Raw genomic sequence first — 208,762 nt, 5'->3', positions numbered from 1 at the left:
GCCCCAAACCCCCGAACCCCGCGGAAAACACCCCCCAACACGAAACCGTTTTTCCCCCCCCCCCCCCCCCCCCCCCCCCCCCCCCCCCCTCGGTGGGGACGCAACCAGGTATCGATGCCCTGCGCAACAACCTTGGACTGGCAGCTAGTTGCCATTGGCATCAAATAACGCCGGTTGTCCGTAACCACGATCCGGAGGTCTGTGCCTTACTGGTCGTGGCGTCAACGTCGCGTTGAGTCACCGTCGGCCTTCCGGGCCACACCGCCTCCTCACGGGGGACAGACCCGCCGCACCACCCCACGCGCAAGGGGTGCTGCCGCGGTTCCCGGAGCCGGCCCGCTCCGCGCCTCGGGGTCCCGACGACCTGACGCCGCGAGATGGCACGACCTCTGGAGGTTGTCTTGATCGTCCGTAGCATTCTCAGTCGCACCGGCGTGGCCGTACTGGCCGTCAGCGTCGCGCTGGCCACCGCCGTACCGGCCCGGGCCGCGGCCCCGGAACCGGCCACCGCCGCACCGGGCATCGTCGAGGTGGGCGCGGTGAAGCAGATCACCAGCAGCGCCGACACCCGGTACTGCCTGACCTTCGTCGCCGCCGAGAAGGTCCCGATGGCGGTGATGATGGCCTGCGCCCCGGGCAAGGAGGGCAAGACCCAGGAGTGGGTCTACACCGGTAAGGGCCAGTTGCAGGTCGCGATGAGCAAGAGCGTCGGTGGCGCCCTGGCCAAGAGCGGCGCCTGCCTGGACACGGGGGCCGACCTGGTCACCGTCCCGAAGAACGCACCGGTGCTGGTGCTGCCCTGTCGTGACGGCGACGGGCAGAAGTGGAACTACGACGAGACCAGCGGGTCGTTCGTCAACGCGGCGAGCGGACTGGCACTGAGCTCGCTGATGGGTCAGGGCAAGGACAAGCAGGCCCAGCCGACCGGCACGTCGGCCTCGGTGGGCGCTGCGAACCAGGGCTGGAAGGCCCTGCCGCTGCCCGGTCTCGACATCCTGGGTGCGGTCCTGGCACTCGTGAACGCGCTGCTGGCGTCCCTGGGCCTGGCCCTGCCGCTGCCGATCGCGAACGCCGCGTCCAGCCTGCTCGAACTGGTCCGGGGCAAGACCCCGGTGCCGGCCGAGATGTCGGTGATGCCGAAGCAGATGATGCAGCTGGCCCAGAAGTAACCGGCTCCCTGGCCTCCGCGAGGAGGCCAGGGAGTTTTTTTCTTCAGCCACCACGAGGAGGGCGGCCCCGACGATGTCGGGGCCGCCCTTTCCTTTCGGCTCGAGATGTTTGGCCTGGAGTATCGCGGTGGCGGTGCCGGAGGTTTCCGCTGCTTGCGCGTCAGCGGAGGTTTCCGTCACCGCCGGCGCGTCACCACCAGCAGTCGTGCCAGTGGTGCCAGTGATGCCAGTGGTGACCCCCGAGAAGGTCGTACAGCAGTCCGCTGAGCATGTCCTTCACCTCCGTTTCCAGTGATCCGAACGCTGACGACGCTACCTCCCGCCATCACGGTCTGTATCTAGCCAGCTACGCTTTGAGATCGAACCGCGAGCGACCTTTAACTCTTCCGCAATGCGTCCCGGTGCTACCGGATTTGACGAGATCGGTCTTGACCTGGGATGGCCACCCGAAGTAGCCGAAGGCAACCAGGTAAAAGTCTTCACAAAGTCATCCGCGGGTGTAAAGGTGTTCCGGCGTACCTGCTCCGCAAGCCCCCGCAAGGAGTCCTCCTGATGCGACCCATCGCGCGCCTGATCCCACCGACCGCCCTCGGCGCGGCCGCTCTGCTGCTGCTCACCGGCTGCCTGGGGTCGTCGGACTCCGGCAGCGGCGACCAGGACACCAACCGCAACGCCGACGCCAAGAAGGTCGAGCTGGTGATCGGCGCCAACTCGGTCAAGGGCGGCAAGAACAGCGCCGGCGCCACCTTCACCTCCGACGTGCTGATCCCGAAGTTCGTCGAGGCGCAGAAGGCCAAGGGCGTCGACGTCACGGTCCGGTTCGAGGGCGACGGGTCCGACGACGAGGTCTACAAGCAGAAGCTGGCGCTCAGCCTGTCCAACAAGGCCGGGCCGGACCTGATGAACATGGACGGCATCTGGGTCGGCGAGTTCGCCCAGGCCGGCTACGTGAAGCCGCTCACCGACACCGTCGGTGACGCCGCGAAGGTCGACGGCTGGGACGGCTGGGGGCAGATCCCGGAGTCGGTGCAGCAGCTCGGCAGCTTCGAGGGCAAGCGGTACGGCGTACCGGCGGGGACCGACGGCCGGGTGCTCTACTTCAACAAGAAGCTGTTCGCCCAGGCCGGGCTGCCGGCCGACTGGCAGCCGAAGTCGTGGGACGAGATCGCCGCCGCCGGCCAGAAGCTGAAGGCGCTGCCCGGCGTCACGCCGATCCAGATCAACGGCGGCACCGCGATGGGCGAGGCCACCTCGATGCAGGGCGTGCTGCCGCTGCTGGTCGGGACCGGCGCTTCGATCAACACCGACGGCAAGTGGCTGGGCAACACCTCCGCCGTGCGGGACGTGCTCGGCTTCTACCAGAAGATCTACACCGGCGGCCTGGGTGACCCGGTGCTGCAGCGCGAGGCCAAGGGCCGGGACAAGTCGTTCGCCGAGTTCGCCGCGAACAAGATCGGCATCCTGCTCGAGGGCGACTACTTCTGGCGCAGCGTCGTCGAGCCGAAGGAGGGCGTCGCCAAGATGGCCGACCGCGACACCGCCGTCGGCTACGCGCTGATCCCGGCGTCCAAGCCCGGCGCGGGCGTGAAGGGCCAGGACTTCGTGTCGATGTCCGGTGGCGGCGTGGTCGCGATCAACCCGAACACCAAGTTCCCCCAGCAGGCCTGGGAGCTGCTGCAGTTCATGAACTCCGCCGAGATGGTCGAGGCCGGCCTGAACGGCGCCGCGAAGATCACCCAGCGCACCGACGTCAACGCCAAGGTGCTGGCCGGTGACCCGATGCTGAACTTCGTCGCCACCAAGGTGCTGCCGCTCACGCAGTACCGCCCGGGCCTGGCCGAGTACCCGAAGATCTCCGCCGCGCTCCAGCAGGCCACCGCCGACGTGATCAGCGGCAAGTCCCCCGCCGACGCGGCCAAGGCGTACCAGACCGCCGTCGAGTCCGCCGCCGGCGGCAAGGACAAGGTCACCAGCAACTGATGGCAACCACCAGTGACCCCGCACCGGACACACCGGCGCGGGATGCCGGTACGGGCGCGGCGCTGCTCGCGGGAGATCCCGGCGGAGCCGGAGGATCGGGCGGCCGGGCGAGCGGGCCGGGCGGCGGCTCGGGCGGCGCAGCCGGCTCGGGCGGCGGCTCGGGCGGCGCAGCCGGCTCGGGCGGCGGCTCGGGCGGCGCAGCCGGCTCGGGCGGCGGCTCGGGCGGCGCAGCCGGCTCGGGCGGCGGCTCGGCGGGCCGCGGAGCCGGCTCGGGCGGCGGCTCGGCGGGTGACGGCGGCTCGGCGGCCCGCGTGACGCGGCGGGCCCGGGGGCCCGCGCAGGATGTGGCCGGGCTCGGCATCGGCCGGGCGCTCGGCTTCGTCGCCCCCGCCCTGCTGCTGATCGGCGCGTTCCTGGTCTTTCCCGCGGTCTGGACGATCTACATCGGCATCACCAACTACCGGCTGACCGGTGTCGAGGCCGTCTCGCCGTCGATCGTCGGGCTGGAGAACTACACCAAGGCGCTGAACGATGCCCTGTTCCACAACGCGCTCTGGCTGACGCTGCTGTTCGTGCTCGGCTCCGCGATCATCGGCCAGAACGTGCTCGGCTTCGCGCTGGCCTGGACGATGCGGAAGGCGCGGCCGGCGGTACGGCGTACGGTCGAAGGCCTGGTCCTGCTCGCCTGGATCCTCCCGTCGACCGTCGTCGCCTACCTGTGGATCGCGTTCTTCGACCGCGACACCGGCACCCTGAACAGCATCCTCGGCCAGCAGGGCACCGCCTGGCTGATCGAGTACCCGATGGTCTGCCTGGTCCTCTTCAACACCTGGCGCGGCACGGCGTTCTCGATGATGCTCTACTCCTCGGCGCTCCAGGCCGTCCCGCCGTCGCAGCTCGAGTCCGCCCGCATGGTCGGGGCATCGGGTTGGCAAACCCTGCGCGACGTCGTGTTCCCGCACATCCGCGGTCACGTACTGACCAACACGCTGCTGATCTCGCTGTGGACCGCGAACGACTTCTCGCCGTTCCTGCTCACCAAGGGCGGCCCGAACCACGAGTCCGAGACGGTCCCGGTCTACATCTACAACGTCGCGCTGCAGGGCGGTGAGCTCGGCTACTCGTCAGCGATCTCGTTCCTGCTCCTGATCGCGAACCTGCTGGTCGCGCTGCTCTACCTGCGACTGCTGAGGAGGCGCTCGTGAACCCCGCCGACGCGCTGAGGAGGCGCTCGTGAACCCGGCGTACGTCGTACGGCGGATCGGCTTCTACGTGCTGATCTGCGCGATCACGCTCTTCTTCGCGGTCCCGATGCTCTGGATCGCGTCGGCGCCGTTCGACGCCTCCCCCGGGCTCGGCGTCCGCTGGCCCGACTGGACGCTCGACAACGTCCGCAAGACCCTCGACCACCCGTACGCGCTGCACTCGATGGTCAACTCGCTCCTGATCTGCGTGACCACCGCCGTCGCGGTGACCGCCTTCGCGGCACTGGCGTCGTACGCGCTGTCCCGCGTCCGCATCCCCGGCCGGGACGCCCTGCTGTACGGGCTCCTGCTGCTCTCGTCCGTCGTCACCGGCACCGCCGCGATGGTGCCGATCTTCGTGATGATGTTCCAGCTCGGGCTGATCGACTCCCGCTTCGGCGTCGCGCTGGTGATGACCGGCGGGTTGTTGCCTGCGGCAATCTTCATCCTGAAGGACTTCGTCGACGCCGTCCCGAAGTCGTACGAGGAGTCCGCCCGCGTCTTCGGCGCCTCGACCTCGCAGATCCTGCGCGACGTCGTGCTGCCGGTGGCCCGGCCGGGCCTGGCGACGATCCTGGTCTGGGCGTTCGTGAACTCGTGGGGCAACTTCCTGGTGCCCTTCCTGCTGATCCGGTCGATCGACAAGCAGCCCGGCGCGGTGCTGCTGCAGACCTTCACCGACGAGGGCGGCAGCGCCAACCTCTCGGTGATCCCGGTCTTCTCGCTGTTGTTCTCGATCCCGGTCGTCGTGCTGTACCTGTTGGTGAACTCGAGGTACGGGTTCCGCTTCCACGGAGGAATCAAGAGCTGATGGCTGGCATCGACATCGAAGGCCTGGCGACCGTCTACCCGAACGGCGTCCGCGCCGTCGACGGACTGGACCTGAGCGTGGCCGACGGCGAGTTCTTCGCGCTGCTCGGCCCGTCCGGCTGCGGCAAGACGACGCTGCTGCGCACGATCGCCGGCCTGGAGAACGCCTCCGAGGGCACCGTCCGCATCGACGGCGCCGACGTGACGCGCCTGGAGCCCGGCAAGCGCGGTGTCGCGATGGTCTTCCAGGACTACGCGCTCTTCCCGCACATGACGGTCTCGGAGAACATCACCTACCCGCTGAAGGTACGCCGGGTCGCGGCGTCGACCCGCTCGACGGTCGCGGAGAAGACCGCCGGCGAGCTGTCGTTGCAGGGCCTGCTCGAACGGCGCCCCGGGCAACTGTCCGGTGGTCAGCAGCAGCGCGTCGCCCTGGCCCGCGCGATCGCCTCCGAAGGCAAGGTCCTCCTCCTCGACGAGCCGCTCTCGAACCTGGACGCGCGGCTGCGCCTGGAGGCTCGTACGTTCCTGAAGAAGCTTCAGCGCGACCTCGGCATCACCACGGTCTTCGTCACCCACGACCAGGCCGAAGCGCTCGCTCTGGCAGACAAGATCGCCGTCATGCAGACCGGCAAGCTGGTCCAGCTCGGCTCCCCCCGCGAGGTTTTCGCCCGGCCCGCCAACACCTTCGTCGCCAACTTCATCGGCTCCACCCCGATGAACCTGCTGGAAGGTGTCGTCGGCACCGCCGACGACGGAACCCACGGCGTCGTAGAAATCGCCGGCGGCCGCCTGCCCGCCTCGACCGGCTCGGTCCCCGCAGGCGCGAAGGTCACCGTCGGCGTCCGCCCGGAGTACCTCACGCTCTCTGTCGACCCAGCAGCCGGCCCGTCGATCCCCGGCACCGTGGTCGTCGCCGAGAACCTCGGCACCTCGTCCCTGGTCTCCGTCGACTGCGCCGGCACCCTCATCGGCGTCACCGTCCCCGAGGAAGACGAGCCGGCCCCCGGCACCCCGGTCACCCTTACGGCTCCCGCCCAGCGAGTCCTCCTGTACGACCGCGAAACCGGCGAACTACTCGCCCGCCAGCCCACACCCAGCACCCAGAACATCTGATGGCTCTCACCTCCTTCAAGCGCACCTGGACCCTCGACGACCGCGCCGAGTCCGTCTGGCACTCGCTCCCCGTCGACATCCCCCCAGGCTGCGAGGGCCTGCTCGTCACCCTCACCGCCCCCGCCCTCGACGGCGTCGTCATCGACATCGGCTGCGAGGGTGCGGCCGGCTGGCGCGGCTGGTCCGGCGGCGCCCGCAACACCTTCGCGATCGCCCCCGACGCCGCCACCCCCGGCTACGTCCCCGGCGAGCTCGAACCAGGCACCTGGTGGATCGTCCTCGGCCTCCACCGTCTCCCCGTCGAAGGCGCCGAACTCCTCGTCGAAGCAGTCACCGGCGAGGTCTCCACCATCCCCGGCCTCGCCGAGTACGCCGCCGCAACGGAGGCGGTCGCCGTACCGGCCCGTCCTCCCCGCCGAATCCTCCCCGCAGCAGACGGCCTGAAGTGGATCGCCGGCGACTTCCACGCCCACTCCCTGCACTCCGACGGCTCCACCCCGATCGCCAACCTCGCCGCCCTCGGCGTCGCCGCCGGCCTCGACGTCCTCGCCTGCACCGACCACAACACCGAGGCCCACCACGCCGAGCTCCCCGCCCTGAGCGACCGCTTCGGCATCGGCCTCATCCCCGGCCAGGAAGTCACCACCGAGTCCGGCCACGCCAACGCCTTCGGCCAGATCGGCGTCATCGACTTCCGCCGCCCCGCCCACGAGTGGATCCCCGAGGTAGCCACCCGAGGCGGCCTCCTCTCCATCAACCACCCCCTCAGCGGCGACTGCTCCTGGCGCCAACCGCTGTACGGCGTACACCCACCCCTGGCCGAGATCTGGCACTCCTCCTGGCTCGACCGCCGCTGGGGCGGCCCCATCGCCTGGTGGGAATCCTGGAGCCTCACCACCACCCCCATCGGCGGCAGCGACTGGCACAACCCGTCCTCCCTCTCCCTCCCCGGCACCCCCACCACCTGGCTGGCAGTAGAAGCCACCGCCGAAACCCCCAACGAACTGACCGAAGCAGCCCTGGAAGCCCTAGCCGCCGGCCGAACCTCAATCTCCGCCGGCTACAACGCCCCCGTAGTCCTCCGCAACGCAGACGAATTCGTCATCCTCAACGCCCCCAACACAGTCCTCATCTCCCCCGACGGCACCCGCCGCCCCATCCACACCTCCACCGAATTCCTCCCCGCCCTGCATCCCGGCGGCCACGTCCTCGCCACCCACACCGGCGAATTCCTCTCCGTCACCCACTAACCCACGCCACGCCCAACGCGCGGCACCACTCCACCACCTCCCCCGCGGCACCGTTCCTCCCCGCGCATTGGAACGCCGCTCCCACCGCCAGAACCGCTCATCTACCTGCTGTAGAAGCGGTTGTGGGGACGAGTGTGGATCCACCTGATGCTCACCTCGGGGTGGGTGGGTCGCGATCTGGTCGCAATCTGGTAGAGATACCGCGTTGATGTGGACGCCGTCCCGCGGGCGGCTCCATGATCTTCAACCGAAGTCCTGCTCATCCTCCCGGACGCACTTCCCCGGCGCCCGGACGGAACCCCGGAGGCTCGTTTGCCCGACCGCATCCGGCTGCTGCTGGTCGACGACCAGATCCTCAGCCGTGGCGTCCTCAGAAGCGGCCTGGAACGCGAACGCGACTTGGAGATCGTCGCCGAACTGAAGCGCACCGACGACGTCGTCGCCGCCGCGAAACGGCACCGCGCGAACATCGCCCTGCTCGACGCCGCCGGTTCCGGCCACGCCAGCATCACCGTCACCACCCAGCTCCGCTCGTCGATGCCCGAGTGCCGTGTCGTCATGCTCACGACGTACGGCCGCCCCGGCCACCTCCGCCGCGGCCTCGAAGCCGGCGCCAAGGGCATCGCCCTGAAGAACAGCCCCACCCCGCAACTCGCCGACGCCCTCCGCCGAGTCCACCTCGGCCTGCGTGTGGTCGACACCAACCTCGCCGCCGAGACCCTCCACTACACCCAGACCCCTCTCACCGAAGGCGAAACCACCACCCTCCGCGCCGCCCGCGAAGGCGGCACCGTCGCCACGATGGCCGAAAAACTCGCCGTCTCCGAACGCGTCGTCCGCACCCGCCTCTGGTCCGCCATCGGCAAAACCGGCGCCCGAACCCGAGCCGACGCCATCAAAATCGCCGACCAGAACGGCTGGCTGTACGACTAACCACCCCGACCGCCACGCAGCTTGTTCTACTACTAACGGCTCGGCGGAGGCCGTTTCAGCGCGCTGACCGGCGCAGGCGTACGCCGAGGGCTTCGAACTGCTCGAGGCCGCGTCACTCCACTGACCTGCGATCGTCCGCAGCGCAGCTGGCTCTATGGAAACCACCCGGCCGCCACGCCACTGCCGCTCGATCGCGGCCGGTGCGCTGCTCGCGGTCCCGTCCTTCCCGATCCAACGCCGCGCCTGTGACCAACTGCCCTGCGATCGGTTGGTGGGCAGGCGCTGCTCGCCCGGCGCGCTGACGAGAGGGCGCTACGTCGCACGTGCATGTCGTGCCGGACGATCCGGCGGCCGGCCTAGGTCCGCGCGTCTGCAGTGCGCTCCGACCCGAGGCGGATCCTCCGCGGCCTTCGATCAGATGGCGAGTGCGGCGCGGAGAAGCTAGCGCAGGATGACAGTGATGCGCTGGGACTGGAGGATCTCCAGGATCGAGGCGAAGAGGTGGCTGTTGTCGCGCGAGGGCTTCATCAGGCGTTGTCTTGCGATGGATGAGGAGTGCCAGTCCAGGGTGAAGGGGGCGGTGGCTCCCCACCGCCCTCTCAGACAGTCGACGAGGACATCCAGGTTCCACCCGAAGTAGCCTCCTGGACCGTTGATGGCTTCACCGAGGGCGCAGTAGAGCGAGGTCTCGTCGACTATGCCGCGACCGTCGAGGCTGAAGACTTTCCCTGCGGGGGTGTCGGGCTTCGAGTGGTGGCGGTAAGGGTGGGAGCTGAGAGCCACCGACAACCATGCCCACCGATAGGCGGGTGAGAGGTCGTTCCACAGACCGGGGCGGTTCAATTGGTTGGCGCGGATCAGGTCCCACGCCAGGTCCGATCCGGGGAGAGCCGCCTCGCAGCGCAGGGTGAGTGTGACATCGACCAGGCTGATGTCGGTCTGGTGCACGGTGGGCGCATCGGAGGGAGATCCAGCGCCGGTATCCGGGCTGGATGGCGGTCGGTGGATGGCGGAGGGAGCCGCTTTGGCGACGGCCACATCGTTGACGAAGTAGGAGCCCATGGTGGTGCCGTCTTGATCCAAGAGGTGGATCCAGGCTGTGGTCTCGGGCAGTGCTCGGCCGGTGGTGAGGGCGTTCAGCAGGCTGCCCTGTGGCGAGCAAGCGGACAGGTGGAATTGGCGGGCCCCGTCGTTGTCCAGCGCGGTGAAGAGTCCGTCGCCGTCTTGAGCCCAACCCCAGATGTCGGATTCGTCCTCGTCCGAGGTCAAGACGTACTTCTGGGCCTGGCCGGCTTGAGGTGAGTTCGGCATGGAGCGCCGAGCGTACCTCTGGTTGACGCGGAGGTTTCGGGGTGGTGTGAAGGGCTCGTGGGGTGGGGCGGCGGTGGGTGAGCATGGGCGTGGAGAGCGTGTGGTTGGCCGGGAGCCGGTAGCGGTTGGGGCTTGGGATTGGGGTTCTGGTTGGGGTGGGGTTGGGGTTTGTTGTGCCTTGGGGCGGCGGTGGTTGCGGGGTGGGGCAGTTGGGGAGCTTTGGGGTTGTGTTGGGTGGCCGCGCTGGTTCAGGTGGTGGTGGTTCCGCGGCGGCTTCGGGAGCGGGTTCGGTTACTGCGGGTCGATGAGGGCGTAGAGGGTGTTGGGGCCGGTGGTTCGGGCTCCTAGGGGTTCTACTCGGGCTCTCAGGCCTCGGTCTGCTGTTACGACGGTGAGTTCGCGGGCGGGGGTCTGGGCGAAGGCCTCGGCTACTACGTCGACGATGGTGTCGTCGCCGGAGTGGGGGGCTTGGACTACCTGGAGGGACTCGGTGGTGGGGATGGCGTCTGCGGCGGGGCGGGCTGCGCCTTCGAGGATGACGGTGATGTCGGTGTCGGCGCCTGCTGCTTGGTGGTAGGTCGCGAGGTTGGTGAGGAGGCGGCGGGCGGCGCCGGCTCGGTCTTTCCACCAGCCGTCGGGGCGGGAGCCGATGACGTTGGCGGCGTCGACGACCAGGAGTGGGCGGGCGCCCGAGGAGGCTGGACTGGTCGGCTCGGCTGAGGAGGTAGGACTGGTCTGCTCGGCTGAGGAGGCGGGACGCTCCTGGTCCGGAACGTCGGCCGCAGCAGCGCTGGTGAAGTCGGGGGCTTGGAAGGTGGGGGTGGTTGGGGGTTTGGGGTCGGAGGTCACCTGGTCAGTTTGCGCTCTGGGTGGGGATGGTGGTGGGACCTGCTCGGGACGTTGTGGTGATGCTCGGGGTGCCCAGGACGCCCAGGTTCAGGGAGACGGTGACTTCGATGGTTGCTGTTTCGGGGGTGAGGGTGCAGGTAGTGAGGGTTGCTTTGTTGGTGGTGGCGACCTCTTGGGCTACTGCGCAGGGGTTGGGTGCGCCGGACTGTAAGGCCTGGGCGGCGCTGAGGGCAGTTAGGTCTGCGGCGGCCTTGGCACGGTGAGTGGCTAAGGAGACTGCTGACCAGAGGGTGGCCATGGTTCCTGCTGCGAAGAGGAGTACGGCAGTGCAGAGGACCAGGAGGGTGGCGCTGCCCTGCTCTGTGCGGGAGGTGGTCATTGCTCTCCTGGTTCGGATTGGAGCGTGGCTTCAGCCTTGACGGGGATGTCGGGTACAGGTGCGAAGAGAGGCCAGTCGACGGCTCGGGTGGTCTTGACCGTTACCTGGATCTGACCGTTGGTGGTCTGGATCTCGATGGTGGCGTTCTTGGGGGCGGCTTTCTGGCCGATGGATTGGGCTGCTGCTTCGGTTTCTCCTCTGGCTACGGCTCTTGCCACGTCGCGGGCCGCGTCGATGCAGCGGATGTTGGTGATGACCAGGCCTACGCACCAGACGCCGGCGATGATCGTGGCCATCAGGACGGGGAAGAGCAGGGCGAACTCGGCGGTGACGGTGCCTTGGTCGGTACGGCGGCGGGTGGACATGGGCGCGGCGGGGCGGCCGGCCCGGACCTTCGGGGTCCGGGCCGGGGGCGCCTCAGACCTGGACGCCTTCGATTCCCGCGGACTGCAGCGCCCAGTTGATGATTGCCTTGAGCACCGACATCATCGCGTCGGACTTCAGCAGGGCGATCAGGATGCCGCCGAAACTGCAGGCGGCGACGGTCGCGACGGCGTACTCGGCGGTGGCTGCTCCTCGTTCGGTACGGCGACGGCGGCGGAGGGCGGGGAGCTGGTGGGACATGAGGGATCTCCTGATCTGCGGCCGGGCTGTCCGGACGGCTTACTGAAAAGATGCCGTCGTCAGATGCCTTGTGGAGAAGGAGATTCGAGGTTGGGGACAACTTCAGGTGATGGCGTCGAGGCGGCTCAGCTGGGCTGAGGTGAGCGAGAGGTCGGCTGCGTTGGTGTTCTCGATCAGGTGGGCTTCGGAGCTGGTTCCAGGGATCGGAGCCATCACGGGTGAGCGGTGCAGGAGCCAGGCCAGGGCGAGCTGCGACGGGGTGGCGCCGGTTTCGGTTGAGAGGTCGGCCAGGAGCTTCGAGGTGCCGTGGGTACCGCCTGCGATCGGAAGCCAAGGAATGAAGGTGATTCCTTCGGCTTCGCAGTACTTCAGTACGTCGTCGTGATGGCGGTCGGTGAGGTTGTAGCGGTTCTGGACGCTGACGACGTCGACGTGGCGGCGGGCCGTGTCGAGCTGGTCGACCGTGACCTCGGACAGGCCGACGTGGCGAACTTTGCCTTCGGACTGGAGCTGGGCGAGGGCGCCGAGTTGGTCCTCGAGTGGGACCGCGGGGTCGATGCGGTGGAGCTGGAGGAGGTCGAGGCGTTCGACGCGGAGGCGGCGGAGGGAGAGCTCGGCGGCCTGGCGGAGGTACTCCGGGCGACCTACGGGCCTCCACTCCCCTGGTGACGGGCGGGTGTGGCCGATCTTGGTGGCGATCAGCAGGTGGTCGGCGTACGGGTGGAGGGCCTCGGCGAGGAGCTCCTCGTTGGCGCCAATGCCGTAGGCGTCGGCGGTGTCGATGAAGTCGATGCCGAGGTCGATGGCTCGACGAGCTACGCGGATGGCGGAGGTGCGGTCTGCGGCGGGGCGGTAGCCGGTGAGGCGCATGGCGCCGAAGCCGAGGCGGTGGACGGTGAGGTCGCCTAGCTGGGTGGTCTTGGTGGGCATGGGGTTGGTCCTCCCGGGGCGTGTGGTTGGTTCAGGGTGGGAGGTTGTGCGGGTGGGTTTGAAATGATTTAGCTGGGGCTGAATCGAGGAGCGCGCATGCTGACGATCACGTTCACGGTCGAGGACCTGGCGCGGACCCGGCTGGCGGTCTCGCCGTTGTGGGAGGTGGTTGCGAGTGTGCGGCTGCTGCGGAACCGGCGGGCGCAGCACTTTCATCGGCGGTGGGCTGATGAGGTGGGGGTGCGGATTGCTCGGGAGAACGTTGAGCTGGGGTTGTTGTTCGACTTGGTCGACACCGGGTGCTGGTACACGCCGGACTTTCTGACGCCGTTGCCGGCGGCGCCGGTGCCGGATCTCGAGGCTGATCTGGGGACGTTGCTGCGGGTATCGGGTGAGCAGGTTCGGGCTGACTTGGATGTGCTGGCTTATGCACGGACGCATCCGGTGGGGTCGCTGGAGGAGGCTGCGGTGCCGCGGCGGTTGCGGAAGGCTCGGGCTGGAGAGCTGCCTTCGGCTGCTGTGCTCCGGCTGTATGAGGAGCCTGAGGTGGGGATCGAGGTGTTGGGGACGCAGGTGCGGGCGTACTGGGAGGTCGCGATCGCGCCTTACTGGGGGCGGATTCGGGCTTTGCTGGAAGGGGATCTGCTGTACCGGGCCCGGCGGTTGGGGCAGGGCGGGGTGGCTGGGTTGTTCGAGGATCTTGACGGGGCAGTGCGGTGGAGGGACGGGGAGCTGCGGATTCGGCATCGGCGGTTTCATGGAGTGCGGGAGTTGCGTGGGGAGGGATTGGTGCTGACGCCGTCGGCGTTTGTGTGGCCGTCGGTTTACTCGAGCACGATTCCGCCTTGGCAGCCTTCGGTGACGTATCCGGCGCGTGGGGTGGCGGGGGTTTGGGACTCGGAGGTACGGCGGGCGCCGGCTGGGGTGGTGGGAGTGCTGGGGAGGTCTCGGGCTGAGGTTCTGGCGCAGTTGGATGTGCCTCGGTCGACTGGGGAGTTGGCTGGGTTGGTGGGGATCAGTGCTGGTGGGATTTCGCAGCACCTGGGGGCGTTGCGGGCCGCGGGGTTGGTGACGGGGCATCGGGTGGGGCGGGTGGTGCTCTATGCGCGGACGCGGCTCGCGGAGGGGTTGTTGGGGTCAGGGGGATAGGTCGGCGAAGACGGTGGAGAAGGTGGTGGCGACTGTGGGGACCACGCCCAGGAGGACGAAAGCGGGGAGGAAGCACAGACCGAGAGGGAGGACTGCTCGAGTTTCGACGGATCTGGCTTGGGCTTCGGCTTTCCAGTGACGGGCGTTGCGGAGGTCTTTGGCTTGGGACTCAAGAGTGGTGGCCAGGGGAGCGCCGGAGCGGAGGGCTCGCTGGACTGCTCTGGCGAAGGGGGCGCAGATGGGGTCTTGGCGGAGCGGCTCCCAGGCTTCGATGGGATCTGTGCCTAGGGCCAGGCGGTGTTCCAGTTCGGTGAGGAGGGTTGAGAGGGGGCCGTCGATGGCTTGGCTGACGGTGGCGATGGCTGCTTGCGGTGGGCGGCCGGCTCTTAGGCAGGCGGCTAGGAGGTCTACTGCCATGGGGAGGTCGTTTGATAGGCGGGCGTTGCGTTTTCTGGTGGCGGCTGGTTCTAGGCGGCTGAGGATTGTTGGGGTTGCCAGGTAGATGGCTGTGGCGGGGATGAGGCTCCAGGGGAAAGGGATTAGCAGGAGGGTTGCGGCTGCTAGGAGGGTGGCGGCCAGGCGGTGGAGGCGTTTGGTGCGGGGTGGGACGGGGTTTGGTGCGAGGCGGGCGGTTAGGCGGCGGTAGGTGGTGGGGGTTGGTCGGCGGAGGCGGTGGGGGCCGGGGCGGCCTCGGGTGAGGAGTGCGGCGGCGAGGGCGGCGCAGAGGGCGGCTGCGGAGGTCGGTGTGGCGAGGGTGGGCACAAGACTCCTTGTACTACGAGGTTTTGGTGAGGTGGGTGGTCCAGTGGAGGCCTGTTAGGGCTAGGGCTGTTCCTGCTAGGAGGCAGAGGGTGCCGGGGAGGGTGGTGGTGAGGAAGGTGATTGGGGTGGCTCCTAGGGATTGGCCTAGGAGGGTGGTGGCGATGGGGAGGATGGCTAGGAGGCGGGCTGTGGATTTGGCGGCTGCGGTGTTGGTCAGGCGTTGGTGATGTAGGGCTTGGTTGGCTCTGAGGGTTGTGGTCAGGCGGGTGAGGATGGTGGCCAGGGCGGCGCCGGAGTGGTCGGCGACTTGCCAGGCCGCTGCTAGGGGTTTCAGGGATTCGGCGCCTGGGGTTTCGGCGGCCAGGTGGAGGGTGGCGGGGACGTCGCCGCCTAGGCGGGCGGCGGCTGCTGCTGGGCGGAGGTCGGGGCAGGAATCGGCGGCGGCTGCTAGGGCTTCTTGGGGTGGGCGGCCTGCGGTGAGGTCTGCGGCCAGGAGGTCGCAGGCTTCGATGATTTGGGATTGTCTTCGGGTGGCTTTGGACGATTGGGTTGATTTCTTGCGGTGGCCGAGGGTGGTGAGCACGGTGGCGGAGAGGGCTGTGGTGGTGGCCAGGGCGTAGGGGCCGAGGGTGATGAGGATGCTTAGGGCAACTAAAAGGAGGAGAGCGAGGTAGAGGAGTTTCTGGCGGGGTGGGCGGGAGGGGCGGGTGGTCAGGCGGTGTAGGGGGCGGGGGTTGTGGGGGAAGAACGTGAGAGTTGCCAGGAGGGTGAAGGTGGCGGCGATGGCGGGGGTCATGCGGCCGCTCTGGTGAGGAGTTGGGTCAGGTGGCGGGATGCGGGGCCTTCTTCTACGGCGCCGGTGGGGGTGAAGAGGAGGGCGGGGGTGGTGGCGATGGTGCCGTGCGAGGTGAGGGTGATGGCTTGGATTTCGGTGATTCGGCGGCGGCCGGTGGGGTCTCGGGTCAGGTGGATGACGGCGTGTAGGGCCGAGGCGATTTGGGATTGGATTGCCTGAGGGGTCAGGCCGGCCAGGGAGCCGAGGGCTTCCAGGCGGGTGGGGACGTCCGACGCCGAGTTGGCGTGGACTGTGGCGCAGCCGCCTTCGTGGCCGGTGTTCAGGGCGATCAGGAGGTCCAGGACTTCTGCGCCTCTGACCTCGCCTACGACCAGGCGGTCCGGGCGCATACGGAGGGCTTGGCGGACCAGGTCTCGGAGGGTGATTTCGCCGGTGCCTTCGTTGTTGGGTGGGCGGGATTCGAGGCGGACCACGTGGGGGTGGGCGGGTCGGAGTTCGCTGGCGTCTTCGACGATCACCATGCGTTCGGTGGTGGGGACCGTGGAGAGGAGGGAGTTGAGGAGGGTGGTTTTGCCGGTGCCGGTGCCGCCGCTGATGAGGAAGGCGAGGCGGGCGTCGAGGAGGTCCTGGAGGATGGCGACTCCGGATGGGGGTAGCGCTCCTGCGGTGACCAGGTCTTGTAGGGAAAGGACTTTGCGGGACGGGACTCTGAGGGACAGGCAGGTGCCGGGGGAAGCGATGGGGGCCAGTACGGCGTGGAAGCGGGTGCCGTCGGGGAGACGGACGTCGACGTACGGGGTGGAGTCGTCCAAGCGGCGGCCGGCTGCTGCCGCGAGGCGGGTGGCCAGGCGGCGGACGGAGGGTTCGTCGCCGGTGCGGAGAGGGATGCGTTCGAGGCCCGTGCCGCGGTCGACGTAGACCTCGTTGGGGCCGTTGACGAGGACGTCGGTGATGCCTGGTTCGGTGAGGAGACGGTCCAGGGGGCCGGCGCCGATGGCCTCGCGGCGGAGGGCTTCGACGACTTCGAGGATGGTGGAGTCGCCGAAGACGGCGCCGTCGGCGCGGAGAGCGGCTGCGACGCGGGCGGGGGTCGGGTCGGCACCCTGGCTGGCGAGGGTGCCGCGGACGCGGTCGAGGAGTTCCAGGGAGACGGTCATGCGGCGAGCAGTCCGTGCAGGTTGAAGAGGTCGAGGAGCTCGCTCGCCGTACGGCCGAGAGCGCCGCGTGGGCGGGGGTCGAAGCGGCCTTTGTCCATCAGGGCGGGGAGATCGCGGTCGAAGCGGAGTTTGGCTGCCAAGGGCAAGGACAGGTGTTTGGCGACGTCGACCGCGGAGAGACCACCCAGGCCTGGTTCGCGGGCGACGACCCGGAGGTCGGTCGCGACTTCCCGGAGTGGGCTGACCAAGCGAGCAGCGGCGGCGCAGGAGCGGACGTCCCGGGGTACGACGAGGAACGTCGCGGTCGAACGGACCAGGGCTTCCTCGGCCGCAGGGTCCGTACGCCGGGGGAGGTCGATGACCACCAGGTCGCTGCTGCGTTGAGCGGCTCCGAGGACCGACCGCATCGCCTCAGGCGGCAACGCTGTGACGTCGGAGCGGTCCCACGACAGCACAGCGAGGTCGTCGACCGTGGGCAGGGCGGCTCGGAGCGCGGCGGCGTTGACGCGGCCCGAGGCGTTCAGGAGGTCGGGCCAGCGCGCTCCCCCGCCGGTCTCGCTGCCGAGGGTGAGGTCGATGCCGCCGCCGAGTGGATCGCCGTCGATGAGCATCGTCCGGATGCCGCGGCGGCTCGCGGTCACGGCGACCGCCGCGGCCAAGGTCGTCGCGCCGGCGCCGCCGCACCCACCGACGAAGGCGAACGTGGTCGCGGCCCGCACTCCCCCGTCGAGCGTGTCGGCCAGCCGGTCGCCGAGGGCGGACTCGTCCCCCGGCAGCAGGTAGACGCCTTCGGCACCGATCGTCAGGGCGCGGCGGAACACCGAGCCGTCGTCGGGATCGGCGCCGACGACCACGACACCTGGTCGGCGGGTGGGCTGCGTTCGCGCCAGCGGGGTGACGAGATCCTGGCCCACCACGACCAGGCTCGCGGTCTGCCAGTGCCGGCGCAGCGCGAGCAGGTCGGACTCGAGGTGCGGGCTCAGTTCGGCGGCGGCGGACAGGCGGAGCAGGGCTTCGCGGAGGGCTTCGTCGGCGGTGGCGATCAGGACCGGGGTGAGGGGTGAGGTCTCCATATCCAGAAGGTGCCGTGAAAGCGTTCGCCGGGCCGATGGCAACGAAAGCCCTGTGGACAAAGGGATTGGCGGTTTTCCGTCAGCAGCGGCAATCCGCCAGCCCGAGCCGGAGACCGGCGGCGATCCAGGAGTTACCGTTCCTTTCGAAGCGTCTTTAACTAAATGCTTCCCGCTGGACACCCGTGCACTGCTTTCCGCTCCGGAGGACCGCCCATGCCTCGACTGCCTCTACTCGCCAGCACGGCGACAGTCGCCGCCACCGCCCTGATCGCCGCCGCGGGGATCTCGGTGGCGACCGCCCAACCACCAGGCCAGACCGCCGCCGCTCCCCAGGCGACCAGTGGTGGCGTGAAGACCGCGTACTTCGCCCAGTGGGGCATCTACGCCAACGCCTTCTACCCCAAGACCCTGTCCACCACCGGCGCCGCCGCGAAGCTGGACTTCGTCAACTACGCCTTCGCCAACGTCCACCCGACCAGCCACACCTGCTTCATGGCGAACAAGGCCGCCTCCCAGGACGAGAACAACCCGAACGCCGGCGACGGCGCCGGTGACGCGTTCGCCGACTACGGCAAGTCCTACGGCGCCGACATCAGCGTCGACGGGGTCGGCGACGTCTGGAACCAGCCGATCCAGGGCAACTTCAACCAACTGAAGAAGCTGAAGGCCAAGCACCCGAACCTGAAGATCCTGATCTCGATCGGCGGCTGGACCTACTCGAAGTACTTCTCCGACGCGGCCTCGACCGACGCCAAGCGCAAGGCCTTCGTCAGCTCCTGCGTGGACATGTTCCTCAAGGGCAACCTGCCGGTGATCGACGGCTTCGGCGGTCCGGGCAGCGCGGCCGGGATCTTCGACGGGATCGACATCGACTGGGAGTACCCCGGCTCGCCGAACGGTCACGTCGGCAACCACTACAGCCCGGCCGACAAGCAGAACTTCACCCTGCTGCTGGCCGAGCTGCGCAACCAGATCGATGCCTACGGCAACAGCATCGGGAAGAAGATGTGGCTGACCGCGGCCACCCCGGCCGGCCAGGACAAGATCGCGACGATCGAGACCAACAAGATCGGCCAGTACCTCGACTACAACAACGTGATGACGTACGACATGCACGGCGGCTGGGACGCCACCGGGCCGACGAACTTCCAGGACCCGCTCTACCAGGCCCCGAACGACCCCAGTACGCCGATCCCGCCCGGTACGGCGAAGTACTCGGTCGACGGCGCGGTGAAGGCGTGGACCACCGGCGACCCGGCGTACGGCATCCCCGGCGGCTTCCCGGCGAACAAGCTGACCATCGGCTACCCCTTCTACTACCGGGGTTGGAAGGGCGTCCCGGCGACGGCGAACGGCAAGTACCAGACCGCGACCGGACCGGCCGACGGTGGCGCCGCGAGCGGCAACGTGCCCGGCGTCTCGTTCTACAAGGAGCTGGTCGGCTTCGTCGACAACCCGGCGTACAGCTTCTTCGACGACACCACGAAGGCGTCCTGGTTCTACCGCAACGGCACCTTCTGGACCGGTGACAACGCCCAGTCGATCAAGGCGAAGGCCGACTACCAGCACTGCAACGGGCTGGCCGGCGCGATGATGTACTCGATGGAGGCGCTCGACCCCCAGGTCACGCTCTTCAACGCCGTCGTCGACGCGGTGAACGCGTCCACCCCCGGCTGCAGCGGCCCGAACCCGACGCCCACGCCGACCCCGACGCCGACTCCCACCCCGACGCCCACGCCCACCCCGACGCCGACGCCGACGCCGACTCCCACGCCGACGCCGACCCCGACGCCTCCGACGGCGACCCCCTGGGCCCCCGGTACGACGTACGCCACCGGCGCGCTGGTCTCGTACAACGGCGTCACCTACCGCTGCATCCAGGGCCACACCGCGCTGGCCGGCTGGGAGCCCCCGAACGTACCCGCCCTGTGGGGAAAGGTCTGATCGCCATGAAACCCAAGCGCCTGACAGTCGCCTTCGCGGCGGCCGTCGCAGTCATCGCCTCCTTCCTCACCGCCCAGGCGGCCCAGGCCGCGCCCGTCACCGCGTCGTTCACCAAGGTGTCCGACTGGGGCAGCGGCTTCGAGGGCAAGGTGACCGTCACGAACGGCACCACCAGCCCGCTCAGCACCTGGTCGATCGCACTGGACTTCCCGTCCGGCTACTCCGTCAGCAGCTCCTGGGACGCCGTACGGTCCAGCAGCGGGCAGACGCACACGTTCACTCCGCCAAGCTGGGCCGGGCCGCTGGCTCCTGGCGCCAGCGTCACCTTCGGCTTCAACGGCAGCCCCGGCAACTTCCCGGGGATCGCAGCCTGCCGGCTCAACGGCGGCTCCTGCAGCGGCGGGGGTGGCGGCACTGTCCCGGGCGCACCCTCCGGCCTGACCGGTACGCCGGCCGCCACCTCCGTCAACCTCAGCTGGTCAGCAGCGAGTGGAGCGACCAGCTACAACGTCTACCGCAACGGTACGAAGGTCGGCAGCCCCTCCGGTACGTCGTACACGGACTCCGGGCTGACGGCGAACACGACGTACAGCTATCAGGTCAGCGCCTCCAACAGCGTCGGTGAGGGCGCCAAGAGCAGCGCCGTCTCCATCAAGACCACCACTGGTGGCGGCACCGAGAACCCGGCCCGCCGGGCGGCGCCGTACCTCTACATGGGCTGGGGCAACCCGCCGAGCCCGACCACGGTCATGAACGCCACCGGCATCAAGTGGTTCACGATGGCCTTCATCCTCTCGTCCGGCGGCTGCAACCCGGCCTGGGACGGCGCCCGCCCGCTGCAGGGCAGCGCCGACGCCACGGCGATCGCCCAGATCCGCGCGGCCGGTGGCGACATCGTCCCGTCGATCGGCGGCTGGAGCGGCAACAAGCTCGGCCCCAACTGCAGTACGCCGGAAGCGCTGGCCGGCGCCTACCAGCAGGTGATCAACGCCTACAACCTGAAGGCGATCGACGTCGACATCGAGAACAGCGACGAGTTCGAGAACGAGGTCGTCCAGGACCGGATCCTGAACGCGCTCAAGATCGTCAAGCAGAACAACCCCGGGATCCAGACGATCCTCACCTTCGGCACCTCGACCACCGGCCCGAACTACTACGGCAACCGGCTGATCGAGCGGGCCCAGGCGCTGAACGCGAACATCGACATCTTCACGCTGATGCCGTTCGACTTCGGCAGTTCCAACATCTACAACGACACGGTCGGCGCGTCGCAGGGTCTGAACAACAAGCTGAAGGCGACCTTCGGCTGGACCACCGCGCAGGCCTACGCCCACCAGGGCATCTCCGGGATGAACGGCCTGTCCGACCAGCAGGAGATGACCACCACGCAGACCTGGCAGAACATCACCAACTGGGCCAAGAGCAACGGCCTCGGCCGGCTCGCGTACTGGTCGGTGAACCGGGACCGCGGCTGCGCCGGCGGCGGTGTGGTCGCGCACTGCAGCGGCATCGCCCAGCCGGACTGGGAGTTCACCCGTATCACCGCCGGTTTCTAGACCGGTACGCACCGGGGCAGGAGAGAGGCACTCTTCTGCCCCGGTGCGGCGGTCTCGGCCGGGCGCCAATCTGGGGAGACCGTTGGCCCGGCCGCGTCGGAGGGTCAGCCCGCTTCGAGCCCCTGCACGATCAGCTCGTTGCGGGCGTTCTGGCCGAGCGGGACGGTGGTGTGCACACCGTCGGGCTTCAGGTACGCCGTGAGCCGCGAGATCTTCGAGGCCAGGAACTCCGCCCAGTGCACCACCCGCAGGTTCGCGTGCCGGCGCTGCGCGTCGGCCAGCTGCAGGTTGATCCAGCCGCTGTTGCGCTGGTCCGCGACCCGGACCTCAGGAGCCAGCGCGTTCCGGGAGGCCTGCACGTTCACCCAGAACACCGTCCGGGCCGGCCCCACCAGCGCCATCGTGCGGTCCACCTCGGCAGCGAACACATTTGGCGTGAAGATGTCATTCGTTCCTGTTGCCATCAGGATCCGGGACGGCAACCCGTACGTCGCCTTCCACGACGCCAGCGCGTCGACGGCCGGCGGCGTCGGGCGGCCGGACCAGTTGTGCACGGCCAGCGGGACACCGAGCCGGGTCGCGATCAGGGTGGCCAGCGTCTTGCCGTCCTGCACCGCGATGCTGTCGCCGAACATGAAGACGCCGTTGCGCTCCAGCGTTGTGGCAATGAGTTCCGGCGTCGCGATCGCCTTGCTCATCGACTGCCAGTCGCCGATGGCTCCTGACCCGTACCCGTCGGCGAACGCGCTCTCGGTGGACACCACAGAGGCGCCCGCCACCACCGCTCCCGCCAGGAACAACTGCCGTCGACTCGGTCTCATGCGCGCAGCCTGGCAACCCGCGGAGGCTCCGGGCAACGCTTCTGCAGCTAGCTGCAGCGCTGGGGTGGCTGGTTACGCTAGTTGACATGCAAACGATCCACCTGCGGTACTACGGCGCGCTGGCCGCAGACAGCTCCGGTACGACGGACGACCGGCCCCCGCTGGTCCTGCTCCACGGCCTCGGTTTCGACCGTCGCCAGTGGGGTCCGGTGCTCCAGGAGCTCGCCGTGCTCGACCCGGACCGGCGGACGCTCGCCTTCGACCTCCCCGGTCACCAGGACTCCCCCAACCAGCCCTCCTACGACCTCGGTGACGTGGCCGACCTGCTGCACGAAGCAGTGGTCGAGGCCGGGCTGCAGAAGCCGTTGCTGGTGGGCCACTCGATCAGTGGCGCGCTGGCGACGATCTACGCCGCCAGGTACCCGACCGCCGGCGTCGTCAACGTGGACCAGCCGCTGCTGGTCGGCCCGTTCAAGGATGTGCTCAACCAGCTCGAGCCGACGCTGCGCAGTCCGGCGTACGGCGAGGTGTGGGACCGGATGCTCGGCGGGATGCTCATCGAGCAGCTGCCCCAGGAGGCGCAGGACCTGGTCAACTCCTCGACCAGGCCGACCCAGGAGATGCTGCTGGGCTACTGGCGCGAGGTGATGGAGTCACCGGCCGAGAAGCTCAAGGCCGATCGCGAGGCGGACCTGCGGTCGATCGACGTCCCCTACACCTACGTGACCGGCACTGAGCCGCCCCCGCCGTACCGGCAGTGGCTGGAGACCAACCGGCCGGGCATCACGATCATCGTGCTCCCCGGCAGCGGCCACTTCCCGCATCTGGCTCACCCTGGCGAGCTGGCGAAGTTGCTGGCCGGCTGAGCCACGACGAACGCCCGGAAGCGCTCGGCAGCTGGTGACAGCGTCCCGCGCAGTCGCCAGCTGAGCCCGATGTCCCGCCGAGCCCGTACGCCGGCCAACGGCACCGGCGTCGCTCCGCTCTCCGTCCCCCGCACCGCTCCACCAGGCAGTACGGCGACGCCCAGCCCCGCGCCGACCAGCCGGTCGACAATGGTCAGGTCGGTCGCCTCGAACGCCACCGACGGCGTGAATCCGGCGGCCTGACACAGCTCGTCGGTCAGCCGCCGGAACCCGAACTCCGGCCGCATCCCGATGAACGGCTCGTCGGCGGCCTCGGCCAGGTCGACCCGCTGGCGCTTGGCCAGCGGATGCCCCGGCGGGACGTACAGGCACAGCCGCTGCCGCTGCAGCAGGTGCCAACCGAACACCGCGGGGTCGGGCCGCGGACCGGTGATCCCGAGCTCGGACTCGCCTGTCGAGAGGTCGAGCACGATGTCGTGCGACGGCTGCTCGCGCAGCGCGAAGCTGACTGTCGGAGCGACCGCCCGGAACGCCTTCAGCAGGTCCGGTACGACGCCGGTCGCGACCGAGTACAGGAACGCCAGCCGCACAGTCCCGGAGTCGGGATCGACCAGCGTGTCGATCCGCTGCCGCGCGGCGTCGACCGCTGTCGTGCTCGCGCGAGCCGCCTCCAGCACGATCCGGCCGTACGGGTTGAGCCGCAGTCCCCGGTGCTCGCGCTCGAACAACGGGACGCCGAACGCCGTCTCCACCCGGCGCAACGAGCGCGACAGATTCGGCTGACTCGTGCCCAGCACGGCAGCCGCGGCCGTCAGGTGCTCGGCCTCGGCCAGCACCACGAACCAGCGCAGATCCTCGACATGCATGCAGAAAGCGTATCGATCACCGCTGTCCAAGACATTTTACGTATGCCAAACCGTCTGACACCGTCGTGAACATGCAGATCACGGCCCAGGGTCACCGGCCTGGCACGGCGGGCTACCGCAGAATCTCGACGGCTCTGTTCGCCGCGGGCCTGGCCACCTTCGCCATGCTCTACAGCACCCAGCCGCTGCTCCCCGCGCTCTCGACCGCCTTCGCCGTCTCTCCCAGCCAGAGCGCGATCAGCGTGTCGTTGGCCACACTCGGCCTCGGCGTCGCCCTCCTGATCGCCGGCCCGGCCTCGGAACTGCTCGGCCGCACGAAGCTGATGCGCTGGTCCGTCGTGGCGGCCGCGGTCATCGCCGTCCTGTGCGCACTCGCCCCCAACTGGCCAACCTTGCTCGTCCTCCGCGGACTCCAGGGCGTCGCTCTCGCCGGCCTACCGGCCGTGGCGATGGCCTACCTCAGAGAAGAGGTGCACCCGGACAGCCATGCCCGAGCCAGCGGCCTGTACGTCGCCGGTACGGCGGTAGGCGGCATGACCGGCCGCCTGGTCGGTGGTGGCCTCGCCGACCTGGGCGGATGGCGTACGGCGCTCGGCGGGATCGCCGTACTGGGAGTGGTCTGCGCGGTGCTGCTGCTGGTGCTCCTGCCCGAATCCCGGAACTTCACCGCGACCAGGCCGAGCCTGAGCCAGACCGGCACGGTGCTGAAGGACCCGGCACTGCTGGCGCTCTACGGGATCGCGGCAACCTCCATGGGAGCGTTCGTCGGCGTCTACAACGCGACCGGCTTCCGGCTGGCGGCAGCGCCGTACGAGCTCGGCCCTGGGCTGGCCAGCCTGGTCTTCCTGGTCTACCTGCTCGGCTCGGCGTCGTCGGCGACCGCCGGGCGGTTGGCCGACACGTACGGTCGGCGGGCGGTGGTCCCGGTCGGGTGCCTGGTGACGCTGGTGGGGATCGCGATCACCTTGACTCACCAGCTCGCGCTGGTGATCGTCGGGCTCGCGGTAATGACCGCCGGCTTCTTCACGGTCCACGGTGTCGCCAGCGGCTGGGTGCCCGCGCGGGCGCACGCGGCCAACGGCGGGACGGCCCAGGCGGCGAGCCTCTACCTGTTCGCGTATTACCTGGGCTCCTCGGTGTTCGGCGGCCTCGCGGGAGCGGCCTGGACACACGCTGCCTGGCCCGGAGTCGCAGCCATGGCAGGAGCGCTCATCGCCGTGACGCTGGCATTGGCGCTGGCGCTGAGGCGGGTGCCGATCCGGGTGAGAAGCTAGAAGCATGACGCGAGCGACCGAAGCGGCGGACACCCTGGGACTGGCCTACGAGGAGACCCGGCACGGCCGGGTGAACTCGCTCGAGGAGGCCGCGGCCGCGCGCGGGATCGAGCCGGCAAAGCTGATCAAGACGATCGTGGTCCGGCTGGCCGACGACGACTACCGGTTCGTGCTGGTCCCCGGCGACCGCGAGATCGCCTGGCCGAAGCTGCGCACGCTGCTCGGCGTGAACCGGATCTCGATGCCCAGCGCCGACACCGCGCTCGAGGTGACCGGCTACGTCCGCGGCACGATCACCCCGCTCGGCAGCACCCACGACTGGCCCGTGGTCGCCGACGAGCGGATCACCGGGACGATCTCGATCGGCGGCGGCGACCACGGCGTCGGCCTGACCGTCGACGCCGAGGCGCTCACCAAAGCCCTGAACGCCACGGTCGCCGACGTCACGGAGTGAGCAGTCCCCGCTGCCCGGCCCGGAGGCCGGCCTGGAAGCGAGTCGTCGCGTCCAGCGCCTTCAGGATCCGCTGCATCCGCCGCTCGACCGTCCGCTGCGCGACCCCGAGCCGCCGAGCGATCGCCTGATCGGTCAGCCCAGCAGCAGCCAGCGCCAGCAACTGCTGGTCCTCCGCCGACAGCGGCCCGTCGGACGGCTCGTAGATCAACGGAGTCGCCTGCTGCCACAACAGCTCGAACAGCCTCAGCAACCCGTCCAGCAACGACGACGGCCCCAGCTCGACCAGTACGTCCGCACCGGTGTGCAGCAGCCCAGTCCGTCCGTCCGCCACCAACAGCTTCAGCGGTACGTCGCGCAGCATCCGGCAGGACGTCCCGGCCGACCGGGCCGCGGTCAGCGACGCCGGATCGACCAGAGCGGCCATGTCGTAGACCATCCGGTAGCCCACACCGAACGCCCGGCGCGGCTCCACCGGCAGTACGGCGTACGGCGGCTTGTCGAGCACCAGTACTTCGGTCTGCGCGCTCTGCTGCGCCTGGAAGTACCGCTGCGCGATCGCCTCGGCGCCACGGATCACCGTGAACGGACCGGACTCGGTGGCGGCCCGGAACTCCGCGGTGAGCACCGACGCCCCGACCCGGGCCTCGACGATCGCCGCCTGCCGCCGAAGCGCCAACAGCTCGACCGCCGCCTCCGGGACGGCAGGCGTGTAGCGGGCCGGGCGGCCCGGCGTACGGGACGCCAGGCCGAGGCCGATCAGCGACCTCAGGTGCCGGGTGACCCGTGCGGCGGGCCAGCTGGTCACCTCGGCCAGCTGCAGGGTGGTGGATTCCGGCCGGGCCAGAAGCGCCCGGTAGAGCTGCTCGTCCTCCGAGCAGACACCGAGAGCTTCCAGCACCGGGGCGGGGCGGTAGCTGTGCATCAGGGCAGCGAGTGGACGTGCGCGCCGACCTGGTTGGAGAACTGGTTGCCGTTGGTGGCGTCCCAGTTGGTCGACCAGGTCATGGCACCGCGCAGCGTCGGCCAGGTGGTGCTCGGCTTGAAGCTGCCGCAGTTGGTGCCCTTGGTCAGGCAGTCCAGCGCGTTGTTGACGATCGTCGGCGACACGTAGCCGCTGCCGGCTCCGCGGGTCGACGCCGGCAGGCCGAGTCCGACCTGGTCGGGCCGCAGGCCACCCTGCAGCATGATGCAGGCCTGGGCGGTGATGAAGTCCACCGAGCCCTGCGAGTAGACCTGTCCGTTGCAGCCGTTCATCGCGCCGGAGTTGTAGTACTGGACGTTGACCACGGTCAGGATGTCCTTGATCGCCAGCGCCAGCTTGAAGTACTCGAACTGCGGTGACTGCATGTCGATCGTCTGCGGCGCCATCGCGATGATCAGGCCCGCACCGAACTGGCTCTGCAGGCTGCGCAGCGCCTGGCCCATGTACTGGGCGTTGACGCCGTTCTCCAGGTCGATGTCGATCCCGTCGAAGCCGTACTCGCGCAGCACCGACAGGGCGGTCGACGAGAAGTTGGCCGCGGCGGTCGCGTTGCCGACCGAGATGGTCCCGCGCTCACCGCCGACGGACAGGATGACCCGCTTGCCGGCCGCCTTCTTCGCGGCGATGTCGGCCTTGAACTGGGCCACCGTGTAGCCGTTCAGCCCGGCGCTGTCGAGGTTGAAGGTGATGCCACCGGGCCGGGAGGCGTCCGCGTCGGCGAAGGCCACCGCGATCAGGTCGTACGCCGCCGGCACGTCGGAGATCCGCTGCACCGCGGCGCCGTTGTTGAAGTTCTGCCAGTAGCCGGTGAGGATGTGCTTCGGCAGCGACGTCGGCGGGACGGTCGGCCCGCTGGACGTGGTCCCCGACACCGAGGCGCCGTACGGCGAGCAGTTGCCCGACGGGTCGCAGGCGCGGACCTTGAAGCTGTAGCTGGTGCTCGGCGCCAGGCCGGTCGCGGTCCAGGCGGTCACGTTGCCGACAGAGACCGGGGCCTCGCTGCCCCGGACCACCTCGTAGTGGTCGATACCGGAAGCGTCCGTCGCAGCCGACCAGTTCAGCCGCAGCGAGCTCGACGTCGGGCTGCCGACGGTCAGGCCACCCGGCGTCGACGGCGCAGTGGTGTCCGGCGGCGGGCCGGTCCCGCCCGGGCCGTCCAGCACGACGTCATCCGCCTGGTACGCCGGTACGCCGTACCAGCCGTGTAGGTAGATCGTCGCCGTGGTCGCGCTGGCGCTGGTGGTGAAAGTCGTGGTCAGCTGCGACCAGGACGAGCTGGTCGTCCAGGTGCTGGCTCCACCGTCGGAGCCCAGGTAGACGTTCGAGCCCTTCACCCAGGCGGACAGCGTGTAGGTGGAGCTGGGCCGGACCGAGACGGTCTGGCTGCAGCGGGCGGTGTCACCGGACGTCGGGGTGCCCTGGAGGGCGTAGGTCCCGGTCCGGGCGTTGCCGCTGACGGCGGCTCCGGTCCCGGCCGAGCAGGACCAGCCGGCCAGCGAGCCGGTCTCGAAGGTCCCGTTGGTGACGAGGTTGGTGGCGGCCGAGCTGGTGCCTTGCACCAGGGTCAGGCCACCGAGGGCGAGCAGGACGGCTGAGGTGATCGCGGCCAGGGGGCGGCGGCTTCGCGAGCGGGTCATGTGACACAAAATGTGACCGCGTCACTACAATGTCAAGACCCTGCATAATGTGTAAACGCTCTCACGCTCACAAAAGATGAGGAATTTACAGAATTCGGCAACCAAAGGGCCGGATGGCGCATCGGAGAGTCGAGAGGGACCTGCGCCGAGAAAGGCGACGGCCCCCGGCGGGGGGGTGACCGGGGGCCGTCTTCGGCCACGGGCTCGGGGGGAGGAGCCGGGGGCCGATCAGGAGGCGACAGTCTGCCACTGTCAGGGAGTATCTACCCCCCGAGGCCGGTCTTCACACATCTCAGTTGTGTTGCAACCGAGGTGGTGTCCACCGGGTGCCGAGACCCTCACCGAGGGTGCCCGAACCAGTGTCACTGTCACACTGCTCAACAGTCTAACGGGAGACCAGGCCACACGAAAGGCCGGGCCCCCCGGCGTTTCGCCCGAACCCCGAAAGAATCCGGCCGGAACCGTCGGCGACGCCCCCTACACTCGCCGTATGGAGCCCCGTCCGGCCGCGTTCTTCGACCTCGACAAGACCATCATCGCCCGCTCCAGCACGCTGGCCTTCTCCCGGCCGTTCTACGCCGGCGGCCTGATCAACCGGCGGACCGTGCTGCGCAGCACCTATGCCCAGTTCGTCTACCTGCTCGGCGGTGCCGACCACGACCAGATGGAGCGGATGCGCGAGTACCTGTCCGCTATGTGCACAGGCTGGGACGTCCGGACCGTCCAGTCGATCGTCGCCGACACCCTGCACCACATCGTCGAGCCGATCGTGTACGACGAGGCGGTGACCCTGATCGAGCAGCACCACGCGGCCGGCCGGGACGTGGTGATCGTGTCCTCGTCCGGCGCCGAGGTGGTCGAGCCGATCGGCGAGCTGCTCGGCGCCGACCAGGTGATCGCGACCCGGATGGTAGTTGCTGATGGCAAGTACACGGGTGAGATCGAGGACTACGTCTACGGCCCGCACAAGGCGACCGCGATCACCGCGCTGGCGGCCGCGAAAGGCTATGACCTGCAGGGTTCCTACGCCTACTCCGACTCGATCACCGACGAGCCGATGCTGGCCGCGGTCGGTCACCCGTTCGCCGTCAACCCCGACAAGGCGCTGCGCAGACTGGCGGCCGAGCGCGACTGGCCGGTGCTCGACTTCAGCGAACCAGTGGCCCTCGCAGAGCGGACCAGTCGCCTCCACCGGGCCCGCCGCCCGGCCCTCGCGGCGACCGCGATCGGCGCCGGACTGGCCGCCGGAGCCCTCCTGTACGCCGCCCGCCGGCGGTCCCGCGCGGCCGGGAAATGAACGTCACACCAACTTTCTCAACTTGATCAAGGCGCCCCAAACTCTTCCCCCACAGGGGTTTGGGGAGTACAAAGGAATCAGCAAAGGGACCCCGGTCCCGGTAGAGAAAATTGCACGGCAGTCAGGTACCCACGCGGCGACCAGCCCATCCCAACCGGGCAGCTCGACCCAGGCTCGATCCTGTGGCGGCAGACAAGGTGCACGCCTGGTAACCAGAATGACGTGCCAGCGACGGCGCCCTCGCGAGAGGGCGCCGTTCGCGCGTCCGCTGCCGAAAACCCTTACTGGCTTGGGATGTTGAGCGGTGAACGTTCCGCGGCCAGCGCGATCACCTCGCACTCGCGCAGCAGCCAGCTCTGGACGCCGGTCACTCCGCGTACGGCGTAGTCGGTCAGACCACCCGGGTACGACGCGCCGAGCTCAAGGTGCCCGACCTCGGGCACCGTGACCGCGACCTGATCGATGCCTCGGGCAACTAACAGGCAGCGCTCGGCGGCCCGGGCGACCAGCCCGTTCGCGGTCGGGAACGGCCGCAGCACCGCCAGCTCGGCGTGCACGACGGCCGCGACGACCAGGCCCGGCGCGGTGGTCGGGGTGGTCAGCGCCTTGGCCAGGCCGCTCAGCCGCTCCCACATCTCGTCGGCGGGCGGCGCCGGCGGCAGGCCGGGGACGTCGTCGGGCAGCGGCTCGCGACTGGTCCGCAGGTGGCCCAACTGGTCTGCCGGGCCGAGCTCGGCCGCCGCCAACTGGTGCAGCCTGGTCCAGACCTGGATCGGCGCGGTGTCGGCCTGCGGAGCCAGCGCCATCAGTTCGCCGGTCATCCGCACCGCACCGGAGGCCAGCGGGTCTCCGTCTCCCCGGCGTACCTCCTCGAGCGTCGACGGACTGCCCGCCAGAACAGCTGAGGCGTGCGCCCCACGCAGCAGCGCCTCGGTCGTCACGTCGGAGCCGACCCGCCGCAGCCCACGGTCCCGGAGCAGCACGTCGACCGCGTCCCGGGCCGCCCGGGCCGCCGACCCGACACCCTCCAGCGCAGCCAGCGGCGCGAACACATCAGCAGTCATGACCTAGACCCTAGGATGGCGTCCCATGGCCAGCAGCACCGACTCCGTTCCCCGGTTCAGCATCGTGGTTCCGTGCCACAACGTGCGGCCGTGGCTGCGGCCGTGCCTGGACTCGGTCCTCGGGCAGTCGTTCACCGACTTCGAGGTGATCGGGGTGGACGGTGCCAGCTCCGACGGCACCGGCCGGATCCTGGCCGAGTACGCCGCCGCCGACCCGCGGGTGCGGGTGGTCACGCTGACCGAGGACATCGGGCTCGGCCCGACCCGGAACGCCGGGATGAAGGAGTGCCGCGGCGACTACGTGCTCTTCCTGGACGCCGACGACCTCTACACGCCGGGCTCGCTGCAGGCGCTGGCCGAGCGGATCGACGCCACCGACCGCCCGGACCTGCTGATCTTCGACTACGAGCGGATCTTCTGGGACGGCCGCGTGGTCCGCAACCAGCGCCACGACGCGTTCGCGCGCGAGGGCGAGGGGGTCTTCACCGCCGCTGAGCGCCCGGTCTTCCTGACCTTCCTCGAGCTGGTCTGGAACAAGGCCTACCGCCGCGACTTCCTCACCCTGCACGGCCTGGCCTTCACCGCCGGGTACTACGAGGACGCGCCCTGGACGTACTCGACGATGCTGGTCGCCGAGCGGATCGCCACCCTGGACCGGGTCGTCGTGCACTACCGCCAGCACCGCACCGGCGGCAACATCCACGGCACCCGGACCCGCCGCCAGTTCGACATCTTCGACCAGTACGACCGGGTGCACGCGTTCATCACCTCCGACCCGGAGCTGGCCGGCTGGCGCAAGTTCGCGTTCGACCGCTCGCTGGACCACATCCTGGCCGTGCTGGCCAAGCCCGAGCGCCTCGACCCGGAGGACCGGGCCGAGTTCTTCCACACCGCGCACGCCTTCGCCAAGCGCTGGAAGCCCGAGGGGTACGCCGCCGACCGGACCAGCCGCGGGTTCAAGCGCTGGATGCTGATCCACGACGACTACGCGACGTACTCGACGCTCAAGGTGACCGGCAAGATGCTGCACGTGCCGAGCCCGCGCAAGGCGGTCGGCAAGCTCCTGCACCGCGGCGACCCGGACCCGAACCTGGCCCTGTACGGCGCCTACTGGTTCAAGCAGTTCGCCTGCAGCCCACGGGCGATCTACGAGAAGGCCGCCGAGCTGGTCCCCCAGCTGCGCGGGGTCTGGGTGATCGACGCCGACCACGTCCAGGCGATCCCGGAGGGGGTCGAGTACGTGGTGGCCGGCTCCCCGGCGTACGAGAAGCTGGTGCACCGGGCGAAGTACTTCGTCAGCAACATGAACCTGCCGAAGGAGCTGGACAAGCGCGACGGGCAGGTCCACGTGCAGACCCAGCACGGGACGCCGCTGAAGACGATGGGCACCGACCTGCGGCACTACCCGCGGGCGGCCCAGGACCTCGACCTGGACGAGCTGATGCGCCAGGTCGACCGCTGGGACTTCAACATCTCCTCGAACCGGTACTCCTCGGAGATCTGGGAGCGCACCTACCCGGCGCACTTCGAGGAGCTGGAGACCGGCTTCCCGCGCAACGACCGGCTGCTCACCGCCACCCTCGACGAGGTCCGGGCGATCCGGGCCGGGTTCGGTTTCGACGACTCCAACCTGGTCGTCCTGTACGCCCCGACCTGGCGCGACGCCAAGGACGCGGTCCGTACGCCGTCCGGCCTGATCGACCTCGGCGGCGACGGCATCCACGTCGACCTCGACCGGCTGGCTGCGGCCGCCGGGGAGAACGGGCGGGTGCTGGTCCGGACCCACTACTCGCTGGCCAAGGGCGCGCCCGCGACGCACTCCGACCGGGTCGTCGACGTGTCCGAGCACCCGCGGGTCGAGGACCTGATGCTCGCGGCCGACGTCCTGATCTCGGACTACTCGTCGATCAGCTTCGACTACGCGAACCTGGACCGGCCGATCGTGCTGCTGGTCGACGATCTCGACTTCTACGACAACACCCGCGGGACCTACTTCGACATCACCGAGTTCCCGCCGGGGCTGGTCGCGCGGTCGGCCGACGAGCTGTTCTCGGCGCTGCAGACCGGGCGGTTCGCGGCGGCCGAGGCGGCCAAGCACCGGCAGCTGTTCCGGGAGCGGTTCTGCGAGTACGACGACGGGCTGGCCGCGGAGCGCGTGGTGCGGCGCGTGTTCCTCGGGGAGACCGAGCTGCCGGCGATCGTGCCGCTGGGCGAACGTAAACCCGCTCCCTCGGCGTACCGGGCGTAGGGCATACTGGGCGACATGTCGACGAGCCCGGTGACCGCGCGCGGTCGCTTCGGCCTGCGACGACGACGCACTGTCTGAACACCTCAGTCCTGTTCCGGTGCCTCGTTTCTCCAGGGATGTCTCATGTCCGCTGTTGTTTCTGTTCTGTCCGCGCGGCTGTCTGCCGCGGCCTTCGCCGCGCTCGGGGTGAGTGTCGATCCCGAGCTGCGGGCCGCGACGAAGCCTGAGTTCGGGCATTTTCAGACGAGTCTGGCGTTGCGGTTGGCCAAGCAGCTGCAGAGTTCTCCGAGAGAGATCGCCGAGCAACTGATCGCACAGGTGGACGTGAGCGACCTGGGCCGACTTGAGATTGCCGGACCGGGGTTCGTCAACATCACGTTGTTGCCGGAGACGCTGGCGGTAGGAGTCAATGGCCTGAAGAGGAGCGAGCCGGGCAGCGGCAAGCGGGTCGTGGTCGACTACTCGCAGCCCAACGTCGCCAAGCAGATGCACGTCGGGCACCTCCGCTCGACGGTGATCGGCGACGCCCTCTGCAACGTCCTCACCTACGCCGGGTACGACGTCGTCCGGCAGAACCACGTCGGCGACTGGGGCACCCAGTTCGGGATGATGGTCGAGCAGCTCCTCGACGAGCAGGCCCCGGTCGAGGAGCTCGACCTGGACGAGATGCAGCTGCTCTACCAGCGGTCGCGGAGACACTTCGACAGCGACCCGGCCTTCGCCGACCTGGCTCGGCGGCGGGTCGTGCTGCTGCAGTCCGGCGATCCCGAGACCAGGGGTATCTGGCAGCAGCTCGTGGACATCTCGCTGACCGAGTTCGACCGGGTCTACACGCTGCTCGGCTCGCCGCTGACGCACGACGACGTGGTCGGCGAGAGCGCGTACAACGACGCGCTGCCGGGAGTGGTCGCGGACCTGCAGCAGGCCGGGCTGGTCACCGAGTCCGACGGCGCCCAGTGCGCGTTCCTCGACGGGTTCACCGGGCGCGACGGGTCGCCGTTGCCGGTGATCGTGCGGAAGTCCGACGGCGGTTTCGGCTACAGCGCGACCGACCTGGCCGCCGTACGGCACCGGGTCCGGGACCTGCACGCCGACCGGATCGTGTACGTCGTGGACCACCGGCAGTCGCTGCACTTCCAGCAGATCTTCGCGCTCGCCCGGGCCGCCCACTGGTTGCCTGACACAACAACGGCCGAGCACGTCGCGTTCGGGACCGTGCTCGGGCCGGACGGCAAGCCGTTCAAGACCCGGGACGGCGGCACGGTCTACCTGGTCTCCCTGCTCGACGCCGCCGTCGCCAAGGCCGCCGCGTTGCTCGCCGACCGCGACGGCATCGACCGGGACGCCGTGGCCCGGGCGGTCGGCATCGGCGCGGTGAAGTACGCCGACCTGTCCAGCGACCGGACCAACGACTACGTCTTCGACCTGGACCGGATGGTCGCGATGACCGGCAACACCGGCCCGTACCTGCAGTACGCGCACGCCCGGCTCACCCGGCTGCTCGCCAAAGCCGACCACGCTGGAGGCCAGGTGACCACGCTGCAGGAGCCGGCGGAGCAGCGGCTGGCCCTGCTGCTCACCGGGTTCGACGACGCCGTCCAGCAGGTCGCCGAGACCCTGCAGCCGCACCGGCTCTGCACCTACCTGTACGACGTGGCGACCGCCCTGTCGGCGTTCTACGAGTCCTGCCCGGTCCTCACCAGCGAGGGCGAGACCCGCAGCAGCCGGCTGGCGCTGTGCGCCGCGACGCGCGGCGTACTGCACGACGGCCTGACCCTGCTGGGCATGACGGCGCCCGACGCGATGTGAGCGCTCAGAGCTTGCGCAGGGTCTGCAGCGCCTCGATCGAGTGCGCGACCAGCTCCTGGTCGGTGATCCGGCGCTCGCCCTCGGGCAGCCCGGACCACTCGATCGCCAGGTCCTCGACGTACGCGAACCAGGCGTGCACCCGCATCCGCTCCTGCGCGGCCGGCTCGCGGTCGGCCTCGGGGACGTCGAGCAGCGCCAGCACCCGCTCGGCCATCGTGTCGCGGGTCTGCGCGTACACCTCGACGGCGTAGTCGTCACCGCCGGCCGCACCGCGGACGAACGAGATGTAGGCGCGCCGGCGGCGGGTGATGAACGCGACGAAGGCCAGCAGCATCTCGCGCAGCTGCTCGTCGCGCGGGCGGGAGGCGTCCGGCTTGGTCAGCCGCAGCAGCCGGCGGCCGGCCGCCGAGATCACGGCCAGGTAGTAGTCGTGCTTGCTCGGGAAGTACTGGAAGAGCAGGCTGCGGGAGATCCCGGCCTCGCTCACGATCGCGTCGATCGACAGCTCGTGGATCGGCTGCTCGCGCAGCATCATCAGGCCGATCCGGACCAGTTGCTTCTTGCGGTCCTCCGCCGACATTCCGTGATCCATTCGTCGAGCATTGCTCAAGAGCTATAGGGGGGTCAAGGCAGCCACCACCGGGTTGACCGGTAATTAAGGTGCTGCGGCACCGGCACCGGCTCTACCGTCGGGACATGGGTAGCGACGAGGGGTGGCCGGCCGGGCTCGAGGTCCGGCCGATCGAGAAGGACGACGCGGCCGCGTGGGCCGAACTGCTGGCGGCCAGGGAGAAGGTCGACGCCGAGGGGGAGAACTACGACGCCGACGACCTGCTCGAGGAGCTGGCCGACCCGAGCCTGGACGCGGCGCGCGACTCGATCGGTGTCTGGTCCGGCGAGCAGATGGTCGGGTACGGCGTCGTCCGGGCGCCCGACGAGGTGGTCGACGTGCACCGGGTCCGCACCGAGGGGACGGTGCACCCGGAGTGGCGGGGGCGCGGGATCGGCAGCGTGCTGGTCCCCTGGCTGAACCGCCGGGCCGCCGAGCTGCACCAGGAGCGGCAGCCGGGCACCGTGGGCGAGATCAACACCGGCGCGATCGAGACGAACACGAGCGCGCTCGACCTGCTGGCCGGCTTCGGCTTCGAGCGCTGCCGGTACTTCTTCTCGATGGAGCGCGACCTGGCCAAGCCGGTCGACGTGCCGCCGGTGCCGGAGGGGCTGCGGCTGGTCGCCTTCACCCCGGCGTACGACGAGACGCTGCGGGTCGCGCACAACGAGGTGTTCATGGATCACTGGGGGTCCTCGCCGAAGAGCCCGGAGAGCTGGAAGACCTGGTTCACCGGCTCCCGCGCGTTCCGGCCGGCGCTCGCGTACCTGGTCCTGGACGGCGACGAGGTGGTCGCCTATACGCTCGGCTACGAGTACGTCGCCGACACCGAGGCGACCGGGATCCGCGAGGTGTACATCGGCCAGGTCGGCACCAAGCGGTCGCACCGCGGCCGCGGGCTGGCCGCGCTCGCGCTGGCCAAGGTGATGGCCGAGGCGGCGGCCGACGGGTTCCAGCGTGCGTCGCTCGGCGTCGACGCGGAGAACCCGACCGGAGCGCTCGGGCTGTACGAGCGGCTCGGGTACACGACCAAGAACACCTGGATCACCCACCGGCTTCCGCTGGGGTGAACGTCCACCACCCACTAACCTCCCGCCGCGGCCTGTTCGCAGGCCGCCGCAGGCGGGGCGCGCGGGCCGCGGCGCAGGTTAGTGGGTGATGGGCGTCCGTCAGAAGTGCGAGTCGACGGCGACCGGCTCTACCGCGGCCGGTTCGGTCGCGGTGCCGGGCCGCGTGCTGCGGCGGCGGTTCCACGGGCGGACGCCGAGGACGATCACCAGCAGCGTCAGCGCGGCGTACACGGCGGAGCCGATGAACGCGGCGTGCACGCCGTCGGTGAGGATCTCGCGGGCCGCGTCGGCCGGGTTCGTCGTCGACGGGGTCGCGTTGCGGCTCGCCGTACCGAAGACGGTGACCAGGATGCCGAGGCCCAGCGCGCCGCCGACCTGCTGCAGCACGTTGAGCAGGCCCGAGGCGGCGCCCGCGTCCTCCGCCGGTACGCCGGACAGCGCGCGCCCGGTCAGCGGGATGAAGATCAGCCCGGCGCCGGCGCCGAACAGGATCAGCGGCCCGACCACACCGCCCAGGTAGCTGCTGTCGATCGTGATCCGGGTCAGCCAGAGCATGCCGGCCGTCACCGAGACCGCACCGGCGATCATCATCAGCCCGTTGTCGATCCGGCCGGTCAGCCGCGGCACGATCCGCGACGACGCGAACAGCAGCCCGGTCATCGGCAGGAACGCGAGCCCGGCGGCCAGCGGGCTGAACTTCAGCACCCCCTGCAGGTACTGGGTGAGGAAGAAGAACATCCCGAACATCGTGCCGACCACCAGCAGCATCGTCAGGTACGACGCCACCCGGTCCGCGTTCCGGAACATCCGCAGCGGCACGATCGGGTGGCTGACCCGGCGCTCGACGAGCACGAAGACGACCAGCAGCGCCACCCCGGCCGCGAACGACGCGAGCACCTCGGGCGAGCTCCAGCCCTTCTCGGCGACCCGGATGAACCCGAAGACCAGCGCGGTGATGCCGACCGTCGAGGTGAGCGCGCCGGCCACGTCGAAGCGGCCCGGCTCGCGCGGCGTCTCGGTCAGGACGCGGCGGGCCGCGATCACCAGCGCGATGCCGATCGGGATGTTGATGAACAGGCCCCAGCGCCACGACACCCAGTCGGTCAGCATGCCGCCGACGACCAGGCCGATGCTGGCGCCGCCGGAGGAGACCAGGCTGTAGAGGCCGAGCGCCTTCATCCGCTCCGGCCCCTCCTTGAAGGTGAGCATCAGCAGGGTGAGCGCGGCCGGCGCGGCGATCGCGCCGCCGATGCCCTGCAGGACCCGGGCGGCGAGCAGCAGCTCGGCGGTCGGGGCCAGCCCGCCGAGGGCGGAGGCGAGCGTGAAGACGCTGACGCCGGTGATGAAGACCCGGCGGCGGCCGAGCAGGTCGCCGGCCCGGGCGCCGAGCAGCAGCAGGCCGCCGAAGGCCAGCGCGTACGCGTTCTGCACCCAGGACAGGTTGGCCGGGCTGAAGTCGAGGGCGGTCTGGATCTTGGGCATCGCGATGTTCACCACGGTGCCGTCGAGGATCACCATCAGCTGGGTGATCACGATCACCGCCAGGACGACACCGGGTCGTCTGGCGGGTGCGGCGGAGGTCGCTGACATGAAGAGCTCTTGCTCCTTACCCCGGAGGGGCTAGAGTTGGTTCCGAAGAAAGTGGAGTGTTCCTCCGGATACGATACGGAGGGCGCCTCCGGTTTTTCAAGGGCTTTTCCACGCCGAGATCCGAGGAGGTCGGATGAGCACGTCCGCGCAGCAGCGCCCCCCGCTGCCCGACCTGCGCCCGACCCGGGCCGACGCCCGGCGCAACTACGACCTGCTGGTCGCGGCCGCCCGCGAGGCGTTCGCCGAGACCGGCACCGACACCTCGCTGGAGGAGATCGCCCGCCGGGCCGGCGTCGGGATCGGGACGCTGTACCGGCGGTTCCCGAACCGGTGCGCCCTGCTCGAGGCGGTCTACGTCGACGAGATCCAGTCGGTCTGCGACCGGGCGTACGGGTTCCACGAGCAGCTCGGGCCGTTCGAGGCGCTGGCCTCCTGGATGCGCAGCTTCGTCGGCTACAACGTGTCCAAGAAGAGCCTGGCCCACGAGCTGACCAGCGCCCTGGGCAAGGACTCGGAGTTCTTCAAGGCCTGCAAGATGAACGTGAAGGACGCCGGCGGCCTGCTGATCGACACCGCCAAGGCGGCCGGCGCGGTCCGCGCCGACCTGGAGCTGATGGACGTGATGCGGCTGATCGGCAGCATCTCGTCACTGCCCGGGATCGAGCCCGAGCAGGCCGAGCGGATGCTCGACATCGTGCTCGCGGGCATCAAGCCCCAGGACTAGAGCGTCTTGAGGTAGTCCGCCAGAGCTTCGCGCCAGTCGCGCATGGTGATGCCGGCCGACTCCAGCGCGGACAGGTCGAGCGCGCTGTTCGTCGGACGCGGCGCGATCGTCTTGCCCTGCGCGTACTCCTCGGAGCTGATCGGCCGCACCTTGCAGGAGCTGCCCTCGAGGATCGCCGCGGCGAAGTCGGCCCAGGAGACCACGTCGCCCGCGCCGGTCGCGTGGTACGTGCCGGACGGCGCGCCGCTGTCCAGCAGCGCGACCAGCGCCGCCGCCAGATCCACCGTGTACGTCGGCCGCCCGTACTGGTCGTCGACGACGGTCAGCTCGTCCCGGTCGGCGCCGAGCCGCAGCATCGTCTTCACGAAGTTCGGCCCGTCCCCGAAGACCCAGCTGGTCCGCACCACGTAGTACGCCGGGCTCAGCCGCGCCGCCAGCTCCCCGGCGGCCTTGGTGATCCCGTAGACCCCCTGCGGGTCGATCCGGTGCTCGGCAGCCAGGAACCCCTCGCCGTCGCCGAACACGTAGTCGGTGCTGACGTGCACCAGCGGAACACCCAGCCGGCGCGCCTCCCAGGCCAGGTTCGCGACGCCGTTGGCGTTCACGTTCCAGGCGGCCAGCGTGCTGTCGGCGTCCTCGGCCTTGTCCACCGCGGTCCAGGCCGCCGCGTTCACGATGGCCGTGATCCCGGACCAGTCGAACGCGTCCAGCGCCTCGCGCGAGGTGATGTCCAGCTCGGCCGACGTCACCGCCGTTGCCTCAGGCAACTGATGTGCCAGCGCCTTTCCGAGCTGCCCACCGGCCCCGGTGATCAGGATCGTCATACGAGATCCCAGTCCACGCGGATCGGCTCGACCGTCTCCAGCATCGGGTGCCCCGCATCCTTCTCGCTGTAGATCAGCTGGTCCTTCGGCAGCGGCCACTGCACATCCAGCTGGGGGTCGAACAGGTTCACCAGCGTGTACTTGGCGTCCGGCGACCAGTGCGCGTTGACCAGGTAGTTGTAGACCGTGTTCGGCTCCAGCGTGCAGAACGAGTTGCCGCAGCCGCGCGGCACGTACAGGCCCTGCCGCGGCGTCAGCTCGAACGTCTCCAGCCGGCCGAAGCCGGGGCCCTCGCGCAGGTCGACGATCGCGGTGAACACCTTCCCGTACGCCGGGGAGATGTACTTGTCCCACGGCTCGGCGTGGATCCCGCGGGTGACACCGACCTCGGCGTTGAAGGAGACGTTGTTCTGCACGACCTCCAGGTGCGGCAGGCCGAGCTTCTCCAGCTTCTCGGCCTGGAAGCTCTCCTTGAACCAGCCGCGGCCGTCGTCGAAGACCTGCAGCTCGACGTGCAGCAGCCCGGGAATGCTGGTCTCGGTCAGGGTCGGTCCGGTCATCATCCTGCCTCGGTGAACTCGTAGACGGCGGCACTGCCGTTGCGGTAGCGCTCCTTGGCGTACGGCTCGAGCGTGTCCGCGTGCGGTCGGGTGAACTCGACGTAGATCCAGCGGACGCCGAGGTCCTTGAGCTGCTGGGCCTTGGCCGCGTCCGGCTGGGCGACGAAGCTGTCGTTCAGCTGCAGGATCTCAGGCTTCCAGTAGTCGACGGTGATCGAGTCGCGGCCCTCGGGGCCGCGCTTGTTCGCCTCGACGGTCGGCGTCCAGGCCTCGACCAGCATCTGCCGCTCGGAGAACGCGCCGACCACGAACCGCCGGCTGTCGCACTTCTTCGGCTCGATCGGCGTCGTGCAGTGCCGGTTGGTCATCACGATGTCGTTGACGTCGGAGTGGTCGCGGATGAACCGGGCCGCGGCGATCTGCTCGGTGCCGACCGCCAGGTACGCCGTCGACTTCACCGGCCGCAGCGGCAGCACCGGGGTGGCCTCGATCTGGATCCGGGTCACCATCGTGACGCCGCCGGCCAGGATCGCGACCGTGATCGCGGCGAAGAACGCCGTGAACCGCATCCGCGGGGTGAGGAACCAGGCGACCGCGCCGGCCGCGACCAGCACGGCCAGGGCGACCAGGATCATCTTGGTCATGTGGATCAGGCCGCCGTGGTTGGGCTGGATCAGCCCGATCGTCCAGATCGGCAGCAGGATGAAGAACGGGCCGAAGGCCAGGCCGATCAGCACCGCGCGCCACCAGCGGCTCTGCAGCTCGCGGACCATGGTGACCAGGCCGACCGCGGAGCCGATCGCGAGCAGCGGGCCCGCCGTACGGGCGAAGTAGTACTGGCTGGCGCCCGGGTGGCTGAAGACCGCGACCGCCGCGGCGCCGGCGAAGCCGCCGCCCAGCAGCAGCCAGGTCGCCGGGTCGCGGCGGCCCTCGGCGGTCTTGAGCCGCCAGAGCAGGCCGGTACCACGCCCGAGGATCGCCAGTACGGCGACCAGCGACGAGAACGCCATCGAGGTGGTGGTGATGGCGCCGACCCGCGTGATCGCCGGGGTGGACATCGCCGCGTCGTGGAACTGGACGTGCAGCCCGGAATCCGAACCCTGGAACACCACGACCAGCGCGACGATCAGTGCGCCCGCGGTCAGTACGCCGTCCAGGAACAAGCCCTTCAGCCGCGAACGGTCGAACAGGATCATCACCACGAAGGCGAGCCCGACACCGGCCACGACCAGCGGCATCGTCGAACCCTTGGTGCCCGACGCGGTCAGCGCCAGCAGCGGAATCAGCAGCAGGCCGACCCGGCCCATCTGGTTGCGCCAGCGGAAGACCAGCAGGATCACGATCGCGATCAGCAGCGGGACGGACGGCGCGAGGCTCGGCGACAGCGGAGCCATCGGGTAGCCCAGCGTGGTCAGGCCGAAGACGTTCAGCTCGGAGCCCGCGATGCACAGCAGGGCGGCGACCGGACCGGTCCACGCGACGCCGGTGATCCGGACCGCGGCGATCGCGACGACCAGCACGATGGCCAGCGGCATCAGCGCCGGCATGAAGCGGAACAGCACCTCGTCCAGGCCGATGCCGGAGACTGTCGCCACCTGGGCGATCCAGGCGTGGCTGAACCAGTGGTACGCCATCGGGGCGTTCTCGACCCAGGGGAAGCTGATCGGGCCGCGGTGCTGCAGCTGCCCGGACATCGCCAGATGCAGGTACGCGTCGATGTACGGCGCGCGGAAGCCGCTGGCCCACTCGAGCGGCTCACGGTTGTAGTACTGCCGCAGGTCCTGCAGGCCGAACAGCGAGGTCGCTGCCACCGCAGGCATCCACCACAGCGGCAGGCTGCTCGTCCGCACCCTCCGGATCCGGGCCCGGCTGCGCGGAACCGCCAGCAGTACGACGGCCAGCAGCAGCGGCAGCGTCGCCGACAGCCACGGCCACTGCAGCAGACCGGCCACGATCTGCGCCCCGATCGCCAGCATGAAGCCGACGGCCAGGCCCATCATCACGTCCTCGATCCACCAGCCCCGGTTGGGCCGGACGCACCGCCACACCAGGACTCCCGGCAGCAACTGCGTCACCACGAGTCCCAGCAGACCCAGAACCGCTGCGCCGGCAGGTAGATCGGCCCGGACGGCGGTGGTCAGGAAGAACGCGACCGCCAGCAGCAGCACCAGCGCACTGACCGCGGTGGAGGGCCACCGGCCGAACCGCGACTCGGTCTTCTTCTCCGGAGGTGTCGTCGCGGCAGGGGACGACAACTCGGCGGTCTGTGACATCAAAGCTCCTGACAAACGGGAATCACGCACAGTGCACGGGCCGGGGCGCGGCGGCCGGGTCGGGCAGCAGCATAGCCCCGTCGCCAGGGCAGCCAGACGCCGTCGGGGGGCATCCAACCCTCCGCGCTGGTAGGGTGACCCGCTGATGCGCGCACGGCGCACGCTTCCGAGGAGAGTTATCTTGTCCGACGATCCCCTCGCCCAAACCCCGCAGAGCGGCGAGCCGGACGGCACGTACGTGTCGAACTACTTCGAAACCCGTCTGGCGCACAACGCGAACCGGACCAAGATCTGGCAGCACCTGTGCAAGTACCTGCAGAAGTGGGTCAGCACGGACGCCGAGGTCCTCGAGCTCGGAGCGGGCTGGTGCGACTTCTCGAACAACGTGCAGGCCAAGCGCGTCGTCGCGATGGACCTCGACAGCACGGTGGACCGCGCCGCCGCCGCGCACGTCGAGCCGGTGATCGGTGACTGCACCGACCTGGGCAAGTTCGAGGACGGGACGTTCGACGTCGTGTTCGCCTCGAACCTGCTGGAGCACCTGGACCGGGACTCCTCGAACCGGCTGCTCGGTGAGGCCAAGCGGGTGCTGCGGCCCGGTGGCCGGCTGATCCTGATGCAGCCGAACTTCCGGCTCAACCCGGGCCGGTACTTCGACGACTTCACCCACGTCGCGATCTTCACCGACCAGTCGCTGCAGGACTACCTGGTCGCCGAGGGCTGGAAGATCGACGCGGTCAAGGCGAAGTTCATGCCTTTGACGCTGAAGTCCAAAGGCGGCAACCTGACCTTCGTGGTGCCGTGGTACCTGCGCTCGCCGATCAAGCCGCTGGCCGGGCAGATGCTCGTCGTCGCGTCCCGCTGACCCGAATCCGGAAAATCCGATAGGTGCAGAAACGTGTTCAACGGTAAAACACTGTCCGTGGTCCTTCCGACCTACAACGAGAAGGACAGCATCGCCGACGTCATCCGCCGCTTCGACAAGCTCGGCGTGGTCGACGACATCCTGGTGATCAACAACAACGCGGCCGAGGGCACCTCCGAGGAGGTCGCCTCGACCAACGCGCGGGAGATCATCGAGACCACCCAGGGTTACGGGGCGGCGATCCGGCGCGGGCTGCGCGAGGTCGACACCGACCTGGTCTGCGTCTGCGAGCCGGACGGCACGTTCAACCCCGAGGACCTGCTGAAGCTGCTGTCGTTCTCGGCCGAGTGCGACGTCGTGGTCGGCTCCCGGACCGTCTCGAACTTCATCTGGGACGGCGCCAACATGGGCTGGTTCCTGCAGTTCGGCAACTGGGCGGTGGCCAAGATGCTCGAGGTGCTGTTCAACACCGCCTCGATGAGCGACGTCGGCTGCACCTTCCGGGTGATCACCCGCGAGCACGTCCAGACCATCTCGGACCGGGCCACGCTGAACGGTTCGGCCTTCGGCCTGGAGATGCTGCTGACCTCGGTCGTCACCCGGGCCCGGATGGTCCAGATCCCGGTGAACTACCACCCGCGGGTCGGCGTCTCCTCGGTCACCGGCGACTTCGGCAAGACCGTCTCGCTCGGCCTGGAGATGATCCGGCTGATCCTGAAGACCCGGCTGAAGACGCTGGGCCGGCGTCCGCGCCGCAGCCCGGCCGCCGCGAGCGCGACCGTCTGACCCGCAGTACTCCGCACCCCGTGGCTTCTCCGGAAGCTACGGGGTGTTCTGCGTGTCCGCCGCATCCAGCAGGCGCTGGGCGAGGACCTGCAGCGCCTTGCGGAGCTCGGGCGCCTCGACGACCTGGAACGGGACGCGGACGAACGCCAGCCGTTCGGCGTACCAGTCGGGATCGTCGGTGCTGCCGATCAGGCGGGAACGATTCGGGCCGAGCTCCTCGAGCCGGCCGAGGCTGCCGGGGATGCAGCGGGCGATCTGCTCGGCGCCGCCCTCGAAGACGACCTCGACCGGGTGCCGCCAGCCCGCCGAGAGGTGGTCCTGGACGGCCTGGGCCGGGTCGAGGTCGTCGGGCGGGGTGAAGGTGTCGGGCAGCGGCTCGGCGGAGACGATCCGGTCGATCCGGAGCACCCGCTGGGCGTCCTTGGTGTGCGACCAGCCCAGCAGGTACCAGCGGCCGTGCCGGACGCTGACCGCCCACGGGTCGATGTCCATGCCGAACGGCTCCGGGTCGCACTCGCCACGGCGGTAGCCGAGCCGGAGCCGGTGGTGATCGGTACACCCCCGGACGACGGCCGCCGTGATCTCCGGGTCCGGCATCGCGAGCCGCGTCGACGGCGGGATCATCGCGCGGATCGCGTCCGCCGGGCCGGCCACGTCGGTCGGCAGCACCCGGATGATCTTGGCCAGCGCGCTCCCGGCCGGCACGGTCACGTCGGACACGCTGTGGTGCCCGCCGAGCGCGGCCATCATCAGCCCGAGCGCCTCGGCGGTCGAGAACATCAGCGGCGGCACCCGGAAGCCGCGGCCGATCCGGTAGCCGCCGTACCGGCCGGAGGTGGACTCGATCGGGATGCCGGCCTCGCGCAGGATCCCGACGTACCGGCGGGCCGCCCGATCGGTGACCCCGAGCCGGCGGCCGAGCCGCTCGCCGGTGATCCCCGGGCTGTTCTGGATCAGCTCCAGCGCCAGCAGCGCCTTGGCTGTCGGGCTCGCTTCCTCGTCCATCCCGACCCCCCTCCGCGAGCCCAGGTTAACGCGTGACCGGCCGGCGGGTGTCGAGCTGCGCCAGGTCGGCAGCGGTCAGGCCTGCGTGCCAGCCGGCGCCGTTGGTGATCCGCGTCCGGCGGGTGACGGTCTCGGGGAACAGCTTGGTGAACAGCGCGTCCACCTGCTGCTCACGGCGGCTCAGGACCGGGAGCAGCCGGTCCTGGTCGGCCTCCGGTACGGCGGACCGCGCGGCGTCGGCGGTGGCCTGCAGGCGCTCGCCGATCCGCTGCGCGTAGGCCATCAGGAAGGACTGCCGGAACGAGCGGGTCCGGGACTCGCCGCGATGCCCGAAGTGTTTGCCCGCGGCAAGCATCGCGCGGTTGGCCTGGACCAGCAGCGAGGTGGCCAGCAGCTCGGTCAGCTGCAGGTCGAGCTCGGCGCCGACGATCGTCACCACGGCGAGCTGGTCCATCGTCACGGTCCGGCAGCCGTTGGCGTCGGCAACGACCCCGACGAGCTGCGCTTTCGCTGTCACGTAAGGGGTTTCGACCCAGATCCGGCGGGCGCCGGAGTCGTCGGGCAGGTCGAGATCAGGGCCGGCGTCGAGCAGCGCGTGGTCGAGGGAGAACTTCGCCATCAGCTCCTGCGCCTTGCCCGACAGCGCCTCCGCCTCGTCCGGGAACTCGGTCGCCTCGGCCTTCGCCAGCAGCGCGCGGACGCGGGCGAGCATCTTCCGGTCGGTCCCGGAGGTCTGCGGACGCGCCGCTGCCTTGGGCTGGGTCGTGCCCGGCAGCGGGAACAGCCGCGCCAGCGCGGGCAGCCGGTACAGGAAGTTCGCGATCCGCAGCGCGAGATCGAGCGTCAGGTACCGCCCGATCCGCTGCTCGGCCGCCCACGCGGTCAGGTCGAGCTCGGGGAACGGGTGCGTGAGGCCGAAGTCGGCGAGCTGCTCCGACCAGCGCGAGTCCAGCGTCTTCGGCTTGTACGCCCGGTGCTCGGCGCCGATCACCGCGATCAGCAGCGGCTCGACCGCCGGCTCCAGCTGCCGCCGAGCGTGCTGTACGACGTCCGCCGGGGCCCAGCCGCGCTCCCACGTCGTACGGGTGAGGTCGACGAGGTAGCTGCGGACGACCCGGTCGACCAGCTGCTGGTCCTGCTCGTCGTACCGGCCGAGCTCCGCCAGCTGCGCCTCGGGATCTTCAGAGACCGTCGCCACCTGCAGAACCCGCAGCACCTCCGCTTCACTCACACCCTCCAGTCTCTCAGGTCCCCGAAGGCGGTCCTGCCGCCAGCCGGTCCCGGACCTCCTGCATCCGCTCGGCCGAGTTGTGCGGCATCTCCCACCGCGTCTCCAGCCACCAGGTCGCACCGGCCTCCGCCCAGGGCCGTACCACGCCGGCTGCCGTGCCGGGCTCGGTCTCCCCCTCCGCCACCACGTCGAGCGCCTCGGGAGCGCCACGCTCGCTCAGCCACTTCCGCATCTCGGCCAGCTCACCCGGCGTCCCCTCCCCGGCGTACTGCGGGAGAACGCCGTCGCACCGCAGCACCCGCCGCATCGACTTCGGCCGCGGCCAGACCCCGACCACCCAGATCGGGATCCGCTCCTGGACCGGCTTGCAGGCGTCGTACAAGTCGTCCCGGTCGGCCTCGTAGGTGTAGTGCTCGCCCTGGAAGTGCCGGCCGCCGTCCCAGAGCATCCGGACCAGGTCGATCCCCTCGTCCATCATCGCCGCCCGGGTCCGCAGGTCGGTCTCCTCACCGGTCGACGGCAGGTCGGTCTCGATCGCGCCGACGCCGACCGCCAGGATCGCTCGCCCGCCGGACAGCTGGTCGAGCGTGGCCACCTGGCTGGCGACCTTCCACGGCCGCCGCCACGGGAGCGGGGTGAGCATCGTGCCGAGCTTGATCCGGGAGGTGCGGGCGGCGATCGCGCTGAGCAGCGACCAGGCGTCCACGCCGTACGCGGCTTCCCAGACGAAGACGCCGTCCCAGCCGGACTCCTCGGCGAGGACGGCCTGCGCGAGCTGCTCGGGGGCGGTGCCGCCGGGGAGGATCATGCCGTGTCTCATGCGTCGTTCCTATCGTGAATCAGGCGCTGCCTGAAGGGGTCGAAGCCTCGTGGAGGGCGGCCGGTGCGACGTAGAGTAACGGCACTCGAATCGGGGAGGTGCGTGATGACACAGACTGCTGAGCGGGGAATCGGGGATCTGCGGGCTGCCGTGGGTGGAGTGGTGCTCACGCCGGGTGACGACGGGTACGACGACGCGCGGCGGGTGTGGAACGCGGGGATCGACCGGCGGCCGGGGGTGGTCGTGCGGTGCGCGAGCGTCGACGACGTCCGGGCGGCGGTGGCGTTCGCGGTGCGGAACGGGCTGGAGGTGTCGGTGCGTGGGGGCGCCCACAACGTCGCGGGCGGGGCGGTGGTCGACGACGGGGTGATGATCGATCTCAGCCTGCTCAACCAGGTCTCGGTCGACGCCGAGGCGAAGCGGGCGAAGGCCGGCGGCGGGGCGCTGCTCGCGGACCTGGACGCCGCGACACAGGCGCACGGGCTCGCCGTACCGGCCGGGATGGTCAGTCACACCGGCGTCGGCGGGCTCACGCTCGGCGGCGGGATGGGCTGGCTGTCGCGGATCGGCGGGCTGACCATCGACAACCTCGTCTCGGTGCAGCTCGTAACGGCCGACGGCCGGGTGCTGCGCGCGGCCGCGGACGAGAACGCCGACCTGTTCTGGGCGGTCCGCGGTGGCGGCGGCAACTTCGGGGTGGTCACCGAGTTCGAGTTCGCGCTGCACGCCGTCGGGCCGATGATCCAGTACGGGCTGCTCTTCTGGGACGTTGCCCAGGGCACCGAAGTCCTGCGGATCGCCCGCTCGGTGATTCCGGAGCTGTCCCGCGAGTTCAACGTGGTGATCGCCGGGCTGAGCGCGCCGCCGCTGCCGTTCGTGCCCGCGGAGCACCACTTCCGGACCGGCTACGCGCTGGTCGTCACCGGCTTCGGCTCGCCGGAGTCGCACGCCGAGGTGCTCGGCCGGCTGCGGACCGCGCTGCCGCCGCTGTTCGAGTTCGCGACACCGATGCCGTACGTCGCGCTGCAGCAGACGCTCGACGAGCCGAACGCGTGGGGCCACCACGTGTACGAGAAGACGGCGTACCTGGACGACCTGACCGACGGCGCCATCGGCGTACTGGTGGAGCATCTCGGCCGCAAGCAGTCGCCGCTCTCGGTCAACCTGTTCTACCGGCTCGACGAGGCCTACTCCGAGGTCCCCGACGACGCCACGGCGTTCGCCGGCGGCCGCTCACCGCGGTACGCGACGTTCGTGATCGGCGCCGCTCTGGCCCCCGACCAACTCGCGGCCGAGCGGGACTGGGCCCGGGCGTTCTGGTCGGCGCTGCAGCCGCACGCGATCGCCGGCGAGGGCTACGTCAACGCGCTCGGCGCCGAAGGGCTGGACACCAGCACGCTGTACGGCGCCAAGTACGACCGGCTGGCGGGCATCAAGGCGTCGTACGACCCGACGAACCTCTTCCACCGCAACACCAACATCAAGCCGGCCTGACCGAAGGCGCCAGGCTGGGCGCCCGACCGGTCGCGGGAGCGAGGGCCACTGACACGACCAGCGGCCCGAGCTCCAGCGTCCGCCACTGCCCCGCGAAGTCCGCCGGTACGTCGAGCCCGTGCTGCGGCCACCAGGCCAGCATCGGTACGTCGGCGAGCTTGCACAGGCACTCCGAGCGCGTCCAGCGCTCCCAGAACCGCTCGGTCCCGAACCGCTTCGCCAGCGGCGCGGGGATCGCCTGGTCGGCGTACTCGGCGTCGACGACGACCGACCAGCCGTCCGGCGGTACGCCGTACCAGCCGACGCAGCGGAAGTCGGGCAGGTGCGAGCGGGTCAGCGCGTCCCGCATCTCGTCGGCCGAGCCCACCCGGAGGTGGGACTCGGCCCGAGCGAGCAGGTCAGATACCGGCGGCACCGTCGATGACGATCGCCTGGCCGTTGATGTTGGTGTTCTCCAGCAGCAGCATCCGGACCACCGGGACGACCTCGTCCGGCTCGGTCAGGTGACCGGTCGGGGTGCGGCGGACGATCTGGTCGAGCTGGGTCTGGCCGAGCACCGCGGACATGTCCGAGGCGAAGAAGCCCGGGGCGACCGAGTTCACCAGCACGCGGCCGCCGAGCTCACGGGCCATCGACCGGGTGGCCGAGTCCATCCCGCCCTTGGTGGCCGAGTAGGCGACCAGGCCGGGGAACCCGCGCTGCCCGCAGATCGAGGTGATGTTGACGACCCGGCCCTTGAGCCCCTTGGCCATCATCCGGCGCAGCACATACCGGGTCAGCACCAGCGGGGCGGTCAGGTTGGTCTGGATGATCTGCGCGATCTGGTCCGCCGAGGTGTGCACGTGCAGCGAGTCCTGGCCGATCGCGGCGTTGTTGACCAGACCGTCGATCGGGCCGAGCTTGTCCTCGACCTCCTTGACGAAGGCCTGGGTGGCCTTCTCGTCGTTCAGGTCGACCGCACCGGCGTGCACCTGCTCGGGGTACTTCTCGGCCAGGGCGGCGATCTCCGGCGTCACCGAGCGGGCGAACGCCGCGACCTTCACACCCGCGTCGATCAGCCCGGTGACGATGGCCAGGCCGAGGCCGCGGGAGCCGCCGGACACCAGCACGACGGTCGACGGCGGAACCAGAGTGACATCAGACATCGCTTTTCAGGGTCTCCTTCTGGGGAATCTCGGCCAGGAAGCGGATCCGGCGCGGTACGCCGTAGTCCGGCAGTCGGTTGGTCGACCACTGGACCAGGTCGGCGTCGGTGACCGGGCCGAGGTCGGGGTTCAGCACCACCTCGGCGGCGACCATCCGGCCGACCAGCGGGGCCTTGCGGGCGAACACGCGGGCCCAGGCGACGGCCGGGTGGGCCATCAGCACGTTGCGGACCAGGCCCGCGGACACCTTCGAGCCGCCGACGTTGATCTCGTCGGTGTCGAGCCGGCCGGTGATCAGCACCCGGTCGTCGACGAACTCGACGCGGTCACCGGTCCGGTGCTCGCCCTCGAGCCCGGCACCGTGGTGCGGGGAGGCGATCACCAGTTCGTCGCCGTCCACCGACAGCTTCGGGCGCTCGGACTCCGGGTCGGGGTCGCGGTCCAGCCAGGCCTTCGGGAAACCGGCCTTGCCGTCGTGCACGACGATCGAGGCACCGACCTCGGAGGATGCGTAGATCCAGGAGATCCGGGCCTGCGGGAACAGCTCGGCCAGCTGGTCCAGGATCGCCTGGTCCACCGGCTCGCCGCCGAGCGTGATCTGCTCCAGCGGGACCTTGGCCAGCGCCTCGGAGTCACGGAAGATCGTCTGCCGCCAGAAGGTCGGCGTACCGGAGGCGGCGGTGACGCCGTGCTCGGCCGCGATGTGCGGCCAGGTCTCCAGCTCGGACGGCTCGATGACGACCAGGCCCTGGTCGGCCTGGGTCAGGGAGATCGTGATGACCTGCCACCAGGCGTAGGTGCCCGGGGAGTACGGGACCAGCCAGGTGCGCGGCTGCTGCTTGCCGCGGACGGTGGTCAGCGACTCCAGCGTGTGGCCGATCCGCTTCGGGCGGCCGGTCGAGCCGGAGGTCAGCAGCCAGACCCGGCCGGACTCCTCGACCCGCTTCAGCTTCGCCGCGGTGACCGAGTGCTCGTCGCCGTTCGCGATCACCACCGCGAACCCGGACTCGCCGAGCTCCTCGCGCATCGCCAGGTCGACCCGCGACGACGTCGCCACCAGCAGCTCGGTGCCGTGCACGGCGTGGTGCCGGACGGCGGCCAGCGCGTCGGCGCCGTTGTCCACCAGGACGGCGGCCGGCGACGGCAGCTGCGGGAGCTTGTGCAGGGTCCGCCAGGTCAGCTTCTTCCCGCCGACGACGACGGTGTTGTCGTCGCCGATCAGGGCGGTGCTGCGACGCCGGCCGGTCACGCCGACTGGAGCTGCTCGATGAAGTCCAGGACGTCGCCGACCTTGGCGATCTGCCGCAGTCCGGGAGCATCGAAGTTCAGCTCGTCACCGATCTCGTCCTCGACCCGCAGGGCCAGCTCGGAGAAGTCCAGGGAGCGGAAGCCGATCTCCCGCAGGTCGGCGCTGTCGTCGCTGGGCAGTTCCTTGCCCTGCGCCTTCATCACCTCGCCCATCAGGTCCCGGATCTGGGCGCGCGTCAACTCACTCATGGACCAAGACTCTAGCGGCTGGGTGCAGGCGTGGACGATTCGCGTATCGCGGTGGTGGCCGAGGTCACTTGTCACGGCGTACCACCCCTCGAACGCGGCGAAGTCTGTCTTTGATCTCCCAGCCGAGCAGGGCGAGCATCGGTGCGGCTGCGGCGGTGGCTGCGAGCAGGAGTTCTTCTACGGGGAAGCCGGCGATGTGCTGAGCGGGCATGATGCCTCCCTGTCACAGGTCTTCACTCAGGGTAAGCAGGCTGGGGCGTGCCGTAAACGGCTCAGCGACGCCGACTACCGTTGTCAGAGAACTTTTCGTCGCTCACGGGTCTCTCTCCGTGTGCAGGGACTGCGGAGGGAGCTGGGGTGGGTCGACCGGGGCGGGCGATGTCGGTGGCGGCGCTGGCGAGTCTGCCGGTGCTGCCGCTGGGGTGGTTCGTCGGGCTGCAGGCGCACCCGCCGTGGGTCGCGGCGGCGTACCTGGGCTACTTCCTGGCCGTGATCGCGGTCCCGGGGACCATGTTCTGGCGGCGCCTCACCGGCGGCTCCGGCTGGTTCGCGGTCGACGCCGTCCTCGGTACGACGTTCGGCCTGGCCTGCGAAGTACTGCTCTACCCGCTCGGCCGCTGGCTCGACATCCCCCTGATCGCGCTGGTGATGCCCGCCCTGGCCCTAGGCATCTTCCTGGCGGTGCCCGGCCGGCCGCAGTCGACCAAGCCCACCCCCTGGTGGTCCGTGGCCGGCGTCATGGTCGTGGCCGGCGTAGTCGCCGCCTGGTTCGTCCGCGTCGGCTCCCGCCTCATCCCGCTCGACGGCCCGGCCGCCCTGCGCCCCAACTCCGACTCCCCCTTCCAGCTGTCGCTGGCGGCGGAGCTGACGCACCACTTCCCTCCCCAGGTCCCGTACGTCGCCGGTGAGCCGCTGACCTACCACTGGATGGCCTACAACCACATCGCCTCGGCCCACTGGATCACCGGCATCGAGCTGGACGTGCTGACCCAGCGAGTGGTCCCGTTCGCGTTCCTGCTGCTCACAACCCTGGCAGCGGCCGCAGTCGGCATGATCCTCACCGGCCGCGCAGTAGCCGCACCGATCGCCGCAGGCCTCACCGTGCTCGCCGGAGACCTCGGCCCGTGGGGCTGGACGGTCACCAACACCCTGTACCACGACAGCCCGCTGTCGATGGGCCAGATGATCAGCCCGACCCAGGCGTTCTCCGCGGTGATAATGCTGCCGCTGATCGCCGTCACCGCGCAGCTCCTGCGCCGCCCACCGGGCCAGACCCGGCGCCAGGTCGCCGGGCTGTTCGTCGTCGCCGGGCTACTGATCAGCGTCCTGTCGATCAGCAAGGCCACCGCGCTACCTGTGTACGGCGCCGGCCTGGCCGCCGCGTGGATCTACCTGACGATCAAGGCCCGCCGCCTCAACCTGCGCGCGCTGGTGCTCGGGATGACCGTCGCAGCGACGTACGCGTTCAACTTCTTCGTCGTGCTGCGCGGCGCGAGCCACGGCATGGAGTACAAGCCGGCGGGCACGTACCGCACGATGCTGGACGGCATGCTGCGCGGCATCGACCCGTCGGTGCAGCCCGGTCGCACAGTGCTGCTCATCGTGGCCGCGGCGGTCGCCGCCGGCTGGCTGATGCCTGCTGTCGGCGTACTGCTCATCAAGCGGCGTCTGCCCCGCGACCCGATGGTGGTGATGCTGCTGGCCGGGCTGGTCGGGGCAGTGGCGGCCGCCAGCCTGCTCTACCACTACAGCCAGGCACAGGTCTTCTTCGCCCGGACCGCCTTCGTCTACGGGGTTCTGCTCGCTGCCTGGGGTCTGGCCTCGCTGGAGCGCCGCCAGTACCTGGTGGTCGGCCCGGCGCTGGCCATCGGCGTCGGCGCGATCTACATGGGCCGCGCGCAGACCAAGACACTGATCCGCGACTGCCAGGACACCGGCTGCCTGGAGCGGATCTTCTCCCGGCCGCTGATCGCCGCGCTCATCCTCACCGCGGCGGGCGTGATCATCTTCGGGCTGAGCATCCGCCGGCGGTCCCGGACCGGCCGGACGTGGGCGGTGATCGCCGTGTCCGCGCTGATCGGGCTGACCGTGTCACCGACCGTCGTCAGCCTGCGCCAGTTCGCGTTCCCGCCGCAGACGGCGTACGACTCGATCGCGCCCGGCGGGATCGAGGCGGCCCGGTTCATCCGCCGCCAGTCCGGGCCGGACGACCTGATCGCGACCAACATCCACTGCCACGCGCCAACCGGCCCGCGCTGCCACACCGGCTCGTTCTGGATCCCCGGGTACGCCGAGCGCCGGGTGCTCGTCGAGGGCTGGTCGTACACGGCCAAGGCCAACGACGTGCACAGCTCGACCGAAGCGTCGTACGGGCCGTTCTGGGACAAGGAGAAGCTGAAGGTCAACGACGAGGCGTTCACCGCCCCGACGCGCGAGGTGCTGGACCGGCTGCGCACGCAGTACGGCGTGCGCTGGCTGCTGGCCGACGACCGGGTCAACCCGGCACCGGAAGAGCTGGAGAAGCTCGCCGAGCTCCGGTTCCAGTCCGGCACGGTCCGCGTCTACCAGCTCTACCCGCCCCGGGTCGGGGCGGGCTCCACTCCGATCAGCTAGTCCGCCTCGCCAGGTTGGCTTCGATCTCTCCAGGGCATGTGCTGTTTCGAGTCATGCCATCCACACGGATCGCCGGTCCTGCCGAGTTCACCGCGCGGATGTGAGCCGAGCCACAAACCCGGCGACGGCCTCGGCGAACGCCTCGGGTTCCTCGACGTGGCCGAAGTGGGCGCTGTGTTCCAGGAGGAGCAGCTCGGCGCCCGGGATCAGCTTGGCGAGCTCCTCGCTCCAGCGCGGGCCGCAGATCGGGTCGAAGCGGCCACCGATCACCAGGGCGGGCAGGTCGAGCCCGCCGAGCAGCGGGCGGTCGTCGATCGTCTCGGGCGTCCCGTCAGCCTCGACGGCGTCGACGTAGGTGCCACCGACGCCTGCGCGCAGCTTCTCGTACTCCGGCTGCCGCGGACCCCAGTAGTCCGCCAGGTACGCCGGAATGATGCCGCGGGCAACCGCTGTGAACTGCTCGTCGTTGCTGATGCCGCCGATCCCCTGGACAGCGGTCATCACCTCGGCCAGCTCGGGGTTGCCGGCGTTGCGGGCGGCGTACGCGGCGAAGTTGCGCCCGGCCTCCTCGCCGAATTCGGGTCCGGTCACCGGGGCGCTGTCGTACAGGACCACGCCGGCCAGGCGGTCGGTGTGGTGCAGCGCGAAGTGCTGGGCGACGAAGCCGCCGTGGGAGTGCCCGAGCAGGTGGACGGGGCCGGCGCCGAGGTCGTCGATGACGGCGGCCAGCTGCTCGGCGTAACGGTCCCGGACGTAGCCGCGCGGGTGGGACGGGAGGCGGCCGGAGTCGCCGGTGCCGATCGGCTCGACGTACACGACCTGCAGGTGCTGCTCGACGACAGGCATCCGCAGGTACTCCCAGTTGATGCCGGGACCGCCGGAGTGAGCAACGAGGATCGGGCCGGTGCCGTGCACGTGGTAGCGCTGCGCGAGGCCGTTGACCTCGATGGTGTGGGTTGTCATGCCGGCAAGACGGAGTACGACGGTGTTAGTTCACCGGCTCCGGTGTGAGCCCGGCCACAGGCTCCGGGTGGAACAGCCGCAGCTCCTGGACCCGTCCGCCCTGCAGGGACATCAGCCAGGTCACCGCAGGTGGGCAGTGGTCGGGGTTGTCGGGCCCGTTGACCAGGTCCATCTCCCAGACGGCGAGGTCCCGGCTCGCCACCACGTGGCGAACCTTCTGCCGGACACCAGCGGTCAGGTCGGACTCCATGCCCCGGTGGAGGAAGTCGTGGCCGACGATCGGCTGCGGTCCGCTGAGCAGAGCCACCTCCGGCGACCAGCGCTCAGCCAGCACGGCCTGGAACTCACCACGCTCCGCAGCTGCCAGCGTCTCCCTCGCCTCTCGCTCGCTGGCTGCTGCCAGAGCACCGGCGTCGTTGTGAGCCGCGTCGGCTGTCGCCAGGAGTGCTTCGGCCAGCCGGGCACGCCCGAGGCTGAGCCGGCTCCGGACGGTCCCCACCGGCACTCCACAGGCATCAGCGATCTGCTGGTACGACGTGACGCTGGTGCTGAAGTGGCGCAGCATGATGGCCAGCCGGGTCTGCGGCGACAGCTCCTCCATCGCCGACCAGATCCAGTCCCGCAGAGCGTGCTGGTCGAGCGCCTGCTCGGGGGTGAGGTCCGGTGAAGCCAGTGCGACCTCGTCGACGGACAGCGGGTAGCTCATGCTGCGCAGCCGGGTCCTGCAGGCGTTGCGGACGACCATGCGCAGCCAGGCGCCGACTGAAGCGGGCTCGCGGACATCGCCGATCCGCCGGAGCGCCGTGAGCGAGGCGTCCTGCAGCACGTCCTCCACGTCCGGGCTGTTGCCCAGCAGACTGAGCGCGACCGCCCGCATGCCGGCCTGATGCCTGGCCAGCAGCGTTCCCAGAGCTGCAACGTCTCCAGCCTGGGCGCTGCGGGTCAGGGCTTCGTCCACGTCCTCCAGTATTGCTCGCTACCGGAGAACCGCCGCGGGCAGCGGGATGCTCTGGTTCCAGCCGCGGTCCAGTGCGGTCACCAGGTAGAGGTAGTGGCGTCCGGCAACGGCTGTGGTGTCTGTCCACGTCTGCTGGCCGCCTGTGGCGCGCAGCGTCGTGAGCAGGTTGCGGGCGTCGTTGTCGGCACACCAGTCGCCGGCGGTGAGGTCGCGGCGGTAGACGGCGTACGAGGTGGTGTCCTTGGAGGTCTGCCGCCAGTCCAGTTTGATGCCTCCGGTGGTGCGCGAGGCCTTGAGGGCGTGGACCGGGAGCGGCGAGCGGGCGTCGAGCGACGGCATCGCGGGGACCAGCGCCGGGCGGGTGTACCAGGTGCTGTTGAGCAGGCTGGTCGCGCCGAGGCGGTCGGCGCGCACGTCCTTCGCGGAGAAGTAGATGTCGCCCTTCACCTCGGGGATCGTGCTGTTGAAGGCCAGGTGGTCGGTCAGCTCGGCCGGGTCCGACCAGTCCGGCGACTGCGTCGACGTACCGACCTTGTACGTCGCCTGGCCGATGTAGAGGTGCACGTCGGTGCCGCGGACCTGATCGGCCCACCAGGGCACGATCTTGTTGTAGTCCGCGGGCGCGAACCCGCCGGCCCAGTAGACCTGCGGGACGATGTAGTCGATCCACTCCTCGCGGACCCACTTGCTGGTGTCAGCAGCCAGGTCGTCGTACGTCTGAACGCCTGCGGTGGTGTCGGATCCCTCGGCGTCGGTGGCCTTGTTCCGCCAGACGGCGAACGGGCTGATACCGAACTTCACCCACGGCTTGGCGGCCTTGATCTGGTGCTGCAGCTCCTGGATCAGCAGGTCGATGTTGTTGCGGCGCCAGTCCTGGAGGTTCGCGAAACCGCCGCCGTACTGCGCGAAGGTGGCCGCGTCGTCGAAGGTCTGGCCGGCCACCGGGTACGGGTAGAAGTAGTCGTCGAAGTGCACGCCGTCGATGTCGTACTTGCCGACGGCATCCATGATGGCGCTCTCGACGAGCTTGCGGGCCGCGGGGATGCCGGGGTTGTAGTAGAGCTTGCCGCCGTACGTGACGACCCAGTCGGGGTGCTGCCGGGCGGGGTGCGTGGGGACCAGGGCGTTCAGGTTCGTGCCCATCGAGAGCCGGTACGGGTTGAACCAGGCGTGCAGCTCGAGGTTGCGCTTGTGCGCCTCGGCGACGGCGAAGGCCAGCGGGTCGTAGCCGGGGTCGCCGCCCTGCGTGCCGGTGAGGTACTGCGACCAGGGCTCGACCGCTGACGGCCAGAACGCGTCGGCGGTCGGGCGGACCTGGAGTACGACGGCGTTGTGGTGCTGGCGGACTGCGTCGTCGTACCAGGTGAGGAGCTCGGCCTTCTGCTGCTCCGCGGTCAGACCGGTCCGCGACGGCCAGTCGATGTTGACCACCGACGAGACCCAGCTGGCGCGGAACTGGCGCAGCGGAGTCTTGCTGTCCGGAGCGCAGCCGCTGGTGGGCGCTGCTGTCGCCGTACTGGTGAGACCGCTGACCAGCAGACCGACGGTCACCGCGAGGACTCCGACCACACGCCAGGCTCTCATGTCACTCTCCGACTACTCTGCGGGACGGGATCGAAAGATAGTTACACATCTCGATCCGGCTTTGAAGGTGTCGGCCCGCTCGGCGACTACGCTGCGCCGAATGCGTCCCCTCGCCACCGCGCTCGGCCTGATCGGCCTGCTGCTCGGCACCTGCGTCGCCGTCTTCTTCGGCATCCTGGCCCTCACCCCGACCTCGCCGTGCAGCGGTGGCGCGACCAGCGGCACCTGCGCGTACGGGCAGCTCCCGTTCAAGCTGGCCCTGTTCGGGCCGCTGGTCACGCTCCCGGCCGCCCTGCTCGCGACCTTCCTGCGCTCGCACGGCAAGCCCCGCCCGGGCTGGCTGTACGCCGGACTGGCCGCCGTCGTCGGCGAACTGCTGATCGCGCTGCAGATCGCCGACGGCTGAGGTCATAACCGGGGCTGATCGGGCCATCGGATTCGCGTCTGGCCACCGGCTGCCAGGGGGCGGGCCCCGGCCGGTACCGTGGTGGCCGATCCAACCGGTGCAACGAAAGGCGAACAGGTGCTGCGCACGGCCACCGACGGTGACGTCGACATCATCCGGGAACTGCGCAACCAGCAGCCCAACCGCGACGTCAGCATCAACTCCCACGAGATCGGCGCTGACGAGCACCGCGCCTGGTGGGCCAAGGCCAGTGTCGACCCGAGCCGCCGGGTGCTGATCTACGAACGCGACGGCGCCGTCGCGGGCGTGGTCAACTTCTTCGACCTGGAGCTCGACGGTTCGCCGCGGACCGGCGCCTGGGGATTCTTCCTGGACGCCGAGGGCCTGGCCGAGCGCGGCGAGACCCTGCCGGCCTGGATCGAGGTCATGAAGGACGCCACCGGCTACGCCTTCGACGAGCTCGAGCTGGACGACCTGTACGGCGAGGTGCTGGAGCACAACGCCGTCGTCCGGCAGATGAACCGGCGGTTCCGGTTCGTCGAGGGTGAGCCGGAGACCCGGGTCAGCGACGGGCGCGAGATCACCGTGCTGCCGATCAGCTTGAACAAGAACAACCGGCGCAAGCCGAAGGGAAACTCATGAGCGAGTCCACGATTCATTTCGGTGACGTCCCGGTCGGGCCGGAGCACCAGCCGTTCGTCATCGCCGAGATGTCCGGCAACCACAACGGCGACATCGAGCGCGCCAAGGACATCGTCCGGGCGATGGCCGAGACCGGCGTCCAGGCGCTGAAGCTGCAGACCTACACCGCCGACACGATCACCCTCGACGTCGACCTGCCGGCCTTCCGGCTGCCGTCGGAGCACGAGCTCTGGGGCGGCGCGCGGCTCTACGACCTGTACCAGGAGGCGCACACCCCGTGGGAGTGGCACGAGCCGATCTTCGAGCTCGCGAACTCGCTCGGCATGCTGGCCTTCTCGTCGCCGTTCGACCCGACCGCGATCGACTTCCTGGAGAAGCTGAACGTCCCGGCATACAAGGTCGCCTCGAACGAGATCGGCGACCTCCCGCTGGTCCGCGGCATGGCCGAGACCGGCAAGCCGATCATCATCTCCACCGGCTCCGCGACCCTGATGGACATCGACGCGGCGGTCCGCGCGGCGCGCTCCACCGGCAACGAGCAGATCATCGTGCTGTCCTGCACCGCGAGCTACCCGGCACCCCCGGAGCAGTCCAACCTGCGCTCGATCCCGGTCCTGCGCGACGCCCTCGGCGTCCAGATCGGCCTGTCCGACCACACGATGGGCATCGGCGCCGCGATCGCCGCCGTCGCGCTCGGCGCGACGGTGATCGAGAAGCACGTCACGCTGTCCCGCGCCGATGGCGGCGTCGACTCGGCGTTCTCGCTGGAGCCCGATGAGGTCAAGGCGCTGGTCGAAGGCACCAAGGTCGCCCAGCAGGCCCTCGGCGAACCGATCGTCGGCCCGAAGCAGGCAGAGCAGAACGTACTGCGCTTCCGGCGGTCGCTGTACGTGACGCGCGATGTGAAGGCCGGCGAGAAGGTTGCTGCCGACAACGTTCGCTCGGTGCGCCCGGCGGGCGGGCTGCCGCCGGACGCGTTCACGTCGGTGGAGGGCCGGGAGTTCCGGCAGGACACCCCGAAGGGGACCCCGCTGACTTGGGACGTGCTGTAGGCAACCGCTGAAAGGCCCCGGACCGTACGACGGTCCGGGGCCTTTTGCGTTCAGCGGAGTTCGCGGACCGCGCCGGCGCGGACCTGGCGGGCGAACGCCAGGAATTGTTGCTCGGAGTTGTCGGTGCTGAAGACCCGGAGCTCGACCGCCGTCCTCGTGGTCTGCAACTGCAGCGTGCGCTCGATCCAGGCGCGTCCGCTCCGCGGGTACGTGCGTACGACGTACCGGGACGTGGAGCCGAACTCCGGCAGCGGACGCTCGACGATGGAGCCCCGCCCGGACGTGCCCACGGTGAACTCCCGGCACTCGGGCGCGGGCTGCAGCACCTGCCGCTGGTACCGGACGGCCTCAGCGCCAGTCAGCTCGTACACGCGTACGTTCGCCACGCCGTCCCCGGCCGGTGTCCGCAGAGTCACCGAGCCCATCACGGCCGGAGTGTCCGTGCGGAACCCGTCGATCCTGTTGTACACGCGACCGGCGGAGCGCACCGCGACCCGGCAGGACTCCGGCGTGACCGGCTTCCCCGCGAAGAAGTCGTCGCGCCACGAGTAGCTCTCCAGCTCGATCAGGTACGTGAACCGATCCATCGCCCGCCCGCGGTAGGTGGGCGGCACCACCCGCATCAACTGGTCCTTCGTGTAGCGGAACGTCGCGGGCGAGCCGTCGACCGAGACGGTGCTGGTCGCCGTCGGAGTGATGGGAGCGGTCGGCAGTGGCGCGGTCGCCTGTGGAGCGGTCGCCTGTGGGGTGCTGAGCGCGACCGGGGTCTCGGTGTGCGTCGAACAGCCTGCCAGCGTCAGCAGGACCAGCGCCGACGACAACCTTCGCGCGTGCCTACGCATCAACTGGGGTGTGGGACACGTCGCGGAAGGTCCAGAAGCGGTGGAGGAGGTAGCTCGCTACCGGGACCAGGAGGATGACCAGGCCCTGGGCGAGGAGGACTGGGGTGTGGAGGAGCTCGATCAGCAGGGGCATGCCGATCAGGGAGCAGGCCAGGCCGAACAGGTAGACGGTGTAGAACTTCGCGAAGCCGCGGAGCCAGCCGGTCTGGGAGCCGAAGACGAAGGTGCGGTACGCCGGGTACATGATCAGCGCGGTGGTGAAGTTGGCCAGGGCGGTGACCACCAGGTACGGCAAGCGGCCCTCGAGGAGGTGCCAGCCGAGCCAGAACAGGCCGAAGTACAGGACGTTCGTACCGGCGCCGACGATCAGGTAGCGGACGCGGTGGTCGCGCAGGAGTTTGGCCGGCAGTTGCGCGACGGCTGTGACGTCGACAGGAATGATCGTGCCTCTCAGCAGTGGGATAATCACAGCGGCGGAAGCCCCGCCGCCTCACCTTCAGAAGGGCAAGCAGTGCTCGTCTCCGTCGTCGTGCCATGTTATCGGTCCGCCAAGACCCTTCCGCGCCTTGTCGAGGACCTGTCGCACGTGCTGCCGGAGGCGACCACCGGGTTCGAGATCGTGCTCGTCGTCGACGGCAGCCCGGACGACACGTGGCAGGTTGCCAGCGAGCTCGCGAACAAGTACCCGGAGACCCGCGCCCTGCGCCTGGCCCGCAACTACGGGCAGCACAACGCGATCATCGCCGGCGTCCGCAGCGCCCGGTACGAGGTGGTCGTCACGATGGACGACGACCTGCAGCACCCGGCCGACCAGGTCCCGGTCCTGCTGGCCGCGCTGACCGACGACATCGACCTCGTGTACGGCGTACCGAAGGAGGAGGAGCACGGCGTCGTCCGGTCCTTCTCGTCGCGGCTGGTGAAGGCCGCGATGGCCTCGACGCTGTCGGTGCAGAACGCGAAGTCGATCAGCGCGTTCCGGGCCTTCCGGACCTTCCTGCGGGACGGTTTCGACGGGCTCGACGGGCCGCACGCCTCGGTCGACGTCGCGCTGTCGTGGTCCACCACCCGGATCGCGCAGACCACGGTGCGGATGGAGGACCGGGCCGAGGGCCGGTCGAACTACACCACCTGGATGCTGATGAAGCACGCCCTGACGCTGATCACGGGCTACTCCACCGAGCCGCTGCGGCTGGTCGGCTACCTGGGCTTCATCTGCGCGGTCTTCGGGGTCGGCCTGTTCGGCGTGATCATCTACAAGTACGCCGTCGGCGCGACCACGGTCGCCGGGTTCACCACGATCGCGTCGATGGTGGCGCTGTTCTCCGGCGCCCAGATGCTCGCCCTCGGCGTCCTCGGCGAGTACGTCGGCCGCCTGCACTCGGGGTCGATGGGCCGGCCGACGTACGTGATCCGGGAGCGCACCGACACCGACGCGCACCCGGACATCACCACCGAGACCGACTGATCCCGTGTACCTGCTGTTCCCGGGCCGGCACCACGTCCTGACCCGCTTCCAGGCCGAGTTCCTGCGCTCCCACGCTCCGGCCGGTACGACGGTCGTCTGGGCGGTGACGTCGGCGAACCACCACACCACCAAGCGGAACCCGATCCCGTTCGACCGCCGCGAGGCCGCGATCGAGCGGTTCAGCGTGGCGACCGGGCTGCGCTCGCTGGTGGTCGGCGTCGTCGACACCCCGCCGACCGACGACTTCGCCGAGGTGACGGTGAAGGCGATCGAGGCCGGTACCGACGACACCGTGCGGCTGACGCCGGAGAACACGGTGGTCGCCTGCTCGACGCCGGAGGTCGCGAAGCTGTACGAACGCCTTGGCCACCAGGTGATCGGCGTCGAGCCCGACGGCACGGCCCGGCCGTGGGACGTCCTGCTGATGATTGCCGACGGCAACGACGAGTGGCGCGAGCTGGCACACCCGGCGACAGTCGACGTCTTCGACCGGTACCGGCTGGACGCGCAGGTCCGGCGCTGCGTCAACGACCCGGTGGTCGGTGACGACGGCGGGCTGACCACGACCCGCGACTACAAGACGTACGCCGACGCGTTCGAGACCGCCGCGGACCGGAAGTGGACGCAGATCAAGGACTTCGTCCGCCCCGGCCGGATCCTCGACATCGGCTGCGCGACCGGCGCGACCCTGCAGCTCGCCGACGCCGACCCGCGCTTCCACGAGTCGGACCTGATCGGCGTCGAGGTCGCCCGGCACCTGTACGCCGAGTGCGTGCACAAGAAGGAGCAGGGCTTCTTCCACAACCCGAACGTCTACTTCTACCAGCGCAACATGCTCGGCGCGGCTGTCTTCCCGCCGCGCTCGATCGACAGCACGCTCACCCTAGCCCTGACCCACGAGATCTGGTCGTACGCCGACGGCTCGCGCGCGGCGACCGTGCAGCGCTTCGTCGACCGCTTGTTCGCGCACACCGCGCCGGGCGGCGTCTGGATCAACTCCGACGTCTGCGGCCCGGCGGAGCCGGATCGGCCCGTCGTACTGGCGCTGGACGACTCGGACGGGGTCAATTCGGCGCCGGCGGACCTGGAGTCGCTGGACGACCCCGCGGCCTACGTGAAGCGGCTGTCGACCCGAGCCCGGTTCTTCCAGTTCGCCCAGGACTTCCGCCGCAACGCCCGGGTGCCCTTCGCCTACACGCTGCAAGGCGACAACCCAGTGCTCCGCCTGGCCGACGCGATGGACTTCCTGACCCGCAAGGACTACGTCGACAACTGGCTGTCGGAGACCCACGAGCAGTTCTGCGGCCTGACCTTCGCCGACTGGACCACCATCGCCGAGACCGCCGGCTTCACCGTCGACGCGGCGTCCAAGGCCTGGCGCAACGACTGGGTGATCAGCAACCGCATCGCCCCGGTCGCCACCCTCACCACACCGGACGGCGATCCGGTCGACTGGCCCGAAACCCACCAGCTCCTGATCGCCCGCCGCGCGTAGAAACAGCAAAGCCGGCCTCCCCGCGACGGGGAGACCGGCCGCTGTTGTCCGGCTAGCCGATCTTGTTGCGGAGCTGCCGCTTCATCCGGCGCTTCACCTTGCCGGCGAACTTGCGCGGGTTGCGGATCTGCGCGGCCTGGCGGATCAGCTTCACCGCGGAGTACGCCTTGGAGTTCTTCAGCTTGGCGCGCTCGGAGTTGGCCTTCTGGACCTGGGTGCGCATCTCGCGCAGCCGGGTCTCGCGGGTCTTCAGGGCCTTGTCGCGGAAGCCGAGGGTGCGCTCCAGGCCGAAGATCTGGCCCTTCAGCTCGTGGATCTCCTGGGCGGCGCGGTCGGCGTCGGCCAGCACGGTCCGGACGTCGGGCGTCTGCGAACCGTCGGCCGGTACGCCGAGCACGGTGGCCAGCGCGGCCGCCAGCTCCTTGCCCCGGGCAACCTGCTCGACGGAGACCGACGGGGTGTCCGGCGTCGTCGCCGGGGTCTGCGCCGGAGCGTCGATGCCGGACATCGCGAGCCAGGCCGAGACCAGGTCGTCGCCGACCATCCACGGCGGCCACGGGTGCCGGCGGTGCGCGCCGATCAGGCGGTCGTGGAAGCGCGCCCAGGCGGCCGCGAGCCGGTCCTGCTCGGACTCCTCGGCGACGGTCACCCACGCGGAGGCGCCGAAGGCGAAGCTGTCGCCGTCGACCACCACGTCGTCCCAGCGCGGGAGCACGCGGGAGCTGGTCTGGGCGCGGGCCCAGTCTCCCAGCCGCCCGGCGAGGTCGCGGAAGCCCGGAACGTCCTCAGCAGCAGCCAGCCGGAACAACAGAGTCTCAACCGAAACCCCACCGGGAACAGTCGAAGGAACAACAGAAGAGTCGAAAACCAAAGCACCTTGGGCTTCGGCATCGCCCCCGGCAACAACCAGTGTCCAGTTCTCACCGTCGGCGTCCGCCGTCAGCACGGCCGCGTGGCCGGTGGTCTGGCTGTAGATCGCGTGCGGCGCAGCGCCGCCGCGGACGGCCAGCCAACCCGTGGGGGTGGACGCCAGCAGACCAGCGCGAGCAGCCGCCTCGGCGGACTCGGCAATCGGGGCCAGCAGCGGGACGACCGTGGACGCCGCCTCCAGGGCCTCGACGGCCACGCGGGTGGGGAACTGGCCCGGGCGAGCCGCGGCAGCGACCTCGTCGGACAGCAGCGCGTGCGGGGTCTCGCCGACCGAGAAGCTCGCAAACGTCGCCGCGCCGGTCAGGCCGACCCGGTCCAGCTCGGCGAGCAGCTGCGCGGTGGAGACCGGGCGCGTCGGGTCGTCGTGCAGCGGGCGCCACTCGTCGTCGCCGTGGCGCTGGTCGGCCGGGCGGCGGTCGAGCAGGTTGGTCAGGGAGAACTCGTTCTCCAGACCCAGCACGACAACGGCATCCGGCGAGCAAACGGCAGCGAGCGCGTCGAGCCGCTGCGACCAGGTCAGATCGGGGCTATCGTAGCCGATCACCCGGTCCAGACCGTCAGCAGCGACGACCACGTCGTACGCCGGGCGCCCCGCCTCGGCGAGTCCGTCGAGGGCTCCGGCGACGACCTGCAGACCGGCACCGGCCCCCTGGCCGGCGCCTGCGGCGAACCGCTCGGCGAGCTCACCCGCGTCGGAGACCGAGCGGACCAGCAGCGTCGCCTCGGTGGCCTTGGCGACGACTGCCTCGACCAGGTCGGCACCGTGCGGGCCGACGATCAGCGTGCGTGCCCCGTCGGGCAGGACGTCCGTGAGCAGCGCGCGCAGCGCCGGCCCCTGGACAGCCCCCCGCTTGCCGGAGTAGTCGCTCCACGGCTGCATCTCACCGCGGACGACCTCGACGGCCAGCTGGTTGTCAGACACGCTCTCTCCAATCGAACAACATCCGCAGTTCCGCGGGGGGCATCATCCACGGCACGCCCAGTTCCAGGTCGGTGGTCGCCCGGGCGGCGTCCATGTCCAGCTCCTTGCCGAGCATCTCAGGCCACAGCCGCGCGATCCGGCTCTGCCCGCCGAAGAGCGGGTTCTCGCCCTCCATCTCCATCGGGTCGCCGTACACGGCCGCCTCGCAGCCGGCGGCGATCCCGTAGAAGATCGCGGTGGACAGCCGGTTGGCCGCCACCCGCTTGTGCTTGCGCAGCTCGGCGAGCTGCTTGTAGAGGAACTTCGGGTCGGTGCCCTCGTAGGAGAACCCGCGGCGGCCGAACGAGACCACCCGGAACCCGGCGTCCTCGTACGACTTGCGCACCTCGGGCCGGTCGTACTCGGTGTAGTACAGGCTGAAGGTGACCGGGCCCGGCTCGGTCTCCCGGATCTCGTCGATCAGGCGTTTGTGGTCGCCCTGGATCTTGCCGCCCTCCCAGCCGTGGAAGAGGAACCAGAGCGTGCCTTCGCGCTCTTCCTCCGGTACGGCGCCGAGCTCGGGCTCCAGCTCCTGCAGGTACAAGAACGGGGCGCCGATGCTGGCGTAGTTGCGGCGGCCGAGGGCGTGGCCGCGGCGGCGCGGGCCGTCGCTCCAGGTGTAGCGCCAGGCGCCGTCGTAGAACTCGTGCACCGGGTTCCAGCCGTCGGCGATGTTCCAGCCGTGCTGGAGGTAGCCGCGCAGGCGCGGCGGGTACTCGTCGTCGAGTCCGGCGTACCGGGCCAGGATGTGGGCCTGGCCGTAGTAGTGGTTGTGGTGATGCATCAGCGGACCTCGAGGTGGAGTGTGCCGGCGTGCGGGCGCAGCGCGGCGGTGTGACCGGCCTGCTCGACCTCGACCGGGAGCCGGGCGGACAGGAACGGCTCGCACTGCACCGCGTGCTCGGCGCCGTCCGGGGCGGTCGCGAACAGGATCCAGTCGGCCAGGCTGGCCAGCGGGTCCGTGGAGTTGACCACCGCGTCGGCCGGGATCAGGTCGGCCAGGTCGGCGCTCGCCGTCCAGCGGCCGTCGGCGATCGCCAGCCGGCAGGTCACGTCGGCGTGGTCGTCGGAGTCGTCCAGGTAGCGCCGCCAGGAGAAGGTGTAGCCGTCGCCGGCCAGCTCCGGGCCGTCGATGCGCAGTTCCAGACCGTTGCCGCCAGCAACGATGTTGGCGTGCTCGGCGGGCAGCCGGAGCGGGGCCTCGTGCAGGTTGACGTAACCGCCGGTGGAGCGGGTCAGGCTGACCATCCGGCCGTCGGCCAGGTGGTGCACGGCCTGCGGCTCACCGGTCCACAGCAGCAGCTTCTCGTCGTTCTTGCCGACCAGCCGGAACGCCCAGGTGGTGCGCTGGGTGAACGGGTCGTCGGGGTTGGTGTCCTCGATGATCGGCCGGACCGGGATCCGGACGCTGAAGTCGCGGCCGTCACCGCTGAAGGTCAGCGGCAGCTCCTGGTCCTTGCCGGCCAGCGGCCGGGTCACCTGCAGCTTCGGCTCCTCCAGGTCGGCCGGGACGCGGCCCTGCAGGATCAGCGCGTCAGCGGTCTGGCTGACCGCGGTGAGCCGGGTCGGGTCGACCATCCGGCGCAGCACGAAGGCGCCGTCGGCCCCTGGGCCAGGCTGGACCCAGCTGGTGCTGCTGATCCAGGCACCCGGCGGCCAGCCGGGGCTGCCGGGGCGCTGGCCGCGGAGCTTGCCGTGCCGGCGCAGCCGGCCCGACTTCAGCCGGACCATGAAGTGCGCCGGGGCGCCGGTGCCCTTGAGCTTGCCGAGCAGCGCCTTGTCGAGGCGGACCTCGAAGCCGACCAGGGCCGGGTCGCCGTGCGTGTCGGTCGCGTCGTACCGGCGTACGGCGAGCGGGGTCTCGGCACCGCCGACGACCAGCGCGACCCGCAGGCTGGACGACGTCTTGGTCTCCAGGTGCCGGATCTCCGCCGTGCCCTTGACCGACAGCGAACCGTCGTCGAGCCAGCTGACCTCGCGGACGCTGGTGGCCAGCGTCAGGTCCTTCATCGGCAGCCGGTAGAGCTCCTTGGAGACCGAAGCGCTCTGGTCCTGTACGCCGGGGTAGTTGTGCTCGAACTGCCACGGGCGGCCCGGCCGGGACAGCGCCCGGGCGCCGCCGCGCAGACCGCCGTCGTTGCGGAAGTGGGCCAGCCGGCGGAGCAGGTCGACGTCACCGGCGGCCAGCGCCGAGTGCTGGATCCGGTCGTAGCTGTGGGCGCGGGCCAGGACCGAGTCGTCGAGCCGGTCCATCAGCCGCCGGGCGAGCTTGAGCAGGTTCTGCTCCTCCTCGGCCGGGGCGGCACCGAACGCCATCATCAGCGTCAGCATGTCGATCTGGGTGAAGTGCGCGTGCACGCGGCGGCGGACCTCACGCAGCGTGTCACCGGTCTCGATCAGGTCCATCACCATCTCGGCCGAGCGGACCCGGTCCTCCATGTTGCCCAGCTGGAACTTCTGCTGGGTGATCGACTCGCCGGACTCGCGCTCGCGCCAGTAGTAGACCGGTACGGCGAGGGCGTCGACGGTGACCGCGTCCAGGTGCGCCTTCAGCGTCACCGGGTAGTCCTCGTAGCGGATCGCGGGGAACTCGTAGCCGTAGTCGTCCCAGAACGAGCGCCGGTAGACCTTGTTCCAGGCCATCCGGTCCAGGATCAGGTCCGGGGTCTCGATCACGTGGGTGGCGATCCGGTCCTTGGCGAACGGCAGCCGGTGGATCCAGGACGGCCGGACGCCGGAGCTGTTGTTGAACCGCCGCGCGTTGCCGCCGGCGAACGACGAGCCGCTGCTGTCCAGGGTGCGGATCAGCTTCTCGAAACCGTGCCGGGTGACCAGGTCGTCGCTGTCGACGAAGGTGATGTACTCGCCGTCGGCGTGCCGGACGCCGGTGTTGCGGGCCGGGCCGAGGCCCTGGTTCTCCTGCGCGACGATCCGGAACCGGGGGTCACGGTCGCAGAAGTCCTGCGCGATCGCGGCGCTGTCGTCGGGGGATCCGTCGTCGACCAGGATCGCCTCGAAGTCGGTCCAGGTCTGTCGCGCGATCGAGTCGAGGCAGTCCCCGATGTAGTCGCGGACGTTGTAGAAGGGCACAACGACACTCAGCCGCGGCGTCACAACGGCAAATCTCCTCGGCTCGGTCGGCGGTCGGTCGACATCGATGTCGGCACTACCGCCTGACCCGATGCTGCCTGGGCGCGCGGCGCCGGAGCAACCAAGGTCCGGGCGGCGACCAGTGATCCATCGCGGTCATGTTAGCACCGCTGCGTAGTCGCCCGGACGGTCTGTGGAGCCGCCGGGGATCTTGTCAGAGTCTTTGCTTTTCGTTCACCAGATGCACGGTCAGCAGGGTGTGAACCGGCTCGAAACCGTAACGTGCCCAGGCCCTTTGCACCCCGGTGTTGTGACCCTGCGTGGAGATCACCAGCCGCCGCGCGGTGCTCGAGTCCTCGACCGCGGCGAGCAGGTGCGCGTACCGGCCACGACCCTGCTCGGCCGGTACGACGCCTGCGAGCTCGATCTCGGTCCAGGACGCCTGCTGGTCCACTGTCGCCAGTGCCAGCACGCGGCGGTCCGGACCCCGCAGTACGACGGCACCTTCGGCGGCGATGCTCCGCCGCGCCCACTCCTGGTAACCGGCCAGCGCCAGCGCCCGGTCGAACAGCGGGTTGGCGCAGTAGTGGTTCCCGTAGTCGCCGAAGATGTCCCCGACCAGGTCGTCCACCAGCTCGTCGTCGATCGCCGACTCCAGTCCGGCGGCGAAACCGGCCAGCGGCGCCGGGCGACGGCCCTTGCCGACCGGGAGCGACCAGTAGACGAGTGAGTCGGCCAGGATCGCCGTACGGCGCCCGGTGGCGAGTGCTGCGAACCAGGAGACCTCGCGGGCCGGGTAGCGCAGGACGACGACGTCGGCCGTGGACTTGTCGACCGCGGTCAGCACCTCCTCCAGCGGCGTACCGGCGGAGGCGGAGACCGAGACCCGGTCGACGGAGACGCCGAAGCGCTTCGACTCGTACTCCGAGGGGCTGCTGGTCAGCTCACCGGCCTCCAGCGCGTCGTACCAGCCCATCTCAGAGGGGGTAGGAGAGCAGCGCGTCGATCACTCGGGTCTGCTCCTCCTCGGTCAGCTGACTGAACAGCGGGAGCCGGACCAGCTGGCCGCTGATCCGGTCGGTGACCGCGCAGCCGCCCGGACCGACCCGGCCGTAGCGCTCGCCGGCCGGGGCCGAGTGCAGCGGGACGTAGTGGAACGGCGCGGTGATGTTGCGCTCGCGCAGGTGCGCGATCAGGCCCAGCTGGTGCTCGTGGGTCGGCATCAGCAGGTAGTACATGTGCGCCGGGTGCACGCACTCCTCCGGAACCGTCGGTACGCCGATGCCGTGCGCGGCGGTCCAGTCCGCCAGCTCCGCGTCGTACCGGTCCCAGATCGCGTAGCGCGGGGCCTGGATCTGGTCGAACCGCTCCAGCTGGGCGGTCAGGAACGCGGCCAGCGGGTCGGCCGGCAGGTAGCTGGAGCCGATGTCGACCCAGCGGTACTTGTCCACCTGGCCGCGGAAGAAGGCGCTCCGGTTGGTGCCCTTCTCGCGGATGATCTCGGCCCGGTGCAGCAGGTCGACGTCGTTGACGACCAGCGCGCCGCCCTCGCCGCAGTGCACGTTCTTGGTGCCGTGGAACGACTGCGTCGCCATCAGCCCGAGCGAGCCGAGCGGGCGGCCCTGGTAGGTGCCGCCGAGGCCGTGCGCGTTGTCCTCGATCACGACCAGGCCGTGCCGGGCGGCGATCGCGTTGATCTCGTCCATCGCGACCGCGACGCCGGCGTAGTGCACGACGACGATCGCCTTGGTCCGGTCGGTGACGGCCGCCTCGACCTGGGTCTCGTCCAGGTTCAGGGTGTCCGGGCGGACGTCGACGAAGACCGGTACGGCGCCGCGCAGCGCGTAGGCGTTGGCCGTCGAGACGAACGTGAACGAGGGCATGATCACCTCGTCGCCGGGGGCCAGGTCGAGCAGCAGCGCGGTCATCTCCAGCGCGTGCGTGCACGAGGTGGTCAGCAGGGACCCGAGCCCGCCGGTCAGCTTGGTGACCAGCTCCGTCGCGCGGGCCGTGAACGGCCCGTCGCCGACAACCGCGGCCGAGGAGAAGGCCTGGTTCACGTAGGCGAGCTCGTCGCCCACCAGGTAGGCCTTGGAGAAGGGGATCGGGTCGGGCATGGTGACGGAGCCTACCGCTGCTCTGGCTCGCTGGATTCGAGCGCCTCGGCGTACGTGTGGTGACCGGGATCTTCCAGGCTGTCGTAGCCGACCAGGAACTGCGGGCGCTTCTGGCTGGACTGGAACAAGCGGGCGACGTACTCGCCCAGCAGACCGAGGCAGAGCAGCTGGATCGCGCCGATCACCGCCACCGCCAGTACGGTCGAGGTCCAGCCGGGGATGCTCCGGCCGGAGACCTTGATGACCAGCGCGCCGACGACGAACGCGATGGACAGCAACCCGCCGAACAGACCGAGCCAGGTGGCCAGCCGCAGCGGCGCCGCGGAGAACGCCGTGACGCTGTCGAAGGCCAGCCCGAGCATCTTGCGCAGGTTGTACTTCGTGACACCGGCTGCCCGCTCGGCGCGGACGTAGCTGACCTCGGTGCTCGGGAAGCCCAGCCACGGGATCACCAGCCGGAACACCCGGCCGTCCTCCGGCAGCGCGTTCACCGCGTCCACCACGCGCCGCGAGACCAGCCGGAAGTCGCCGGCGTCGAACGGGATCTCCCGGCCGACCAGGCGGCACATCAGCCGGTAGTACATCCGGGCGGTGGTCCGCTTGGCCCAGGTGTCGCTGGAGCGGTCGGAGCGGACGCCGTACACGACGTCGACGTCCTGGTCGCGGGCAGCGGCCAGCAGCTCGGCGATCACCTCGGGCGGGTCCTGCAGGTCGGCGTCGATGCTCACCAGGTACTCACCGCGGGCCCGGCGGAAGCCGGCCGACAGGGCGGCCTGGTGCCCGGAGTTGCGGAGCAGCCGGACCAGGCGCAGCTGCGGCCAGGTCTTGACCGCTTCGATCAGCAGCGCGGCCGTGGCGTCCCGGCTGCCGTCGTCGACGACCACCACCTCGTAGCTGATCCCCAGCCCGTCCAGCAGCGGGCGCATCCGCTCGAAGAAGATCGGCAGCACCTCCTGCTCGTCGTACATCGGTACGACGACAGAGAGCACAGGTACGGCGGTCGGCATCGGCACCTCCTCCTGTGAGGCTAGCGGGCCGCTAATCTTCCTTCGTGCCAACGATGACGCTCGGAGCGCCCAGCTCGCTCGGTGCCTCGCCGCGTCAGGAGCCGAAGACGCTCCCGTGGCGCACTGTGCTGAGCGTCGTTCTGAAGCTGGCCGCCGGCGTCGCGCTGGCCTGGCTGCTGATCTGGCTGATGGCCGGGCACTCGACCGGCGACAGCATCGTCCGGCTGCTTCGCTTCTGGGTTCTGGGCATCACAGTGCCCGGGACCATCCTCTGGCGACTGGCCAGCCCGTTCCGGCACAACCTGATCGAGGACTTCGCCGCCGGGTCACTGGTCGGCGTCTCCGTGCTGCTGCTGGTCTACATGGCTGTCGCGCCGCTGGGGCTGCAGCAGTGGGCCTGGCTCTGGATCGTCCCGGTGTTCGTGGCAGCGGTCGCCGTACCGTCGTGGCGCAGGCGCTGCCTGAGCCGGGTGGAGCGACCGGTGCACCCGCTGACCGCCTGGCTGATCGCTGCGGCCTGTGCACTGCCGATCTACGCCACTGGTCGCTACCGGAACCTGGTCCCCGCCCCGTACGCCGACGCCCGCTCCAACTCGCCGGACATGGCCTTCCACCAGGCCCTGTCCGCCAGTGCGAAGTACGACTTCCCCCTGCAGGCGCCGTACCTGCAGGGCGAGAAGATGGACTACCACTACTTCTGGCACCAGTTCACCGCCGCCACTGCCTGGGCGACCGGCGTGGACCTGACCGACCTCGTCTACACGATCGGCTGGATCCCGCTGCTGCTCGCCGGGTGCGCGCTGATCTTCGCGCTCACCGACCGGATCGCTCCGGGCTCGCGCTGGGCCGGTCCGCTGGCGATCGCCGTCGCCGGCATCGGCGGCACGGTCAACGCCTACCCGAACGTGACGCTGCCGGCCGAGGGCCTGACCAACTACGTCTGGGGCTCGCCCACGCAGAACCTGGGCGGCGGGCTGATCGTGCTGATGGCCCTGCTCGGCGTCGACCTGCTCCGCGGCCGCAGCGGGCCGGGGACGTACGTGCTGTTCGTGCTGGTCGGAGTCGCGGCTTCGGGGTCGAAGGCGACCGTGCTGCCGCTGATCATCTGCGGGCTCGGGCTGGTGCTGTTCATCCGGATCTTCTACCGGCGCTTCGCGGTCGGCGCGCTGGTGCTGATCGGGGTGCTGAGCGCGGTCTTCCTGGCCGCGATCGTGGTCGTGTTCGGCAACCACTCCTCGGGCCTGGCGGTCCGGCCGTGGATCACCTTCGCCAAGATCGGCACCTACCCGCTGACCGCCAAGGAGGTCGGCTGGGGCGAGTACGACCACGGCGCGATGTGGACCAGCGGCGTCATCGTCTGCCTGTCGCTGCTGCTCGGCTCGGCCGGCCTGCTGGTCCTGGCCGGTACGACGGCCCGCTGGTTCCGCGACCCCGGGATGATCTTCCTGGTCGGCATCGCGATCGCGGGTTTCGGCGGGATGGTGCTGACCGACCAGCCGGGCACCAGCCAGATGTACTTCCACCGGACCGCCGTACCGGTGATCGCCGCGCTGGCCGCGGCCGGTGCCTGGATGCTGGTGTTCTGGTTCGCCGACCGGCGCTCCGGGATCGCCGTACTGGCGTCGGTGCTGGGCGGTGCTGGAGCGACCTATCTGGCTCGGGAGATCACTCGGGCGAACCCGGGTGACGGCAAGCCGTTCCGCCGTCCGGACGGAACGCTGGACGGTCTGGTCGCCCCCTGGCTGTGGACGCTGCTCTTCCTGCTGCTGGCGGCCGGACTGGTCACCGGGCTGTGGAAGCTGGCCAAGCGGCGCGGGCGGCCGAGCCGGATCGCGATGGCGTCGTTCGTGCTGGCCGGGATGGGCGCCGGACTGCTGCTGCCGGTGCAGACGATGCTGAACTACCGCGAGGTCACGCTGCAGCCGCTGACCGACAAGTACCCGCTGGGCCCGACACAGACCCAGACCGACGCCGCGCACTGGCTGCGCGACCACACCTCCCCCGGCGACCTGGTGGCGACCAACGCGCACTGCGCGATGAAGAACGCCTCCGGCTGCGACGTCCGGCACTTCTGGATCAGCGCACTGTCCGAGCGGCACGTGCTGGTCGAGGGCTGGGGCTACACCAACACCATCAACGACCTGGTCGCCGCGACCGGCAAGAGCCCGAACGGCCTGCCGTTCTGGGACGAGCAGAAGCTCGAGGACAACGACGTGGCCTTCACGTCGCCGACCCGGGACAACCTGCGGCTGCTGCGCACCAAGTACGGCGTCCGCTGGCTGTACGCCGACCCGACCCAGACCGCCGTCTCCCAGAACCTCAACACGCTGGCGACGCTGCGCTACGCGACACCGGACGCGCTGATCTACGAGCTTCCGTGACTCCTCGTCACCTACAGTGACCCGCATGGGGAGAGCCAGGCGGCGCGGGCCGCGGGACCACGGCACTGGCTCGGTAGCCGGGCTCGCTGCCGCCGTACCGGTGGTGCTGCTGACGCTGGTGATGATGGGCCGGTACGCGCCGCTGCTGGACGTGCTGAAGTTCACCGTCTTCGTGCTGCTCGGTGTCGGGCTGCCCGGCCTGGTGCTGTGGCGACTGATCGGCGCCTATCGCCGCAACCTGGTCGAGGACTGCGCAGCGGGCTTCGCAGTCGGTACGGCGGCCCAGCTGCTCGTCTACCTGGCCAGCTCGTCCGTCGGGCTGCAGCGCTGGTCCTGGGTGTGGGCTCCGATCGTGCTGGTCGTCGGCGTCCTGGACCGGGACGTCAGGGCTCGCGTCTGGCAGCACGTGGAGGCGCCGCTCGCGCCTCTGACCGCCTGGTTGCTGGCGGCTGGGACGTCGCTGGTGCTGCTGCTGATGTGGGTGAAGGGCCCGGGGCGCTACGCACCGGCGTACACGGATCCGAACGCGGCGTTCCCGGACATGGCGTTCCACCAGGCGCTGGCGGCGAGCGCTAAGCACGACGTACCGCTCGTCCCGCTGTGGGTCTTCGGCGAGCCGATGAAGTACCACACGTTCTTCCACCAGGTCGCTGCTGCGACCTCCTGGTCGACCGGGATCGACCTGACCAACGTGCTGTACGCGCTGCTCTGGGTGCCGCTGGCGCTGGCTGGGTGCGTGCTGGTGTTCACGCTGACGCAGCGGTTCCTGCTGAAGCCTGGTGAGGAGCCGCATCCCGGTGCTGTCTGGGCGGGGCCGTTCGCCGTACTGCTGGCTGGGGTGGGTGGCACGCTGCAGCCGCTGCACGACATCTCGCTCGGCAACATCTCGATGGCTTCCAGCCAGTACCTGAGCCCGACGCAGAACCTGGGCATGATGCTGGCGCTGCTGCTCGCCGTACTGGCTGTGGATCTGTTGCGGTCGAAGCCGGTACGCAGCCGGTGGGTGCTGTTCGTGCTGGTGGCGCTGGCCTCGTCCGGCGCGAAGGCGACGGTCCTGCCGCTGGCGGTCTGCGGTTTCGGGCTGGTCTTCCTGGCCCGCTTGGCGACCCGGCGCTCGACCGGGCGGGCTCTGGTCGGCGGACTAGTCGTGCTGGCGGTCCTCGTGGCCGCGACGATCGTGGTGTTCGGAGGCGAGTCGTCCGGCCTGCAGATCAAGCCGGCACAGCTCTTCATCCAACTGCAGCCGTACGCCGCCCTCCGGCACGGCACTGGTGTGGACCGGGCGGCTCAGCTGCTCAGCGCTCTGACGACCACGGCCGCGTGGGGTCTGGCCGTTGCTGGTGTGCTGTTCCTGCGCAGGTTCTGGCGGGACCCCGGAGTGGTGTTCCTGGCCGGTGCGGCGATCGGTGGCTTCGCTGCGAGCGTGCTGACCTCCCAGCCCGGTGTCAGCCAGGTCTACTTCTACCGCACCGGTTTTCCCTTCCTGGCGGTGCTTTCCTGCCTCGGCCTGGCCCGGCTCGCCGACAAGCTCGGCGACCGGCGCAGCGGCGTACTGGTTGCGACTGCTGCTGGTCTGGGGCTGCTCGGTGCCGGCCTGGCCAGAGTGGCGTCAGCTGATCTGTCCGGCGTGAAGGTGCCGTTCCTCCTGACCCTGCTGGCCTTGCTGGTCGTCGGACTGGTCGTCGCCATCGCCTGGTGGCTCGTACGCCGAGGCAGCATGATCACCGCAGCCCTGGCGGCACTGGTCGCCGCCTGCATGGCCGGCTCGACCTCACTGCCGCTGCTGACCCTCGTCTCCGACCAGGCCACGCTGGTCATCTACGGCAAGGTCGCCGGCAACGGGCCCACCAAACCCGAGGCCGACGCAGCCCGCTGGCTGCAACGCAACTCCGGCACCGACGACCTGATCGCCACCAACGCCCACTGCATCGTCCAGCGCGGCGACGTCTGCGACAGCCGCCACTTCTGGATCGCGGCGCTGTCCGAACGCCAGGTCCTCGTCGAAGGCTGGGCCTACACCAACCGCATCAACCGCATCGCCACCACCGACGGCGGCAACCCGACTCTGCTCCCGTTCTGGAACCAGGAACTCCTGGCCACCAACGACGCCGCCTTCTCCTCCCCCTCAGCCGCCGTCATCGAGCGCCTCCGCCGCTACGGCGTCCGCTGGCTCTACGCCGACCACCGCACCAGCCAGGTCTCCCCCGACCTCAACCAGTACGTCCGCCTCCGCCACGCCACCCTGGACGCGACGATCTACGAGATCAGGTGATCGGGCCGGTCACACTCCGCGTTCGGCGCGGCACTAGGGTGATCGCATGCAAACGTGGGCCGGACGGCTTCGATCCGGGGCTGTCACCAGGTCCCCCGCGCCCCTGGCCCCGGCGGCGCTGCTCGCAGTACTCGCTCTCGCGATGCTGCTGCGCTACTCGACGGTCAGCGAGGTCGGCCGCTTCACGGCCTTCGTCCTGCTCGGAGTAGCGCTCCCCGGCTTCGTGCTGTGGCGGCTGATCGGCAGCTACCGGCGCAACCTGGTCGAGGACTGCGCTGCCGGGTTCGCGATCGGTACGTCGGCGCAGATCATCGTCTACCTGCTCACCTCGCTCGTCGGCCTGCAGGCCTGGTCCTGGTTCTGGGCGCCGGCTGTGCTGCTCCTGGCGTTCCTGCACCCCGGCGTTCGCGCTCGGGTCTGGGTCCGGGTGGAGGAGCCACTCAAGCCGTTGCAGGCCTGGCTGCTCGCGGCGACCACCGCGGTGGTCCTGGTCGTGGTCTTCAGCAAGGGCCCCGGGCAGTTCCTGCCGGCGTACACCGATCCGCTCAAGGCCTATCCGGACCTGGCCTTCCAGCAGGCGCTGACGGCCAGCGCGAAGTACGACGTACCGATCGGGACGCTGTGGCTCGGCGGCGAGCCGATGCACTACCACTCGTTCTTCCACCAGTCGACGGCCGCGACCGCGTGGGCGACCCGGATCGATCTCACTGACCTGATCCACTCGCTCACCTGGCTGCCGCTGATGCTCGCCGGGTGCGGGCTGCTGTTCGCCCTCACGCAGCGCTTCCTGGGCAAGCCTTCTGAGGGCCGCGGGCCGGCCGGGACCACGTGGGTCGGGGCGCTCGCCGTACTGGTCGCCGGGCTCGGTGGAGCACTGCAGCCGCTCCCGGACCTTCCGCTGGGCGGGATCTCGACCGCGATCGCGGCGTACCTCAGTCCCACGCAGAACCTGGGCGTGATGATCGCGCTCGCCCTGTGCCTGGTGATCGTCGACGTGCTGCGCGGCGAAGGGCCGCGGACGCGGTGGGTGCTGCTGGTCGGGCTGCTGCTGGTCGCGGCCGGGGCCAAGTCGACGATCGTGCCGATGCTGGGCTGCGGCTTCGGGCTGGTTTTCGTGTACCTGTTGACCTTGCGACGATTCAGCCGGACGGCGCTGGTCGGCGGGGCGCTCTGCGTGGCCGTGTTCGTCGCGGCGCTGGTGGTGATCTTCGGCGGCGAGTCCTGGGGAACCGAGCTCAACCCGTTCCAGACCTTCGTCCAGCTGTCGCCGTACCCGTCGCTACGGCACGGGACCGGCATCGACCGGGCCGCGCAGGCGCTCACCGCCGCGGCGACCCTGCTGAGCTGGGCGCTCGCAGCGAGCGGGATCGTGTTCCTCGGCCGCAAGTGGCGGGACCCGGGAGTCGTCCTGCTGGTGGGCTTCTCGTTCGCCGGCCTCGCGGCCTCGCTGATGACCGCTCAGTCCGGTCTCAGCCAGATCTACTTCCTGCGCACGGCCTTCCCGGCGATCGCGGTGCTGGCCGTCGTCGGCCTCGCCCGCCTGACCGGCACGCTCGGCGACCGGCGGAGTGCGTACTTGGTCGGCGCCGGCGGCGTGCTCGGGCTCGTCGCTTGTGCGGTCGCCCGTTTCGGAGCCGACGGTCTTCGCGGGGTGAAGGGACCGTGGCTGTGGACGGCGGGAGCGCTGGTCGTGGTCGCGGTCCTGGCCGCCGTAGGGTGGCGGCTCCTCGGACGCCGCGGCGGGCTGCTGACCGCGGCTCTGGCGGCCGGATCAGCCGCGGCCATGGTCGGGGCGACGCTGGTCCCGCTCCAGGCCGTGTTCTCCGAGCACGCCACCAGCCTGACCTTCGCGCGCCCGGGCCGCGGCGGTGCGACAGCCGCTGAGGCCGGCGCCGCCCGCTGGCTGCGGCGGAACAGCGCGCCTGGCGACCTGATCGCGACCAACGCGCACTGCATCGTCCAGCGCCCCGGTGTGTGCGACAGCCGGCACTTCTGGATCGCCGCCCTGACCGAGCGGCCCGTCGTGGTCGAGGGTTGGTCGTACAGCAACCAGGCCAACAAGCTCTCCATCGAGACCGGGATCAACCCGAGCCTGCTGCCCTTCTGGGACCAGGAGCTGCTCAGGACGAACGACGCCGCCTTCACCGCGCCGTCCGCAGCCGCGCTGGAGGCGCTGCGCAGCCGTGGAGTCCGCTGGCTGTACGCCGACCGGCGCGCCGGGAAGGTGTCGCCCGCTCTCGGCGAGTACGCGCGCCTCCGGCACTCGACGAAGGACGCGACGATCTACGAGATCAGGTGAAACAGGGCGTCGGCGACGCGGACGCGGCCCTGGCCGTCGACCAGCTGGTAGCCGGCTGCGGCTAGGCGGGCTCGCTCGTTTGGGTCCTGCAGCAGTGGGCGGAGTACGGCGGCTGCTGCTGTGGGGTCTTGCTTGAGGTCTGAGAGGACGCCTACGCCGACTGCTGCACCCGTAGCTACTGTGCGTTCGTAGCCCATCACCTGGTTGTCGACGACGCAGACCAGACCAGCGGTGGCGCCCAGGCACAGGAGCTCCCAGGTGGAGGTGCCGGAGGCGCTGAGGACCAGGTCGGAGGCCACGACCGCCTTGGCCAGCTGGGACGTGGGGCCGATCACCTCGACGTGCTGGCCGTCCTGGAGGTCGACCGCGGCGATCGCCTCGGCCAGTTCGTCACCGGGAGCGATCACCAGCGCTTCGAACGGCGTACCGGTCGCTGCCAGGGCGCGTACGACGTGCGGCCCGGCTCCGAACGCGTCGGTGCCGCCGAAGAAGGCGAAGACCTTCGGGACCTGGCTGGTGCGGACCGTGGGGGGCTCGGACGGGCGCAGCTCGAGGATCTCGTTGCGGAGCAGCACGTAATCGAGCCCGGCCAAGCGGATGGCACCGGCGGGGAGCTCCGGGGAGTCCTGCTCGGAGCCGAGGTTCTGGTCGACCAGGATGTCGGCCACCGCACCGCCGTACCCGCCGTCGACGATCGCCAGCGTCGGCAGCCCCGACGCCCGGACCGCGGCGAACACGCCCGGGTCGAGGTCGTAGGAGTCCCAGATCACAGCATCGAGCCCCAGTCGCCCGTACAGGTCGAGGTGCTCCTCAGCCGTCCAGACCGCCGGCTCGACCGCGATCCCACGGCCCCGAATCTGCTCGTCGGCCCACGGCACCGTGTGGCTGTCACACACGAAAACCACCTCGGCCCCGCGCCCAACCAGCTCCTCGGCCAGCGCCAAGCTGCGCATCACATGCCCGATCCCCCGCTTGGGGCCTACGTCACACCTGACACCGATCCGCACCGTCACGCCCAGACCGTACCGGGTGAGCCGCGCCACGTGGGACTGCGGCGAACTTCTGGGGCTCAGGGGGCGTCTGTCCACAGGCGGGCGAACCGGTGATGCGGGCTTCCGACGGGGTGCCCGCTATCGTACGGAGTTGCTGCTAGGCAGGTATGCGCTCCGCGGCTGTCCGGAACTGTCCCCTCAGAAGGGTCCTACTCGACGTGTCCATCCTCACCGGCTCCGACATCCTCGTCACCGGAGGCACCGGCTCCTTCGGCAAGGCGTTCATCCGCTACGCGTTGGACAACCTGGACCCGCGCCGGATCATCATCTTCAGCCGCGACGAGCTGAAGCAGTGGGAGGTCCGCCAGCTGTTCGGCGACGACCCGCGGCTGCGGTTCTTCATCGGCGACATCCGCGACCGGCAGCGGCTGAACCGGGCCATGCACAAGGTCGACTACGTCGTGCACGCGGCCGCCCTGAAGCAGGTCGACACCGCGGAGTACAACCCGTGGGAGTTCGTCCAGACCAACGTGGTCGGCTCGCAGAACGTGATCGAGGCCTCCATCGACGCCGGCGTGAAGAAGGTCGTCGCGCTGTCCACCGACAAGGCGTCCAGCCCGATCAACCTGTACGGCGCGACCAAGCTGACCGCCGACAAGCTGTTCATCACCGGCAACCACTACGCCGCGGCGTACGAGACCCGCTTCTGCGTGGTCCGCTACGGCAACGTGATGGGCTCGCGCGGCTCGATCATCCCGAAGTTCCGGGCCCTGCACGAGGCCGGCCAGTCGCTGCCGATCACCGACCTGCGCTGCACCCGGTTCCTGATCACGCTGCCCGAGGCGGTCCAGTTCGTGGTCGACTCGTTCGAGCTGATGCAGGGCGGCGAGCTGTACGTGCCGCGGATCCCGTCGATGAAGATCACCGACCTGGCCCAGGCGATCGCGCCGGGCGCCAAGATGCACGACATGGGCCTGCGCCCGGGCGAGAAGCTGCACGAGGAGATGATCAGCCCGGAGGAAGGCCGCCGCGCGCTGGCGATCGGCGACCGCTACGTCCTGCAGCCGGACCTGGCCACGTGGGGCTACACCGCGCCGAGCGACGGCGTACCGGTCGCGGACGGTTTCCACTACACCTCGGACAACAACGACGAGTGGTACTCCATCGAGGAGATCACCAAGATCCTCGAGAGCGACGTCTGAGCCGATGCTGCCCTACGGACGCCAGTCGATCAGCGACGACGACATCGAGGCGGTCACCGCGATCCTGCGCGGTGACTGGCTGACCACCGGCCCCAGCGTCACCGCGTTCGAGAACGCGGTCGGCGAGCTGGCCGGCGGCCACCGCGCCGTCAGCTGCACCTCCGGCACCGCCGCTCTGCACATGGCGTACGCCGGGCTCGGCGTCGGCCCCGGCGACGAGGTCGTGACCACCCCGATGACGTTCGTGGCGACCGCGTCCTGCGCGGCGATCCTGGGCGCGAAGGTGGTGTTCGCCGACGTCGAGGAGGACACCGCGCTGCTCGACCCGGCCGCCGTCGAGGCGGTCGTCACCGACCGTACGAAGGTGATCGCGGCCGTCGACTACGCCGGTCACGCCGCCGACTACGACGCGCTGCAGCCGATCGCGGACCGGGTCGGCGCGAAGACGCTCGGCGACGCCGCGCACTCGGTCGGCGGCTTCTACAAGGGCCGCCCGGTCGGCGACCTGGCCGACGTCACCACGCTGTCGTTCTTCCCGACCAAGAACCTGACCACCGGTGAGGGCGGCGCGGTCGTCGCCAAGGACCCGGCGGTGGCCCAGCGGGTGCACGAGTTCCACCACATCGGCGTGGTCCGCGACCCGGAGCGGTTCGACCACACCGACGAGGGCTCCTGGTACTACGAGGTGCACGAGCACGGCCTCAACTACCGGCTGACCGACATCGCCTCCGCGCTCGGGCTGTCCCAGCTGAAGCGGCTGGACGCGTTCAAGAAGCGCCGCACCGAGATCACCGCGCGCTACAACGAGGCCCTCGCGGGTGTCGACGGCGTCCGGACCCCGACCCAGCGCGACCACGTCGACCCGGCCTGGCACCTGTACCCGGTCCGGATCCTCGGCGGCCGCCGCCGGGAGATCTTCGACGGCCTGCGCGCGGCCGGCATCCTGGTCCAGGTGAACTACATCCCGGTGCACTGGCAGCCGGTGTTCGCCGACGCGGGCTACCAGCGCGGCATGTGCCCGAACGCGGAGCAGTTCTACCGCGAGGAGATCTCGCTCCCGATGTTCCCGGACCTGACCGACGCGGACGTCGATCGCGTGATCGAGACGCTGACGAAACTGGTCTCCTGATCACTCATTTGGTGGAAAGTCAGAGAATTGACCACTGTGACATCTGACCAGTCCTCGGACGAGACCGCTGCGGCCCGCTCGGTGATGATCGCCGGCGAAATGCTGAACTGGTCCGACCTGCACCCGACCGACGGCCGCCCGGCGGTCGGCGGGCCGGTGCCGGCGGACCTGCTGGCGGCTGCCGTGCGGCCGACCGACACCGTGCTCGTCGCGGGCCCGCACTCGCTCGAGCTGCTCGAGCAGGTGGCCAAGACGGCGGCCTCGGTCGACGTCCTGGTCCGTTCGGCGCCCGACGCCGAGGAGATCGCCGAGGCGCTCGGCGTCCGGGTGTTCTGCGGCACCCTGGACCACTTCGGCCCCGAGCACGGCGAGCCGTCGTACGACGTGGTCGTGGCGCTCGCCGGGATGCCGTGGCTGATCGGCCCGGATACCCTGGTACTGCGGTGGGCGGACGGGCTCGCCGCGCTGAAATCCCGGCTCGCCCCGGGAGGACGGCTTCTGCTCGGTGCCGAGAACAGTTTCGGCATCGAGCGGATGATCCAGGCCGACCCGACCACCACGATCCCGCGCGACGAGGACTGGCCGGGCGACCTCCGCGGCGACGCCGCCGCGCCGACCGGGCTGAAGGCGGTGGTCGCGGCGCTGGAGGCGCCTGACGCGAGCGCCGGCGGGGCTGCTGAGCTGCGGGTCGCGCGGACCTACGCGGTCTACCCGACGGTGGCTGAGGCGTCCGTGGGACTGAGCGCGGTCGACGGACCGCTGGCAGCTGCCGTGGTCGCCCGGGCTGTCGCCGGCCGGTTCACCGGGCCGACGCTGACCGATCCGTACCGGACGACTCAGGAGGCACTCGCCGCCGGGCTGGGCGTCGAGCTGGCGCCCGCCTGGTTCTTCGTGCTCGACGCGGCCGTGCCAGAGGCGAGTTCGACTCAGCAGCAGGCGCTCCCCGAGCAGCTCCCGGCGGGCGTAGTCCCCAGTGGCGCAGGGATCCTGCTGGAGGAGGAGCTGCTCACCGCGCTCCGCCTCGACGACCAGGCCGCGCTGCGCCGCATCGTCCCGGCGTACGTCGACTGGCTACGCGCCCAGGACGCGGCGACCGTCGCCGTCGCCTCCGCCGACAACGTGATCACCGACGGTACGTCGTACCGGCTGTTCGGCACCGGCCCCGCGGTCGAGGGCACCGGGGACGCGCTGATCGTGGCGCAGCTCGGCCGGTTCGTCCGGCGCTCGCTGGAAGCGGGCTCCCGGCAACCATGGGCGGCCGGCAGCGCCCCGCGCGACCTGACCACGCGGCTGGCCTCGATGACCGGGCTGACGGTCACCGACGAGCTCTGGGCCGCGGTTGCTGACAGCAACGAGATGATCCGGCCGCAGGGCAGCGCCGAGCAGCTGGCGACGATCGCCCGGCTCAGCCAGGAGCTCGCCGACGCGAGCGCGCAGGCGACCTGGTTCGAGCAGCAGCTGAGCGGGATCCGCCGCTCCAAGCCGTACCGGGTCGGTCAGGCGGTGCTGAACCCGGCCCGCGTGGTCGTCAAGCGGGTCCGCCGCGTGGTGCGCTGATGCACCACGCCAACCACTTCTACGGCCACGCGCACATCATGGCCGCGTACGCCGGCCTCCCGGCCGGTGACCCGCCGCGGATCTGGGGCTACCTCCAGCACGGCTGGAACATCCTGGACGGGTTCGCGTACAACACCGCGTTCGTGCCCGGGATGCCGAAGTTCGTCTGGTCCGACACGGTCCGCCGCCGCGGCTGGTCGATGGGCCTGCGCGACTACTCGGTGATCGGGTCGGCCTGGCTCTACCTGCTCGAGCTGCACCCCGAGCTGGCCGCTCCGGCGCCCGATGCCGCGGGCACCATCTTCTACCCGTTCCACGGCTGGGAAGGCCAGAACGTGCTCGGCGACCACGCCGAGATCGTTGCCTCGATCAACGAGCACGAGACCGGGCCGATCACCGTCTGCCTGTACTGGAACGAGTTCGGCAACGAGGCGATCCGGCAGGTCTACACCGACGCCGGGTTCCGGGTGATCACGCACGGCTACCGGGGCCTGAACTGGCGCAAGACCGACCCCGACTTCCTGCTCAAGCAGCTCAAGGAGCTGCGCAAGCACACGCGGGTCGCCAGCAACCGGCTCAGCTCTGCCGTGCTGTACGGTGCTTCGATCGGGCTGCAACCGGGCGTGTACGGCGATCCGATGCTGCTGGAGAACGAACACCCCTCGTTCGGCGGCCAGGCCCGGATCCGGCGCCTGTGGCCGGAGCTGAACCAGCCGTACGTGCCGCTCGACCTGGCCAGGGCGTTCACCGACGCCGAGCTGGGCGTCGAGCACCTGGCCGGACCGGCCGAGATCCGGGACCTGTTCCGCTGGAACGAGCTCCCGATGGTGGAAAACCCCAGAACTGCGAAGGTGTTGTCATGAAGATCGGGATCATCACCCAGGCCCGCGCCACCAGCACGCGGCTGCCGGCCAAGGTGCTGCTGACCGCCGGTGGCCGGACGTTCCTCCAGCACCACCTGGACCGGCTGGCGGCGACCGGGCTGCCGGTCATCGTGGCCACCACCACGAACTCCGACGACGAGCCGATCGTCGAGCAGACCACGGCGTACGGGTTCCCGGTCTTCCGGGGCAGCGAGCTGGACGTGCTGGCCCGGTTCGCGGGCGCGATCCGCGAGCACGAGCTGGACGCGGTCGTCCGGGTCACCTCGGACTGCCCGCTGATCGACCCGGCGGTGGTCAGCGAGGGCGTCGACGCCTACCGCGACGCGCACGACGAGAACCTGTACGTCTCGAACTGCCTGGAGCGGACCTTCCCGCGCGGCATGGACTACGAGATCTTCTCCGCGTCCCGGCTGCTGCAGGCCGACGCCGACGCGACGCTGCAGGCCGACCGCGAGCACGTCACGTCGTACCTGCACCAGAACCGGACCGGCGACATGCACCTGCTGAACATCCCGTGGGACGGCGGCGACGGTTCGCAGTACCGGCTGACGCTGGACACGCCCGACGACCGGCGGCTGCTCACCACGCTGATCGAGGAGTTCGACGCGGCCGACCTGAACTGCGCCGACCTGGTCGCGATCATGGGCAAGCACCCCGAGCTGCACGCGCTGAACGAGCACATCGAGCAGAAGAAACTCGGAGAGTAGCTCACCTGCGGCGGCAGGAATTGCGGACACGCCCTACCGCGCGCCCTGACGTCACCGGCCGCTGCTACGGCATGATTTACGGTGATGACCACCGACGACCCAGGACCTGAGCGCGCCCGCTCCTTCGGCGGCGTCGCGGCCGCGTACGCCGCGGGCCGGCCGACGTTCCCCGCCGAGGCGCTGGCGTGGATCCTCGGGCCGGGGCGCCGGCAGGTGCTCGACCTGGGCGCCGGGACCGGGAAGCTGAGCGCGGTCGCGGCCGGTCTCGGCCACGACGTGGTCGCGGTCGACCCGTCGGAGGAGATGCTCGCGGTCTGCCGTCAGGTGCCGCGGGTGGACACGATGGTCGGCGCGGCCGAGTCGATCCCGCTCGCGCACGGCTCGGTCGACGCGGTGATCGTCGGCCAGGCGTTCCACTGGTTCGACCACGCCCGGGCGCTGCCCGAGATCGCCCGCGTACTGCGGCCGAACGGCGTCCTGGGGCTGCTCTGGAACCACTACGACACGGTCGTCCCGTGGGTCCGCCGGCTGGACCGCGCGATCCTGGGCGAGGACTTCCTGGCCGGGGCCGACCAGTTCGACCCGATGCCGGTGCTGCTGCAGTCGGACCTGTTCGGCCCGGTGGAGACCGGCCGGTTCCGGCACTGGCACGACCTGGACCGGACCGGCCTGCGCCAGCTCGCCCTGTCGCACTCACGCGTCGCCGTACTGACCGAGTCGCGGCGGGAGTCGGTGCTGGAGCAGATCGACGGCATCTACGACGGCACCGCCCGGCCCCCGGAGCCGCTGCGGATGCCGTACTTCACGAACTGCTACCGGACCTGGCCGAGCGACCTGGCCAACTACCAGCGCGGCCTGGACCAGCCCGGCCTCTGACGCCCTGGGCAACTTTTTGGTCGCGGTGGGTCACAAACGCCGTCGTGAGGACTACCGTGCATCTGTTCGTTCCCGACTGAGGGGTGCAGATGGAAGACGACGCAGTGCGCGAGCGGGACGCCCGCGCGTACGAAGCGGTGCACGAGGCGGCCGACTTCACCGAGCTGAAACGCCGCTACAAGAACTTCGTGGTGCCCTGGACGATCGCGTTCATGGTCTGGTACCTGGCCTACGTGGCCTGCAACAACTGGGCCCGGGACTTCATGAGTACGCGGGTGGTGGGCCACATCAACGTGGCGCTGGTCTTCGGCCTGCTGCAGTTCGTCTCCACCTTCGTGATCGCGTTCCTGTACGGGCGCTTCGCGAACCGTAAGCTCGACCCGCTGGCCAGCGGCCTGAACGCCAAGTACAAGAGGGAGCGCCGCCGGTGAGCACTCTGTTGATCCCCCTCGCCGACGCCGAGCCCGGCAACCAGGCGCTGACCATCTCGCTGTTCACCGCGGTCGTCGCCGTGACGCTGTACATCACCTGGTGGGCGTCGCGGCAGAACAAGACCACCGCCGACTACTACGCCGGCGGCCGTTCGTTCAGCGGCTCCCAGAACGGTCTCGCGGTGGCCGGCGACTACATGTCGGCGGCGTCGTTCCTCGGCATCTCCGGCCAGATCGCCCTCTACGGGTACGACGGCTTCCTGTACTCGATCGGCTTCCTGGTCGCCTGGCTGGTCGCGCTGCTGCTGGTCGCCGAGCTGCTGCGCAACTCGGGCCGCTTCACGATGGCCGACCAGTTGGCGTTCCGGATGAAGCAGCGTCCGGTCCGGACCGCGGCCGCGTCGTCCACGATCGTGGTCTCGATCTTCTACCTGCTGGCCCAGATGGTCGGCGCGGGCTCGCTGGTCGGGCTGCTGCTCGGTGTGAAGAGCGAGGGCCTCAAGGCCGGCGTGATCGTGCTGGTCGGCGCGCTGATGATCGTCTACGTGACGATCGGCGGCATGAAGGGCACCACCTGGGTGCAGATCGTCAAGGCCGTGCTGCTGATGACCGGCACGCTGCTGATCACCTTCCTGGTGCTGCTGAAGTTCGACTTCAACCCGTCCAAGCTGCTCGGCGCGGCCGCGGCCAACTCGGGCAAGGGCGAGGCGTTCCTGCAGCCCGGTCTGCTGTACGGCAAGGACCTGGTCGGCCAGATCGACTTCCTCTCCCTCGGCCTGGCCCTCGTCCTCGGTACGGCGGGCCTGCCGCACATCCTGATCCGCTTCTACACGGTCCCTGACTCCAAGTCCGCGCGCCGGTCGGTGCAGTGGGCGATCGGCCTGATCGGCGCCTTCTACCTGATGACGCTGGCCCTCGGGTTCGGCGCGGCGGCGCTGCTGAACACGGGCAAGGACAGCGCGGTCGCGGCCTCCAAGGGCAACACCGCCTCGGTGCTGCTGGCCGAGGTGGTCGGCGGTGGCGCCGACTCGATCGGCGGCGCGATCCTGCTCGCGCTGATCGCGGCGGTGGCGTTCGCGACCATCCTCGCGGTGGTCGCCGGACTGACCCTGACCTCGGCGTCGTCGTTCGCGCACGACCTGTACGTGAACGTGATCGCCAAGGGCAAAGTGACCGAGCGCAACGAGATCCGGGTCGCCCGGTTCGCCGCGATCGGGATCGGCGCGGTCGCGATCGGGCTGGCGATCCCGGCCCAGAAGCTGAACATCGCGTTCCTGGTCGCGCTGGCCTTCGCCGTCGCGGCCTCGGCGAACCTGCCGGCGCTGCTGTTCAACCTGTTCTGGAAGCGGTTCAACACCTCCGGGGCGGTCTGGAGCATCTACGGCGGCCTGATCTCGGCCGTCGTGCTGGTGATCTTCTCGCCGGTCGTCTCGGGCTCGCCGACCTCGATGATCACCGGCGCGGACTTCTCCTGGTTCCCGCTGTCCAACCCGGGCATCGTCTCGATCCCGCTGGGCTTCATGCTCGGCGTGGTCGGCACCTTCGTCGGCAAGGACCGCTCCAGCGAGGGCCGCTACAGCGAGCTGTCGGTCCGCGCGCTCACCGGCGCGGGCGCGGAAGGTGCTGCCAAGCACTGACCCCGTAGCCGCCGCAGTACCCCCTCGAGGGCGTCGCTCCATCCGGAGCGGCGCCCTCGAGCCGTTGACGCTGCAGTAATCCTGCCGTAACAATAAGCCAGCGCTGCGCAAGAAGTTCATCGTTTTGAGCAATTTCTTGATACTCCTCTGTGCCTTTACCACCCGCCCACCGGAGAGGCCCGCATGAGAACCAGAACCGCGCCCTGGCGCTTGCTCGCCACCGCGCTGGCCGGCAGCCTGCTGCTCGCCGCCCCCACCTTCACGCCCGCCGGCCCGACGCTCGCCGGCAGCACCGCGTCGGCCGCCGTACTGGCCGGACCGAACCTGGCCGCCGGGAAGTCCGCCTCGGCCAGTACCAGCACCCAGAACTACGCCGCGGGGAACGTGACCGACGGCAACCAGAGCAGCTACTGGGAGAGCGTCAACAACGCCTTCCCGCAGTGGGTCCAGGTCGACCTGGGCTCCTCGGTCAGCACCAACCAGGTCGTGCTCAAGCTGCCCAGCTCCGGTTGGGGCTCGCGCAACCAGACGCTCGCCGTCCAGGGCAGCACCGACGGCAACAACTTCACCGACCTGTCCGCGTCGGCCTCCCGCGCGTTCACCGCGCCCGGCAACACCGTGACCATCGACTACGGCGCGGCGACCGTCCGGTACGTGCGGATCCGGATCACCGCGAACACCGGCTGGCCCGCCGGTCAGCTGTCCGAGCTGGAGGTCTACGGACCGGCCACCGGTGACACCCAGGCTCCCACCGCCCCGGGCAACCTGTCGTTCACCGAGCCCGGTACCGGCCAGATCCGGCTCACCTGGACCGCGTCGACCGACAACGTCGGCGTCACCGGGTACGACGTGTACGCCAACGGCCAGCTCCGGACCAGCCTCGGCGGCGGCGTCACGACGTACACCGACACCCAGCCGGCCAGCACCGCGGTGTCCTACTTCGTCCGCGCGAAGGATGCCGCAGGCAACCAGTCGCCGAACAGCAACAGCGTCACCCGCGGCGGCAGCACCGGCCCGGGCAGCAACCTGGCGCTGCGCAAGCCGATCACCGCCTCGGGCTTCGTGCACACCTTCGTCGCGACGAACGCGAACGACGACAACGTCACGACGTACTGGGAAGGCAACGGCAACCCGGCCACGCTGACCACCCAGCTCGGCTCGAACGCCGACCTCAGTTCCGTCGTCGTCCGGCTCAACCCGGACAGCGCGTGGGGCAACCGGACGCAGACGTTCTCGATCCTCGGGCGCGAGCAGAGCGCCGCGGGGTTCACGACGATCGCGGCGTCGGCGGCGTACAACTTCAGCCCGGCGTCGGGCAACACGGTGACGATCCCGGTCAGTGCGCAGGTCGCCGACGTGCGGCTCAACTTCACCGGGAACACGGGGGCGCCGAGCGGTCAGGTGGCCGAGCTTCAGGTGATGGGGGTGCCTGCTCCGAATCCTGACCTGACGCTGTCCAACGTGGCGTGGAGCCCCAGTGCGCCGGTCGAGACCGACGCGATCACCGTCCGGGCGACCGTCAACAACACGGGATCTGCTGCTGCCGGCGCTTCCGCGGTGAACTTCTACCTCGGCGAGACGCGCGTCGGTACGGCGACCGTCGGCGCTGTCGCCGCCGGGGGCTCGACGACGGTCACCGCGTCGATCGGGACCCGGGACGCGGGCAGCTACCCGCTGAGCGCGAAGGTCGACGAGGCCAACGCGGTCATCGAGCAGAACGAGGCGAACAACTCCGCCAGCAGCTCGTCACCGCTCGTGGTGACACCGGTGGCCAGCTCCGACCTGGTGGCGGGGGCGGTCACGTGGACGCCCGGCAACCCGTCCGCGGGAACGAACGTCGCGTTCTCCGTTGCCATCCGCAACCAAGGCTCGATCGCGTCGGCCTCCGGGGCGCACGGGATCACGCTGACGCTGCTGAACGGCAGCACCGTCGTACGGACGTTCACGGGGTCGTACTCCGGTGCGATCGCTGCCGGTGCGACGGCTCCGGCTGTTGCGCTGGGGAGCTGGCCGGCGGCGAACGGGCGGTACTCCGTCCGCGTCGTACTGGCCGACGACGCCAACGAGCTGCCGGTGAAGCGCGCCAACAACACGTCCGAGCGACCGTTCTTCGTGGGTCGTGGGGCGAACATGCCGTACGACCACCTGGAGGCCGAGGACGCGGCTGTCGGCGGTGGCGCGACGGTGGTCGGCCCGAACCGGACCATCGGTGACCTCGCCGGAGAGGCGTCCGGCCGGAAGGCCGTCACGCTGAACTCGAACGGCGCGTTCGTCGAGTTCACCACCCGGGCCAGCACCAACACCCTGGTGACCAGATTCTCCATCCCGGACGCGGCCGGCGGTGGCGGCATCAACTCGACCGTCAACGTGTACGTCAACGGCGCGTTCCACAAGGCGCTGCCGCTGACCTCGAAGTACGCCTGGCTGTACGGCGCGGAGGCCAGCCCGGGCAACTCGCCGGGCGGCGACCCCCGCCACATCTACGACGAGGCGAACCTGATGCTCGACGGGACCTTCCCGGCGGGCACGAAGATCAAGCTCCAGAAGGACGCCGCGAACACCACGAACTACGCGATCGACTTCGTCGACACCGAGCAGGTGGCGCCGGTCGCGAACCCGGGCTCGACGTACGCGGTGCCCGCCGGCTTCGGTCACCAGGACGTGCAGAACGCCCTCGACCGGGTCCGGATGGACACCACCGGCACCCTCGTCGGCGTCTACCTGCCGCCGGGTGACTACCAGACGTCGAGCAAGTTCCAGGTGTACGGCAAGGCCGTCAAGGTGCTCGGCGCCGGGCCCTGGTACACGAGGTTCCGGGCGCCGACGACGCAGGACAACACCGACGTCGGGTTCCGCGCGGAGGCCTCGGCCAACGGGTCGTCGTTCACCGGCTTCGCCTACTTCGGCAACTACACGTCCCGGATCGACGGTCCCGGCAAGGTGTTCGACTTCTCGTCCACCGCGAACATGACCATCGACAACATCTGGGTCGAGCACATGGTCTGCCTGTACTGGGGGGCCAACACCGACAACTCCACGATCAAGAACTCGCGGATCCGCAACATGTTTGCCGACGGCATCAACATGACCAACGGCTCGGCCGGCAACACCGTCAGCAACAACGACGCCCGCGCGACCGGGGACGACAGCTTCGCGCTGTTCAACGCCACCGACTCCGGCGGTGGTGAGGTCCGCGACAACGTCTTCGAGAACCTCTCGTCGACACTCACCTGGCGAGCCGCCGGCTTCGCCGTCTACGGAGGCACCAACAACGTCTTCCGCAACCTGTACGTCGCCGACACGCTGGTCTACTCCGGCATCACGATCAGCTCGCTCGACTTCGGCATCCCGATGAACGGCTTCGGCGCGACGCCGGCCACCCGTTTCGAGAACATCTCGGTGGTCCGCGCCGGCGGCCACTTCTGGGGCAACCAGACCTTCCCCGGCATCTGGATCTTCTCCGCCTCGAAGATCTACCAGGGCATCCGCCTGACCGATGTCGACATCGTCGACCCGACGTACAGCGGCATCATGTTCCAGACCAACTACGTCGGCTCCCAGCCCCAGTTCCCGATCGCCGACACGATCCTGACCAACGTCTCGATCTCCGGCGCCCGCAAGTCCGGCGACGCCTTCGACGCCAAGTCCGGCTTCGGCCTCTGGGCCAACGAACTCCCCGAACCCGGCCAGGGCCCGCCCGTCGGCGGCGTCACCTTCAACAACCTCACCCTCACCAACAACGCCGTCGACATCCGCAACACGACCAGCACGTTCACGATCACTCGCAACTAGCCCCCTCCAAGAGAACGGCCGCCGACCGAGCTGGTCGGCGGCCGTTCGCCGATCTGCCCCGGACTGCCCCACGATGCCCCGGTGTCGCGCCGCATGCAGCCGCCTCGCCCATGCCACCGTCATCCCTTGCCACCTCATAGGGCGGGGAAATGCCGGTACACGTGTTCGTCGACGAGACGAAGTCCAAGGGTCTGCTGATGGCCGCTGCGCGATGTCCCGCCGACGACGTCGGCGTTCACCGCAAGGCGCTGCGCGACTGGAGGCGGGCGGTGGCGCCGTACTGTCAGGATCTGCCCCGGCGCCTCCGCCGGGAGATGAGGTGGGCGGCGGCGGTGAGGAGGGTGAGGGCTGCTGAGGCGAGCGCGAGGGTGCGGGTGAAAGCGGCGTCGGAGCTGGTGGTGATGAGGCTGAGGGCGAGGAAGATCACGGTCATCAGGGCGAAGAAGGCGATCAGGCCGGTGCGGATCACGGGTTCGCCGCGGCGGCGCCAGTGGGGGTCGTCGGCAGGGTTACTGCCATGCTTTGCGTCCCGTGCGCTGACCACCGCCGTGGGGCTGACGCCTCGGAGCCAGAGGACGCCGTACACGGCGAAGGCGTAGGCGACCCACGCGGTGACCGTCAGCAGGCCGGTGATCACGCCGGTGAAGAAGTAGTCGTCGACCGAAGCGCCGGCCACGGCCGCGATCAGGGCGAACAGCCCGCCGAGTGCGGCGGCCGTGCCGAAGAGTCCGGCGACGAAGGCGAGCGGGATCGAGCCGCCGCTCGCCTCGCCGAGGAGGTAGAGGCGGCACGGGCCGGTCAGGAAGATCCAGCGCAGCAGGCGACGCATGGGGAGACTGTGACAGATCCGCGGGGCGTGGCGTGGGCGGAACGGGGCCGGCCGCGGGCACGATGAGGTGATGACGGGCTCGAAGGTGGCGCGTGGCTGGTGGGCCGGGATCGTCGCGGTGATCGTTGTCTCGCTGGTGATCCAGCTGGTGCTGATCTTCACCGGTGGGGCCGACGCGAACTCCGGGGAGACCGGCGCGTCGATCGGGGTCCGGCTCTGGCGGATGGTCAGTTTCTTCACGATCGAGAGCAATCTGCTCGTGCTCGCGGCGCTGGTGTTCCTGGTCCGCAGTACGTCGTACGACGGCCCGCGCTGGCGCGTCCTGCATCTGGACGCGCTGCTCGGGATCGTGATCACCGGGCTGGTGTTCGCGATCGTGCTCGCCCCGCAGGTGCATCTGACCGGCTGGGCGCTGGTCGCGACGATCGGGTTCCACTACGTCTCGCCGTGGGCGACCCTGATCGGCTGGCTCGTGTTCGGGCCGCGCCCACGGATGTCGTGGGCAACGGTCGGTCTCGCGTTCGTCTGGCCGCTGGCCTGGCTGGTCTACATCTTCGTCCAGGGGTCGTTCACCGACTGGTACCCGTACCCGTTCCTGGACGTGACCGAGCTCGGGCTCGGCGTCGCCGTCCGCAACGCCTCGTTCGTACTGGTGCTCGGGATCGTGCTGGCGGCCGGGTTCAAGACCCTGGACGCCAAGCTGCCGCGGACCAGCTAGAGGTCGTCGGCGACGCCGTACAGGATCTCGCCGGCCTCCAGGACCTTGGCGCGGTCCTCCGGGGTGAGGTGCTCGAGGATCGTGGTCAGCGCCTGGCCGGCGTCGGCGCGCATGTGGGCGACTGTTTCGGCGCCGAGCTCGGTGAGCTCGACGGCGGTGGCGCGGCCGTCGAGGGTGTCGGGGCGGCGGCGGACCAGGCCGGAGGTCTCCAGGACCGCGACGGTGGTGGTCGCGGTCGGCTGGGAGCAGGGCACCTTGTTGGCGATGGTGCCGATCCGGACCGGCTGCTCGCGGGCGATCACGAGCAGCGCGATGAACTGGGTCGGGTGCATCGACGTCGACATCGCGGTCCGGCGCAGGTGCCGGACGATCCGGTGCATCGCCACCATCAGGTGGACTGCCTTCTCGTCCAGCACGATCACCCCGTCGGTTCAGGCCGCCCGGATCTCGGGTCGGTAGATGTCCATCCATGTTGCCAGTGAGAGCAACTGTTCCAGGTTCTGCCGCGCACCCGCATCGAATTCAGCCTGAAGACTCCCTGAGACTTTTTCCCGGTCGGCCAGCACGAACACCGGATGATCGTCGGCCAGCAGCTGCCGCGCCTGCTCGCCGAGCGCCACCACGTACGCCGGATCCTGCGTCTGCGGGTACGGGCTCTTGGTCCGGGTCGCCACCGACTCCGGCAGCGCGTTCCGCGTGGCGGCACGCAGCAGGCTCTTCTCCTGCCCGTCGAACGTCTTCAGGCTCCACGGCGTGTTGTAGACGTACTCGACCAGCCGGTGGTCGCAGAACGGCACCCGGACCTCCAGCCCGACCGCCATCGACATCCGGTCCTTCCGGTCGAGCAGGAACCGGACCATCCGGGTCAGGTGCAGGTAGCAGATCTTCCGCATCGTCCACTCGTGGTCGCTCTCGCCGTCCAGCCGGTCGATCTCGCCGACGGCGTCGTCGTACCGGCTCCGCACGTACGCCGGGAGGTCGAGCCGCCGCAGCAGGTCGTCGCTCAGCACCCCGCCGACCGCGCCGGTCCGCCGGAAGCGGCGGAAGGCCAGCCAGGGGAACGTCTTCGCCTGCTGCACCTCGCGATCGTGGAACCACAGGTACCCGCCGAAGATCTCGTCGGCCGACTCCCCGGACAGCGCGACCGTCGACTGCTCCCGGATCGCCTTGAACAGCAGGTAGAGCGAGCTGAACATGTCGCCGCCGAGGGGTGCGTCGTTGGCGCGGACGACAGTACGGCGTACGTCCGGATCGGTCAGCACGGCGTTGTCGAGCACGATGTCGGAGTGCTGCGAGTGCACCAGCTCGGCGACGTCGTGCACGTACGGCGTGTCCGGCGTACCGCGCAGCTCGCTGGCGACGAAGTTCTCGGCCTGGCCGGCGAAGTCGACCGCGAAGCTGCGCACCTTCTCGCCGTGCTCGGCGAGCTGCTGCGCGGCCAGCCCGGTGATCGCGCTGGAGTCGAGCCCGCCGGACAGCAGCACGCACCGGGGGACGTCGGCAACCAACTGGCGCCGGGTGATGTCGTCGAGCAGCTCGCGGACGTGCGCGACCGAGGTGTCCTGGTCGTCGGTGTGCGACCGGGTCTCCAGCCGCCAGTACGTGCTCTTGCGGATGCCGTTGCGGTCGACGGTGACGACCGTGCCCGGCTCGACCTCGGCCATCCCGGCCCACAGCGACTGCCCGGGCGTCTTGGACATCGTGAACAGGTCGCGCAGCCCGTCGTCGTCGACGGCGGGCGTCGCGAGCGGGTTCGCCAGAATCGCCTTCGGCTCGGAGCCGAACAGGACGCCGTCGTCGGTCGGGTGGTAGAAGAACGGCTTGATCCCCATCCGGTCGCGGACCATCACCAGCTTGTCCTCGCGCGGGTCCCAGATCGCGAACGCGTACATCCCGTTCAGCCGCTCGGCGAACGCCTCACCCCACTCCAGGTACGCGCGCAGCACCACCTCGGTGTCGGAGTCGGTCGCGAACGCGTGCCCGCGGGCGCGCAGCTCGTCCTTCAGCTCGAGGTAGTTGTACGCCTCGCCGCTGTAAACCATCCCGAGCGTCGTCGTCCCGCCGTTCGGCCCCGGTACGCCGACCGTCATCGGCTGCTCGCCACCGGCCAGGTCGATCACCGCCAGCCGCCGGTGCCCGAGTGCGACGTACGGCGCTCGCCAGGTCCCGCGCGCGTCCGGCCCGCGGCACGCCATCGTCTCGGTCATCGCGTCGACGGTCGCCTGCTCGGCCGCCAGATCCCGCCGGTAGGCCACCCAACCGGTGATTCCGCACATGGTCCGCCTCCTGCTGCTCCTCGGTTGATCAAATACATTCGTCGCCAATGTATTTCGCACCGAAGGTCACCACAACACTGCGGTCGGTGAGGTAGGTCATGCCCGCCGTACGCCGAGCAGCACGCCGTACCGGTCCGCCGCGTGGTCTACGAGCTGACACCGCTCGGGCACAGCATGCTCGGCCCGATCCGGACCGCCTGCCGCTGGACCTCCGACCACTGGGACGAGCTGCTCGACGCGCGGGAGAGCGGGATCACCAGGTAGGCCACTGGTTCCGTGCGGCGGCGCGCAGGCGGCGGACGCGGCGGTCGCGGCTGTGGACGCGGCGGCGGGCGGCGCGGGAGATGCGGCGGTGGACGCCGGCGAAGGGGTGGTCGGCGGGGAGGCCGGCCGCGGGGTGGACCGGCTGGGCGGCGTACTGGGCGAAGTGGGCGACCGGCTGGACGGCGTACTGGGGCTGGCGCATCGGCGGATCTCCTGGCGGTTGGCGACGGGGATCGGATGCGGCCCGGCCTCCTCCGGTTCCCGGTGTGACCTCGTTCACGGACGGGCCCGTTCGGCGCAGATAGAGGTCTGCTCGGCGAACCACCAGTACCGCGGGTGGTCTGCCGTTGGTAGAAAGGGGGCGGCGCCCGGGCGCGCCGACCGGCTATCGACGAGGAGTCCGCGACCGTGACCAGTTCCGAGCCCCAGTCCCCAGCGCTGTCGAACCTGATGCACGAGGAGCGGCGGTTCGACCCGCCGGCCGAGCTCGCGGCGCACGCGAACGTGAAGGCCGACGCCTACGACACCGCCGCGGCGGACCTGGAGGGGTTCTGGGCCGAGCAGGCCAAGCGGCTCAGCTGGGCCGTCGAGCCGACCGAGACGCTCGACTGGAGCAACCCGCCGTTCGCGAAGTGGTACGCCGACGGCAAGCTCAACGCGGCGTACAACTGCGTCGACCGGCACGTCGAGAACGGGCTCGGCGACAAGGTCGCCTACTACTTCGAGGGCGAGCCGGGTGACACCCGCGAGATCACCTACGCCCAGCTCAAGGACGAGGTCAGCAAGGCCGCGAACGCGCTGCTGGAGCTGGACGTGAAGGCCGGCGACATCGTCGCGATCTACATGCCGATGATCCCCGAGACCGTGGTCGCGATGCTGGCCTGCGCCCGGATCGGCGCCCCGCACACGGTGATCTTCGGCGGCTTCTCCGCGGACGCGCTGAAGGGCCGGATCCTGGACTGCGACGCCCGCGTCGTGATCACCTCCGACGGCGGCTACCGCCGCGGCGCCCCGGCGGCGCTGAAGCCGGCCGTCGACACCGCGCTCGAGGACTGCCCGGACGTGCGCAACGTGCTGGTCGTGAACCGGACCGGTCAGGAGACCGCGATGGTCGACGGCCGCGACCTGTGGTGGGAGGACTTCGTCGGCAAGCAGTCGACCGAGCACACCCCGGAGGCGTTCGACGCCGAGCACCCGCTGTACGTGATGTACACGTCGGGCAGCACCGGCAAGCCGAAGGGCATCCTGCACACCACCGGCGGCTACCTGGTCGGTACGTCGTACACGCAGTGGGCCGTCTTCGACCTGAAGCCGGACACCGACGTCTACTGGACCGCCGCCGACATCGGCTGGGTCACCGGGCACAGCTACATCGTGTACGGCGCGCTCGCCAACGGCACCACCTCGGTGCTGTACGAGGGCACGCCGGACACCCCGCACCAGGGCCGCTGGTGGGAGATCGTCCAGAAGTACAAGGTCTCGATCCTGTACTGCGCGCCGACCGCGATCCGCACCTTCATGAAGTGGGGCGCGGAGATCCCGGCGAAGTTCGACCTGTCCACGCTGCGCGTGATCGGGTCGGTCGGCGAGCCGATCAACCCCGAGGCCTACGTCTGGTACCGCGAGCACATCGGCGGCAACCAGGCGCCGGTCGTCGACACCTGGTGGCAGACCGAGACCGGGATGCACATGATCTCGCCGCTGCCGGGCGTCACGTCGGGCAAGCCGGGTGCCGCGATGAAGGCGATCCCGGGCGTCAGCGTCGACGTCGTCGACGACGCGGGCAAGTCGGTGCCGAACGGATCCGGTGGTTACCTGATCATCGACAAGCCGTGGCCGGCGATGCTGCGCACGCTGTGGGGCGACGACGAGCGCTTCAAGGAGACGTACTGGTCGCGCTGGCCGGGCGTGTACTTCGCCGGGGACGGCGCCAAGAAGGACGAGGACGGCGACATCTGGCTGCTCGGCCGGGTCGACGACGTGATGAACGTGTCCGGCCACCGGCTCTCGACGACCGAGATCGAGTCGGCGCTGGTCTCGCACCCGAAGGTCGCCGAGGCGGCCGTCGTGGGCGCGTCCGACCCGACCACCGGGCAGGCGATCGCGGCGTTCGTGATCCTGCGCTCGGAGGCCGGTGACGGCGGTCCGGACGTCGTCCAGGAGCTGCGCAACCACGTCGCCAAGGAGATCGGCCCGATCGCGAAGCCGCGGCAGATCATGGTCGTCGCCGAGCTGCCGAAGACCCGCTCGGGCAAGATCATGCGCCGGCTGCTCCGCGACGTCGCCGAGAACCGCGAGGTCGGCGACGTCACCACGCTGGCCGACTCGACGGTGATGGACCTGATCAAGACCAACCTGGAGTCCGGCAAGTCCGACGAGGACTGACGTACGCCGTACGCGGGCCCGGACAGCTCCTGTCCGGGCCCTCGTGCTGTGCCGGTGAGCCCGGCGAGGTCCTAGCCTGTGCGGGTGGCAGACCTCGAGGCCGGGCGGATCGCGAAGACCAACGACGAGCGGGCGGCGCTGGCCGCGCGGGTCGGGTGGGACGTCCGGTTCGACGCGCCGGAGCTGGCCGATCGCTGGCGGTACGCGTTGCCGTTCAGTCTGCGCGGCGACGAGCAGAAGTCGTTCGGGGTGCTGAGCGGGAAGCACCAGGGGGTCCCGTTCACGGCGTTCGACTTCCACCGGGTGCGGGCGGTGAAGGCGGTCCGGGACGCGTGGAACGACGAAGCGACGTACGACGACGAGTACGCGCGGATCAACACCGTCTGGGTGCTCGACCTGAAGGCCGACGTGCCGTGGTTCCAGCTCGTCGAGAACATCGACCCGGCGTACGACACGACCGGTCTGCCGGAGCCGATCACCGACGACCCGAACTTCAACCGCTGGTACCGGCTGGTGAACACCGACCCGCAGGTCGCCGCGCAGGTCCTGCACCCGGAGCTCGCGCAATACCTCCGCCGGCACAAGCTGCACACCTGGGCGCTGATGCACACCGAGCTGGTCTTCACCACCGCGCCGATCTTCACCCGCGTCAAGCCCGACGAGCTGGTCGCCACCCTCGACAGTCTGATCGGCCTGGTCGCACTGCTCCCGCTCCCCAAGCTCGCCGAGTACCGATGACAGCCCTGGTCGCGATCCTGCACGCGGGCCTCGCCGCCGCGTGGGTCGGCGGGATGGCGTACTCGCTGTTCGTCGTCCAGCCCAAGCTCGCCAGGTTCTACGCCAAGGATCCGGAATCCCGCGAGGCACTCACCCTGGTGATTGCCTCAGGCAACCGCTGGAAGGTGGTCGCGCTGATCGCCGCGATCGCCGCCACCGGCCTCACCCTGCTGCTTCTCGACCCGCAGCACTGGTGGATCCACCTGCTCAAGGCCGTGCTGCTCACGGCCGCGACGGTGATCTTCTGCTACGTCTCGTGGCGCCACTGGCCGCACCGGGTCTTCGCGACGGCGGCCGAGCTCCCGGCGTACCAGCGCAGGCTTCAGCTCCTGGCGACGATCATGCTCGCGCTGACCGGTACGGCGTTCGCGCTCGGCGTGCTCGCCGCGCATGTTTGATACTTGATCAGGTCGTGCGGTACGCGACGGTGATGTCGTAACGGTCCGAGCGGTACGTCGACCGGCCGCACTCGATCACCTCGCCGGAGGCGGTGCGCGGGGCCGAGGTGATGATCAGGCAGGGCGTGGTCTCCTCGATGCCGAGCAGCTGGGCGTCCTCGGGGGTGTCCGGCGGGGCCGCGACGATCGAGGCGGAGACCATGCCGAGCGCGACGCCGTAGCGGGACGCCAGTTCGCCGTACAGGGAGAGCTCGTCGAAGGACAGCTCGTCGAGGCCGGGGAAGCGGCGCAGGGAGAGGTTGGTGCGCTCGATCGCCATCGGCTCGCCGTCGGCGAGGCGGAGGCGGACCAGGTGCAGGACCGGGGTGCCGACCGGCTCCTCCAGCTCGGCGGCCAGGGCCTCGTCAGCGGTGCCGACCCGGTGCTCGAGGACCTTCGCGCCCGGCGTGATGCCGCGGGCGTGCATGTCCTGGCTGAACGACGACGCGAGCAGCTTGTTCGGCCGCGGCTCGGCCACGAACGTGCCACCGCCGGGACGCCGGGCGGCCAGTCCCTCGGCGACCACGCGGTCGACCTCCTGGCGGACCGTCATCCGCGCGACGCCGAAGCGCTCGGCCAGCACCCGCTCCGAGGGCAGCACGGTCCCGGCCGCCAGGCTGCGGGTCAGGCGCTCCAGGATCTCGCGGATCTGGTCACCCTTCGGCCGGTCCGTCCGCAGCTCGGTGGGGAGCTCGGCGAGATCGCCGGGGTTGTTCCTTGGGCGGGCCATGGTGTCGTGTTCCCTGGGGATCTGGCCGGCAAACCGGTTGCCGGGTGTGGTGACGTGACTCGGGCCGGTTGCCCGGCCGTTCACCGACAGTACTGGCCGGAGCCCCAGGACGGCCAGCGATCATCCTCCCAAACCAGCGCTACCGCGTCGAGCCGGGTGTGCTGTGATTCATCCGGGAAAGCGTTCGCCGTCACCGGCTGCGACCGGGTCGATGGCCTAGACTGAGCAGGCAACGCAACAGGTGTGCCGGGAAGACTGGTCGGCGACGGTTCGACCATGCCCCGAGCGAGAGGCCCAGCGATGCCACCAGTTGTCCGTCTCCGGCAGCGGCGGCGCGCGTTCCCCCGGGTCCTCGGGCGCGAGCGCGCCTTTCTCGCCGACGCGCTGCGCGCCGAGACCACCGGCGGCCTGCTGCTGCTCGCGGCGGCCGTCGTCGCGCTGATCTGGGCCAACTCGCCGTGGCAGGACGCGTACCACCACGTCCGCGATCTCGACCTCGGTCCGCTCAGCGTCGAGGCCTGGTCGGCCGACGGCGCGCTGGCGATCTTCTTCTACCTGGCCGGCGTCGAGCTCAAGCGCGAGCTGATGGTCGGCACGCTGTCGAAGCTGTCCGAGGCCGTCGTCCCGGTGGTCGCGGCGCTGTCCGGAATGGTGCTTCCGGCAATCATCTACCTGGGCGTGAACCTGCTCGCGCCCGGCGGGCGGACCGAGGGGTGGGCGGTGCCGACGGCGACCGACATCGCGTTCGCGCTCGCCGTACTGGCGATCGTCGGGTCGTCGCTGCCGGGGGCGCTGCGGGCGTTCCTGCTGACGCTGGCGGTGGTCGACGACTTCGGGGCGATCCTGGTGATCGCGGTGTTCTTCTCGCACGGGTTCCACCTGCTGCCGTTGCTCGCGTCGGTGGCGCTGATCGCTGCGTTCTACGCGCTGCAGCGCTTCCGGGTCCGTACGCCGTTGCTGTACGTGCCGATCGCGATCGCGGCGTGGTGGTTCATGCACGAGTCGGGGATCCACGCGACGATCGCCGGGGTCGCGCTCGGGTTCGCGACGCGGGTGCTGCCGGATGCCGGAGAGGCCGAGGCGCCGGCGGAGCGGATCGAGCACAAGCTGCGGCCCTGGTCGGCGGGGGTGGCGGTGCCGCTGTTCGCGCTGTTCGCGGCGGGGGTGACGCTGAGCGGCGGGGCCGTGCGCGACATGCTGACCGATCCGGTGGCGCTCGGGATCGCGGGTGGGCTGGTGGTCGGCAAGTTCATCGGGGTGTTCGGGGGGACGTGGCTGACGACGCGGTTCACGCGGGCGGAACTGAACTCGGATCTCGCCTGGCGGGATGTGGGCGCGGTGTCGGTGCTGGCGGGGATCGGGTTCACGGTGGCGCTGCTGATCGCGCAACTGGCGTTCGGTGGGGATGTCGCGCAGACCGAGCGGGCGAAGGCGGCGGTGCTGATCGCGTCGGCGATCGCGGCGGTGCTGGCGGCAGGGCTGCTGTTCAGGCGCAACCGGGCGTACGCCGACTGAGTCGCCCGACACCCACCACTGATCAACCCGCGCTCCCCGCGGCCTCGCACGCTTGGCGCGAGCAGGATTCGGCGGCGTTCGGGTGGTTGATCAGTGGTGGGCGTCGGTCCGGGCGGACGTGCACCACTCACCAACGCGCCGCGGGCACGCTCGACGGGCTGCGGAACGGCGCTGATCGGCGGGGTTGGTGAGTGGTGGGCGTCCGCCGCTCGGCGATTGGGTACCGGCGGTTCGGAGTACGCGGCGGTAGGGTCGGGGTGGGACGGAAGGAGCGCCATGTCGATGGGGCAAGAGGACGAGCCGACGGTCGGGCAGCTCGTCGCGAACGCCAGCCGGGATCTGTCCAGCCTGGTGCGCAGCGAGATCGAGCTGGGCAAGGCCGAGCTGAAGAAGACCGCGGTCAAGGCCGGGACCGGGGCGGGGCTGTTCGGTGGCGCCGCGTTCCTGGGGCTGCTCGCGATCATCCTGCTCTCCATCGCCGCGGCGTACGGCGTCAGCGCGCTCGGGCTGCACCCGGCGCTGGCGTTCCTGATCGTCGCGGTGGTCTACCTGCTGATCGCCGCCGTGCTGGTGCTGATCGGCAAGAACCAGCTCGGCCAGGCCAAGGGCCCGCAGCGCGCGATCGAGACCTCGAAGGAGTCGGTCGAGGCGCTCAAGGCGGTCGGGAAGGGCGACTGAGCCCCGCCGGAGTCTCCGACCTGCTCGTCGACGGGCCCTGGTCGCACGCGCTCGTCGCGGCCAACGGCGCGCGCTTCCACGTCGCCGAGTGCGGTACGGCGGACGATCCCCTGGTGCTCTTCCTGCACGGCTTCCCCGAGTTCTGGTGGGCCTGGCGGCACCAGCTGCCGGCCGTCGCCGCCGCCGGGTATCGGGCGGTCGCGATGGACCTACGCGGGTACGGCGCGAGCGACAAAACCCCACGCGGGTACGACCCGTTCACGGTGTCGGCCGACGTGTCCGGCGTGATCCGGTCGCTGGGTGCGTCGGAAGCGGTCGTGGTCGGGCACGGGTGGGGCGGCTTCGTCGCGTGGTCGGCCGCCGTACTGGCGTCGCGGCAGGTGCGGGCGCTGGCGGCTGTTTCGGCTCCGCACCCGCTGATGCTGCTGCGGTCAGGTCGGCCGCGGGCGGCTGCGCAGGTCGGGTGGTTCCAGCTCCCGATCCTGCCCGAGCGGCGGCTGCTGGCGCACGACGGGATCCACATCGAGCAACTGCTGCGGGCTTGGGCTGCGCCCGGCGGTGACTTCCCGGACGCGGAGGCGTCACGGCGGTACCGGGCAGCGCTGCAGGTCTGGCCGGCGCCGCACTGTGCGCTGGAGTACCACCGGTGGTTCGTGCGGTCGCGGCTGCGGACGGACGGGCGCCGGTACTCCGCGCGGATGCGCGAGCCTGTCGACGTACCGGTGCTCCAGGTGCACGGTGGGCTGGACGGCGCCGTGGCGCCGGCGAGTTGGATCACGCCGCCGGAGCTGATCACCGCGCCGATGCGGCAGGAGGTGCTGACGAAGGTCGGACATTTTCCGCATGAGGAAGCGCCCGATCAGTTCACGCAGGTGCTGCTGGACTGGCTGGGGACTGTCTAGGAGATCGCCTCGGGGCCGACGGTGCCGGTGACCTTCCACTCGCCGGCCTTCTCGTCGCCGCTGAAGGGCTCGCCGCGGACGCCGCCTCCGTTCTCCTGGGGCGCGTCGATGACGTAGTACGTCGGGGCGCCGGGCTCGCGCTCGATGACGGCCTGGACGGCGGCAGCCCAGATACGGCTGTTCTCGGTCAGGGCGAGCGCCTTGTGCCCGCCGCTGGGCGCTCCAGCTGAGGAGCTCGTTCACCAACGCCGCAGACCACCTGATCTGCTGCATCTCTCAGAGACAGAGGAATTCAGGTGCAGGTCCGCGTGGAGACCGGCTTGGTGGCTCGTTCGCCCTGTTCGGCGTCGTCGGCGACCTGGGCCGCGGTCAGCACGTAGCCGGTGCGGTTGTCCTCGACCGACGCGGCGAAGACCACGCCGTACACGGTTCCCCGGGTGGAAATGAGCGGACCACCGGAGTTGCCCGGTCGCACCGACGCCCAGATCGAGAACGCCTTGCGGGTCACCGTCCGGTCGCCGTAGATGTCCGGTCCGCGCAACCGCTCCTCCGACCGAATGCGCGCGGGCTCGGAGTTGAAGGGGCCGTTCTCCGGGTAGCCCAGCACGACCGACGCCGCGTCGGCCTTGCCGCTGTCGTCGAAGACCAGGGGCTGCGCGTTGAGCTTCGGCACGTACAGCACCGCGATGTCGACCTCCGGGTCGAACAGCACCACCGTCGCGTCGTACGAGCGCTTGTCGACCTCGACCTTCGGGTTCTCGACGCCGGCCACCACGTGCGCGTTGGTCATCACCCGCTGCGGTGCGTAGACGAAGCCCGAGCCCTCCAGCCCGCGGGAGCAGTTCGCGACGCCGGTCACCTTCGCGATCCGGCTGTACGCCGCCTTGACGGCCGCGGTCCGCCCGATGCCGCCGTCCGGCGGCTGGGTCTCGCGGATCCGCTCCGGGACGAAGGGATCCAGGAAGCGCGGGAACAGATCGGTGTTCACCACGTCGTTGAACGCCTGCAGCGCCTGATCGGCCCGGTTCGGCAGCACCTCGTCGACCTTGGCCAGCACCTGCGACCCGCGCACCGCGGACGTCACGTCCGGGATCCGCGCGCCGCTCACGGCGACGCCGAGCACCCACGAGACGACCAGCACCGAGGCAGCGGCCAGCACCGCGCCGCCGAGCGCGTCGACGGCCTTCACCGGTTTCCAGGAGATCTTGTTTCTCAGCCGGGAGCCGAGCAGCGCGCCGATCGTCCGCCCGACCGAGGCCAGCAGGATCACCAGCACCAGCGCCGCGAACGACACCTCGACGCTCGGCGAGAAGTTGTCCAGCACCTTCGGTACGCCGTACACGCCGACGGCGGCGCCGGCCAGCAGGCCGAGCGTCGCGCAGGCGCCGAGGATGAAGCCCTCGACGTACCCGGAGACCGCCACCAGCACGGTGACCGCCACCAGCACCCAATCGAGAACGCTCACTCGTCACCCTCCGGACGCCCAAGGTCGTGCTCGATGGCAGTCAGCCGCCGCTCCTCCTGCGACCGCTGCCCCTCACTCCGCCAGGCCGCCTCGACCAGCCGGTCGGGCAACGGTACGACGTGAGCCGGGTCCCAGTCGCGCGCCCAGCCGCCGAGCAGCAGCAATTTGTCGAGCAGACCGGCGGTGAAGCCCCAGATGAACAGGTCGCCGATCACGAACGCCGGGCCGGTGAAACCGGACGGGTGGATGCAGCTGATCCGGTTCGCCGGGTCGGCGAGCGCGGACAGCGCGACCCGGTGCACGGAGGCGACCTCGGCCGGGTCGACGACCGCGACCGGCGACGGCTCACGCCACCAGGCGAGGACGGGTGAGACGCCGAAGTTGCTGACCGGGACCCAGAGCGCGGGCCAGATCGCGAACACCTCGACGCCGGTCGGGTCGAGCCCGGTCTCCTCCTCGGCCTCGCGCAGCGCGGTCCGGATCAGCCCGTCGGTGCCGGTGCCGTCCTCCTCGTCGCTGCGGCCACCGGGAAACGCCATCTGGCCGGCGTGCGAGCGCAGCGTCCAGGAGCGCTCGGTGAGCAGTACGTCGGGGCCGTCGGCATCGTTGCCATCGGCAAGCAGAATCAGGACGGCGGACTCCCGGACGGCCGGGTCGTCGGGCGGCAGGAAGCGTGAGAGCTCGTTCGGGTCAACGGTTTTCGAGGCCGTCAGCAACGGGTGCAGCCAGGCCGGGATCTCGGTGTCGAACGTCGTCGCGGTCACAGGGTGACTCCCAGTTTGTCCTGCACCAGCCGGTCGAGCTCCTGCTGGGACTTGAGAACGCCGCGGTGCACGTAGACGACCTTGCCGTTCTCGTCGACGAAGGCGGTCAGCGGCGGACCGCCGACCTTGAGCGGCTGCTGGACAGCCTTCTCGGCGTCGACCAGGTGCGGGTAGGCCAGCCCGTGCTCGCGCGCGAACTGCACCGCGAGCTCGCTCCGAGGATCGGCGTAGTCGATCCCCAGCAGCTTGACCTTGCCGGCGGCCTTCTTCTGCAGCTCGGCGAGGTACGGCGCCTCCTCGCGGCACGGGCCGCACCACTGCGCCCAGACGTTCACCACCAGCGGCCCGCGCAGGTCCGCGAGCCGGATGTCGGGCCCGTCCCCGAGGCAGGGCAGGCTCACGTCGGGCAGTCCGTTGCTGACCGGAGGCTTGGACGGCGCGGCCTCACAAGCCAGCGCCTGCTCGGCCGCCTCCGGACTCGGCGCGCTGCTGGTCTTCTCGGTGCCGCAGGCGGTGAGAAGAAGCAGACCTGCGGTCAGCAGCATCGCCGTACGGACATGCCTCACGCCGGGACCTTGACGAGCTTCCCGGCCAGCTCCGGGTCCGTCGGGCCGGTGCCGTACGACGGGCACCACTGGGCGATCGGGCACGCACCGCACGCGGGCTTCTTGGCGTGGCAGCGGCGGCGGCCGTGGAAGATCAGGCGGTGCGACAGCATCGTCCAGTCCTTCTTCGGGAACAGCGCGCCGATCAGGTGCTCGACCTTGACCGGGTCCTCCTCCGTGGTCCAGCCGAAGCGGCGGACCAGGCGCCCGAAGTGCGTGTCGACGGTGATCCCGGGGACGCCGAACGCGTTGCCCAGGACGACGTTCGCGGTCTTGCGGCCGGTGCCGGGGAGCTTGACCAGCTCCTCCAGCTTGCCGGGCACGACGCCGTCGTAGTCGTCGACGAGCGCCTGACCGAGCTTCAGCAGGCTGTTGGTCTTGGCCCGGAAGAACCCGGTCGGCTTGAGGATCGCCTCCATCTCCTCCCGGTCCGCCTCGGCGTACGCCTGCGCGGTCGGGTAGCGGGAGAACAGCGTCGGCGTCACCTTGTTCACCGTGACGTCGGTGGTCTGCGCCGACAGGATGGTCGCGACGAGCAGTTCCAGCGGCGTCGTGAAGTCGAGCTCGCAGTGCGCGTCGGGGTAGGTGTCGGTGAGCACCTTGTGCATCTTGCGGGCCCGCCGGACCAGCTGGGTCGGCGTCTCCTCGGCGTACACCGGGGCCTTCCGCGGCAGCTTCACGGGCGGGTGCAGCACCGGGGCCGGCACCGGGTGCGGATTGGGGTCCGCGACGCGCTGGGTCATGGAGGCCAGACTACGTGCGGCACTCCACCTGTTATCCACTACCAGGCTGGTCCGGTACTGCGGTCAACGGCGCGGTGCGCAGCGGCACGGTGATGCTCTGGTGCCGCCCGTCCGGGTGCGGCACCGGCGGGTCGATCGCGTTCAGCCGGATCGCCAGCTCGTCCAGAACGCCGTCCGTCACCTCGGGATCGCTCACCGCCGTACCGGCAGGCGCCAGCAGCGCCTCCGCCTCGGTCGGCGGGTTGTCGCCGAAGTAGCGCGCCGCATCCGTGTTCACGATCCAGCAGGCCACCGAGATCCGCACGTGCCCGAGCTCGGGCACGCTGACCAGTACGTCGGCGTGGTAGGTCGCGCCCTCGTCGCCGAGCCGCGCGGTCGTCGCCAGCTCCGCCTCACCGGCCGGCGCGGGCAGCAACGCCCGTACGGCGTCCTCGACCTTCCTGGCCAGCAGCCCGTGCACGGCGACCGGCTCGCTGTTCACCCGCCGCGTCGCGCCCCGGATCGAGTCCGCGGCCAGCAGCCGCAGCTCCTCGGTCCGGCCCAGCTCGCTGAGCAGGTTGCGCAGGCGCTGCTCGTCGGCGGGGTACGAACTGCCCCGCAGCCACCTGATCGCCTCGTCCAGCTCGCCGCGGTGGAGCAGGTCGTCGATCCCGCCCAGCCCACCGGCGGGCATCCCGTCGATGCCGTACACGCGGATCAGTCCGGCGAGCTCACCGCCGCGCTCCCCGACGAACTGCCGCAGCCGTCCGGGCGCGTCCGGGTCGGAGCTCGCCCGCAGGATCGCGATCGCGTCGTCCAGCCGCCCGGCCTCGCGGAGCAGCAGCACGACGGCCTTCTCGCTCCCCAGCGGGCTGTCCGTCAGCAGCGCCACCGCGCCGTCCACGTCGCCCTGCCGGGCCATCTCCCGGGCCTGCCTGGTCAGCAGCGCGCGCTCGCCCAGCGGCTGGTTCCGCCGCCGCGCACGCCATCGCCTCACCCATCCGAGCACCCCTCATCCTGCCTCGGGCCGGCGGTCGCCGGACGGGGTTCCCGGCGCGTCCCGGGCGACCTACGTGGCGGTTCCGTGACCGGAGGAAGTACGGTTTTGAGGCGGCCGGGTGCTTTCTGACCGGCGCCGAGGGGGCTCAAGGCCCTCTCGAAGCTTGCAGTTGAGGTCCGAGGAGGCCCAAACGTGGACGCCGCAGTGCTCCGACAGGCACCGCTGTTCAGTCAGCTGGACGACGAGGCAGCCGACGCGCTGGCCGCGTCGATGACCGAGAACCGGCTGCGTCGCGGCCAGGTGCTGTTCCACGAAGGCGACTCCGGCGACCGGCTGTTCGTCGTGGTCGAGGGCAAGGTGAAGCTCGGCCGGACCTCCGCGGACGGCCGCGAGAACCTGATCGCCGTGCTCGGCCCGGGCCAGATGTTCGGCGAGCTGTCCCTGTTCGACCCTGGACCGCGCTCGGCGACCGTCACCGCGGTCACCGACGCGTCGATGATGTCGCTGACCCACGACGAGCTGCTGCGCTGGCTGGCCGGCCGTCCCGAGGTGGCCCGCGGCCTGCTCCTGCAGCTCGCGTCCCGCCTGCGCAAGGTCTCCGACGTGGTCGCCGACCTGGTCTTCTCCGACGTCCCGGGCCGCGTGGCCAAGGCGCTGCTCGACCTGGCCAGCCGTTTCGGGCGGACGGCGGACGACGGCGTCCACGTGCACCACGACCTGACCCAGGAGGAGCTCGCCCAGCTGGTCGGCGCCTCCCGCGAGACCGTCAACAAGGCCCTGGCCGACTTCGCCTCCCGGGGCTGGGTCCGCCTGGAGCCGCGCTCGGTCGTCCTGCTGGACGTCGAGCGGCTGCAGCGCCGGGCGCGCTGACACCGGTACGCCGTACCGGGGCCGCCCTCGACGAGCGGCCCCGCGACGGTCAGAACTCGCGGTACTGCAGGTACTTGCCGTTCAGCGTGATGACCACCCGGTCGCCCTTCGGGTCCGCGACCCGCTCCAGCTCGACCTCGAAGTCGATCGCGCTCATGATCCCGTCGCCGAACTCCTCACGGATCAGCTCGTTCACCGCGCTGCCGTAGACCTGGACGATCTCCTGCAGCCGGTAGACGGCCGGCTCGCTGGTGTCCACCACGTGCGCGCCGCGCACCGCCGGCAGCTGCAGCGCTTCGACCACCTCGGCGTCCAGCTCCAGGAGCTTCCCGAACTGCTCGGCCAGCTCACGGCCGATCGGATGCTGGCCCAGCAGCGCGGCCGTCACCCACACCTTGCCCTTGCCGACCTCGCGGGCGATCTCCGCCCAGGTCAGACCGAGCCGGCGCTTCGCCACGAGCACCGCGTCCCCGGCGTCGAGCCGGACGACCGCATCCGTCATCGGACACACCTCCACGTCGTGAGGTGTATACAGTATTCGCTGGGTCGGTCAGTCGTCTACACCGAGGTACACCAGCTGGGCCCGGACCGAGCGCTCGGCGGCCGGCCAGAGCGACTGGTCGACGTCGGCGTACACGTTCTCCACGACGGCTTCGGGCGTGGTGTGGCCGGCGGCGACCGCGGCGCGCACCTGGTCGAGGCGTTCGCGGCGGTGGTCGAGGTAGTAGCTGAGCACCGTCGTCGGGTCGTCGATCACCGGGCCGTGGCCGGGCAACAGCCGGTCCACGCCGGCCGGTGAGTTGGCGAACGCGCGCAGGCTCTCCAGCGACTCCAGGTAGGGGCCCAGGGCACCGTCCGGGTGCGCGACCACCGACGTACCGCGGCCGAGAACCGTGTCCCCGGTGAGCAGCGAGCCGTCCTGCGGCAGCCAGAAGCAGACCGAGTCGAGCGTGTGCCCGGGCGTCGGCAGCACCTCGATCCGCAGCTCGCCCGCACCGATCACGTCGCCCTCGGCCAGCCCGTGCGCATGGTCGGTCGGAACCCGGTACGCCGGGTCGACGGCGCGGACCGGGCAGTTCGCCAGGTTCGCGAAGTACGCGGCGCCCTCGGAGTGGTCGAGGTGGTTGTGCGTCAGCAGCACGGTCTGGACGGTCGCACCGGCCGCCTCGACAGCGTCCAGTACGGCGCGCAGGTGGTCCTCGAGCAGCGGGCCGGGATCGACGACGACCGCGCGGTCGGAGCCGGGGGCGCGCAGGATCCAGGTGTTGGTGCCGTCCAGCGTCATCAGGCCCGGGTTCGCGGCGAGCACGCGGGCGGCGTACGGGGTGATCTGCTCGGCGGTCATTCGGTCTCCAGGTAGGCCTTGTCGTTCTCGACGCGGACGGTCGGTTGCACCGGGACGATCGTGCGGTCGGCGGCGGAGGCCAGGACGGCGGCGACGTCGGCGTACGGCGTGATGTCACGGCAGCACAGGTACGTCGGCGGCAGCATCAGCATCTCGCCCGCGTCGACGGCCTCGATCGCCGCGGCCGGAGGCATCCAGGCGACCTGGTCGGACTCGCTGGCCACGTCGCGGGTGACCTGGCCGGGCGGGAGCGCGGCGACGAAGAAGCGGGTGTCGTAGCGGCGCGGCTCGAACTCGGGGGTGATCCAGTGCGCCCAGGGGGCGAGCAGGTCGGCCCGCAGGACGAGCCCGCGGCGGTGCAGGAAGTCGGCGAACCCCAGCGAGCGGTCCTCGAGGGCGACCCGGTCGGCCTCCCAGTCGGCGCCGGTGGTGTCGCTGACGACGGTCTCGGTGGAGGGGCCGGCGAGCAGGACGCCGGACTCCTCGAAGGTCTCTCGGACGGCGGCCGCGACGTACGCCGCTGCCGTCTCGGCCGAGCAGCCGAGCCGCTCGCCGAACCACTGCGGGGGCGGGCCTTCCCAGGAGTCGGCGATGCTCGCGTCGGTCGCGTCGACGCGTCCGCCGGGGAAGACGGTCATGCCGGCCGCGAACGCCATCGACTGCTGGCGGCGGAGCAGGTAGACCTCGGGTCCGGCAGTGGTGTCCCGGAGCAGGATGACAGTGGACGCGGGGCGAGGCTCGGAGGGTGTGCGGCCCTCGCGCACGTGCGCGAGAGCCACCTCCGCCATCCGCCCGGACAGGAGTTCAGACCTGAGATCACGCACTACTTGAACCTCCTGTGCGGGGGTGGGGACGCCGCCGCCCCCGGACCGAGCCGGCTCCGCCGGCCGGTGAGGCGGGCGAGGCCGGCTCACCGGCGTACGGCGTACAGGTCAGACGACCTCGACGATCAGCTCGACCTCGACCGGGGCGTCCAGCGGCAGGACCGGGACGCCGACGGCGCTGCGGGCGTGCTGGCCGGCCTCGGCGAAGACCTGGCCGAACAGCTCGGAGGCGCCGTTCGCGACCTGCGGCTGACCGGTGAAGTCCGGCGTGGAGGCGATGAACGCCACCGCCTTGACGATCCGCTTGACGTTCGCCAGGTCGCCGATCTCGGCCTTGACCGCGGCCAGCGCGTTCAGCGCGCACTGCTGGGCGCACTCGGCGGCCACCTCGGGGGTGACCTCGCCGCCGACCTTGCCGGTGGCGAACAGCGCGCCCTCGCGCAGCGGCAGCTGGCCGGAGGTGTAGACCAGATTGCCGGTCCGGACCGCCGGGACGTAGGCGGCGACCGGCTTGGCGACGTCGGGCAGCTTCAGGCCGAGCTCGGCCAGCTTCTCCTCGGGGTGGCTCATGACTCGGTGATCTCCCGCTTGAAGTAGGCGACCAGGTTCTCCGGGTTCAGCCCCGGGACGACCTGGACCAGCTCCCAGCCGTCCTGGCCGAAGTTGTCCAGGATCTCCTTGGTCGAGTGGACCAGCAGCGGCGCGGTGAAGTACTCGAACTTCTTCATGAGGGGGACTCTAACGGGCGTCGTCGGGCGTGTGCTGTGGGCCACGTCCTACGCTGGGGGACATGGCGAGGCTGCATGTGGTCACCGGGAAAGGTGGCACGGGGAAGACGACGGTGGCCGCCGCCATGGCGCTGGCGCTGGCCGACGAAGGCAAGCGGGTGCTGCTGGTCGAGGTCGAGGGGCGCCAGGGGCTGGCCCAGCTGTTCGACGTACCGCCACTCCCGTACGTCGAACGCCGGATCGCCGTCGGCCCCGCCGGCGGAGAGGTCTACGCGCTCGCCGTGGACGCCGAGGCGGCGCTGCTGGAGTACCTGGACATGTACTACCACCTCGGCCGGGCCGGGAAGGCGCTCGACAAGGTCGGCGCGGTCGACTTCGTCACCACCATCGCGCCCGGGCTGCGCGACGTGCTGCTGACCGGCAAGGTCTACGAGGCGACCCGGCGCAAGGCCCACGGCCGGCTTGCGTACGACGCGGTGGTGCTGGACGCGCCGCCGACCGGGCGGATCGGCCCGTTCCTGAACGTCAACCACGAGGTCGCCGGGCTGGCCAAGGTCGGCCCGATCCGCAACCAGGCCGACGCGATCATGGGCATGCTGCGCTCCGACGTGACCCGGATCCACCTGGTCACGCTGCTGGAGGAGATGCCGGTCCAGGAGACCCTGGACGCGGTCGAGCAGCTGGAGGCGCTGGACCTGCGGATCGGCTCGATCGTGGTGAACATGGTCCGGCACAGCCCGCTCGACGACGAGACGCTCGCGCTGGCGGTGAAGGAGAAGCTGCCCGCGGCGGAGCTGACCCGCGGGCTGCGCGCGGCCGGGATCTCGGCGAGCAAGCAGATGCTGGCGACGCTGGCCGCGGAGGCGCGCGACCACGCCGTACGGATCGGGCTGGAGCGGGAGAACCGCGACCGGATCGATGCCCTGGGCAAGCAAGTGACGGAGATCGGCCTGGTGCCGGACGGGATCGACCACGGGGCGTTGTTCGATCTGGCCGAGGAGCTGCGCGGATGAGGAACCCGACCATGGAGCCGCGCCGATGACCGCCCTTGATCTGGACGCTCTGATCGACGACCCGAAGACGCGGATCATCGTGACCTGCGGTGCGGGTGGGGTCGGGAAGACCACGACCGCGGCGGCGCTCGGGCTGCGGGCCGCCGAGCGCGGGCGGAAGGTCGTCGTCCTGACGATCGACCCGGCGCGCAGGCTGGCGCAGTCGCTCGGGCTGACCGAGCTGGACAACACCCCGCGCGCGGTCCAGGACGTCGACGGCGCGAACGGCGGCAGCCTGGACGCGATGATGCTGGACATGAAGCGCACCTTCGACGAGGTGGTGCTGTCCCACGCGACCCCGGAGAAGGCCGAGCAGATCCTGGCCAACCCGTTCTACGTCGCGCTGTCGTCGTCGTTCGCGGGGACGCAGGAGTACATGGCGATGGAGAAGCTCGGCCAGCTGCACAAGCAGGCCGAGCGGACCGGCGAGTGGGACCTGATCGTCGTCGACACCCCGCCGTCGCGCTCCGCGCTCGACTTCCTGGACGCGCCCGAGCGGCTGGCATCGCTGCTCGAGGGCCGCTTCCTGCGGCTGCTGCTCGCGCCGGCCCGCGGCCCGCTGCGGCTGATGTCGGCCGGGGTGAACCTGGCGATGTCGGTGATGAACAAGGTCCTCGGCGCGCAGGTGCTGACCGACGTCCAGACCTTCGCGGCGGCGTTCGACACCCTCTTCGGCGGTTTCCGCGAGCGCGCCGAGAAGACCGTCGCGCTGCTCCGGGAACCGCACACCGCGTTCCTGGTCGTCGCGGCCCCGCAGAACGACGCGCTCCGTGAGGCGTCGTACTTCACCGACCGCCTCCGCGAGGAACGGATGCCGCTGGCGGGCGTCGTACTGAACCGCGTGACCACCACCCACGCCCCCGACCTCTCCGCCGAACGCTCGCTGGCCGCCGCCGAGAAGCTCACGGAGGCCGGGAAGTCCGACCTGACCGCCGCGGTCCTGCTGTTGCACGCCGACCGCATGCAACAGGTCGTCGGCGAGACCAAACGCGCCGACCGCTTCCGGAGAGGCCACCGCTCGATCGCGACCGTCGACGTACCGGCTCTCCCCGACGACGTCCACGACCTTTCCGGTCTACGCCAGATCGGCGACCTGCTCACCGCCTGATTTTCACCGTCGGCGAACACCACACCCCTCGGGAATGACCAGGTCACCCCCACCGTTGAGCCTGTCAGACTCAATCTTCAAGTGAGGGTGTGACAGCGTGACTGAGACGTTGAATCTTCCTGTTCTGCCGTTGGACGACGTCGTGGTCCTGCCGGGAATGGTCGTGCCCGTACGTCTGGCCGACACCGAGGCTCGGGCCGCCATCGACGCGGCGCAGGCTTCCGGACAGGACAAGGTGCTGCTGGTGCCGCGCCTGGACGGCAAATATGCGAAGGCCGGGACGCTCGGCGAGATCGAGCAGATCGGCCGGCTGCCGGGCGGCGCCCAGGCGGCCGTGATCCGGGGTACCGCCCGGGTCCTGATCGGCGCCGGGACCACCGGTCCGGGTGCGGCCCTCTGGGTCGGCGCCACGGTGCTGAACGAGATCACCGACGAGCGGTCGGCGGAGCTCTCCCGCGAGTACAAGACCCTGGTGACCAGCGTGCTCGAACGCCGCGGCGCCTACCAGGTGATCGACTCCGTGAAGCAGGTGACCGCGCCGGCCGAGCTGGCCGACCTGGCCGGCTACGCGTCGTACCTGAACGACACGCAGAAGCTGGAGCTGCTGGAGAACGCGAACGTCACCGAGCGGCTGACCAAGCTGATCGGGTGGGTCCGCGACCACCTCGCCGAGCTCGAGGTCTCCGAGACGATCCAGAAGGACGTCCAGGAGGGCATGGAGAAGCAGCAGCGCGAGTTCCTGCTGCGCCAGCAGATGGCCGCGATCCGCAAGGAGCTGGCCGAGCTGGACGGCAAGGCCGAGTCCGAGGAAGAGGACTACCGGGCCCGCGTCGAGGCGGCCGACCTGCCGGAGCACGTCAAGAAGGCGGCGCTCGCGGAGGTCGACAAGCTGGAGCGGACCGCGGAGCAGTCCCCCGAGGTCGGCTGGATCCGGACCTGGCTGGACACCGTGCTCGAGCTGCCCTGGAACGAGCGGACCGAGGACGGCTACGACATCCGTGAGGCCCGGGCGGTCCTGGACGCCGACCACGCCGGCCTGGACGACGTGAAGGAGCGCATCACCGAGTACCTCGCCGTACGGCGTCGCCGCGCGGACCGTGGGCTCGGAGTGGTCGGTGGACGCCGCAGCGGCGCCGTACTGGCCCTGGTCGGTCCTCCTGGTGTGGGTAAGACCTCACTGGGCGAGTCCGTGGCCCGTGCGATGGGCCGCAAGTTCGTCCGGGTCGCGCTGGGTGGTGTCCGGGACGAGGCCGAGATCCGTGGTCACCGCCGGACGTACGTCGGTGCGCTGCCGGGCCGGATCGTCCGGGCGATCACCGAGGCCGGTTCGATGAACCCGGTGGTGCTGCTGGACGAGATCGACAAGGTCGGCGCGGACTACCGGGGCGACCCGACCGCGGCGCTGCTCGAGGTCCTGGACCCGGCGCAGAACCACACGTTCCGCGACCACTACCTGGAGGTCGAGCTGGACCTGTCCGACGTGGTGTTCCTGGCCACGGCGAACGTGCTGGACTCGATCCCGGCTCCGCTGCTGGACCGGATGGAACTGGTGCAGCTGGACGGGTACACCGAGGAGGAGAAGGTCGTGATCGCTCGCGACCACCTGCTCCCGCGGCAGCTCGAGCGGGCCGGTCTGACGGCCGACGAGGTCACCGTCGAGGAGTCGGCGCTGCGCCTGCTGGCCGGCGAGTACACCCGCGAGGCCGGCGTACGGCAACTGGAGCGGTCGATCTCCCGCGTACTGCGGAAGGTGACGGCGAAGCTGGCGCTCGGTGAGGACCTGGGTGGTTCGGTGACGGTGGACGCCGGTGAGCTGAAGAAGTACCTGGGCTCGCCGAAGTTCACGCCGGAGTCGGCGGAGCGGACCGCGCTGCCGGGTGTGGCGACCGGACTGGCCGTGACCGGAGCCGGTGGAGACGTGCTCTTCGTGGAGGCCTCGCTGGCCGACAAGGAGACCGGACCGACCGGGGTCACGCTGACCGGGCAGCTGGGTGACGTGATGAAGGAGTCGGCGCAGATCGCGCTGTCCTACCTGCGCTCGCACGGAGCGGAGCTGGGGCTGCCGGTCGGCGACCTGGCCGAGCGGAACGCGCACATCCACGTTCCGGCCGGAGCGGTCCCGAAGGACGGGCCGTCGGCGGGTGTCACGATGACGACCGCGCTGGCGTCGCTGCTGTCCGGGCGGCCGGTCCGTTCGGAGGTCGCGATGACCGGTGAGGTGTCGCTGACCGGCCGGGTGCTCCCGATCGGTGGCGTGAAGCAGAAGCTGCTCGCCGCCCACCGGGCCGGCCTGACCACGATCCTGATCCCGAAGCGCAACGAGCCGGACCTGGAGGACGTGCCCGCGTCCGTGCTGGCGGAGCTGACCGTTCACCCGGTGAGCGACGTCCGCGAGGTCCTCGACCTGGCGCTGGTCCCGGCGCAGGTCGACGCGCGGCAGTACGCCGCCTGATCCACCCCGGTACGCCGGCCCGCTGTGGCCGGCGTACCGGAGCAGGAAACCCCTGACGGCCGACCCACCTGTCCCGGTGGGTCGGCCGTCCTCCTTTTGGACGATTTTCGCCCCGACCCGCCGGTTTTCCGTGACGCAGATCACACGCTCCGCCACGGCGTGGCTCGGCCATCCCGTAGGCTCTGACCCATGCGCGTGAGGGAGAAGGGCGACCGCGGCGTCGTCCAGTCGGTGGTCCTGTTCCTCGGTGTGAGCGTCCTGTCGGGTGCGCTCGCGGCCGGCCTGGCGATCCCGTTCGCGGGCCTGGCCGGGTACACCACGGAGAAGACCCACGAGACCCTCCAGGACCTGCCGCAGGAGCTGAAGACCGATCCACCGGCGCGGACCAGCAAGATCGTCGCCGCCGACGGTTCGCTGATCGCGTACCTGTACGAGCAGAACCGGGTCCCGATCACGCTGGCCCAGGTGAACCCGATCATGCGCAAGGCGATCGTCGCGATCGAGGACGACCGGTTCTACGACCACGGCGCGCTGGACGCCAAGGGCACGCTGCGCGCGATGCTGCGCAACCAGTCCGAGGGCTCGGTGCAGCAGGGTGGTTCGAGCATCACGCAGCAGTACGTGAAGCTGAGCCTGATCGCGAAGGCGAAGACGCCCGAGGAGTACCAGCAGGCGACGGCGTCGACGTACCAGCGCAAGATCGCCGAGCTTCGGTACGCCGTCGCGGTGGAGAAGGAGTTCTCCAAGGACGAGATCCTGGAGAAGTACCTGAACCTGGCCAACTTCGGCGACGGCGCGTACGGCGTCGAGGCGGCCTCCCGGCACTACTTCTCCACGCACGCGAACAAGCTGACGCTGGCCCAGGCCGCGCTGCTGGCCGGCCTGGTGAAGAACCCGAGCGGCTACGACCCGACCAACAACGCCAAGCGCGCCAAGGACCGGCGCGACGTGGTGCTGCGCCGGATGCAGGAACTGAACGTCATCACGGCCAAGCAGGCCACCGACGCGATCCGGACCCCGGTGTACGACCCGAAGAAGGTCCAGAAGATCCCGAACGGGTGCGCGGCGTCGCGGTACCCCTTCTACTGCGAGTACGCGTACTCCACGCTGCTCGACAACCCGGCGTTCGGCGCGGACGAGAAGAGCCGCGCGCACTACATCAAGACTGCGGGCATCACCGTCAAGACCTCGCTGGACCCGCGGATCCAGGCCGCGGCGGAGCTGTCGATCAAGCAGAAGTCGAAGCCGTCCGACACCTCGATCGCGGCGATCACGATGGTCCAGCCGGGCAGCGGCCTGATCAAGGGGATGGCGCAGAGCAAGCCGTACGGCGACGGCACGAACAACACCACGTCGTACAACTACAACGTCGAGAAGACCTACGCCGGTGGCTACGGCGGGTTCCAGAACGGGTCGACGATGAAGGCGTTCACGATCGCCGCCGCGATCCAGCAGGGCATCCCGCTGAACTACCGGATCAACTCGCCGTCGCCGATCGACCTGAGCGGGGTCAAGTTCAAGACCTGCACCGGGACGACCAGCGACCCGAACTACCACCCGAAGAACTCGACCCGCAGCGGTGACCTGACCATGATCGAGGCGGCCAAGGCCTCGACCAACACCTACTTCCTGCAGCTGTCGCAGCGCACCGGGCTGTGCGCGGTCGCGACGATCGCGGCGAAGCTGGGCCTGCGGGACGCGCAGACGCTGCAGCCGCTGCAGCAGGTCATCTCGATGACGCTGGGCGTCGACAACGTCAGCCCGCTGACGCTGTCGAACGCGTACGCGACCTTCGCGGCCCGCGGCAAGTACTGCAAGCCGCTGGCCGTCACCTCGGTGACCAGTGCGGCCGGCAAGCCGATCAAGACGCCGGGCATCCAGTGCACCCAGGCGCTGGAGCAGCCGGTCGCCGACGGTGTGAACCGGGTGCTGCACGAGGTCATGGAGCCGGGCGGTACCGGTAGCCGGCTGAAGTTCGGCAGCAGCGACCTGGCCGGCAAGACCGGAACGATCCAGGAGAACAAGGCCGTCTGGTACTCCGGCTACTCCTCGACCCTGGCCGCGGCCGCGGTGGTCGCCGACGCGAAGCTCCCGTACACGAACCTGATGTACGGCCACACCCTGAACGGCAAGGACATCGCGGACCCGAGCGGTTCGGGGACGGCCGGCCCGATCTGGGAGGTCGCGATGCGCGCCGCCCTGAAGGGTGCCGCGGAGACGCACTTCGTCGCCCCGAGCGACAAGACCATCCGCGGTGACGTGAAGGACCTCCCCTTCGTCACCGGCATGTCGGTCCAGGACGCGACCAACCGCCTGCAGGGCGCCGGCTTCCAGGTCACCGTCGCACCGGGCCAGGTCCGGTCGAAGGAGACCGCGGGCACGGTCGCCTACACCTCACCGCGCCAGCGCGACGGCGCCCCCGAGGGCTCGATGGTCACCATCTACATCTCCGACGGCAGCGAGGGCCAGCAGCCGCCTCCGCCGCCGAACAGCCCGCAACCGCCGAAGCCACCGAACACGGGCAAACCGGGCGGCGGGAACCCGCAGTGCCCGCCGTGGCACCCGCAGTTCCCGAACTGCGGCGGCGGAGGCCGCTGACCTGAAGAACGGAGTGAGCTCGCCGGAGCTCACTCCGTTCGTGTTTTCACCAGAACAGGCCTTTGCCGAACATCTCCAGGAAGGTGAGGTCGGAGACCCCGGAGATCACGAGGGGCGCGACCAGCAGCGCCACCGTGGCCGGCCAGAACAGAGCTGCCGGGCCGCCGACCGAGCGGTGCAGGCGCCGGTTGACGACCACCGCCAGCGCCATCAGCGGGACCCCGAAGAGGACGAAGCCGTACACGCTCGCCTGCAGATCGCCCGGATCGTTGGGGAACGGCGACCACGGGCCGTCCAGCGCCACCGCGAGGAAGTGGCGGACGGCGAGCTCTCCGAGGGCCAGCGGGTAGAGCAGTAGGTACGCCAGCACCACGTTCGCCACGAGCCACAGGAGCGCGGCGCGGACACTCGAAGAAGCTGCTGTCGCTGGCATGTTCACAGGGTAGTGATCTTGCAGCCGTCGTCATTGGCGGTGAAGACGCAGAAGCGCTCCCAGGGGTAGGCCTGAGAGATCATCTTGGTCCAGGGGTGGCCGGAGGGGTTGCTCGTCCAGGTGATCTTCGTGACCGGTTTGCCGGCCGCGTCGTACACGCCCCCGGCGATGTAGGCGTACTGGCCGATGCCGCCGTTCTCCGGATCCCAGCGGAGCCGGGTCCAGAACGCGTGGCAGCTCGGCGACCACCTGAGCTCGGCGAGGATCAGGCTCGCCTGCAGGTCGAGCTTGGTGACGGCGTCCTTCGCGCAGCCGGTGGTCTCCGGGTCGAGGCCGTTGCAGGCGGCGTACGTGCACGGCGGTGCCGCATGGGCTGCGGGGGTACCCACGCCGACGAGTCCCGCGCCGAGGAGGGCTGCTGCCGTGAGGAGTCGTAGTGCCTTGCTGCGCATGTGTGGTCGCCCTTCTCGCCGTGTGATCCCGGCTGGACAGTAGGTCGCGGACGCTCTTGCGGGGCAGGGGTTCCGGAGAAGTTGCACGTAGCTGCAGAAGCGTTGCTCGGGGTGATCTCCGGCCGTCAGGCTTTGCGCTGTGGATGCTCAGGTGCTCAACGCCCAGGTCTGGCTGAACGCGACGTACGGCGGGGTGGCGGGGTGGGTGCCGCTGGAGGAGACCGGGCAGACCGGGTGGTCGACGATGTACGGGCTGCGGCGTGGGCTGCAGACCGAGTTGGGGATCTCGCCGGTCACGTCGGGGTTCGGGCCGGCCACCACGGCGGCGTACGTCGCGCAGATCGGGAAGATCGACGGCAGCACCACCAAGGTGAACGTGCTGAAGTTGCTCAGCGCGGCCCTGTGGTGCAAGGGGTACGCCGGGTTGTGGGACGGCGCGGCGGTCAGCTTCGCGAACCTGAGCGGCTCGGTCGGGAGCGTCCGCGAGGACCTCGGGCTGGGCTCGGCCAACCCGTCGGTCGACGTGAAGCTGATGGCGTCGCTGCTGACCATGGACGCCTACACGAAGCTCAGCGGCGGGACGACGCAGGTGCGCGACGTCCAGCGCTGGCTGAACGCGACGTACCTGAACCGCCGCGACTTCGCGCTGGTGCCGTGCGACGGGATCTACTCGCGCGCGGCGCAGACCGCGATGACGTTCGGCCTGCAGTACGAGCTCGGCATGGCCGACGGGACCGCGAACGGCAACTTCGGCCCGGGCACCCGAGAAGGGATCCGCACCCAGGCGACGGTCTCGCAGGGGTCGGCCGACGGCGCGAAACGGTTCGTCCGGCTGTACCAGGCGGTGCTCCGCTTCAACCGGTACGACGCCCCGTTCACCGGCAGCTTCGACGGCGACACCGCGCAGCTGACCCGCGACTTCCAGGGCTTCATGGAGCTGCCGGTGAACGGCGTCGGCAACTACGGCACCTGGTGCGCGCTGCTGGTCTCCAACGGCGACACGACGATCGCCACCAAGGGTTTCGACACCAACAAGCAGCTCACCCTCGCGCAGGCCCAGGGCGCGGTCGCGGCCGGCTACACGCACGTCGGCCGGTACACGGTCGGCGCGAACAAGTTCATCACCGCACCGGAGCTGGACGCGCTGAAGTCGGCCGGCCTGAAGCTGTTCCCGATCCACCAGCGCTTCAACAACGCCCCCGGCGAGATGACCAAGGCGAACGGCCGCACCCACGGCATCGAGGCAGTCGAACGCTGCCGCGTCCTCGGGATCCCGGCGCAGAGCGTCGTCTACTTCTCGGTCGACTTCGACGCCCTCGGCGAGGTGATCGACGGCCCGGTCGCCGACTACTTCGAGGGCGTCAACGAGTCCATGGACCAGACGATCAACGGCCGCTACAAGATCGGCGTCTACGGCACCCGCAACGTCTGCGCCACGATGCTCGACAGGGACCTCGCCGAGGCGGCCTTCGTGGCCGGCATGTCCACCGGCTTCTCCGGCAACATGGGCTTCCCGATGCCGCCGGGCTGGCACTACAACCAGATCGTCGAGATCGCGTCCGGCGCCTACCCGGGCGCCCCCGCGATCGACAAGGATGTCGTCTCCTCGCACGCGACGCCGGTCGACCTGAACCAGGTCACCAGCCCGCCGGTCGAACGCGACGGCTCGGTCTCGGGCACCGGTTTCGACGCGTTCTTCGAGTGGCTGGTCCGCGCGGAGGTCGCGTGCGAGCGGGCGCTGGTGGCTCCGACGGTACCGCTGTCGCAGTACGCGTCGATGATCCCCACGTTCGTCATGCACTACCTGCAGAAGCCGAAGTACTGGGGCGGTCTGGGGTGGCCGCAGTACACGCCGATCACGACCGACACGCTGACCAGCCTGGCCCGTGCGTACGCCGAGGAAGAGCTCGGCCGGCTGACCCCGAACCGGCCCGTCTCCACGCGGGACATCGAGCACTTCGCGGCCACCGTCCGCGGCTACGAGTACTGGGGTCTGCCGGGCGACCAGAACGACTACGGCCTGGGTGACCTGGGCGGCTGGGCGCTGGATCTCCTGCAGCTGTGGGGCTCCTACCAGCACGCCAAGGCCGCCGATCCGGCCGTGGACCTGGCGGTGTTCCTGCGCGCCCGACTCGGGGTGGTCGATGGGGAGGGTGGCTTCTCCTGGGGCGATGTCGTCGCGGATGCGGACGCGTACCTGATCTGGCGCGCGAAGCAGGAGAGCGGGAGCAGCAGCTTGTCGGGCGCGGCCCGTGGGCTGCTGAAGCTGACCGACAAGCAGCGGGTCCGGAAGTTCTACACCGACCGGTTCGGCGGCTCGGCGGACAATCTCGCCCAGGCGTTCGTGAACCTGACCGACAACGGCCCGGTCGGCCTCCCGCCGGACTTCGTGCTCGAGGAGTTCGCCGGGGCGGAGAGCCTGCCGTCGGCCAACGAAGCCCGGACCTGCGCGCTCGTCTACGCGCAGCTGATGCAGACTCAGGGCTGACCGATGACCCTTCTGCCCGGCCGGGAGACGCTGCTGATGACTGCGGACCGTACGGACGACCGCGTGCTGCTCCGCCGGGACCGGACGGAGATCGGGCTTCTGGTCGTCGCGGCGGTCGGGGTGGTGCCGTTGCTGCTGGCCTGGATGGTTCTCGCGCAACTGCTGGCGCAGGTCGATCCGAGCCAGGACAGCGTGGGGATCACCCGGGACGGCGACCCGCTCAGTGTGGGGGCGCTGGTGGCGGTCGTGGGCGCGGTGGTCGTGGTGCTGCTGTTCGCCGGCCTGCCCCGGCCGGGGGCGCTGCGATCGGCAGCGGGTAGCACTCGGGGCGCCATCGCGCAGGGCGTTGGTGGTGTGGTGGTCGCGCTCGAGGCGTTCCTGATCAACCAGCTGCACTTCTACTTCAACGGGCCTGGCGACGGCTGCACCTACTCGGGGTGCTGGCCGCTCCACGAGCAGTCCGCGGCGCTTGCCACACCGGGGATCGTCACCGGGCTGTCCATGCTCCTGATGGCTCTGCTCGTACGCCGGGTGCCCTGGTGGGTTCGCGCCCTGGTGCCGGTGGTCGTGCTGGTGGCGACGCTGGCTGTCCAGTACGCCGTGTGGGACTCGTACCTGATTCCGATCTTCGAAGGGGCGCCGCGATGATGAGACGACGGACCGTGCTGCAGGGGGCGCTGGCGGGGTCGGTGGTGGCCGGGGCCTCGGTTGACGTCGCGGCGGCGGCTCCGGCAGCGGGCATCACGCCGGTGGGCCCGGGCGGTGCGCGCGTGGTGCACGCGCCGGACGGTGCTGCCGTGCAGGTGCCGGCTGACCTCGGTGTCGAGCTCACCAGTACCGGCGTACCGGCTGGGGCGGTCATCAGCCTCTCATACGACGAACGCCTGTACGACGCCGCCGCACGGCCGGTGCTTGTCCGCGGCAAGCAGGTTGTAGCGCTCCAGGCAACGCAGGCAGCGACCGGTGTCGCGCACGGGCGCCGCTTGGACCTGCAGCTACCGCAGCTCGCGCCGGGGACCTACACCGTCCACGCCGGCGGAGTAGCGCCCGCCCGCTACCCGGCTGACCTGGTCGCTGACCCGCTGGCGACCGAGGTGAAGGTGTCGCAGGGTGTGGTGACGGCCCGGGTGCTCAGCCGGCCAGTGGCCGACCAGGGCCTGCCCTGGGGAGTCCAGCTCGGCGCCGGGTGGACCAGGGCGAGTTGGGGCGACGGCTACTACGTCTGGCGGCCAGGGCTCGTGGCACTGCACTCCGTCGGGCCGGGCGTCGTACCGGCTGGGTCACGCGTCCGGGTGACGCTGGATCGACAGGTGTTCGAGTCGGTGCAGGTGACGAAGGTCCTGGGCAGCAGCGGCGAGCAGATCGGTGGGGTGAGTCGCCGGAGCACGCTGGCCGGTCAGCCGACGGCCAGCTGGACCCTGCATGCGCCGCTCGCAGCAGGCGCCCGGATCGCCCTGTCCTTCGCTGCCGAGGCTCGCTCGCTGCAGGGCGCGCTGGAGTACGTCGAGCCGTCGCTGGTCGAGTTCATCGCGCCCAAGCAGTCCAGGACGCCTCAGCGCCTCACCGGCGCCGAGAGCCAGACCCGGGTGGACGACGTGTACTCAGCCGCCACCCGGGCCCTCTACGCAGACAGCTAGGCGCCCAGCTGGCGCTTGACCTCGGCGGAGACGGCGCCGCCGTCGGCCTTGCCCTTCACCTTGGGCTGCAGGGCGCCCATCACCTTGCCGATGCCGCGCGGGCCCAGCTCGGCCGCGCCGGTGGCGGCGATGGTCTCGGTGACCAGGGCGGCGATCTCCTCGGCGGTGAGCTGCTCGGGCAGGTACTCGGCCAGGATGTCGGCCTCGGCCTGCTCCTTGTCGGCCAGCTCGGCGCGGCCGGCGTCGCGGTAGGCGGTGACGGACTCGCGGCGCTTCTTGGCCTCGGCGGTCAGGACGTCGAGCACCTCGGCGTCGGACAGCTCACGGGCCTCCTTGCCGGCCACCTCCGCCTTCGTGACAGCCGTCAGTGCCATCCGCAGGGTGGACTTGCGGATGTCGTCACGGGCCTTGAGGGCCGCGGTCATGTCGTCGTGCAGGCGCTGCTTCAGCTCGGAGTTGGACATAGGGGAGATTGTGGCAGGCTGGAGCAATGAGTCTTCGGGGACCGGCCATCACGGCACTGAAAGCCGCGGGCGTGATCGGTGCCGTCGGCGCCGCCTGCGTCGGGTACGCGGCGGCGATCGAGGTGCGCTGGTTCACGCTGCGCCGGTTCACGGTCCCGGTGCTGCCGCCGGGCGCCGACCCGCTGAAGGTGCTGCACCTGTCCGACCTGCACCTGATGCCTTCCCAGGAGAAGAAGATCCGCTGGGTCAACGAGCTGGCCCAGCTCGAGCCCGACCTGGTGGTCACCACCGGCGACAACATCTCCTCTCCCGACTCGGTGCTGCCGCTGCTGCGCGCGTACGGCGGACTGCTCGACCTGCCCGGCGTCTTCGTGTTCGGCTCCAACGACTACTGGAAGCCGCACTTCAAGAACCCGGCGAACTACTTGCTCCCGGCCAACAAGCAGAAGCACAAGCCGCACGGGCCGGACCTGCCGTTCGAGGAGATGCGGGCCGCGTTCACCGACGCCGGCTGGGCCGACCTGAACAACCTGAAGACCACCCTCAAGGTGAACGGCCTGCGCCTGGACTTCGCCGGCACCGACGACCCGCACATCAAGCGCGACCGGTACGCCGAGGTCGCCGGCGAGGTCGACCCCGCGGCCGACCTGTCGATCGGCGTCACGCACGCGCCGTACCAGCGGGTGCTGAACTCCTTCACCGGCGACGGGTACCCGCTGATCCTGGCCGGGCACACCCACGGCGGCCAGCTCGCGGTCCCGCTGTACGGCGCCCTGGTGACCAACTGCGACCTCGACACCTCCCGGGTCAAGGGCCTCAGCACGTGGGGGTCCGACGGGCGCCAGGCAGCGCTGCACGTGAGCGCCGGACTGGGCACTTCGCCGTACGCGCCGGTGCGGTTCGCGTGCCGTCCGGAGGCGACTTTGCTCACCTTGGTGCCCCGGATTCAGGGCGCCGGCTAACTCGATTTCGTCCCAGCCCGGTGCGCATGTAAGCTGACTCCGGCTTCGGGCTGTGGCGCAGTTTGGTAGCGCGCGTCGTTCGGGACGACGAGGTCGCAGGTTCAAATCCTGTCAGCCCGACAGAAGAGGGCGGTGACTCGCGAGAGTCACCGCCCTCAGTCATTTTCGGGGCCGATCTACAGTGGCCGGGTGACGGCGTTGCAGCGGGTTGACCTCGGTGAGGTCGAGTACGAGATCGCGACCAAGGACATGGCGACCTGGGTCGCGGAACGGTCCGACGGGAGCGCCGGGGACCGGTTGTTCCTGCTGAGTCATCCGCCGGTCATCACCTACGGGCAGCGGACCCCGCCGGCCGACCTGCCGCCCGAGACCGCGGGGATCCCGACGGTCGGCGTCGACCGCGGCGGCTTCGCGACGTACCACGGTCCCGGGCAGCTCGTCGGGTACCTGGTGATCGACCTGAAGCAGCGCGGGCCCGTCGACATCGTCCGGTGGGTCGAGACCGGGTTGATCGCGGCTCTGGGCGAGCTCGGCTTCCCGCTGGTACGGCGGGAGACGCCGCGCGGCGAGAGCAGCCTGGTCGGCGTCTGGACCGAGGACCACCGCAAGCTCTGCTCGATCGGGATGCGGATCCGGCGCGGGGTGACCAGCCACGGGTTCTCGATCAACGTCGACCCGGCGATGGACGTCTTTCACACGTTCACGACCTGCGGGTTGCACGACGTCACGATGGTGTCGCTGGCCGAGCTCGCCGCCGAGCAGGGCCGGGCCGTGCCCACCGACGCCGAGGTCCGCGACGCGGTGGCGAGCGCGCTCGGAGCGGCCTGACGCAGTAGCCTGCGGCCATGGACGCGGACGAGGACGAGGTGACTACTCATCGTTTCACTGCTCCTCCGCTGCCGCCGCTGCTGATCCTTCCCGTCGTCGGGATCCTGGCCGGGTTCGTCACCATCGGCGCGGTCTGGCTCAGCGAGCGCGGCTGCGAACGGTTCCGCGACACGTCGAACTGCGGCGCCTGGGGATTCCCGCTGCTGGTGCTGACCGTCGTCGTCGCGATCGTGCTCGGCGCGACCGCGCTCAGCCGGCTCGCGATGCCGCACCCGAAGCTCGTCGCGTTCCTCGGCGTCGGGTTCATGCTGCTCGTCGTACTGGCCTTTCTGGCCGACAACCTGTTCAGCACCTGGACCCTGCTGGTCGTCCCGGTGCTGACTGCGGTTACCTTCCTGCTCGCCCACCTGCTCGCCGGACTGCTGGAGCGCGCCGATGCCTGATCTGCCCCGCTACAAGGCCCACCGCACCACCACCCCGCCGTCGCTCGACGGCACGCTGACCGACCCGGCCTGGGCGGAGGCGGCCTGGACCAGCGACTTCGTCGACATCCGCGGCGACCAGCCGGCCCCGGCGTACCGGACCAGGGCGAAGCTGCTGTACGACGACCAGTACCTGTACCTCGGCGCCCAGCTCGAGGAGCCGCACGTCTGGTCGACGATGACCGAGCAGAACACGTTCCTGTACGAGGAGAACAACTTCGAGCTGTTCCTCGACCCGGACGGCGACCGGAACAACTACTACGAGTTCGAGATCAACCCGCTCGGGACGATCTGGGAGCTGACGCTGCCCAAGCCGTACGCCGACGGCGGCGTCGCGATCGACCCGACCAACCTGCCCGGGCTGCGGACCGCCATCCACGTCGACGGCACGCTGAACGACCCGAGCGACAGCGACGCCGGCTGGACCGTCGAGGCGGCGTTCCCGTGGGCCGAGCTGGCGGCGTACAACACCGGAGCGACGCCGCCCGCGCCCGGTGACGAGTGGCGGATGAACCTGATGCGCGTCGAGTGGTCGCACGAGGTGGTCGACGGCGGCTACCGGAAGGGCTCGCAGCAGGACTTCTGGGTCTGGTCGCCGCAGTGGGCCGTCGACATGCACAAGCCCGAGCACTGGGGCGTGCTGGAGTTCTGAGGACCCCGTGCTCCGGTGGTTTGGCGCCGGGGTGACAATGAGTGATGTGGAGTTCCGGGGCGGCGGGTACGACGAGGACCTGTCGTACCTGATCGACCTGGTCGAGCACCCCGATCCGTTGCGCTCAGCAACGAGCTATGCGCGGGCCGGCGTGCGTACGGCGGCCGAGGGCGACCAGGTGGTCGCTGCGATCGAGCGGGCCTGTGAGAGCGACCCGCGGATGGCGCTGCGGCTGGTGGCCGGGCTGTCGAGCTACTGGTGGTCGCGGGGGCTGCAGGACGAGGCGGCGGCTGCTGCTGAGCGCGTGCTCGGGATGCTGGGGCGGACGGTGCCGGCTGGGCTGGAGGAGGAGTACCTGCTCACAGTGCTGCACGGGGCATCGTCGGCCGAGCAGGAGCAGCTGGAGCTGGCGCAGCAGGTGGTGCTGGATGGTGTCGGGCCGTTCAAGTACCCGGTGACGGTGCTGCTGTGGGCGCTGGTCTTCGGCCCGTTCGAGTCGACCGCTGTGGTCGCCGACGTACTGGCCAGGCACGAACGAGACGGCGACGCGTGGACCCGGGCTGCTGTGGAGCTGATCAAGGGCTACCCCGGCCTGGTCGACATCGCACCTGCTGAAGCCGAGCAGTCGCTCCGCATCGCTTTAGCCCGATTCCGCATGCTGGAGGACCGCTGGGCGATGTTCCTGGCGCTCACCGGCCTCCGCCAGATCACCACGGACCTCCTCCCCATCACGTCGGAGGCCGTCGACCTGGCATCCGAGCTGGGCCTGGAGGAGGAAGCCGGCCTCCTCCTCTGCGAACGAGCCGAACTCCACCTCCGCACCGCCGCCCTGGACCAGGCCCGAGCCGACTTCACCGAGGCGCTGTCACTGGCCACCACCACCGACAACGCGGAGGCGGTCGCCGCCGCCCAGATAGGCCTGGCCCGCACCGCCCGCCACGCGGGCAACCTGGTCTGCGCCCGGGAGCACCTGGCCGAGCTCCTGGCCACCTGCCCGGAAGAGCTCCCCGACGCTCGCGAGGAAGCAGCCCACGAGCTGGAGGCGATCTGCGCCGCGGAGGCCACGGCGTAGTACCCATGTACCGCGCACACAGGGTGGTGTGTGGGCGCGCCACATGCCGCCGTACCGGCTGTGTTGGTGGCCACAGGGTGTGGGGGTCGCCCCTCGGTGTTCGGCTGGTTAGAGTCGAGGCGACTGGGCCCTCGAACTGCAACGGAGCAGCGGATGGACAAGACGTACGGGTCGCCGCGGGACGCGGTGGACGACATCGGTGACGGGGCGAGCCTCGCGGTGGGTGGGTTCGGGCTGTGCGGGAACCCGATGCAGCTGATCGACGCCATCCACGGCAAGGGGGTGAGCGGGCTCAGTGTCGTGTCCAACAACTGCGGGGTCGACGACTGGGGGCTCGGGATCCTGCTCGCCGACAAGCGGATCGCGAAGATGACCTCGTCGTACGTCGGGGAGAACAAGGAGTTCGCCCGCCAGTTCCTGTCCGGTGAGCTGGAGGTCGAGCTGACGCCGCAGGGGACGCTCGCGGAGAAGCTGCGGGCCGGAGGGTGCGGGATCGCCGCGTTCTTCACGCTGGCCGGTGTCGGCACGCAGGTCGCCGACGGTGGGCTGCCGCAGAAGTACAACGCCGACGGCTCGGTCGCGAAGGCGTCGGAGCCGAAGGAGACCCGCGAGATCGGCGGTACGACGTACGTGCTGGAGGAGTCGATCACCACCGACTTCGGGCTGGTGCACGCGCTCAAGGGCGACACCCACGGCAACCTGGTCTTCGACCGCAGCGCGCGGAACTTCAACCCGCTGGCCGCGATGGCCGGCCGGATCACGATCGCGCAGGTCGAGGAGCTCGTCCAGCCCGGCGAGCTGGACCCCGACGAGATCCACCTGCCCGGCGTCTACGTCCAGCGCGTGGTTGCCGTCGGCAAGGACATCGAGAAGCGGATCGAGAAGCGCACCGTGCAACCGCGCGCGGCGTACGACGCCCAGCGCGAGAAGCTGGAGGCCTGAGCCATGCCGCTGACCCGTGAGCAGATGGCCGCCCGCGCCGCCGCCGAGCTGGAGGACGGCTCGTACGTGAACCTCGGTATCGGCCTGCCGACGATGGTCCCGAACTACATCCCGGACGGCGTCACCGTGGTGCTGCAGTCCGAGAACGGCATCCTCGGCGTCGGCCCCTACCCGGTCGAGGGCGACGAGGACCCGGACCTGATCAACGCCGGCAAGGAGACCGTCACGACGTTGCCGGGGGCAAGCTTCTTCGACTCGTCGCTGTCCTTCGGGATGATCCGCGGCGGCGCGATCGACGCCGCGATCCTGGGCGCGATGCAGGTCTCGGCGACCGGCGACCTGGCCAACTGGATGATCCCCGGCACGATGGTCAAGGGGATGGGCGGCGCGATGGACCTGGTGCACGGCGCCAAGAAGGTGATCGTGCTGATGGAGCACGTCGCCAAGGACGGCTCGCACAAGATCCTCGCCGAGTGCGACCTGCCGTACACCGGTCGCGGGGTGGTCAACCGGATCATCACCGACCTCGCCGTACTGGACGTGACCGACGACGGCCTGCGGCTGGTCGAGCTCGCCGAGGGCGTCACCTTCGACGAGCTCCAGGACAAGACCGGCGCGCCGATCAAGCAATGAACCGGACGTCCGGGTGCCGCGGCGAGTTTCGCCAGGCGCCCGGACGGTTCCGGAGGTGCTGGTCGAAGAACGCCGGCAGGTAGGTGTTCAGCGTGTGCAGGATCCGGCGTGGGTCGACGGTGCCGATGGTGTTCGCGACCAGCTCGGGCGGGACGTCGAAGTGGCGCTGGAAGTGCGGGATCAGCGCTTGGTGGTCGATGAACGTGTAGTGCTGCCCACGCGGGACGTTGAGGTCGCGCTTCCAGCCGGTCGAGTTGTCCCAGAAGCCGCGCCAGGAGGGATCGGTGCGGTGGGTCTGCGGGCCGCCGTCGGGCCCGGTGCCGCCCGCACCGACGAGCAGGAACGGGCGATCGAGGCCCTGGGCAACGACCGGGCAGTCGGCGGGGTCGTCGTACCCGTAGCCGAGGGTGCCGTCGAGGTCGATCCCCGCTCGGAGGCGCCGGTCGACGAGCATCACGTCGGCCGCGGTGATCCCGCCGGCCGAGTGGCCGTACGCGCCGACTCCGGTCAGGTCGAGGATCTCTCCCAGCCCGTGCGGCAGCCGCCGTCCGTCGGCATCCGGGTTCCTGCCGTTCGCGAGCTGCTGCAGCGCATCAAGCACGTACCGTACGTCGGCCACCCGCGTCGCGCGCGCGAGCAGCGCGTAGGGCTCAGCCGGCAGCGTCTGTACGGCGACCCGCCCACCGGGGAACTCGACGGCGGCGGCTTCGTAGGTGTGGTCGACCGTCACCACGACGTACCCCCGACTCGCCAGCTCGGCGACCATGATCGAGCCCAGCCCGCGCGGTACGCCGAACCCCGGCGAGAACAGCACCACCGGTCGGCGCCCCCGGCTCACCGGCGCCGACAATCCGGCGTGCACCTGGGCGCCCGCCCAGTCGACGGCGTCGACGGGCTGTTGGAGCGCGACCGCCGCGCCCTCGGCGTACACCTGCGCGGTGAGCGGCGGAAGGTACGCCGCCCGCTCGGCGAGGCGAGTCGCCGGGTACCAGACGCTGATCATCAGCTCCCGTGGACGGCCTGGGACGAACGGATCGTCTCGCCCGTAGTCGACGAGATGTATCTCAGTGGTGCCGACCGGAAAGGGGCCGGTAGGTCGGGGAAACCGAAGGTGTACTGAGTGCCTTCTGGTGAAGGCCGAGGCCTGCAGGGTCGGCGAGGCGAGCAGGGCGGCGGTGCCGGCGAGGAGGACGCGTCGAGTCAGCATGGGCCCGAGCTTGTCCTCCTCGGCGTACGCCCGGCTGCTGCCGATCGCCAGTCGGCGCACCTGCCGAAAGTCAGAGCTGCTCGAAGTGGAAGCTCCGGATGAAGCAGTCGCGCGGCTGGTTGACCGCGAAGAGGATGCAGTCGACGACCGACTGGGCGGTGAGGGGCGAGCCCTCCTCGCGGGAGCCCGCTTGGGTGAAGTCAGGCGGGAAGAGGGAGATGACCCGGATGCCCTCCGGGCGCAGGCGAGCGGAAAGGATCTCGGCGTAGCCCGCCTGCGCGTGCTTGGCCGCGTAGAAGGCTGGATGCGCGCCCGAGCGATGCTGACCGGGCTCCCCCGCGGCGGAGATCAGGTTCACCACGTCGGCGGCTGGCGATTGCCGGAGCAGCGGCAGCACGCGCTCGGTGAGCAGCACCGTCCCGGTCGCGGCCCCGCCGATCGTGTCCGCGATGTCGGCCGGCGACGCGTCGCCGTCCAGGTAGCGCGCGCCACTGTTCACCAGGACGTCGAGCCGCTCGAGCTGCAACGCCGCGATCGACTCCGGCGACGACAGATCCAGTACGGCGGCGCGCGCCGATCCCCCGGCGGCGTGGATCAGCGCGACCGTCTCCTCGGCCGCGGCCGCCGTACGGACGGCAGCGACGACGTGCGCGCCCGAAGCGGCGAAGGCGAGGGCGAGCAGGCGTCCGGTGTCCCGGCCGGCGCCGGTGATCAGCACGTGTTTCACACCGGCCAGGAGATCACTTCAAGGGCTCTCGAGGTCAACTCTGGTGCAAGGTTCCCGCCGGTGATCTTCTGTCGTTTGCCCGGCTCGGTGAGGATGGACGCATGGGGCTCGACGTGTTCGTGATCGGTGGGGTGGGGATCGACACGGTCGTCCGCGTCCCGGGGCTTCCGCTGGCCGATTGGGAGACGATCCACGTCGAACCGGTCGAGTCGTACGTCGGCCACACCGGCCACGGCGTCGCGCTCGGCTGCCACCGGCTCGGGCTCGAGGCCGGCCTCGCCGACGTGCTCGGTGACGACGCGGAGGGCCGGCGGATCCGTTCGGCGTACGAGGAGCTCGGGCTGCCGCTGACCTGGGCCGTCCACCCGAGCGGGACGCGGCGCAGCGTCAACCTGGTCGCCCCCGACGGCCTCCGCACTTCCCTGTACGACGGACGCCATCCCGCCGGCATGCGCGTCGACCCCCGGCTGTGGCGCGGCTGGATCGAGCACTCGCGGCACGTGCACGTCTCGATCATGGACTTCGCGCGGCGCGCGCTGCCCGACGTACTGGCGGCCGGCCGCACGTTGTCGACCGACCTGCACGACTGGGACGGCGACAACGAGTACCACCGCGACTTCGCCCAGTGCGCGGACGTCGTGTTCGTGTCGACCAGCGCGCTGCGCGACAAGGCGGTCGACTGGATCTTCACCTGCGGCCGCGCGCAGGTCGTGGTCGCGATGGCCGGCGCGGACGGCAGCTATCTGCACGTGCGCGGCGAGCCGCCGGTCCACGTGCCCGCGGTCAAGCTCGCGGGTCGCCCGGTCGTCGACACCAACGGCGCCGGCGACGCCTACGTCGCCGCGTTCCTGACCACCTGGCTGGACGGTCGCTCGTACTACGAAGCCGCGACGGCGGGCGCGATTGCGGGTGCGTGGGCCTGTGGTTCGCCCGGGACGCACACGGACCTGATCACCGCCGAGCAACTGATGCTGCTCAACCGGTAGGCCCTGTGCACCGCGCCGCCCCGCCGGGCGCCGGTAGATCCGGTCGGCGTCGCGCAGCCGGGCGACACGCCCTAACCCCGGGTCAGCGGTGGATGCAGCGTGACCGCCGGCCCGCGGCGGAACAGCTGCGCGGGGCGACCGCCGTCCCGGGTCGTCGTCGCGCCGAGCGGTTCGACGAAGCCTTCGGTGCGGGTCGCCTTGCGGTGGAAGTTCCGCGGATCGAGCGGGACGCCCCAGACCGCCTCGTAGACGCCGCGCAGCTCGGAGACGGTGAACTCGTCGGCGCAGAACGCGGTCGCGAGCGGCGAGTACTCGAGCTTCGCGCGGGCCCGCTCGACGGCGTCGGTGAGGATCCGGTGGTGGTCGAACGCGAGCCGGCCGGGGTCGGCGAGGACGTCGGCGACGGGGATCCAGGAGGCCGAGGCGGCGTCCGATCCGGCGACCGGGGTGGGTAGGTCGGGGACAAGTGCCAGGTAAGCAACGCTCACTACTCGTCCACGAGGGTCCCGTCCGGGTTCGCCGTACGTTGCCACTTGCTCCAAGTGAATACGTTCAGAACCCACACCGGTCTCCTCCGCCAGCTCCCGCCGCGCCGCCGCCTCCAGCCCCTCACCCTCCCGCACGAACCCGCCCGGCAGCGCCCACCGCCCCTTGTGCGGCGGGATCCCCCGCCGGATCAGCAGCACCTCGAACGACCCGGCCTGGACGGTGAGGATCACCAGGTCGGTCGCCACACCCATCGGCTCGAAGTCCATACCGGCCACCTTAATCGTCACCTTGACGAAAAGCGATCCGACCCCTTATCGTCAAACTGACGACAACGAGGCCGGAGCGACCGGCCGTGAGGAGAGCACAGCGATGGCAGACATCACGCGGTTCCGTTTCATCAGTCACCTGCGGGCCAACCCGACCACCCACGTCCGGCACCTGCGGAACGGGAAGCTGGTGCACGACGGCGCCGGGCAGGCGTTCTGGTTCCGGGCGCTGAACTCGTCGCTGAGCGAGGTCCCGGTCGACGACCGCGAGCAGCCGCTGCTGTTCCACGGGCGGACCGTCGACTTCCAGGACGTCGTCGTCCAGGCGACCGTCACCTACCGCGTCACCGACCCGGCGCTCGCCGCGACCCGGCTCGACTTCGGGATCGACCCGGACACCGGGCGCTGGCGGGCGACGCCGCTGGAGCAGCTCGGCGGGCTGCTGACCGAGCTCGCGCAGCAGACCGCGCTCGACCTGCTGGCGCGGATGTCGCTGACCCAGGCGCTGTCCGAGGGGATGGCGTCGCTGCGGCTCGCGGTGAGCACGGGGTTGCGCGAGGACCAGCGGCTGAGCGGGCTCGGCATCCGCGTCGAGGACGTGCGGGTGGTCGCCGTACGGGCGGAGAACGACGTGGAGCGGGCGTTGCAGACGCCGACCCGCGAGATGGTGCAGCAGGCGGCCGACAAGGCCACGTACGAGCGGCGCGCGATGGCGGTCGAGCGGGAGCGGTCGATCGCGGAGAACGAGCTGCAGAACCAGATCGAGCTGGCGCGGCGGGAGGAGCAACTGGTCACGCAGAAGGGTCAGAACGAGCGTCAGCGCGCGACCGAGGCCGCGGCCGCCGGCCGGATCGAGACCGAGGCGGCGGCGTCGCGCAAGCGAGCCCTCAGCCAGGCCGAGGCCGACGCCAAGCGCGTGATCGGTGCGGCCGAAGCCGCCGCGGAGAAGGCGTTGCTCGACGCGTACGCCGAGATGGACCAGGCGACGATCCTGGCGCTGGCGATCAAGCAGGGCGCCCTGCCGGAGATCGGCACGCTGAACCTGACGCCGGATCTGATCACCCCGCTGCTCAGCAAGCTGACTGGTGACCAGGCATGAGCCTCCCACCTCGCGCAGTACTCGTGCACCGAGCCACCGAACTCAATGAGCTGGTAGCTCGGCACGGCACGAGGCAGCAGGCCGGGTTCTTCCTGCAGACCCGCGGGCGGGACCTGGCCGAGCTGGACGAGCGGCACGAAGCGCAGCAGAAGGCCCTCGCCGCCGTGTCGAGCGCCGTCCCGCTCGACTGGCGGCGGGCCGTGGTCGAGCGGGCCGATCTCGATCGGTTCGTCTTCGGCCCGGAGGACGTGGTGGTGGCGGTCGGGCAGGACGGGCTGGTGGCGAACGTCGCGAAGTACCTCGACGGGCAGCCGGTGATCGGGATCAACCCCGAGCCCGCGCGCAACCCCGGCGTACTGGTCCCGCACGAGCCGGAGGCGGCCGCCGATCTCCTGCGCACCCAGCACGTCGAGGAACGCACGATGGTCGTCGCCGGGACCGACGACGGCCAGCGCCTGCTGTCACTCAACGAGGTGTACGTCGGCCACCGGACCCACCAGTCCGCCCGCTACCGCCTCGCCTCGCCCGAAGGACTGGAGGAACGCCAGTCGTCCTCCGGCCTGCTGGTCGGCACCGGAACAGGATCCACGGGGTGGTGCCGCTCAGCCTGGCAGGAACGCCACAGCCGGCTCGCACTGCCCGGCCCGCTCGACCCGGCGCTGTGCTGGTTCGTCCGCGAGGCCTGGCCGTCGCCGGCCACCGGTACGTCGTACACCGAAGGCGTCCTGACCGCCCGCGACCACCTCACCGTCACCGCCGAGGCCGACCTGGTCGTCTTCGGCGACGGCATCGAGGCCGACGCTCTGACCATCACCTGGGGCCAGCGCCTCGACATCACCGTCGCCGACACCCGGCTGCGCCTGGTCCACTGACCGGATCGAAGTATTTCCCGTGATCTCCACGGATGGTGACCGTCCGGGTGAGTTCCGTGCTGACAGCGGTGTCAGATCGCGCATAAGGTGCGTTCACCACAACGGCCCTGTCGAGGGAGGGCCGTGGTGCTCCACCCACCGCCCACAGGGGAGCTACTTGCATGCGCAGATCTCGATCGAGCACGGCCTTCCGGACTGGAGTGGCCCTGCTGGCGACCGCGGCACTGGCGCCGATCGCGTCGCTGTCCGCGACCGCCGGTCCGCCGGCCAAACCGTTCGTCCAGGGGACGCAGACGGTCGCGGCGTACGACTACGACAACGCGATCCACGAACGGGTCCAGGTCGACGTACCGAACGTCGACGCCGACGCGAACGGCGTCAAGGACCAGGTCACCGTCGACATCATCCGGCCCGGTGAGGCCGCCCAGGCCGGGATCGACGTCCCGGTGATCATCCAGGCGTCGCCGTACTACGCGGGTGACCCGAAGAACTACTTCGACGCCGCCGGCACCCGGCAGGTGTACGGGAGCTGGCTCGACAACTACTTCGTCCCGCGCGGGTACGCCGTGGCCTTCGTCGACATGCCGGGCACCTTCCGCTCGACCGGCTGCAGCGACGTCGGCGCGGACTACGAGGTGCTCGGCACCAAGGCGGTCATCGACTGGCTGAACAACCGCGTCCCCGGCCAGACCCCGGACGGCGCCAAGGCCAAGGCGGACTGGTCGACCGGCAAGGCCGGGATGATCGGCGTCTCCTGGAACGGCACGATCGCGAACTCGGTCGCGAGCACCGGCGTTCGCGGGCTGGAGACGATCGTCCCGATCGCGGCGATCTCGTCCTGGTACGACTACACCCGCGGCTTCGGCGTACCGTTCTACGACGAGTACATGGGCTTCCTGCACGACTACGTGAGCAACGACGCGTCGCCGCGCTGCGAGGAGCTGACCGGCGAGATCGAGCAGGACTCCGACACCCGCACCGGTTCGTACAGCAAGTTCTGGGACCCACGGAACTACCGGCTCGACGCGAGCAAGGTCAAGGCCAGCGTGTACGTCGTGCACGGGCTCGGCGACGAGAACGTGAAGACCCGGCACTTCGGCGAGTGGTGGGACGAGCTGGCCAAGCGGGGCGTGCCGCGCAAGATCTTCCTGCACCAGGGCGTGCACCTGGACGGCTTCAGCTTCCGCGACGAGTGGGTCGACAAGCTGCACCCGTGGTTCGACTACTGGCTGCAGGGCCTGAAGAACGACGTGATGAAGACGCCGCAGGCGACCGTGCAGCGCGAGGACGGCTCGTTCGTCGACGAGGCCCGCTGGCCGGCGGCCGGGGTCAAGACCACGAAGCTGAACCTGAGCAAGCCGCTGAACGCCAAGACCGGTGGGCTGTCGATCGCGGCCGCCTCGTCGGACCCGGTCAGCTTCACCGGGACCAGCGCGGAGTCCGTCGACTCCGTCGTACTGGACCCGACCACGCAGCGGCCGGACCGCGCGGTGTTCCTCAGCAACGACCTGGAGCAGTCGGTCCGGATGTCCGGGACCGGCAAGGTCACCGTCCGGGTCAAGGTCAACAAGGTTGCCGCAGGCATCAAAGCGCGACTGGTGGACTACGGGACGGCGACCCGCTACCGCGACGTCACCAACGTCCCGAACACCAGCGTCTGCTGGGGTGACGGCAACACCCTCGACACCGGTTGCTACGCCAAGACGCAGATCAACACCGCCGTCTCCGACGCGTCGGTCGCGGTCCGCACCCTGGCCGACATCGGCCACTACAAGTCACTGAACCGCAAGGAGTCCCTGCAGTCCGGCAAGTGGTACGACCTGAGCTTCGAGCTGAACGCCGACGACGTCGTCTTCGCCGCCGGTCACCGCCTCGGCCTGGTGCTCACCGTCGAGCCCGACAACCCGTCCGTTCCCTTCACCGGTGCGACCGTCACCCTCGACCCGGCGAAGTCCTCGCTCACCCTCCCGCTGACCAGCGCACCGGACCTGACGACCGCGGACACCCCGCAGTCCCGGATCCCGGCCGACTCGCTGGCCCAGCCGGAGCCCAGCCACGACCCGGTCGAGCTGATGCGTCAGTTCGTCGACGCCAGCCGCTGATCCGGTGACAACACGAAGCCCCCGGCCTGGATTCAGGCCGGGGGCTTTGTGGTGCTGGTGTCAGGAGCTGATCGACCAGGAGTTGATGTAGCCGGTGTCAGCGCGGGCCACGTCGCGGACCTGGAGCTTCCAGGTGCCGTTGCGAGTCTCGTTGCTGACGGTCGCGGTGTACGTCGTGTTGACGTTGTCGGCCGAGTCGCTGCTGCTCGAGTTCTTCAGCCGGTACGACGTACCGTCGGGCGCGATCAGGTCGATCACCAGGTCGCCGCGGTAGGTGTGGACGATGTTGACCGCGACCTGCGCCGACGAGGTGTTTCCGGTGCAACCGGTCGCCGTCGCCGAGCTGGTGACGGCCGCGCCGGCGTCCGGGATGTTCACGTCGGTGTTGTTGGTGAACGGCCCGCAGGTTGGGCTCGGTCCGCCGCCGCCGAGCTGAGCGGCCGCGGCGGCGATCGCCGACGCGAACGTGCTCACCTGTGTGTAGACGCCCGGCGCACTCGGCCGGGCACAACCGTCGCCGTGGCTGACGATGCCGACCTGGATCCAGGCGCCGGCGTTGTCGCGGCGGAACATCGGCCCGCCGGAGTCACCTTGGCAGGTGTCGACGCCACCGGTCGCGAGCTGACCGGCACACAGCTCGGCCGGGAAGATCAGGTCGCTGTAGTAGTCGCCGGCGTCGCGGCACGACACGTCGTCGACGTACGGGACGTTGGCCTTCAGCAGGTAGCGCTGCTGCGCGCCGCCCTCGCTGGCCGCACCCCAGCCGGCCACCGTGAAGGTGCCGGTGTCGTACGTCGTACTGGTGGTGATCGGCAGCGTCGCGACGCCGGTGATCGGCGTCGCCAGCTTGATCAGCGCCCAGTCACCGCCGGTGCTGGTGCCGTAGGTGGGCGAGCGGTGGATGTACGTCGACTTCACCTTCGTCGCCGACGTGTCCTGCAGGTCGACCACACCGACGGTCGCGGTGACCGAGGTGTTGTTGCCGGTGGAACCCACGCAGTGCGCGGCGGTCAGCACGAGCTGATTGGTGTACATCGCTCCACCACATCCCATGGACAGCCTCACCATCCACGGAAACTCGCCTTGCAGTGCGCGGGTTCCACCGACGACTCGGGGGCCGGGCTCACCGTGGGCGGTGGTGGGCGCGGCGCTCGCCGAGTGGGCGGGCACGATGACCAGGGCGGCGGTCATCGCGCTCAGTACGGCGGATCGAAGGAACTTGGTCAGAAGCATGGGCGGTGCCTCCTCGAAAACTGCCTCGGTTGCACAGTTTGTACACCCTCCGGCACAGCCGGTGATGGCACGGGAGTGCGAGGGCACCGATGCGCCGGGATCGAGACCCAACCGAAACGGGCTACGCTGCCGCGGCCGCGAACTCAGGCCAGAATTGGAACAGCAGCCCGGCGGCGCTCAGGTGGTCCGTCGCCGGGCTGCTGGACCTCAATTCTCGCTCACAACTGCGCGGAAATGGTGGCCAGATGGTGACACGGCACAAGAATGCTGACAGGACAACAAATATCGCTCAGTGCAGTGGTCAGAACACGGACAGTGCGATCCGGATCTTGCGGGTCGTTCTACCCTGGAGTGGCGGTAGCCCACGGTGACCGCGCTCGGGAGGGAGGGGACAGCGATGAGCTCGACCGACACGGAGCGTGCCGAGCACCTGCGGGTGCTCGGGCTCAACGACGACGAGATCCTGGTCTACCAGCACCTGCTCCGGGCCGGCCCCTCGTCGATCGGTGAGCTGGACGGGGCCGTCGCCGGCCGCGCGGCCGGGATCGACGACGTGCTCGGCGGCCTGGTCCAGGCCGGGCTGGCGCGCCGGTCCGGGTCGGACCACTCGCGGTTCCTGCCGGTGCCTCCCGACGCCGGGCTGGAGGCGCTCACCCTGCGCCGCGAGTCCGAGCTGAAGCAGGCCCGGATCGAGGTCCTGAACGCGTACGACGAGTTCCGCCGTACGGTGCACAACGAGTCGACCACGCACCTGATCGAGGTCGTCACCGGCACGGCGATCGTCGAGCGGATCAACCAGATCAAGGGCAGCGCGCAGCGCGAGATCCTGGCCATCGACTCCCCGCCGTACTACCTGGGCGCGGGCCCGAACCAGATGGAGATCGAGCAGCTGAACCGGGGCGTCACCTACCGGATCGTCTACTCGCCGGAGTCCGTCGAGGTGCCCGGCTACCTGACCGAGAACATCCTCCCCTGCGTCGAAGCCGGCGAGCAGGCCCGAGTGTTGCCCGACGTACCGGCGAAGCTGACGATCATCGACGGCTCGATCGCGTTCGTGTCGATGTCGGTGCGCGACACCGACGTGAACCGGTCCCTCCTGATCATCCGCCCGAGCAGCCTGCTCACCGCCCTGATCGGCATGTTCGAACTCTGCTGGCGCAACGCGCTGCCGCTGCACGCGTCCGTCGGCGCCGAGGACGACCGCCTGGAACCCATCGAACGCCGCCTCCTCGCCCTGCTGGCGACCGGCGCCGCCGACGACACCATCGCCCGCACGCTGGGCATCAGCCGCCGCACGTTCTTCCGCTACCTCGAACGCCTGATGAACCGCACCGGCGCGAGCACCCGCTTCCAACTCGCCCTGCACGCAGCGCGCGAGAACTGGTTGTAGACAAGGGGCCTCGGACAGCACAACGGGGCCTTGAACAGGCTATTTCCTGTTCAAGGCCCCGTTGTCGTGTCCAGGGACCCCTTGAAACTCAGGCGGTCGCGAACTCCTTGGCGACGACCTCGGCGATCTGCGCGGTGTTGAGCGCCGCGCCCTTGCGGAGGTTGTCGCCGCAGACGAAGAGCTCGAGGGCCTGCGGGTCGTCGAGGGACTTGCGGATGCGGCCGACCCAGGTGGGGTCGGTGCCCACGACGTCGGCGGGGGTGGGGAACTCGCCCTCGGCCGGGTTGTCGAAGAGGATCACGCCGGGGGCGTCGCGGAGGACCTCGCGGGCCTCGTCGACGTCGACCTCGCGGCCGAAGCGGGCGTGCACCGACAGCGAGTGGGTCGTGATCACCGGCACCCGGACGCAGGTCGCGGAGACCTTCAGGTCGGGCAGGTTGAGGATCTTGCGGGACTCGTTGCGGACCTTCAGCTCCTCGGACGACCAGCCGTCCTCCTTGAGCGAGCCGGCCCACGGCACCACGTTCATCACCAGCGGCGCCGGGAACGGACCGAGCGCGTTGCCGATCACCCGGCGGACGTCGCCCGGCGTCGTCCCGAGCTCACGGTTCCCGGCGACCTTCATCAGCTGGTCGTACAGCGCGTCGATACCTTCCTGCCCGGCGCCCGACGCGGCCTGGTACGACGCGACGACGAGCTGCTCCAGCTCGTAGCGGTGGTGCAGCGCGCCCATCGCGACGATCATCGACAGCGTCGTGCAGTTCGGGTTGGAGATGATCCCCTTCGGCCGGTTGCGCGCGGCCTCGGCGTTCACCTCGGGCACCACCAGCGGCACCTCGGGGTCCATCCGGAACGCACCGGAGTTGTCCACGACGACGGCGCCCTTGGCGGCCGCGATCGGCGCCCACTGCGCGGAGATCTCGTCCGGTACGTCGAACATCGCGACGTCGACGCCCTCGAAGGCGGCCTCGGAGATCGCGACCACCTCGACCTCCTCGCCGCGCACCTTCAGCCGTTTGCCCGCGGAACGCTCGGACGCGATCAGCCGGATCTCCCCCCAGACGTTCTGCCGGGTGGAGAGCAGGGTGAGCATCACCGTGCCGACGGCGCCGGTCGCACCGACCACCGCCAGCGTGGGCAGGCCCGCCCGCTCGTCGATCGTGGAGTCCGCAGCGTTCACCGGGGTCACCGTCCTGTTCCTCCGTAGACGACGGCTTGGGTGTGCTCGTCGTCGAGGTCGAATGCGGTGTGCGCCGCGGTCACGGCGGCGTCCACCAGGTTCTCGTCCACCACCACGGAGATGCGGATCTCCGAGGTCGAGATCATCTCGATGTTCACGCCGGCGTCGGCCAGCGCGGAGAAGAACTTCGCCGAAACACCTGGGTGCGAGCGCATCCCGACGCCGATCACCGAGACCTTGCCGATCTGGTCGTCGTACAGCAGCTGCTCGTAGCCGACCTCGTCCTTCATCCGGGCCAGCGCGGACATCGCCCGGGAGCCGTCGGCGCGCGGCAGCGTGAAGGAGATGTCGGTCCGGTTGGTGGCGACCGCCGACACGTTCTGCACGATCATGTCGATGTTGGTCTCGGCGTTGGCGACGGTCTCGAAGATCCGGGCCGCCTCACCCGGCTTGTCGGGCACGCCGACCACCGTGATCTTGGCCTCCTTGGTGTCCTGGGCCACGCCGGAGATGATCGCCTGTTCCATGTTCTCAATATCCTTCGCATCGACGACCCAGGTGCCTTCCTTCTGGGAGAAGGAGGAGCGCACGTGGACGGGGACGTTGTAGCGCCGCGCGTACTCCACGCAGCGCAGGTGCAGGACCTTCGCACCGCAGGCAGCCATCTCGAGCATCTCCTCGTAGGAGATCTTCGGGATCTGCCGCGCGGCCGGCACGATCCGCGGGTCCGCGGTGTAGATGCCGTCCACGTCGGTGTAGATCTCGCAGTAGTCCGCCTCGAGCGCGGCGGCCAGGGCGACCGCGGTCGTGTCGGAGGCGCCACGGCCCATCGTGGTGATGTCCTTGGTGTCCTGCGCGACGCCCTGGAAGCCGGCCACGATCGCGACGTGCCCCTCGGCGAGGGCGTCCTCGATCCGGCTCGGCGTGATGTCGATGATCCGGGCGTTGCCGTGCGCGGACGTGGTGATCACACCGGCCTGCGAACCGGTGAACGACCGCGCCTCGTAGCCCAGGTTCGCGATCGCCATCGCCAGCAGCGCGGCCGAGATCCGCTCACCGGAGGTGAGCAGCATGTCGAGCTCGCGCGGTGGCGGCAGTGGTGAGACCTGCTGGGCCAGGTCCATCAGTTCGTCGGTGGTGTCACCCATGGCGGAGATGACCACCACCACGTCGTTCCCGGCCTTCTTCGTCGCGACGATCCGTTGGGCCACACGCTTGATGCAATCGGCGTCAGCGACCGAAGAACCGCCGTACTTGTGCACGACGCGTCCCACAGCTGTGTCTCCTCAAAGCTCGGTTCCCCAGCAGCACACACTGGTTGCGGTTACGCCGTGCTGTACGTCATTGGGCTGCATCAGGCGTGTTCTACGGTCTCATTCTAGCCGTGACCGCTTCGTTGTCTCCTGCCTGACCAGGACCTGGGCGACCCGTTCGGCGGCCGGCGGCGCGGCGCGCAGGAACGCGGGCCGCGGTCGGCCGGCGCCGGAGACCTTCCGGGAAGGGGAGCACTTGTTCATATAAGTCATGACTGAAATACTGGGCAGATGCACGCTTTCGACATCCTCGGGGACCCGGTCCGGCGCCGGATCCTGGAGCTGCTCGCCGACGGCCAGCTGCCGGCCGGGCAGATCGCCGCCACCATCGGCAGCGAGTTCGGGATCAGCCAGCCGGCCGTCTCCCAGCATCTGCGCGTGCTCCGCGACAACGGCTTCGCCACCGTCACCGTCGACGGCACCCGCCGCCTGTACGCCGTCGACACCGACCCGCTGCGCGAGATCGACGCCTGGCTCGACCGCTACCGCAAGTTCTGGACCAACCGCCTGGACGCCCTCGACACAGAACTCCGCCGAGGCCGCCGCGCTCAGTCTGAAGACTGAGGAGCGCCGCGAGAGGACGACACCGGCGCGCCACTCTGCACCTGAGCAGGTCAGGCAAGGGAGCAGGGTCCGCGAGCGGGCAAGGTCGGCGAGTGAGCAGGGTCGGCGAGTGAGCAGGGTCGGCGAGTGAGCGGGGTCGGCGAGCGGGGGCGGCGAGTGAGCAGGGTCGGCGAGCGGGGGCGGCGAGTGAGCAAGTCGGGCAAGGGGCACCCGGGGGCGTCTTCGAACCTCAGGCGACCGCGACCTCTTCCACGGTGACCTCATCGGCCGGCCGGTGCGGCGGGATGTGCAGCAGCGACAGCGTCGCCATCAACGTCAGCACAGCCGCCATCAGCCACACGTAACGCACCCCGAACGTCTCGACCACCAACCCGGCCAGCGCCGATCCCAGCGCACCGCCGACCATCGCGCCGCTGCCCATCCAGCCGAAGATCTCCGTACGCACCGAGTCAGGCGTCATCGCCCCCAGCCGCTCGTACAGCGCGCCGACGGTCGGCGCCAGCACGCAGCCCGACAGCAGCAGCGCGACGGCGAGCGACACCGGCGACCAGGTCGCGAACACGCAGGCGAGCATCCCGACCGACACCAGCAGGCACCGCCGCCAGACGAACGAGTTCCGCCGACCCGGCAGCGTCCCGACGACTATTCCACCGAGCAGGCTGCCAACGGCCCACACCGTCTCCAGCACCCCGGCGATCAACCGGTCCCCGTGGTCGTCGGCGAACGCGACGATCCCCAGCGACACCGACGCGAACGCCGTCACGCAGAACGCGAACGCCAAGATCAGCGGCAATCGATGCCGATGCCACAGCAGCTGCGGCGCCGTCAGCCGCCGGACCGTCTCGTCGTGCCGCATCGCCGGCTGCTGCTGTACGCCGTACCACCACACCGAGACCAGCGCGACCGCCGCGGCCGACAGCACCCCGGCCCGCGGGTTCACGAAGCTCACCACCAGCGCCCCGAGCATCGGCCCGATCGCGAACAGCACCTCCTGCGCGGTCGCGTCCAGCGCGTACACCGCGCGCAGCCGCGACCCCTGCACCAGCCGCGGCCAGGCGGCCCGCAGCGTCGCGGTGATCGGCGACACGAACGCCCCGGCCAGCGCGGACACCGCCGGCATCAGCCGGTACCACTCGTTCGGCAGCAGGGCGAGCACGATCATCGCCAGGCTCCACGCCATCCCGGTCCCGATCACCACCCACTTGCCGCCCCGGCGGTCGGCCAGCCGCGACCAGATCGGCCCGCCCAGCGCCGTACCGATCGAGTAGGCGCCCGCGACGACGCCGGCCCAGCCGAAGCTGCCGGCCGCGTCCTTGGCCAGGAACGACATCGGCACCGCGGAGGCCATCACCGGCAGCCGCGCCACCAGCGCCGAGGCCAGCAGCGAGGCCACCCCACGAGTTCTCCAGAGCGCACGGTACGCCGACAGGTCCATAGCCCGCATTCTGTCCTGTCACTCCGACCCCCCGCCTCAGGATTTCTCCCTATCCGGAACAAAACCCGTCCTAGGGCGTGTCTCCCAACTCCCGCCGCGCCGAGTGCCGCGCAGTAGGCGGGAGTTGGGAGACGCGCCCTGGCTGTCACGTTGAGTGTATGCGAACATGTGTTCGTGTCCCAAACCGCCAGCATCCTGCATGCCGACCTCGACGCGTTCTACGCGTCGGTCGAGCAGCGGGACGACCCGCGCCTGCGCGGCCGCCCGGTGATCGTCGGCGCCGGCGTCGTGCTCGCCTGCAGCTACGAGGCGAAAGCACTCGGCGTCCGGACGGCGATGAGTGGCAGTCAGGCGATGCGCCGCTGCCCGCAGGCGATCGTCGTGCAGCCGCGGATGTCGGCGTACTCCGAGGCCAGCAAGGCGGTCTTCAAGGTGTTCGAGGACACCACGCCGCTGGTCGAGGGCCTGTCGATCGACGAGGCGTTCCTGGACGTCGCCGGCCTGCGCCGGATCTCCGGTACGCCGGTCGACATCGCCCGCCGGCTCCGGGCCGACGTGCTCGCGAAGGTCGGCCTGCCGATCACCGTCGGCGTCGCCCGGACCAAGTTCCTCGCGAAGGTCGCCAGCGGCGTCGCGAAACCCGACGGCCTGCTCGAGGTCCCGCCCGACCAGGAGCTCGCCTTCCTGCACCCACTCGCCGTCGAGCGCCTGTGGGGCGTCGGCGAGGTCACCGCCGAGAAGCTCCGGTCGCGCGGGATCAGCAAGGTCGGCGACGTCGCGATGCTGCCCGAGGCCGCGCTGATCGCGATGCTCGGCCGCGCCTCCGGCCGGCACCTGCACGCCCTCGCCCACAACCGCGACCCGCGCCCGATCGAGGTCGGCAAGCGCCGCCGGTCGATCGGTTCGCAGCGCGCCCTCGGCCGCTCACCGAAGTCGGCCGAGACCCTGGACGCGATCCTGGCCGGCCTGGTCGACCGCGTCACCCGCCGGATGCGCTCGGCGGGCCGATCCGGCCGGACCGTCACGCTCCGGCTGCGCTTCGACGACTTCACCCGCGCGACCCGCTCCCACACGTTGCCTCAGGCAACCGATCACACGCGCACCCTGCTGGTCACCGCCCGCGCGCTGCTGGCCGAGGCGACGCCGCTGATCGAGAAGCAGGGCGTCACCCTGGTCGGCATCGCGGTCGGCAACCTCGAGAACGAAGCGGCCCAGCAGTTGGCGCTGCCGTTCGACAAAGCCAGCAACGACGAGCTGGACAGCGCCCTCGACCACGTCAAGGACCGGTTCGGCACCAACGCGATCACCCGCGGCATCCTGCTCGGCCGCGACCAGGGCCTCACCGTCCCGATGCTGCCCGACTGACCTCGCCCCGATCCGACTCCCGTACGCCGTCCCGCCGCGTCCCCGCCACCGCGACCCCGACCGTCACCAGCGCCAGCACGCCGAACCCGGCCCCGATCCACCCCAGCACCGAGTACCCGGCACCAGCCTCGAGCGCCAGCCCACCGACCCACGGCGCCACCGTGATCCCGACGTTGAACGCCGAGATGTTCACCGCGGCGGCCAGCGTCGGCGCGTCCCCGGCCAGGCTGAACACCCGCGTGTTCACCGCCGGGTTGGTCGCGAACCCCGCCGTCCCGAGCAGCGTGATCGCGGCCACCGCGACGACCGGCTGCGCGGTCCAGATCGCCAGGACGACCGACAGCACGACCACACCCGCGAGACCGGCGACGAGCGTGCCGAACGGGCGCCGATCGGCGTTCCGTCCACCGATCGTGATGCCCACCAACGCTCCCACGCCGTACAGCGCGAGCACGCCCGGCACCCACTCGTCGGTCAGCCCGGTCACCTCGACCAGCAGCGGCGCGAGGTAGCTGAAGATCACCAGCAGCGCACCGACCGACAACGCCGTCGTCGCGTAGGCGAGCCACAGCTTCCCGTTGCCCATCGCCCGGAGCTCATCCTTCATCCGCGGGACGCTGTCCGTCGCCCGACCGCCCGGGACCGTCGCCACCACGCCGACCATCGCGACCGCGGACATCGCCGCGACTCCCCAGAAGGCCGCGCGCCACCCGAGATGCTGGCCGACCACCGTCCCCAGCGGCAGGCCGAGAATGGTCGCCACCGTCAGCCCGCCGACCAGGATGCTCATCGCCCGGCCACGCCGGTCGGCGGGCACCAGCCCGACGACCGTGACCGAGGCGACGGCCCAGAACCCGGCGTACACGAAGGCTCCGACGACGCGGGTGACCAGCAGGATCTCGTAGTTCGGCGTCAGCGCGCCGGCCACGTGCGCGAGCACGAACACGGTGAGGAAGCTGAGCAACGCCGTACGCCGTGACCAGCGCAGCGTCGCCACCGCGAGCAGCGGCGCTCCGACGAGCATGCCGATCGCGAACGCGGAGATCAGCAGGCCGGCGCTCGGGATCGAGACGCCGAGGTCGGTGGACAGCTCGGGCAGCAGCCCGGCGAGCATCAGCTCGGAGGTCCCCTGCGCGAAGATGGCAAGGGCCAGCACGAAAATGGCAGGCGGCATCGAAAATCCCCTTCGAAAGAACAAGTCAGACCAGCGCGGTCAGCGCGGTCGCCGCGACCGCGGCCAGCGCGGCGCGGTCGGTCCCACCGCGCGCCAGCACTCGCATCCCGCTGATCGTCGCGACGACGAACTGCGCCAGGCTGCGGGCGTCCTTGTCCGCAGCGATCTCTCCGTCGCGCCGGCCGGCCTCGATCACCGTCGTCAGCGCGTTCAGGCGGACCACCTCGTCGGCCCGCAGTTGCTCGGCGACCACCACGTCGTACGCCGCGAGCTCGATCAGGGTGTTGACCACCAGACAGCCGGGCGGTTCGCCGGCGGGCGGGTCGACGGCGGCGTCCAGCACCGCGCGGAGCTTGTCGAGCGCCGGACGGTCACCGGCCAGCAGGGCCAACGTCGCGCCGGTCTTGCCGTCGATGTACCGCGCCAGCGAGCGCTCGAACAGCTCGTGCTTGCCTGCGAAGGTGTTGTAGATGCTGCTCCGCCCGAGCCCGGTCGCGGCGCACAGGTCCTGCGTCGAGGTGCCCTCGTAGCCGTTCGCCCAGAACGCGCGCATCGCCGCGTCGACCGCGGCCTCCTCGTCGAACGTCCTCGGCCGGGCCATGTCAACGAGCGTAGCACAGTTTTGGATCGACCAGTTCAAAACTCCCGCGGGTAGCCGATCTCGGCCAGGTCCTCCTTGAGGTCGGCCAGTCGCCGGTTGCGGTTGAGCAGCGTCACGACGTACTCGGTCAACGGCATCAGCGCGTACACGTGCCGGATCGCATCGAGGTCGAGCGCCACCTCGTAGCGCTCCTCGGCGAGCGGCAGGTAGCCCTCCGGCCCTTCGGTGAACACCCCGAAGAGACTCTCGGCACCGTCGTCACCGCTCGGCGCGACCGGCCCGCTGACCCACTGCTCATCGGCGGGCGTCCGCCAGAACGCGACAGTCGCGTTCAGCAACCCGTCCTCGGCGTCGCGGAAGGCCGGCTCGTCCCGCGCCGCGTGCAGCACGTCCGCTACGCCGTCGAGCAGTCCCGGCCACAGCTCACCGTTGTTCCCGTACGGCGACATCTCCGACTCGTGCGCGAACCCGCGCGCGAAGACGCCCTCCGGCGCGAACACGATCGAGAACTCGTCCCCCGACCCGTCGACCATCAGTGCGGCCTCCTCGGTCTCCGACCAGCGCGCGTCGAACGAGTAGTACCGGTACGCCGGGTCCTCGCAGACGATCAGGTCGAGGACGGCGAGCGCGCGGCTGATCCGCCGTACGGTCGCGACGTCGGGCAGCCGGGGCAGCAGTTCGTGAACAGACACGCCGCCATTGAAGCGGGCCACCCGCCCAAGCCGTGAAGCACCCCGGGACCGCGGCCGATTTCGGCCACGGTCCCGGGGTTCAGGCGATGGTCAGCGGACCAGCTTCCACGGCCCGTTCGGCGTTCCCGGAACCTGGTTGCGGGTGTACCACTTGGCCTCGTACACGTGGCTCTGGTAGCTCACCCGGTCACCGCCCTGGTACACCTTCGAGGCGGTCCACGCGGCCGGGCTGTTGTCCGGCGGCGTCGGCGCCAGCTCCTCCCAGGGCCCGTTCGGGTTCCCCGGGGCCTGGTTGCGGGTGTAGTAGCGAGCGCGGAACGTCTTGCCGTCGTACAGCACGACGTCGCCGCCGTTGAAGATCCGCGACGCCGTCCAGATGATGTCGCCGTCCTCGGTGAGCGCCAGTTCCTGCCACGCACCGTTCGGCGCGCCCGGTGTGCTGCCCTTCGACGTCCACGGCGCCAGGTACGGCTTGCCGTTGTAGCTCACCTTCGCCCCGGCCTGGTAGAGCGTGCTCTTGTTCCACGCCGGAGGCAGGTTGACCGTCGCCGTGACGGTTCCCGCGGCCGCCTCCAGGCTGTCGCTTCCGGAGTACGACGCGGTCAGCGCGTGCGTGCCCGCCGCGAGCCCGACCGGCAGTGCGAACGTCGCGGATCCGTTGGTCAGCGTCGCCGAGCCGCGCACCGTCGTACCCTCGCGCAGTTCGACCGTGCCCGCGACCGGCAGCGCGCCCGCGGCGACCTTGACGCTCACCTGCGCCGCCGTACCCCAGTCGACCGGCGCCGACGTCGCGGTGACGGTCGGCTTGCCCTTCGGCGTCCGGAAGACCGCGGGCTGAGCGATCGCGACACCGTCGTCGGCGCTCTTCGCCGACACGATCCACGCGTACGACGTCGCGGGCGCGAGCCCGCTCCACGTGACCGTCGCCGTACCGTTGGCCGCGACCTGGTCGGTCCCGACCACCCCGGTCGGCACGTACGCCGCCAGCGAATCGGTGGTGAACGACGTCTTGCGGGTGGTCAGGTCGACCGGCAGCGTCAGGTTGTCCTCCGAGCCGTTGTAGCGCGGCTTGGCCTGACTGCCGTCCTGACGCAGGTCGTACTCGGTCGCGCCGAAGTTGCCCAGGAACGGCGAGTAGGTGTCGATGTGCAGCTCGGACCGGGCGACGTCGAACTGCAGCAGCCGCAGGAAGCTCGCGCCGAACTGCAGCCGGTCGGTCGCCTTGTGGTCGGGCTTGCCGTCGCCGTTCACGTCGATGTTGCCGGCGGCATCGACCTGCTTCGGCCACAGCTCACCGGCGGGCACCGTGTAGAACTGGTAGTCGGCGAGCAGCTCGACGACGTCGTGGGTGACGGTCGCGCCGATGTTCGTCTTCAGGTTGGTGCCGACGCCGTGCTCGTGACCGGCCAGCACCAGGAAGACGTTCGGGTTGCTCTCGACGACCTGCTTGTACAGCGGCGATCCGTCCGGTGCGGAGAACGCGGCACCGCGGCCGTCGGGGTTGGCCGACGGCTTCAGGTAGTCGTGCGACAGCAGGATCCCGTTGCGGTCCTTGAACCGCTTGAAGATCGAGTCGGCCCACTTGGCCTCCTGCGGCGTCACGCCGTACGAGACACCGACCGCGACGAAGTCCAGACCGCCGGCGGAGAACAGCACGTAGTTGTTCTGGTTGTCCTTGCCGGGCGTGATCGATCCGTCCGGGTTCGTGACTTCGTCCCACGCGTGGTACTCGGTACCGGTCGGCCACGACTTGGCCACCTCGGTGTAGCGATCAGCGCTGAACATCTTGCTGAACCGCGACTCCGGGCCGGTCTCGGCGCCCAGCTGGTTGTCGTGGTTGCCCGCGATCACCTGGTTGACGACGCCGTTCTTGTCCAGGATCTCCTGGTAGCCCGACGCGACCTGGAGCTCCTTGTCGACCTCCTCGTTCAGCCCGGGCCGCTGCAGCGAGCCGTCCGGGTTCTTGGCCAGCGGATCGTAGTAGTCGTTCTCGATGATGTCGCCGGTGTGGGCGGCGTACGCGATCTTGCGGCCGGCCGCGTTGTCGGCGATCCACTGCATCTCGTTGCGGTACGCCGACGCCCAGATCGCCTGCTCCTCGGCGGTCATCACGTCGGACGGCTCGGCCTTGCCGTCGAAGTCCTCGTACGTGCCGCCGGCCGCACCCTCGGTGATGTACTGCGTGTCGGTGAAGTGCGCGAGCGAGAAGTCGTACGTGCTCGGGTCCTCGAACCGGTCCTTGTCGTTCTGCGCCGTCGCGTCCCGCGGCGACAGATCGTCGGCGAACGGGTCCTCGCCGGTGACCAGGACGTGCACGGTGTCGCCGTCCAGGTACTCGGCGGGCAGCTGGGCGGTCAGGACGGTCGAGTGCTCCGCCTGGCCGCGCGAGCTGGTCAGCACGACCCACTTGCTCTTGTCCCAGACCCGCAGCCCGACGACGCGCGTCGGGTCGATGGTGCCTTCCCAGCGCAGCGTCGGCGTCTGGTTGGTGGCGCCGAGCTTCACGTCGTACCGCTGGAAGACGACGTCCCGCGACGAGACCGAGTCGATGGTCCTGCCGTCGAGCGGCTTCAGCGAATCGACCGCCACGTTGGCGTCGTGGGCCACGTCGAGCGTCGTCGGAACCGCCGATGCCTCACCCTGGTAGCCGGTCGTCGGCAGGACGACGTCCGCTTTGGTGAAGGTCGCCGTCAGCGGTACGCCGGCCTCGCCGGGCACCTTCGCCGACAGCGTCGCCGACTGGTCGTTGACCCCGGCAACAGTTGCTGCGAGGTCGGTCGGTACGTCGGGAATGCTGGCGCTGCTGAAGGTGATCTGCCGGGTCGCGACGTTGCCGAGGACATCGGCCGCCGTCACCGCGAGCACGTGATCGCCGGCCGGGAGGCCGTGACCGATCTGGTCGCCCTCCTTGACCGCCTTGCCGTCGAGCGTGAGCGCCGGCGTACCGGCGACGCCGGAGGCGTCCTTCACCTTGACGGTCAGCGCGACCGTCGAGGTGAGCCGCTGGCCCTGCGCCGGGACGCTGTTGTCGACCTCCGGCGCGGAGTTGTCGACGGTGAAGCCGCGGGTCGAGACCTTGTCGCCCACGGTCGCCTCGACGGAGTGCGCGCCGTCGGCGAGCTGCTTCGTGTCGACGTCGGCGCGCAGGCCGAGCGGCTTGGCCGGCGTACCGTCGGTCGCCGTGACGTCGAACAGGATCGTCTTGTCCAGCACGGAGTTGTGGGTGCTGCCGCAGGTGCCGTCACCGACGTACACGGTGACCGGCGTACCGGCCGGGTAGCTGCCCGAGCCGATCGTGACGGTGGTCTGCGCGATCTCGTGGCTGAGCAACGTGGCCTTGCCGCCGGCCGGCGCGAGCTCGAAGTCGCGCAGCGTGAAGTCGTCGTAGTTGTCGCAGCCGCCCGGCTTCGCGCTGCCGTGGTCGCTGCCCGCGACGAACTCGAGCACGTTGACGCCCGGGACCAGCCACTCGTTCGGGAAGGTGAGGTCCGCGGTCTCCTTCTCCCAGATCCCCAGATCGAGCGGGATGCCGTTGATCAGCACCTTGTTGTCGAACCCGTTGTCGGCGCCGTTGCCGCCGATGAACGCGCGCAGGTGCGCGTCGCCGCCGCTGCCCAGGGTCGCGATCGAGCGCGTGGTGGGCGCGCCCGCGATGTCGAAGTGGAACTCGGCTTCGTTGTTCGGGCCGCAGGTCCCGTCGCCGAGCGCGAGCGTCGCCGCGGTAGTCGGGTTCTTCGTAGTCGTCGATCCGGTCGTCGTCAGCAGGTACGTCGTACCGGCGGTGACCGTGCCGTCAGCGCTCAGGGTCGGCTGGGTGACCTTGAAGTCGTCGTGGTTCGCGCAGGTCGCGCCGTTGGCGGTGCCGTTGTAGTCACCGGTCTTCAGCTGGACGACGTTGTCGCCTGGCTTCAGGAAACGCTGCGGGAGCTTGATGCTGACTGTCTCGGTGCCCTTGACGCCGTAGTCGCCACCGAGGTCGACGCGGTTGCCGTTGACCAGCAGGTAGTTGTGGTACCTGGCCTCGACCGAGTTGCCGGCCTCGACGGTGATGCCGAAGGTCGCCGTACCGGCCTGCAGGGTCTCCGCGTTCTTCGCGGGCTTGTCATCGATCGCAAGCGACTCGACGACCTCCTGGCCGCCGTTCGGGATCGCGGCGATCACCGGCTGGGCGCCGCGGATGACGGAGCCGTCGGCCGGGGTGATCTTCGCGGCACCGGGCGGCGCGTTGTTGACCTGCACGGTGACGCTGCGGGTCGCACCGGACGCAGTGGTCGCGACGACGGTGTGCGAGCCGTTGGAGAGCGCGGTGGTGTCCAGGTCCGCGCTCAGCCCAGCAGTAGTGCCGCCGGGCTCGCCGGAGACGATGAACGTGAGGTCCTCGGTCAGCGGGTGCTTGCCGCTACCACAGGTGCCGTCGCCGAAGCTGTAGCTGAAGGCGTTCTGCTCACCGTCGACCACGACGCCGAGCAGGCTCAGGCTGATGCTGCTGAGCGGGAAGTCGTCGTAGTTCGGGCAGCGGGCGCCTTCGCCGTTCGGCAGCACCTCGTAGCCGACAGCCGCGGTGTTGGTGGTGTCGACCCAGTTGGCGCCGGCGTGCACGGTCACCGTGTTGCTGCCCGGGTGCAGCCACTCACCGGGGAGGTCGAGGGTGCCGACCTGGCCGCCGGGGATGTCCGGGAAGTAGACCCGGTCCGCTTCCGCCGTACGGCCGTTGACGGTGATGTAGTTGTGGTAGCGGGCCTCGGTGCCGTTGCCGCCCATGTCGAAGGCGAAGTGCGCCGTACCGGCGGTCGGCTGGGTGTCGGCGGCGATCCCGTCGACAGTCAGCGCGGTGACCGAGTCGTTCTCGACGGTCGGCTCGGCGACGACCTCGACCGTGCCCTCCAGGGTCTGGCCGTCGTGCAGCGTCAGTGTCGGCGCGTTGTTACTCGGGGGCGCGACCTCGGCGCCGGCGACGGACGGCACCAGGACGGCGCCGGATCCGGCCACGAGCGCGCAGGCGAACGCGGCCCAGAGGACCCGCGTCCGCTTCCCTCCCGCGCGCGATCGGTGAGTCATGGCTCGATGTCTCCTTAGGTGGCGAGCAGATGGATCGCGGCGGTCGCGGTCAGGCCGGCCCCCGCCAGCGTGATGCCGACGGCCGCGAGAACAGGGGCGACCTTGGTCGCGCGGGCGAGCAGCGTGTGGGTCTGGCCGGCGGTGACGACGACCGAGCTGCCGGCGACGGCGAGCAGGCCGACACCGAACAGGACGACGGCCATGCCGAGGCCGAAGGTGATCACCAGGAGCAGGGCGAAACCGGCGCGGCCGATGAAGAGGCCGGCGACGAGGATGAGGAAGGCCGACGGCGAGGGGGTGAGGCCGCCGGAGATGCCGAGCATGAGGAGGCCTGGGCGTTTGGTTTGCTCGTGACCGTGGCCGTGACCGTGACCGTGACCGTGGCCATGTCCGTGACCGTGGCCGTGCCCATGGCCATGCCCGTGGCCGTGGCCGGTGCTGCTGTTGCGGAGGTGGCGGCGGACGAGCCAGATGCCGGTGGCGACGACCAGCATGCCCGCGACCAGCTCCAGCCAGGTGGTCAGGTGCTCCAACGAGATGAGGTCAGCCAGCTGCAGGAACGTCCACGCCAGCGCGATGACCAGCACGGAGACCGTGTGCATGACCGCTACCGATCCGCCCAGCCAGGCGGCGTCCCGGACGCGCCCCCGCTCTCCCACCAGGTACGCCGCCGCCAGGCTCTTCCCGTGCCCCGGCATGACCGCGTGCCCGGCTCCGGCGATGAACGCCAGCCCGAACGCGACCGGCGGCACGCCCGGCGAGTGCACGAACGCCTGCAACTGCTCCGAGAGCGTCATGCGATCGCCTTGCGTCGCCGTACTAGTAGGAGCGCGGCTGCTGCGACCAGAAGGATGCCGCCGATCACCGCCGACAGCTGGATCGCAGCGCTCCGACCTGTCTGCGCTACCACCTGCTGCTGCTCTTGGGGCACGTCCCCGAGAACCCACTCGTGGGAGACCCGGTCGTTGCCGTACACCGCTCGCTCACCAGCAGGCCCGGTCGCCAGCGTCTGGTACGCCGGGTTCAGATCGGTCAGCGTGCGCACCTCGACCAGCGCCTTACCCACCGGGCCGGCGCAGGTGTAGTCGACGATGGCGCCGGCCTTGGCCACGTCCTTGACCGGCTGCACCTTGCCGACGCAGCGCGCATCGCCGCTGGTCACCGAGATCTGCCGCAGCAGGTAGTCGGCGAACTTGCCCGACGGCCCGACCGCGGCCGCGTCGGACGGCCGGAAGAACACGGCGCCGTCGAGCATCACCCGGTCGCGCGGCAGCAACTCGAGCGCGACGCCCAGCAGCGTCAGGTCGTCGAGACCGCCGACCTTCCAGTGCACCCGGACGACGTCCGGCCGGGCCAGCGCGACGGTGACGGTCTGCGGGTCTCCGAACGGGTGGGCCGCGGCCGGCGTGATCGCTGCCGCGGCCAGTCCCACGGCGACCGCGAGGATCGCCGGTACCCGCTTCCATCCGGACAAGGGCAACGCTCCAGGTCAGAGGATGCTGCAGCGTCAACAAACGCGAGCGGCTGAACTCTGTCCGGCAGGCGGTAACTCGGCCCCGCGCTCCAGTGACCCGGACGCGACCGGACGGTGAACGTCTGGCGGGTTGGCGTGAGGTCGCGGTCAGTAATTGACGTCGAACAGGCGTCCGGCGTACCAGCTGAGGGCGGCGCGGAGCTCACCGATCTGGCGGAGCCGGCGGCGGCTGGTCGCGCCGTGGGCGACCGGGAAGACCCGGTGCCCGCCGTGGAAGCGGCGCAGCGGCGCGGGGAGCTCGGCGGCGCGCGCGGGGTCGATCCAGACGACCAGCCAGACGCGGCGGGGTTTGCCGACCAGGCGGATCCGCGACACCGCCGACCACGGGACGAATCCGGTCCGTCCGGAACGCGTCGCGGTCAGGCCGTCGGCGTTCACCACGAGGCGCACTGTCCGGGCGAAGAGGAAGGGCACGCGGAAGGCCAGGACGGCCAGGCCGATCAGACTGAGCAACCACCAGAACAGGGCCTGCCCGTGAAAGCCCGCTTCCGTGGCGTACGAGGAGAGGTAGCCGGTCGTCATGGTGAACGCCAGCAGCCACAGGGTCATCAGGACCGACCAGGTGCGGCTGGTGCGGAACGTGGGGCCGACGGGCTGTGGCTTGCTCGGCGGACGTTCAGCAGGCAACAGTCTGGTTGGCGCCACGACCTGCATCGTCGTTGCTATTGGCAACTGAACCGCCGGCGCCGGACTCAGCATTTCCAGCACCTGCTGCGGCGTCGGCCTGTGCTCCGGCCTCCGCTCCAGGCACCCACGCACCACCGCCGCAACCTCCTCGGGCAACGGCGGAATCTGCGCCTGCCCCTGCACCACCCGAGCCATCATCACGCTCAGCGGCCCCCGCCCGAACGGCCCCTGCCCACTCGCCGCGAACACCAGCACCCCGCCGAGCGAGAACAGGTCCGACGCCGGCCCGATCGGCTCGCCGGTGATCTGTTCCGGCGACAGGTAGCCCGGCGTACCGACGACGATCCCGGTCGCGGTCAGGTTCACGTCCTCGAGCGCCCGCGCGATCCCGAAGTCGATCACCCGCGGCCCGTTGTCGGTCAGCAGGATGTTCGACGGCTTCAGATCGCGATGCACCACCCCGGCGCGATGGATCGCGACCAGTGCCTCGGCGAGCCCTGCGGCGACGTACCGGAGTCCGTCCGGCTGCAACGGCCCCTGCCCGTCGACCGCCTGCTGCAACGTCGGGCCCGGCAGGTACTCCGTGGCCAGCCACGGCCGCTCGGCATCCGGATCGGCGTCGACCACGGCCGCCGTGTACGCGCCGCCGACCCGCCTGACCGCGGCGACCTCCCGCGCGAACCGCGCCCGGAACCCCGGATCGTCGGCCAGCTCGGGCCGAACCACCTTCAGCGCGACCAGCCGCCCACCCGGCGAGCGCGCAAGATGCACCGTCCCCATCGCGCCGCTCCCGAGCCACCCCTGGACCACGAACGGACCAACCACCGCTGGACCTTCGTGCTCCACGCGCGCCCCCTCGCCCTCACCGGCGCCTCACGCTATCCCACCCGGGGGAATATCCGGAGGCCTTGTTTTGCTCCGTTGAGACGACTGGTCGTTTTGGTTTCTGGGAGAGGGATGATCGTGGTGAGCGCACCGGCGTTCCCGCTGAACTACTTCGGCATCGCGTTCGGTCTGACCGGCCTGGCCGGCACCTGGACCGCCGCGAGCGACGCAATCAACGTCAGCCGAGCCCCGGCCAACGTGCTCTGGCTGGTCGCCTTGACTGTCTGGCTGGTCAGCCTGGTCCGCTACGTCCGTGGAGCCCGTACGCCGAAGCAGGTGCTCGCCGACCTCGAGCACCCGGTCCTCGGCCCGTTCGCCTCCCTCGTGCCGACCACCGGCATGCTGTACGGCGCAGCGCTGAGCCACTACGCCTTTGGTGCTGGGCGCGCGGTTGTCCTGGTGATGTTCGTGCTCGGTCTGGCGGTGGCGACGCTGTTCTTCACCCGGCTGCTGGTCCGGCAGCGTGACATCGACCAACTGCACGCCGGGTATCTGCTGCCGACTGTCGCGGCCGGTCTGATCGGTGGACAGAGCCTGGCGACCGTCGGGCTGCCTCAGCTCGGCTACGGGTCGTTCGGCGTCGGCATCCTGATGTGGCTGCTGCTCGGCGCCCTGCTGCTCGGGCGGCTGGCCTTCCGGCCGGCGCTACCCGCGGCGCTGGTCCCGACACTGGCCATCTTCGCGGCGCCGCCCGCCGTCGGCGGGAACGCCTGGTTCGCTCTCGAAGGGCGGCCGGACCTGTTCCAGCACGCGTTGCTGGGCGCGTTCGTGCTGCTGATCCTGGTGCAGCTGGCGCTGGTCCCGACGTACGCACGACTGCCGTTCGGGCTGGGCTTCTGGGCGCTGACCTTCACCACCGCGGCCAGCGGCACGTACGGCATCCACTGGCTCGTCGCAGCCGGCGTACCGGGGGCGGACGTGCTGACGGTCGTCGTACTGGTGCTGGTGACCGCGGTGATCGGCTGGATCGCCGCACAGTCCGTGCGGCTCGTGCTCAGCGGCGCTGGACGGCTTCCTCGGCGACCTCGACCAGTTCACGGTCGGACGCCTCGGTCTCCGCGTCGTGCGCCGGCTCCAGCCGGTCATGCGCGATGAGCGACTGGATGGCGCGCAGTACGGCGCTCGCCGCCGCACCCCAGGTGGAGACGTAGGAGAACTGCCACCACCACAGCGCCTCGATGATCCGGCCGGACTGGTAGTGCGCGAGGCCGTGCACCAGGTCGGTCGCGATCGCGGTCAGGTCGTCGGAGAGCCGGTTCACGGTGATCTCCGGCGGCGCGGCGTACGGGTCGAAGACCTCGGCGTACTCGTCGAGGCCCTCGAACAGCACCGCGAGCCGGTCGCGCATCGCGTCCAGGTCCGGGTCGGGACCCGCGTCGCTCTCGAAGCGCTCCGCCGGAACGAAGTCCTCGAACGCACCGAGGCGACCGCCGGCCAGCAGCAGCTGGCTGACCTCGAGCAGCAGGTACGGCAGCGAGGCGAGTCCCTCGTCGACGCCTTCCTCGTCCGGCTGCGCCGCGATGTCGCGCACCGAGATCAGGAAGCTCTGCACCTGGTCCGCGATCTGCTCGGCGAACTCGGTCAGGTCCTCGTTGTCGGTGTCCAACGCGCGTTCCGCAATATCGGTTGATTCAGTCATCGATCGATCGTCGCCCTTCAAACGCCCGTCCGAGTGTGACCTCGTCGGCGTACTCGAGATCACCGCCTACAGGTAGTCCACTGGCCAAACGAGTCACACGCAACCCCATGGGCCTGAGCAACCGGCTCAGGTAAGTGGCGGTCGCCTCACCTTCGAGGTTCGGGTCGGTGGCGAGAATGATCTCGGTCACCTCGCCGCTGGCCAGCCGTTGCATGAGTTCGCGGATCCGCAGTTCGTCCGGCCCGATCCCCTCGATCGGCGAGATCGCCCCGCCGAGCACGTGGTACCGGCCGCGGAACTCACGGGTCCGCTCGATCGCGACCACGTCCTTGGCTTCCTCGACGACGCAGATCAGCGCGAGGTCGCGGCGCGGGTCGCGGCAGATCCGGCACTGCGTCTCCTCCGAGACGTTGCCGCAGATCTCGCAGAACTTGACCTTCTCCTTCACCTGGACCAGCACGTGCGCCAGGCGGCGTACGTCGGTCTCATCGGCGGCGAGCAGGTGGAACGCGATCCGCTGCGCGGACTTCGGACCGACGCCGGGAAGCCGGCCGAGCTCGTCGATGAGGTCCTGGACGGCCCCTTCGTACACGTCAGCCCTGGTTCTGACCGGGCTCGGAGCCCGGCCGGGTGAACCCGAAGCTCGGGCCCTGGTCGTTGCCCGGCAGCTGCTTGCCCGCCTGGTTGCCCGGCAGGCCACGGTCGGCGCCGTCGTCGTTCGGCACCACGTCCGCACCGGCGCCACCGCCGAAACCGGGCAGACCTCCACCCAGCCCACCGGCCAGCGGCCCCATCGCGCGGGCCGCGACCTCCTTGGCGTTCTCGGAGGCATCCCGTACGGCGGCCACGATCAGGTCGGCCAGCGTCTCGGTGTCGTCGGGGTCGACCGCCTGCGGGCTGATCGACAGGCTGAGCAGCTCACCGGTCCCCGACACCATCGCGGTCACCAGCCCACCACCCGCGGTGCCCTCGACCTCCTGGTTCTCCAGGTTGGCCTGGGCCTCCATCAGCTGGTTCTGCATCGCCTGGGCCTGCGCGAGCAGCTCGGACATGTCAAAGCCCCCGCCCTGCCCACCGCCACCGTCGAACACGCGCGATCTCCCGTCGGCCTCTTCCGCTTGCCCCTGAGCCTAGCCGGTCGCCCCGACAACCCCAGCGCCGGTCAGTGACCGAGCGGAAACCGATATGTGTCCACATCCTGTGGACCTGACTTATCCACAGGATGTGGACAACATGTGCACACCCGAGCGCGAATCCGCCGCTCGACTTACCCACACCCCGTCCCCAGCCTTGTGGACAACCTGTTGAAACAAAACAGCCTGCCCCTTGCGGAACAGGCTGCCTCAGCTTCTTGGATGGCTCAGTTGGGTTCTTCGTTGATGATCTGGGCCCCGAGCGTCTCCCGCAACAGATCGGTGTGCGACCGAGAATCTTCTTCGAGTACGACGTCGTCGTCCCCGATCGCCTCCGCCTCTTCCTCCGGAGTCAACGGCGCCTCCTGAACCTCCGGCGCCGCCGCAGCCTTCCGAGCCTGCTCAGCCGCCACCGCAGCCTCAGCCGCCCGCCGCTTACTAGCGGCCTGCCGCTCCTCCGGCGCTGCCGAAGGCGCCGGCGGTCCACCTGCTTGCTGCCCGGCCTGCACCGGCACGCGAACCTCAGCCGGAGGATCCGCTACAGCAACCCCGGCGCCGGCGCCGGCACCGCCCGTACCGGCTGCGGCTCCACCACCAGCAGCGCCAGCACCGCCTGCTGGCCCACCACCAGCAGCGCCAGCCGCAGACCCACCCACAGCCCCAGCACCGCCGCTGCCAGCACCGCCAGCACCGCCACCGCCGTGACCCGCACCGGCTCCAGCCGCCGCTCGGTCACCGACCCCAGCCCCGTTCTCGGCCGCCGGTCGGTCACCGGTCCCAGCCTCGACCCCGGCCGCCGGTCGGTCACCCGCACCAGCCCCGGCGCCGGCCGCCACTCGGCCATCGGCACCGACCCCAGCACCCACTCCTCCAGCCTCCGGCCCCACCGCGGCACCCGCTCCAGCACCCGCCGCCCCGGCACCGTCCGTACCAGCCGAAGGCCCACCCACAGCCCCAGCACCACCAGGCGCTCCACCACCGTCAGCCGCGCCGTCCCCCCACCCCGCGCCCTGACGACCGCCGGCACCCGTGAGACCATTCGCCGCACCAGCACCCGCGTGCCCAACCGATCCACCACCCGGCGCTACCGGACCACCACCGTTCCCAGCCCCAGCATCACCCCAGCCCGAGCCCTCACCGCTTCTCGGCACCCCACCCGAGCCCGGCCCCGAATCACCCCAGCCACCGCCCGGCCCAGCACTCTCCGGCACTCCCCCCGACCCAGCACCGCTCACCCCACCCTGCGCCCCCTGATCCCAGGAGGAACTAGAAGGCGCACTAGGCGGCGCGGCCGGCGGCGGCACAGCCCCCGACCCAGCCCCAGGATCCGTCGAAGGATCCACCACAGCCTCGACCCGCCGGTTCAACCCGATCGTGTCGATCATCGCCTGCCGCAGAATCTCGTCACTACCCGACCGCGCAAAGCTCTCCCGAGCCCCCGCGTTCACCAGCCCCAACGTCAACGTCTGGTCATCAACAGCAATCACCTGAGCGTTCTGACTCAGCATGATCCAAGCAAACCGCCGCTTGCTCTTCACAGCCTCGAGCACCTCAGGCCACAACCGCCGAACATCCGCCAGCCCCACAGCCCCCGTAGAAACCGGCGCCGCAACAGCCGGCGCCACCTGAGCAGCCGCCGGCGACTGCGCACCTACTCCAGCACCAGCCCCCGACTCATCCCCCCAAGCCCCACTCCGAGAAGCCCCACCAGAACTCCCCACACCCCCGGAAGCCCCAGACCCACCGGCCCCAACTCCCGCAGACTGGCCGCCACCCGCTCCCACGGACTGGCCACCACCGCTCCCCGCCCCCGTGGCCTGGCCACCACCCGCGCCACCGGACCCCACCCCAGCGCTCTGGGCGCCACCCGCTCCAGCAGACTCCGCGCCACTCGCACCCGCCGAGCCGCCTCCGCCTGCTGCACCTGCTCCACCGGACTCCGCACCAACTGCTCCCGCCGAGCCACCTCCACTCGCCGCCGCAGCAGCCACGCCACCGGACCCCGCAGCCCCAGCCGAGCCAACTCCTGCCGAGCCCGCGCCAGCTCCAGCGGACCCTGCACCGCCGACTCCGCCCGCTCCCGCCGACCCTGCAGCTCCAGCTCCACCCGCAGCCCCTGCACCGCCAACCGAGCCCGCAGCGCCACCAGCGCCACCAGCGCCACCAGCGCCACCAGCGCCACCAGCCGAGCCTCCACCAACTGCTCCATCCCCCGCACCACCAGCGACCGCACCGGTCGAACCAGCGCCACCGCCCACACCCCCAGACCGAGCACCAACCCCCACACCCCCGGGACCGCCCGCACCACCAACCGCAGCACCTGCAGACCCACCCGCAGCCACCCCGGCACCAGCACTCCCCACCGACCCAGCGTCCGCCGTACCAGCCGGAACCCCGATCGTGAGCCGCCGCTCCATCCGGTCCAACCGGGCCTGAATCCCGTTCGTCGAGTCATCAGCCCCCGGCAGCAGCACCTTCGCGCAGATCAGCTCCAGCTGCAGCCGAGGCGCAGTAGCCCCGCGCATCTCCAGCAACCCAGCGGCCACGATGTCCGCCGCCCGAGTCAGCTCAGCCGCACCGATCCCAGCAGCCTGCACCTGCAGCCGCTCCCCCTGATCCTCAGCCGCCTCGATCAACCCCGACGCAACAGCGTTCGGCACCGCCGACAGGATCACCAGATCCCGCAGCCGCCGCAGCAGATCCTCAGCGAACCGCTTCGGATCCTGCCCGGTCTCGATCACCTTCTCGACAGTCTCGAAAACCGCCCGACTGTCATGCGCCGCAAACCCGTCAACACAAGCGTCCAGCAACGAATCCGGCGTGAAGCCCAGCAGCGCCACCGCCAGCTCGTACGTCACACCCTCCGGCCCAGCCCCACCGATCAGCTGGTCCAGCACACTCAGCGAGTCACGCACCGACCCAGCACCGGCCCGTACGACCAACGGCAGCGCGGCCGGCGCGATCGCCACCCCCTCCGCCTCGCACAGCGTCGCCATGTAGTCCCCGAGCGCCTTCGGCGGCACCAACCGGAACGGGTAGTGGTGCGTCCGGGACCGAATCGTCCCGATCACCTTGTCCGGCTCGGTGGTGGCGAAGATGAACTTGAGGTGCGGCGGCGGCTCCTCGACCAGCTTCAGCAGGGCGTTGAAGCCCTGCGTGGTCACCATGTGCGCCTCGTCGATGATGTAGATCTTGTACCGGCTCTCGACCGGCGCGAAGAACGCCCGCTCGCGCAGGTCGCGCGCGTCGTCCACACCACCGTGCGACGCCGCGTCGATCTCGATCACGTCGATGCTGCCCGGCCCACCCCGCGCCAGGTCGGTGCACGACTTGCACACCCCGCAGGGCTCCGCGATCGGCCCCTTCTCGCAGTTGATCGCCCGCGCCAGGATCCGCGCACTCGTCGTCTTCCCGCAGCCGCGAGGCCCCGAGAACAAGTAGGCGTGGTTCACCCTGTTGTTGCTCAACGCGTTCCGCAACGGTGCCGTGACATGGTCCTGCCCGATCACCTCGGCAAACGTCTCCGGGCGATACCGGCGGTACAACGCAAGAGGTGCTTCCACGCCCGCAACCCTAGCGCCGCCCACCGACATTTCCTCCCCAGCCCACCACCCCGCGATTCCACGGCGTACGACGTACGACCCACCCACCAGCCGCCGCCCGCCAGGCCCACCACAACGCCACCCAGCCCCGGACCGCATCCCCCGAGCAGACGCCCACCTCAGCGAGACGGCCCCCACTGGCCGACCCCAGCCGTCGGCGCGCTTCCGGCCGCCCAACTCGATCCGCTCGGTGCCGGGCAGCTACCCGTCGTCACCCCACCGGTCGCCGCGGCCCCCAACCAGCCCCGGCGCTCGCCTAGGTCCGAACCGGCATCCCCGGCACTCGCCTAGGTCCGAACCGGCATCCCCGCCGAACAGACGTGTCCACCCCTGCCCCGCCCGGCCACCGCCGACGCCGCCACCAGCCGCCGCCGTGCGTCCGCGCGCGGCCGGATCCAACCGACCGGCATCCCCGCCGAGCAGACGTGACCACTCCTGCCCCACCCACCCAGCCACCGCCGCCACCAGGCGTCCGCGCGGCCCATCCAACCGACCGGCATCCCCGCCGAGCAGACCCCGCTTCCGCCGCCGACCAAAGCGCCGCTCGGGCCCGGCCCCGGCAACTGACTACGACGTCACTCCGCCGCGAGAACGGCGATCACCTCAGCCCAGCGGGCCGTCTTCCTCCAGCAACCCGTGCAGGTACGTCCCGTACCCCGACTTCGCCAGCGTGTCCGCGCGCGCCAGCAACCCCGCGTCGTCGATGAACCCCCGCCGCCACGCGATCTCCTCCGGGCACCCGATCTTCTGCCCCTGCCGCATCTCCACGGCCCGAACGAACTCCCCAGCCGCCATCAGCGAGTCGAACGTCCCGGTGTCCAGCCAAGCGGTCCCCCGCGGCAGCACCTCGACCTGCAGCCGCTTGGCCTCCAGGTACACCTCGTTCACCGACGAGATCTCCAGCTCACCCCGCGCCGACGGCTTGATCTCCTTCGCGATGTCCACCACGTCAGCGGAGTAGAAGTACAGCCCCGGAACCGCGTAGTTGCTCTTCGGCTCCTTCGGCTTCTCCTCGATGCTCAGCGCCCGCCCCTCGGCGTCGAACTCGACCACGCCGTACGCCGTCGGGTCCGCGACCCGGTAGGCGAACACAACGCCGCCGTCGACGTCGTTGAACGTCTGCAGGTGCACCCCGAGCCCGGGCCCGTAGAAGATGTTGTCGCCGAGCGCGAGCGCGACCGGCTCGTTCTGGATGAACTGCTCACCGATCAGGAACGCCTGCGCGAGCCCGTCCGGGCTCGGCTGCACGGCGTACGAGATCTCCATCCCGAACTGCGAACCGTCGCCGAGCAGCCGCTGGAACTGCGCCGCGTCGTCGGGCGTGGTGATGACCAGGACCTCGCGGATGTTGGCCAGCATCAGCGTCGACAGCGGGTAGTAGATCATCGGCTTGTCGTACACCGGGAGCAGTTGCTTGCTCGCTGCCATCGTGAGCGGGTGCAGTCGGGTGCCGGAACCGCCGGCCAGGATGATCCCTCGCATGCGACCGCACCTTACCGACGTTCCCGGTCCATGCCACATCGACCACTGGTCCGCCCGGAATCCGGTCAGGGCCGGAACGCCGCCAGCGTCAGTTCGCCGTACCGGCGCCAGACGGCCGGATCCCGGTTCTCCAGCCGGTTGAGCTGCAGCACAGCACCGCAAAGCAGCACGCGTACGTCGGTGATCGACAGGTCCGCCCGCACCCGCCCTGAAGGTTTCGCGGCATCGATCAACTGCCCGTACAGCTCGAGCACCGGCGTCGGCCGTACGACGCGCATGTCGGTCAAAGCGTCCGCCAGCAAGCGATCCCCGGCCATCCGCTCGAACAACTCCAGCACGCAACCCGCGAACGCCTCGTAGGCATCCGCCTCGGACAACGCCGCCCGAGTCCGCTCCTCCAGCAACCGAAACCTGTGCTGTACGACGGCCTCGACGAGCGCTTCCTTGGTCGGATAGTTCCGGTAGATGGTCGGTTTCGCCACCCCGGCCCGCTCGGCGACCTGCGTCATGCTCGCCCGCAACCCGAGCTCGGCGAACACCTCGTGCGCCGCCTCCAGCACCTTCCGATGGTTGCGCCGAGCATCGGCACGCTGCCCCGGACGAACCTCTTCCGGCGCCGGCAGCCCGATCGCGTCCACTGGTTCACCCACGCCCGCACTCTCCCACGGCTGTCTGAACCTCGCCATTCACGCCGATCCACCCCCGAATCAAGCGTACCCATTGGTACGTTTAAACGGTCTCCGGAGTTGCGTCGCGCCGAACCAGGGCGACGTACGCCGCAGGCGACCAGCGCCGCGAGCCGACCTGCCCCGCCGGCTCGTCCTCCCTCACACCCGCGCGACCCACCACTCACCTGAAGGACCAGCCCATGACAACCCAACCGATCACCACCGGCCGGCTCACCGGCAAGGTCGCGCTCCTGGCCGGCGCCACCAGCGGCATCGGCCGAGCAACCGCCGAACTGTTCGCCCAGGAAGGCGCCCACGTAGCCATCGGCGGCCGCCGCGAACGGGAAGGCAAAGAGCTCGCGACCACCATCGCCTCCACCGGCGGCCAAGCCATCTACGTCCACCTCGACGTCACCGACGAAGCGTCCGTCGAGCAAGCCGTCCGCACCACCGTCGACACCTTCGACCGCCTCGACACCGTGGTGAACCTCGCCGGCGGTTTCTCCACCGGCGACGGCCCGGTAACTGAGGCATCGCTCGACCTGTTCTGGGACCAACTGAAGACAGACCTCTTCGGCACCTTTCTCTGCAACCGTCTCGCCATCCCGGAGATCATCAAGTCCGGCGGCGGCAGCGTCGTGAACATCGGCTCGATGCTCGGCTTCGGCTCCGTCCCGAACCGCGACGCCTACAGCAGCGCGAAGGGCGCGGTCCACACCCTGACCCGCTCCGCCGCCCGCCGCTTCGCCGAGGACAAGGTCCGCGTCAACGCGGTCGCTCCCGCCGGAGTCCGCACCGAACGCATGGCCAACATCCTCGCCATGAGCCCCGCGGCTCGCGAGATGGCCGACGCCCACCTCCTCGGCCTGATCGAACCGGAAGAGGTCGCCCAGACCATCCTCTTCCTGGCCTCCGACGAGTCCAAGAAGCTGACCGGCCAGGTCATCGCCCTGAACGGCGGCATGTTCGATTGGGAGTAGGACAGGACGACCACACCGGCGCCGTCGTCGTACCACTTGGGCCCGCTGCCCTCCGCACCACAACCCCACCGAGGGCAGCCACCCACCACCACGCGACCAACCAGCTCGCCAACCTCCCGACTCACTCCAAGTGGTACTCCGCAAACCGCGTCCGCAGGTCCTTCTTCGAGAACTTCCCCACCGAGGTCTTCGGTACCTCGTCGATGAACTCGACCGCATCCGGCAACCACCACTTGGCCACCAACGGCTCCAGGTACGCGAGGATCTCCGCCCCCGTCACCGACTCGCCCTCCTGCAGCACCACACAAGCCAGCGGTCGCTCGTCCCACTTCGGATGCGGCACCCCGATGACCGCCGCCTCCTTCACCGCCGGGTGTGCCATCAGCAGGTTCTCCAGCTCGACCGAGCTGATCCACTCCCCGCCCGACTTCACCAGGTCCTTCGTCCGGTCCACCAGCCGCACCGACCCGTACTGGTCGATCGCCGCCACGTCGCCGGTCTTCATCCACCCGTCGTCGGTGTTGAGCTCCACCCCGGCATCCGGCCGGTAGTACTCCGCCGCGATCCACGGCCCGCGCACCTGCAGCTCACCGGTCGCCTCGTCGTCCCACGGCAACGGCGTCGTCGATCCTGGCTCCACGATCCGGACCTCGACCCCCGGCAACGGCAGCCCTTGCCGCGCCCGCAGCTTCGCCTGCTCGTCCTCCGGCAACCCCTGATCCCGCACCGGAACGTGTGAGGCCGTCGCGACCGGGCTGGTCTCCGTCATCCCCCACGCCTGCAGGATCGGCTTGCCCAGCTTCTCCCGGAATGCCTCCGACAGCGCCAGCGGCACCGCCGACCCACCGCACGGGATCCGCCGCAGCTTCGGCAGCTCGACCCCGTCGAGCAACGGCAGCAGCCCCTGCCAGATCGTCGGTACGCCGGCCGACAGCGTGACCTCCTGCTCCTGCAGCAGCTTCAAGATCCCCTGCGGCGACATGTCCGGCCCCGGGAACACCAGGCTCGCCCCCGCCATCGGCGCCGCGTGCGCGAGGCCCCACGCGTTCGCGTGGAACATCGGCACCACCGGCATCACCGTGTCGGTCTCGTGCAGCCCGATCCCCGCATTGGTCAGCACGCCGATCGAGTGCAGCCAGGTCGACCGGTGCGAGTACACGACGCCCTTGGGATTGCCCGTCGTACCGCTCGTGTAGCACATCGCGGCCGCCTGGTTCTCGTCCTCGACGTGGAACTCGACCGGCTGCGCCGCGGCCAGCAGCTCCTCGTAGTCGTGGAACCGGTCGTCGTCCGGCAGCTCGGCCGCCGGCGCCCCCGCCGGCAGGTCGTCCATCACCACGACGTGGCGCAGCAAAGGCAACCGATCGAGCAGCGGAAGGAACAGCCCCAGCAGCGACCGGTCCACGAAGACGACCTCGTCCTCGGCGTGGTTCGCGATGTACACGACCTGATCCGGGAAGAGCCTGATGTTGAGCGTGTGCAGGACGCGGCCCGTACAAGGCGCGGCGAAGTACAGCTCGAGGTGCCGCCCCGAGTTCCAGGCGAACGTGCCGACCCGGCCGTCCGCGCTGATGCCCAGGGTGTCCAGCACGCCGCCCAGGCGTCTGGTCCGCGCGGCCCATTCGCCGTACGTCATGGTCACGGGCGCTGGGCCGCCGGTGTGCACAGTCTTGTCCGGGAAGAACTGCTCCGCCCGGCGGAAGATGGTGTCCAGGGACAGCTGGTAGTCCTGCATCAGACCCTTCATGGCCCCACTGTGCCAGTTCCGGTGGCGCCTTGACCATGACCGTACCCGGCCCTTTTCCGGAACTTTCCGGCCCCTGAACAGACAAATGTCGTGACACACGTGTCGTGTAATCTATTGCTCGATGACGCCCGCCGAAGAGCTGCGCTACCTGGTGCTCGCGATCCAGCGCGAGGGAAACCGCCTGTTCGCAGCCGATCTGCGCCCGCTCGGGATCACTCCGTCGCAGGCCGAGGTGCTGCGCGTCCTGCGCGATCACGGCCCGCTGACGCTCAACGCGCTCGGCGGCCTGCTCGTCTGCGAGACCGGGACGAGCCCGAGCCGTCTGGTCGATCGCCTGGTCGCCCAGGGCCTCGTCCGCCGGGAGACCGACAAGGTCGACCGCCGCTACTTAGCGCTCACCCTGACCTCGCGCGGCCGCCAGCTCTGCCGGCGTGTCGTCACCGCCGAGGACCGCCTGCACCGCCACATCAACGACCTGACCGCCGGCCTGCCCGTCGACGAAACCATCAGCACGCTGCGAGCCGTCGCCGAGGCCTTCCCAGCCGGCGCCGCATTGGCTCGCCGGCGCGACACCGTGAAGGAGAAGTAGTCATGGAGTACGCGAGCTCGACCATCCCCGCCTCCCGCGACGCGATCCGGCGCGCACTGCTCGACGCCCACGCCCTCCCGGAGTGGAACGAGGCCTTCGTCTCCGTCGACGGCCCGGCCACGGCGACCGTCGGTACGCCGTACGCGCTGCGCGTGCGCCCCCGCTTCACCGGCGAGCTGCGCTACACGGTGATCGAGCCGGACCGCGTCGAGTTCGTCTGGGAGGTCCCCGGCTTCCACGAGACCGCCAGCTGGATGCTCGGTCCCGACGGCGAGGTCACGCACGCGTTCAGTCAGTCGGGGCCGCTCGCAACGGTTCTGCGTCCGGCGTACCGGGGGATCGCCGCGGTACGCCTGGGTCGCCTCACCAACCGCCTCACCCAGCTGGCGCGCGCCGCCTGACCTATCTATTAGTGGAAGTGCGCTCCCGGCTTGCGATAGCCGCGGAGCAGGTCGCGCGAGATGATCAACCGCTGCATCTCGTCCGTGCCCTCGAAGATCCGCCACAACCGGACCTCGCGGAACCAGCGCTCGATCGGCAGCTCCTTGGTGTAGCCCATGCCGCCGTGGATCTGCAGCACCCGATCGGCGACCCGGTTGACCGTGTTGGTCCCGTAGAGCTTCGCGATCGCGCTGTCGTGCTGCGGGTGCCGCCCCTGGTCGACCACCCACGCGGCGTACAGGACCAGCCAGCGCGCCGCCTCCAGCTCGACCTCCGAGTCCGCGATCATCCACTGGATCGCCTGGTTGTCCGCGATCGCGCGCCCGAAGGTCTCGCGGCTGTTCGCGTGCTCGATCGCCAGCTCCAGCAGCCGTTCGCAGGCGCCGATCCCGCGTGACGGGATCAAGAAGCGCCCCTTCATGATCCAGCGCATCGCCAGCTCGTAGCCCTGCCCGATCTCGCCGAGCACATGGTCGGCAGGCACTCGTACGTCGTCGAAGTTCAGCGTCGCGGGCACCGCCTGGCCCATCGTCACGATCGGGTCCGACGTCCAGCCGCGCTCGCGGTCGACCAGGAACGCGGTGAAACCGCCCTTCGAGCCCTTCTCCGCGTCCGTCACCGCGATCACGATCGCGAAGTCGGCCTCGTTGCCGCCGGTGATGAACGTCTTCTCGCCGCGGATCACCCACTCGTCGCCGTCGCGGCGCGCCGTCGTACGGATCGCTCTCGTGTCCGAACCGGCGCCCGGCTCGGTGATCGCGAAGCACGACCGGCGCTCGCCGGAGATGGTCGGCAGCAGGTACTCCTTGCGCTGCTCCTCGTTGCACTCGTAGAGGATGTTGTCGGCCTCGCCGCCGAACGAGAACGGGACGAAGGTCCGCCCGAGCTCGCTCGTGATCACCGCCTGGTCGACCGCAGTCAGGTCCATCCCGCCGTACTCCTCGGGCGTGCTCAGACCCCAGAACCCGAAGCTCTTCGCCTTCTCCCGCAGGGCTTTCACGACGTCGGGCTCGACACCGGGCAGTCCTTCGCGCTCGCGCCGCAGCACCTCGTTCTCCAGCGGCATCAGCTCCCGCCGGACGAACTCCCGGGTGGTGGCCCGGATCGCCTGCTGTTCCTCGGTGAGCGAGAAGTCGACCATGCAACGCCTCCAGGGTTCTGCGTCCGGAAGAATGCCGGAAAAGGTCCGGTTGAGTTCCTACTGCGCAACCCTAGGCCGATCTAGCTTTGAAGACATGTTGACCGAGATTCGCGGGACCCGCCTGTACGTCGACCATCGAGGCGCGACCGACGCACCACCTCTGCTCTACCTGCACGGCGGCCCAGGCGCGGGCTCTTACGACTTCCTCGCCTTCCAGGGCGACCGCCTGGCCGAGCGACTACAGGTGATCGGCGTGGATCAACGCGGCGTCCAGCAGTCCGACCCGATCGACGGACCGGTCACCGAGGACATCGTGATCGCGGACTTCGAAGCGCTGCGGGAGCAACTGGGCTTCGAGCGCTGGGCGATCCTCGGCCACTCGTACGGCGGCCGCCTGGCGCTGCGGTACGCCGCGAACCATCCGTCGTCGGTCAGCCACGTGATCTTCGAGAACCCGCCGTGGGACATGGTTCTGGCAAGGCGCACGCTGGTCGAGTCCGCCAAGCCGCTGCTCACCGAGGTCGGCCTGCTGGACGAGGCGAACCGGCTCCTGTCCTGGTCGGGGCCGGCGACCACCGAGATGTGGGCCGACCGCACCACGCTGCTCCAGCAGCTCGGCGACCGCCGCATGGAGATCTACCTCGGACCGGCCTCGCGCGACATGGTCCTCCCCGCGGGCGACCTACCGCAGGAAATCCAGGAACGCGCCGGGTACTTCGCCCAGACCATTGCCGAGAGCACCAGCTTCAACGAGTCGTTGCTGCCGCTGCTCTCCCGCCTGGCCCAACCGGCTCTCCTCATCAAGGGCGAGCACGACCCGGTCACGAGCCCCGAGGAGATCCACCATTTCCAAGCCGACGTCGCGCACGGCACCTACCGCCTCTTCGAGGGAGCCGGCCACTTCGTCCACGCCGAACAGCCCGAGGAGTACACCCGTGCCGTCTCCGACTTCGTACTCCGCTGACCTGTCGCCTGCCCGGTCCCGGTCAGAGGGCGATCGGCACCGCGCGCTTGTGAATCGTGCGCCGGTGGTAGCCGATGATCGTCTCGGCGGCCTCGGGCTCGATCTCACGCCCCTCGAGGAAGTCGTCGATCTGGTCGTAGGTCACCCCGAGCACGGTCTCGTCCGGCACCCCCGGCCGGTCGGACTCGAGATCAGCCGTCGGCACCTTGCCGGTGATCTCCGGCTCCGCCCCGAGCCGCTCGCCGAGGGCACGGACCCGGCGCTTGGTCAGCCCCGACAGCGGCGTCAGATCGCAGGCCCCGTCGCCGTACTTCGTGAAGAAGCCCATTACGGCCTCCGCGGCGTGATCGGTCCCGACGACCAGCCCACCGCGCGCACCGGCGACGGCGTACTGCGCGATCATCCGCTGCCGAGCCTTGATGTTCCCGGTGTGGAAGTCGGCCCGCTCACCGAGCCCCGCGTGCGCGACCGACGCGACCATCGCGTCGGTGGCCGGCTTGATGTCGACGGTCAGCGTCTCGTCGGGCTTGATGAACCCGAGCGCCCGCTGCGCGTCGTCCTCGTCGAGCTGCACGCCGTAGGGGAGCCGCATCGCGACGAAGCTCGCGTCACCACCCGCGGCCCGGACCCGTTCGACGGCGAGCTGGCACAGCCGCCCCGCCGTGCTCGAGTCGACCCCGCCACTGATCCCCAGCACGTACGCCGAGGAGCGGGCCAGCCGCAGCCGGTCGACCAGGAACCCGACCCGGCGCTCGATCTCCACATCCGCATCGAACGACGGCGTCACCCCGAGCTCGGCGATGATCAGTTCCTGCAGGTAGCGACGGTCCTCGCTCATCGATCTCCCTCACCGTTCGAATCCCGGCCTCCAGTATCCAAGTCGGCCTCTGGCGGCCCGTCCGCACCCCCGCCGCGCGCCGCGGCCGGAGCCGATTCCCGATCCACGCCGCCGATCCCGTACACTCTTGGCTGGTTCCCCGCGTGGCGGTATCTCGCCCAACTCCCCCAGGGCCGGAAGGCAGCAAGGGTAAGTGAGCTCTTCCGGGTGCGCGGGGAATCCTCATGTCCGGCCCCGGTCAGGTGCATCCTCCCCACCGCGGAAACCGAAGAGTCTCCTTCTCGCCAGCTACGGCCTACCCGCTTGGCCGGCGACCTAGGGTGGACCGCGTGAACAAGCCGTCGTTCGGCCCGTTCGGGATCACCACCGGCCTGACCAGCTCACCGGACTCCCTCGAAGCCGCCCGCATCGCCGAAGACCTCGGCTACCCCGCGATCTGGCTCTCCGGCGGCCCCCTCCCCGGCCTCCAGACCATCAAGGACCTGGTCGAGGCAACCAGCACCATCAGATACGTCAGCGGCATCCTCTCGATCGACACCTACCCAGCCGACGACGTCACCTCGACGTACGCAGCCATCGAGTCGACAACTCCAGGCCGCTTCACCGTAGGCCTGGGCGGAGCCCGCGGCCCCCATCCTCTCGCCAGCATGGCCACCTATCTCGACCACCTAACCGGCGTCCCCAAATCCCACCGCCTGCTGGCCGCCCTAGGCCCCCGAATGCTCGAACTCTCCCGCACCCAAACCGCCGGTGCCTACCCCTTCCTGGTCACCCCCGAATACACCACCGAGGCCCGCCGCCTCCTAGGCAACGACAAACTCCTCGCAGTCAGCCACCTGGTCGTCGTAGAACCAGACCCCGACAAGGCCCGAGCGATCGCCCGAAACACCCTCAGCTTCTTCACCACCCTCCCCGGCTACGCCGCCAACCTCCACCGCATGGGCTTCACCGACACCGACCTCACCACCCTCCCCAACCACATGGTCGACGCCCTCACGGCCTGGGGCACCCCACCCCAAATCGCCGCCGCCCTCCACAAACACCTGGAAGCCGGCGCCGACCACGTAGCCCTCAACGTCATCACCGGCGTAACCGGCCCCCAACCAACCACCCAATGGAGAACCTTGGCCCCCGCTCTCCTCTGACCCACCCAGCACCACACCAGCCCAAGCCCAGCAACCAGCCGCCACCCAGGCATCGCCTCGAATCGTCGACGCCCTCGGCTCTCGGCTCTCCTCGGCTCTGAGCGGAGCTAACGCTTCTGCCGGGCGAGCAGTTCGGGGATCCAGTGTTCGCCGTACCGGCTCTGCAGGTCCGCCCGTTGCCAGTCCTCGCCGGTCACTACCCCGCGGCACAGCGGCGAACCGCACGCACAGTCCATCTGCCAACCGTCGACGCCTGTGCTCGTCCCGTAGTCGCTGGTCAGCTCATCTCCCGCGGCGAGATCGCGCCGGGCGGTCAGCGTGACAGCGTCGGTCCACCACGCGTTCGGATCACAACTGTGGTTGCCGTATGCAATGACCGGCCGCGGATCGTTCGGCAGCACCAGATGAAGATCATCCTCGAGCGTGATCGTGTCCACTGGCGGCTCCTTCAGCAGCTCCACCAGCTCAGCCGTCGACACCTTCCGCCCAGCCAGCACCGAGACCACCTCACCCGCAGCGATCGGCGCCGTCGCGAACAACCCTCGCCCAGCAATCCCAGACTCACGCACAACGAGATGCGGATGTCCCCAGCACAGCGCCTTCTCATACAGCCGAGCGCTCGACATCAGCTTGTCGTACCGGTACGGCCTGACTTCCCCAGTCAGCTCGAAGCCCTGGCGAACCCAGAATCGCGCAGCCACTTCCGCGTTCGTGTCGACCACAGCCAGCCGCAACCGCCGCACTTCCGGCCACTCCTCAGCGACGTACTGCTCAACCAGCCCGTACGCCGTACCGCCAATCCCACGCCCCTGGCGATCACCACGGACCTCAAGCAGCCCGATGGACGCGTACAACGGCTCCGGATAACCGCGCAGCAGATCAACCACAGCAACCAACACGTCACCGTCGAAGGCACCAAGCACAACCTTCGCGTCCTCCGCCACCCCCTCCGGCCGCATCATCAGCAGACTCTGCCCATCCGCCGCCCCCGGCGGATATCCGGTGACCCGCTCCGCGTACCCCGCGTCCAACTCGATCAACGCCTGCAGAGCGTCCGCATCAGCAGCCCCTAGCGCACGGATTTCCACACGCTCTCCAGCTCGTCCACGCTCCCGGACATGATCACCGGCACATGCTCGGTCACCACCTCAGCCGGCCAGTCCCACCAAGCGATCGCCAGCAACCGCTCGACGTCCGCATCACTGAACCGCCGCCGAATCACCTTCGCCGGGTTCCCACCCACGATCGCGTAGTCCGGCACGTCGTCCACCACCACCGCACCGGTCGCCACGACCGCCCCGTGCCCGATCCGCACCCCCGGCATCACCTTCGCATCGAGCCCGAACCAGACGTCGTTCCCCACTACGGTGTCCCCCCGCCCCGGCAACCCGGTGATCAACCCGAAGTGCTCGCTCCAACTCCCACCCATGATCGGAAACGGATAAGTCGACACCCCGTCCATCCGATGATTGGCCCCGTTCATCACGAACGTCGTCCCGGTCCCCAGCGCGCAGTACTTCCCGATCCGCAACTTCTCCGGCCCGTAGTGGTACAGCACGTTCCGCGTCTCGAACGCCTCAGGATCATCCGGGTCGTCGTAGTACGTGTACTCCCCCACCTCAATCAACTCCGACCGAACCAGCGGCTTCAGCAAAACCACCCGCTCAGCCCCCACAACCGGCCGCAACACCTCAGGATCAGGAACTCCACTCATCCCTCGACCCTAAAACCCGATCCGTCCACCCAGCCTCCCGTTTTCCTTCCTCCGCTTTCAACGGTCCTCCTCGGCCCACTGGCGGAGACCTTGTCCTCCGCGGGCCTCTGCCTCAGCTGAAGAGGCGAGGGTTCGCAGCATTCAGGCGCCTGACGCCGTGCCGCGACCGCAACGCCGCCGACCTCGGGCGATGACTCCGCGGACGATCGCCCTCGTGAACATGTGACACCGCATAAGCAGCCCGCCGGCGTGCCGGGGCGCCCGGTTGAGGCCGAGAGGCGCCAGTACTGGAATCGCGCTTCGGGCAGACCCGGCCCGGTCTCCACCCCCGATTTCCCCCCGCACACCCCGCTCGCGTATCCTCTCCGCTTGGAGGATTCGCCTAGAGGCCTAGGGCGCACGCTTGGAAAGCGTGTTGGGGGCAACCCCTCACGAGTTCGAATCTCGTATCCTCCGCCACTCTCCGAGCGGCCGATTGACCGGTGTCTCCGCTGGTCAGAGCGACATCCGGCCACTCAGAGGGACGAACACAACGAAGGGCGGTCCCCGGACTCGGGAACCGCCCTTCCGTCGTTCGGTCTCAACGCCAGTCTCGACGGCGCTTTTCAGACAGACACCAGAACCCCCCGCAGCACCTTCGTCCGGCGGCTCCTCCTCGGACCTCGGCTTGTCCCAGAGAAGTCCACCGCCCCGCGCCGCGATGTCCATTGGACCTGGCGCAGTGACGTGCTGGTACCGCTTCACTTGTTTCCACGAACTCGTCGAAATTCGTGATTCCCCCTCAACCGGCATCGTGCAAGCTAGGGATTCTGGCTGGTTTCGATCTCCGTAGAGGTGTCGAACCAGATGTCGTTTTCCGCCGCATCTTTCGGCGGATTGGCCGAAACATAAACTCGCGGCGACTCAGCAACCATCTGAACCAGCGACGCAATTCCCCCCATGACTGCCGACAGTTCCTTACGAAGACTCGCAGCCTCGTCGATCGCGCCCGGCAAGTGCTGAGCAAGCCTCTGCTCAACCTCCATCCTGCGCGCCTGCAGACCTGCGAGCTGAGAGACGACATTCGGGAGTTCTTGCCGAGCCCGCTCCCTAGAGCGGAGATGATGTACCAGCGCCGAATACTCTTCAGGTAGCTGCGCCAGGTCGGCGTCTGATGGACGTGCTGGCGAATCTGCTGCCAGAGCCTTGGAGATCGCGTCCAACTGTGCACGTTGGGCGGAGATCGAGGCTGTGAGCAACTCAAGCGCAACCTTGTCCGCCTGGAGCTCCGTGAGCTTTCGGGTCGCCTTCTGTCCGCGCTGGTTGCCGATTTCCCTTGTCAGAAGGACGGCCAGCACTCCGACAAACAACACCCATCCCAGCCATGCGGGCGCATTCGGCATATCGGGCAAAGTCATTGCGCCAGTATGGGACCCACTGATCGACATCCGCCAGAACCGAACCGTCCCGGATAGAAGTACTGGGGCCGCCGCCGACGGGCCGACGTAGTTCGCGGCCGAACTGACGAGCAACCGTGCCCACACGCCGCGGTCGAGACGGGCGGCTCGCCGGCCAGTCTCAAAGTTAGTCTCACCCGCCATGGGTTCGGGAGCGTCCATCGCAGTCCAAGACGCACGTCGGAAGCGCTGAGTCGATGGTTGACAGCCTGTGCCGAATCTCGAATATCCGTCTTGGAAAGCGTGTTGGGGGCAACCCCTCACGAGTTCGAATCTCGTATCCTCCGCCACTCTTCGAGGGGCTGATCGACCGGTGTTTTTCGCTGGTCAGGGCAGTGGTCGGCGCTCGGAGGAGCGAACAGTGAGAAGGGCGGTTCCCGGGGTCGGGAGCCGCCCTTCTGGCGTTCGGTTTGGCGGTGTTGTCGAGTCGGGAGGGAACTTTGCGGCGGCGCCCTCGCCGGGCGCGTCCGGGGGTCAGGTGATGTTGATGGTGTGGGCCCACGGGGGTGGGGTCGCTGGGGTGTAGTCGGGGTTTTCTTCGGCGGCTGGGTGGGGTGGGCGGGGGAAGAGGCCGACGATGGTGCGGCATGGGGGTTGGGTGGTGGGCCAGGGGGTTTGGCCGTCGGTGAGGGCGACGATGACGTCCGGGTGGGTGCGGAGGGCTTGGGTGAGGCCGGAGCGTAGGTCTGTTCCTCCGCCGCCGATGAGTTCCAGGTTTTCGGCTTGGCAGAGGGGGACGGCGACTCTGGCTGCTGCGTCGCAGGAGATGACTGAGACCAGGTCGCGGCGGCCGCCGACTGCTTGGGTGATGGCTGCCACCTCCAGGAGGGCGGAGCCCAGTTCGGCGTCGCTGACTGAAGCGGAGGTGTCGATGATGACGCAGACTCGGGGTGGGTTTCGGCGGAGGCTTGGGAGCAGGACTCCGGGTAGTGCGGCTGAGCGGCGGGATGGGCGGCGGTAGGTGTGGTCTTCGCCTGCTCCAGACGTGCCGACCGCGGAGCGGAGCGCGGCGCCCAGCAGTTGTCGCCATGGTTGCGGTGGGTGGAAGGCTTCCTCGGCCCAGCGGCGCCAGCCCTTCGGCGCGTCGCCTGGGCGACCCCTGATCCCCTCCGCGACCCGGAAGCGGATGGCGTCTCGTTCGTGTTTGCTCAGGCCATGGGCGCCGTCGGGGCCTCGTTCCCACGGTCGGTGCCGGCCGTCGGCGCCGCTGCCGCAGTCCAGCCAGGCAAGGTCTCCCGCGAGCCCGGACAATGACGCCGTGGCGAGGTACTCCTCCATCAGGAGGCCTTCGGGAAGGCCAAGCAGTGAGGGCAGGATGACGCCGGTGGGCAGCGGGAGGCCGTCGCCGTAGATGTCGTCGTTGATCTCGAAGTCGGCGGCGATGTTGTGGCGCAGACTCTCGGCCGCGCCGTACTGCTCGTGCTCCCGCGCGTACCGGTTGGCGCGCTCGTGGTGGTTCCTGAGCAGGTGGGAGACCTCGTGGACCCAGACACCGGCCAGCTCCTCCACGGGGGTGCGCGCCACGAAGCTGGGAGAGACGTAGCAGCGCCAGTACTGGTCCACCGCCATGGTCGGGACCGACCGGTCCTCCACCACGTTCATGGCGAAGAGGGCACCGGCCAGGTACGGGCGGACCTTCACCGCATGCAGCCGGGCGGTCAGCAGCTTGTCCAGGTCCAGGGGGAGGCCGGGGCGCAAGGACCGATGGGACCTGCCAGAAGCGGGTTCCGGTGCAGCGGTCCGCGGTTGTACGGGTGGAGCGGGCCGCGGTGGAGCGGAGCGCGGTGGCGCAGGTCGGGGCCTCTGGATCGGCGCTGACCTCCTCCCGTCTCCCGTCATCCGGAGGCCACCGCCGTACGCCGTGCGTCGGCTGCTCTCGCGCGTTCGACCGACTGATCTCCCAGACGAGCGAGGCCGATCACGCCGGCGAGCCGCTCCACTGCCGCCGGTACTTCCCAGTCGTCGCGGCGTAGTGTCGCCAACACGCTCGCCGGGGCGACCAGGAGGTCGGGCATGCCGGTCTCCAGGGCTCGGACCAGTACGGCCCACCCTGCCTCCCACCTCTCGCGCTCGGGGCGTGCGCCGACAGCTGCCACCACCGCCTCCAGCGCGGCCTGGCGCAGGTCGCCGCGCTCGGGCAACTCGGCGGCGGCCGGGTCGGCCAGCAGGGACTCCGGGTCCGGTAGTTCCATTCGGTCCAGGTGGGCGAGGAGTTCCAGGCCGGGGCCGTCACCTACCGCACCTCGTACGAGCAAGGCCAGTACTTCTCGGGAGGCTTCGGCCGCTGTGCCGAAGGCCAGCAGCGTCAGCGCGGCCTCCCAGCTCCGAGGCGACGGCCATGCGCCGCCGCGGCGCGTTTCGGTGCTCGGTAGGCGGTGGATCAGCGTCGGCCGGGCGTCGAGGAAGCTGCAGACGGCTTGTCGGGCGTACGCCACCGCTTCTGGTAGCCGCTCGGGCAGCAGGGCAGGGAGCTCTGCCTGCGGCCAGGTCCCGCCCAAACCGCGCACAACGACGTCTCGGTCGTGCACCCAGTACAGATGCACGAACCGGTTCGCGAGTGGCGGGCTCAGCTCCCATCCATCCGCCGCTGAAGCGCGGGGGTTGGCGGCAGCCACGATCCGTACGCCCGGCGGCAGCTGGAGGGCGCCGACCTTCCGTTCCAGCACGACTCGGAGCAGGGCCGCTTGTACGGCCGGAGTGGCTGTGGAGAGCTCGTCGAGGAAGAGCAGTCCGCGGCCGGCCCGGACGAGCTCGACGGCCCACTGCGGAGGCGCCATCGGCACTCCCCGTACCGCTGGATCGTCGCCGATGATGGGCAGACCGGAGAAGTCGGTCGGCTCGTGGACGCTGGCGATCACGGTTGTCAGCGGGAGATCGAGGGAGTCGGCCAGCTGGGTCAGAGCCGCGGTCTTGCCGATCCCCGGCTCGCCCCACAGCAGGACGGGCAGGTCGGCGGCGACGGCGAGGGTGAGAGCTTCGAGTTGTTCGTCGGAGCGCGGCTCGGTGGTGGTTGCCCGGAGCAAGGTCAGGAGGTTGTCGGCCACGGTGAGGTGCGGGGTGGCCGCGGTAGATCTGGTGGGGGTCGGGAGGAGCGAGTCGACAGTCATTGGCATCACCTTGGGGTGTGAGGGAACGGGCAGGTTCGGAAGAGGTGGGAGCACGCGGCAGCAATCGACAATGTGATTGCTGTCAGCAACGTTCGGTGTGGTCAGCGCAGGCGCGGACGAGGCCCTGTCCGGCCGCGTCGCTTCAGGCGTGCCGGCGGAGGTTGAACACCCAGGCCCGCCCGGAAGACTCCGTGGTCGATACGGCGGGCCGCCGCTGTCTCCAACTCCTCGCGCAGTGGGCCGTCCCGGAGAATCGCGTCGGGACCGAGCAGGCCCTTGACGACCTCGAGTGCGCCGTTGAGGTCGCCGTGACCGATCCGCTCGCGGACCGCGGGAAGGGCTTCCGGGTTGCGGTGGATCGCGTCGATCGCCCGCAGGCAGGGCAGGCCGCGGCCGCCGAGTGCCACCAGCAGCTCCTCGCGGCGTAGTTCGGCCGGGTCATGATCGACCGCAACCAGTACGCCGTCGCGCGGCGCGATCCGGTGGATCTCGCCGCGGCACTCGACCCGATGCGGGTCGTCGGAGTGGCCCGGATCGGGGTCGAGATCGCGACGAGACCCCCAGCCGGCTACCGCCAGCGCCGGGCCGACGAGTGGGTGCAGCCGATCAGGCGTCAGCAACCCGGCCCGCAGCAGCTCCAGGTCCGGAAGCACCCGAGCTGCCGCCTCCGCCAGCACCGGAAGAGCCGCGATGTCGTGCACAGGCAGCACTTCTCGGACCAGTTGCCACTTCGGGGCGTGGCTCTCATCAGGAGCCACCAGCCGAAGCACCAAACGTCGTCGCGATCCGAGCCGCACGGTGAAGAGGCCGTCCAGGCGCCCCTCGGCCTCCAGGAGCAGCTCCGCCTCGGCGGCCCAGCGCCCGAACGCCCACGAGTGTTCTTCGCCGGCGGACGGAACGGACGTGTCCGGCGGGGCGAGCTGCGGCTCCGCGGCCAGCTCCCACGAGTGCTGGTCGACGCCAAGCACCCGAAGCCGCTCGGTGGGCACGTCACCCGCGCCGCTCCGCACCGCCAGTTCGCCGCATCTCGTCGAGTCCCACAGATGCCGGTGCAGATCGAGCCGGAACCGCCGGTCAGGGCGCGGATGAGGATGGTACGCCGCCGCTCGCGCCCCGTCCCACAGCGCGAGCGACATCCGTTGCCCGGCATCCGCGCGGGCGGGCGGTGTCCGCACCACCAGCTGCAGCGGCGTACCGCCGTACCGGCTGATGGCGACGGTCAGTCCGGGGCGGAGCCGGCCGTGGGGAGCAGTCCGGGGCATCTGCCAACGCAGCAGGTCCGGCGCCAGCCGGCGGAGGTCCGCCCGGAGGCGGCTGAGGAACTCAGCGCCGTGGCGGTTGCGCACGGCGCGCAGATCGAGATCGGTGTCGACACCCGCGGCGGCGCAGGCGCCCGCCCAGTCACCGGCGGTACGCCGGGCTGTGGCGGTCTCGATCATGGAGGGCGGCACGGCGTACTCGCGGACGCGCTGCCACATCAACAAACGGGCCGGAATCGGGTTCGCGACGGGAGAGGCCATCAGCACTCACCTTGCGCGAACGATTCCCCCGATCCGTACGAGGAGGTCGTTGTCATCGTGGTCATCATAGGTGTCGCCGTGACCGGTTGTCAGCCCGCTTCGCTCGCTCCGGACGCCGAGGGCGCGGTGTCAGGTTCGGAGGCATGGTGACGGCAGCGGAATTCCACGCGGCGGACGGGGTCGAGGACTGGCGGTCGCTGTACCACCTGGTGTCGGCGTACTTCCGGGCCGAGTCGCTGGCGGCGGGGGTCGCGCTCGTCGATGCGATCTCGCGGGTAGCCGGGGAGGCCGAGGAGCAGCTTCGGGTCGATCTGGCGGAGCAGCGGGTGGCAGCATCGCTCAGTGCCGGCGGGCGTCTCGTGTCGGATGAGCACCGCGCCGAAGTGGTGGGTGCTGGCTGATGCTGAGGGCAACGAAGTTTGTGTGGCCGGCTGGGTGGGGCGGGAGTAGGGGCTACTTGAAGATGGGCTCTGTGGTGAGGGCGCGCAGGTCGTCGCAGAGCATGTAGCTGGCTTGGCCTTCGGACTCCCAGCACCAGTCGAGGCACCAGACGCCGTGGTCGTCGATGTCGATGTCGGGGATGCTGTTGCACCAGCGGAAGTCGTCGGCGGCGCGGGGTTCGCCGCCGGAGCGGGAGCGGCGGACGGTCTTGGCGCGGCGGTCGGCGCGGGGGGCGGGGCCGCGGTCGACCGGGTCGAACGGGCTGAGGGTGGGGCCGTACGGGTCCGCCGAGCGGCGGCGGGCGGAGCGCGGGCGGTTCCGGGCGACGGCCTGCATCAGCGCGGCGAACATCTTGCCCTCGTCGGAGGTGGCCGGCTTGAGGCGGAGCAGGACCAGCGGGTGGGAGTGCTCGTCGCACGGGACCTGCTGGAGCAGCTCGATCGACTGGATGCTGTCGACGGCGATGCGGACCCAGTTCTGGCAGACGGTGCCCTGGGCGAACATCACGTAGTCGTCGCTGTCGTCGGCCGGCTTCAGCATGCCGGGCAGGACGATCGGCGGCTCGAGCTCGTCGCGTTTGAGGCTGTCGAGAAACGCCCGTGGATCGGTGGACTCGGTCATGGTTTCCCCCTGCGGAACGGCCGGAGATTTCAAGCTAGCACCGCGAAATCCGGCACGGAAGGTCGAAGAAAACCTGCCCGATCGGGCAGCGAGCGGCCGAGGGTTCGAGGCTGATGCAAATGTTTGCTTGAGGCAATTGCGCGCTCCTACTGTGAACGGGAACTCGGGGAGGGTGGGCGATGGAGTGCGGATGTTCGGTGGAGATCGGCGTGCTCGGGCCGCTGTCGGTGCGGGTCGCCGGGCAGCAGGTCGAGGTCGGCTCGGGACGGCTCCGGGCGGCGCTCGCGATGCTGGCCAGCGAGGTCGGGCGGACGGTGTCGGTCGAGCGGCTGGCGCAGGCGGTGTGGGGCGAGCAGCTGCCCGCCCACGTCCGCAACAGCACGCAGACGCAGATCACCCGGCTCCGCCGGCTGCTGGGCGGTGCCCGGATCCGGACCGAGTGCGACGGGTACCGGCTCGACGTCGCGCCGGAGCACGTGGACGCCGTACGGTTCGGGCGGCTGCTGCACGAGGCGCAGACGGCACAGACCGCTGGCGAGCAGCGGCGGTTGCTGACAGAGGCCCTGCAGTTGTGGCGTGGCAAGCCGTTCGAGGGCGTCGGGTCGCAGTGGCTGGATGAGGTGGAGTCGGAGCGGATCATCGAGCTCTACCTGAGCGCCCGCGAGCACCGGGTCGACCTGGAGCTCGCCGCTGGTCAGCATGGCGCGGTAGTGGCCGAGCTGCGTGAGCTGACTGCGCGCTTCCCTTTGCGTGAAGCGTTCTGGGCGCAGCTGCTCAAGGCGCTCAAGCAGTCCGGGCGTCCGGCGGAGGCGCTGGCTTGCTACGAGTCCGTACGAGTGCTGCTGGCCGACGAGCTCGGCGCTGATCCCTCTCCCGACCTCAAACGCCAGTACGCCGAACTGCTGTCGACAAAGGCCGTGCCGCAGCAGCTGCCCGCAGCACGTGGTGTCTTCGTCGGCAGAGCCCAACAGCTGAAGGCGTTGGACGAGGCGATCGACTCGACAGCCGTTGTACTGCACGGATCCGGCGGCATCGGCAAGACCGCGCTGGCCCTGCAGTGGGCGCAGCAACGCCAGCAGCTCTTCCCGGACGGCCAACTGTTCATCGACCTGCAGGGCTACGGCCCCGGCGAGCTGATAGACGCCGCCTCAGCACTCAAGAGCTTCCTGATCGGCCTAGGCCTACCAGAGCACCAGATCCCGTACGACGTAGAAGCGCGCAGCTCCCTACTCCGTACGACGCTCGCCGGCCGCCGCTGCCTCCTGCTCCTCGACAACGCCTTCGACGCCGACCACGTCCGCCCGCTGATCCCAGGAACCGGCTCGCTGGCCCTGGTGACCAGCCGCAACGAGCTGCACGGCCTGGCGATCCGCGAAGGCGCACCACGGATCGCCGTCGACGAACTGCAAGCCGGCGAGTCGATCGAGCTCCTGCGAACCAAGACCGGCGCTACCGACCAGCAAGCCCTGCGAGAGCTCGCCAACCTCTGTGGCCACGTCCCGCTGGCCCTGTCGATCGCCGCAGTCCGCTGCGACGGCGACATCACAGCAATGGTCGACGAGCTACGGCTGAAGGCCTCGGCGAGCGGCGACTTGCGGGCGGTGTTCGTTCGCTCCTACCAAGCACTCGACCCGTACGCCGCCCGCGCGTACGCCGTCGAGCGGACCTAGTGGCAGGACCCTGTCAGCCCGGGTTTAAGGCGCGTCAAAAGTCGCACACTGACTGTGACGAGGCCTGTGCTGGGGAGGGACCTGATGAGTTACACGCCGCAATACGCCTGGCAACCGCCACCACCACCGCCGCCTCCCCCACCACCGCCTCCGGCCGACCCGCTGGCGGCCGCGGTCGGCAACGCGTCGCTGCTGGGCATCGGCTACGTGATGATCAAGCGCTGGGTGCTGGCGATCGTCAACCTGATGGTCGTCGGCTCGCTGCTGATCTTCCTGCTGGTGCTGAAGCAGACCTGGTGCGAGATCGCGCTGGTCGTCTGGTGGGTGCTGGTCGTCGCGCACGGCTGGTTCGTGGCGCACCGGTCGCCGCGCAAGGAGTCGAACCTGACCAAGCGCCTGGTCGCGCTCGGCGTCGCGATCCCTGTCCTGCTGGCGATCGGCATCGTCCGGTACGACGCCGGCCGGATCTCCGGCAAGGTCGACGAGGCCCGTGAGGCCGGGGACTGCGCCAAACTCACCGACGCCCAGGAGGAGCTGTGGTTCGGGCACCGGCTCGTGGACGCGCCGGGGACCGAGAAGGGCGACGCGGAGGTCGCGCTCTGCGGCCGGCTGGACGAGGCGAAATCCGTGCTGTCCGTTGGGCTGACTGGTGACTACACCTCGCTGCAGCAGGGATTCGACACGCTCGGCGACGTACTGGCTGAGCCGGGCCACGACAAGACCGTCGACGTGACGCTGAAGGGCTGGCTCGACGACCTGCCGGTGGAGGACCCGTGCCGGACGGTCCGGGTGACCGACTGGCTGCGGCAGCGCGAGGCGACGAAGAACCTGCTCGACCAGTCCAAGGACACGGTCACCAAGACGGCGCCGGCCGCGATCCTCGCGTGCGCGGATCGCCTGCTGGGGCAGAAGAGCTGGGACGCCGCGCGGTCGTCGTACCAGCAGCTGGTGAGCCAGTACCCGAAGGACTCGCGGGTGGCGAAGGCGAAGGCCGGCATCCGGCAGGCGACGCTGGCGATCGAGCTGACCAACGTCCGCAAGCTGCTGGCCGAGGACTCGTACTGCGATCACCCGGCGCAGTACAGCGGCGCCCGCCCGTACGCCGGTGGCTTCAACTCCGGGCTGTTCGAGGGCGACGACGAGTACACCAAGCGGCTCCCGGCGTCCTGGCGGGCCAGTGACGCCAGCAACGCGGTCGTGATCGTCTGCTCGGAGGAGGCGGTCGACGGCACGTCGCTGCGGACCTGTCCCTACCGGAGCGAGAAGAACCCGCAGAACATCTCCGACGTCACCTTCCACAAGGTGGCGGTCCCGGTGAAGGTCTACGAGCTGCGGACCGGCCGGGTCGTGTCGAACACCCGGGTGCAGATCGACGGGCCGGACTGCCCGGCGCGGATCACCTACTCGACGTTCCTGACCAGTTTCGACTACCCGCCGTCGACGCTGCAGGTCGTCCCGTCCAACGCGAACGTCCAAGCGGCCTTCCGGTACCTGTTCCTGCGCTGACTCTCAGTGATCCCTCCGGCGGTTACGGTAGCCGGAGGGAGGCGCTGGTGAGTCGTCAGCTTCAAGTACGACTGCTGGGACCGCTGGAGGTACTGGTCGACGGCAAGCCCGTGCAGATCACAGCTCCGGGCCAGCGAGCGTTGCTGGCAGCGCTGGCGGTCAGGGACGGCTGGGTCGACGTTGACGAGCTGGCCACCCAGCTGTGGGACCAGCGGCCGAGCAATCCCCGTGCTGCGTTGCAGAACGCTGTACTGCGGTTGCGGCGCGCGCTGGGCGCGGAGCAGGTCCTGTCGGGGCCTGCTGGGTATCAGCTGGTTGCCGACGTGGATGCTCGGCGGTTCCACGAGCTGTGCGACCAGGAGGCGCTGCAGCTGTGGCGCGGGGAGCCTCTGGTGGACTGCGGATCTGACGTACTGCGGGCGACGTACAGCCCGGCGTTGACCGAGCGCTACCTGCGGGCAGCAGAGCGGGCAGACCTACCAGCTGCTGAGCTGCAGGAGCTGGCGAGCAAGCACCCGTTGCGGGAGTCGCTCTGGCTGCGGCTGATCGTCGCGCTGGAAGAGCAGGGCGAGCGCGACCAGGCGCTCAACGCCTATGAGACAGTGCGCGCGCACCTGGCCGACCAGCTCGGTGCTGACCCGTCGGAAGAGCTGCAAACAGTCCACCGGCGGCTGAGCGACCCGCCAGTGGGCGACGACGGCTTGAGCGCCGTACGGCGAGGTAGCAGGCTCGCTGTCGTGTACGGCGAAGGCCAGGCCGCACTGGTCGGCCAGTGGGCTCAGGAGCAGACCTTCCCCGACGGGGAGATTCGCCTTGATTTGCAGGGGTCTGCTGCGCAGTGCGCCGACCTGCTGCGCGCGGTCGGCGTGACCGAGATCCCCGAACGGCTCGAGGAGCAGTCGGCGCTCTTCCGTACGGTCACCGCCGGGCGGCGGATGCTCGTCCGGCTCGACAACGCCCGCGACGCCGAGCAGGTGCGGCCACTGCTGCCGGGTCGGGGCCCGATGGTCGTGGTGACCAGCCGGGCCCCGATCCAGGGGCTGCAGGTGCGCGAAGGCGCGGTGGCGATCAGAGCAGGGGGATGAGGATCGCCTCCTCGGTGTCGAGGTGCGTGGTGAGCTCGTCGATCAGACGGTCGACTTCAGCCAGTACGTCGGCCGAGCGGCCGCCGCGGACCAGCTCCTGCAGCTCGTCGAGCAGCAGGGCGATCTTGTCGTGGTCGGCCTGCAGCGCTGTGATCTCGGTCGTGAGCTCCGGGTAGCGGTCGAGCAGCATCGGGAAGATGCCCGTGCTCTCGCCGGTGTGGTGGTTGTGCAGGCCCTGGCAGACGCTCAGGCAGTTCATCCGCAGCTGGGCGCCGAGCGTTGAACCCGAGGTTGCAAGCTCGGTCCGGATCAAGGCCAGCTCGCGGCGGAACGTGGCGTGGATGGCGACCAGGTACGTGCCGAACGACGGCGGACCGGAGGCGAGCACCGGCGGGCCGGCCTCGACCGGGGTCAGTACGACGACCGGGATCGTACGCGCGGTCTGGCGCTGGTACTCGCCCCAGCCGGCGTCGGCCTCGACCAGGCGGGCGAACGTCTCGTCGCGCTCGGCGCCGGCCAGGACGGTCGCCTCCGCGTCGTACGTGAAAGCGCCGGACTCGACGGTGGCGCGTGGGGAGGTGAGCAGGTTGTGGAACCAGTCGGGGTGCTTGGGGCCGCCGCCGGCCGAACCGACGACGAGCACGCGGCCGTCGGTGTCGGGGTAGTAGCCGAGCACCGCCGTGTGCGGGCGGCCGGTGCGAGCGCCCTTGGTGGTGAGCAGGAGCAGGCGGGCGCCCTCGAACGGGCCGCCGACCTCGCCCTGGTTGGCGCGGAACTCCGCGATGATCTGGTCGTTCAGCATTCAGGTCCTTTCCGGAAACGGGCATGACGAAGTGGCCCGCGAACGCGCGCGGGCAGGGGCGCAGAAGGGTGGAAGGCGCGGCAGAACCACGCGCCGATCAGTGGAGACAACAGGCGGGCCGCGATCGGCCCTCGCCGCGCTCAGAACGCGGCCGGGAACCCTACTCGTGCATGGCTCGAAGCCGACCCGGCAGTCACGTCAGGAAGCGTACGGCATCGCCGGGTGCACGGAACAGGCTTCTGCGTAGGGGAGAATGCGCGGGTGGAGGAGATCCCGTTGCGCGACCGGCTGGTGCTGGCCGGCGTCGAGCTGCTCGAGCGGGACGGCGCGGCGGCCCTGTCGCTGCGGGCGATCACGCGCCACGTCGGCGTCTCGCACGGCGCGCCCCGGCGGTACTTCCCGACCCACAACTCCTTGCTGGCGGCGATCGCGGCGACCGGGCTGGCAGATCTCGCGGCGCGGCTGACGGCGCCTGAGGGCGGGCCGACCCGGGACCAGACGGCACCGGACCACAACCAGTCGCCCCGAGATCAACTGGTCGAGCTCGGCCGCCGCTACCTCGACTTCGCCGCCGAACGCCCGGCGATGTTCGAGCTGATCTTCCGCCACGACCTCCTGGAAGGGGCCGGGGGCAACCTCCGTACGACGACGCTGCCGCTGCTCGAAGTACTGACGAAGCTGGTGGCCTCCTCAGCTCCGGACGATGCCGCGGAGCGGACTGTCGCGCTGTGGACCAACCTGCACGGGCTCGCGGTACTGCGAGCAACGAAGGCGCTCGACCTGGTACTGGACGATCCACAACTCGACGGGTTCGTCAGACGAGCAGTGGACGCGCACCTCAGGTGAGCTCGAGGCCGCCGTCGACGGTGAGCACTTGCCCGGTCAGCCAGGGGGCGGCGGCCAGGTGCAGGAGCCAGCGAGCGACCTCCTCGGGTTCGCCCCGACGGTCCAGCGGGATCCGCGCCGCCTCGTCGGCTTTCACCTGCTCGATGAGCTCGGCGGACAGACCCGCAGCGGTCAGAGCTTCCGACTCGGTCGGCCCGGGCGCGACCGCGTTGACGCGGATCTGGTCGGGCGCCAGTTCGAGAGCCCAGCTACGGGTCAGCTGCTCGATCGCGGCCTTGGCCGCGGCGTAGTGGGCAGCACCCGCGAGGGGGCGATGGCCGAACGTGCTGGACACGTTCACGATCGAGCCCTGGGTCTCGCGCAAGTGAGGGAGCGCGGCCTGGGCCAGGAGGCTCGGCGCGGTGACGTTGACGGCGAAGAGCGCCTCGATCCGCTCGGCCGAGACGTCCGGGAGCGGCATCAGGTCGAAGGCCCCGGCGTTGTTGACGAGTACGTCGAGCCGCCCGAACCGCTCGATCGCCGCGGCGACCACGCGCTCGCCGGCAGCCGGACCGCAGAGATCGACGGACAACGCCTCCACCCCGGCCGGCTCCTGCAAGGGCTCCGGACGCCGCCCGACGGCCAGCACGTCCGCACCCGCCGCGACGAACAACCGCGCCGCGGCACGACCGATCCCCGAACCGGCCCCGGTCACGATCACCGCCCGCCCGCCGAAGTCCGCCGCGATCCGCCCGCTCTTCCCACCGAGGTCCTGCACAGCCGCTCCCTGACTTGACGTTCGATGTTCGTAGAACATCGAACAAGCTACCATCGACCTCATGCGCGCGACCCAGCACCCCGAGCTCACCGCGATCGGGCTGACCGAGGTGATGGCAGCCCTCAGCGACCCGGTCCGGGTCGGGCTGATCCGCGTTCTCGCCGACGGCCAGGAACGCGGCTGGGGTGAATTCCGGGCGCCGGTCGCGAAATCCACACTGAGCCACCATTTGCGCGTTCTGCGCGACGCCGGCCTGACCCGGACCCGCAAGGAAGGCACCCGCTGCTGGGTGACCCTGCGTGGTGAGGACGTCGAGGCCCGCTTCCCAGGCCTGCTGTACGCCGTACTCTCGGCCGCCGAAGCCGACGGCACCGGTGATCAGGTCGGCCTGGAGGCCAATCGGCCCTCACGCTGAGTGAGCGGTGGAATTCGGAACGCGACAATTCGGCGTTTCGGACCAGACAGGGCTGAAATCCTTCGGGATTCCCCAGAAAAAGGTGGAGGAAACGTGTAACACACTTCACCTTGTGACGATAAAAGGTCTGAGCGGCCTGGCTGGGGGGCTTGGTGGACGCTCCGGTGCTTCTTCGGGATCACCGGTTTGTGGAGGGGGCCCCAGCAGGTGCTCGCCCGGGGCGGGGCGAGCACCTGCACAAGGGGACCCACCGAAATGGGGGGTAGTAACAGGGGGAAGCAGTACAGGGGGGAAACAACGGGGAACTCTCCAGGGGGGCCTGAGAGCGAACCAAACGAAAGAGCCGGCGTCGACCAGGTGGGTCGACGGCGGCTCTTTCGCTTGTCCAGGCCCTTGTCCGGAGCGTCAGCCCTTGATGCCCACGTTCGCCATCCCCTCGACGAAGCGCTTCTGGGCGAAGACGAACATCACGATCATCGGCAGCGTCGCCAGCGCGGTCCCGGCCATCAGGTACGGCCACTGCACCTCGGCCGGGTTCTGGGCGAAGATCGCCAGGCCCAGCTGGAGCGGGCGCATCGAGTCCGACGTGGTGATCATCAGCGGCCAGAGGAAGCCGTTCCAGGCCGCCTCGATCTGGAACACGCAGATGGTGATCAGCGCCGGCTTGATCAGCGGGGTCATGATCCGCCAGAAGATGCCGAACTCGCCGAGCCCGTCGACCCGGGCCGCCTGGGCCAGCTCGTTCGGGACCGACACGTAGAACTGCCGGGCCAGGAAGGTGAACAGCGGCGCGGCGCCCAGCGGGATGATCAGGCCCCACCAGGAGTTCAGCCAGCCGATGCCGCCCTGACCGAGGATGTTGTTGCCGCCGAACAGCGGGATCGACTTCACGATCAGGAACAGCGGCACCAGCAGGATCTGGAACGGCACCAGCAGCAGCGTGATGAAGTACGCCAGCAGCGCCTTCGCGCCGCGGATCGGCAGCTTGGCCAGCGCGTAGCCGGCCGTCGTACAGACCGCCAGCGTGAACGCCGTCTCGCCGACCGCGATGAACAGGCTGTTGCGGAAGTAGCGCAGGAACGGCGCGGTCTGCATCGCCTCGACGAAGTTGCGCCAGCGCAGCTCACCGGGCAGCCAGGAGAACTTGGCGATCTCCAGCTCGTTCTTGAACGCCGTCAGCACCATCCACAGGAACGGCATGATCATCAGGATCGCGCCGACCGTCAGCACGACGTACAGCAGGATCCGGCCGATCCGCAGCGTCGACGGCTTGCTCTCGCCGACCACGGACACCGTTGCGCTAGTCATTGACATCCGCCCTCTGCAGCAGGCGTCCGAGACCGATGAAGATCGCGATCAGGATCATCATGATCACCGTCTCGGCGGACGCGAAGCCGAGTCGGAGTGCCTGGAACGCGTTCTGGTAGATGTCGAGCACCAGCACCGTGGTTTCGGTGCCGGGACCGCCCTTGGTCATCACGTAGACCAGGTCGAACACCTGGAAGGTGCCGGCGATCGAGGTGATCAGGACGAAGAACTGGACCGGGCCGAGCGCCGGCCAGGTGACGTTCGCGAACTTCTGCCAGCGACCGGCACCGTCCAGCGACGCCGACTCCAGCAGGTCCCGGGAGACCCCCTGCAGCGCGGCCAGGTAGATGATGATCTTGGTGCCCAGGCCCTGCCAGATGCCGACCACCATCAGCGACGGCAGCGCCGTCCCCGGGTCGGACAGCCAGGCGCTCGGTGCGAAGCCGAACAGGCTCAGGAACCCGTTGGCCAGACCCGAGCCCGGGTTGTAGATCCACAGCCAGATCGTCGCCACGGCCACGGTCGCGGTGACGGTCGGGATGTAGAAGGCGGTCCGGAAGAAGCCGAGGCCGCGGATCTTCTGGTTCAGCCCGAGCGCGATCAGCAGCGAGATCGCCATCGAGACCGGGATCACCACCACGGCGTACAGGATCGTGTTGACCAGTGCGGCCCGGAAGTCCTGGTCGCGGAACAGGTCGGTGTAGTTCTGGAAACCGACCCAGGCCCAGGAGTCACCGAAGCTGTAGTCGGTGAAGCTGAGCACCACCGCGGCGATCACCGGGATCACGATGAAGATCCCGGAGTGCAGCAGGGCGGGGGCGATCAGCAGCCAGCCGGCCCGGACCTGGCTGCGGATCAGCTTGCGGCTGTCCTTGCCAGGGGCAACGGTACGGGGGGTCGCGAGGGCGGGTCCGGTACGTTCGAGAGTGGCGCTCATCGGGACTGTCCTGCCAGGTTGGCCAGCACCTTGGCGGGATCCTTCTGACCGAGGACCGCCTGGGTGAGCTGGGCGTCGAAGTTGGCCCGCATCTCCAGCCAGTTCGCCGAGCCGCCCTCGTAGATGGCGAGCTCGAGTCCGCCGGCGACGAACTTGCTCAACGGGTTGGACTGGGCCTGCGGCGAGTTCACCGCGTCCTTGTACGCCGGGATCTTTCGGTTCAGCTTGGCGATCGCGTCGACGGTCTTCGGCTCGGTCAGCGACTCGATGAACGACCAGGCCGCTTCCTTGTGCCGGCTGCGGGACCCGATCGAGGCCAGGTCGCCACCGACGAACTCGACCTCGGTGCCGCTGTTGAACCGGAAGAACTTCAGGTCGTCGCAGTTGGCCTGGCCGACACCCTTCTCGGAGCAGTCGACGGCCCCGCCGACGATCCCCATCGCCGCGTCACCGGTCAGCACCAGCGGCTGCGCCGAGGCATTCTGCTGGCCGTACGGCTGGACGTTGTTGATCATCGACTTCAGCCAGTTCAGCGTCTCCAGGCCCTTCTCGTTGGAGTAGTTGGCCACGCCGTCCTTGTACAGCGGCGTCCCGGTCGAGGCGAGCAGCGTCGTGTAGGTCTGCCGGAAGCTGGTCGGCGCGGCCAGGTCGAACCCGGACCGGGTGATGGTCCCGTTCGCGTCGCGCTTGGTCAGCTTCTCGGCCGCGACCTTGATCTCGGCCATCGACGTCGGCGGCTTGTCCGGGTCGAGCCCGGCCTCCTTGAAGGCGCTGATCCGCAGCGCGGCGGCGCGCGCGTCGGCCAGCAGCGGGTAGGCGTAGATCTTGCCGTCGTACGACGCCGACGGGATCAGCGCGCCGATGCTCTTGTCCCGGATGGTGTCCGCGGTGACTCCGTAGTCGCCGAGGTCGGCGAACAGCCGCTTGGAGGCGAAGGTCTGGATCCAGCCGACGCCGGTCACCATCACGTCGTACGGGATGCCGGCCGCGATCGAGGTGGAGATCTTCTCGTTCAGGTTGCCGTAGGTCGCGTAGTCCGGCTCGACCTTCATCTTCGGGTACTTCTTGTTGAAGTCTTCCGCGACCTTCGCGAACGCCTTCCGGCCGTCGTTGCTGGCCGGGAACGACGGGAGCAGAACCCGCAGCGTCCCGGTCGCCTCGGCAGGCGGGACGCCGTCCGTACTCTTGTCGATCACCCCGTTGCCACAGGCGCTCGCGACCAGTCCGACCGCGGCCACGAGCACCGCCAACCCAGCACCACGTCTCACAGGGGAACTCCTTCGCTGCCGTGCGCGTCCGGGCGGGTGACGACCGGCGCACCGAGTGCAGCGAAAGTATGGGAAAGGGCTTTCCCCGTCAATACCCTGGCGCTCGAATGATCAAATTCGATCAGCGAGTGCCGCTCCGCAGGACTCGCGGACGCGGAGTTCCGGCAGGAGGCTCAGATGCTGGGTCGCCGATCGGCGGCCTGGAGCGCCCTTGAGGCGGCGCAGCAGCAGCTCGCAGGCGGTCTCGCCGAGCTGCAGCTTCGGCGGACAGACCGCGGTCAGCGGTACGACGGCCAGCGCGGCGGTCTCGTCGTTGTACGCGATCACGGCCAGGTCGTCGGGCACCCGCCGCCCGCGCTCCATCGCCCGCTCGACCAGCCGCGCCGCGTGCTCGTCGGAGTGCACCAGGACCGCGTTCGCGCCGTGCGCCTCGCACTCGGCCAGGAACGCGTCGAGCTTCGCCACCGTGTCCGGATCCTCGCCGCGGGCCGGCAGCACCACCGGCGACACGAACAGGTCGACGCCGAGCGCGGCCGCCGCCTCCGCGATCCCCTGCCGCAACCAGTACGCCGTGACGCTGGCGTTCAGGTTGATCCCGATCCGGCGGTGGCCGAGTGAGACCAGGTGCCGCAGCGCGAGCATCGCGCCGTACGCGTGGTCGGTGCGGACGTGGTCGTACTCGTGCAGCGCGTCGGGGAAACCGAACGCGCGCTCCATCAGCACCACCGGCACGTCGATCGCGTCCAGCCGCGGGCCGACCTCGCCGGCCCGGCTGTCCCCGAGCGCGGTCGCGAGCAGCAGCCCGGCGACGCCGAGGCCGAGGATCTTGTCGATCCGCTCGGCCTCGACCTGCTCGTCGTACCCGGAGACGCCGAGCACCAGGCGCGCGCCGTACCGGTCGGCCATCGCCTCCGCGCCGCGGATCACGTCGGTGTAGTAGAACGTCGAGCTCGGGACGACCAGGCCGACCGTCAGCTGGCTGCCCGGGGTCGCGGCCCCGGCCGAGCCGGTCCCGACCGCGCCGCCGTGCACGCGGCGGAGCAGTCCGGCAGCATCCAGCTCGGCGAGGTCACGGCGTACTGTGATCGCCGAGACGCCGAGCTCGGCGGCCAGCTCCGCCACCCGGAGGCGGCCGTGCCGGCGCAGGCTGCGCAGGATCAGCTCGTGGCGCTCCGGTGCGAGCATGCTCGGCCCCCAAACGATGTGCGTTGTGATCTGACCGTGATTGTTTGTGATCATACGATCATCTGTGTGCCGACGAACCAGGAGGAACCGCTGTGAGTGAGGCCGGCAGCCGGACCAACGTCGTGATGGCGAAACTGTCGCTGGTCGGCGACCTGCTGATGCTGCAGCTGACCTTCCTGCTGCTCAGCTTCGGCATCGTCACGCTGTTCCCAGCCGCGTTCGCGCTCCAGCGGGTGCTGCCGTACGCGATCGGGCAGGAGCACCCAGCGCTGATGCGGCGGTTCTTCGCTGAGTTCAAGTGGTGCTTCAAGCGGTTCTGGCTGGCCGGGCTGGCCCTGTACTTCGGTGGCGTGGCACTCGCGTTCGGGCTGTTCTTCTGGGCCTCCACCAACGGACCGGTCCGGATCGCCGCGCTCGCCGTCCTGGTTCCGCTCAGCGGGATGATCGTCGGGCTCTACCTGAGCGCGCTCGCGGTGATGCCGGACGCCGAGGACGACGCGACCACGCGCAGCGTGTTCCGGTCGGCGAACCTGTTCCTCCTCCGACGGTCGCTCGCTGTGGCCGGCGGTGTGGTGGGGCTGGCCACCTGGTTCCTGGTGATCGGGCGGCTCCCGACACTGTTCGTGATCGGCTCCGGACTGGTTCCGGCGCTGATCGCGTACTGGATCGCCAAGCCGGCCCGCAGAAAAGAATCGGGAGCCGTGTCGATCTGAGCCGCGCTGGTTCGACGTAGGGGTGTAAGCAAACCTACGGATCAGAGGAGAACCAGCATGCACGCGACCACCGAATCCCTGGCGACGCCGCCGGCCGTGCAGGGCAGCGGCAGGTCCCGCTGGCTCGCCCTCTACACGCTCTGCGCGGGCATGTTGATGATCGTGCTCGACGTGACCGTGGTGAACGTGGCGCTGCCCGCGATCCAGGACGACCTCGGCTTCACCAGCTCGTCGCTCGCCTGGGTCGTGAACGCCTACCTGATCGCCTTCGGCGGCCTGCTCCTGCTGGCCGGGCGGCTCGGCGACCTGCTCGGGCGCCGGAACATCTTCGTCGCCGGTCTGGCGCTGTTCACCGCCGCGTCGGTCTGGTGCGGGCTGGCCGGGTCGCAGGAGATGCTCGTCGCGGCGCGGTTCCTGCAGGGCGTCGGCGGCGCGCTGACCTCCGCGGTGATCCTCGGCATGATCGTCACGCTGTTCCCCGAGCCGCGCGAGCAGGCCAAGGCGATCGGCGTCTACGCCTTCGTCGCCTCCGCGGGCGGATCGATCGGGCTGCTCGCCGGTGGCGTACTGACCCAGGCGATCAGCTGGCACTGGATCTTCTTCATCAACCTGCCGATCGGGATCGCGACCGCGTGGCTGGCGATCCGGCTGATCGAGAAGGACAAGGGCCTCGGGATGGGCCGCGGCACCGACGTACCGGGTGCGGTGCTGATCACCGCGGCGCTGATGGTCGGCGTGTTCACCATCGTCAGCCCGGCCGCCGAGCTCGGGTGGACCGCGCCGCGGACGATCGCGCTCGGCGCGCTGACGCTGACACTGCTCGCCTGCTTCGTCGTCCGGGAGTCGACTGCCGCGAACCCGCTGGTGCCGCTGCGGATCTTCCGCTCCCGCACGCTGACCGGCGCGAACCTGGTCCAGGCGCTGTCGTCGTCCGGGATGTTCGGGATCTTCTTCCTCGGCTCGCTGTACCTGCAGCGCGTCCTCGGGTACGACGCCCTGGAGATCGGCCTCGCGTTCCTGCCGACCACGCTGGTGATGGGCCTGCTGTCCGTCCGGTACTCCGAGAAGCTCGTGATGCGCTTCGGCCCGCGCCGCCCGCTGATCGCCGGCCTGTCGCTGATCGTGGTCGGGCTCGCCCTCTTCACCCAGGCGCCCGTCGGCGGCAGCTACGTCGTACACGTCCTGCCGGTCCTGATCCTCCTCGGCCTCGGCGGCGGCGTCTGCTTCCCCGCGCTGATGGGCCTGTCGATGTCCGACGTGAAGCCCGAGGACGCGGGCCTGGCCTCCGGCCTGATCGGTACGACGGCCGAGGTCGGCGCCGCCCTGGGCCTGGCCGTCCTCGCCACTCTTTCGGCGACTCGCACCGAGTCCCTGGCGGCTGCCGGCAAGCCCGCGCTGGACGCGCTGACCAGCGGTTTCCACTACTCCTTCGCGGTAGCCGCCGCCATCGTCGCGGCGTCGGTGGTGATCGCCTGCACGCTGATGCGCCCGAAGGCTGCGGAGGCCGAGGCCGACGCCGCGCCGGTCGAGGTGCTCGACGCCGTGTGACCGACACCCACCACTGATCAACCTGCACGACACGCCGCGCCACCCCCGTTTTCGGGGGTGGCGCGGCGGCTTGGTCAGTGGTGGGTGTTGGCCGCTCGAGCTTGACGGCTGCGCTCCCGGACGATCCCGATGACGGCAACGAGGGCACCAGCCGGGACGCCGACGAGCAGGCCGGTCCGCTCGCCGCCGAACTCCGACACCAGAGCAAAGCAGCCGGTCGCCAACAGTGCGGTCAAGATGGCGCCGTTCAGGACCGGGTGGGCCCGTGCCCACCGGTCCACGCGTCCGTCAGCGATGGGCTTCGCGCCGACGGTGACACCGAGGGCCATCAAGCAGATGAACGCCGCGAACGCGATCTCGTGCGGGGCGTGGTCGTCGGGCAGGTTGACCAGTGTCCCCACCGCGAACACCACGCTCCCGAAGCGCACCAGGCGCGGTGGTGGCTCCAGCGAGCCGTCCTTGAGCATCGTCCAGCCGATCCCCCTCATGACCTCGGATGATGCGGGGCCGGTCCCGGGTTTGTCCACAAGCCCGTGGGGGCGAGGTCGTGGAATGGGGGTGGGATGGGGAAGGATGTGTGCCAGTCAGTTGGACGTAGAGGGGAACGGCACAGTGGGTTTGCAGTCGATCGAGCAGCGGATCGCCGACGAGCTGGGGGTCGGGGTCGGGCAGGTGAAGGCGGCGGTCGGGCTGCTGGACGAGGGTTCGACGGTTCCGTTCATCGCGCGGTACCGCAAGGAGGTCACCGGGGAGCTCGACGACGCGCAGCTGCGTGACCTCGAGGAGCGCCTGCGGTACCTGCGGGAGCTCGAGGAGCGCCGGAAGACGGTGCTGGAGTCGATCGAGAGCCAGGGCAAGCTCGACGACGCGCTGAAGGCGTCGATCCTGGCCGCGGAGACCAAGTCCCGGCTCGAGGACATCTACCTGCCGTTCAAGCCGAAGCGGCGGACCAAGGCGATGATCGCCCGCGAGGCCGGGCTGGAGCCGCTGGCCGACGGGCTGCTCAGCGACCCGTCGTACGAGCCGCTGGCCGCGGCCGCGGTGTTCGTGAACGGCGAGGCCGGTGTCGCCGACCCGCAGGCGGCGCTGGACGGCGCCCGCGCGATCCTGGTCGAGCGGTTCGCCGAGGACGCCGACCTGATCGGTGAGCTGCGTGAGCGGCTGTGGTCGCAGGGCCGGCTGGCCTCCACGGTCCGTGAGGGCAAGGAGACCGACGGCGCGAAGTTCTCCGACTACTTCGACTTCGACGAGCCGTTCGGCAAGATGCCGTCGCACCGGATCCTGGCGATGTTCCGCGGCGAGAAGGAGGACGTGCTCTCGCTGAGCGTCGAGCCGCTGCCGGCCGGTGTCGAGGTCGACGGCCCCACGGAGTACGAGACGACGATCGCCCGCCAGAACGGCATCGAGAACCAGGGCCGTCCCGGCGACAAGTGGCTGGTAGAGACGGTCCGCTGGGCCTGGCGGACCAAGATCCTCGTGCACCTGGGCATCGACCTGCGGATGCGCCTGCGGCAGACCGCCGAGGACGAGGCGGTCCGCGTCTTCGCCGCGAACCTGCGCGACCTGCTGCTGGCCGCCCCGGCCGGCACCCGCGCCACGATGGGCCTCGACCCGGGCTTCCGGACCGGCGTCAAGGTCGCCGTCGTCGACGCGACCGGCAAGGTCACCGCGACCGGCGTCATCTACCCGCACGTCCCGCAGAACCAGTGGGACAAGTCGATCGCCCAGCTGGCCGCGCTCTGCGCCGCGCACCAGGTCGACTTGATTGCCATCGGCAACGGTACGGCGTCCCGCGAGACCGACAAGCTGGCCGCCGAGCTGATCGCCAAGCACCCGGAGCTGAAGCTCACCAAGGCGGTCGTCTCCGAGGCCGGCGCGTCCGTGTACTCGGCGTCGGCGTTCGCCTCGCAGGAGCTGCCCGGCATGGACGTGTCGCTGCGCGGCGCGGTCTCGATCGCGCGCCGGCTGCAGGACCCGCTGGCCGAGCTGGTCAAGATCGACCCGAAGTCGATCGGCGTCGGCCAGTACCAGCACGACCTCCCGGAGAACTCGCTGTCCCGCTCGCTGGACGCGGTGGTCGAGGACTGTGTGAACGCCGTCGGTGTCGACCTGAACACGGCGTCCGCGCCGCTGCTCACCCGGGTCTCCGGCATCACCCAGGGCCTGGCCGACAACATCGTCCAGCACCGCGACACCTACGGCCCGTTCGCGTCCCGTACGGCGCTCAAGGAGGTGCCGCGGCTCGGCCCGAAGGCGTTCGAGCAGGCGGCCGGCTTCCTGCGGATCCCCGACGGCGCCGACCCGCTGGACTCCTCCAGCGTGCACCCGGAGGCGTACCCGGTGGTCCGCCGGATCCTCGACAAGACCGGGTCGGAGCTGAAGGCGCTGATCGGGAACACGTCCGCGCTGCGCTCGGTGAAGGCCGCGGAGTTCGTCGACGAGACCTTCGGTCTACCGACCGTGACCGACATCCTGGCCGAGCTGGAGAAGCCCGGGCGCGACCCGCGGCCGGCGTTCAAGACCGCGTCGTTCGCCGAGGGTGTGGACAAGATCGGCGACCTGAAGCCGGGCATGAAGCTCGAGGGGCAGGTCACCAACGTGGCGGCGTTCGGGGCGTTCATCGACATCGGTGTGCACCAGGACGGGCTCGCGCACGTGTCGGCGCTGTCGAAGAACTACGTGAAGGACCCGCGCGAGGTCGTCAAGCCGGGTGACATCGTCAAGGTGAAGGTGCTCGAGGTCGACATCCCGCGGCAGCGGATCTCGCTGACGCTGCGGCTGGACGACGAGGTCGGCGCGCCGACGTCCGGGCGTTCGGGCGGCGGGCAGAACCGCGGCCAAGGCGGTCAGAGCGGCGGGCGTGGGCCGGGCGGGCAAGGCGGAGGTCGTGGTCCGGGCGGTCAGGGTGGCGGACGTGGCCCAGGTGGACGCGGTCCGGCCGGTGGTCAGGGTGGTCGTGGCGGCCAGGGCGGCAAAGAGACGCCGATGGACGAGGGTTCCTTGGCAGATGCCTTCCGGAAGGCCGGTTTCACTGTTCGTTGAGTTCCAAAGGTCCTGCACTTCCTAGAAGTGCAGGACCTTCTCATTTCGGCGCGCCAGCGGGTAGTACAAGCCGGCCGTCACCACCAGCCCGACGATCCACGAGATGTCCGCGCCACCCAGCGCGTCCGTCACCGGGCCGGTGTACAGCTTCTGCGCCAGGAACGGGATCTGCGCCGCGATGCCCACGGCGTACGAGATCAGCGCGACCGCGTTCCACCGCCCGTACCGGCCGTCGGGGTCGTAGAGCGCGGGGACGTCGACGCGTTCGCGGGAGATCAGGTAGTAGTCGGTCAGGTTGATCGCGCTCCACGGCGTGAAGACCATCAGCAGCACCAGCACGAAGTTCTTGAAGTTGTCCAGGAAGTCCGCCGACGCGAAGATCGCGACCAGCACCGACACGAGCAGGAAACAGCTCGTGTACGCCGCCCGCGCGGCCGGGCCGATCCGGGTCGCCCGGCTGAACGCGGAGACCGTGGTGAGCAGCGTCATCGAGCCGCCGTACGCGTTCAGGCAGTTGACGGCGAGCTTGCCGACCACGATCACCAGGTAGACCAGCAGCGCGACGCCCGCCGGGCCGGCCAGGTCGCCGAGGTAGCCGACCTGGTTCGCGAGGAACCCGGCGCCGCTCGCCGCGACCAGCGCGCCGAGCGTCATCGACCACTGCGAGCCGATCACGCTGCCGAGGAACGTCGCGAGGAACGTCGTCCGTTCGGGGGTGTCGGCGGGCAGGTAGCGCGAGTAGTCGGCGACGTACGGGCCGAAGGTGAGCTGCCAGCCGGCGCCGAGCGAGATCGCGAGCAGGAACGTGACGATGTCGAACGGCTTCGCGCCGAGCAGGGCACCGACGTCGTCGGTGATCAGCAGCCGGATCCCGAGGTAGGTGAAGCCCAGGATGCCGAGCACGGTCGCGATCCGGCCGAGCAGGTGGATCCAGCGGTAGCCGAGCGTGGCGATCACGGCGGTGAGGACGCCGAAGATGATGATGCCGACGGCGGCCGCGTCGACGTGCAGGATCTTGTTCACCGCCTGACCGGCCAGGACCGTGCCGGTCGCGGCGAAGCCGAGGTACATGATCACGACCAGCACCAGCGGTACGACGGCGCCGTACACGCCGAACTGGGCGCGGCTGGAGATCATCTGCGGCAGCCCGAGGCGCGGGCCCTGGGCCGCGTGCAACGCCATCACGATGCCGCCGAGCACGTTGCCGATCAGCAGGCCGACGATCGCCCAGAGCGCGTCGGCGCCGAACACCACCGCGAGCGCGCCGTCGACAACCGCGGTGACCTGCATGTTCGCGCCGAACCAGAGCGTGAACTGACTGACCGGAGTTCCGTGCCGTTCCGCGGCCGGGACCACGTCGATACTGCGCCGCTCGATCGCCTCTGCCATGTGTTCCAGGTTGCCCGGGACAACCAGTCTCTAACGTCCGGCTAGGGTCGGGCGGTGAGCATCTGGGGGAACCGGGATTTCCGGCTGGTGTGGGGCAGCGGGACCGTGTCAGGGATCGGTTCCTGGTTGCTCGTCGTGGCGATCCCCTTCCACGTGTTCCAGCTGACGGGATCGGCGGCGGCGACCGGGCTGACCTTGGCGCTGGAGGCGTTGCCCGCGCTGGTCCTGGGGCCTTGGGCAGGCGTGCTCCTGGAGCGCTGGGATCTGGCCCGCGCGATGTGGGTCGCCGATCTGGTCAGCGCGGCCGCGGTCGGGCTGATCCTGTTCGCCGATCGGCCGGAGCGGCTGTGGATGATCTACCTGGCCGTGCTGGTGGAGAACATCGCGACGACGGTGTTCCGGCCGGCGTCGCGGGCGTTGCTGCCGAGCGTCGTCGGGACCGGACGCGAGCTCGCGGCGGCGAACGCGGCGCGAGCATTCGCGGGGAGCGTGACACGGCTCGGCGCTCCACCGCTTGGCGCACTGCTGCTCGCCGGCCCGGGGATCGAGTTCGTGCTGGCCGTCGACATCGCCAGCTACTTGTTGTCAGCGGCAATGATCGCAGCGGTCCGGACCCGGCCGGAGCGGGCCGAGCAGACCCCGATGCGACCGCTCGCCGGGCTCCGGTACGCCGTACGGTCGAAACCGCTGCGCGGCCTGCTGGCCGGAAACGGTGTCTTCCTCACAGCGAACGCCGGCCTGACCGCACTGCTCGTGCCGCTGATCGTCGAACGGCTGCACGCGCCGGGCTACGCGGTCGGCTATGTGTTCTCCGGCCTCGGCGCCGGCTACCTGCTCGGCGCCGCGATCAGCGTGAAAGCCCTGTCCTGGTTGGGGATCCGCGACCTGATCGCCACCACCCAGCTCGCGACCGGCGCGGCCTTCTTCGCGCTGGTGAACGCCCCGAGCGTCCCGTGGGCGATCGCGGCCGCCGTGCTGATCGGGCTGCCCGGCAGCGTCCTGCTGATCACCACCGAGACGACCGTGCAGCGCGTGACCGCGCCGGGCATGCTCGCCCAGGTCGGCGCGCTGTTCTTCGCGGTCGACGCGCTGGCGGCGGTCGTCGGCGCGCTCGCGGCGCCCGCGCTCACGCTGATCGCCGAGCTGCCGCTCACGCTCAACCTGCTCGCCGCGTTCGCTGTCCTGGCCGCGCCGATCACGCTGTACGCCGTACCGGGGCATCCGGGCGAGCTGACCCGAAAGCCCTCCTAGACCAGGTCTTCCAGGTGCCCGCCCGGGTCGCCGAGGTGGACAGCCGTTGCCTTGGGCTCGTAACCGAGGCGGCGGTAGATCCGGTCGGCGCCTTCGTCGCCGGGGGTGAGCCAGGCGAGATCGGCGCCGGCGGTCTCGAAGGCTTCCCGCGTCGCGTACGCCGTCGCAAGAGCGCCCAGACCGCGACGCCGGTGCGAGTGCACCGTGCCGACGCCGGCGACCTCGGTGACGCCGTCGGCGACAGCGGTCCAGGATGCGGTCGCGACCGGCACGCCGTGGTCGCGGATGAGCACGGCGCCGCCACTGGCGGGGTCGGGCTGGAAGGTGGTGGTGACGTCGTCGGTCTCGTAGGCGTCAGCGGCCACCGCGTTGGACGCCGCGTGGTCCTCCTCGGACCCCACGAACGACGCGGTGACGCCCTCAGGCAACGAAGGGACGACCAGCTCAGCCGGCTCGACCGCCAGCAGCGGCGGCCGCGCCCGCACGATCATCCCGTGCTCGGTCAGCGCCTCCGCGAGACCCGGATTCGCTTCCTCCACCAGCTCCGCATGCACCCACCGCCCCTCGGCCGCGAACGCCTGCCGAACGGTGTCGAGCGCCCACGACACCTCGTCCGGATCGAACGGCCTCCCCGGATCGGCCGCGAGCATCGACGACAGGAACCACACGTCCTCGTCGTGCAGCAGCCCGACCAGCGGCCCCGCGACGATCTGACGGCGGCTCCGAGACAACCCTGACAACTGAGCGGCGGCAATCCGCGCGGCGATCCCCATCCCCCGACCCTAGACGCTGCCTCGTTCCATCAGTGCGCGGACGTCGTACGCCGCCCGCGCGGTGGCGATCTCGTTCTGGTGCGTCTCGGTCCAGGTGACCAGCGACTGGATCGTCGCGTGCAGCGTCACGCCGAGCGGGGTGAGCTCGTAGTCGACGCGCGGCGGCACGACCGGGTGGACGGTACGCCGTACCAGCCCGTCGCGCTCCAGCTGCCGGAGCGTGACGGTGAGCATCCGCTGGCTGACCCCGTCGATAGTCTTCTTCAGTTCGGTGAAGCGCAGGCTGCGGCTGTCGAGCAGCGCGATCACCAGCAGCGACCACTTGTCGCCGATCCGGTCCAGGATCTGCCGGACCTCACAGTCCTCCCGGGTGTCCCACTGGAAGGCGTCCTCGGTGCAGCAGGAGTAACCCGGTTCCTTTGAAGTGCCTTCTTCCATACTCCCCGATGGTTCCGCACGATGGTGTCAGTTACAAGAGAGAACCGACCCTTTGAGGAACCCCTACATGTCGACGAATCTCGGCCCGCGTGCCTGGGCCGTCCTGCTGGTGCTGTGCGGCGCGATCTTCCTGGAGGGCATCGACGTCTCGATGATGGGCGTCGCGCTGCCGTCCATCCGGACCGAGCTCGGCCTGTCCACCGGCCAGCTGCAGTGGGTGGTCAGCGCCTACGTGCTCGGGTACGGCGGTTTCGTGCTGCTCGGCGGCCGCGCGGCCGACCTGCTCGGCCGGCGGCGGATGTTCGTCGGCTGGCTGGCCGTCTTCCTGGTCTTCTCCGGCCTCGGCGGTCTGGCGAACGAAGGCTGGGTGCTGATCCTGGCCCGCTTCGTCACCGGTGTCGCGGCCGGCTTCATGACCCCGGCCGGGCTGTCGATCATCACCACCAGCTACCCGGAGGGCAGGCAGCGCAACCAGGCCCTCCTCGTGTACGCCGGGATCGGCGCCGCCGGCTTCTCCCTCGGCATGGTCGTCGGCGGCCTGCTCACCGCGGTGGACTGGCGCTGGGTCTTCTTCGCGCCGGTCCTGTTCTCCGCGGTCCTGCTGATCGCGGCCCTGGCCCTGCTCCCGAAGGAAGCGCCGGTACGCACCAAGCTCAGCGGCTTCGACCTGCCCGGCGCGCTCACGCTGACCGGCGCGATGATGTTGCTCGTCTCGACCGTCGTCCGGGCCCCCGACGTCACGATCGGCCAGACGGCCGGGACCGGGCTCGCGGGCCTGCTGCTGCTGATCGCGTTCGTCGCGATCGAACGCCGTACGGCGGAACCGCTGATCCGGCTCGGCATCCTGCGCAACGCCGGCCTGGTCCGCGCCAACCTCGGCGCCGTCGCGCTGGTCGGGTCGTTCGTCGGCTTCCAGTTCATCGCGGTGCTCTACCTGCAGGAGCTGCGGCACTGGTCCGAGCTCGAGACCGGGCTGGCGCTGATGGTGATCGGCATCGACTCGATCCTCGCGCCGACGCTGACGCCGTGGCTGGTCAACCGCTTCGGCAACGGGCGCGTGGTGCTCGGCGGCTTCGGGTTCGCCGTGGCGGCGTACGCGCTGTTCCTGCCGCTCGGCGCGGACTGGACCTACCTCGCGATGCTGCCGACGTTCCTGCTGCTGGGGCTGGCGTTCTCGCTCACGTACGGCCCGCTGACGATCGCCGCGACCGACGGTGTCGCGGAGGAGGAGCAAGGGCTGGCCGGTGGCGTGCTCACGACGTCGTTCCAGTTCGGGGCGGCGCTCGGCCTGGCCGTCGTCGCGGCGGTCCTCGCAACGGCCGACGAGCTGACCGTCGCCGACTTCCGGACCGCGCTCGTCGTACCGCTGGCCGGCGCCCTGCTCGGCCTCGCGGCCGGCGCTCCGGGTCTTCGCGTACGGCGTACTGTGGCCGCTCGATAGCTGAGGGTTACCAGGACGTCCGACAATTCAGCGCTCATCGAAAACGCTTGGCGGGCGGCCGAATCGTTACCGGTAAATCCCTGCAAACAATCTTGACAGCGACCCGTCGCCCGGGGCGCCGGAACCGGTCCCATCCCTGCCTGACCAGGGGTTTTCCTTCGCGTGTCAGGGACGGCGTAAGGCCTCTGTAAAGGTCCTTGCCGGTCTATTCCCGGGATAGTGCTTTTTGAGGTGTTCTTTCCTTACCACCCGTGAGCACGTGAGATCGGTCACCGGCTTCCTCACTGTCGGCAACCGTCTCGACGCCCATGGTCCCCTCACAGACCGAAGGACACGCCCCCATGACCGAGTCGCTGGAGAACCCCGCAGAGCAGCGCCGCGTGCGGGTCTGGTTCGGCGCTCACACGATCGCCGACCACACCGCGACCGTTGACCAGGCAGCACAGTACGAAGAGGCCATGCGGCGGCGGTTCGCCTCGCTGCGGGTCACCAACGAGCCCGCTCTCGTCGGCAGCCCGGTCCGATGACCACCCGCCCGACGCTGCTCGGCTACGTCCGCGCCGACGCGCTCAGCTGCGCGGAGGAGCTGGCCGCCGCGACCGATGCCCTGGTCGCCTACGCCACCGCCGAAGGGTTCACCCTCGGCACGGTCTACACCGAGCGGGACGCCGCCCAGTCCGCCGCGTTCAACGCGTTGCTGGACGAGGCGAGGCGGACCGACGTCCGCGCGGTCGTCGTACCGACGCTGCAGCACGTCGGTGCGACCGGGTCGCCCGGGGCGGCCCAGCACCTCGAGTTCCACCAGGCCCAGACCTGGGCGGCGACCTCGAGGTAACCCCTCAGCAAGCGGAGCCGCCGTCTTGACCCCTGCATCGGCGGCGGTTCCGCTCTCCAACCTCCACAGCTGCACCGGGAGTGCCCGGGTGGTAGTGGACCAACCAAGGCCCCACCGGCTGCTACCGGTGGGGCCTTGTCGTTGCCTCAAGCAATGATCTTGTAGCCGTAGCGCTTCATCACGGCGGCGGTGCCGGCGTCGAAGCGGCCGGTCACCGGGAGCTTGAACTTCTGCTGGATCTTGCGGGTCATCTGCTGGAAGTGCAGCCGCCACGGGACGCCGGCCGGCGGGCGGGTCTCGTGGACGCCGATCGCCGCGACCTTCGGGTGCGCGGCCCAGGCCAGCACCTGGGCACGGTCGGCGCCCCAGACGCCGCTCATCGAGTCATGCATGCGGGCGTACTCCATCGCGCCGAGCGAGATCGTGGTGTTCGGCTGCGGCGGGGCGACGGCGGTGGGCGCCGTACCGGGGTGGTACTTCAGGTAGATCTCCCAGGTCATCCCGTAGTAGCCGGGCGGACCGTCGTCGGCGCCGCGGTTCGCGAGACCGTTCTTGCGGCGTTTGTACTCCGCGATCTGGTGGGCCGCGCCACGCGAGAGGTCCTTGTCGCCGGCGGCGATGGCGTGGACGTGGAACGGCCAGTTGCCCTGCGCCGGGGTGCGCAGCCAGGCGGCGAAGCCGACCTGCCGCATGGCGAGGACGACGGCCTTGCGCTGTACGGCGTTCAGGTGCTCGACGGCGAGGTCCACCGCGCCGCCGCCGTCGTGCGTGCCTGCGGAGGCGGCGACGCCGCCCTGGTTGTACGAGCCCTGGATGATCGTGAACGGCACCTTCGCGAGCTTCTCGGCGGCCTGCAGCATCGCGACGGTCCGCGTGCAGAGCGCGGCGCCCCGCCAGGACATCCTTGCCTCAGGCATCAATCGCCTCGCCGGCCGCGGCGAGCCCGGTGTTCTCGCCGGCGCCGAGCAGCAGCGCCGCGTCCTCGGCGGCCCCCAGCGCTTCCAGCTCGTCCAGGTCCGCCTCGAGCAGCTCGTCGTCGTACGGACGTGCGTCGGTCATCGTGCACCTTCCCCCACCTACGTCCGGGGCCTCCCCTGCCCACGGAACCGCCGTTCAGCGTAGGCAGCGCCGAGGTCATCCGTCCATGGCGGCGCGAGCGTTACAGGTTCCAGCGTTCGAGGAATGCAAAGTTTTCGCTCCGGACCGCGTGTGACGCGGTGCTGGTGGGGTACCTGTAGTCATGTCCCGCGGTTCAGTCGGCCCCATTCGGGCATGGGTGGAGCTCACCGAGCCGCGAGTTCTCCCACTGAGGGGCGGGAGAACGACCGAAGAGGACGGGCGCATCCCACGGTGCGCCCGTCCCCTGGCCACCCTCCACCGCCGCCCCCGGTGAATCCTCGTGCCGGCCTACCGCGCGCCGATGCGCTCCCGCCGCGACGAGGTCCCCGACGGTCTCGCCGTTGACCGCGCTCTCATGCTCGGTGTCTGCGGCTTCGGCGGCATCCTTCAGCCACCACCAACCACGCTTGCCGACGCGGTCGCGCGGCTGAGCACGGCGTACGACGAACGCACGGCGCGCCGCCTGCAGCGCTTCGCCGAAGTCTCCGAGGGTGCAACGGTCTGGACCCGCGAGCCCGACGGGCTCTACCACTGCGGTCACCTCACCGGCCCGTGGCGGTACGACGCCTCGCCCGAGGCCGAAGCAGCCGACCTCGTGCACGTCCGGAGCTGCGTGTGGGCGCCAGCGCCCGACGTACCGGCTGCTGTCGAGTACGCGTTCTCCCGTGGCGGGCGGAACTTCCAGCGGATCCGGTCAGAGGGCTGACGCCACGAACAGGTAGCGGTTGAGGCTGAAGAAGTAGGAGTCGGCCTGGCTGCGGAGGTCGTCGGCCCAGGCCTCGGCCTCCTCGGGGGTGATGCCGGCTCGGCCGGGCACGAAGGTGGAGACGATGTCGATCAGGCCGGCGCTGTAGGTGCGGTAGTCGAAGCCGGCGTTGAGCAGGGGGACGACCTGCAGGTGGGTGCGGGTGAAGCCGGCCTTGTCGAGGGCCTCGCCGAGGGTGCGCGGGAGGTGCGGGTCCTGCAGGTGCTCCTCGAAAGCCTTCAGGACGCGGGTCATCCGGGGGTCGTCGCCGGAGCGCCAGACGATCGAGCCCCAGTCGGTGTCGAGCAGCAGCACGCGGCCCGCCGGGCGCAGGACGCGGCGGATCTCGGCGAGCGCGCCCGCGACGTCGTCGACGTACTCGAAGACCTGCGTCGACACGACCACGTCGAAGCTCTCCGCGCCGTACGGGAGCCGCGCCGCGGAGGCCTGCTCGAGCTCGACCCGCGGACCGTCCGGTACGTCGGCGCGGGTCCCCGCGATCGCGAGCATGCTGTCGCTGATGTCGACCCCGCAGACCCGCCCCTCGGTGCCGACCTCGGCGGCCATCTCCGCCGCCAGCAGCCCCGGCCCGACGCCCACGTCGAGCACCCGGTCGCCCGGCCGCAGCGCGAGCGCCGTCCGCACGATCCGTCGCTGCTCGACCACGTCCGGCGTCGTGTACATCGCCTCGATCTGCCGCGACACCGCCGGGTCGAACTCCAGACTCGTGCCATCCCCCTCAACCATGCTGCCCATCATGATCCGCCCAGCGCTGTCCGGCGAGGGCACACGCAAGGGCAGATCGGGGCAGATGAGGGCAGTGATCGATGCCCTGCAGCGCGTGACAGATCCGGCCGGCCGGCCGGCGACGGTGACGGTGACGGCGACGGCGACGGCGACGGTGACGGCGACGGCGACGGCGCAACCTGCGCCCGGGCGGCTGGATGCGCAGGCCCGCCGAAATCCGGTCGGCACGCGACGGCCGGGCGCGCTAGCGTGCCGGGCGTGATCGAGTTGCCGCAGTCGTTCCTGGAGATGCCCCGCTGGTGGACCGAAGGCGCCGACTGGCTGGCGGCGCTGCCGCGCGCGATCGAGCAGCAGTGCGCGAGCTGGGGGCTGACCGTCGCCGGCCCGCTCGCCCACGGCTCGAACGCGGTCGTCGTACCGGTCGAGCGCGGCAGCGACCGGTTCGCGCTGCGAATGTCCCCGCCCGGCGACGAGGTCGCCGAGCAGACCACGGCGCTGCGCTGGTGGGACGGCCGGGGCACAGTCCGCCTGTACGACGCCGACGTCGCGCGCGGCGCGATGCTGCTGGAGCTGCTCGGGGAGCCGCTCGACGAGCGGCCGATCGGGGAAGCGGTCGAGGTGCTGGGTGGTTTGATGCGGCGCCTCGGGGTCGAGGGGCCGGCCGATGCCTTGTCCACACAGGAGATCGTGCAGGCTCGCGCCGCGGTGATGGAAGGCCAGATCGCGGGGCAGATCGGGGCAGATCAGCAGCCCCGGATGGAGGCGGTTCCGCTGCCCCAGATCGAGGCGGTTCCGCTGCCCCGGGTCGGGGCGGTTCCGCTGCCCCGGGTCGGGGCGGTTCCGCTGCCCTACCTGAGGGCCGCCCTCGCGGTCGCCGACGAACTGGCGAGTTCGTCAGCGACCGCGGCAGTGAACGGCGACCTGCACTCGGCGCAGGTCCTGCGCGGCGAACGCGAGCAGTGGCTGGTCGTCGACCCGGTCCTCTACCGCGGCGACATCGAGTTCGACCTCGGCCGGATCCTGTGGACCCGCCTCGACGACATGGCCGACGACACGGAGATCCGGCACTGCTTCGACACCGCCGTACGAGCAGCCGACCTCGACCGCTCGTACGCACGCAACTGGGTGATCTTCAGAACAGTCGACTACTGGCTCTGGGGCCTGAGCGTCGGGCTGACGACGGACCCCGTCAGGTGCCGACGCCTGCTGGACGCAATGAGCCAGTAGCAGCAGCTACGAATCTCCGACGCAGAGCACTAGACCGGCAACTTCAGCACCAACCGGTGAAACCCAGGCGAGTCAGGAAACGGCTGCTTTCCCCAGTGCGACCCGGCCCCTCGATCGATACGCCGCCTGTGCGGGCACGTTGTCTTTGGGCGCCAGCAATTCGGCGATCAGCTCAGGTCGGCCGTGAAGCAACGGTCGCGAAGCGGTGTACACCGAAAAGATCTCGTCATGCCGCTCGATGGCCAATCGATCGAGATCATTCGTGCCGCTCTGACCACCTTTCTGGTAGTGGCTCACCCCACGCTGAGCCCTCGACCGACTCGACAATACGAGGCTCAGTTTGCCCTCTGTGGCGACCGCCCCTCCCTCAGCTCAGAGCCAACCTCAGCCTTTACACTGTTCTTCTCTCTGTTCTTCTCTCTGTTCTTCTCTCTGTTCTTCTCTCTGTTCTTCTCTCTGTTCTTCTCTCTGTTCTTCTCTCTGTTCTTCTC

At 69.9% G+C, this 208,762-nt stretch carries 194 protein-coding genes, 2 tRNA genes, 1 other RNA gene and 2 pseudogenes; 94 read left to right on the top strand and 105 right to left on the bottom strand.

All coding sequences use genetic code 11. From position 1 onward, the window contains the following. Positions 1 to 401 precede the first annotated feature (401 nt). The 7 genes from ACZ6Z4_RS00995 to ACZ6Z4_RS00965 all read left to right on the top strand — a co-directional run bounded on the left by ACZ6Z4_RS00995 (position 402) and on the right by ACZ6Z4_RS00965 (position 8,502). A complete protein-coding gene (locus tag ACZ6Z4_RS00995) occupies positions 402 to 1,169 on the top strand; it encodes a ricin-type beta-trefoil lectin domain protein (RefSeq protein WP_465556806.1) in 768 nt (255 codons plus the stop codon). 552 nt (positions 1,170 to 1,721) lie between these two features. Continuing rightward, positions 1,722 to 3,149: an extracellular solute-binding protein gene (locus tag ACZ6Z4_RS00990; protein ID WP_465556804.1), complete on the top strand. Its 1,428-nt coding sequence runs from the start codon at positions 1,722 to 1,724 to the stop codon at positions 3,147 to 3,149. After that, a complete protein-coding gene (locus ACZ6Z4_RS00985) occupies positions 3,149 to 4,354 on the top strand; it encodes a carbohydrate ABC transporter permease (RefSeq protein ID WP_465556802.1) in 1,206 nt (401 codons plus the stop codon). The genes ACZ6Z4_RS00990 and ACZ6Z4_RS00985 overlap by 1 nt, the downstream gene beginning before the upstream one ends. Positions 4,355 to 4,382: 28 nt before the next feature. Beyond that, entirely contained in the window at positions 4,383 to 5,204 is an 822-nt protein-coding gene (locus tag ACZ6Z4_RS00980) for a carbohydrate ABC transporter permease (protein ID WP_465556800.1), read from the top strand. Further along, entirely contained in the window at positions 5,204 to 6,319 is a 1,116-nt protein-coding gene (locus tag ACZ6Z4_RS00975) for an ABC transporter ATP-binding protein (RefSeq protein ID WP_465556798.1), read from the top strand. Before ACZ6Z4_RS00980 ends, ACZ6Z4_RS00975 begins: the two co-directional genes overlap by 1 nt. Next, positions 6,319 to 7,569, top strand: a complete 1,251-nt coding sequence (locus ACZ6Z4_RS00970; RefSeq protein ID WP_465556796.1) for a CehA/McbA family metallohydrolase — start codon at positions 6,319 to 6,321, stop codon at positions 7,567 to 7,569. Before ACZ6Z4_RS00975 ends, ACZ6Z4_RS00970 begins: the two co-directional genes overlap by 1 nt. Positions 7,570 to 7,881: 312 nt before the next feature. Next, positions 7,882 to 8,502: a response regulator transcription factor gene (locus ACZ6Z4_RS00965; RefSeq protein WP_363675916.1), complete on the top strand. Its 621-nt coding sequence runs from the start codon at positions 7,882 to 7,884 to the stop codon at positions 8,500 to 8,502. Positions 8,503 to 8,943: 441 nt separating this feature from the next. Here ACZ6Z4_RS00965 and ACZ6Z4_RS00960 read toward each other — a convergent pair whose 3' ends face one another. The 6 genes from ACZ6Z4_RS00960 to ACZ6Z4_RS00935 form a co-directional block, all read right to left on the bottom strand. Beyond that, positions 8,944 to 9,813: a barstar family protein gene (locus ACZ6Z4_RS00960; RefSeq protein WP_465556793.1), complete on the bottom strand. Its 870-nt coding sequence runs from the start codon at positions 9,811 to 9,813 to the stop codon at positions 8,944 to 8,946. A 291-nt stretch (positions 9,814 to 10,104) separates the two neighbouring features. Beyond that, positions 10,105 to 10,662, bottom strand: a complete 558-nt coding sequence (locus ACZ6Z4_RS00955) for an NYN domain-containing protein (RefSeq protein WP_465556791.1) — start codon at positions 10,660 to 10,662, stop codon at positions 10,105 to 10,107. A 4-nt stretch (positions 10,663 to 10,666) separates the two neighbouring features. Next, positions 10,667 to 11,041, bottom strand: a complete 375-nt coding sequence (locus ACZ6Z4_RS00950) for an Rv3654c family TadE-like protein (RefSeq protein WP_465556789.1) — start codon at positions 11,039 to 11,041, stop codon at positions 10,667 to 10,669. Further along, entirely contained in the window at positions 11,038 to 11,406 is a 369-nt protein-coding gene (locus ACZ6Z4_RS00945) for a TadE family type IV pilus minor pilin (protein WP_465556786.1), read from the bottom strand. Before ACZ6Z4_RS00945 ends, ACZ6Z4_RS00950 begins: the two co-directional genes overlap by 4 nt. A 52-nt stretch (positions 11,407 to 11,458) precedes the next feature. Continuing rightward, positions 11,459 to 11,665 carry a DUF4244 domain-containing protein gene (locus ACZ6Z4_RS00940; RefSeq protein WP_363675908.1) on the bottom strand — a complete coding sequence of 69 codons (207 nt, stop codon included), beginning with the start codon at positions 11,663 to 11,665 and terminating at the stop codon, positions 11,459 to 11,461. 102 nt (positions 11,666 to 11,767) lie between these two features. Beyond that, on the bottom strand, positions 11,768 to 12,595 hold the full coding sequence (locus tag ACZ6Z4_RS00935) for an aldo/keto reductase (protein ID WP_465556783.1): 828 nt from the start codon (positions 12,593 to 12,595) through the stop codon (positions 11,768 to 11,770). Between the two features lie 96 nt (positions 12,596 to 12,691). Here ACZ6Z4_RS00935 and ACZ6Z4_RS00930 point away from each other — a divergent pair, with 96 nt between their 5' ends. Further along, a complete protein-coding gene (locus tag ACZ6Z4_RS00930; protein WP_465556781.1) occupies positions 12,692 to 13,744 on the top strand; it encodes an ArsR/SmtB family transcription factor in 1,053 nt (350 codons plus the stop codon). Here the strand turns inward: ACZ6Z4_RS00930 and ACZ6Z4_RS00925 are convergent. The 4 genes from ACZ6Z4_RS00925 to ssd all read right to left on the bottom strand — a co-directional run bounded on the left by ACZ6Z4_RS00925 (position 13,733) and on the right by ssd (position 17,532). After that, the gene (locus ACZ6Z4_RS00925) at positions 13,733 to 14,161 is read right to left on the bottom strand and encodes a type II secretion system F family protein (RefSeq protein ID WP_465556779.1); all 429 of its coding nucleotides are present in this window, start codon (positions 14,159 to 14,161) and stop codon (positions 13,733 to 13,735) included. The two genes, ACZ6Z4_RS00930 and ACZ6Z4_RS00925, sit on opposite strands and share 12 nt — an antisense overlap. A gap of 358 nt (positions 14,162 to 14,519) precedes the next feature. Then, entirely contained in the window at positions 14,520 to 15,302 is a 783-nt protein-coding gene (locus ACZ6Z4_RS00920; RefSeq protein ID WP_465556777.1) for a type II secretion system F family protein, read from the bottom strand. After that, positions 15,299 to 16,459, bottom strand: a complete 1,161-nt coding sequence (locus ACZ6Z4_RS00915; RefSeq protein ID WP_465556775.1) for a TadA family conjugal transfer-associated ATPase — start codon at positions 16,457 to 16,459, stop codon at positions 15,299 to 15,301. The genes ACZ6Z4_RS00920 and ACZ6Z4_RS00915 overlap by 4 nt, the downstream gene beginning before the upstream one ends. Beyond that, positions 16,456 to 17,532 carry a septum site-determining protein Ssd gene (gene ssd / locus ACZ6Z4_RS00910; RefSeq protein ID WP_465556773.1) on the bottom strand — a complete coding sequence of 359 codons (1,077 nt, stop codon included), beginning with the start codon at positions 17,530 to 17,532 and terminating at the stop codon, positions 16,456 to 16,458. The genes ACZ6Z4_RS00915 and ssd overlap by 4 nt, the downstream gene beginning before the upstream one ends. Positions 17,533 to 17,745: 213 nt before the next feature. On the opposite strand from ssd, the gene ACZ6Z4_RS00905 reads away from it, so the two are divergent. Further along, positions 17,746 to 19,476 carry a glycosyl hydrolase family 18 protein gene (locus ACZ6Z4_RS00905; RefSeq protein WP_465556771.1) on the top strand — a complete coding sequence of 577 codons (1,731 nt, stop codon included), beginning with the start codon at positions 17,746 to 17,748 and terminating at the stop codon, positions 19,474 to 19,476. Between the two features lie 5 nt (positions 19,477 to 19,481). Beyond that, on the top strand, positions 19,482 to 21,032 hold the full coding sequence (locus tag ACZ6Z4_RS00900; RefSeq protein WP_465556769.1) for a glycoside hydrolase family 18 protein: 1,551 nt from the start codon (positions 19,482 to 19,484) through the stop codon (positions 21,030 to 21,032). 104 nt (positions 21,033 to 21,136) lie between these two features. Here ACZ6Z4_RS00900 and ACZ6Z4_RS00895 read toward each other — a convergent pair whose 3' ends face one another. Continuing rightward, the gene (locus tag ACZ6Z4_RS00895; protein ID WP_465556767.1) at positions 21,137 to 21,853 is read right to left on the bottom strand and encodes an SGNH/GDSL hydrolase family protein; all 717 of its coding nucleotides are present in this window, start codon (positions 21,851 to 21,853) and stop codon (positions 21,137 to 21,139) included. 86 nt (positions 21,854 to 21,939) lie between these two features. Between ACZ6Z4_RS00895 and ACZ6Z4_RS00890 the strand changes: the two genes are divergently transcribed. Then, positions 21,940 to 22,719 (top strand): alpha/beta fold hydrolase, encoded by a 780-nt coding sequence (locus ACZ6Z4_RS00890; RefSeq protein ID WP_465556765.1) that lies wholly within the window; start codon positions 21,940 to 21,942, stop codon positions 22,717 to 22,719. On the opposite strand, the gene ACZ6Z4_RS00885 is transcribed toward ACZ6Z4_RS00890, so the two are convergent. Beyond that, positions 22,683 to 23,585, bottom strand: coding sequence for a LysR family transcriptional regulator (locus ACZ6Z4_RS00885; protein WP_465556763.1), 903 nt, complete (start codon positions 23,583 to 23,585; stop codon positions 22,683 to 22,685). The genes ACZ6Z4_RS00890 and ACZ6Z4_RS00885 overlap by 37 nt on opposite strands. A gap of 71 nt (positions 23,586 to 23,656) precedes the next feature. Here ACZ6Z4_RS00885 and ACZ6Z4_RS00880 point away from each other — a divergent pair, with 71 nt between their 5' ends. Together ACZ6Z4_RS00880 and ACZ6Z4_RS00875 are read left to right on the top strand one after the other, a co-directional pair. Next, positions 23,657 to 24,859, top strand: coding sequence for an MFS transporter (locus ACZ6Z4_RS00880; protein WP_465556761.1), 1,203 nt, complete (start codon positions 23,657 to 23,659; stop codon positions 24,857 to 24,859). Positions 24,860 to 24,863: 4 nt separating this feature from the next. Further along, the gene (locus ACZ6Z4_RS00875; protein WP_363675886.1) at positions 24,864 to 25,313 is read left to right on the top strand and encodes an aminoacyl-tRNA deacylase; all 450 of its coding nucleotides are present in this window, start codon (positions 24,864 to 24,866) and stop codon (positions 25,311 to 25,313) included. Here ACZ6Z4_RS00875 and ACZ6Z4_RS00870 read toward each other — a convergent pair. Both ACZ6Z4_RS00870 and ACZ6Z4_RS00865 read right to left on the bottom strand, forming a co-directional pair. Continuing rightward, positions 25,303 to 26,235 carry a TrmB family transcriptional regulator gene (locus ACZ6Z4_RS00870; protein WP_465556758.1) on the bottom strand — a complete coding sequence of 311 codons (933 nt, stop codon included), beginning with the start codon at positions 26,233 to 26,235 and terminating at the stop codon, positions 25,303 to 25,305. The two genes, ACZ6Z4_RS00875 and ACZ6Z4_RS00870, sit on opposite strands and share 11 nt — an antisense overlap. Further along, positions 26,235 to 27,932, bottom strand: coding sequence for a chitinase (locus ACZ6Z4_RS00865; protein WP_465556756.1), 1,698 nt, complete (start codon positions 27,930 to 27,932; stop codon positions 26,235 to 26,237). Before ACZ6Z4_RS00865 ends, ACZ6Z4_RS00870 begins: the two co-directional genes overlap by 1 nt. A gap of 490 nt (positions 27,933 to 28,422) precedes the next feature. Between ACZ6Z4_RS00865 and ACZ6Z4_RS00860 the strand changes: the two genes are divergently transcribed. After that, positions 28,423 to 29,229, top strand: a complete 807-nt coding sequence (locus ACZ6Z4_RS00860; protein WP_465556754.1) for an HAD family hydrolase — start codon at positions 28,423 to 28,425, stop codon at positions 29,227 to 29,229. A gap of 281 nt (positions 29,230 to 29,510) precedes the next feature. Here the strand turns inward: ACZ6Z4_RS00860 and ACZ6Z4_RS00855 are convergent, their stop codons facing one another. Then, on the bottom strand, positions 29,511 to 30,293 hold the full coding sequence (locus tag ACZ6Z4_RS00855; protein WP_465556752.1) for a Fic family protein: 783 nt from the start codon (positions 30,291 to 30,293) through the stop codon (positions 29,511 to 29,513). Positions 30,294 to 30,318: 25 nt separating this feature from the next. On the opposite strand from ACZ6Z4_RS00855, the gene ACZ6Z4_RS00850 reads away from it, so the two are divergent. Then, a complete protein-coding gene (locus tag ACZ6Z4_RS00850; protein ID WP_465556750.1) occupies positions 30,319 to 32,541 on the top strand; it encodes a bifunctional glycosyltransferase/CDP-glycerol:glycerophosphate glycerophosphotransferase in 2,223 nt (740 codons plus the stop codon). Positions 32,542 to 32,664: 123 nt separating this feature from the next. Continuing rightward, complete coding sequence (argS, locus tag ACZ6Z4_RS00845; RefSeq protein WP_465556748.1) at positions 32,665 to 34,350, top strand: arginine--tRNA ligase; 1,686 nt, start codon at positions 32,665 to 32,667, stop codon at positions 34,348 to 34,350. Between the two features lie 4 nt (positions 34,351 to 34,354). Here the strand turns inward: argS and ACZ6Z4_RS00840 are convergent, their stop codons facing one another. Further along, a complete protein-coding gene (locus ACZ6Z4_RS00840; protein ID WP_465556745.1) occupies positions 34,355 to 34,942 on the bottom strand; it encodes a TetR/AcrR family transcriptional regulator in 588 nt (195 codons plus the stop codon). Between the two features lie 104 nt (positions 34,943 to 35,046). Here ACZ6Z4_RS00840 and ACZ6Z4_RS00835 point away from each other — a divergent pair, with 104 nt between their 5' ends. After that, positions 35,047 to 36,030, top strand: a complete 984-nt coding sequence (locus ACZ6Z4_RS00835) for a GNAT family N-acetyltransferase (RefSeq protein WP_465556743.1) — start codon at positions 35,047 to 35,049, stop codon at positions 36,028 to 36,030. Between the two features lie 99 nt (positions 36,031 to 36,129). On the opposite strand, the gene ACZ6Z4_RS00830 is transcribed toward ACZ6Z4_RS00835, so the two are convergent. Continuing rightward, positions 36,130 to 37,620 carry an MFS transporter gene (locus ACZ6Z4_RS00830; protein WP_465556741.1) on the bottom strand — a complete coding sequence of 497 codons (1,491 nt, stop codon included), beginning with the start codon at positions 37,618 to 37,620 and terminating at the stop codon, positions 36,130 to 36,132. 133 nt (positions 37,621 to 37,753) lie between these two features. On the opposite strand from ACZ6Z4_RS00830, the gene ACZ6Z4_RS00825 reads away from it, so the two are divergent. Continuing rightward, positions 37,754 to 38,344, top strand: a complete 591-nt coding sequence (locus tag ACZ6Z4_RS00825) for a TetR/AcrR family transcriptional regulator (RefSeq protein ID WP_465556739.1) — start codon at positions 37,754 to 37,756, stop codon at positions 38,342 to 38,344. On the opposite strand, the gene rfbD is transcribed toward ACZ6Z4_RS00825, so the two are convergent. Genes rfbD through ACZ6Z4_RS00810 form a run of 3 tightly spaced genes read right to left on the bottom strand, consistent with a single transcriptional unit; the run spans position 38,341 to position 42,001 of the window. Continuing rightward, positions 38,341 to 39,168 (bottom strand): dTDP-4-dehydrorhamnose reductase, encoded by an 828-nt coding sequence (gene rfbD, locus ACZ6Z4_RS00820; protein ID WP_465556737.1) that lies wholly within the window; start codon positions 39,166 to 39,168, stop codon positions 38,341 to 38,343. The two genes, ACZ6Z4_RS00825 and rfbD, sit on opposite strands and share 4 nt — an antisense overlap. Next, positions 39,165 to 39,728, bottom strand: a complete 564-nt coding sequence (locus ACZ6Z4_RS00815; protein ID WP_363675864.1) for a dTDP-4-dehydrorhamnose 3,5-epimerase family protein — start codon at positions 39,726 to 39,728, stop codon at positions 39,165 to 39,167. The genes rfbD and ACZ6Z4_RS00815 overlap by 4 nt, the downstream gene beginning before the upstream one ends. Then, positions 39,728 to 42,001: a hypothetical protein gene (locus ACZ6Z4_RS00810; RefSeq protein ID WP_465556735.1), complete on the bottom strand. Its 2,274-nt coding sequence runs from the start codon at positions 41,999 to 42,001 to the stop codon at positions 39,728 to 39,730. The genes ACZ6Z4_RS00815 and ACZ6Z4_RS00810 overlap by 1 nt, the downstream gene beginning before the upstream one ends. 181 nt (positions 42,002 to 42,182) lie before the next feature. Between ACZ6Z4_RS00810 and ACZ6Z4_RS00805 the strand changes: the two genes are divergently transcribed. Further along, positions 42,183 to 42,866, top strand: a complete 684-nt coding sequence (locus tag ACZ6Z4_RS00805; protein ID WP_465556733.1) for a class I SAM-dependent methyltransferase — start codon at positions 42,183 to 42,185, stop codon at positions 42,864 to 42,866. 57 nt (positions 42,867 to 42,923) lie between these two features. Next, complete coding sequence (locus tag ACZ6Z4_RS00800; protein WP_465556731.1) at positions 42,924 to 43,652, top strand: glycosyltransferase family 2 protein; 729 nt, start codon at positions 42,924 to 42,926, stop codon at positions 43,650 to 43,652. Between the two features lie 36 nt (positions 43,653 to 43,688). Here ACZ6Z4_RS00800 and ACZ6Z4_RS00795 read toward each other — a convergent pair whose 3' ends face one another. The 3 genes from ACZ6Z4_RS00795 to ACZ6Z4_RS00785 are packed head-to-tail and all read right to left on the bottom strand — an operon-like array spanning position 43,689 to position 46,708. After that, positions 43,689 to 44,657, bottom strand: a complete 969-nt coding sequence (locus ACZ6Z4_RS00795; protein ID WP_465556729.1) for a helix-turn-helix transcriptional regulator — start codon at positions 44,655 to 44,657, stop codon at positions 43,689 to 43,691. 25 nt (positions 44,658 to 44,682) lie between these two features. Then, positions 44,683 to 45,888 carry a DUF2786 domain-containing protein gene (locus ACZ6Z4_RS00790; protein WP_465556727.1) on the bottom strand — a complete coding sequence of 402 codons (1,206 nt, stop codon included), beginning with the start codon at positions 45,886 to 45,888 and terminating at the stop codon, positions 44,683 to 44,685. A 13-nt stretch (positions 45,889 to 45,901) separates the two neighbouring features. Continuing rightward, positions 45,902 to 46,708, bottom strand: coding sequence for an LLM class flavin-dependent oxidoreductase (locus ACZ6Z4_RS00785; RefSeq protein ID WP_465556725.1), 807 nt, complete (start codon positions 46,706 to 46,708; stop codon positions 45,902 to 45,904). A gap of 105 nt (positions 46,709 to 46,813) precedes the next feature. Between ACZ6Z4_RS00785 and ACZ6Z4_RS00780 the strand changes: the two genes are divergently transcribed. After that, positions 46,814 to 48,202 (top strand): FAD-binding oxidoreductase, encoded by a 1,389-nt coding sequence (locus ACZ6Z4_RS00780; RefSeq protein WP_465556723.1) that lies wholly within the window; start codon positions 46,814 to 46,816, stop codon positions 48,200 to 48,202. On the opposite strand, the gene ACZ6Z4_RS00775 is transcribed toward ACZ6Z4_RS00780, so the two are convergent. From ACZ6Z4_RS00775 to ACZ6Z4_RS00755, 5 genes are all read right to left on the bottom strand, one after another. Then, complete coding sequence (locus ACZ6Z4_RS00775; RefSeq protein ID WP_465556721.1) at positions 48,189 to 48,617, bottom strand: hypothetical protein; 429 nt, start codon at positions 48,615 to 48,617, stop codon at positions 48,189 to 48,191. The two genes, ACZ6Z4_RS00780 and ACZ6Z4_RS00775, sit on opposite strands and share 14 nt — an antisense overlap. Beyond that, positions 48,601 to 49,347 (bottom strand): SDR family NAD(P)-dependent oxidoreductase, encoded by a 747-nt coding sequence (locus ACZ6Z4_RS00770; protein WP_465556719.1) that lies wholly within the window; start codon positions 49,345 to 49,347, stop codon positions 48,601 to 48,603. The genes ACZ6Z4_RS00775 and ACZ6Z4_RS00770 overlap by 17 nt, the downstream gene beginning before the upstream one ends. Next, a complete protein-coding gene (locus ACZ6Z4_RS00765; protein ID WP_465556717.1) occupies positions 49,340 to 50,596 on the bottom strand; it encodes an AMP-binding protein in 1,257 nt (418 codons plus the stop codon). Before ACZ6Z4_RS00765 ends, ACZ6Z4_RS00770 begins: the two co-directional genes overlap by 8 nt. Next, positions 50,593 to 50,844: an acyl carrier protein gene (locus ACZ6Z4_RS00760; RefSeq protein ID WP_012918196.1), complete on the bottom strand. Its 252-nt coding sequence runs from the start codon at positions 50,842 to 50,844 to the stop codon at positions 50,593 to 50,595. Before ACZ6Z4_RS00760 ends, ACZ6Z4_RS00765 begins: the two co-directional genes overlap by 4 nt. 64 nt (positions 50,845 to 50,908) lie before the next feature. Continuing rightward, positions 50,909 to 51,055, bottom strand: coding sequence for a hypothetical protein (locus ACZ6Z4_RS00755; protein WP_465556715.1), 147 nt, complete (start codon positions 51,053 to 51,055; stop codon positions 50,909 to 50,911). Between the two features lie 146 nt (positions 51,056 to 51,201). Between ACZ6Z4_RS00755 and ACZ6Z4_RS00750 the strand changes: the two genes are divergently transcribed. Beyond that, positions 51,202 to 53,457, top strand: coding sequence for a hypothetical protein (locus ACZ6Z4_RS00750; protein ID WP_465556713.1), 2,256 nt, complete (start codon positions 51,202 to 51,204; stop codon positions 53,455 to 53,457). A gap of 87 nt (positions 53,458 to 53,544) precedes the next feature. On the opposite strand, the gene ACZ6Z4_RS00745 is transcribed toward ACZ6Z4_RS00750, so the two are convergent. From ACZ6Z4_RS00745 to ACZ6Z4_RS00735, 3 genes are read right to left on the bottom strand one after another with little or no spacing between them, the layout of a single operon-like run. After that, positions 53,545 to 54,420: an alpha/beta fold hydrolase gene (locus tag ACZ6Z4_RS00745; RefSeq protein ID WP_465556711.1), complete on the bottom strand. Its 876-nt coding sequence runs from the start codon at positions 54,418 to 54,420 to the stop codon at positions 53,545 to 53,547. Positions 54,421 to 54,445: 25 nt separating this feature from the next. Continuing rightward, a complete protein-coding gene (locus ACZ6Z4_RS00740; RefSeq protein ID WP_465556709.1) occupies positions 54,446 to 55,378 on the bottom strand; it encodes an RNA polymerase sigma factor in 933 nt (310 codons plus the stop codon). Between the two features lie 18 nt (positions 55,379 to 55,396). Beyond that, on the bottom strand, positions 55,397 to 56,962 hold the full coding sequence (locus ACZ6Z4_RS00735; protein WP_465556706.1) for a glycoside hydrolase family 10-like protein: 1,566 nt from the start codon (positions 56,960 to 56,962) through the stop codon (positions 55,397 to 55,399). A gap of 100 nt (positions 56,963 to 57,062) precedes the next feature. On the opposite strand from ACZ6Z4_RS00735, the gene ACZ6Z4_RS00730 reads away from it, so the two are divergent. The 3 genes from ACZ6Z4_RS00730 (at position 57,063) to pseI (ending at position 59,062) form a co-directional block, all read left to right on the top strand. Continuing rightward, a complete protein-coding gene (locus ACZ6Z4_RS00730) occupies positions 57,063 to 57,368 on the top strand; it encodes a hypothetical protein (RefSeq protein WP_465556704.1) in 306 nt (101 codons plus the stop codon). A 117-nt stretch (positions 57,369 to 57,485) separates the two neighbouring features. Continuing rightward, on the top strand, positions 57,486 to 58,010 hold the full coding sequence (locus ACZ6Z4_RS00725; protein WP_465556702.1) for a GNAT family N-acetyltransferase: 525 nt from the start codon (positions 57,486 to 57,488) through the stop codon (positions 58,008 to 58,010). After that, entirely contained in the window at positions 58,007 to 59,062 is a 1,056-nt protein-coding gene (gene pseI / locus ACZ6Z4_RS00720; RefSeq protein WP_465556700.1) for a pseudaminic acid synthase, read from the top strand. The genes ACZ6Z4_RS00725 and pseI overlap by 4 nt, the downstream gene beginning before the upstream one ends. A gap of 50 nt (positions 59,063 to 59,112) precedes the next feature. Here pseI and ACZ6Z4_RS00715 read toward each other — a convergent pair whose 3' ends face one another. Then, a complete protein-coding gene (locus ACZ6Z4_RS00715; RefSeq protein WP_465556698.1) occupies positions 59,113 to 59,904 on the bottom strand; it encodes a hypothetical protein in 792 nt (263 codons plus the stop codon). Beyond that, positions 59,897 to 60,373, bottom strand: coding sequence for a GtrA family protein (locus ACZ6Z4_RS00710; RefSeq protein WP_465556696.1), 477 nt, complete (start codon positions 60,371 to 60,373; stop codon positions 59,897 to 59,899). Before ACZ6Z4_RS00710 ends, ACZ6Z4_RS00715 begins: the two co-directional genes overlap by 8 nt. Positions 60,374 to 60,415: 42 nt before the next feature. On the opposite strand from ACZ6Z4_RS00710, the gene ACZ6Z4_RS00705 reads away from it, so the two are divergent. Together ACZ6Z4_RS00705 and ACZ6Z4_RS00700 are read left to right on the top strand one after the other, a co-directional pair. Next, entirely contained in the window at positions 60,416 to 61,369 is a 954-nt protein-coding gene (locus ACZ6Z4_RS00705) for a glycosyltransferase family 2 protein (protein WP_465556694.1), read from the top strand. Between the two features lie 4 nt (positions 61,370 to 61,373). Beyond that, entirely contained in the window at positions 61,374 to 62,864 is a 1,491-nt protein-coding gene (locus tag ACZ6Z4_RS00700; RefSeq protein WP_465556692.1) for a class I SAM-dependent methyltransferase, read from the top strand. Between the two features lie 52 nt (positions 62,865 to 62,916). Here ACZ6Z4_RS00700 and ACZ6Z4_RS00695 read toward each other — a convergent pair whose 3' ends face one another. The 6 genes from ACZ6Z4_RS00695 to ACZ6Z4_RS00670 form a co-directional block, all read right to left on the bottom strand. Further along, positions 62,917 to 64,716: a hypothetical protein gene (locus tag ACZ6Z4_RS00695; protein ID WP_465556690.1), complete on the bottom strand. Its 1,800-nt coding sequence runs from the start codon at positions 64,714 to 64,716 to the stop codon at positions 62,917 to 62,919. Next, entirely contained in the window at positions 64,709 to 65,539 is an 831-nt protein-coding gene (locus ACZ6Z4_RS00690) for a hypothetical protein (protein ID WP_460650169.1), read from the bottom strand. Before ACZ6Z4_RS00690 ends, ACZ6Z4_RS00695 begins: the two co-directional genes overlap by 8 nt. Next, positions 65,539 to 67,869 carry a glycosyltransferase gene (locus ACZ6Z4_RS00685; protein WP_465556687.1) on the bottom strand — a complete coding sequence of 777 codons (2,331 nt, stop codon included), beginning with the start codon at positions 67,867 to 67,869 and terminating at the stop codon, positions 65,539 to 65,541. The genes ACZ6Z4_RS00690 and ACZ6Z4_RS00685 overlap by 1 nt, the downstream gene beginning before the upstream one ends. Positions 67,870 to 68,059: 190 nt before the next feature. Beyond that, complete coding sequence (locus ACZ6Z4_RS00680) at positions 68,060 to 68,821, bottom strand: N-acetyltransferase (protein WP_363675817.1); 762 nt, start codon at positions 68,819 to 68,821, stop codon at positions 68,060 to 68,062. 1 nt (position 68,822) lies between these two features. Then, complete coding sequence (rffA, locus tag ACZ6Z4_RS00675; RefSeq protein WP_465556685.1) at positions 68,823 to 69,962, bottom strand: dTDP-4-amino-4,6-dideoxygalactose transaminase; 1,140 nt, start codon at positions 69,960 to 69,962, stop codon at positions 68,823 to 68,825. Positions 69,963 to 69,973: 11 nt separating this feature from the next. Continuing rightward, on the bottom strand, positions 69,974 to 70,969 hold the full coding sequence (locus ACZ6Z4_RS00670) for a glycosyltransferase family 2 protein (protein WP_465556683.1): 996 nt from the start codon (positions 70,967 to 70,969) through the stop codon (positions 69,974 to 69,976). A gap of 53 nt (positions 70,970 to 71,022) precedes the next feature. Here ACZ6Z4_RS00670 and ACZ6Z4_RS00665 point away from each other — a divergent pair, with 53 nt between their 5' ends. The 3 genes from ACZ6Z4_RS00665 to ACZ6Z4_RS00655 all read left to right on the top strand — a co-directional run bounded on the left by ACZ6Z4_RS00665 (position 71,023) and on the right by ACZ6Z4_RS00655 (position 77,921). Further along, positions 71,023 to 73,350 (top strand): hypothetical protein, encoded by a 2,328-nt coding sequence (locus tag ACZ6Z4_RS00665; protein ID WP_465560556.1) that lies wholly within the window; start codon positions 71,023 to 71,025, stop codon positions 73,348 to 73,350. A gap of 25 nt (positions 73,351 to 73,375) precedes the next feature. Then, positions 73,376 to 75,622, top strand: a complete 2,247-nt coding sequence (locus tag ACZ6Z4_RS00660; protein WP_465556681.1) for a hypothetical protein — start codon at positions 73,376 to 73,378, stop codon at positions 75,620 to 75,622. A 142-nt stretch (positions 75,623 to 75,764) separates the two neighbouring features. Further along, entirely contained in the window at positions 75,765 to 77,921 is a 2,157-nt protein-coding gene (locus tag ACZ6Z4_RS00655; protein WP_465556679.1) for a hypothetical protein, read from the top strand. On the opposite strand, the gene ACZ6Z4_RS00650 is transcribed toward ACZ6Z4_RS00655, so the two are convergent. Continuing rightward, complete coding sequence (locus tag ACZ6Z4_RS00650) at positions 77,906 to 78,934, bottom strand: PseG/SpsG family protein (protein ID WP_465556677.1); 1,029 nt, start codon at positions 78,932 to 78,934, stop codon at positions 77,906 to 77,908. The genes ACZ6Z4_RS00655 and ACZ6Z4_RS00650 overlap by 16 nt on opposite strands. A 197-nt stretch (positions 78,935 to 79,131) precedes the next feature. Here ACZ6Z4_RS00650 and pseB point away from each other — a divergent pair, with 197 nt between their 5' ends. From pseB to ACZ6Z4_RS00605, 9 genes are all read left to right on the top strand, one after another. Further along, positions 79,132 to 80,115, top strand: coding sequence for a UDP-N-acetylglucosamine 4,6-dehydratase (inverting) (gene pseB / locus ACZ6Z4_RS00645; protein WP_363675803.1), 984 nt, complete (start codon positions 79,132 to 79,134; stop codon positions 80,113 to 80,115). 4 nt (positions 80,116 to 80,119) lie between these two features. Next, a complete protein-coding gene (gene pseC / locus ACZ6Z4_RS00640; RefSeq protein ID WP_465556675.1) occupies positions 80,120 to 81,244 on the top strand; it encodes a UDP-4-amino-4,6-dideoxy-N-acetyl-beta-L-altrosamine transaminase in 1,125 nt (374 codons plus the stop codon). 36 nt (positions 81,245 to 81,280) lie between these two features. Continuing rightward, positions 81,281 to 82,801 (top strand): hypothetical protein, encoded by a 1,521-nt coding sequence (locus ACZ6Z4_RS00635; protein WP_465556673.1) that lies wholly within the window; start codon positions 81,281 to 81,283, stop codon positions 82,799 to 82,801. Then, positions 82,801 to 83,664, top strand: a complete 864-nt coding sequence (locus tag ACZ6Z4_RS00630; protein WP_465556671.1) for a hypothetical protein — start codon at positions 82,801 to 82,803, stop codon at positions 83,662 to 83,664. The genes ACZ6Z4_RS00635 and ACZ6Z4_RS00630 overlap by 1 nt, the downstream gene beginning before the upstream one ends. Further along, on the top strand, positions 83,661 to 84,392 hold the full coding sequence (locus tag ACZ6Z4_RS00625; RefSeq protein WP_465556669.1) for a cytidylyltransferase domain-containing protein: 732 nt from the start codon (positions 83,661 to 83,663) through the stop codon (positions 84,390 to 84,392). Before ACZ6Z4_RS00630 ends, ACZ6Z4_RS00625 begins: the two co-directional genes overlap by 4 nt. A gap of 84 nt (positions 84,393 to 84,476) precedes the next feature. Then, the gene (locus ACZ6Z4_RS00620; RefSeq protein WP_363675793.1) at positions 84,477 to 85,268 is read left to right on the top strand and encodes a class I SAM-dependent methyltransferase; all 792 of its coding nucleotides are present in this window, start codon (positions 84,477 to 84,479) and stop codon (positions 85,266 to 85,268) included. 89 nt (positions 85,269 to 85,357) lie between these two features. Beyond that, the gene (locus tag ACZ6Z4_RS00615) at positions 85,358 to 85,699 is read left to right on the top strand and encodes a DUF485 domain-containing protein (RefSeq protein WP_363675791.1); all 342 of its coding nucleotides are present in this window, start codon (positions 85,358 to 85,360) and stop codon (positions 85,697 to 85,699) included. After that, positions 85,696 to 87,336 carry a solute symporter family protein gene (locus ACZ6Z4_RS00610; RefSeq protein ID WP_465556666.1) on the top strand — a complete coding sequence of 547 codons (1,641 nt, stop codon included), beginning with the start codon at positions 85,696 to 85,698 and terminating at the stop codon, positions 87,334 to 87,336. Before ACZ6Z4_RS00615 ends, ACZ6Z4_RS00610 begins: the two co-directional genes overlap by 4 nt. 183 nt (positions 87,337 to 87,519) lie before the next feature. Continuing rightward, positions 87,520 to 91,128, top strand: coding sequence for a discoidin domain-containing protein (locus tag ACZ6Z4_RS00605; RefSeq protein ID WP_465556664.1), 3,609 nt, complete (start codon positions 87,520 to 87,522; stop codon positions 91,126 to 91,128). Positions 91,129 to 91,411: 283 nt separating this feature from the next. On the opposite strand, the gene ACZ6Z4_RS00600 is transcribed toward ACZ6Z4_RS00605, so the two are convergent. Further along, a complete protein-coding gene (locus ACZ6Z4_RS00600) occupies positions 91,412 to 91,957 on the bottom strand; it encodes a hypothetical protein (protein WP_465556662.1) in 546 nt (181 codons plus the stop codon). 70 nt (positions 91,958 to 92,027) lie between these two features. Between ACZ6Z4_RS00600 and ACZ6Z4_RS00595 the strand changes: the two genes are divergently transcribed. Then, a complete protein-coding gene (locus ACZ6Z4_RS00595; protein ID WP_465556660.1) occupies positions 92,028 to 92,675 on the top strand; it encodes a Pr6Pr family membrane protein in 648 nt (215 codons plus the stop codon). On the opposite strand, the gene ACZ6Z4_RS00590 is transcribed toward ACZ6Z4_RS00595, so the two are convergent. Next, the gene (locus ACZ6Z4_RS00590; protein ID WP_465556658.1) at positions 92,672 to 93,091 is read right to left on the bottom strand and encodes a MarR family winged helix-turn-helix transcriptional regulator; all 420 of its coding nucleotides are present in this window, start codon (positions 93,089 to 93,091) and stop codon (positions 92,672 to 92,674) included. The genes ACZ6Z4_RS00595 and ACZ6Z4_RS00590 overlap by 4 nt on opposite strands. A 15-nt stretch (positions 93,092 to 93,106) precedes the next feature. Continuing rightward, complete coding sequence (asnB, locus tag ACZ6Z4_RS00585) at positions 93,107 to 94,951, bottom strand: asparagine synthase (glutamine-hydrolyzing) (protein WP_465556656.1); 1,845 nt, start codon at positions 94,949 to 94,951, stop codon at positions 93,107 to 93,109. A gap of 141 nt (positions 94,952 to 95,092) precedes the next feature. Between asnB and ACZ6Z4_RS00580 the strand changes: the two genes are divergently transcribed. Continuing rightward, positions 95,093 to 95,215 (top strand): hypothetical protein, encoded by a 123-nt coding sequence (locus tag ACZ6Z4_RS00580; protein ID WP_465556654.1) that lies wholly within the window; start codon positions 95,093 to 95,095, stop codon positions 95,213 to 95,215. Here ACZ6Z4_RS00580 and ACZ6Z4_RS00575 read toward each other — a convergent pair. Further along, a complete protein-coding gene (locus ACZ6Z4_RS00575) occupies positions 95,205 to 95,417 on the bottom strand; it encodes a hypothetical protein (protein WP_465556652.1) in 213 nt (70 codons plus the stop codon). The two genes, ACZ6Z4_RS00580 and ACZ6Z4_RS00575, sit on opposite strands and share 11 nt — an antisense overlap. A gap of 248 nt (positions 95,418 to 95,665) precedes the next feature. Here ACZ6Z4_RS00575 and acs point away from each other — a divergent pair, with 248 nt between their 5' ends. From acs to ACZ6Z4_RS00560, 3 genes are all read left to right on the top strand, one after another. After that, entirely contained in the window at positions 95,666 to 97,600 is a 1,935-nt protein-coding gene (acs, locus tag ACZ6Z4_RS00570) for an acetate--CoA ligase (RefSeq protein ID WP_465560553.1), read from the top strand. A gap of 84 nt (positions 97,601 to 97,684) precedes the next feature. Further along, entirely contained in the window at positions 97,685 to 98,338 is a 654-nt protein-coding gene (locus ACZ6Z4_RS00565; protein ID WP_465556650.1) for a hypothetical protein, read from the top strand. Then, positions 98,335 to 98,775 carry a hypothetical protein gene (locus tag ACZ6Z4_RS00560; RefSeq protein ID WP_465556648.1) on the top strand — a complete coding sequence of 147 codons (441 nt, stop codon included), beginning with the start codon at positions 98,335 to 98,337 and terminating at the stop codon, positions 98,773 to 98,775. The genes ACZ6Z4_RS00565 and ACZ6Z4_RS00560 overlap by 4 nt, the downstream gene beginning before the upstream one ends. 7 nt (positions 98,776 to 98,782) lie before the next feature. Here the strand turns inward: ACZ6Z4_RS00560 and ACZ6Z4_RS00555 are convergent, their stop codons facing one another. Further along, positions 98,783 to 99,544 carry a GntR family transcriptional regulator gene (locus ACZ6Z4_RS00555; protein ID WP_465556646.1) on the bottom strand — a complete coding sequence of 254 codons (762 nt, stop codon included), beginning with the start codon at positions 99,542 to 99,544 and terminating at the stop codon, positions 98,783 to 98,785. A 300-nt stretch (positions 99,545 to 99,844) separates the two neighbouring features. Between ACZ6Z4_RS00555 and nhaA the strand changes: the two genes are divergently transcribed. From nhaA to ACZ6Z4_RS00540, 3 genes are all read left to right on the top strand, one after another. Then, positions 99,845 to 101,059: a Na+/H+ antiporter NhaA gene (gene nhaA, locus ACZ6Z4_RS00550; protein ID WP_465556644.1), complete on the top strand. Its 1,215-nt coding sequence runs from the start codon at positions 99,845 to 99,847 to the stop codon at positions 101,057 to 101,059. A gap of 276 nt (positions 101,060 to 101,335) precedes the next feature. Continuing rightward, positions 101,336 to 101,737 carry a phage holin family protein gene (locus tag ACZ6Z4_RS00545; RefSeq protein WP_184801666.1) on the top strand — a complete coding sequence of 134 codons (402 nt, stop codon included), beginning with the start codon at positions 101,336 to 101,338 and terminating at the stop codon, positions 101,735 to 101,737. 113 nt (positions 101,738 to 101,850) lie between these two features. Then, positions 101,851 to 102,639 carry an alpha/beta fold hydrolase gene (locus ACZ6Z4_RS00540; protein ID WP_465556641.1) on the top strand — a complete coding sequence of 263 codons (789 nt, stop codon included), beginning with the start codon at positions 101,851 to 101,853 and terminating at the stop codon, positions 102,637 to 102,639. Between the two features lie 292 nt (positions 102,640 to 102,931). Here the strand turns inward: ACZ6Z4_RS00540 and ACZ6Z4_RS00535 are convergent, their stop codons facing one another. Genes ACZ6Z4_RS00535 through ACZ6Z4_RS00515 form a run of 5 tightly spaced genes read right to left on the bottom strand, consistent with a single transcriptional unit; the run spans position 102,932 to position 107,192 of the window. Continuing rightward, positions 102,932 to 104,104, bottom strand: coding sequence for a MarP family serine protease (locus ACZ6Z4_RS00535; RefSeq protein ID WP_465556639.1), 1,173 nt, complete (start codon positions 104,102 to 104,104; stop codon positions 102,932 to 102,934). Continuing rightward, positions 104,101 to 104,868, bottom strand: coding sequence for an NUDIX hydrolase (locus ACZ6Z4_RS00530; protein ID WP_363675753.1), 768 nt, complete (start codon positions 104,866 to 104,868; stop codon positions 104,101 to 104,103). The genes ACZ6Z4_RS00535 and ACZ6Z4_RS00530 overlap by 4 nt, the downstream gene beginning before the upstream one ends. Beyond that, a complete protein-coding gene (locus ACZ6Z4_RS00525; RefSeq protein ID WP_465556636.1) occupies positions 104,865 to 105,434 on the bottom strand; it encodes a TlpA family protein disulfide reductase in 570 nt (189 codons plus the stop codon). Before ACZ6Z4_RS00525 ends, ACZ6Z4_RS00530 begins: the two co-directional genes overlap by 4 nt. Then, the gene (gene nth, locus ACZ6Z4_RS00520) at positions 105,431 to 106,216 is read right to left on the bottom strand and encodes an endonuclease III (protein ID WP_465556634.1); all 786 of its coding nucleotides are present in this window, start codon (positions 106,214 to 106,216) and stop codon (positions 105,431 to 105,433) included. Before nth ends, ACZ6Z4_RS00525 begins: the two co-directional genes overlap by 4 nt. A 31-nt stretch (positions 106,217 to 106,247) precedes the next feature. Beyond that, positions 106,248 to 107,192, bottom strand: a complete 945-nt coding sequence (locus ACZ6Z4_RS00515; protein ID WP_465556631.1) for a hypothetical protein — start codon at positions 107,190 to 107,192, stop codon at positions 106,248 to 106,250. A 195-nt stretch (positions 107,193 to 107,387) separates the two neighbouring features. Between ACZ6Z4_RS00515 and ACZ6Z4_RS00510 the strand changes: the two genes are divergently transcribed. Then, positions 107,388 to 108,065: a Crp/Fnr family transcriptional regulator gene (locus ACZ6Z4_RS00510; protein ID WP_012918134.1), complete on the top strand. Its 678-nt coding sequence runs from the start codon at positions 107,388 to 107,390 to the stop codon at positions 108,063 to 108,065. Positions 108,066 to 108,114: 49 nt separating this feature from the next. On the opposite strand, the gene cynS is transcribed toward ACZ6Z4_RS00510, so the two are convergent. The 5 genes from cynS to ACZ6Z4_RS00485 form a co-directional block, all read right to left on the bottom strand. Then, positions 108,115 to 108,567: a cyanase gene (gene cynS, locus ACZ6Z4_RS00505; RefSeq protein WP_465556629.1), complete on the bottom strand. Its 453-nt coding sequence runs from the start codon at positions 108,565 to 108,567 to the stop codon at positions 108,115 to 108,117. 48 nt (positions 108,568 to 108,615) lie between these two features. After that, positions 108,616 to 109,410, bottom strand: a complete 795-nt coding sequence (locus ACZ6Z4_RS00500) for an MBL fold metallo-hydrolase (protein WP_465556627.1) — start codon at positions 109,408 to 109,410, stop codon at positions 108,616 to 108,618. Then, the gene (locus ACZ6Z4_RS00495) at positions 109,407 to 110,234 is read right to left on the bottom strand and encodes an NUDIX hydrolase (protein ID WP_465556624.1); all 828 of its coding nucleotides are present in this window, start codon (positions 110,232 to 110,234) and stop codon (positions 109,407 to 109,409) included. Before ACZ6Z4_RS00495 ends, ACZ6Z4_RS00500 begins: the two co-directional genes overlap by 4 nt. A gap of 108 nt (positions 110,235 to 110,342) precedes the next feature. Continuing rightward, positions 110,343 to 110,804: a RidA family protein gene (locus ACZ6Z4_RS00490; RefSeq protein WP_465556622.1), complete on the bottom strand. Its 462-nt coding sequence runs from the start codon at positions 110,802 to 110,804 to the stop codon at positions 110,343 to 110,345. After that, on the bottom strand, positions 110,801 to 110,962 hold the full coding sequence (locus tag ACZ6Z4_RS00485; RefSeq protein WP_012918129.1) for a DUF4177 domain-containing protein: 162 nt from the start codon (positions 110,960 to 110,962) through the stop codon (positions 110,801 to 110,803). The genes ACZ6Z4_RS00490 and ACZ6Z4_RS00485 overlap by 4 nt, the downstream gene beginning before the upstream one ends. Positions 110,963 to 111,024: 62 nt before the next feature. Between ACZ6Z4_RS00485 and bagA the strand changes: the two genes are divergently transcribed. The 4 genes from bagA to ACZ6Z4_RS00465 all read left to right on the top strand — a co-directional run bounded on the left by bagA (position 111,025) and on the right by ACZ6Z4_RS00465 (position 118,172). Then, positions 111,025 to 111,975, top strand: coding sequence for an ATPase BagA (gene bagA / locus ACZ6Z4_RS00480; protein WP_465556620.1), 951 nt, complete (start codon positions 111,025 to 111,027; stop codon positions 111,973 to 111,975). A gap of 25 nt (positions 111,976 to 112,000) precedes the next feature. Then, a complete protein-coding gene (bagB, locus tag ACZ6Z4_RS00475; protein WP_465556618.1) occupies positions 112,001 to 113,122 on the top strand; it encodes an ATPase BagB in 1,122 nt (373 codons plus the stop codon). Between the two features lie 97 nt (positions 113,123 to 113,219). Next, complete coding sequence (lon, locus tag ACZ6Z4_RS00470) at positions 113,220 to 115,574, top strand: endopeptidase La (RefSeq protein ID WP_465556616.1); 2,355 nt, start codon at positions 113,220 to 113,222, stop codon at positions 115,572 to 115,574. Between the two features lie 189 nt (positions 115,575 to 115,763). After that, the gene (locus ACZ6Z4_RS00465; RefSeq protein WP_465556614.1) at positions 115,764 to 118,172 is read left to right on the top strand and encodes a penicillin-binding protein; all 2,409 of its coding nucleotides are present in this window, start codon (positions 115,764 to 115,766) and stop codon (positions 118,170 to 118,172) included. Between the two features lie 46 nt (positions 118,173 to 118,218). On the opposite strand, the gene ACZ6Z4_RS00460 is transcribed toward ACZ6Z4_RS00465, so the two are convergent. Together ACZ6Z4_RS00460 and ACZ6Z4_RS00455 are read right to left on the bottom strand one after the other, a co-directional pair. Next, positions 118,219 to 118,605, bottom strand: a complete 387-nt coding sequence (locus ACZ6Z4_RS00460) for a hypothetical protein (RefSeq protein ID WP_465556612.1) — start codon at positions 118,603 to 118,605, stop codon at positions 118,219 to 118,221. A 2-nt stretch (positions 118,606 to 118,607) separates the two neighbouring features. Next, positions 118,608 to 119,057 carry a DUF2690 domain-containing protein gene (locus tag ACZ6Z4_RS00455; RefSeq protein ID WP_465556610.1) on the bottom strand — a complete coding sequence of 150 codons (450 nt, stop codon included), beginning with the start codon at positions 119,055 to 119,057 and terminating at the stop codon, positions 118,608 to 118,610. 139 nt (positions 119,058 to 119,196) lie between these two features. Here ACZ6Z4_RS00455 and ACZ6Z4_RS00450 point away from each other — a divergent pair, with 139 nt between their 5' ends. Genes ACZ6Z4_RS00450 through ACZ6Z4_RS00440 form a run of 3 tightly spaced genes read left to right on the top strand, consistent with a single transcriptional unit; the run spans position 119,197 to position 123,182 of the window. Beyond that, entirely contained in the window at positions 119,197 to 121,545 is a 2,349-nt protein-coding gene (locus tag ACZ6Z4_RS00450; protein ID WP_465556608.1) for a glycoside hydrolase domain-containing protein, read from the top strand. A 3-nt stretch (positions 121,546 to 121,548) separates the two neighbouring features. Beyond that, positions 121,549 to 122,193, top strand: a complete 645-nt coding sequence (locus ACZ6Z4_RS00445; RefSeq protein ID WP_465556606.1) for a hypothetical protein — start codon at positions 121,549 to 121,551, stop codon at positions 122,191 to 122,193. Next, positions 122,190 to 123,182 (top strand): hypothetical protein, encoded by a 993-nt coding sequence (locus ACZ6Z4_RS00440; RefSeq protein ID WP_465556604.1) that lies wholly within the window; start codon positions 122,190 to 122,192, stop codon positions 123,180 to 123,182. Before ACZ6Z4_RS00445 ends, ACZ6Z4_RS00440 begins: the two co-directional genes overlap by 4 nt. Here ACZ6Z4_RS00440 and ACZ6Z4_RS00435 read toward each other — a convergent pair. Continuing rightward, positions 123,179 to 123,646, bottom strand: a complete 468-nt coding sequence (locus tag ACZ6Z4_RS00435; RefSeq protein WP_344176794.1) for a GatB/YqeY domain-containing protein — start codon at positions 123,644 to 123,646, stop codon at positions 123,179 to 123,181. The genes ACZ6Z4_RS00440 and ACZ6Z4_RS00435 overlap by 4 nt on opposite strands. A gap of 26 nt (positions 123,647 to 123,672) precedes the next feature. Here ACZ6Z4_RS00435 and ACZ6Z4_RS00430 point away from each other — a divergent pair, with 26 nt between their 5' ends. The 8 genes from ACZ6Z4_RS00430 to ACZ6Z4_RS00395 all read left to right on the top strand — a co-directional run bounded on the left by ACZ6Z4_RS00430 (position 123,673) and on the right by ACZ6Z4_RS00395 (position 129,217). Then, positions 123,673 to 124,608, top strand: coding sequence for a metallophosphoesterase (locus tag ACZ6Z4_RS00430; protein WP_465556602.1), 936 nt, complete (start codon positions 123,673 to 123,675; stop codon positions 124,606 to 124,608). 46 nt (positions 124,609 to 124,654) lie between these two features. Then, positions 124,655 to 124,728, top strand: a tRNA-Pro gene (locus ACZ6Z4_RS00425). Between the two features lie 69 nt (positions 124,729 to 124,797). Further along, positions 124,798 to 125,436 (top strand): lipoyl(octanoyl) transferase LipB, encoded by a 639-nt coding sequence (lipB, locus tag ACZ6Z4_RS00420; protein ID WP_465556599.1) that lies wholly within the window; start codon positions 124,798 to 124,800, stop codon positions 125,434 to 125,436. Positions 125,437 to 125,453: 17 nt separating this feature from the next. Beyond that, positions 125,454 to 125,879: a hypothetical protein gene (locus ACZ6Z4_RS00415; protein WP_465556598.1), complete on the top strand. Its 426-nt coding sequence runs from the start codon at positions 125,454 to 125,456 to the stop codon at positions 125,877 to 125,879. Beyond that, positions 125,872 to 126,570, top strand: coding sequence for a carbohydrate-binding family 9-like protein (locus tag ACZ6Z4_RS00410; protein ID WP_465556596.1), 699 nt, complete (start codon positions 125,872 to 125,874; stop codon positions 126,568 to 126,570). The genes ACZ6Z4_RS00415 and ACZ6Z4_RS00410 overlap by 8 nt, the downstream gene beginning before the upstream one ends. Before the next feature lie 37 nt (positions 126,571 to 126,607). Then, positions 126,608 to 127,642, top strand: a complete 1,035-nt coding sequence (locus ACZ6Z4_RS00405) for a hypothetical protein (protein WP_465556594.1) — start codon at positions 126,608 to 126,610, stop codon at positions 127,640 to 127,642. A gap of 153 nt (positions 127,643 to 127,795) precedes the next feature. Next, positions 127,796 to 128,584, top strand: a complete 789-nt coding sequence (locus tag ACZ6Z4_RS00400) for a CoA transferase subunit A (RefSeq protein ID WP_465556592.1) — start codon at positions 127,796 to 127,798, stop codon at positions 128,582 to 128,584. 3 nt (positions 128,585 to 128,587) lie between these two features. Next, complete coding sequence (locus ACZ6Z4_RS00395) at positions 128,588 to 129,217, top strand: CoA transferase subunit B (RefSeq protein WP_465556590.1); 630 nt, start codon at positions 128,588 to 128,590, stop codon at positions 129,215 to 129,217. Here ACZ6Z4_RS00395 and ACZ6Z4_RS00390 read toward each other — a convergent pair. Continuing rightward, the gene (locus ACZ6Z4_RS00390) at positions 129,207 to 130,484 is read right to left on the bottom strand and encodes an alpha/beta hydrolase family protein (protein ID WP_465556588.1); all 1,278 of its coding nucleotides are present in this window, start codon (positions 130,482 to 130,484) and stop codon (positions 129,207 to 129,209) included. The genes ACZ6Z4_RS00395 and ACZ6Z4_RS00390 overlap by 11 nt on opposite strands. A gap of 10 nt (positions 130,485 to 130,494) precedes the next feature. Then, positions 130,495 to 131,151 carry an SDR family NAD(P)-dependent oxidoreductase gene (locus ACZ6Z4_RS00385; RefSeq protein WP_465556586.1) on the bottom strand — a complete coding sequence of 219 codons (657 nt, stop codon included), beginning with the start codon at positions 131,149 to 131,151 and terminating at the stop codon, positions 130,495 to 130,497. Positions 131,152 to 131,252: 101 nt separating this feature from the next. Here ACZ6Z4_RS00385 and ACZ6Z4_RS00380 point away from each other — a divergent pair, with 101 nt between their 5' ends. Further along, the gene (locus tag ACZ6Z4_RS00380; RefSeq protein WP_465556584.1) at positions 131,253 to 132,137 is read left to right on the top strand and encodes a carbohydrate kinase family protein; all 885 of its coding nucleotides are present in this window, start codon (positions 131,253 to 131,255) and stop codon (positions 132,135 to 132,137) included. 71 nt (positions 132,138 to 132,208) lie between these two features. On the opposite strand, the gene ACZ6Z4_RS00375 is transcribed toward ACZ6Z4_RS00380, so the two are convergent. Further along, the gene (locus ACZ6Z4_RS00375) at positions 132,209 to 132,892 is read right to left on the bottom strand and encodes an NUDIX hydrolase (RefSeq protein WP_465556582.1); all 684 of its coding nucleotides are present in this window, start codon (positions 132,890 to 132,892) and stop codon (positions 132,209 to 132,211) included. Between the two features lie 103 nt (positions 132,893 to 132,995). On the opposite strand from ACZ6Z4_RS00375, the gene ACZ6Z4_RS00370 reads away from it, so the two are divergent. The 3 genes from ACZ6Z4_RS00370 (at position 132,996) to ACZ6Z4_RS00360 (ending at position 136,965) form a co-directional block, all read left to right on the top strand. Continuing rightward, complete coding sequence (locus ACZ6Z4_RS00370) at positions 132,996 to 133,991, top strand: SPFH domain-containing protein (protein ID WP_465556580.1); 996 nt, start codon at positions 132,996 to 132,998, stop codon at positions 133,989 to 133,991. After that, positions 133,988 to 134,863 carry an NAD(+)/NADH kinase gene (locus ACZ6Z4_RS00365; protein ID WP_465556578.1) on the top strand — a complete coding sequence of 292 codons (876 nt, stop codon included), beginning with the start codon at positions 133,988 to 133,990 and terminating at the stop codon, positions 134,861 to 134,863. The genes ACZ6Z4_RS00370 and ACZ6Z4_RS00365 overlap by 4 nt, the downstream gene beginning before the upstream one ends. 161 nt (positions 134,864 to 135,024) lie before the next feature. Next, positions 135,025 to 136,965, top strand: coding sequence for a CocE/NonD family hydrolase (locus ACZ6Z4_RS00360; protein WP_465556576.1), 1,941 nt, complete (start codon positions 135,025 to 135,027; stop codon positions 136,963 to 136,965). A gap of 60 nt (positions 136,966 to 137,025) precedes the next feature. On the opposite strand, the gene ACZ6Z4_RS00355 is transcribed toward ACZ6Z4_RS00360, so the two are convergent. Further along, entirely contained in the window at positions 137,026 to 138,198 is a 1,173-nt protein-coding gene (locus tag ACZ6Z4_RS00355; protein WP_465556574.1) for a trypsin-like serine protease, read from the bottom strand. 397 nt (positions 138,199 to 138,595) lie between these two features. On the opposite strand from ACZ6Z4_RS00355, the gene ACZ6Z4_RS00350 reads away from it, so the two are divergent. Beyond that, positions 138,596 to 139,588 carry a helix-turn-helix domain-containing protein gene (locus ACZ6Z4_RS00350; RefSeq protein WP_363675690.1) on the top strand — a complete coding sequence of 331 codons (993 nt, stop codon included), beginning with the start codon at positions 138,596 to 138,598 and terminating at the stop codon, positions 139,586 to 139,588. Between the two features lie 88 nt (positions 139,589 to 139,676). Here ACZ6Z4_RS00350 and ACZ6Z4_RS00345 read toward each other — a convergent pair whose 3' ends face one another. Both ACZ6Z4_RS00345 and ACZ6Z4_RS00340 read right to left on the bottom strand, forming a co-directional pair. Beyond that, a complete protein-coding gene (locus ACZ6Z4_RS00345; RefSeq protein WP_465556571.1) occupies positions 139,677 to 140,777 on the bottom strand; it encodes an aspartate-semialdehyde dehydrogenase in 1,101 nt (366 codons plus the stop codon). Further along, positions 140,774 to 142,042, bottom strand: coding sequence for an aspartate kinase (locus ACZ6Z4_RS00340; RefSeq protein WP_465556570.1), 1,269 nt, complete (start codon positions 142,040 to 142,042; stop codon positions 140,774 to 140,776). Before ACZ6Z4_RS00340 ends, ACZ6Z4_RS00345 begins: the two co-directional genes overlap by 4 nt. Positions 142,043 to 142,312: 270 nt before the next feature. Between ACZ6Z4_RS00340 and ACZ6Z4_RS00335 the strand changes: the two genes are divergently transcribed. Then, the gene (locus tag ACZ6Z4_RS00335) at positions 142,313 to 142,645 is read left to right on the top strand and encodes an ArsR/SmtB family transcription factor (protein WP_465556569.1); all 333 of its coding nucleotides are present in this window, start codon (positions 142,313 to 142,315) and stop codon (positions 142,643 to 142,645) included. Positions 142,646 to 142,874: 229 nt separating this feature from the next. On the opposite strand, the gene ACZ6Z4_RS00330 is transcribed toward ACZ6Z4_RS00335, so the two are convergent. Then, a complete protein-coding gene (locus tag ACZ6Z4_RS00330; RefSeq protein WP_465556568.1) occupies positions 142,875 to 144,080 on the bottom strand; it encodes an MFS transporter in 1,206 nt (401 codons plus the stop codon). Between the two features lie 174 nt (positions 144,081 to 144,254). Here ACZ6Z4_RS00330 and dinB point away from each other — a divergent pair, with 174 nt between their 5' ends. After that, positions 144,255 to 145,445: a DNA polymerase IV gene (dinB, locus tag ACZ6Z4_RS00325; RefSeq protein ID WP_465556567.1), complete on the top strand. Its 1,191-nt coding sequence runs from the start codon at positions 144,255 to 144,257 to the stop codon at positions 145,443 to 145,445. Here the strand turns inward: dinB and ACZ6Z4_RS00320 are convergent. The 7 genes from ACZ6Z4_RS00320 to ACZ6Z4_RS00290 form a co-directional block, all read right to left on the bottom strand. Next, complete coding sequence (locus tag ACZ6Z4_RS00320; RefSeq protein ID WP_465556565.1) at positions 145,420 to 146,619, bottom strand: Cmx/CmrA family chloramphenicol efflux MFS transporter; 1,200 nt, start codon at positions 146,617 to 146,619, stop codon at positions 145,420 to 145,422. The genes dinB and ACZ6Z4_RS00320 overlap by 26 nt on opposite strands. Before the next feature lie 25 nt (positions 146,620 to 146,644). Next, positions 146,645 to 147,220, bottom strand: coding sequence for a TetR/AcrR family transcriptional regulator (locus tag ACZ6Z4_RS00315; protein WP_465556563.1), 576 nt, complete (start codon positions 147,218 to 147,220; stop codon positions 146,645 to 146,647). Between the two features lie 35 nt (positions 147,221 to 147,255). Next, positions 147,256 to 147,912, bottom strand: coding sequence for a hypothetical protein (locus tag ACZ6Z4_RS00310; RefSeq protein ID WP_465556561.1), 657 nt, complete (start codon positions 147,910 to 147,912; stop codon positions 147,256 to 147,258). Between the two features lie 90 nt (positions 147,913 to 148,002). Then, a complete protein-coding gene (locus tag ACZ6Z4_RS00305) occupies positions 148,003 to 152,970 on the bottom strand; it encodes a carbohydrate-binding protein (RefSeq protein ID WP_465556559.1) in 4,968 nt (1,655 codons plus the stop codon). A gap of 14 nt (positions 152,971 to 152,984) precedes the next feature. Beyond that, entirely contained in the window at positions 152,985 to 153,767 is a 783-nt protein-coding gene (locus ACZ6Z4_RS00300; protein ID WP_465556557.1) for a HoxN/HupN/NixA family nickel/cobalt transporter, read from the bottom strand. Beyond that, complete coding sequence (locus ACZ6Z4_RS00295; RefSeq protein WP_465556555.1) at positions 153,764 to 154,444, bottom strand: LPXTG cell wall anchor domain-containing protein; 681 nt, start codon at positions 154,442 to 154,444, stop codon at positions 153,764 to 153,766. Before ACZ6Z4_RS00295 ends, ACZ6Z4_RS00300 begins: the two co-directional genes overlap by 4 nt. A gap of 147 nt (positions 154,445 to 154,591) precedes the next feature. Beyond that, positions 154,592 to 155,956: a serine/threonine-protein kinase gene (locus ACZ6Z4_RS00290; protein ID WP_465556553.1), complete on the bottom strand. Its 1,365-nt coding sequence runs from the start codon at positions 155,954 to 155,956 to the stop codon at positions 154,592 to 154,594. 132 nt (positions 155,957 to 156,088) lie between these two features. Here ACZ6Z4_RS00290 and ACZ6Z4_RS00285 point away from each other — a divergent pair, with 132 nt between their 5' ends. After that, the gene (locus tag ACZ6Z4_RS00285) at positions 156,089 to 157,111 is read left to right on the top strand and encodes an SLAC1 family transporter (protein ID WP_465556551.1); all 1,023 of its coding nucleotides are present in this window, start codon (positions 156,089 to 156,091) and stop codon (positions 157,109 to 157,111) included. On the opposite strand, the gene ACZ6Z4_RS00280 is transcribed toward ACZ6Z4_RS00285, so the two are convergent. From ACZ6Z4_RS00280 to ACZ6Z4_RS00240, 9 genes and pseudogenes are all read right to left on the bottom strand, one after another. Continuing rightward, positions 157,011 to 157,655 (bottom strand): DUF5063 domain-containing protein, encoded by a 645-nt coding sequence (locus tag ACZ6Z4_RS00280; RefSeq protein ID WP_363675662.1) that lies wholly within the window; start codon positions 157,653 to 157,655, stop codon positions 157,011 to 157,013. The two genes, ACZ6Z4_RS00285 and ACZ6Z4_RS00280, sit on opposite strands and share 101 nt — an antisense overlap. Further along, the gene (gene recR / locus ACZ6Z4_RS00275; RefSeq protein ID WP_077017959.1) at positions 157,648 to 158,247 is read right to left on the bottom strand and encodes a recombination mediator RecR; all 600 of its coding nucleotides are present in this window, start codon (positions 158,245 to 158,247) and stop codon (positions 157,648 to 157,650) included. Before recR ends, ACZ6Z4_RS00280 begins: the two co-directional genes overlap by 8 nt. A gap of 199 nt (positions 158,248 to 158,446) precedes the next feature. Continuing rightward, a pseudogene (locus tag ACZ6Z4_RS00270) lies at positions 158,447 to 158,707 on the bottom strand (YbaB/EbfC family nucleoid-associated protein); the annotation flags it as partial. Between the two features lie 308 nt (positions 158,708 to 159,015). Next, positions 159,016 to 159,144 (bottom strand): hypothetical protein, encoded by a 129-nt coding sequence (locus ACZ6Z4_RS00265; RefSeq protein ID WP_465560634.1) that lies wholly within the window; start codon positions 159,142 to 159,144, stop codon positions 159,016 to 159,018. 182 nt (positions 159,145 to 159,326) lie between these two features. Beyond that, on the bottom strand, positions 159,327 to 159,827 hold the full coding sequence (locus ACZ6Z4_RS00260) for a hypothetical protein (protein WP_465560632.1): 501 nt from the start codon (positions 159,825 to 159,827) through the stop codon (positions 159,327 to 159,329). A gap of 612 nt (positions 159,828 to 160,439) precedes the next feature. Next, positions 160,440 to 161,138: a hypothetical protein gene (locus ACZ6Z4_RS00255; protein ID WP_465560629.1), complete on the bottom strand. Its 699-nt coding sequence runs from the start codon at positions 161,136 to 161,138 to the stop codon at positions 160,440 to 160,442. A 37-nt stretch (positions 161,139 to 161,175) separates the two neighbouring features. Beyond that, positions 161,176 to 162,381: pseudogene (locus ACZ6Z4_RS00250) on the bottom strand (DNA polymerase III subunit gamma and tau); the annotation flags it as partial. 612 nt (positions 162,382 to 162,993) lie between these two features. After that, complete coding sequence (rfbA, locus tag ACZ6Z4_RS00245; protein WP_363675657.1) at positions 162,994 to 163,872, bottom strand: glucose-1-phosphate thymidylyltransferase RfbA; 879 nt, start codon at positions 163,870 to 163,872, stop codon at positions 162,994 to 162,996. Between the two features lie 65 nt (positions 163,873 to 163,937). After that, positions 163,938 to 164,522, bottom strand: a complete 585-nt coding sequence (locus ACZ6Z4_RS00240; protein WP_465556547.1) for a TetR/AcrR family transcriptional regulator — start codon at positions 164,520 to 164,522, stop codon at positions 163,938 to 163,940. Between the two features lie 218 nt (positions 164,523 to 164,740). Between ACZ6Z4_RS00240 and ACZ6Z4_RS00235 the strand changes: the two genes are divergently transcribed. Further along, positions 164,741 to 165,520 (top strand): SDR family NAD(P)-dependent oxidoreductase, encoded by a 780-nt coding sequence (locus tag ACZ6Z4_RS00235; protein WP_465556545.1) that lies wholly within the window; start codon positions 164,741 to 164,743, stop codon positions 165,518 to 165,520. Positions 165,521 to 165,641: 121 nt separating this feature from the next. Here the strand turns inward: ACZ6Z4_RS00235 and ACZ6Z4_RS00230 are convergent, their stop codons facing one another. Continuing rightward, a complete protein-coding gene (locus tag ACZ6Z4_RS00230) occupies positions 165,642 to 167,267 on the bottom strand; it encodes a long-chain fatty acid--CoA ligase (protein WP_465556543.1) in 1,626 nt (541 codons plus the stop codon). Between the two features lie 121 nt (positions 167,268 to 167,388). Here ACZ6Z4_RS00230 and ACZ6Z4_RS00225 point away from each other — a divergent pair, with 121 nt between their 5' ends. Both ACZ6Z4_RS00225 and ACZ6Z4_RS00220 read left to right on the top strand, forming a co-directional pair. Next, positions 167,389 to 167,856 carry a MarR family winged helix-turn-helix transcriptional regulator gene (locus ACZ6Z4_RS00225; RefSeq protein WP_465556541.1) on the top strand — a complete coding sequence of 156 codons (468 nt, stop codon included), beginning with the start codon at positions 167,389 to 167,391 and terminating at the stop codon, positions 167,854 to 167,856. A gap of 2 nt (positions 167,857 to 167,858) precedes the next feature. Next, entirely contained in the window at positions 167,859 to 168,257 is a 399-nt protein-coding gene (locus tag ACZ6Z4_RS00220) for an SRPBCC family protein (RefSeq protein WP_465556539.1), read from the top strand. 8 nt (positions 168,258 to 168,265) lie between these two features. Here the strand turns inward: ACZ6Z4_RS00220 and ACZ6Z4_RS00215 are convergent, their stop codons facing one another. Further along, positions 168,266 to 169,438 carry an acyl-CoA dehydrogenase family protein gene (locus ACZ6Z4_RS00215; protein WP_465556537.1) on the bottom strand — a complete coding sequence of 391 codons (1,173 nt, stop codon included), beginning with the start codon at positions 169,436 to 169,438 and terminating at the stop codon, positions 168,266 to 168,268. Positions 169,439 to 169,532: 94 nt separating this feature from the next. Here ACZ6Z4_RS00215 and ACZ6Z4_RS00210 point away from each other — a divergent pair, with 94 nt between their 5' ends. Continuing rightward, the gene (locus tag ACZ6Z4_RS00210) at positions 169,533 to 170,402 is read left to right on the top strand and encodes an alpha/beta fold hydrolase (RefSeq protein ID WP_465556535.1); all 870 of its coding nucleotides are present in this window, start codon (positions 169,533 to 169,535) and stop codon (positions 170,400 to 170,402) included. Between the two features lie 22 nt (positions 170,403 to 170,424). Here the strand turns inward: ACZ6Z4_RS00210 and nadE are convergent, their stop codons facing one another. Continuing rightward, positions 170,425 to 171,240, bottom strand: a complete 816-nt coding sequence (gene nadE, locus ACZ6Z4_RS00205; protein ID WP_465556533.1) for an ammonia-dependent NAD(+) synthetase — start codon at positions 171,238 to 171,240, stop codon at positions 170,425 to 170,427. A gap of 130 nt (positions 171,241 to 171,370) precedes the next feature. Here nadE and ffs point away from each other — a divergent pair. Beyond that, positions 171,371 to 171,467, top strand: an RNA gene (gene ffs / locus ACZ6Z4_RS00200) — signal recognition particle sRNA small type. Between the two features lie 102 nt (positions 171,468 to 171,569). Continuing rightward, complete coding sequence (locus ACZ6Z4_RS00195; protein ID WP_465556531.1) at positions 171,570 to 172,385, top strand: TIGR03620 family F420-dependent LLM class oxidoreductase; 816 nt, start codon at positions 171,570 to 171,572, stop codon at positions 172,383 to 172,385. Positions 172,386 to 172,492: 107 nt separating this feature from the next. On the opposite strand, the gene ACZ6Z4_RS00190 is transcribed toward ACZ6Z4_RS00195, so the two are convergent. Both ACZ6Z4_RS00190 and ACZ6Z4_RS00185 read right to left on the bottom strand, forming a co-directional pair. Next, the gene (locus tag ACZ6Z4_RS00190; RefSeq protein ID WP_465556529.1) at positions 172,493 to 173,473 is read right to left on the bottom strand and encodes a GNAT family N-acetyltransferase; all 981 of its coding nucleotides are present in this window, start codon (positions 173,471 to 173,473) and stop codon (positions 172,493 to 172,495) included. Further along, positions 173,455 to 174,099 (bottom strand): CatB-related O-acetyltransferase, encoded by a 645-nt coding sequence (locus tag ACZ6Z4_RS00185; protein WP_465556527.1) that lies wholly within the window; start codon positions 174,097 to 174,099, stop codon positions 173,455 to 173,457. Before ACZ6Z4_RS00185 ends, ACZ6Z4_RS00190 begins: the two co-directional genes overlap by 19 nt. 371 nt (positions 174,100 to 174,470) lie before the next feature. Between ACZ6Z4_RS00185 and ACZ6Z4_RS00180 the strand changes: the two genes are divergently transcribed. Next, positions 174,471 to 174,558, top strand: a tRNA-Ser gene (locus ACZ6Z4_RS00180). A 341-nt stretch (positions 174,559 to 174,899) separates the two neighbouring features. Here ACZ6Z4_RS00180 and ACZ6Z4_RS00175 read toward each other — a convergent pair. The 4 genes from ACZ6Z4_RS00175 to ACZ6Z4_RS00160 form a co-directional block, all read right to left on the bottom strand. Continuing rightward, complete coding sequence (locus ACZ6Z4_RS00175) at positions 174,900 to 175,496, bottom strand: hypothetical protein (protein WP_465556525.1); 597 nt, start codon at positions 175,494 to 175,496, stop codon at positions 174,900 to 174,902. Between the two features lie 513 nt (positions 175,497 to 176,009). Further along, positions 176,010 to 177,233 carry a vWA domain-containing protein gene (locus ACZ6Z4_RS00170; protein ID WP_465556523.1) on the bottom strand — a complete coding sequence of 408 codons (1,224 nt, stop codon included), beginning with the start codon at positions 177,231 to 177,233 and terminating at the stop codon, positions 176,010 to 176,012. A gap of 137 nt (positions 177,234 to 177,370) precedes the next feature. Next, positions 177,371 to 178,642, bottom strand: a complete 1,272-nt coding sequence (locus ACZ6Z4_RS00165; protein ID WP_465556521.1) for an AAA family ATPase — start codon at positions 178,640 to 178,642, stop codon at positions 177,371 to 177,373. A 101-nt stretch (positions 178,643 to 178,743) separates the two neighbouring features. Next, positions 178,744 to 180,162 carry a hypothetical protein gene (locus tag ACZ6Z4_RS00160; RefSeq protein ID WP_465556519.1) on the bottom strand — a complete coding sequence of 473 codons (1,419 nt, stop codon included), beginning with the start codon at positions 180,160 to 180,162 and terminating at the stop codon, positions 178,744 to 178,746. A 143-nt stretch (positions 180,163 to 180,305) separates the two neighbouring features. Between ACZ6Z4_RS00160 and ACZ6Z4_RS00155 the strand changes: the two genes are divergently transcribed. After that, positions 180,306 to 180,563, top strand: coding sequence for a hypothetical protein (locus tag ACZ6Z4_RS00155; protein WP_465556517.1), 258 nt, complete (start codon positions 180,306 to 180,308; stop codon positions 180,561 to 180,563). Between the two features lie 52 nt (positions 180,564 to 180,615). On the opposite strand, the gene ACZ6Z4_RS00150 is transcribed toward ACZ6Z4_RS00155, so the two are convergent. Continuing rightward, positions 180,616 to 181,224, bottom strand: coding sequence for a hypothetical protein (locus tag ACZ6Z4_RS00150; protein ID WP_465556515.1), 609 nt, complete (start codon positions 181,222 to 181,224; stop codon positions 180,616 to 180,618). Between the two features lie 197 nt (positions 181,225 to 181,421). Here ACZ6Z4_RS00150 and ACZ6Z4_RS00145 point away from each other — a divergent pair, with 197 nt between their 5' ends. The 3 genes from ACZ6Z4_RS00145 to ACZ6Z4_RS00135 all read left to right on the top strand — a co-directional run bounded on the left by ACZ6Z4_RS00145 (position 181,422) and on the right by ACZ6Z4_RS00135 (position 185,485). Further along, entirely contained in the window at positions 181,422 to 182,894 is a 1,473-nt protein-coding gene (locus ACZ6Z4_RS00145) for an AfsR/SARP family transcriptional regulator (protein ID WP_465556513.1), read from the top strand. 84 nt (positions 182,895 to 182,978) lie between these two features. After that, positions 182,979 to 184,400: a tetratricopeptide repeat protein gene (locus tag ACZ6Z4_RS00140; protein WP_465556511.1), complete on the top strand. Its 1,422-nt coding sequence runs from the start codon at positions 182,979 to 182,981 to the stop codon at positions 184,398 to 184,400. Positions 184,401 to 184,447: 47 nt separating this feature from the next. After that, positions 184,448 to 185,485, top strand: a complete 1,038-nt coding sequence (locus ACZ6Z4_RS00135; RefSeq protein ID WP_465556509.1) for an AfsR/SARP family transcriptional regulator — start codon at positions 184,448 to 184,450, stop codon at positions 185,483 to 185,485. On the opposite strand, the gene ACZ6Z4_RS00130 is transcribed toward ACZ6Z4_RS00135, so the two are convergent. Beyond that, positions 185,469 to 186,287, bottom strand: a complete 819-nt coding sequence (locus ACZ6Z4_RS00130) for a nitroreductase/quinone reductase family protein (protein ID WP_465556507.1) — start codon at positions 186,285 to 186,287, stop codon at positions 185,469 to 185,471. The two genes, ACZ6Z4_RS00135 and ACZ6Z4_RS00130, sit on opposite strands and share 17 nt — an antisense overlap. Before the next feature lie 261 nt (positions 186,288 to 186,548). On the opposite strand from ACZ6Z4_RS00130, the gene ACZ6Z4_RS00125 reads away from it, so the two are divergent. Then, entirely contained in the window at positions 186,549 to 187,133 is a 585-nt protein-coding gene (locus ACZ6Z4_RS00125; protein ID WP_465556505.1) for a TetR/AcrR family transcriptional regulator, read from the top strand. Here ACZ6Z4_RS00125 and ACZ6Z4_RS00120 read toward each other — a convergent pair. Beyond that, entirely contained in the window at positions 187,126 to 187,890 is a 765-nt protein-coding gene (locus tag ACZ6Z4_RS00120; RefSeq protein ID WP_465556503.1) for an SDR family NAD(P)-dependent oxidoreductase, read from the bottom strand. The two genes, ACZ6Z4_RS00125 and ACZ6Z4_RS00120, sit on opposite strands and share 8 nt — an antisense overlap. 61 nt (positions 187,891 to 187,951) lie before the next feature. Here ACZ6Z4_RS00120 and ACZ6Z4_RS00115 point away from each other — a divergent pair, with 61 nt between their 5' ends. After that, positions 187,952 to 188,305 carry an ArsR/SmtB family transcription factor gene (locus ACZ6Z4_RS00115; protein WP_465556501.1) on the top strand — a complete coding sequence of 118 codons (354 nt, stop codon included), beginning with the start codon at positions 187,952 to 187,954 and terminating at the stop codon, positions 188,303 to 188,305. Positions 188,306 to 188,710: 405 nt separating this feature from the next. Here the strand turns inward: ACZ6Z4_RS00115 and ACZ6Z4_RS00110 are convergent, their stop codons facing one another. The 4 genes from ACZ6Z4_RS00110 to ACZ6Z4_RS00095 all read right to left on the bottom strand — a co-directional run bounded on the left by ACZ6Z4_RS00110 (position 188,711) and on the right by ACZ6Z4_RS00095 (position 193,003). Further along, a complete protein-coding gene (locus ACZ6Z4_RS00110; RefSeq protein WP_465556499.1) occupies positions 188,711 to 189,619 on the bottom strand; it encodes a carbohydrate ABC transporter permease in 909 nt (302 codons plus the stop codon). Beyond that, entirely contained in the window at positions 189,606 to 190,550 is a 945-nt protein-coding gene (locus ACZ6Z4_RS00105) for a carbohydrate ABC transporter permease (protein ID WP_363675583.1), read from the bottom strand. The genes ACZ6Z4_RS00110 and ACZ6Z4_RS00105 overlap by 14 nt, the downstream gene beginning before the upstream one ends. Further along, complete coding sequence (locus ACZ6Z4_RS00100) at positions 190,547 to 191,818, bottom strand: extracellular solute-binding protein (RefSeq protein WP_465556497.1); 1,272 nt, start codon at positions 191,816 to 191,818, stop codon at positions 190,547 to 190,549. The genes ACZ6Z4_RS00105 and ACZ6Z4_RS00100 overlap by 4 nt, the downstream gene beginning before the upstream one ends. A 111-nt stretch (positions 191,819 to 191,929) precedes the next feature. Beyond that, on the bottom strand, positions 191,930 to 193,003 hold the full coding sequence (locus tag ACZ6Z4_RS00095; RefSeq protein ID WP_465556495.1) for a LacI family DNA-binding transcriptional regulator: 1,074 nt from the start codon (positions 193,001 to 193,003) through the stop codon (positions 191,930 to 191,932). A 92-nt stretch (positions 193,004 to 193,095) separates the two neighbouring features. Between ACZ6Z4_RS00095 and ACZ6Z4_RS00090 the strand changes: the two genes are divergently transcribed. Then, entirely contained in the window at positions 193,096 to 193,716 is a 621-nt protein-coding gene (locus tag ACZ6Z4_RS00090) for a DUF624 domain-containing protein (protein WP_465556493.1), read from the top strand. A 57-nt stretch (positions 193,717 to 193,773) separates the two neighbouring features. Beyond that, entirely contained in the window at positions 193,774 to 195,264 is a 1,491-nt protein-coding gene (locus ACZ6Z4_RS00085; protein ID WP_465556491.1) for a DHA2 family efflux MFS transporter permease subunit, read from the top strand. A 74-nt stretch (positions 195,265 to 195,338) separates the two neighbouring features. On the opposite strand, the gene ACZ6Z4_RS00080 is transcribed toward ACZ6Z4_RS00085, so the two are convergent. After that, the gene (locus tag ACZ6Z4_RS00080; protein ID WP_465556489.1) at positions 195,339 to 195,752 is read right to left on the bottom strand and encodes a hypothetical protein; all 414 of its coding nucleotides are present in this window, start codon (positions 195,750 to 195,752) and stop codon (positions 195,339 to 195,341) included. Positions 195,753 to 195,876: 124 nt separating this feature from the next. Between ACZ6Z4_RS00080 and ACZ6Z4_RS00075 the strand changes: the two genes are divergently transcribed. Next, positions 195,877 to 198,306: a Tex family protein gene (locus tag ACZ6Z4_RS00075; protein WP_465556487.1), complete on the top strand. Its 2,430-nt coding sequence runs from the start codon at positions 195,877 to 195,879 to the stop codon at positions 198,304 to 198,306. Between the two features lie 21 nt (positions 198,307 to 198,327). Here the strand turns inward: ACZ6Z4_RS00075 and ACZ6Z4_RS00070 are convergent, their stop codons facing one another. Further along, positions 198,328 to 199,695 (bottom strand): purine-cytosine permease family protein, encoded by a 1,368-nt coding sequence (locus ACZ6Z4_RS00070; RefSeq protein WP_465556485.1) that lies wholly within the window; start codon positions 199,693 to 199,695, stop codon positions 198,328 to 198,330. A 54-nt stretch (positions 199,696 to 199,749) separates the two neighbouring features. Here ACZ6Z4_RS00070 and ACZ6Z4_RS00065 point away from each other — a divergent pair, with 54 nt between their 5' ends. Then, complete coding sequence (locus tag ACZ6Z4_RS00065; protein WP_465556483.1) at positions 199,750 to 200,946, top strand: MFS transporter; 1,197 nt, start codon at positions 199,750 to 199,752, stop codon at positions 200,944 to 200,946. Here ACZ6Z4_RS00065 and ACZ6Z4_RS00060 read toward each other — a convergent pair. Beyond that, positions 200,943 to 201,719, bottom strand: coding sequence for a GNAT family N-acetyltransferase (locus tag ACZ6Z4_RS00060; RefSeq protein ID WP_465556481.1), 777 nt, complete (start codon positions 201,717 to 201,719; stop codon positions 200,943 to 200,945). The genes ACZ6Z4_RS00065 and ACZ6Z4_RS00060 overlap by 4 nt on opposite strands. A gap of 9 nt (positions 201,720 to 201,728) precedes the next feature. Beyond that, positions 201,729 to 202,157 carry a winged helix-turn-helix transcriptional regulator gene (locus tag ACZ6Z4_RS00055; protein ID WP_363675563.1) on the bottom strand — a complete coding sequence of 143 codons (429 nt, stop codon included), beginning with the start codon at positions 202,155 to 202,157 and terminating at the stop codon, positions 201,729 to 201,731. A gap of 67 nt (positions 202,158 to 202,224) precedes the next feature. Between ACZ6Z4_RS00055 and ACZ6Z4_RS00050 the strand changes: the two genes are divergently transcribed. The 3 genes from ACZ6Z4_RS00050 to ACZ6Z4_RS00040 all read left to right on the top strand — a co-directional run bounded on the left by ACZ6Z4_RS00050 (position 202,225) and on the right by ACZ6Z4_RS00040 (position 204,433). Beyond that, the gene (locus ACZ6Z4_RS00050) at positions 202,225 to 203,598 is read left to right on the top strand and encodes an MFS transporter (protein ID WP_465556479.1); all 1,374 of its coding nucleotides are present in this window, start codon (positions 202,225 to 202,227) and stop codon (positions 203,596 to 203,598) included. 341 nt (positions 203,599 to 203,939) lie between these two features. Continuing rightward, the gene (locus tag ACZ6Z4_RS00045) at positions 203,940 to 204,125 is read left to right on the top strand and encodes a hypothetical protein (RefSeq protein ID WP_363675559.1); all 186 of its coding nucleotides are present in this window, start codon (positions 203,940 to 203,942) and stop codon (positions 204,123 to 204,125) included. After that, positions 204,122 to 204,433 carry a hypothetical protein gene (locus tag ACZ6Z4_RS00040; RefSeq protein ID WP_465556476.1) on the top strand — a complete coding sequence of 104 codons (312 nt, stop codon included), beginning with the start codon at positions 204,122 to 204,124 and terminating at the stop codon, positions 204,431 to 204,433. The genes ACZ6Z4_RS00045 and ACZ6Z4_RS00040 overlap by 4 nt, the downstream gene beginning before the upstream one ends. A 146-nt stretch (positions 204,434 to 204,579) precedes the next feature. On the opposite strand, the gene ACZ6Z4_RS00035 is transcribed toward ACZ6Z4_RS00040, so the two are convergent. Both ACZ6Z4_RS00035 and ACZ6Z4_RS00030 read right to left on the bottom strand, forming a co-directional pair. Further along, positions 204,580 to 205,350: a hypothetical protein gene (locus ACZ6Z4_RS00035; protein ID WP_465556474.1), complete on the bottom strand. Its 771-nt coding sequence runs from the start codon at positions 205,348 to 205,350 to the stop codon at positions 204,580 to 204,582. Then, on the bottom strand, positions 205,343 to 205,492 hold the full coding sequence (locus tag ACZ6Z4_RS00030) for a hypothetical protein (protein ID WP_465556472.1): 150 nt from the start codon (positions 205,490 to 205,492) through the stop codon (positions 205,343 to 205,345). The genes ACZ6Z4_RS00035 and ACZ6Z4_RS00030 overlap by 8 nt, the downstream gene beginning before the upstream one ends. A 340-nt stretch (positions 205,493 to 205,832) precedes the next feature. Between ACZ6Z4_RS00030 and ACZ6Z4_RS00025 the strand changes: the two genes are divergently transcribed. After that, positions 205,833 to 206,258 carry a GAF domain-containing protein gene (locus ACZ6Z4_RS00025; protein WP_465556470.1) on the top strand — a complete coding sequence of 142 codons (426 nt, stop codon included), beginning with the start codon at positions 205,833 to 205,835 and terminating at the stop codon, positions 206,256 to 206,258. On the opposite strand, the gene ACZ6Z4_RS00020 is transcribed toward ACZ6Z4_RS00025, so the two are convergent. Beyond that, on the bottom strand, positions 206,247 to 207,044 hold the full coding sequence (locus ACZ6Z4_RS00020; RefSeq protein WP_465556468.1) for a methyltransferase domain-containing protein: 798 nt from the start codon (positions 207,042 to 207,044) through the stop codon (positions 206,247 to 206,249). The genes ACZ6Z4_RS00025 and ACZ6Z4_RS00020 overlap by 12 nt on opposite strands. A 64-nt stretch (positions 207,045 to 207,108) precedes the next feature. Between ACZ6Z4_RS00020 and ACZ6Z4_RS00015 the strand changes: the two genes are divergently transcribed. Further along, positions 207,109 to 207,306 carry a hypothetical protein gene (locus tag ACZ6Z4_RS00015; RefSeq protein ID WP_465556466.1) on the top strand — a complete coding sequence of 66 codons (198 nt, stop codon included), beginning with the start codon at positions 207,109 to 207,111 and terminating at the stop codon, positions 207,304 to 207,306. Further along, a complete protein-coding gene (locus ACZ6Z4_RS00010; protein ID WP_465556464.1) occupies positions 207,303 to 208,271 on the top strand; it encodes an aminoglycoside phosphotransferase family protein in 969 nt (322 codons plus the stop codon). Before ACZ6Z4_RS00015 ends, ACZ6Z4_RS00010 begins: the two co-directional genes overlap by 4 nt. 72 nt (positions 208,272 to 208,343) lie before the next feature. Here ACZ6Z4_RS00010 and ACZ6Z4_RS00005 read toward each other — a convergent pair whose 3' ends face one another. Continuing rightward, positions 208,344 to 208,568, bottom strand: a complete 225-nt coding sequence (locus ACZ6Z4_RS00005) for a hypothetical protein (RefSeq protein WP_465556462.1) — start codon at positions 208,566 to 208,568, stop codon at positions 208,344 to 208,346. Positions 208,569 to 208,762 lie beyond the last annotated feature (194 nt).

It is taken from the genome of Kribbella sp. NPDC104740 (genome assembly GCF_055583505.1).
The sequence above is the reverse complement of the archived record's forward strand: the minus strand, read 5'-3'. Positions and strand labels throughout refer to the sequence as shown.

Excerpts from the sequence above, each read along its gene's own strand:
- ACZ6Z4_RS00990 (WP_465556804.1), top strand. The coding sequence starts at position 1,722 with ATGCGACCCATCGCGCGCCTGATCCCACCGACCGCCCTCGGCGCGGCC.
- ACZ6Z4_RS00985 (WP_465556802.1), top strand. The coding sequence starts at position 3,149 with ATGGCAACCACCAGTGACCCCGCACCGGACACACCGGCGCGGGATGCC.
- ACZ6Z4_RS00975 (WP_465556798.1), top strand. The coding sequence starts at position 5,204 with ATGGCTGGCATCGACATCGAAGGCCTGGCGACCGTCTACCCGAACGGC.
- ACZ6Z4_RS00970 (WP_465556796.1), top strand. The coding sequence starts at position 6,319 with ATGGCTCTCACCTCCTTCAAGCGCACCTGGACCCTCGACGACCGCGCC.
- ACZ6Z4_RS00960 (WP_465556793.1), bottom strand. The coding sequence starts at position 9,813 with ATGCCGAACTCACCTCAAGCCGGCCAGGCCCAGAAGTACGTCTTGACC.
- ACZ6Z4_RS00950 (WP_465556789.1), bottom strand. The coding sequence starts at position 11,041 with ATGACCACCTCCCGCACAGAGCAGGGCAGCGCCACCCTCCTGGTCCTC.
- ACZ6Z4_RS00945 (WP_465556786.1), bottom strand. The coding sequence starts at position 11,406 with ATGTCCACCCGCCGCCGTACCGACCAAGGCACCGTCACCGCCGAGTTC.
- ACZ6Z4_RS00940 (WP_363675908.1), bottom strand. The coding sequence starts at position 11,665 with ATGTCCCACCAGCTCCCCGCCCTCCGCCGCCGTCGCCGTACCGAACGA.
- ACZ6Z4_RS00935 (WP_465556783.1), bottom strand. The coding sequence starts at position 12,595 with ATGCCCACCAAGACCACCCAGCTAGGCGACCTCACCGTCCACCGCCTC.
- ACZ6Z4_RS00930 (WP_465556781.1), top strand. The coding sequence starts at position 12,692 with ATGCTGACGATCACGTTCACGGTCGAGGACCTGGCGCGGACCCGGCTG.
- ACZ6Z4_RS00925 (WP_465556779.1), bottom strand. The coding sequence starts at position 14,161 with ATGGCAGTAGACCTCCTAGCCGCCTGCCTAAGAGCCGGCCGCCCACCG.
- ACZ6Z4_RS00920 (WP_465556777.1), bottom strand. The coding sequence starts at position 15,302 with ATGACCCCCGCCATCGCCGCCACCTTCACCCTCCTGGCAACTCTCACG.
- ACZ6Z4_RS00915 (WP_465556775.1), bottom strand. The coding sequence starts at position 16,459 with ATGACCGTCTCCCTGGAACTCCTCGACCGCGTCCGCGGCACCCTCGCC.
- ssd (WP_465556773.1), bottom strand. The coding sequence starts at position 17,532 with ATGGAGACCTCACCCCTCACCCCGGTCCTGATCGCCACCGCCGACGAA.
- ACZ6Z4_RS00905 (WP_465556771.1), top strand. The coding sequence starts at position 17,746 with ATGCCTCGACTGCCTCTACTCGCCAGCACGGCGACAGTCGCCGCCACC.
- ACZ6Z4_RS00900 (WP_465556769.1), top strand. The coding sequence starts at position 19,482 with ATGAAACCCAAGCGCCTGACAGTCGCCTTCGCGGCGGCCGTCGCAGTC.
- ACZ6Z4_RS00895 (WP_465556767.1), bottom strand. The coding sequence starts at position 21,853 with ATGAGACCGAGTCGACGGCAGTTGTTCCTGGCGGGAGCGGTGGTGGCG.
- ACZ6Z4_RS00890 (WP_465556765.1), top strand. The coding sequence starts at position 21,940 with ATGCAAACGATCCACCTGCGGTACTACGGCGCGCTGGCCGCAGACAGC.
- ACZ6Z4_RS00885 (WP_465556763.1), bottom strand. The coding sequence starts at position 23,585 with ATGCATGTCGAGGATCTGCGCTGGTTCGTGGTGCTGGCCGAGGCCGAG.
- ACZ6Z4_RS00880 (WP_465556761.1), top strand. The coding sequence starts at position 23,657 with ATGCAGATCACGGCCCAGGGTCACCGGCCTGGCACGGCGGGCTACCGC.
- ACZ6Z4_RS00875 (WP_363675886.1), top strand. The coding sequence starts at position 24,864 with ATGACGCGAGCGACCGAAGCGGCGGACACCCTGGGACTGGCCTACGAG.
- ACZ6Z4_RS00870 (WP_465556758.1), bottom strand. The coding sequence starts at position 26,235 with ATGCACAGCTACCGCCCCGCCCCGGTGCTGGAAGCTCTCGGTGTCTGC.
- ACZ6Z4_RS00865 (WP_465556756.1), bottom strand. The coding sequence starts at position 27,932 with ATGACCCGCTCGCGAAGCCGCCGCCCCCTGGCCGCGATCACCTCAGCC.
- ACZ6Z4_RS00860 (WP_465556754.1), top strand. The coding sequence starts at position 28,423 with ATGGAGCCCCGTCCGGCCGCGTTCTTCGACCTCGACAAGACCATCATC.
- ACZ6Z4_RS00855 (WP_465556752.1), bottom strand. The coding sequence starts at position 30,293 with ATGACTGCTGATGTGTTCGCGCCGCTGGCTGCGCTGGAGGGTGTCGGG.
- ACZ6Z4_RS00850 (WP_465556750.1), top strand. The coding sequence starts at position 30,319 with ATGGCCAGCAGCACCGACTCCGTTCCCCGGTTCAGCATCGTGGTTCCG.
- argS (WP_465556748.1), top strand. The coding sequence starts at position 32,665 with ATGTCCGCTGTTGTTTCTGTTCTGTCCGCGCGGCTGTCTGCCGCGGCC.
- ACZ6Z4_RS00840 (WP_465556745.1), bottom strand. The coding sequence starts at position 34,942 with ATGGATCACGGAATGTCGGCGGAGGACCGCAAGAAGCAACTGGTCCGG.
- ACZ6Z4_RS00835 (WP_465556743.1), top strand. The coding sequence starts at position 35,047 with ATGGGTAGCGACGAGGGGTGGCCGGCCGGGCTCGAGGTCCGGCCGATC.
- ACZ6Z4_RS00830 (WP_465556741.1), bottom strand. The coding sequence starts at position 37,620 with ATGTCAGCGACCTCCGCCGCACCCGCCAGACGACCCGGTGTCGTCCTG.
- ACZ6Z4_RS00825 (WP_465556739.1), top strand. The coding sequence starts at position 37,754 with ATGAGCACGTCCGCGCAGCAGCGCCCCCCGCTGCCCGACCTGCGCCCG.
- rfbD (WP_465556737.1), bottom strand. The coding sequence starts at position 39,168 with ATGACGATCCTGATCACCGGGGCCGGTGGGCAGCTCGGAAAGGCGCTG.
- ACZ6Z4_RS00815 (WP_363675864.1), bottom strand. The coding sequence starts at position 39,728 with ATGACCGGACCGACCCTGACCGAGACCAGCATTCCCGGGCTGCTGCAC.
- ACZ6Z4_RS00810 (WP_465556735.1), bottom strand. The coding sequence starts at position 42,001 with ATGTCACAGACCGCCGAGTTGTCGTCCCCTGCCGCGACGACACCTCCG.
- ACZ6Z4_RS00795 (WP_465556729.1), bottom strand. The coding sequence starts at position 44,657 with ATGGACGAGGAAGCGAGCCCGACAGCCAAGGCGCTGCTGGCGCTGGAG.
- ACZ6Z4_RS00785 (WP_465556725.1), bottom strand. The coding sequence starts at position 46,708 with ATGAGACACGGCATGATCCTCCCCGGCGGCACCGCCCCCGAGCAGCTC.
- ACZ6Z4_RS00780 (WP_465556723.1), top strand. The coding sequence starts at position 46,814 with ATGACACAGACTGCTGAGCGGGGAATCGGGGATCTGCGGGCTGCCGTG.
- ACZ6Z4_RS00770 (WP_465556719.1), bottom strand. The coding sequence starts at position 49,347 with ATGTCTGATGTCACTCTGGTTCCGCCGTCGACCGTCGTGCTGGTGTCC.
- ACZ6Z4_RS00760 (WP_012918196.1), bottom strand. The coding sequence starts at position 50,844 with ATGAGTGAGTTGACGCGCGCCCAGATCCGGGACCTGATGGGCGAGGTG.
- ACZ6Z4_RS00755 (WP_465556715.1), bottom strand. The coding sequence starts at position 51,055 with ATGCCCGCTCAGCACATCGCCGGCTTCCCCGTAGAAGAACTCCTGCTC.
- ACZ6Z4_RS00745 (WP_465556711.1), bottom strand. The coding sequence starts at position 54,420 with ATGACAACCCACACCATCGAGGTCAACGGCCTCGCGCAGCGCTACCAC.
- ACZ6Z4_RS00735 (WP_465556706.1), bottom strand. The coding sequence starts at position 56,962 with ATGAGAGCCTGGCGTGTGGTCGGAGTCCTCGCGGTGACCGTCGGTCTG.
- ACZ6Z4_RS00730 (WP_465556704.1), top strand. The coding sequence starts at position 57,063 with ATGCGTCCCCTCGCCACCGCGCTCGGCCTGATCGGCCTGCTGCTCGGC.
- pseI (WP_465556700.1), top strand. The coding sequence starts at position 58,007 with ATGAGCGAGTCCACGATTCATTTCGGTGACGTCCCGGTCGGGCCGGAG.
- ACZ6Z4_RS00715 (WP_465556698.1), bottom strand. The coding sequence starts at position 59,904 with ATGCGTAGGCACGCGCGAAGGTTGTCGTCGGCGCTGGTCCTGCTGACG.
- ACZ6Z4_RS00690 (WP_460650169.1), bottom strand. The coding sequence starts at position 65,539 with ATGCATCACCACAACCACTACTACGGCCAGGCCCACATCCTGGCCCGG.
- ACZ6Z4_RS00680 (WP_363675817.1), bottom strand. The coding sequence starts at position 68,821 with ATGGGCTGGTACGACGCGCTGGAGGCCGGTGAGCTGACCAGCAGCCCC.
- rffA (WP_465556685.1), bottom strand. The coding sequence starts at position 69,962 with ATGCCCGACCCGATCCCCTTCTCCAAGGCCTACCTGGTGGGCGACGAG.
- ACZ6Z4_RS00670 (WP_465556683.1), bottom strand. The coding sequence starts at position 70,969 with ATGCCGACCGCCGTACCTGTGCTCTCTGTCGTCGTACCGATGTACGAC.
- ACZ6Z4_RS00665 (WP_465560556.1), top strand. The coding sequence starts at position 71,023 with ATGACGCTCGGAGCGCCCAGCTCGCTCGGTGCCTCGCCGCGTCAGGAG.
- ACZ6Z4_RS00660 (WP_465556681.1), top strand. The coding sequence starts at position 73,376 with ATGGGGAGAGCCAGGCGGCGCGGGCCGCGGGACCACGGCACTGGCTCG.
- ACZ6Z4_RS00655 (WP_465556679.1), top strand. The coding sequence starts at position 75,765 with ATGCTGCTGCGCTACTCGACGGTCAGCGAGGTCGGCCGCTTCACGGCC.
- pseC (WP_465556675.1), top strand. The coding sequence starts at position 80,120 with ATGCTGCCCTACGGACGCCAGTCGATCAGCGACGACGACATCGAGGCG.
- ACZ6Z4_RS00630 (WP_465556671.1), top strand. The coding sequence starts at position 82,801 with ATGCACCACGCCAACCACTTCTACGGCCACGCGCACATCATGGCCGCG.
- ACZ6Z4_RS00625 (WP_465556669.1), top strand. The coding sequence starts at position 83,661 with ATGAAGATCGGGATCATCACCCAGGCCCGCGCCACCAGCACGCGGCTG.
- ACZ6Z4_RS00620 (WP_363675793.1), top strand. The coding sequence starts at position 84,477 with ATGACCACCGACGACCCAGGACCTGAGCGCGCCCGCTCCTTCGGCGGC.
- ACZ6Z4_RS00615 (WP_363675791.1), top strand. The coding sequence starts at position 85,358 with ATGGAAGACGACGCAGTGCGCGAGCGGGACGCCCGCGCGTACGAAGCG.
- ACZ6Z4_RS00605 (WP_465556664.1), top strand. The coding sequence starts at position 87,520 with ATGAGAACCAGAACCGCGCCCTGGCGCTTGCTCGCCACCGCGCTGGCC.
- ACZ6Z4_RS00600 (WP_465556662.1), bottom strand. The coding sequence starts at position 91,957 with ATGCGTCGCCTGCTGCGCTGGATCTTCCTGACCGGCCCGTGCCGCCTC.
- ACZ6Z4_RS00595 (WP_465556660.1), top strand. The coding sequence starts at position 92,028 with ATGACGGGCTCGAAGGTGGCGCGTGGCTGGTGGGCCGGGATCGTCGCG.
- asnB (WP_465556656.1), bottom strand. The coding sequence starts at position 94,951 with ATGTGCGGAATCACCGGTTGGGTGGCCTACCGGCGGGATCTGGCGGCC.
- ACZ6Z4_RS00575 (WP_465556652.1), bottom strand. The coding sequence starts at position 95,417 with ATGCGCCAGCCCCAGTACGCCGTCCAGCCGGTCGCCCACTTCGCCCAG.
- acs (WP_465560553.1), top strand. The coding sequence starts at position 95,666 with ATGCACGAGGAGCGGCGGTTCGACCCGCCGGCCGAGCTCGCGGCGCAC.
- ACZ6Z4_RS00560 (WP_465556648.1), top strand. The coding sequence starts at position 98,335 with ATGACAGCCCTGGTCGCGATCCTGCACGCGGGCCTCGCCGCCGCGTGG.
- ACZ6Z4_RS00555 (WP_465556646.1), bottom strand. The coding sequence starts at position 99,544 with ATGGCCCGCCCAAGGAACAACCCCGGCGATCTCGCCGAGCTCCCCACC.
- nhaA (WP_465556644.1), top strand. The coding sequence starts at position 99,845 with ATGCCACCAGTTGTCCGTCTCCGGCAGCGGCGGCGCGCGTTCCCCCGG.
- ACZ6Z4_RS00545 (WP_184801666.1), top strand. The coding sequence starts at position 101,336 with ATGTCGATGGGGCAAGAGGACGAGCCGACGGTCGGGCAGCTCGTCGCG.
- nth (WP_465556634.1), bottom strand. The coding sequence starts at position 106,216 with ATGACCCAGCGCGTCGCGGACCCCAATCCGCACCCGGTGCCGGCCCCG.
- cynS (WP_465556629.1), bottom strand. The coding sequence starts at position 108,567 with ATGACGGATGCGGTCGTCCGGCTCGACGCCGGGGACGCGGTGCTCGTG.
- ACZ6Z4_RS00500 (WP_465556627.1), bottom strand. The coding sequence starts at position 109,410 with ATGACCGCCGAGCAGATCACCCCGTACGCCGCCCGCGTGCTCGCCGCG.
- ACZ6Z4_RS00490 (WP_465556622.1), bottom strand. The coding sequence starts at position 110,804 with ATGAGCCACCCCGAGGAGAAGCTGGCCGAGCTCGGCCTGAAGCTGCCC.
- ACZ6Z4_RS00485 (WP_012918129.1), bottom strand. The coding sequence starts at position 110,962 with ATGAAGAAGTTCGAGTACTTCACCGCGCCGCTGCTGGTCCACTCGACC.
- bagA (WP_465556620.1), top strand. The coding sequence starts at position 111,025 with ATGGCGAGGCTGCATGTGGTCACCGGGAAAGGTGGCACGGGGAAGACG.
- bagB (WP_465556618.1), top strand. The coding sequence starts at position 112,001 with ATGACCGCCCTTGATCTGGACGCTCTGATCGACGACCCGAAGACGCGG.
- ACZ6Z4_RS00465 (WP_465556614.1), top strand. The coding sequence starts at position 115,764 with ATGCGCGTGAGGGAGAAGGGCGACCGCGGCGTCGTCCAGTCGGTGGTC.
- ACZ6Z4_RS00460 (WP_465556612.1), bottom strand. The coding sequence starts at position 118,605 with ATGCCAGCGACAGCAGCTTCTTCGAGTGTCCGCGCCGCGCTCCTGTGG.
- ACZ6Z4_RS00455 (WP_465556610.1), bottom strand. The coding sequence starts at position 119,057 with ATGCGCAGCAAGGCACTACGACTCCTCACGGCAGCAGCCCTCCTCGGC.
- ACZ6Z4_RS00445 (WP_465556606.1), top strand. The coding sequence starts at position 121,549 with ATGACCCTTCTGCCCGGCCGGGAGACGCTGCTGATGACTGCGGACCGT.
- ACZ6Z4_RS00440 (WP_465556604.1), top strand. The coding sequence starts at position 122,190 with ATGATGAGACGACGGACCGTGCTGCAGGGGGCGCTGGCGGGGTCGGTG.
- ACZ6Z4_RS00435 (WP_344176794.1), bottom strand. The coding sequence starts at position 123,646 with ATGTCCAACTCCGAGCTGAAGCAGCGCCTGCACGACGACATGACCGCG.
- ACZ6Z4_RS00430 (WP_465556602.1), top strand. The coding sequence starts at position 123,673 with ATGAGTCTTCGGGGACCGGCCATCACGGCACTGAAAGCCGCGGGCGTG.
- ACZ6Z4_RS00415 (WP_465556598.1), top strand. The coding sequence starts at position 125,454 with ATGGACGCGGACGAGGACGAGGTGACTACTCATCGTTTCACTGCTCCT.
- ACZ6Z4_RS00410 (WP_465556596.1), top strand. The coding sequence starts at position 125,872 with ATGCCTGATCTGCCCCGCTACAAGGCCCACCGCACCACCACCCCGCCG.
- ACZ6Z4_RS00405 (WP_465556594.1), top strand. The coding sequence starts at position 126,608 with ATGAGTGATGTGGAGTTCCGGGGCGGCGGGTACGACGAGGACCTGTCG.
- ACZ6Z4_RS00400 (WP_465556592.1), top strand. The coding sequence starts at position 127,796 with ATGGACAAGACGTACGGGTCGCCGCGGGACGCGGTGGACGACATCGGT.
- ACZ6Z4_RS00395 (WP_465556590.1), top strand. The coding sequence starts at position 128,588 with ATGCCGCTGACCCGTGAGCAGATGGCCGCCCGCGCCGCCGCCGAGCTG.
- ACZ6Z4_RS00380 (WP_465556584.1), top strand. The coding sequence starts at position 131,253 with ATGGGGCTCGACGTGTTCGTGATCGGTGGGGTGGGGATCGACACGGTC.
- ACZ6Z4_RS00375 (WP_465556582.1), bottom strand. The coding sequence starts at position 132,892 with ATGGACTTCGAGCCGATGGGTGTGGCGACCGACCTGGTGATCCTCACC.
- ACZ6Z4_RS00370 (WP_465556580.1), top strand. The coding sequence starts at position 132,996 with ATGGCAGACATCACGCGGTTCCGTTTCATCAGTCACCTGCGGGCCAAC.
- ACZ6Z4_RS00365 (WP_465556578.1), top strand. The coding sequence starts at position 133,988 with ATGAGCCTCCCACCTCGCGCAGTACTCGTGCACCGAGCCACCGAACTC.
- ACZ6Z4_RS00360 (WP_465556576.1), top strand. The coding sequence starts at position 135,025 with ATGCGCAGATCTCGATCGAGCACGGCCTTCCGGACTGGAGTGGCCCTG.
- ACZ6Z4_RS00355 (WP_465556574.1), bottom strand. The coding sequence starts at position 138,198 with ATGCTTCTGACCAAGTTCCTTCGATCCGCCGTACTGAGCGCGATGACC.
- ACZ6Z4_RS00350 (WP_363675690.1), top strand. The coding sequence starts at position 138,596 with ATGAGCTCGACCGACACGGAGCGTGCCGAGCACCTGCGGGTGCTCGGG.
- ACZ6Z4_RS00335 (WP_465556569.1), top strand. The coding sequence starts at position 142,313 with ATGCACGCTTTCGACATCCTCGGGGACCCGGTCCGGCGCCGGATCCTG.
- ACZ6Z4_RS00330 (WP_465556568.1), bottom strand. The coding sequence starts at position 144,080 with ATGGACCTGTCGGCGTACCGTGCGCTCTGGAGAACTCGTGGGGTGGCC.
- ACZ6Z4_RS00320 (WP_465556565.1), bottom strand. The coding sequence starts at position 146,619 with ATGCCGCCTGCCATTTTCGTGCTGGCCCTTGCCATCTTCGCGCAGGGG.
- ACZ6Z4_RS00315 (WP_465556563.1), bottom strand. The coding sequence starts at position 147,220 with ATGGCCCGGCCGAGGACGTTCGACGAGGAGGCCGCGGTCGACGCGGCG.
- ACZ6Z4_RS00305 (WP_465556559.1), bottom strand. The coding sequence starts at position 152,970 with ATGACTCACCGATCGCGCGCGGGAGGGAAGCGGACGCGGGTCCTCTGG.
- ACZ6Z4_RS00300 (WP_465556557.1), bottom strand. The coding sequence starts at position 153,767 with ATGACGCTCTCGGAGCAGTTGCAGGCGTTCGTGCACTCGCCGGGCGTG.
- ACZ6Z4_RS00285 (WP_465556551.1), top strand. The coding sequence starts at position 156,089 with ATGATCGTGGTGAGCGCACCGGCGTTCCCGCTGAACTACTTCGGCATC.
- ACZ6Z4_RS00280 (WP_363675662.1), bottom strand. The coding sequence starts at position 157,655 with ATGACTGAATCAACCGATATTGCGGAACGCGCGTTGGACACCGACAAC.
- ACZ6Z4_RS00260 (WP_465560632.1), bottom strand. The coding sequence starts at position 159,827 with ATGGTCTCACGGGTGCCGGCGGTCGTCAGGGCGCGGGGTGGGGGGACG.
- rfbA (WP_363675657.1), bottom strand. The coding sequence starts at position 163,872 with ATGCGAGGGATCATCCTGGCCGGCGGTTCCGGCACCCGACTGCACCCG.
- ACZ6Z4_RS00235 (WP_465556545.1), top strand. The coding sequence starts at position 164,741 with ATGACAACCCAACCGATCACCACCGGCCGGCTCACCGGCAAGGTCGCG.
- ACZ6Z4_RS00230 (WP_465556543.1), bottom strand. The coding sequence starts at position 167,267 with ATGAAGGGTCTGATGCAGGACTACCAGCTGTCCCTGGACACCATCTTC.
- ACZ6Z4_RS00225 (WP_465556541.1), top strand. The coding sequence starts at position 167,389 with ATGACGCCCGCCGAAGAGCTGCGCTACCTGGTGCTCGCGATCCAGCGC.
- ACZ6Z4_RS00220 (WP_465556539.1), top strand. The coding sequence starts at position 167,859 with ATGGAGTACGCGAGCTCGACCATCCCCGCCTCCCGCGACGCGATCCGG.
- ACZ6Z4_RS00215 (WP_465556537.1), bottom strand. The coding sequence starts at position 169,438 with ATGGTCGACTTCTCGCTCACCGAGGAACAGCAGGCGATCCGGGCCACC.
- ACZ6Z4_RS00210 (WP_465556535.1), top strand. The coding sequence starts at position 169,533 with ATGTTGACCGAGATTCGCGGGACCCGCCTGTACGTCGACCATCGAGGC.
- nadE (WP_465556533.1), bottom strand. The coding sequence starts at position 171,240 with ATGAGCGAGGACCGTCGCTACCTGCAGGAACTGATCATCGCCGAGCTC.
- ACZ6Z4_RS00185 (WP_465556527.1), bottom strand. The coding sequence starts at position 174,099 with ATGAGTGGAGTTCCTGATCCTGAGGTGTTGCGGCCGGTTGTGGGGGCT.
- ACZ6Z4_RS00175 (WP_465556525.1), bottom strand. The coding sequence starts at position 175,496 with ATGACTTTGCCCGATATGCCGAATGCGCCCGCATGGCTGGGATGGGTG.
- ACZ6Z4_RS00165 (WP_465556521.1), bottom strand. The coding sequence starts at position 178,642 with ATGACTGTCGACTCGCTCCTCCCGACCCCCACCAGATCTACCGCGGCC.
- ACZ6Z4_RS00160 (WP_465556519.1), bottom strand. The coding sequence starts at position 180,162 with ATGGCCTCTCCCGTCGCGAACCCGATTCCGGCCCGTTTGTTGATGTGG.
- ACZ6Z4_RS00155 (WP_465556517.1), top strand. The coding sequence starts at position 180,306 with ATGGTGACGGCAGCGGAATTCCACGCGGCGGACGGGGTCGAGGACTGG.
- ACZ6Z4_RS00150 (WP_465556515.1), bottom strand. The coding sequence starts at position 181,224 with ATGACCGAGTCCACCGATCCACGGGCGTTTCTCGACAGCCTCAAACGC.
- ACZ6Z4_RS00140 (WP_465556511.1), top strand. The coding sequence starts at position 182,979 with ATGAGTTACACGCCGCAATACGCCTGGCAACCGCCACCACCACCGCCG.
- ACZ6Z4_RS00130 (WP_465556507.1), bottom strand. The coding sequence starts at position 186,287 with ATGCTGAACGACCAGATCATCGCGGAGTTCCGCGCCAACCAGGGCGAG.
- ACZ6Z4_RS00115 (WP_465556501.1), top strand. The coding sequence starts at position 187,952 with ATGCGCGCGACCCAGCACCCCGAGCTCACCGCGATCGGGCTGACCGAG.
- ACZ6Z4_RS00110 (WP_465556499.1), bottom strand. The coding sequence starts at position 189,619 with ATGTCAATGACTAGCGCAACGGTGTCCGTGGTCGGCGAGAGCAAGCCG.
- ACZ6Z4_RS00105 (WP_363675583.1), bottom strand. The coding sequence starts at position 190,550 with ATGAGCGCCACTCTCGAACGTACCGGACCCGCCCTCGCGACCCCCCGT.
- ACZ6Z4_RS00095 (WP_465556495.1), bottom strand. The coding sequence starts at position 193,003 with ATGCTCGCACCGGAGCGCCACGAGCTGATCCTGCGCAGCCTGCGCCGG.
- ACZ6Z4_RS00085 (WP_465556491.1), top strand. The coding sequence starts at position 193,774 with ATGCACGCGACCACCGAATCCCTGGCGACGCCGCCGGCCGTGCAGGGC.
- ACZ6Z4_RS00080 (WP_465556489.1), bottom strand. The coding sequence starts at position 195,752 with ATGAGGGGGATCGGCTGGACGATGCTCAAGGACGGCTCGCTGGAGCCA.
- ACZ6Z4_RS00070 (WP_465556485.1), bottom strand. The coding sequence starts at position 199,695 with ATGGCAGAGGCGATCGAGCGGCGCAGTATCGACGTGGTCCCGGCCGCG.
- ACZ6Z4_RS00060 (WP_465556481.1), bottom strand. The coding sequence starts at position 201,719 with ATGGGGATCGCCGCGCGGATTGCCGCCGCTCAGTTGTCAGGGTTGTCT.
- ACZ6Z4_RS00055 (WP_363675563.1), bottom strand. The coding sequence starts at position 202,157 with ATGGAAGAAGGCACTTCAAAGGAACCGGGTTACTCCTGCTGCACCGAG.
- ACZ6Z4_RS00050 (WP_465556479.1), top strand. The coding sequence starts at position 202,225 with ATGTCGACGAATCTCGGCCCGCGTGCCTGGGCCGTCCTGCTGGTGCTG.
- ACZ6Z4_RS00045 (WP_363675559.1), top strand. The coding sequence starts at position 203,940 with ATGACCGAGTCGCTGGAGAACCCCGCAGAGCAGCGCCGCGTGCGGGTC.
- ACZ6Z4_RS00040 (WP_465556476.1), top strand. The coding sequence starts at position 204,122 with ATGACCACCCGCCCGACGCTGCTCGGCTACGTCCGCGCCGACGCGCTC.
- ACZ6Z4_RS00035 (WP_465556474.1), bottom strand. The coding sequence starts at position 205,350 with ATGCCTGAGGCAAGGATGTCCTGGCGGGGCGCCGCGCTCTGCACGCGG.
- ACZ6Z4_RS00030 (WP_465556472.1), bottom strand. The coding sequence starts at position 205,492 with ATGACCGACGCACGTCCGTACGACGACGAGCTGCTCGAGGCGGACCTG.
- ACZ6Z4_RS00020 (WP_465556468.1), bottom strand. The coding sequence starts at position 207,044 with ATGGTTGAGGGGGATGGCACGAGTCTGGAGTTCGACCCGGCGGTGTCG.
- ACZ6Z4_RS00015 (WP_465556466.1), top strand. The coding sequence starts at position 207,109 with ATGAGGGCAGTGATCGATGCCCTGCAGCGCGTGACAGATCCGGCCGGC.